This is a genomic window from Streptomyces sp. SID8374, from assembly GCF_009865135.1.
GTDB lineage: Bacteria > Actinomycetota > Actinomycetes > Streptomycetales > Streptomycetaceae > Streptomyces.
Map to the genome: position 1 here is coordinate 742,192 of NZ_WWGH01000002.1, position 230,686 is coordinate 972,877.

General features: G+C 72.1%; 173 protein-coding genes and 1 riboswitch (2 of these 174 running past the window's edge). Of the genes, 114 read left to right on the top strand and 59 right to left on the bottom strand.

Features of this window, described 5'->3' with window-relative positions:
• Nucleotides 1–170, top strand: partial view of a response regulator transcription factor gene (locus GTY67_RS26980; RefSeq protein WP_093692337.1) — the end only. The gene continues 523 nt to the left of window position 1, outside the view; 170 of the gene's 693 nt are visible here — the last part of the coding sequence; its start codon lies beyond the left edge, outside the window; it ends in the stop codon at nt 168–170.
• Nucleotides 171–188: 18 nt separating this feature from the next.
• Nucleotides 189–1,586: a HAMP domain-containing sensor histidine kinase gene (locus GTY67_RS26985; RefSeq protein ID WP_093692336.1), complete on the top strand. Its 1,398-nt coding sequence runs from the start codon at nt 189–191 to the stop codon at nt 1,584–1,586.
• A gap of 24 nt (nt 1,587–1,610) precedes the next feature.
• Here GTY67_RS26985 and GTY67_RS26990 read toward each other — a convergent pair whose 3' ends face one another.
• Nucleotides 1,611–2,609, bottom strand: a complete 999-nt coding sequence (locus GTY67_RS26990; RefSeq protein ID WP_093692335.1) for a TAXI family TRAP transporter solute-binding subunit — start codon at nt 2,607–2,609, stop codon at nt 1,611–1,613.
• Nucleotides 2,610–2,698: 89 nt separating this feature from the next.
• On the opposite strand from GTY67_RS26990, the gene miaB reads away from it, so the two are divergent.
• Nucleotides 2,699–4,222 (top strand): tRNA (N6-isopentenyl adenosine(37)-C2)-methylthiotransferase MiaB, encoded by a 1,524-nt coding sequence (gene miaB, locus GTY67_RS26995; RefSeq protein WP_161280572.1) that lies wholly within the window; start codon nt 2,699–2,701, stop codon nt 4,220–4,222.
• A 104-nt stretch (nt 4,223–4,326) separates the two neighbouring features.
• The gene (locus tag GTY67_RS27000; RefSeq protein ID WP_093692333.1) at nt 4,327–5,040 is read left to right on the top strand and encodes a class III extradiol dioxygenase subunit B-like domain-containing protein; all 714 of its coding nucleotides are present in this window, start codon (nt 4,327–4,329) and stop codon (nt 5,038–5,040) included.
• A 108-nt stretch (nt 5,041–5,148) separates the two neighbouring features.
• Here the strand turns inward: GTY67_RS27000 and GTY67_RS27005 are convergent, their stop codons facing one another.
• Entirely contained in the window at nt 5,149–5,415 is a 267-nt protein-coding gene (locus GTY67_RS27005) for an antitoxin (protein WP_161280573.1), read from the bottom strand.
• Between the two features lie 171 nt (nt 5,416–5,586).
• On the opposite strand from GTY67_RS27005, the gene miaA reads away from it, so the two are divergent.
• The 6 genes from miaA to hflX all read left to right on the top strand — a co-directional run bounded on the left by miaA (nt 5,587) and on the right by hflX (nt 13,628).
• Nucleotides 5,587–6,525 (top strand): tRNA (adenosine(37)-N6)-dimethylallyltransferase MiaA, encoded by a 939-nt coding sequence (miaA, locus tag GTY67_RS27010; protein ID WP_161280574.1) that lies wholly within the window; start codon nt 5,587–5,589, stop codon nt 6,523–6,525.
• A 107-nt stretch (nt 6,526–6,632) separates the two neighbouring features.
• Entirely contained in the window at nt 6,633–7,073 is a 441-nt protein-coding gene (locus GTY67_RS27015) for a hypothetical protein (RefSeq protein ID WP_093692330.1), read from the top strand.
• A gap of 83 nt (nt 7,074–7,156) precedes the next feature.
• Nucleotides 7,157–8,029: a diaminopimelate epimerase gene (gene dapF / locus GTY67_RS27020; RefSeq protein WP_161280575.1), complete on the top strand. Its 873-nt coding sequence runs from the start codon at nt 7,157–7,159 to the stop codon at nt 8,027–8,029.
• 190 nt (nt 8,030–8,219) lie between these two features.
• Complete coding sequence (locus GTY67_RS27025; RefSeq protein WP_161280576.1) at nt 8,220–10,373, top strand: HD domain-containing protein; 2,154 nt, start codon at nt 8,220–8,222, stop codon at nt 10,371–10,373.
• Between the two features lie 117 nt (nt 10,374–10,490).
• Nucleotides 10,491–11,945: a M1 family metallopeptidase gene (locus tag GTY67_RS27030; protein WP_161280577.1), complete on the top strand. Its 1,455-nt coding sequence runs from the start codon at nt 10,491–10,493 to the stop codon at nt 11,943–11,945.
• A 162-nt stretch (nt 11,946–12,107) separates the two neighbouring features.
• Nucleotides 12,108–13,628: a GTPase HflX gene (gene hflX, locus GTY67_RS27035; RefSeq protein ID WP_161280578.1), complete on the top strand. Its 1,521-nt coding sequence runs from the start codon at nt 12,108–12,110 to the stop codon at nt 13,626–13,628.
• A 133-nt stretch (nt 13,629–13,761) separates the two neighbouring features.
• Here the strand turns inward: hflX and GTY67_RS27040 are convergent, their stop codons facing one another.
• Nucleotides 13,762–14,214, bottom strand: a complete 453-nt coding sequence (locus GTY67_RS27040; protein WP_176727525.1) for an ATP-binding protein — start codon at nt 14,212–14,214, stop codon at nt 13,762–13,764.
• Between the two features lie 132 nt (nt 14,215–14,346).
• Complete coding sequence (locus tag GTY67_RS27045) at nt 14,347–15,516, bottom strand: hypothetical protein (protein WP_161281605.1); 1,170 nt, start codon at nt 15,514–15,516, stop codon at nt 14,347–14,349.
• Between the two features lie 356 nt (nt 15,517–15,872).
• Here GTY67_RS27045 and GTY67_RS27050 point away from each other — a divergent pair, with 356 nt between their 5' ends.
• Genes GTY67_RS27050 through GTY67_RS27070 form a run of 5 tightly spaced genes read left to right on the top strand, consistent with a single transcriptional unit; the run spans nt 15,873 to nt 24,310 of the window.
• Nucleotides 15,873–17,276 carry a diaminobutyrate--2-oxoglutarate transaminase family protein gene (locus tag GTY67_RS27050; RefSeq protein WP_161280579.1) on the top strand — a complete coding sequence of 468 codons (1,404 nt, stop codon included), beginning with the start codon at nt 15,873–15,875 and terminating at the stop codon, nt 17,274–17,276.
• Between the two features lie 28 nt (nt 17,277–17,304).
• On the top strand, nt 17,305–19,497 hold the full coding sequence (locus GTY67_RS27055) for an IucA/IucC family protein (protein ID WP_343238770.1): 2,193 nt from the start codon (nt 17,305–17,307) through the stop codon (nt 19,495–19,497).
• Between the two features lie 38 nt (nt 19,498–19,535).
• On the top strand, nt 19,536–20,324 hold the full coding sequence (locus GTY67_RS27060) for a GNAT family N-acetyltransferase (protein WP_343238771.1): 789 nt from the start codon (nt 19,536–19,538) through the stop codon (nt 20,322–20,324).
• Nucleotides 20,325–20,384: 60 nt separating this feature from the next.
• Nucleotides 20,385–22,301 (top strand): IucA/IucC family siderophore biosynthesis protein, encoded by a 1,917-nt coding sequence (locus tag GTY67_RS27065; RefSeq protein WP_161280580.1) that lies wholly within the window; start codon nt 20,385–20,387, stop codon nt 22,299–22,301.
• Between the two features lie 38 nt (nt 22,302–22,339).
• Nucleotides 22,340–24,310, top strand: coding sequence for an ATP-dependent DNA helicase (locus tag GTY67_RS27070; protein ID WP_161280581.1), 1,971 nt, complete (start codon nt 22,340–22,342; stop codon nt 24,308–24,310).
• 81 nt (nt 24,311–24,391) lie between these two features.
• Here GTY67_RS27070 and lexA read toward each other — a convergent pair whose 3' ends face one another.
• The gene (gene lexA, locus GTY67_RS27075; protein WP_084750474.1) at nt 24,392–25,189 is read right to left on the bottom strand and encodes a transcriptional repressor LexA; all 798 of its coding nucleotides are present in this window, start codon (nt 25,187–25,189) and stop codon (nt 24,392–24,394) included.
• A gap of 483 nt (nt 25,190–25,672) precedes the next feature.
• Between lexA and nrdR the strand changes: the two genes are divergently transcribed.
• Complete coding sequence (nrdR, locus tag GTY67_RS27080) at nt 25,673–26,185, top strand: transcriptional regulator NrdR (RefSeq protein ID WP_093692321.1); 513 nt, start codon at nt 25,673–25,675, stop codon at nt 26,183–26,185.
• 165 nt (nt 26,186–26,350) lie between these two features.
• Nucleotides 26,351–29,245, top strand: coding sequence for a vitamin B12-dependent ribonucleotide reductase (locus tag GTY67_RS27085; protein ID WP_161280582.1), 2,895 nt, complete (start codon nt 26,351–26,353; stop codon nt 29,243–29,245).
• Nucleotides 29,246–29,347: 102 nt separating this feature from the next.
• Here the strand turns inward: GTY67_RS27085 and GTY67_RS27090 are convergent, their stop codons facing one another.
• Nucleotides 29,348–29,884, bottom strand: a complete 537-nt coding sequence (locus tag GTY67_RS27090) for a TerD family protein (RefSeq protein WP_161280583.1) — start codon at nt 29,882–29,884, stop codon at nt 29,348–29,350.
• Between the two features lie 381 nt (nt 29,885–30,265).
• On the opposite strand from GTY67_RS27090, the gene GTY67_RS27095 reads away from it, so the two are divergent.
• From GTY67_RS27095 to GTY67_RS27120, 6 genes are all read left to right on the top strand, one after another.
• Nucleotides 30,266–30,901, top strand: a complete 636-nt coding sequence (locus GTY67_RS27095) for a YdbC family protein (protein ID WP_093692318.1) — start codon at nt 30,266–30,268, stop codon at nt 30,899–30,901.
• Between the two features lie 172 nt (nt 30,902–31,073).
• Complete coding sequence (locus tag GTY67_RS27100) at nt 31,074–31,733, top strand: histidine phosphatase family protein (RefSeq protein WP_093692317.1); 660 nt, start codon at nt 31,074–31,076, stop codon at nt 31,731–31,733.
• Between the two features lie 12 nt (nt 31,734–31,745).
• Nucleotides 31,746–32,654 (top strand): ADP-ribosylglycohydrolase family protein, encoded by a 909-nt coding sequence (locus GTY67_RS27105; RefSeq protein WP_093692316.1) that lies wholly within the window; start codon nt 31,746–31,748, stop codon nt 32,652–32,654.
• A 198-nt stretch (nt 32,655–32,852) separates the two neighbouring features.
• Nucleotides 32,853–34,682 (top strand): DUF4173 domain-containing protein, encoded by a 1,830-nt coding sequence (locus tag GTY67_RS27110; RefSeq protein ID WP_161280584.1) that lies wholly within the window; start codon nt 32,853–32,855, stop codon nt 34,680–34,682.
• A 95-nt stretch (nt 34,683–34,777) separates the two neighbouring features.
• Nucleotides 34,778–35,488 (top strand): ribonuclease HII, encoded by a 711-nt coding sequence (locus GTY67_RS27115; protein ID WP_093692314.1) that lies wholly within the window; start codon nt 34,778–34,780, stop codon nt 35,486–35,488.
• A gap of 91 nt (nt 35,489–35,579) precedes the next feature.
• Nucleotides 35,580–36,191: a hypothetical protein gene (locus GTY67_RS27120; protein ID WP_161281606.1), complete on the top strand. Its 612-nt coding sequence runs from the start codon at nt 35,580–35,582 to the stop codon at nt 36,189–36,191.
• 77 nt (nt 36,192–36,268) lie between these two features.
• On the opposite strand, the gene GTY67_RS27125 is transcribed toward GTY67_RS27120, so the two are convergent.
• Both GTY67_RS27125 and GTY67_RS27130 read right to left on the bottom strand, forming a co-directional pair.
• On the bottom strand, nt 36,269–36,919 hold the full coding sequence (locus tag GTY67_RS27125; RefSeq protein WP_161280585.1) for a hypothetical protein: 651 nt from the start codon (nt 36,917–36,919) through the stop codon (nt 36,269–36,271).
• A 215-nt stretch (nt 36,920–37,134) separates the two neighbouring features.
• Nucleotides 37,135–39,306, bottom strand: coding sequence for a RecQ family ATP-dependent DNA helicase (locus GTY67_RS27130; protein WP_161280586.1), 2,172 nt, complete (start codon nt 39,304–39,306; stop codon nt 37,135–37,137).
• Between the two features lie 110 nt (nt 39,307–39,416).
• On the opposite strand from GTY67_RS27130, the gene GTY67_RS27135 reads away from it, so the two are divergent.
• The 13 genes from GTY67_RS27135 (at nt 39,417) to GTY67_RS27190 (ending at nt 52,327) form a co-directional block, all read left to right on the top strand.
• Entirely contained in the window at nt 39,417–40,805 is a 1,389-nt protein-coding gene (locus GTY67_RS27135; RefSeq protein ID WP_161280587.1) for a DUF4192 domain-containing protein, read from the top strand.
• A gap of 226 nt (nt 40,806–41,031) precedes the next feature.
• A complete protein-coding gene (locus GTY67_RS27140; protein WP_161280588.1) occupies nt 41,032–41,775 on the top strand; it encodes an NUDIX domain-containing protein in 744 nt (247 codons plus the stop codon).
• A gap of 146 nt (nt 41,776–41,921) precedes the next feature.
• Nucleotides 41,922–43,658 (top strand): ATP-binding cassette domain-containing protein, encoded by a 1,737-nt coding sequence (locus tag GTY67_RS27145; protein WP_161280589.1) that lies wholly within the window; start codon nt 41,922–41,924, stop codon nt 43,656–43,658.
• Between the two features lie 160 nt (nt 43,659–43,818).
• Nucleotides 43,819–44,706 (top strand): FadR/GntR family transcriptional regulator, encoded by an 888-nt coding sequence (locus GTY67_RS27150; protein ID WP_176727523.1) that lies wholly within the window; start codon nt 43,819–43,821, stop codon nt 44,704–44,706.
• Nucleotides 44,707–45,030: 324 nt separating this feature from the next.
• Nucleotides 45,031–46,578: an RNA polymerase sigma factor gene (locus GTY67_RS27155; RefSeq protein ID WP_018516292.1), complete on the top strand. Its 1,548-nt coding sequence runs from the start codon at nt 45,031–45,033 to the stop codon at nt 46,576–46,578.
• 115 nt (nt 46,579–46,693) lie between these two features.
• Nucleotides 46,694–47,587: a tyrosine-type recombinase/integrase gene (locus tag GTY67_RS27160; protein ID WP_161280590.1), complete on the top strand. Its 894-nt coding sequence runs from the start codon at nt 46,694–46,696 to the stop codon at nt 47,585–47,587.
• A gap of 56 nt (nt 47,588–47,643) precedes the next feature.
• A complete protein-coding gene (locus GTY67_RS27165) occupies nt 47,644–47,886 on the top strand; it encodes a hypothetical protein (protein ID WP_093755818.1) in 243 nt (80 codons plus the stop codon).
• Nucleotides 47,887–48,213: 327 nt separating this feature from the next.
• The gene (locus GTY67_RS27170) at nt 48,214–48,432 is read left to right on the top strand and encodes a helix-turn-helix transcriptional regulator (protein WP_161280591.1); all 219 of its coding nucleotides are present in this window, start codon (nt 48,214–48,216) and stop codon (nt 48,430–48,432) included.
• Nucleotides 48,429–48,554 (top strand): hypothetical protein, encoded by a 126-nt coding sequence (locus GTY67_RS35375; protein WP_272925845.1) that lies wholly within the window; start codon nt 48,429–48,431, stop codon nt 48,552–48,554. Before GTY67_RS27170 ends, GTY67_RS35375 begins: the two co-directional genes overlap by 4 nt.
• Nucleotides 48,551–48,739: a hypothetical protein gene (locus tag GTY67_RS27175; protein ID WP_093755806.1), complete on the top strand. Its 189-nt coding sequence runs from the start codon at nt 48,551–48,553 to the stop codon at nt 48,737–48,739. Before GTY67_RS35375 ends, GTY67_RS27175 begins: the two co-directional genes overlap by 4 nt.
• A 93-nt stretch (nt 48,740–48,832) precedes the next feature.
• A complete protein-coding gene (locus GTY67_RS27180; protein WP_161280592.1) occupies nt 48,833–50,062 on the top strand; it encodes an AAA family ATPase in 1,230 nt (409 codons plus the stop codon).
• A gap of 376 nt (nt 50,063–50,438) precedes the next feature.
• Nucleotides 50,439–50,843 carry a hypothetical protein gene (locus GTY67_RS27185; RefSeq protein ID WP_161280593.1) on the top strand — a complete coding sequence of 135 codons (405 nt, stop codon included), beginning with the start codon at nt 50,439–50,441 and terminating at the stop codon, nt 50,841–50,843.
• Nucleotides 50,844–51,157: 314 nt separating this feature from the next.
• Complete coding sequence (locus GTY67_RS27190; RefSeq protein ID WP_161280594.1) at nt 51,158–52,327, top strand: phage major capsid protein; 1,170 nt, start codon at nt 51,158–51,160, stop codon at nt 52,325–52,327.
• 1,304 nt (nt 52,328–53,631) lie between these two features.
• Here the strand turns inward: GTY67_RS27190 and GTY67_RS27195 are convergent.
• The 3 genes from GTY67_RS27195 to GTY67_RS27205 are packed head-to-tail and all read right to left on the bottom strand — an operon-like array spanning nt 53,632 to nt 55,241.
• Complete coding sequence (locus GTY67_RS27195; protein WP_161280595.1) at nt 53,632–54,483, bottom strand: helix-turn-helix transcriptional regulator; 852 nt, start codon at nt 54,481–54,483, stop codon at nt 53,632–53,634.
• Between the two features lie 16 nt (nt 54,484–54,499).
• Complete coding sequence (locus GTY67_RS27200; RefSeq protein WP_161280596.1) at nt 54,500–55,015, bottom strand: DUF6879 family protein; 516 nt, start codon at nt 55,013–55,015, stop codon at nt 54,500–54,502.
• Nucleotides 54,987–55,241 (bottom strand): hypothetical protein, encoded by a 255-nt coding sequence (locus GTY67_RS27205; RefSeq protein WP_161280597.1) that lies wholly within the window; start codon nt 55,239–55,241, stop codon nt 54,987–54,989. The genes GTY67_RS27200 and GTY67_RS27205 overlap by 29 nt, the downstream gene beginning before the upstream one ends.
• 250 nt (nt 55,242–55,491) lie before the next feature.
• Between GTY67_RS27205 and GTY67_RS27210 the strand changes: the two genes are divergently transcribed.
• The 4 genes from GTY67_RS27210 to GTY67_RS27225 all read left to right on the top strand — a co-directional run bounded on the left by GTY67_RS27210 (nt 55,492) and on the right by GTY67_RS27225 (nt 58,155).
• Nucleotides 55,492–55,653 carry a hypothetical protein gene (locus GTY67_RS27210; protein ID WP_237502927.1) on the top strand — a complete coding sequence of 54 codons (162 nt, stop codon included), beginning with the start codon at nt 55,492–55,494 and terminating at the stop codon, nt 55,651–55,653.
• The gene (locus tag GTY67_RS27215) at nt 55,653–55,898 is read left to right on the top strand and encodes a hypothetical protein (RefSeq protein ID WP_237502928.1); all 246 of its coding nucleotides are present in this window, start codon (nt 55,653–55,655) and stop codon (nt 55,896–55,898) included. Before GTY67_RS27210 ends, GTY67_RS27215 begins: the two co-directional genes overlap by 1 nt.
• A 30-nt stretch (nt 55,899–55,928) precedes the next feature.
• A complete protein-coding gene (locus GTY67_RS27220; protein ID WP_161280599.1) occupies nt 55,929–56,756 on the top strand; it encodes a hypothetical protein in 828 nt (275 codons plus the stop codon).
• 571 nt (nt 56,757–57,327) lie between these two features.
• Nucleotides 57,328–58,155: a serine protease gene (locus tag GTY67_RS27225; RefSeq protein ID WP_161280600.1), complete on the top strand. Its 828-nt coding sequence runs from the start codon at nt 57,328–57,330 to the stop codon at nt 58,153–58,155.
• Between the two features lie 181 nt (nt 58,156–58,336).
• On the opposite strand, the gene GTY67_RS27230 is transcribed toward GTY67_RS27225, so the two are convergent.
• Complete coding sequence (locus GTY67_RS27230) at nt 58,337–58,570, bottom strand: hypothetical protein (protein ID WP_073803639.1); 234 nt, start codon at nt 58,568–58,570, stop codon at nt 58,337–58,339.
• A gap of 447 nt (nt 58,571–59,017) precedes the next feature.
• On the opposite strand from GTY67_RS27230, the gene GTY67_RS27235 reads away from it, so the two are divergent.
• The 3 genes from GTY67_RS27235 to GTY67_RS27245 all read left to right on the top strand — a co-directional run bounded on the left by GTY67_RS27235 (nt 59,018) and on the right by GTY67_RS27245 (nt 63,449).
• A complete protein-coding gene (locus GTY67_RS27235; protein ID WP_093692306.1) occupies nt 59,018–61,144 on the top strand; it encodes a DNA topoisomerase IV subunit B in 2,127 nt (708 codons plus the stop codon).
• Between the two features lie 248 nt (nt 61,145–61,392).
• The gene (locus tag GTY67_RS27240) at nt 61,393–61,860 is read left to right on the top strand and encodes a DUF485 domain-containing protein (RefSeq protein WP_161281608.1); all 468 of its coding nucleotides are present in this window, start codon (nt 61,393–61,395) and stop codon (nt 61,858–61,860) included.
• A complete protein-coding gene (locus GTY67_RS27245; protein ID WP_161280601.1) occupies nt 61,857–63,449 on the top strand; it encodes a cation acetate symporter in 1,593 nt (530 codons plus the stop codon). Before GTY67_RS27240 ends, GTY67_RS27245 begins: the two co-directional genes overlap by 4 nt.
• A 9-nt stretch (nt 63,450–63,458) precedes the next feature.
• On the opposite strand, the gene GTY67_RS27250 is transcribed toward GTY67_RS27245, so the two are convergent.
• Together GTY67_RS27250 and GTY67_RS27255 are read right to left on the bottom strand one after the other, a co-directional pair.
• Nucleotides 63,459–64,127: a response regulator gene (locus GTY67_RS27250; RefSeq protein ID WP_161280602.1), complete on the bottom strand. Its 669-nt coding sequence runs from the start codon at nt 64,125–64,127 to the stop codon at nt 63,459–63,461.
• A complete protein-coding gene (locus GTY67_RS27255; protein WP_161280603.1) occupies nt 64,124–65,779 on the bottom strand; it encodes a sensor histidine kinase in 1,656 nt (551 codons plus the stop codon). The genes GTY67_RS27250 and GTY67_RS27255 overlap by 4 nt, the downstream gene beginning before the upstream one ends.
• Nucleotides 65,780–65,978: 199 nt before the next feature.
• On the opposite strand from GTY67_RS27255, the gene GTY67_RS27260 reads away from it, so the two are divergent.
• Nucleotides 65,979–66,998, top strand: a complete 1,020-nt coding sequence (locus GTY67_RS27260; protein WP_030571386.1) for a LacI family DNA-binding transcriptional regulator — start codon at nt 65,979–65,981, stop codon at nt 66,996–66,998.
• Between the two features lie 34 nt (nt 66,999–67,032).
• Here GTY67_RS27260 and GTY67_RS27265 read toward each other — a convergent pair whose 3' ends face one another.
• Nucleotides 67,033–68,343 carry a citrate synthase gene (locus tag GTY67_RS27265; RefSeq protein WP_161280604.1) on the bottom strand — a complete coding sequence of 437 codons (1,311 nt, stop codon included), beginning with the start codon at nt 68,341–68,343 and terminating at the stop codon, nt 67,033–67,035.
• A gap of 110 nt (nt 68,344–68,453) precedes the next feature.
• Here GTY67_RS27265 and GTY67_RS27270 point away from each other — a divergent pair, with 110 nt between their 5' ends.
• Nucleotides 68,454–69,608 carry a citrate synthase gene (locus GTY67_RS27270; protein ID WP_161280605.1) on the top strand — a complete coding sequence of 385 codons (1,155 nt, stop codon included), beginning with the start codon at nt 68,454–68,456 and terminating at the stop codon, nt 69,606–69,608.
• A gap of 24 nt (nt 69,609–69,632) precedes the next feature.
• On the top strand, nt 69,633–70,730 hold the full coding sequence (locus tag GTY67_RS27275) for a GTP-binding protein (RefSeq protein WP_161280606.1): 1,098 nt from the start codon (nt 69,633–69,635) through the stop codon (nt 70,728–70,730).
• A gap of 33 nt (nt 70,731–70,763) precedes the next feature.
• Here GTY67_RS27275 and GTY67_RS27280 read toward each other — a convergent pair whose 3' ends face one another.
• Entirely contained in the window at nt 70,764–73,217 is a 2,454-nt protein-coding gene (locus GTY67_RS27280) for a DNA topoisomerase IV subunit A (protein ID WP_093692298.1), read from the bottom strand.
• 245 nt (nt 73,218–73,462) lie between these two features.
• On the opposite strand from GTY67_RS27280, the gene GTY67_RS27285 reads away from it, so the two are divergent.
• From GTY67_RS27285 to GTY67_RS27300, 4 genes are all read left to right on the top strand, one after another.
• A complete protein-coding gene (locus GTY67_RS27285; protein WP_161280607.1) occupies nt 73,463–74,818 on the top strand; it encodes a pitrilysin family protein in 1,356 nt (451 codons plus the stop codon).
• 26 nt (nt 74,819–74,844) lie between these two features.
• Nucleotides 74,845–76,215 carry a pitrilysin family protein gene (locus GTY67_RS27290; RefSeq protein ID WP_093692296.1) on the top strand — a complete coding sequence of 457 codons (1,371 nt, stop codon included), beginning with the start codon at nt 74,845–74,847 and terminating at the stop codon, nt 76,213–76,215.
• Between the two features lie 223 nt (nt 76,216–76,438).
• Nucleotides 76,439–76,605: riboswitch (cyclic di-AMP (ydaO/yuaA leader) on the top strand.
• A 13-nt stretch (nt 76,606–76,618) separates the two neighbouring features.
• Nucleotides 76,619–77,434: a M23 family metallopeptidase gene (locus GTY67_RS27295; protein ID WP_093692295.1), complete on the top strand. Its 816-nt coding sequence runs from the start codon at nt 76,619–76,621 to the stop codon at nt 77,432–77,434.
• 222 nt (nt 77,435–77,656) lie between these two features.
• Nucleotides 77,657–78,364 carry a GntR family transcriptional regulator gene (locus GTY67_RS27300; RefSeq protein WP_161280608.1) on the top strand — a complete coding sequence of 236 codons (708 nt, stop codon included), beginning with the start codon at nt 77,657–77,659 and terminating at the stop codon, nt 78,362–78,364.
• Between the two features lie 167 nt (nt 78,365–78,531).
• Here the strand turns inward: GTY67_RS27300 and GTY67_RS27305 are convergent, their stop codons facing one another.
• Nucleotides 78,532–78,813, bottom strand: coding sequence for an HPr family phosphocarrier protein (locus tag GTY67_RS27305; RefSeq protein WP_007449776.1), 282 nt, complete (start codon nt 78,811–78,813; stop codon nt 78,532–78,534).
• 161 nt (nt 78,814–78,974) lie between these two features.
• Between GTY67_RS27305 and GTY67_RS27310 the strand changes: the two genes are divergently transcribed.
• Genes GTY67_RS27310 through GTY67_RS27325 form a run of 4 tightly spaced genes read left to right on the top strand, consistent with a single transcriptional unit; the run spans nt 78,975 to nt 84,374 of the window.
• Nucleotides 78,975–81,851 (top strand): bifunctional GNAT family N-acetyltransferase/acetate--CoA ligase family protein, encoded by a 2,877-nt coding sequence (locus GTY67_RS27310; protein WP_161280609.1) that lies wholly within the window; start codon nt 78,975–78,977, stop codon nt 81,849–81,851.
• 41 nt (nt 81,852–81,892) lie between these two features.
• The gene (locus GTY67_RS27315; protein ID WP_093692292.1) at nt 81,893–82,489 is read left to right on the top strand and encodes a DUF5998 family protein; all 597 of its coding nucleotides are present in this window, start codon (nt 81,893–81,895) and stop codon (nt 82,487–82,489) included.
• A complete protein-coding gene (locus GTY67_RS27320; protein ID WP_161280610.1) occupies nt 82,489–83,676 on the top strand; it encodes a nucleotide pyrophosphatase/phosphodiesterase family protein in 1,188 nt (395 codons plus the stop codon). Before GTY67_RS27315 ends, GTY67_RS27320 begins: the two co-directional genes overlap by 1 nt.
• A 44-nt stretch (nt 83,677–83,720) precedes the next feature.
• Nucleotides 83,721–84,374 (top strand): thymidine kinase, encoded by a 654-nt coding sequence (locus GTY67_RS27325; RefSeq protein WP_161280611.1) that lies wholly within the window; start codon nt 83,721–83,723, stop codon nt 84,372–84,374.
• A gap of 16 nt (nt 84,375–84,390) precedes the next feature.
• Here the strand turns inward: GTY67_RS27325 and GTY67_RS27330 are convergent, their stop codons facing one another.
• On the bottom strand, nt 84,391–85,167 hold the full coding sequence (locus tag GTY67_RS27330; RefSeq protein WP_093692289.1) for a VOC family protein: 777 nt from the start codon (nt 85,165–85,167) through the stop codon (nt 84,391–84,393).
• A gap of 236 nt (nt 85,168–85,403) precedes the next feature.
• Between GTY67_RS27330 and GTY67_RS27335 the strand changes: the two genes are divergently transcribed.
• Nucleotides 85,404–86,234 carry a sulfurtransferase gene (locus GTY67_RS27335; RefSeq protein WP_161280612.1) on the top strand — a complete coding sequence of 277 codons (831 nt, stop codon included), beginning with the start codon at nt 85,404–85,406 and terminating at the stop codon, nt 86,232–86,234.
• Between the two features lie 72 nt (nt 86,235–86,306).
• On the opposite strand, the gene sepH is transcribed toward GTY67_RS27335, so the two are convergent.
• A complete protein-coding gene (gene sepH / locus GTY67_RS27340; protein WP_161280613.1) occupies nt 86,307–87,365 on the bottom strand; it encodes a septation protein SepH in 1,059 nt (352 codons plus the stop codon).
• Between the two features lie 495 nt (nt 87,366–87,860).
• Between sepH and GTY67_RS27345 the strand changes: the two genes are divergently transcribed.
• A complete protein-coding gene (locus GTY67_RS27345) occupies nt 87,861–89,015 on the top strand; it encodes a hypothetical protein (RefSeq protein WP_161280614.1) in 1,155 nt (384 codons plus the stop codon).
• Between the two features lie 73 nt (nt 89,016–89,088).
• On the opposite strand, the gene GTY67_RS27350 is transcribed toward GTY67_RS27345, so the two are convergent.
• The gene (locus GTY67_RS27350; protein WP_161280615.1) at nt 89,089–90,411 is read right to left on the bottom strand and encodes a D-arabinono-1,4-lactone oxidase; all 1,323 of its coding nucleotides are present in this window, start codon (nt 90,409–90,411) and stop codon (nt 89,089–89,091) included.
• Entirely contained in the window at nt 90,368–91,615 is a 1,248-nt protein-coding gene (locus GTY67_RS27355) for an MFS transporter (RefSeq protein ID WP_161280616.1), read from the bottom strand. The genes GTY67_RS27350 and GTY67_RS27355 overlap by 44 nt, the downstream gene beginning before the upstream one ends.
• A 197-nt stretch (nt 91,616–91,812) precedes the next feature.
• On the opposite strand from GTY67_RS27355, the gene GTY67_RS27360 reads away from it, so the two are divergent.
• Together GTY67_RS27360 and GTY67_RS27365 are read left to right on the top strand one after the other, a co-directional pair.
• Nucleotides 91,813–92,940, top strand: coding sequence for a ferrochelatase (locus GTY67_RS27360; protein ID WP_161280617.1), 1,128 nt, complete (start codon nt 91,813–91,815; stop codon nt 92,938–92,940).
• 132 nt (nt 92,941–93,072) lie between these two features.
• A complete protein-coding gene (locus tag GTY67_RS27365; protein WP_093692282.1) occupies nt 93,073–93,873 on the top strand; it encodes an inositol monophosphatase family protein in 801 nt (266 codons plus the stop codon).
• 93 nt (nt 93,874–93,966) lie between these two features.
• On the opposite strand, the gene GTY67_RS34695 is transcribed toward GTY67_RS27365, so the two are convergent.
• Complete coding sequence (locus GTY67_RS34695) at nt 93,967–94,140, bottom strand: hypothetical protein (RefSeq protein ID WP_015611953.1); 174 nt, start codon at nt 94,138–94,140, stop codon at nt 93,967–93,969.
• Between the two features lie 350 nt (nt 94,141–94,490).
• Between GTY67_RS34695 and GTY67_RS27370 the strand changes: the two genes are divergently transcribed.
• From GTY67_RS27370 to GTY67_RS27385, 4 genes are all read left to right on the top strand, one after another.
• Nucleotides 94,491–95,144 carry a response regulator transcription factor gene (locus GTY67_RS27370; RefSeq protein ID WP_006128158.1) on the top strand — a complete coding sequence of 218 codons (654 nt, stop codon included), beginning with the start codon at nt 94,491–94,493 and terminating at the stop codon, nt 95,142–95,144.
• Between the two features lie 5 nt (nt 95,145–95,149).
• On the top strand, nt 95,150–96,394 hold the full coding sequence (locus tag GTY67_RS27375) for an ATP-binding protein (RefSeq protein WP_093692281.1): 1,245 nt from the start codon (nt 95,150–95,152) through the stop codon (nt 96,392–96,394).
• Nucleotides 96,395–96,799: 405 nt separating this feature from the next.
• Nucleotides 96,800–97,096, top strand: coding sequence for a DUF4193 domain-containing protein (locus tag GTY67_RS27380; protein ID WP_003965732.1), 297 nt, complete (start codon nt 96,800–96,802; stop codon nt 97,094–97,096).
• Nucleotides 97,097–97,109: 13 nt separating this feature from the next.
• The gene (locus GTY67_RS27385; protein ID WP_093692280.1) at nt 97,110–98,066 is read left to right on the top strand and encodes a hypothetical protein; all 957 of its coding nucleotides are present in this window, start codon (nt 97,110–97,112) and stop codon (nt 98,064–98,066) included.
• Between the two features lie 23 nt (nt 98,067–98,089).
• Here the strand turns inward: GTY67_RS27385 and GTY67_RS27390 are convergent, their stop codons facing one another.
• Nucleotides 98,090–98,548, bottom strand: a complete 459-nt coding sequence (locus GTY67_RS27390; protein ID WP_161280618.1) for a DUF3093 domain-containing protein — start codon at nt 98,546–98,548, stop codon at nt 98,090–98,092.
• A 58-nt stretch (nt 98,549–98,606) separates the two neighbouring features.
• Between GTY67_RS27390 and GTY67_RS27395 the strand changes: the two genes are divergently transcribed.
• From GTY67_RS27395 to GTY67_RS27445, 11 genes are all read left to right on the top strand, one after another.
• Entirely contained in the window at nt 98,607–99,191 is a 585-nt protein-coding gene (locus GTY67_RS27395) for a PaaI family thioesterase (protein WP_093692278.1), read from the top strand.
• On the top strand, nt 99,191–99,718 hold the full coding sequence (dut, locus tag GTY67_RS27400; RefSeq protein ID WP_018488271.1) for a dUTP diphosphatase: 528 nt from the start codon (nt 99,191–99,193) through the stop codon (nt 99,716–99,718). The genes GTY67_RS27395 and dut overlap by 1 nt, the downstream gene beginning before the upstream one ends.
• Nucleotide 99,719: 1 nt before the next feature.
• The gene (locus tag GTY67_RS27405) at nt 99,720–100,487 is read left to right on the top strand and encodes a DUF3710 domain-containing protein (RefSeq protein ID WP_093692277.1); all 768 of its coding nucleotides are present in this window, start codon (nt 99,720–99,722) and stop codon (nt 100,485–100,487) included.
• 352 nt (nt 100,488–100,839) lie between these two features.
• The gene (kdpF, locus tag GTY67_RS27410) at nt 100,840–100,929 is read left to right on the top strand and encodes a K(+)-transporting ATPase subunit F (protein ID WP_093692276.1); all 90 of its coding nucleotides are present in this window, start codon (nt 100,840–100,842) and stop codon (nt 100,927–100,929) included.
• A 7-nt stretch (nt 100,930–100,936) separates the two neighbouring features.
• Nucleotides 100,937–102,601: a potassium-transporting ATPase subunit KdpA gene (gene kdpA / locus GTY67_RS27415; protein ID WP_161280619.1), complete on the top strand. Its 1,665-nt coding sequence runs from the start codon at nt 100,937–100,939 to the stop codon at nt 102,599–102,601.
• Nucleotides 102,598–104,730 (top strand): potassium-transporting ATPase subunit KdpB, encoded by a 2,133-nt coding sequence (kdpB, locus tag GTY67_RS27420; RefSeq protein ID WP_161280620.1) that lies wholly within the window; start codon nt 102,598–102,600, stop codon nt 104,728–104,730. Before kdpA ends, kdpB begins: the two co-directional genes overlap by 4 nt.
• A gap of 6 nt (nt 104,731–104,736) precedes the next feature.
• The gene (locus GTY67_RS27425; RefSeq protein ID WP_093692273.1) at nt 104,737–105,408 is read left to right on the top strand and encodes a potassium-transporting ATPase subunit C; all 672 of its coding nucleotides are present in this window, start codon (nt 104,737–104,739) and stop codon (nt 105,406–105,408) included.
• Nucleotides 105,409–105,655: 247 nt separating this feature from the next.
• Nucleotides 105,656–108,205, top strand: coding sequence for a sensor histidine kinase KdpD (locus tag GTY67_RS27430; protein WP_093692272.1), 2,550 nt, complete (start codon nt 105,656–105,658; stop codon nt 108,203–108,205).
• 103 nt (nt 108,206–108,308) lie between these two features.
• Nucleotides 108,309–109,001: a response regulator gene (locus GTY67_RS27435; protein ID WP_161280621.1), complete on the top strand. Its 693-nt coding sequence runs from the start codon at nt 108,309–108,311 to the stop codon at nt 108,999–109,001.
• Nucleotides 109,002–109,076: 75 nt separating this feature from the next.
• On the top strand, nt 109,077–109,493 hold the full coding sequence (locus tag GTY67_RS27440; RefSeq protein WP_078533286.1) for an OB-fold nucleic acid binding domain-containing protein: 417 nt from the start codon (nt 109,077–109,079) through the stop codon (nt 109,491–109,493).
• A 3-nt stretch (nt 109,494–109,496) separates the two neighbouring features.
• Nucleotides 109,497–110,303 (top strand): DUF3159 domain-containing protein, encoded by an 807-nt coding sequence (locus GTY67_RS27445; RefSeq protein WP_093692270.1) that lies wholly within the window; start codon nt 109,497–109,499, stop codon nt 110,301–110,303.
• An 87-nt stretch (nt 110,304–110,390) separates the two neighbouring features.
• Here the strand turns inward: GTY67_RS27445 and GTY67_RS27450 are convergent, their stop codons facing one another.
• The gene (locus GTY67_RS27450) at nt 110,391–111,071 is read right to left on the bottom strand and encodes a TrkA family potassium uptake protein (protein ID WP_093692269.1); all 681 of its coding nucleotides are present in this window, start codon (nt 111,069–111,071) and stop codon (nt 110,391–110,393) included.
• Nucleotides 111,071–111,739, bottom strand: a complete 669-nt coding sequence (locus GTY67_RS27455; RefSeq protein ID WP_093692268.1) for a TrkA family potassium uptake protein — start codon at nt 111,737–111,739, stop codon at nt 111,071–111,073. The genes GTY67_RS27450 and GTY67_RS27455 overlap by 1 nt, the downstream gene beginning before the upstream one ends.
• A 321-nt stretch (nt 111,740–112,060) precedes the next feature.
• Between GTY67_RS27455 and GTY67_RS27460 the strand changes: the two genes are divergently transcribed.
• The 5 genes from GTY67_RS27460 to GTY67_RS27480 all read left to right on the top strand — a co-directional run bounded on the left by GTY67_RS27460 (nt 112,061) and on the right by GTY67_RS27480 (nt 120,038).
• Nucleotides 112,061–114,109 carry an APC family permease gene (locus GTY67_RS27460; protein ID WP_161280622.1) on the top strand — a complete coding sequence of 683 codons (2,049 nt, stop codon included), beginning with the start codon at nt 112,061–112,063 and terminating at the stop codon, nt 114,107–114,109.
• Between the two features lie 115 nt (nt 114,110–114,224).
• Nucleotides 114,225–115,553, top strand: coding sequence for a class I SAM-dependent RNA methyltransferase (locus GTY67_RS27465; protein ID WP_161280623.1), 1,329 nt, complete (start codon nt 114,225–114,227; stop codon nt 115,551–115,553).
• Between the two features lie 1,391 nt (nt 115,554–116,944).
• The gene (locus tag GTY67_RS27470) at nt 116,945–117,385 is read left to right on the top strand and encodes a nitroreductase family deazaflavin-dependent oxidoreductase (protein WP_161280624.1); all 441 of its coding nucleotides are present in this window, start codon (nt 116,945–116,947) and stop codon (nt 117,383–117,385) included.
• 272 nt (nt 117,386–117,657) lie between these two features.
• Nucleotides 117,658–119,133: an FAD-binding protein gene (locus GTY67_RS27475; protein ID WP_161281609.1), complete on the top strand. Its 1,476-nt coding sequence runs from the start codon at nt 117,658–117,660 to the stop codon at nt 119,131–119,133.
• A gap of 50 nt (nt 119,134–119,183) precedes the next feature.
• On the top strand, nt 119,184–120,038 hold the full coding sequence (locus tag GTY67_RS27480; protein WP_161280625.1) for an aldo/keto reductase: 855 nt from the start codon (nt 119,184–119,186) through the stop codon (nt 120,036–120,038).
• Between the two features lie 54 nt (nt 120,039–120,092).
• Here the strand turns inward: GTY67_RS27480 and rfbA are convergent, their stop codons facing one another.
• On the bottom strand, nt 120,093–120,968 hold the full coding sequence (rfbA, locus tag GTY67_RS27485; RefSeq protein WP_161280626.1) for a glucose-1-phosphate thymidylyltransferase RfbA: 876 nt from the start codon (nt 120,966–120,968) through the stop codon (nt 120,093–120,095).
• Nucleotides 120,969–121,191: 223 nt separating this feature from the next.
• Between rfbA and GTY67_RS27490 the strand changes: the two genes are divergently transcribed.
• Together GTY67_RS27490 and GTY67_RS27495 are read left to right on the top strand one after the other, a co-directional pair.
• On the top strand, nt 121,192–121,449 hold the full coding sequence (locus tag GTY67_RS27490; protein ID WP_161280627.1) for an acyl carrier protein: 258 nt from the start codon (nt 121,192–121,194) through the stop codon (nt 121,447–121,449).
• A gap of 278 nt (nt 121,450–121,727) precedes the next feature.
• Nucleotides 121,728–122,498 carry an AfsR/SARP family transcriptional regulator gene (locus GTY67_RS27495; protein ID WP_161280628.1) on the top strand — a complete coding sequence of 257 codons (771 nt, stop codon included), beginning with the start codon at nt 121,728–121,730 and terminating at the stop codon, nt 122,496–122,498.
• Between the two features lie 62 nt (nt 122,499–122,560).
• On the opposite strand, the gene GTY67_RS27500 is transcribed toward GTY67_RS27495, so the two are convergent.
• Nucleotides 122,561–123,418, bottom strand: a complete 858-nt coding sequence (locus tag GTY67_RS27500; protein WP_161280629.1) for a methyltransferase domain-containing protein — start codon at nt 123,416–123,418, stop codon at nt 122,561–122,563.
• A 191-nt stretch (nt 123,419–123,609) separates the two neighbouring features.
• Here GTY67_RS27500 and GTY67_RS27505 point away from each other — a divergent pair, with 191 nt between their 5' ends.
• Genes GTY67_RS27505 through GTY67_RS27525 form a run of 5 tightly spaced genes read left to right on the top strand, consistent with a single transcriptional unit; the run spans nt 123,610 to nt 128,569 of the window.
• Nucleotides 123,610–124,047, top strand: coding sequence for a SnoaL/DnrD family polyketide biosynthesis methyl ester cyclase (locus GTY67_RS27505; protein WP_161280630.1), 438 nt, complete (start codon nt 123,610–123,612; stop codon nt 124,045–124,047).
• 57 nt (nt 124,048–124,104) lie between these two features.
• Nucleotides 124,105–125,271, top strand: a complete 1,167-nt coding sequence (locus tag GTY67_RS27510; protein WP_161280631.1) for a methyltransferase — start codon at nt 124,105–124,107, stop codon at nt 125,269–125,271.
• Entirely contained in the window at nt 125,264–126,160 is an 897-nt protein-coding gene (locus GTY67_RS27515; RefSeq protein WP_161280632.1) for an alpha/beta fold hydrolase, read from the top strand. Before GTY67_RS27510 ends, GTY67_RS27515 begins: the two co-directional genes overlap by 8 nt.
• Nucleotides 126,161–126,204: 44 nt before the next feature.
• On the top strand, nt 126,205–126,918 hold the full coding sequence (locus tag GTY67_RS27520) for a class I SAM-dependent methyltransferase (RefSeq protein ID WP_161280633.1): 714 nt from the start codon (nt 126,205–126,207) through the stop codon (nt 126,916–126,918).
• A 55-nt stretch (nt 126,919–126,973) separates the two neighbouring features.
• On the top strand, nt 126,974–128,569 hold the full coding sequence (locus tag GTY67_RS27525) for an FAD-dependent oxidoreductase (protein ID WP_161280634.1): 1,596 nt from the start codon (nt 126,974–126,976) through the stop codon (nt 128,567–128,569).
• A gap of 91 nt (nt 128,570–128,660) precedes the next feature.
• On the opposite strand, the gene GTY67_RS27530 is transcribed toward GTY67_RS27525, so the two are convergent.
• A complete protein-coding gene (locus tag GTY67_RS27530) occupies nt 128,661–129,698 on the bottom strand; it encodes a Gfo/Idh/MocA family oxidoreductase (RefSeq protein WP_237502929.1) in 1,038 nt (345 codons plus the stop codon).
• A 180-nt stretch (nt 129,699–129,878) separates the two neighbouring features.
• Here GTY67_RS27530 and GTY67_RS27535 point away from each other — a divergent pair, with 180 nt between their 5' ends.
• Genes GTY67_RS27535 through GTY67_RS27555 form a run of 5 tightly spaced genes read left to right on the top strand, consistent with a single transcriptional unit; the run spans nt 129,879 to nt 135,788 of the window.
• Nucleotides 129,879–130,970 (top strand): hypothetical protein, encoded by a 1,092-nt coding sequence (locus GTY67_RS27535; RefSeq protein ID WP_161280635.1) that lies wholly within the window; start codon nt 129,879–129,881, stop codon nt 130,968–130,970.
• Nucleotides 130,967–132,277: an activator-dependent family glycosyltransferase gene (locus tag GTY67_RS27540; RefSeq protein ID WP_161280636.1), complete on the top strand. Its 1,311-nt coding sequence runs from the start codon at nt 130,967–130,969 to the stop codon at nt 132,275–132,277. Before GTY67_RS27535 ends, GTY67_RS27540 begins: the two co-directional genes overlap by 4 nt.
• Nucleotides 132,278–132,284: 7 nt before the next feature.
• Nucleotides 132,285–133,595 (top strand): lipopolysaccharide biosynthesis protein RfbH, encoded by a 1,311-nt coding sequence (gene rfbH, locus GTY67_RS27545; RefSeq protein ID WP_202462365.1) that lies wholly within the window; start codon nt 132,285–132,287, stop codon nt 133,593–133,595.
• A gap of 7 nt (nt 133,596–133,602) precedes the next feature.
• Nucleotides 133,603–134,388, top strand: coding sequence for an SDR family NAD(P)-dependent oxidoreductase (locus GTY67_RS27550; RefSeq protein WP_161280637.1), 786 nt, complete (start codon nt 133,603–133,605; stop codon nt 134,386–134,388).
• 8 nt (nt 134,389–134,396) lie between these two features.
• The gene (locus GTY67_RS27555; protein WP_161280638.1) at nt 134,397–135,788 is read left to right on the top strand and encodes a nuclear transport factor 2 family protein; all 1,392 of its coding nucleotides are present in this window, start codon (nt 134,397–134,399) and stop codon (nt 135,786–135,788) included.
• Between the two features lie 83 nt (nt 135,789–135,871).
• On the opposite strand, the gene GTY67_RS27560 is transcribed toward GTY67_RS27555, so the two are convergent.
• From GTY67_RS27560 to GTY67_RS27625, 14 genes are all read right to left on the bottom strand, one after another.
• Nucleotides 135,872–138,172 carry an excinuclease ABC subunit UvrA gene (locus GTY67_RS27560; RefSeq protein ID WP_161280639.1) on the bottom strand — a complete coding sequence of 767 codons (2,301 nt, stop codon included), beginning with the start codon at nt 138,170–138,172 and terminating at the stop codon, nt 135,872–135,874.
• A gap of 77 nt (nt 138,173–138,249) precedes the next feature.
• Nucleotides 138,250–138,735, bottom strand: a complete 486-nt coding sequence (locus tag GTY67_RS27565; protein ID WP_161280640.1) for a glutathione peroxidase — start codon at nt 138,733–138,735, stop codon at nt 138,250–138,252.
• A gap of 165 nt (nt 138,736–138,900) precedes the next feature.
• Entirely contained in the window at nt 138,901–139,731 is an 831-nt protein-coding gene (locus GTY67_RS27570; RefSeq protein ID WP_161280641.1) for an ABC transporter permease, read from the bottom strand.
• Nucleotides 139,728–140,717 (bottom strand): ATP-binding cassette domain-containing protein, encoded by a 990-nt coding sequence (locus tag GTY67_RS27575; RefSeq protein WP_161280642.1) that lies wholly within the window; start codon nt 140,715–140,717, stop codon nt 139,728–139,730. Before GTY67_RS27575 ends, GTY67_RS27570 begins: the two co-directional genes overlap by 4 nt.
• Nucleotides 140,718–140,806: 89 nt before the next feature.
• Entirely contained in the window at nt 140,807–141,790 is a 984-nt protein-coding gene (rfbB, locus tag GTY67_RS27580) for a dTDP-glucose 4,6-dehydratase (protein WP_161280643.1), read from the bottom strand.
• A 73-nt stretch (nt 141,791–141,863) separates the two neighbouring features.
• Entirely contained in the window at nt 141,864–143,144 is a 1,281-nt protein-coding gene (locus GTY67_RS27585; RefSeq protein ID WP_161280644.1) for an activator-dependent family glycosyltransferase, read from the bottom strand.
• 88 nt (nt 143,145–143,232) lie between these two features.
• The gene (locus GTY67_RS27590; protein WP_161280645.1) at nt 143,233–144,480 is read right to left on the bottom strand and encodes a P450-derived glycosyltransferase activator; all 1,248 of its coding nucleotides are present in this window, start codon (nt 144,478–144,480) and stop codon (nt 143,233–143,235) included.
• A 179-nt stretch (nt 144,481–144,659) separates the two neighbouring features.
• Nucleotides 144,660–145,718 carry an acyltransferase domain-containing protein gene (locus GTY67_RS27595; protein ID WP_161280646.1) on the bottom strand — a complete coding sequence of 353 codons (1,059 nt, stop codon included), beginning with the start codon at nt 145,716–145,718 and terminating at the stop codon, nt 144,660–144,662.
• Complete coding sequence (locus tag GTY67_RS27600; RefSeq protein WP_161280647.1) at nt 145,715–146,749, bottom strand: ketoacyl-ACP synthase III family protein; 1,035 nt, start codon at nt 146,747–146,749, stop codon at nt 145,715–145,717. The genes GTY67_RS27595 and GTY67_RS27600 overlap by 4 nt, the downstream gene beginning before the upstream one ends.
• Complete coding sequence (locus GTY67_RS27605; protein WP_161280648.1) at nt 146,746–147,969, bottom strand: ketosynthase chain-length factor; 1,224 nt, start codon at nt 147,967–147,969, stop codon at nt 146,746–146,748. Before GTY67_RS27605 ends, GTY67_RS27600 begins: the two co-directional genes overlap by 4 nt.
• Nucleotides 147,966–149,234 carry a beta-ketoacyl-[acyl-carrier-protein] synthase family protein gene (locus GTY67_RS27610; RefSeq protein ID WP_161280649.1) on the bottom strand — a complete coding sequence of 423 codons (1,269 nt, stop codon included), beginning with the start codon at nt 149,232–149,234 and terminating at the stop codon, nt 147,966–147,968. The genes GTY67_RS27605 and GTY67_RS27610 overlap by 4 nt, the downstream gene beginning before the upstream one ends.
• Nucleotides 149,231–149,566: an antibiotic biosynthesis monooxygenase family protein gene (locus tag GTY67_RS27615; protein ID WP_161280650.1), complete on the bottom strand. Its 336-nt coding sequence runs from the start codon at nt 149,564–149,566 to the stop codon at nt 149,231–149,233. The genes GTY67_RS27610 and GTY67_RS27615 overlap by 4 nt, the downstream gene beginning before the upstream one ends.
• Nucleotides 149,567–149,694: 128 nt before the next feature.
• On the bottom strand, nt 149,695–150,639 hold the full coding sequence (locus GTY67_RS27620) for a hypothetical protein (RefSeq protein ID WP_202462366.1): 945 nt from the start codon (nt 150,637–150,639) through the stop codon (nt 149,695–149,697).
• Between the two features lie 102 nt (nt 150,640–150,741).
• Complete coding sequence (locus tag GTY67_RS27625; RefSeq protein ID WP_161280652.1) at nt 150,742–151,305, bottom strand: PadR family transcriptional regulator; 564 nt, start codon at nt 151,303–151,305, stop codon at nt 150,742–150,744.
• A gap of 254 nt (nt 151,306–151,559) precedes the next feature.
• On the opposite strand from GTY67_RS27625, the gene GTY67_RS27630 reads away from it, so the two are divergent.
• The 4 genes from GTY67_RS27630 to GTY67_RS27645 all read left to right on the top strand — a co-directional run bounded on the left by GTY67_RS27630 (nt 151,560) and on the right by GTY67_RS27645 (nt 156,034).
• Nucleotides 151,560–152,852, top strand: a complete 1,293-nt coding sequence (locus tag GTY67_RS27630; RefSeq protein ID WP_161280653.1) for an activator-dependent family glycosyltransferase — start codon at nt 151,560–151,562, stop codon at nt 152,850–152,852.
• A gap of 77 nt (nt 152,853–152,929) precedes the next feature.
• Complete coding sequence (rfbC, locus tag GTY67_RS27635) at nt 152,930–153,553, top strand: dTDP-4-dehydrorhamnose 3,5-epimerase (RefSeq protein WP_161280654.1); 624 nt, start codon at nt 152,930–152,932, stop codon at nt 153,551–153,553.
• Between the two features lie 8 nt (nt 153,554–153,561).
• On the top strand, nt 153,562–154,524 hold the full coding sequence (locus tag GTY67_RS27640; protein ID WP_343238772.1) for an NAD(P)-dependent oxidoreductase: 963 nt from the start codon (nt 153,562–153,564) through the stop codon (nt 154,522–154,524).
• A gap of 52 nt (nt 154,525–154,576) precedes the next feature.
• Nucleotides 154,577–156,034, top strand: coding sequence for an NDP-hexose 2,3-dehydratase family protein (locus GTY67_RS27645; protein WP_161280655.1), 1,458 nt, complete (start codon nt 154,577–154,579; stop codon nt 156,032–156,034).
• 98 nt (nt 156,035–156,132) lie between these two features.
• Here the strand turns inward: GTY67_RS27645 and GTY67_RS27650 are convergent, their stop codons facing one another.
• From GTY67_RS27650 to GTY67_RS27660, 3 genes are all read right to left on the bottom strand, one after another.
• Complete coding sequence (locus tag GTY67_RS27650; RefSeq protein WP_161280656.1) at nt 156,133–157,242, bottom strand: DegT/DnrJ/EryC1/StrS family aminotransferase; 1,110 nt, start codon at nt 157,240–157,242, stop codon at nt 156,133–156,135.
• Nucleotides 157,239–157,958 (bottom strand): class I SAM-dependent methyltransferase, encoded by a 720-nt coding sequence (locus tag GTY67_RS27655; protein WP_161280657.1) that lies wholly within the window; start codon nt 157,956–157,958, stop codon nt 157,239–157,241. Before GTY67_RS27655 ends, GTY67_RS27650 begins: the two co-directional genes overlap by 4 nt.
• Nucleotides 157,959–158,050: 92 nt before the next feature.
• Nucleotides 158,051–158,836: a cyclase family protein gene (locus tag GTY67_RS27660; protein ID WP_161280658.1), complete on the bottom strand. Its 786-nt coding sequence runs from the start codon at nt 158,834–158,836 to the stop codon at nt 158,051–158,053.
• Nucleotides 158,837–159,006: 170 nt separating this feature from the next.
• On the opposite strand from GTY67_RS27660, the gene GTY67_RS27665 reads away from it, so the two are divergent.
• Entirely contained in the window at nt 159,007–159,483 is a 477-nt protein-coding gene (locus tag GTY67_RS27665) for a nuclear transport factor 2 family protein (RefSeq protein WP_343238773.1), read from the top strand.
• Nucleotides 159,484–159,540: 57 nt separating this feature from the next.
• The gene (locus tag GTY67_RS27670) at nt 159,541–160,275 is read left to right on the top strand and encodes an SDR family oxidoreductase (protein ID WP_161281613.1); all 735 of its coding nucleotides are present in this window, start codon (nt 159,541–159,543) and stop codon (nt 160,273–160,275) included.
• A gap of 246 nt (nt 160,276–160,521) precedes the next feature.
• Here GTY67_RS27670 and GTY67_RS27675 read toward each other — a convergent pair whose 3' ends face one another.
• From GTY67_RS27675 to GTY67_RS27705, 7 genes are all read right to left on the bottom strand, one after another.
• Nucleotides 160,522–161,724, bottom strand: coding sequence for a cytochrome P450 (locus GTY67_RS27675; protein ID WP_161281615.1), 1,203 nt, complete (start codon nt 161,722–161,724; stop codon nt 160,522–160,524).
• 132 nt (nt 161,725–161,856) lie between these two features.
• Nucleotides 161,857–163,206, bottom strand: a complete 1,350-nt coding sequence (locus GTY67_RS27680) for a cytochrome P450 (RefSeq protein WP_161280659.1) — start codon at nt 163,204–163,206, stop codon at nt 161,857–161,859.
• A complete protein-coding gene (locus tag GTY67_RS27685) occupies nt 163,203–163,754 on the bottom strand; it encodes an ATP/GTP-binding protein (RefSeq protein ID WP_161281616.1) in 552 nt (183 codons plus the stop codon). Before GTY67_RS27685 ends, GTY67_RS27680 begins: the two co-directional genes overlap by 4 nt.
• A gap of 61 nt (nt 163,755–163,815) precedes the next feature.
• A complete protein-coding gene (locus GTY67_RS27690; RefSeq protein WP_026242260.1) occupies nt 163,816–164,175 on the bottom strand; it encodes a DUF742 domain-containing protein in 360 nt (119 codons plus the stop codon).
• A complete protein-coding gene (locus GTY67_RS27695; protein WP_161280660.1) occupies nt 164,175–164,618 on the bottom strand; it encodes a roadblock/LC7 domain-containing protein in 444 nt (147 codons plus the stop codon). The genes GTY67_RS27690 and GTY67_RS27695 overlap by 1 nt, the downstream gene beginning before the upstream one ends.
• Nucleotides 164,615–166,105 carry an ATP-binding protein gene (locus tag GTY67_RS27700; RefSeq protein ID WP_161280661.1) on the bottom strand — a complete coding sequence of 497 codons (1,491 nt, stop codon included), beginning with the start codon at nt 166,103–166,105 and terminating at the stop codon, nt 164,615–164,617. The genes GTY67_RS27695 and GTY67_RS27700 overlap by 4 nt, the downstream gene beginning before the upstream one ends.
• Before the next feature lie 348 nt (nt 166,106–166,453).
• Nucleotides 166,454–167,473, bottom strand: a complete 1,020-nt coding sequence (locus GTY67_RS27705) for a LacI family DNA-binding transcriptional regulator (protein ID WP_093692249.1) — start codon at nt 167,471–167,473, stop codon at nt 166,454–166,456.
• Nucleotides 167,474–167,624: 151 nt separating this feature from the next.
• On the opposite strand from GTY67_RS27705, the gene GTY67_RS27710 reads away from it, so the two are divergent.
• The 4 genes from GTY67_RS27710 to GTY67_RS27725 are packed head-to-tail and all read left to right on the top strand — an operon-like array spanning nt 167,625 to nt 173,219.
• Nucleotides 167,625–168,926: an extracellular solute-binding protein gene (locus GTY67_RS27710; RefSeq protein ID WP_093692247.1), complete on the top strand. Its 1,302-nt coding sequence runs from the start codon at nt 167,625–167,627 to the stop codon at nt 168,924–168,926.
• Between the two features lie 50 nt (nt 168,927–168,976).
• Entirely contained in the window at nt 168,977–169,948 is a 972-nt protein-coding gene (locus GTY67_RS27715; protein ID WP_161281617.1) for a sugar ABC transporter permease, read from the top strand.
• Nucleotides 169,945–170,766 carry a carbohydrate ABC transporter permease gene (locus GTY67_RS27720; RefSeq protein ID WP_161280662.1) on the top strand — a complete coding sequence of 274 codons (822 nt, stop codon included), beginning with the start codon at nt 169,945–169,947 and terminating at the stop codon, nt 170,764–170,766. Before GTY67_RS27715 ends, GTY67_RS27720 begins: the two co-directional genes overlap by 4 nt.
• Nucleotides 170,763–173,219, top strand: a complete 2,457-nt coding sequence (locus GTY67_RS27725; protein WP_343238774.1) for a glycoside hydrolase family 3 N-terminal domain-containing protein — start codon at nt 170,763–170,765, stop codon at nt 173,217–173,219. The genes GTY67_RS27720 and GTY67_RS27725 overlap by 4 nt, the downstream gene beginning before the upstream one ends.
• A gap of 95 nt (nt 173,220–173,314) precedes the next feature.
• On the opposite strand, the gene GTY67_RS27730 is transcribed toward GTY67_RS27725, so the two are convergent.
• From GTY67_RS27730 to GTY67_RS27750, 5 genes are all read right to left on the bottom strand, one after another.
• Complete coding sequence (locus GTY67_RS27730) at nt 173,315–174,505, bottom strand: cytochrome P450 (RefSeq protein WP_343238775.1); 1,191 nt, start codon at nt 174,503–174,505, stop codon at nt 173,315–173,317.
• Nucleotides 174,502–175,692 carry an MAB_1171c family putative transporter gene (locus GTY67_RS27735; protein WP_161280664.1) on the bottom strand — a complete coding sequence of 397 codons (1,191 nt, stop codon included), beginning with the start codon at nt 175,690–175,692 and terminating at the stop codon, nt 174,502–174,504. The genes GTY67_RS27730 and GTY67_RS27735 overlap by 4 nt, the downstream gene beginning before the upstream one ends.
• The gene (locus GTY67_RS27740; protein WP_093692239.1) at nt 175,689–176,216 is read right to left on the bottom strand and encodes a regulator component; all 528 of its coding nucleotides are present in this window, start codon (nt 176,214–176,216) and stop codon (nt 175,689–175,691) included. The genes GTY67_RS27735 and GTY67_RS27740 overlap by 4 nt, the downstream gene beginning before the upstream one ends.
• A gap of 249 nt (nt 176,217–176,465) precedes the next feature.
• The gene (locus tag GTY67_RS27745) at nt 176,466–176,921 is read right to left on the bottom strand and encodes a helix-turn-helix transcriptional regulator (protein ID WP_093692370.1); all 456 of its coding nucleotides are present in this window, start codon (nt 176,919–176,921) and stop codon (nt 176,466–176,468) included.
• A gap of 463 nt (nt 176,922–177,384) precedes the next feature.
• Nucleotides 177,385–177,978 (bottom strand): TetR/AcrR family transcriptional regulator, encoded by a 594-nt coding sequence (locus GTY67_RS27750; protein WP_161280665.1) that lies wholly within the window; start codon nt 177,976–177,978, stop codon nt 177,385–177,387.
• Nucleotides 177,979–178,085: 107 nt separating this feature from the next.
• Between GTY67_RS27750 and GTY67_RS27755 the strand changes: the two genes are divergently transcribed.
• A complete protein-coding gene (locus GTY67_RS27755) occupies nt 178,086–179,030 on the top strand; it encodes an SDR family oxidoreductase (protein ID WP_161280666.1) in 945 nt (314 codons plus the stop codon).
• A 391-nt stretch (nt 179,031–179,421) separates the two neighbouring features.
• Here the strand turns inward: GTY67_RS27755 and GTY67_RS27760 are convergent, their stop codons facing one another.
• Nucleotides 179,422–180,516: a mannose-binding protein gene (locus tag GTY67_RS27760; RefSeq protein WP_161280667.1), complete on the bottom strand. Its 1,095-nt coding sequence runs from the start codon at nt 180,514–180,516 to the stop codon at nt 179,422–179,424.
• 285 nt (nt 180,517–180,801) lie between these two features.
• On the opposite strand from GTY67_RS27760, the gene GTY67_RS27765 reads away from it, so the two are divergent.
• The 4 genes from GTY67_RS27765 (at nt 180,802) to GTY67_RS27780 (ending at nt 187,517) form a co-directional block, all read left to right on the top strand.
• Nucleotides 180,802–181,467: a type VII secretion system-associated protein gene (locus GTY67_RS27765; protein WP_093692231.1), complete on the top strand. Its 666-nt coding sequence runs from the start codon at nt 180,802–180,804 to the stop codon at nt 181,465–181,467.
• Complete coding sequence (locus GTY67_RS27770; protein WP_161280668.1) at nt 181,464–182,813, top strand: ricin-type beta-trefoil lectin domain protein; 1,350 nt, start codon at nt 181,464–181,466, stop codon at nt 182,811–182,813. Before GTY67_RS27765 ends, GTY67_RS27770 begins: the two co-directional genes overlap by 4 nt.
• Nucleotides 182,814–182,961: 148 nt before the next feature.
• On the top strand, nt 182,962–186,273 hold the full coding sequence (locus tag GTY67_RS27775; RefSeq protein WP_093692227.1) for a right-handed parallel beta-helix repeat-containing protein: 3,312 nt from the start codon (nt 182,962–182,964) through the stop codon (nt 186,271–186,273).
• Nucleotides 186,270–187,517 (top strand): S8 family serine peptidase, encoded by a 1,248-nt coding sequence (locus GTY67_RS27780; protein ID WP_161280669.1) that lies wholly within the window; start codon nt 186,270–186,272, stop codon nt 187,515–187,517. The genes GTY67_RS27775 and GTY67_RS27780 overlap by 4 nt, the downstream gene beginning before the upstream one ends.
• 56 nt (nt 187,518–187,573) lie before the next feature.
• Here the strand turns inward: GTY67_RS27780 and eccCa are convergent, their stop codons facing one another.
• The gene (eccCa, locus tag GTY67_RS27785; protein ID WP_237502932.1) at nt 187,574–191,581 is read right to left on the bottom strand and encodes a type VII secretion protein EccCa; all 4,008 of its coding nucleotides are present in this window, start codon (nt 191,579–191,581) and stop codon (nt 187,574–187,576) included.
• A gap of 393 nt (nt 191,582–191,974) precedes the next feature.
• Here eccCa and eccD point away from each other — a divergent pair, with 393 nt between their 5' ends.
• From eccD to GTY67_RS27830, 9 genes are all read left to right on the top strand, one after another.
• On the top strand, nt 191,975–193,381 hold the full coding sequence (gene eccD, locus GTY67_RS27790; RefSeq protein WP_161280670.1) for a type VII secretion integral membrane protein EccD: 1,407 nt from the start codon (nt 191,975–191,977) through the stop codon (nt 193,379–193,381).
• A 45-nt stretch (nt 193,382–193,426) separates the two neighbouring features.
• Nucleotides 193,427–194,941 carry a type VII secretion protein EccB gene (eccB, locus tag GTY67_RS27795; protein ID WP_093686475.1) on the top strand — a complete coding sequence of 505 codons (1,515 nt, stop codon included), beginning with the start codon at nt 193,427–193,429 and terminating at the stop codon, nt 194,939–194,941.
• 384 nt (nt 194,942–195,325) lie between these two features.
• Complete coding sequence (locus GTY67_RS27800) at nt 195,326–195,661, top strand: hypothetical protein (RefSeq protein WP_093686476.1); 336 nt, start codon at nt 195,326–195,328, stop codon at nt 195,659–195,661.
• A gap of 89 nt (nt 195,662–195,750) precedes the next feature.
• Complete coding sequence (locus GTY67_RS27805) at nt 195,751–196,059, top strand: WXG100 family type VII secretion target (RefSeq protein WP_093686477.1); 309 nt, start codon at nt 195,751–195,753, stop codon at nt 196,057–196,059.
• Between the two features lie 110 nt (nt 196,060–196,169).
• Nucleotides 196,170–196,643, top strand: coding sequence for a type VII secretion system-associated protein (locus GTY67_RS27810; RefSeq protein ID WP_093686478.1), 474 nt, complete (start codon nt 196,170–196,172; stop codon nt 196,641–196,643).
• Between the two features lie 51 nt (nt 196,644–196,694).
• A complete protein-coding gene (locus tag GTY67_RS27815) occupies nt 196,695–200,294 on the top strand; it encodes an AAWKG family protein (RefSeq protein ID WP_161280671.1) in 3,600 nt (1,199 codons plus the stop codon).
• Nucleotides 200,295–200,403: 109 nt separating this feature from the next.
• Complete coding sequence (locus tag GTY67_RS27820) at nt 200,404–200,859, top strand: YbaB/EbfC family nucleoid-associated protein (protein WP_161280672.1); 456 nt, start codon at nt 200,404–200,406, stop codon at nt 200,857–200,859.
• A gap of 2 nt (nt 200,860–200,861) precedes the next feature.
• Nucleotides 200,862–201,230, top strand: a complete 369-nt coding sequence (locus GTY67_RS27825) for a hypothetical protein (RefSeq protein WP_093686481.1) — start codon at nt 200,862–200,864, stop codon at nt 201,228–201,230.
• A 48-nt stretch (nt 201,231–201,278) separates the two neighbouring features.
• Nucleotides 201,279–230,686, top strand: partial view of a lonely Cys domain-containing protein gene (locus GTY67_RS27830; RefSeq protein WP_161280673.1) — the 5' portion only. Its footprint extends 2,476 nt past the window's final position; the window shows 29,408 of its 31,884 coding nt (coding positions 1–29,408); it begins with the start codon at nt 201,279–201,281; its stop codon lies off the right edge, out of view.

The window sequence follows — 230,686 nt, forward strand, 5'->3', positions numbered from 1 at the left end:
TGGTCTTCCGCCGCGAGCAGATCATCAGCGAGGTCTGGCGCACCAGCTGGGAGGGGACGGGGCGCACCCTGGAGGTGCACGTGGCCTCGCTCCGCTCCAAGCTGCGGCTGCCCGCCCTCATCGAGACCGTGCGGGGCGTCGGCTACCGGCTCGTCGCGCCGTCCGCGTAACGGGCCGGTACGCCCCCGGTGCGCACCCGTCTCCTTCCGCTGCTCATCACCCTCATGGCGGCCGTCCTGCTCACCCTCGGCTTCCCGCTCGCGGTGAGCGTGGCCGCCGCCGAGCAGCAGCGCCTGGTCATCGACCGGATCGACGACACCGCCCGCTTCGCGGCCCTCGCCCAGCCCATCACCGACACCGTCCCGGCCTACGACGAGCGCCGGCTGACGCTCGCCACCGACCTGGAGGTCTACGCCTCCGTGTACGGGATCCGGGCCGGCGTCTTCTACCGCAACGACCTGGCCCTGGCGAAGGCCCCGGGCAACTGGATGCTGCCCGCCGAGGGGGAGGGGCGCACCGCGTTCAACGAGGCGCTGCTCGGCCGCCGTTCGCACGACCCGCCGCAGGTCTGGCCCTGGCAGGACGGCCGCGTCGTCGTCGCCTCGCCCGTCGTACGCGACGGTGACGTCGTCGCCGTGGTCGTCATCGACTCGCCCACCGACGAGATGCGCTCCCGGATCCTGCGGACCTGGGCGCTGATCGCGCTCGGCGAGGCCCTCGCCATGCTGGTCGCGGTCGGCGCCGCCGTCCGGCTCACCGGCTGGGTGCTGCTGCCGGTCCGGGTCCTGGACGCCGCCACCCACGACATCGCCGTCGGCCGGATGCGCTCACGGGTCGCGGCCGCGGGCGGACCGCCGGAGCTGAGACGGCTGGCCCGGTCCTTCAACGAGATGGCCGACAACGTCGAGGACGTCCTGGAACAGCAGCGCGCCTTCGTCGCCGACGCCTCGCACCAGCTGCGCAACCCGCTCGCCGCGCTGCTCCTGCGCATCGAACTGCTCGCCCTGGAACTGCCCGAGGGCAACGAGGAGATCGCCGCCGTACGCACCGAGGGCAAGCGGCTGGGCCGGGTCCTGGACGACCTCCTCGACCTGGCCCTGGCCGAACACACCGAGGCGGACCTCCAGCTGACCGACATCGTCCCGCTCACCGCCGAGCGCGTCGCCTCCTGGCGCCCGATGGCGGACGAGAAGGGCGTACACCTCATCCAGGACGGAGCCCCGGCCGCCACCGCCTGGGCCGACCCCGTGGCGCTCTCCAGCGCACTGGACGCGGTCATCGACAACGCCCTGAAGTTCACCCCGGCCGGTCAGGACGTACGGGTCACGGTCACCCCGGGAGCCACCGCGGTGACCGTCGTGGTCGCCGACCGGGGACCCGGCCTCACCGAACAGGAGCTGGAGCGCGTCGGGGACCGCTTCTGGCGCTCCACCCGCCACCAGAACGTGAGCGGCTCGGGGCTCGGCCTCTCCATCTCCCGCGTGCTGCTCGCGGCGGGCGGCGGCTCCATCACGTACGAGCACCATGAGCCGCACGGCCTGCGGGTCGCCGTCTCGGTGCCGCGCGAACTGCCGCACACCCCCTGAACCCCGCGCCTACCCGCGGACCGATCAGGGCTTGACCGAGCGGTAGTAGCGCTTGGCGCCCTCGTGCACTGCCAGCGGGTCCGTGTAGATCGCCGTCCGCAGGTCCACCAGCTGCGCGGCGTGCACCTCGCGGCCGATCCTGTCCCGGCTGTTGATCACGGTACGGGTGAAGGCCTCGGTCATGGCCGGATCCGTGCGGTCCGTGGTGATGAGCAGATTGGCGACGGCGACCGTGGAGACCGAGGTGCCGCGCTGGGCGAAGCGGTAGGCGTCGGCGGGGATCGTGGCCGACCGGTAGTAGCGGGCGGAGCCGCCCTTCGACTGCAACTCCTTGACCAGGGCCTCGTCCAGCGGGACCAGCTTGACCGGGAACCGTTCCGTGAGCTCCTGCACCGCCCCGGTCGGCAGCCCGCCGGACCAGAAGAAGGCGTCGAGATCACCGGCGACCAGCCGGTCCGGCATGGTGTTGATCCCCGCCGACACCGCGGTCACGTCCTGCTTCGGGTGGACGCCCGCCGCGTTCAGCAGCCGGTCCGCGACCAGCCGGACCCCGGAACCCTCCTGGCCGACGCCGACCCGCTTGCCCCGCAGATCGGCGACGCTGCCGATGTCGGAGTCGCGCGGGACGACCAGCTGGACGTAGTCGTCGTAGAGCCGCACACAGCCCCGCAGCAGATGGGCGCCGGGCCTGCCGTCGCGCACATAGGTGGCCACGGCGTCGGCGGTGGCGATGGTGAAGTCCGCCTCGCCCGTCGCCACCCGCGCGAGGTTCTGCTGGGAGCCCTCACTGGTGAGCAGCTTTATCGACACCTCGGGCATGTCCTTGGCAAGGGCGCCTTCCAGCCGTTCCCCGTACCGCTGGTAGACGCCGCTCGGCACCCCCGTGGAGAAGGTCAGCGACCCGCTCGGGGTCCGTTCGCCCAAGGGGAGGAGCCACCACGCGAGCAGCCCGAGCACGACCGCGAGCGCGGCGCCCGTCTGGAGGGCGCGGCGTCGGCCGAATCGGGACAGAGCGTGGAGCATGCGGGCGATCCTGCCAGCTCACCGCCCCCCTGACCAGGCCCGGCCGGGCAGGGACGAAGGCGCGCCCGGCAACCGCCTACCCTGGTCACATGAGCAGCGGCAACCGGAGCGAAGAAGCAGTGGACGTCCAGAAGAGCTACGAGGTGCGCACCTACGGGTGCCAGATGAACGTCCACGACTCCGAACGGCTGTCGGGCCTCCTGGAGGACGCCGGTTACGTACGGGCGCCCGAGGGCGCCGACGGCGACGCCGACGTCGTCGTCTTCAACACCTGCGCGGTCCGCGAGAACGCCGACAACAAGCTCTACGGCAACCTCGGCCGGCTCGCCCCGATGAAGACCAAGCGCCCCGGGATGCAGATCGCCGTCGGCGGCTGCCTCGCCCAGAAGGACCGCGACACCATCGTCAAGCGGGCCCCCTGGGTGGACGTCGTCTTCGGCACGCACAACATCGGCAAGCTGCCCGTGCTGCTGGAGCGCGCCCGGATCCAGGAGGAGGCGCAGATCGAGATCGCCGAATCCCTGGAGGCCTTCCCCTCCACGCTCCCCACCCGCCGCGAGTCCGCCTACGCCGCGTGGGTCTCCATCTCCGTCGGCTGCAACAACACCTGCACCTTCTGCATCGTCCCGGCGCTGCGCGGCAAGGAGAAGGACCGCCGCACCGGCGACATCCTGGCCGAGATCGAGGCCCTGGTCGCCGAGGGCGTGTCCGAGATCACCCTGCTCGGCCAGAACGTCAACGCGTACGGCTCCGACATCGGCGACCGCGAGGCCTTCTCCAAGCTGCTGCGCGCCTGCGGGAGGATCGAGGGCCTGGAGCGCGTCCGCTTCACCTCGCCGCACCCCCGCGACTTCACCGACGACGTCATCGCCGCCATGGCCGAGACGCCCAGTGTGATGCCGCAGCTCCACATGCCGATGCAGTCCGGCTCGGACCGCATCCTCAAGGCGATGCGTCGCTCCTACCGTCAGGAGCGCTTCCTCGGCATCATCGAGAAGGTGCGCGCCGCGATGCCGGACGCCGCCATCTCCACCGACATCATCGTGGGCTTCCCCGGCGAGACCGAGGAGGACTTCGAGCAGACGATGCACGCGGTCCGCGAAGCCCGTTTCGCCAACGCGTTCACCTTCCAGTATTCGAAGCGCCCCGGGACCCCGGCCGCCGACATGGACGGCCAGATCCCCAAGGAGGTCGTGCAGGAGCGGTACATGCGCCTGTCCGCCCTCCAGGAGCAGATCTCCTGGGACGAGAACAAGAAACAGGTCGGCCGCACCCTGGAGGTCATGGTCGCCGAGGGCGAGGGCCGTAAGGACGGCGCCACCCACCGCCTCTCCGGCCGCGCCCCCGACAACCGCCTCGTCCACTTCACCAAGCCCGACCAGGACGTGCGCCCCGGCGATGTGGTGACCGTGGAGGTCACCTACGCCGCCCCGCACCACCTGCTCGCCGAGGGCACCCCGCTCGCGGTACGGGCCACCCGCGCGGGCGACGCGTGGGAGAAGCGCACGACGGCGGCCGCCGCCAAGCCGGCCGGGGTGATGCTGGGCCTCCCGTCCATCGGCGCCCCGGACCCGCTGCCGGCCGCCGCCGCCCCGGCCTGCGGGATCGGCTGAGCCGTACGAGGCGGGCCGCGCGGCGCGGTGGACCGGCCCGCAGGACCGGCTGACGGGCACCCGCCGCCGCGGCCCCGGCACCCCCGGCAAGTACGCTGACCGGCATGCTTGTCGCCGCCGCCGTGTGCCCCTGTCCGCCGCTCCTGGTGCCCGAGGTCGCCGCCGGGGCCGCCCCCGAACTCGACACCGCGCGCGCCGCTTGCCTCGACGCCGTGGGGGTCCTCGCCGCCTCCCGCCCCGACCTGCTCGTGGTCGTCGGCCCGGGGGACGGCCGGACCACCGGGGCCTACCCGGCGGGCGCCCACGGCTCCTTCAGAGGCTTCGGCGTCGCCCTCGACATCACCCTGGGCGAGCCCGACCCGGCCGCGCGGACGGAACCGCTTCCGGACTCCCTCGCCGTCGGCGCCTGGCTGCTGGACCGGGCCCGCTGGGCGGGCGCACCGGTCGAGGGGCTCGCGGTGGACGGGCGCGCCCCCGCCGCCGAGTGCGCCCGGGCCGGACAGGAGCTGGCCGCCCGCGCCGACCGCGTCGCGCTCCTCGTGATGGGCGACGGCAGCGCCTGCCGCACCCTCAAGGCGCCCGGCTATCTCGACGAGCGGGCCGAGGCCTTCGACGCCCGGGCGACGGGGGCGCTGGGCTCCGCCGACCTCGCCGCACTCGACGCGCTGGACGAGACACTCGCGTACGAACTGAAGGCGGTCGGCCGGGCCCCCTGGCAGCTGCTCAGCGGCGCCGCACGGGGCGCGGGCCTCGGCGGCCGGCTGCTGTACGAGGACGCGCCCTACGGGGTGGGCTACACCGTCGCCGCCTGGTCCTGACCTGGACGCACCGACGGCGGCACCGCAGAGTTCCGGCCAGGTCCCGGACGCACCGACGGCGGCACCGGAGAGATCCGGTGCCGCCGTCGGGGGCCTGCCGCTGTCAGGTCAGGAAGCGGGCGGCGGAGTGGGAGGCGTGGTGCCGGGCGTGCCGGGGGTGCCGCCGTCCTTCTGGCCCAGCTTGTCCACGGCCTCCTTGGCCTTGCGCGTACCCGTGTCGATCTTGTCGCTGTACTTGCCCTTGGTCTTCTCGTCGACCGTGCGCGCGGCCTTGTCGAGACCCTGCTCGATCTTGTCCCCGTGCTGCTGCGCGAGGTCGCCGACCTTTTCCTTTGCCGGTTCCAGCTTGGCCTTCAGATTGTCCAGGAACCCCATTGGGTCACCTTCCGTGCAGTGAGGACGGTCTGCGGGAGCGTTCTCCCGCCCCCCATTGTCCGTCACCTCTCCCTCCCTGCCGACTCCAACCGCCCTCCGGCGCTCTCCTGACGCTCTTCCACGCTTTCGGCGGTGTGCGGGAGCGCCCCGGAGATTTGGGAGACTGTCCCGGTGAACCATCCCGTTTCAGCCCCCCGCGTCATCACCGTCGTCGGCCCCACCGCGGCCGGAAAATCCGATCTGGGGGTCTTCCTCGCCCGGGAGCTCGGCGGAGAGGTGGTCAACGCCGACTCCATGCAGCTCTACCGCGGGATGGACATCGGTACGGCGAAGATGACGCCGGCCGAGCGCGCGGGCGTCCCGCACCACCTGCTGGACATCTGGGACGTCACCGAGGCCGCCAGCGTCGCCGAGTACCAGCGCCTGGCCCGGCTGGAGATCGACCGGCTCCTCGCCCAGGGCCGTACACCGATCCTCGTGGGCGGCTCCGGGCTGTACGTGAAGGGCGCCATCGACGCTCTGGAGTTCCCCGGTACGGACCCCGAGGTGCGCGGCCGCCTCGAACAGGAGCTGGCCGAGCGCGGCTCCGGCTTCCTGCACCAGCGGCTCGCCGCCGAGGACCCCGGTGCCGCCCGGTCGATCCTCGCGAGCAACGGCCGCCGGATCGTCCGCGCCCTCGAAGTCATCGAGATCACCGGCAAGCCCTTCACCGCCAACCTCCCCGGCGACGAGCCGGTCTACGAGGCCGTGCAGATCGGCGTCGACGTGGAGCGCCCCGAGCTGGACGAGCGCATCGCCCTGCGTGTCGACCGCATGTGGGAGGCCGGCCTCGTCGACGAGGTGCGTGCCCTGGAGGCGTCCGGGCTGCGCGAGGGGCTGACCGCCTCACGGGCGCTGGGCTACCAGCAGATCCTCGCGGCGCTCGCGGGGGAGTGCACGGAACAGGAGGCGCGCGCCGAGACCGTGCGCGCCACCAAGCGCTTCGCGCGCCGGCAGGACTCCTGGTTCCGCCGCGACCCGCGCGTCCACTGGCTGGGTGGCGGACACCGTGACCGGGAAGAACTCCCGCACCGGGCGCTGACGTTGATCGAACGAGCGGTCACAGCCTGATCACGTGATGGCATCGGGACGCTCCGCCCGTCAATTCGGCCCCCGTGATCGTGCCATCATCGAGCATCGATCCACCAGTGGAGTCCGAGTTGGGAGGGCGCGTGGCGATGGAGGCCGGCCCTCGCGACACGGAACAGCACGACGTACCGCCGCCGCGGGAGATCGCGGGGCGGCTGAGTCCCGACGGGCCCGACGAGCAGGACGTGGCCCCGGAGGTCGAGGTCGAGTTGCGGCCCGCCCGCAGGCTGCGGATCTGGCAGCTCGCGCCCATCATCATGCTGGCCGCCGTCGGCTCCCTGATGTTCGCCTTCCCGCTCGCCTTCGAGTTCGGTGACGGCGGCGCCGTGGTCGCCATGCTGGGGCTCCTGATCAGCTGCTGCGCGGCCGGCTGGGGCATGATGGCGGCCCGCCGCGTCGGCCACACCTGGCCCGGCCTGCCGGCCAGGGGTTCGGGCGACCGCCCCGACTGGCGCGTGATCGCCCTGTACGTCGTCATGGGCACCGGACTGGTCGCCCTCGCCGTCTGGCGCGTGGCCCGCCTGCGCTGACTTCAGCGCGTGGCCCCGCGGCGCTGACGCGCCCAGGGCCTCCGGCCTCGCGGAGTGTCGGTGGCGGCTCGTACAGTTGGCCTGTGAGCACTTCGCAGATCACCTTCCTCAAGGGTCACGGCACCGAGAACGACTTCGTGATCGTCCCCGACCCGGACAACGCCCTCGCGCTGCCCGCCTCCGTCGTCGCCCGGATCTGCGACCGCAGGGCCGGCATCGGCGGGGACGGCCTGCTGCACGTGGTCCGCTCCGCGGCCCACCCCGAGGCCAGGTCCATGGCCGCCGAGGCCGAGTGGTTCATGGACTACCGCAACGCGGACGGTTCGGTCGCCGAGATGTGTGGCAACGGGGTCCGCGTCTTCGCCCACCACCTCCAGCGCGAGGGGCTCGTCGAGGAGGGCGGCCTCGCCGTCGCCACCCGGGGCGGCGTCAAGCAGGTGCACATCGCCAAGGACGGCGACATCACCGTCTCCATGGGGCGCGCCCTGCTGCCCGAGGAGAGCGCCACGGTTGCCGTCGGGGAGCGCAGCTGGCCCTCCCGCAACGTCAACATGGGCAACCCGCACGCCGTGGCCTTCGTCGAGGACCTCGACCACGCCGGAGACCTGCTCTCCGCCCCGCCGGTCAGCCCCGCCGCGGTCTACCCCGACGGCGTCAACGTCGAGTTCGTCGTCGACCGGGGCCCGCGCCACGTCGCCATGCGCGTCCACGAGCGAGGCTCCGGCGAGACCCGCTCCTGCGGCACCGGCGCCTGCGCGGTCGCCGTCGCCACCGCCCGCCGCGACGGCACGGACCCGGCGGTGACCGGCCTCCCCGCGACGTACCGGGTGGACCTCCCCGGCGGCACCCTGACCATCACCGAGCACCCGGACGGCTCGGTCGACATGACCGGCGCCGCCGTGATCGTCGCCGAGGGCACCATCGACCCGGCCTGGCTGGAATCGGTCGCGGTCTGACCGGTAAGCGCCGGGTGGCCGACCGCCCGGCTCGAAACGGTGATCGGTCCGGGCTTCGCTCGAATGGGTGATCCGTTTCACGCTGGGCGAGAGCCGGTCTGCGCCACGTGGTGGGGTCGATAGCATCAAGCACCGGCCCGGAGAAGCGTCCGCCTCTCCCCACCGCCGGTCGACGTTGCCGGAGGTGCCCATGAGTGCAGAGGCCGCCGATCCCGCCGCCGTGCCCCGCAGGCGGAGCCGGCCCAGGATCGATCTGCGCAGACTGGGCCGGGTGGCGCTGCTCGGCCCGGTCTCCCGCGACCGGCTGCCCGACGCCATCGGCCATGTCGCCGACGCGCACCGCGCCCACCACCCCGACGCCGACCTGGGCATCCTGCACCGCGCCTACGTCCTCGCGGAGTCCTCGCACCGGGGCCAGATGCGCAAGAGCGGCGAGCCGTACATCACGCACCCGCTGGCCGTCACCCTGATCCTCGCCGAGCTCGGCGCCGAGACCACCACCCTGACCGCCTCCCTCCTCCACGACACCGTCGAGGACACCGAGGTGACCCTCGATCAGGTACGGGAGCAGTTCGGCGAAGAGGTCTGCTACCTCGTCGACGGTGTCACCAAACTCGAAAAGGTCGACTACGGAGCCGCCGCCGAGCCGGAGACCTTCCGCAAGATGCTCGTCGCCACCGGCAACGACGTCCGGGTCATGTCCATCAAGCTCGCCGACCGGCTGCACAACATGCGCACCCTCACCGTGATGCGCCCCGAGAAGCAGGCCCGGATCGCCAAGGTCACCCGGGACGTCCTCATCCCGCTGGCCGAACGGCTCGGCGTCCAGGCGCTCAAGACCGAGCTCGAAGACCTGGTCTTCGCGATCCTGAACCCCGAGGAGTACGAGGACACCCGCGCCCTCATCGCCGCCGCGACGGACGGCGGGGACCCGCTGTCCGCCATCGCCGACAGTGTCCGGGCCACCCTGCGGGAGGCGGGCATCGGCGCCGAGGTCCTCATCAGGCCGCGCCACTTCGTCTCCGTCCACCGGGTCCGCAGGAAACGCGGCGAGCTGCGCCCCACCGACTTCGGCCGGCTGCTCGTCCTGGTCGGCGAGGACGCCGACTGCTACGCGGTCCTCGGTGAGCTGCACACCTGCTTCACGCCGGTGATCTCCGAGTTCAAGGACTTCATCGCCGCCCCCAAGTTCAACCTGTACCAGTCGCTGCACACCGCCGTCGTCGGCCCCGAGGGAGCCGTCGCCGAGGTCCTCATCCGTACGCACCGGATGCACAAGGTGGCCGAGGCGGGCGTCGTCGCCCTGGGCAACCCGTACGCCCACGACACGGCCACCGCCCACGACGGCACCACCGCCGCTCAGGCCGAGCCGTCCGACGAGCGCGCCGACCCGACCCGGCCCGGCTGGCTCTCCCGGCTGCTGGACTGGCAGGAGTCCGCCACCGACCCGGACACCTTCTGGACCACCCTGCGCGCCGACCTCGCCCAGGACCGCGAGATCACCGTCTTCCGCACCGACGGCGGCACCCTCGGCCTGCCCGCCGGGGCCAGCTGTGTCGACGCCGCCTACGCCCAGCACGGGGAGCGGGCGCACGCCTGCATCGGCGCCCGGGTCAACGGCCGCCTCGCCACCCTCTCCACCGTCCTCAGCGACGGCGACACCGTCCAGCTGCTGCTCGCCCAGGACACCGCCTCCGGCCCCTCGCCCGAGTGGCTGGACCACGCCCGCACCCCCGCCGCCCGCATCGCGATCACCGGCTGGCTCTCCGCCCACCCCGACGGACCGGGCCCGGAGGCCGAGGGCCTCGCGGAGCAGGCGGCCGACGGCCCGCAGTCCACCGCGCCCGCCCGCACCCGGTCCGGCGGGCGCGCCGCCAACGTCGTCGTCGACGGTCCGGAGAGCCCCACCCGCCTGGCCGGCTGCTGTACGCCGGTGCCTCCGGACGAGGTGGTCGGCATCGTGGTCCGGGGCGGCGCCGTCACCGTGCACCGCCAGGAATGTCCCGCCGTCGCCCGGATGCGGGAGATCGGCCGCGCCCCCGTCGCGGCCCGCTGGCGCGAGGAGGAGGACGGCCGACGCGACACCGCCGCCTGCCGGGTCACCCTCGTCGCCGAGTCCTTCGGACGCCCCCGGCTGCTCGCCGACCTCACCGAGGCGATCGCCACGGCCGACGCGGCCATCGTCTCCGCCACCGTGGAGCCGCCCAGCCAGCAGCGCGTACGCCACACCTACACGCTCCAGCTCCCGGACGCCGCCGGACTGCCCGCCCTGATGCGGGCGATGCGCGAGGTCGCCGGGGTCTACGACGTCAGCCGCGCCCAGCACCCGGCCGCCACCGGCTGAGGGACCGTTCCGGCGGCCGCCACCAGCTGACCACCCCCGCCCCGGGGAGGCCGCCTCGTTCGGGTGGTGCGGGCGCGGCAGCGCCGGGAGAGCGCCCGGCGCTGATAGCGGTAGTCCATGCCGCACCTCTCCCGCCGCCTGCGGGCCGCGCTCCTGGCCACCGCATCGCTCTCCCTCGTCGCCGCCGCCCTGCCCGCCCCCGAGCCCCTGGGCATCGGTGACCGGCTCTTCCCCGAGCTGGGCAACCCCGGCTACGACGTCCTCACGTACGACCTCTCCTTCACGTACCACGGCAGCAACACCAAGCCCCTGGACGCCGTCACCAAGATCAGGGCCCGCACCACCGCACCGCTGGAGCGGATCAACCTCGACTTCGCCCGGGGCACCGTCCAGGGCGTCGAGGTCAACGGGCAGGCCGCCGACTTCGGCAGCAAGAACGAGGACCTGATCCTCCAGGCCCCCCGCCGCCTCCCCGCAGGCGTACCGCTGAACATCACCGTCCGGCACACCAGCGACCCGTCCGGCACCTCCGGCAACGGCGGCTGGATCCGTACCGCCGACGGCCTCGCCATGGCCAACCAGGCCGACGCCGCCCACCGGGTCTTCCCCAGCAACGACCACCCCTCGGACAAGGCGCACTTCACCTTCCGTATCACCGCCCCCAAGGACCTCACGGCCGTCGCCAACGGGCTGCCCGCCGGCCGGACCCGTAACGGCACCACGACCACCTGGACCTACCGCACCCAGCACCCCATGGCCACCGAGCTGGCCCAGGTCTCCATCGGCCGCTCCCACGTCCACCACCACACCGGACCGCACGGCCTCCCGCTGCGTGACGTCGTCCCGGCCGCCGACCGGGAGAAGCTGGAGCCCTGGCTGAAGAAGACCCCCGCCCAGCTGGAGTGGATGGAGCGGCGGGTCGGCCGCTACCCCTTCGAGACGTACGGAGTCCTCGTCGCCGACAGCCGCATCGGCTTCGCCCTGGAGACCCAGACGATCTCGCTCTTCGGCAGGACGCTCTTCACTGAGCCGGCCTACCCCGAGTGGTACGTCGACTCCGTCATGGTCCACGAACTGGCCCACCAGTGGTTCGGCAACAGCGTCACCCCCGCCTCCTGGTCCGACCTCTGGCTCAACGAGGGACACGCCAGCTGGTACGAGGCCCTGTACGCGGAGGAGAACGGCGGAGCGACCCTGGAGCGGCGGATGCGAGAGGCGTACAAGCTCTCCGACGGCTGGCGGGCGAACGGCGGCCCGCCCGCGCACCCGGACGGCCCGGCCGAGGGCGAGAAGCTCTCCCTGTTCCGGCCCGTCGTCTACGACGGCAGCGCCCTGGTGCTCTACGCCCTGCGCCAGGAGATCGGCACGGACGCCTTCGACCGGTTGCAGCGCGCCTGGGTACGGAACCACCGCGACGGTACGGCGACCACGGCGGACTTCACCCGGCTGGCGTCCGGCATCGCGGGACGGGACCTGACCGCCTTCTTCGAGGCCTGGCTGTACGGGAAGAAGACCCCGCCCATGCCCGGACACCCCGACTGGAGTGCGGCCGAACCCGCTGCCACCCCCTGAGCGCGGGGGAAAACCCCAGTGACGGGCCCGGTGGGGCCGTGCCACTATCGACACGTCTCCACGGCGGGCCCCACCGGATTCCCCGGCGGGAGTGATCGGGAATCATCCGGACAGATCACACGTTGTGACTGACGTAAAGACTTCTATCGACGTAAGGATCCAATGACCTCCTCTTCTTCCCTTCCCCAGGACGCGCAGGACGCGCAGAGCGCCACGGAGAACATCCCCGAGAGCCTCACCGAGAGCCTTCGGGCCGACGCCCTGATGGAAGAGGACGTCGCCTGGAGCCAGGAGATCGACGGAGCGCGCGACGGCGACCAGCTGGACCGCTCCGAGCGTGCCGCCCTGCGGCGCGTCGCCGGTCTCTCCACGGAGCTCGAGGACGTCACCGAGGTCGAGTACCGACAGCTGCGCCTGGAGCGCGTCGTGCTGGTCGGTGTCTGGACCTCGGGGACGGTGCGTGACGCGGAGATCTCCCTCGCGGAGCTCGCCGCCCTCGCCGAGACGGCGGGCGCACAGGTCCTGGACGCGGTGTACCAGCGGCGCGACAAGCCCGACCCGGCGACCTACATCGGTTCCGGCAAGGCGCTGGAGCTGCGCGACATCGTCCTGGAGTCCGGGGCCGACACCGTCATCTGCGACGGTGAGCTCAGCCCGGGCCAGCTGATCCACCTGGAAGACGTCGTCAAGGTGAAGGTGGTCGACCGGACCGCCCTCATCCTCGACATCTTCGCCCAGCACGCCAAGTCCCGTGAGGGCAAGGCGCAGGTCTCCCTGGCGCAGATGCAGTACATGCTGCCGCGACTGCGCGGCTGGGGTCAGTCGCTCTCCCGTCAGATGGGCGGCGCCGGTTCCGGCGGCGGTGGCGGCATGGCCACCCGTGGCCCCGGTGAGACCAAGATCGAGACGGACCGGCGACGGATCCGCGAGAAGATGGCGAAGATGCGCCGGGAGATCGCGGAGATGAAGACCGGCCGCGAGATCAAGCGGCAGGAGCGCAAGCGCAACAAGGTGCCCTCCGTCGCCATCGCCGGATACACCAACGCCGGCAAGTCCTCGCTGCTCAACCGCCTCACCGGAGCCGGTGTCCTGGTGGAGAACGCCCTGTTCGCCACCCTGGACCCGACCGTGCGCCGGGCCGAGACGCCGAGCGGCCGCATCTACACCCTCGCCGACACCGTCGGGTTCGTACGGCACCTGCCGCACCACCTGGTCGAGGCGTTCCGCTCCACCATGGAGGAGGTCGGCGAATCCGATCTCATCCTGCACGTGGTGGATGGCTCGCACCCGGTGCCGGAGGAGCAGCTCGCCGCCGTGCGCGAGGTGATCCGGGACGTCGGCGCGGTCGACGTACGCGAGATCGTCGTGATCAACAAGGCGGACGCGGCGGACCCGCTGGTCCTCCAGCGGCTGCTGCGCAACGAGAAGTACGCGATCGCCGTCTCGGCCCGCACCGGTGCCGGGATCGAGGAGCTGCTCGCGCTCATCGACGCCGAGCTGCCGCGCCCGTCCGTCGAGATCGAGGTGCTCGTGCCGTACATCCAGGGGGCGCTGGTCTCCCGGGTGCACGCCGAGGGTGAGGTCCTCTCCGAGGAGCACACCGCCGAGGGCACCCTGCTCAAGGCCCAGGTCCACGAGGAACTGGCCGCGGAGCTGGGGACGTTCGTCCCCGTAGCGCACTGACCCGTAGCGCACTGACCCGTAGTGCACTGATCCATAGCGCACTGATCAGCGCACGACGCAGGACATGATCACCGCACGGCGCGGGCCGTGATGGCGTGACGTGGACGCCCGACCGGGATCTCCCGGCCGGGCGTCACCCGTTCCCGGGGGCCTGACGCTCCGCGGCGGCGTGGGCGTCCTCGTACCCCGGGGGCACGAAGCACGCGGTCACGGTCTTGCCGTCCCGCTGCGGATGGTGCTGCCAGCTGTCGGCCAGCGCGTCCACGATGGCCATACCGCGGCCACCGAGCGCGCCCGGGTCGTCCGCGCGCTGCGCGGGCGGCTGCGAGCTGGAGTCATGGACGCTGACGTGCAGACAGGTGCTGTCCCACGTCAGGATGAGCTGGGCGTCGCTGTGGGCGTGCTTGTGCGCGTTGGTGATCAGCTCGGAGACGGCTATGAGCACCGAGTCCACGGTGTCGGGCGCGTTCCGGGCCCACTCCAGGGATTCGAGGTGCTCGCGCGCCCAGTGCCGTCCCGCGCGCACTCCTTGGGCGATGGGGAAGGACTGTGCCCAGCCCACCGCCCTCATCGTGGAATCGGTCATGGCCATGCCTCTCGGTCGGTCCACGGGATTCGGCGCTCGGTCGCCTACCGTGTACCCGCCGGAACGCCGAACACCGTCCCGCCGGGGGGCGGAACGGTGTTCACGGATGTCGAGCGCGGGCGGGGGCCCTAATTACTGGCCCGCGTACTTCTCACTGACGGCGCGGTAGACGCCCTCGGCCTCCTTGCCGAGCCGGGGACCGGCCAGCCAGCCCGCCGAGACCGGGCCGATCGAGGTGTTGGAGACCAGGGCGGGCTTGCCGTCCGAGCCTGCCGCGACCCAGCCGCCGCCGGAGGAACCGCCGGTCATGGTGCAGCCGATGCGGTACATCGTCGGCTCGTTCTGGCGGACCGAGAGGCGGCCCGGCTTGTCCTTGCACTGGAGCAGCTTCTGGCCGTCGAACGGCGGCGCGGCCGGGTAGCCGGTGGCCGTCATGGAGGCGATCTGCGGTACGGCGGGGGCGTTGAAGTCGACCGGCAGCGCCGAACCGACCGTCTCCTCCAGCGACTTGCCCGTCGAACCCTTCTCGGGCGTCACATGCAGCACCGCGAAGTCGTACGGGGCACCCTGCCCGCCGGTCGAGGCGCCCTGGGCGATCCACTGCTCGGAGGTCTGGGCCCACCGGCCCCACCAGACACCGTAGGGAGCGATCTTCTCCTTGGGCGCGGTCTCCAGCTCCGTGAGCGAGAGGTTGTCGTTGTTGTACGACGGGACGAAGGCGATGTTGCGGTACCAGCCGCCCGCCTTGCCTGCGTGCACACAGTGCCCGGCGGTCCACACCATGTTGGACTTGCCGGGGTTCGCCGGGTCCTTCACCACGGTCGCGGAACAGACCATGGAGCCCTGGGGGCCGTCGAAGAGCAGCTTCCCGGACTCCGGGGCGTTGTCGTGGTACGGCGTCGCGACACCGGCCGCCTGTACGGGGGCGGGGGTCGGGTCCGTCACACCGTCGTCGCCGGAGATGTCGTTGTCGACCGGGTTCTCCGGGGGCTTCTCGGCCTCCCGCATCCGGTCCGGGTCCCAGAGTCCGTCGATGATCGGGTTGACGAAGTCCTTGGCCTCACGCAGCCACTTGTCCTTGTCCCAGTTCTTCCACTCGCCGCCCCGCCACTTGTCCGGGTCGATCCCGTGCTCCTTGAGCCGGTCCTTGAGATCGTCCGGGATGGTGACCTTGCCGTCGGCCTGTCCGGCCGAGGCGCTGGGAGTCCTACCGCCCGCGTTGTCCTCCTCCGGACCGCAGGCGGTGGCGGTGAGCGCCAGGACGGCGACGGCCGCCGTCGCGGCGAGCACGCCGGAGGGCATGCGCCGTACGCGCCTGCCGCGGCGTGCGGTGTCGGTCGGGCGAATGGGTCGCATCTGGTGATCCCCCTGGGACTTCGTCACTCGGTACTCCGTGCAGCTTTTCGGACACTTCGGGCCGTAAGGCAGCTGTTTCCGGCCGTCGGTGCGGCCCCCACTATGCCGGTGCCGATGGGGACGGTACGAGGCAGGTCCGCGGTTCCGTCCCCGCAAGGATGTTCCGATTTACCCGTGATCCCTTGCGGTCGGCGTCGTTGGTACGTACGGGGGACACCAGGACAGCGTTCACCCCCTCACTCCGTCCACGCCGAAACGTGCCGACGTGCAACGCAACTGTTACCGCAGGAGGATCAAGAGCCGTGTCCGTGACCGAACCCGCTCCGGTGGCACCGCCTCCCGCACCCCCCGTGCACGAGGGCATCCTCCGCCGCCAGTCGCTGCGCGAGTCGGCCGCCCGCACCTATGCGCGGTCCCTGCCGATCGTCCCCGTCCGGGCGCGCGGGCTCACCATCGAGGGCGCGGACGGACGGCGCTATCTGGACTGTCTGTCCGGCGCGGGCACCCTGGCGCTCGGCCACAACCACCCGGTCGTGCTCGAAGCGATCCGGAAGGTCATCGACTCGGGCGCCCCGCTGCACGTGCTGGACCTCGCCACCCCGGTCAAGGACGCCTTCACCACCGAGCTGTTCGCCACCCTGCCGCGCGAGTTCGCCGACAACGCCCGCATCCAGTTCTGCGGCCCCGCCGGTACGGACGCCGTCGAGGCCGCCTTCAAGCTGGTCCGCGCCGCCACCGGCCGCGACGGCCTGCTGACCTTCACCGGTGCGTACCACGGCATGACGGCCGGGGCGCTGGGGGCCTCCGGCGGCGCCCGGGACGTCCGGGTGACCCGGCTGCCGTTCCCGCAGGACTACCGCTGCCCGTTCGGGATCGGCGGCGAGCGCGGCGCGGCCCTCGGCGCACGGTGGACGGAACATCTGCTGGACGACGAGAAGGGCGGCGTCCCGGCCCCGGCGGGGATGATCCTGGAGCCGGTCCAGGGCGAGGGCGGCGTCAACCCCGCCCCGGACACCTGGCTCCGCAGGATGCGCGAGATCACCCGGGCCCGGTCCATCCCGCTCATCGCCGACGAGGTGCAGACCGGCGTCGGCAGGACCGGCGCCTTCTGGGCGGTGGAGCACAGCGGCATCGTGCCGGACGTCATGGTCCTGTCCAAGGCGATCGGCGGATCCCTCCCGCTCGCGGTCATCGTCTACCGCTCTGAGCTGGACCTCTGGCAGCCGGGCGCCCACGCGGGTACGTTTCGTGGCAACCAGCTCGCCATGGCGGCGGGCGCGGCCACCCTCGCGTACGTCCGGGAGAACGGGCTGGCGGAGCGGGCGGCGGCCTTGGGCGCCCGAATGCTCGACAGCCTGCGGAAGTTGCGGGCGGACCATCCGGGGATCGGCGACGTACGGGGGCGCGGACTGATGATCGGCCTGGAGCTGGTGGACCCCGAGGCCGCGCCCCTGCCGGCCGAGGCCGACGACCACGCCCCGGCCCCGCCGCCGGACCCGGCCCTCGCCCGCGCCGTCCAGCAGGAGTGCCTGGACCGAGGCCTCATCGTCGAACTGGGCGGTCGGCACAGTGCCGTTGTCCGCCTTCTCCCCCCGCTCACCCTCACCGACGAGCAGGCGAGTGCCGTCGTCGACCGTCTGGCCGACGCGCTGGCAGCCGCGGAGCGTTCGCCGCACCGCAGGGCCGCCGCCGGGCTGACCACCTGATCCCCGGAACCACACAAGGAAGACCGCCGTGAACCCCACCCCCGCCTCCGAGGCCGACGGCCCCGGTACCCCCCAGCACCGAGGGCAGGACGGACCGGCCGCCCCCGGCACGGTCGAGGCGACGATCGTGCCCCGCCAGAAAGCCCTGGCCGACGGCGACTTGAGCGACCCGGCGCACCCCGCCACGGACGAGGCCCCGGCGCACGCCCCCACGACGCCGCCCCGTACAGACGCACCAGACACCCCGGCGCACGCCCCCACGGAGCCCGGCGCCCCGCAAGCCCCGGCCGATGGGTCCCCGGCCGACGTGGCCGCGAGCGGCGCCGCCCGGACCGACACGGCCTCGACGGGCGCCACCCCGGCCGCCGGAACCCTGGCCGACACGGCCCCGGCCGCCGGGTCCCCGAGCGCCCCGGCCCCCAGCGCCCCGCAAGCCCCCGCCGCCGGAACCCCGACCGACACCGCCCCGGCAACCGGATCCCCGTACGACGAACTCCTCGCCACCCAGGACCCGTTGGACCACCCCGACCCCCTCCGGGCCGCCGACGCCGCCGGTACCGAGAGCCTGCTGCGGTGCTGGACCCGGGAGAACGACCTGCCCCGGCCCGACGGCGACACCCTGCGCGTTGCCTTCCCCGCCACCGGTACCGCCCTCCTCGTCCCGGTGCACTACTGGTCCGCCACCGGAGCCCACCGCTTCGGCGCCCCGGTCCTCGAAGGCGCCCCCGAGAAGGCCCCGCCCGCCGACGCCGTCACCGTCGCCGTCCTCATCGGCCGGGAGGCAGACCGCAACGGCTCCGCCGACCTGGTCGCCCGGGTCGCCGACTCCGTACGCCACACCGCAGGCTTCGTCGAACAGCGCCGCCGCCACCCCGCCGAACCGGCCGGCGCCGACCTCTTCCTCACCGCCGAGCAGTCCCTCCTCCTCGGCCACCCGCTCCACCCCACCCCCAAGAGCCGCGAAGGGCTCTCCGAGGCGGAGTCGCGGCGCTATTCGCCCGAACTCCACGGCTCCTTCCCGCTCCACTGGTTCGCCGTCGACCGCACCCTGACCGCCACCGACTCCGCCTGGAGCGACGGCGGTCCGGCCTCCGCCGAGGAGCTGCTCGCCCCGCACCGCGACGGGCTGCGCCTGCCGCCCGGCACCGTCGCCGTGCCGCTCCACCCCTGGCAGGCCGCCGACCTGCTGGGCCGCCCTCAGGTCGCCGCCCTCCAGGAGACCGGCCTGCTGCACGACCTCGGCCCGCACGGCGAACACTGGCACCCCACCTCCTCCATCCGCACCGTGCACCGCCCCGGCGCCCGGGTGATGCTCAAGCTCTCCCTCGGCGTACGCATCACCAACTCCCGCCGCGAGAACCTCCGCAAGGAGCTGCACCGGGGCGTCGAGGTCCACCGCCTCCTGACCACCGGCCTTGCCGACAGCTGGCAGCGGGTCCACCCCGGGTTCGACATCGTCCGCGACCCCGCCTGGCTCGCCGTCGACGACCCCGAGGGCACCCCCGTCACCGGCCTCGACGTGATGCTCCGCCAGAACCCCTTCGGCCCCGGCGACGACGCCGTCTGCATCGCCGGGCTCACCGCACAGCGCCCCCGGCCCGGGCAGCCCCTGATGCGCTCGCGGCTCGCGGAGGCCGTCGCCGCCCTGGCCGTACGGACCGGCCGCCCGGTCGCCGACATCTCCGCCGAGTGGTTCCGGCGCTACCTGGACCGGGTCGTCCGCCCGGTCCTCTGGCTGGACGCCCACGCCGGTGTCGCCCTTGAGGCCCACCAGCAGAACACCCTGGTCCTCCTCGACCCGGACGGCTGGCCGGTCGGCGGGCGCTACCGGGACAACCAGGGCTACTACTTCCGCGAGTCCCGCCGCGACGAGCTGGAGCGGCGGCTCCCGGGCATCTCCACCGTCAGCGACACCTTCGTCTCCGACCCGGTCACCGACGAACGGTTCGCCTACTACCTGGGCATCAACAACGTCCTCGGCCTGATCGGCGCGTTCGGCGCCCAGCGCCTCGCCGACGAGCAGGCCCTGCTCGCGGTCCTTCGCCAATTCCTCACCGAGACCGCGGAACTGGGCTCGCCCCTGCCCGCGTATCTCCTTCAGAACCGCCGGCTGCGCTGCAAGGCCAACCTGCTGACCCGGCTGCACGGCCTGGACGAGCTGGTCGGCCCGGTGGACACCCAGTCCGTCTACGTCTCCATCGCCAACCCGCTGTACGCCTGAGGGGCCCGGCCCCCCGCTCCAGAGAGGAGAGTGCCACCGTGCCTCCCGCCGACGCGCCCGCGGCATCGGACGCGGTGCCTCCCGAACCGGCCGACGTGGACCCCGATCCACGCCCCGGGCCCAGGGACCCGGGCACCGCCGCCGTGCCCTCCGGCACCGGCACCGAGGACACCCTCGACCTGAAGCTCACCGAGGAGCTCCTCGCCCTCATCGGCGAGGACCGGAGCAGGGCGGCGGCGCGGCGTGACCCCGCCGCCGAGCTGCTCGGCGACCCGGCCACCTGGCCCGGAGCGACCACCGAGGCCGGGGTGTTCCACCTGGTCCCGGTGGTCCTGGAGCGCGATCTCGCCGTCCTCAGCCGCTGGATGAACGACCCCGCCGTCGCCGCCTTCTGGGAGCTGGCCGGACCCGAATCCGTCACCGCCGACCATCTGCGGCCGCAGCTCGAAGGGGACGGCCGCTCCATCCCCTGCCTCGGCGTCCTCGACGGAACGCCCATGAGCTACTGGGAGATCTACCGCGCCGACCTGGACCCGCTGGCCCGCCACTACCCCGCCCGTCTCCACGACACGGGTATCCACCTGCTCATCGGGGGCGTGAAGAACCGGGGGAGGGGCGTGGGCACCACCCTGCTCCGCGCCGTCGCCGACCTCGTCCTGGACAACCTGCCGCGGTGCGGCCGGGTCGTCGCCGAGCCGGACCTGCGCAACACCCCGTCCGTATCGGCCTTCCTGAGCGCCGGATTCCGCTTCTCCGCGGAAGTGGACCTCCCCGACAAACGTGCCGCCCTCATGATCCGCGACCGAACGTACCGTGATCACCTGTGAACATCGCTCCGCACCGTCCACACCGCTCGAACCCCATCGGTTCCACCCGGAGGAGTCCCCGTGCCGACATATCCCGCGAGCCATGATTCAGCCGACCCCCACCCCCTGCTCAGCCCCCCGGAGCTGAACCGGCAGGTCTGGGACCGGGCGGCAGCGCGGCTGCTCGCCAAGATGCTCGGCGAGTTCGCGTACGAGGAGATCATCGAGCCCGAACGCCGACCCGGCGACGGCCGCCTCCACTCCCTGCGCCTCGACGACGGTACGGAGCTACGCTTCTCGGCCCGCCGGGGCGTCTACGGAAGCTGGCGCGTCGACCCCGACTCGATCGAGTCCGTCCACCGCCCCGCGACCGCCCCTTCCAACGGCGCTTCCCCGCACGCCGGTTCACCCTCGCGCAACGCGTCCTCCAACGGCTCCTCCGAGGGGACCCGCCCGTTCCGCGACCCGCTGCGGTTCCTCGCCAGCGCGAGCGGCCTCCTCGGACTCGACGGAGCCACCCTCGGCCACCTCATCCGCGAGCTGACCCTCACGCTCTCCGCCGACGCCCGCCTCGACCACACCGCCCTCACCGCGGCCCAGCTCGCCGATGTCGGCTACGCCGAGCTCGAAGGCCACCAGACCGGCCACCCCTGGCTGGTGGCGAGCAAGGGGCGGCTCGGCTTCTCCGCCGCCGACGCGGCCCGCTTCACGCCCGAGACCCGCAGCCCCCTCCAGCTGCCGTGGATCGCCGTGAGCACCCGCATCGCGCAGTACCGGGGCGTGGGCCGCCTCACCACCCCCGAGCACCTCTACGCCGAAGAACTCGACCCTTCCGTCCGCGCCTCGTTCGCCGCCGAACTGCACGCCCGGGGGATCGACCCCGAGAGCTATCTCTACCTCCCCGTACACCCCTGGCAGTGGGACGAATGGATCGTTCCGCTCTTCGCCCCCGCCATCGCCGACGGGGACATCGTGGCCCTTCACACCGACGGCGACGCGCGCCTCGCCCAGCAGTCCGTGCGCACCTTCGCCAATGTGGCCCGCCCCGACCGGCACACCGTGAAGCTGCCGCTCTCCATCCTCAACACCCTGGTCTGGCGCGGCCTGCCGACCGAGCGGACCCTCGCCGCCCCCGCCGTCACCGCCTGGGTCCAGGGCCTGTGCGAGTCCGACCCGTTCCTGCGTGACACGTGCCGGGTCATCCTCCTCGGCGAGGTCGCCTCCGTCGCCGTGGAACACCCGCTCTACGACCACCTCCCCGAAGCCCCGTACCAGTACAAGGAAATCCTCGGCGCGATCTGGCGGGAGCCGCTGCCGCCCCGCCTCGCACCCGGCGAACGCGCCCGCACGCTCGCCTCCCTCCTCCATACGGACCCGGCGGGCCGCGCGTTCACCGCCGAGCTCGTGGAGCGCTCCGGGCTCGCCCCGGCCGCCTGGCTGACCCGCCTCTTCGCCGCCCTGCTGCCGCCGCTCCTGCACTTCCTCTACCGCTACGGCACGGTCTTCTCCCCGCACGGCGAGAACGCCATCGTCGTCTTCGACGAGAACGACGTGCCGGTACGCCTCGCGATCAAGGACTTCGTCGACGACGTCAACATCAGCGCCCACCCGCTGCCGGAGCACGACACCATGCCCGAGGAGGTGCGCACGGTCCTCCTCACCGAGGAGCCGTCCTTCCTCACCCAGTTCATCCACTCCGGTCTCTTCGTCGGCGTCTTCCGCTATCTGTCGCCGCTCTGCGAGGAGCAGCTCGGCGTGAGCGAGGACGAGTTCTGGTCACTCGTCCGGGCGGAGATCGTCCGCCACCACGCCCGCTTCCCGGAACTCAAGGAGCGGTTCGAGCTGTTCGACATGCTCACTCCCGAGATCGAACGGCTCTGTCTCAACCGCAACCGGCTGCACGTGGACGGCTACCGCGACCGCTCCAGCCGCCCGCACGCGGCGATCCACGGCACCGTTCCCAACCCGCTGCACCCCGCCGCCCGGATCCGGGAGTGACCGCCGTTGTCAGTGGTGCGCCGTAGGGTGGTCGGGCTATGACGAAGCCATCCCTCCCCGAGCTCCTGCACGCCGCCGTCACCGCCGTCGGCGGTACGGAGCGCCCCGGCCAGGCCGCCATGGCCGAGGCCGTCGCCGAGGCGGTCGACGACCAATCCCACCTGCTCGTCCAGGCCGGCACCGGCACGGGCAAGTCCCTCGGCTACCTGGTGCCCGCGCTGGCGCACGGGGAGCGGGTCGTCGTGGCCACGGCCACCCTCGCCCTCCAGCGCCAGCTGGTGGAGCGGGACCTGCCGCGCACGGTGGAGGCCCTGCACCCGCTGCTGCGCCGCCGCCCGCAGTACGCGATGCTCAAGGGCCGGTCGAACTACCTCTGCCTCCACCGGCTCCATGAAGGGGCCCCGCAGGACGAGGAGGAGGGGCTCTTCGACCAGTTCGAGGCGGCGGCGCCCTCCAGCAAGCTGGGCCAGGACCTGCTGCGGCTGCGGGACTGGTCGGACGAGACGGAGACCGGCGACCGGGACGACCTCACCCCCGGCGTCTCCGACCGGGCCTGGGCGCAGATCTCGGTCTCCTCGCGCGAGTGCCTGGGCGCGACGAAGTGTGCGTACGGCGCCGAGTGCTTCGCCGAGGCGGCCCGCGAGCGCGCCAAGCTCGCGGATGTGGTCGTCACCAACCACGCCCTGCTCGCGATCGACGCCATCGAGGGCGCCCCGGTGCTGCCCTCGCACGAGGTGCTGATCGTGGACGAGGCGCATGAGCTGGTCTCCCGGGTGACCGGGGTCGCCACCGGCGAGCTGACCCCGGCGCAGGTCAACCGGGCGGTCCGCCGGGCGGCGAAGCTGGTCAACGAGAAGGCCGCCGACGCGCTCCAGACCGCCGCCGAGGGGTTCGAGCGGGTGATGGAGCTGGCGCTCCCGGGGCGGCTGGAGGAGGTGCCCGAGGATCTCGGGTACGCGCTGATGGCGCTGCGGGACGCGGCCCGTACGGTGATCTCCGCGATCGGCGCCACCCGGGACAAGTCAGTCGAGGACGAGAACGCCGTCCGCAAGCAGGCCCTGGCCTCGGTCGAGTCCATCCACGGGGTCGCCGAGCGCATCACCCAGGGCTCGGAGTACGACGTCGTCTGGTACGAGCAGCACGACCGGTTCGGCGCCTCGGTGCGGGTCGCCCCGCTCTCCGTCTCCGGGCTGCTGCGCGAGAAGCTCTTCACGGAGCGCTCGGTGGTCCTGACCTCGGCCACGCTGAAGCTCGGCGGGGACTTCAACGGGGTGGGCGCCTCTCTGGGGCTGGCCCCCGAGGGCACCGCGGGCGACGACATCCCGCAGTGGAAGGGGCTGGACGTCGGCTCCCCGTTCGACTACCCGAAGCAGGGCATCCTCTATGTCGCCCGGCATCTGAACACCCCGGGCCGCGAAGGCTCCCGTACGGACATGCTGGACGAGCTCGCCGAGCTGGTGGAGGCGGCGGGCGGCCGCACGCTGGGGCTGTTCTCCTCCATGCGCGGGGCCAAGGCGGCCGCCGAGGAGCTGCGGGGAAGGCTGGACAAGCCGATCCTGCTCCAGGGCGAGGAGACCCTCGGCGAGCTGATCAAGAACTTCGCCGCCGACCCGGAGACCTGCCTCTTCGGCACGCTCTCGCTCTGGCAGGGCGTGGATGTGCCGGGGCCGAGCTGCCAGCTGGTGGTCATGGACCGGATTCCGTTCCCCCGTCCCGACGACCCGCTGATGAGCGCACGCCAGAAGGCGGTCGAGGAGGCCGGCGGCAACGGGTTCATGGCGGTGGCCGCCACCCACTCCGCGCTGCTGATGGCCCAGGGCGCGGGCCGCCTCGTCCGGGCCACGGGCGACAAGGGCGTCGTCGCCGTGCTGGACCCGCGCCTCGCCAACGCGCGGTACGGCAGCTATCTGCGCGCCTCGATGCCGGACTTCTGGTACACCACGGACCGCAACCAGGCCCGCCGCTCGCTCGCCGCGATCGACGCCCTGGCCAAGGCGGACGGCAAGTAGATCACCACGACGAAGCCCCGGGACCGCGGCAAGGCGTCCCGGGGCTTCGTCGTGTACGTGAGGTCGACCGACCGGTGCTCTTCACACCCGCCGCAGCACCGCCACCACCTTGCCGAGGATCGTCGCCTCGTCACCGGGGATCGGCTGGTACGCGGCGTTGTGCGGCAGCAGCCATACGTGGCCGTCCTCGCGGCGGAAGCGCTTGACCGTCGCCTCGCCGTCCAGCATGGCGGCGACGATGTCCCCGTTCTCCGCGACGGGCTGGCGGCGCACGGTGACCCAGTCGCCGTCACAGATCGCCGCTTCGATCATCGAGTCACCGACGACCTTGAGGACGAACAGCTCACCGTCACCGACGAGCTGGCGCGGCAGCGGGAAGACGTCCTCGACCGACTCCTCGGCGAGGATCGGCCCACCGGCGGCGATCCGGCCCACCAGCGGAACGTACGACGCGGCGGGCTTCCCCGTCGTGTCGGTCGGCTGGGTGCTCGGCTGGTCCGATCCGCGCACCTCGTAGGCGCGGGGCCGGTGCGGGTCGCGCCGGAGGAAGCCCTTGCGCTCCAGCGCCATCAGCTGATGGGCGACGGACGACGTGCTGGACAGGCCCACCGCCTGACCGATCTCCCGCATCGACGGCGGGTACCCCCGGCGCTGCACGGAGTCGCGGATGACCTCGATGACCCGCCGCTGCCGGTCCGTGAGCCCCGAGCTGTCCGCCCTGATCCCTGGCGGCCTTCCGGGCAAGGAGCGCCCGGGCCGCGTGGGCTCGGGCCCGTCCGTGTTCGTGACTGAGTCATTCATGGCATGCACCGGCTCAAGTCGGCTCTGGGAGCGGTGGTCCCGGGCGGTGATGGTGGCACTGTCTGCGGTCGTGGTCACGTCGGCCCCTCTCGAATGTTCTCCCTAGCTGGACAACGGTAGTAGCTTTCGAAAGGTTGCGCCAAACACACGTTCGAGTGAAAAACGAATAAAGGGCTGCCGCGATGCTTCCCGCAGGTGTATGAGCGCTGAGCCGGAGGCTCGTACGGGGTCTCGCGCCGCCCCGCCGCAGGGTGTGCCCAGTCTTTCATCCCGGGTACGCACCCCGGGCCCCCGGCGGCTCGCGGACTGCGCGATTCCCGTACCCTCTTCCCTGGCCCGCGCTCCCCCCCCGGGCCACCATCCGGGGCGCGACACGCGGTAGGGCCGAAAATGCGACGTAACCCTAGATCTAGTGGTTGGATCGTCCCGGCCACCCAGAACTTGTGGTCCTGGGTTCAATCGGCCCCGGGCCATCGCCTATGCTGGGGACTGCTTCCCAGGGGCCCGCAAGGGCTTGCCGGAGAGGTTATTCAGTCGCGCTGTGAAGGAGGGTTGGGAGCCATGCACTGCCCCTTCTGCAGGCACCCCGACAGCCGGGTCGTCGACAGTCGCACCACCGACGACGGGACGTCGATCCGTCGCCGCCGTCAGTGCCCCGACTGCTCCCGCCGTTTCACCACGGTGGAGACCTGCTCGCTGATGGTCGTCAAACGCAGCGGCGTGACCGAACCCTTCAGCCGTACCAAGGTCATCTCCGGCGTCCGCAAGGCATGCCAGGGCCGGCCCGTCACGGAGGACGCCCTCGCCAAACTCGGCCAGCGGGTCGAGGAGGCGGTGCGCGCCACCGGCAGTGCCGAGCTGACCACCCACGACGTGGGTCTGGCCATACTCGGCCCCTTGCAGGAACTCGACCTCGTCGCGTACCTGCGCTTCGCGTCCGTCTACCGGGCGTTCGACTCTTTGGAAGACTTCGAGGCCGCCATCGTGGAATTGCGCGCGCAGCGGCCCACCGTGGAGGACTGCGGGAGCGGCGAGACCCTTGAGGTCCCCGCCCCTGCCATTGCCGCCGACTGAGCGGTACCTGCCCGTCACCGTCCGGCATCACGACCGCCGGACGGCGACCGGGCGATTCAGAACCTGTTCCCGTGGCCGAGGGCGGCCCGCGGGGCGACGGACACACACTGTGCCTGGGAAGAACTGGGCACTTCAGGGCGTTTTTGCCCACATATGGGAGGCGGCATGACAGAGACGGCGAGCGGCCCGGCACGAGGTTCCCGCACCAAGGGCACCAAGGCGAGCAAGGGTCTGCGCATCGAGCGCATCCACACCACCCCCGGCGTGCATCCGTACGACGAGGTGGCGTGGGAGCGCCGTGACGTCGTCATGACCAATTGGCGCGACGGCTCGGTCAATTTCGAGCAGCGTGGCGTCGAGTTCCCCGACTTCTGGTCGGTGAACGCGGTCAACATCGTCACCAGCAAGTACTTCCGCGGCGCGGTCGGCACCCCGCAGCGCGAGACCGGACTCAAGCAGCTGATCGACCGGATCGTGAAGACGTACCGGAAGGCCGGCGAGGAGAACAGCTACTTCGCCTCTCCCGCGGACGCCGAGATCTTCGAGCACGAGCTGGCCTACGCCCTCCTGCACCAGGTCTTCAGCTTCAACTCCCCGGTCTGGTTCAACGTCGGAACGCCCCAGCCGCAGCAGGTCTCCGCCTGCTTCATCCTGGCCGTCGACGACTCCATGGAGTCGATCCTCGACTGGTACAAGGAAGAGGGCATGATCTTCAAGGGCGGCTCCGGCGCCGGCCTGAACCTCTCCCGCATCCGCTCCTCCAAGGAGCTCCTCTCCTCCGGCGGCAACGCCTCGGGACCGGTCTCCTTCATGCGCGGCGCCGACGCCTCCGCCGGAACCATCAAGTCCGGTGGCGCCACCCGCCGTGCGGCCAAGATGGTCATCCTGGACGTCGACCACCCCGACATCGAGGCCTTCATCGAGACCAAGGTGAAGGAGGAGGAGAAGATCCGCGCCCTGCGTGACGCGGGCTTCGACATGGACCTGGGCGGCGACGACATCACGTCCGTCCAGTACCAGAACGCCAACAACTCGGTCCGCGTGAACGACGAGTTCATGAAGGCCGTCGAGGCGGGCGGCAAGTTCGGGCTGCGCGCCCGGATGACCGGCGACGTCATCGAAGAGGTCGAGGCCAAGTCCCTCTTCCGCAAGATGGCCGAGGCCGCCTGGGCCTGCGCCGACCCCGGCATCCAGTACGACGACACCATCAACGCCTGGCACACCTGCCCGGAGTCCGGCCGGATCAACGGCTCGAACCCGTGCAGCGAGTACATGCACCTGGACAACACCTCGTGCAACCTCGCCTCGCTCAACCTGATGAAGTTCCTCAAGGACGACGGCCTGGGCAACCAGTCCTTCGAGTCCGAGCGCTTCTCCAAGGTCGTCGAGCTGGTCATCACCGCGATGGACATCTCGATCTGCTTCGCGGACTTCCCGACGCAGAAGATCGGCGAGAACACCCGCGCCTACCGTCAGCTGGGCATCGGTTACGCCAACCTCGGCGCCCTCCTGATGGCGACCGGCCACGCGTACGACTCCGACGGCGGCCGCGCCCTGGCCGGTGCCATCACCTCGCTGATGACCAGCACCTCCTACAAGCGCTCCGCGGAGCTGGCCGCGGTCGTCGGCCCGTACGACGGCTACGCCCGCAACGCCGAGCCGCACCAGCGCGTCATGAAGCAGCACGCCGACGCCAACGCCAAGGCCATCCGCACCGACGACCTGGACGCCCCCGTCTGGGCCGCGGCGACGGAAGCCTGGCAGGACGTGATCCGGCTCGGCGCGAAGAACGGTTTCCGTAACGCGCAGGCCTCGGTCATCGCGCCCACCGGCACCATCGGTCTCGCGATGTCCTGCGACACCACCGGCCTGGAGCCCGACCTCGCCCTGGTCAAGTTCAAGAAGCTGGTCGGCGGCGGCTCCATGCAGATCGTCAACGGCACGGTCCCGCAGGCCCTGCGCCGCATGGGCTACCAGCCGGAGCAGATCGAGGCGTTCGTCGCCCACATCGCCGACCACGGCAACGTGATCGACGCCCCGGGCCTCAAGCCCGAGCACTACGAGGTCTTCGACTGCGCGATGGGCGAGCGCTCCATCTCCGCGATGGGCCACGTCCGGATGATGGCGGCCATCCAGCCGTGGATCTCCGGCGCGCTCTCCAAGACGGTCAACCTGCCGGAGACGGCCACCGTCGAGGACGTCGAAGAGGTCTACTTCGAGGCGTGGAAGCTGGGCGTCAAGGCGCTCGCGATCTACCGCGACAACTGCAAGGTCGGCCAGCCCCTCTCCGCCAAGACCAAGGACAAGGAGAAGGAAGAGGTCACCGCGAAGGCCGAGGAGACCATCCGGACGGCGGTCGAGAAGGTCGTCGAGTACCGCCCGGTCCGCAAGCGCCTCCCCAAGGGCCGTCCCGGCATCACCACCTCCTTCACGGTGGGCGGCGCCGAGGGCTACATGACGGCCAACTCCTACCCGGACGACGGTCTCGGCGAGGTCTTCCTGAAGATGTCCAAGCAGGGGTCGACCCTCGCGGGCATGATGGACGCCTTCTCCATCGCCGTCTCGGTGGGCCTCCAGTACGGCGTCCCGCTGGAGACGTACGTCTCGAAGTTCACCAACATGCGCTTCGAGCCGGCCGGCATGACGGACGACCCGGACGTGCGGATGGCGCAGTCGATCGTCGACTACATCTTCCGCCGCCTGGCGCTGGACTTCCTGCCCTTCGAGACCCGCTCCGCCCTCGGCATCCACTCCGCCGAGGAGCGCCAGCGCCACCTCGACACCGGTTCGTACGAGCCGACCTTCGAGGCGGACGGCGTGGACTCCGAGAGCCTCGCCCAGTCCGCCCCGGTGCAGCCCGAGCTGAAGGCGGTGGCGGCTCCCCGCGAGTCCGCCGAGAAGCCGGCTCCGGCGACGGCGCACACCTCGGCCGAACTGGTCGAGATGCAGCTCGGCATCAGCGCGGACGCCCCGCTCTGCTTCTCCTGCGGTACGAAGATGCAGCGCGCCGGCTCCTGCTACATCTGCGAGGGCTGCGGCTCCACCAGCGGTTGCAGCTGACGCCCGTCGCTGAGCGGTAACGCGTGAAGGGGACCGGCCCGACGGCCGGTCCCCTTCACGTTTTCACGTTCCCGCGCATTGGCCGGAACTCGCCGATGCGGTTCAGGCCCCGGCGTCGCGGTCACCCATCACCGCGGCGAACGCGTCGGGATCGGCGTCGAAGCCGCGTACGTCCGCGCGGAACACCCACTGCCCCGAACCCGTACGGGAGAACTCCCCCACGACGGCCGCCGTCGACCCGGCGACGCTCGTGAAGTCGTCCTCGATCAGGCTCGTGTAGCCCTCCCGGATCTGCACCCCGGTGCTCCCGACCTCGCCGAAGGTCTTGCGGCCCTCTCGCTGCTGGATGGCGACGCCGACGACCACCCGGCCGTACCGGTCCGCCAGCCGGTCCAACTCGATCGTCATGACCTCGTCGTAGCCGAACCCCTGACCTGTCCTGCTGTCCCGGTTCAGCGTGATGGTGCCGTCCGGCGAACGGCTGTCGAAGTGCACCAGATACGAGGGACTGCCGTACGGGGCCTCCGCCGGGTAGGTCGCCGCGATGATGTCGAGGTCGATGTCCGGTTCACCGTGCGGGCTGGGGTCCCATTTGATCCGTACTTCGACTTTCTCGATGTCCTTGTTCGGAGTGCTCACCGGACTTCCCCTCCTGGCCGACGGTCCATGGACCGTTCTCGTCATCCGATTCACCCGATCATGTACGGAACGGGCCACGCCGCCAACTGCCCCGGTGGTGGACGGCGGATTCGGGCCATGCGACCCGTGTGTTCGGTGTGTTCACCGGGGGCAGTGGGGGATCCGGAGCGGCGGCCGCTGCCGGACCTCGTCAAGGAACAGCTCTGTCGCACTGCTCACCTGACGCATCAGCTGGGTGTCTTAGATCCGGTCCAGAGAGAGGTACTGCCGGGCCAGCCCTTCTCCAGCCGACTGAACAGAGGGTGGGCGTGCAGCGCTGTCATGGTGATGATTGCGCGAGCGGAACGTCCGGTCCGGGTGGCCGACGGACGGCCGTGACCCATGCCACGTCCGGCCCCGTACGATGGCGCGGTGCTGGTGAAGTGGATTCGCTGTTCCGTGGTGGACCGTCATGGTTTCGAACGGGGTCAGCGGAAGTGGGCGGGGCTGCTCGGCGAGCCGGGGTTCAGGGGGCAGAGCGGCGGGTGGAGCCGAACACGCCCCGATGTCGCCCACGTCTTCGCGTTCTGGGAGAACCGCGTCTTCTACGACTCGTTCATGGCCCGTGGACACGACCAGCTGGCGACCGGGCAGACGGGCACGTTCCGTGACATGCAGGTCATGCTCTTCGAGCGCCGCTTCGACGTGAAGACGGGCTTCGAGCCCGACTTCACCGAGGCGGACGTCGTCAGGGTCGCGCACAGCAGCGTCCACGAGGACCGGGCCGAGCACTTCGTACTGATGCAGAAGCAGGTGTGGAACCCGGCGATGGCCGGTTCCCCCGGGATGCTGCGCGGGGTCTTCGGGGAGGCGCCCGGCAACGAGTTCCTCGTGCTCTCGATGTGGAAGTCCAGTGCCGAGCGGGGCAAGTACCGCGCCGACGGGGCGGAGCGCCTGGCGGCCCGCGCGCAGACCGCGACGGATGTGGCGGCGCTGACGGGGGACGTCGTCGAGTTGGAACCCTCCTGGACGGTCTGACGCGGATCACGCGTGGACGGTCCGCTACGGATCAGGCGCGACCCTGATGGGGGTTACGCGCGACCCTGATACGGATCACGCGCGACCTCTGTGGATCACGTGCGGTCTCTACAGATCACGTGTGATCTATACGGATCACGCGGAAACGCCGTACACCGCCTAGGGTCGGTGCATGGCACGACCGCAGCGCATTGTCCTCGTCCGGCACGGCGAGTCGGAGGGCAACGCCGACGACACGGTGTACGAGCGGGAGCCCGACCACGCGCTCCGGCTCACCGCGAGGGGCCTGCGGCAGGCCGAGGAGACCGGGGCACTCCTGCGCGAGCAGTTCGGCGAGGAGGGGGTGAGCGTCTACATCTCGCCCTACCGCCGCACCCACGAGACGTTCCGGGCCTTCGGCCTCGACCCCGCCCGGGTCCGGGTCCGCGAGGAGCCCCGGCTGCGCGAGCAGGACTGGGGCAACTGGCAGGACCGGGACGACGTACGGCTCCAGAAGGCCTACCGGGACGCGTACGGGCACTTCTTCTACCGCTTCGCCCAGGGGGAGTCGGGCGCGGACGTCTACGACCGGGTCGGCGCGTTCCTGGAGAGCCTGCACCGCAGCTTCGAGGAGTCGGACCACCCGGAGAACGTGCTGCTGGTCACCCACGGACTGACCATGCGGCTGTTCTGCATGCGCTGGTTCCACTGGTCGGTCGCGGAGTTCGAATCGCTGTCCAACCCGGGCAACGGCGAGACACGGACCCTGCTCCTCGGCGAGAACGGCCGCTACACCCTTGACCGGCCCTTCCAGCGCTGGCGCACCCCGGAACCGTACGGCCGCACCGGATAGAGTGGCAGGGCGATGACCGTTGATTCTGCTTCCGAGCGGCGCTTCGAACGCGCCCTGGCCAGCCTGCGTGGCCTGTCCGTGGGAGACGCCCTGGGCTCCCAGTTCTTCGTCCCGGTCAACTACCCGCTGCTCAAACAGCGCGTCCTGCCGCCCGGCCCCTGGCAGTGGACCGACGACACCGAGATGGCCTCCTCGGTCCTGGCCGTGCTCACCGCCCACGGCCGTATCGACCAGGACGCCCTCGCGCACTCCTTCGCCGAGCACCACGACTTCGACCGGGGCTACGGGCCCGCCGTGAACCGGCTGCTCCGGCTCGTACGGGAGGGCGGCGACTGGCGCGAGCTGGCCTCGGCGCTCTTCAAGGGGCAGGGGTCGTGGGGCAACGGTTCCGCCATGCGGATCGCCCCGCTCGGCGCCTGGTACGCGGACGACCCGGAGCAGGCCACGCACCAGGCCGAGATCTCCTCGTACACCACCCACCAGCACCGCGAGGCCGTCGTCGGCGCGATGGCCGTCGCGGCGGCCGCCTCGCTCGCCGCGGCCCCGAGCGGGCCCCCGACGCCCGAGGAACTCCTCGACGGCGTCATCGCCCTGGTGCCCCGCAGCGCGGTCGGCGCCGGGCTGCGCAGGGCCCGCGACATGCTGGACTACCAGGACGCCGGTACGGTCGCCGCCGTCCTCGGCAACGGCCGCCGGACCAGCGCCCATGACACCGTGCCGTTCGCCCTCTGGTCGGCCGCCAGGAGCCTCGGGAACTTCGAGGAGGCCTTCTGGCTGACGGCCCAGGCGGGCGGCGACGTCGACACGACCTGCGCCATCGTCGGTGGAGTGGTCGCCGCCGGTACGGCCGGGGCGCCGCCCGCGAACTGGCTGGCGCAGACGGAGGAACCCCCCGGCTGGCTGCTCCCGGCGCACCACTGACGGTATGTCGGGGGACTGTCACGGTCCTGCCACAGCCCTCACTCTGAGTGTTCGCGAACGCGAGTTCGGGACTACTCTTTCGGCCACGCCGCCTCTGTTTGATCTTGACCGGTCGATCTCCACGGGCGCGCGCCGAATGAGATGCCGGGACCACGCGCCGCCCGAGGCCGCGCGGGTGCCCGGTGGGGGAGGGGTCCCATGTCCGACCGACCGTCCACGGAGTCCGGGGCGTCAGAGCCGTCAGAGCCGTCCAAGACGTCCGAGGCGTCAGCTCCGCCGGCCGACGGCTCGCCGACTCCGCAGTCGCAGCCGTCACCGTCGCCGCCCTCCGAGCAGGCCGCCCCGGCCGCGCCCCTGCCACCGGCCCCGCAGCCCGGCCCCTACGCGACCCAGGGCGCCCAGCCGCCGGCCACCCCCGCCTATCTCCACGCCCAGCGGCAGCGGGCCCAAGGCGCGCAGCAGACCTGGCAGCCCGGCCGCCCCTGGCAGCCGCCCGTCAGCCGCCCCGGCGCGACGGCCAAGCTGCGCCCGGCCGCACCGCCCCTGATCCGGCCCGCCGTCCTCTGGTCGGCCCTGGCCACCGCCGTACTCAGCGCGCTCCTGCTCGGCGACGGCCTCGGGGTGAACCTCCTGATCGTCGCCGTGCCGGCCGCCCTGGCCGCCGCCTTCGCCGCGCGCGCCGCGGGCCGCCGGCTGCGGCCCTGGACCGCCACCTGGGCCGTCGGCGGCCTCGCCCTGCTCGCGGTTCCCGCCCTCCGGGACGCGGGGTGGCCGACCTTCCTGGCCATCGTGTCGGCCTTCGCGCTGGGCTCGCTCGCGCTGCACGGCAGCCGGAGCTGGCTCGGGGTGCTGATCGGCTCCGTGGGCACCCTGGACTCGATCGGATCGGGGATCCGGTGGGGCTGGCACGGGGTACGGGAGCGGGCCGACGACTCCCGGGGGCGCTGGGGCACCGCCGTACGCACCACGGCCGTGGCCCTCGGGCTCCTCGTGGTGTTCGGGACGCTCTTCGCCAGCGCCGACGCCAACTTCGCCGACCTGCTGGGCCGCCTCACCCCCGATGTGACGATCGTCGACGGCCCCCTGCGGACGTTCCTCTTCCTGGTGGGACTGGTCGGCGCGCTGGCCGCCGCCCGCACCGCCGCCGCCCCCGTGCGCTGGGACGGGCTCACCGTCAAGGCGGGCAAGCCCCGGGGACGTACGGAGTGGGCCCTTCCGCTCATCGTCCTCGACCTGCTCTTCGCCGCGTTCGTCACCCTCCAGCTCGTCGTCCTCCTCGGCGGCTACGACAAGTTGCACGAGGAGACCGGGCTCAACCACGCCGACTACGCCCGCCAGGGCTTCTGGCAGCTGCTCTGGGCCACCCTGCTCACCCTCCTCGTGATCGCCCTGGCCCTGCGCTGGGCGCCGCGCGGCGGCAGCCGGGACCGGACGCTGGTCCGCGCCGTGCTGGGCCCCCTCTGCGTGCTCACCCTCGTCGTCGTCGCCTCGGCGCTGCGCCGCATGGACCTGTACGTCGCGGAGTACGGGCTGACCCGGCTGCGCATCTCCGTGGCCGCGATGGAGCTCTGGCTCGGCGTCGTGATCGTCCTGATCCTGGCCGCCGGGGTCTTCGGCGCCCGGCTCCTGCCGCGCGCGATCGCGGTCAGCGCGGGGGCCGCCGTCCTGGCCTTCGGCCTGATCTCCCCGGACGCGGTCATCGCCGAGCAGAACGTCCAGCGCTTCGAGGTCCGCAAGTCGATCGACCTCGACTACCTCAAGGACCTCTCCGCCGACGCCGTACCGGCCCTGGACAAGCTGCCGGAACCCCAGCGCTCCTGTGCGCTCCGGGTCATCCAGCGCGAACTGGACGGCGCCGACTCCCCCTGGTACGCGACGAGCTGGGGCGAGGCCCGGGCCGCCGAGATCCTCCGCGAGCGCCCCGCGACCACCGAACGCCGCTCCTGCTACGCGCTGGGCACCGACGGCGTACGGGAGGGCGAGCGGGACGGCCACGAGCAGGGCCACGACGACTACGACCCGTACTGATCCCACCCCGGCCAGGCGCCCGTCGGCCGAATCTCGGTGTGCACGGTGCCCCGGGGTGTCGCTGCCGTCGCTCTCGGCGTACGCTGACTGGCGCCATGCCGTACGAACCACCCACGCACACCGTCGAGCGCTCGCTTCGCGCTACCACCGGTGCCAGGACCGTAGCCGGTGTCGACGAGGTCGGACGCGGGGCGTGGGCCGGACCCGTCACCGTGTGTGCCGCGGTCACCGGCCTGCGCCGACCGCCCGAAGGCCTCACCGATTCCAAGCTGTTGACGCCCCTGCGGCGTGCCGCGCTCGCCCCCGTGCTGGAGAGCTGGGTCACCGCCCACGCCTTGGGGCACGCCTCCCCGCAGGAGATCGACGACCTCGGCATGACCGCTGCGCTCCGGCTCGCCGCCGTACGCGCCCTGGAGGGGCTGCCGGTGCGGCCCGACGCGGTGATACTCGACGGCAAGCACGACTACCTGGGCGCCCCCTGGAAGGTCCGTACGGTCATCAAGGGCGACCAGTCCTGCATCGCGGTGGCGGCCGCCTCGGTCATCGCCAAGGTGCACCGCGACCGGATGATGGCCGAACTGGGCGGGGAGTCCGAGGAGTACACGGACTTCGCCTTCGGTGCCAACGCGGGCTATCCCTCGCCGGTGCACCGGGCCGCGCTGGAGGAGCGGGGGCCCACGCCCCACCACCGCCTCTCCTGGGCCTATCTGGACGCGCTGCCCCGGTGGCAGCACCTGAAGAAGGTCCGTTTCTCCGCCGAGGCGGCCGCACTCGAAAGCGGGGGCCAGCTCGGCTTCGAATTCTGATCGCGCGCAGGCGCCCACCAGCGATGCCGACCGACCACGTCGGCCCACGACCAACCACCTTCCTGCCTCTCTCTTCCTCCAGGAGCCTCAGATTCACGAGAGTGCCCAGGGTCCCCGCGTCACCCCGGCCGCCGGCCGTACCGCGCCGACCCCCCGTCCCGTACCAGGTCCGCGTTCCGCGGCCACGCCGCGTCCCGGCCGCCCGGGCCCCGGCCCCGCGCGCCCCACGCCTCCGGCACAGCGCGCACACCCCGCACCCGTACCCGCGCCCGCAGCGCCCAGGAGCGCTCCGGGCCGGCCGGAGAATCGTTCCGCGCCGCAGCTCCAGCTGATCCCGGCCCCGGCCGGCGGAGCCCTCGACGCGGCCGAGGAAGCGGTCGACCTGCTGCTGGAGTCCGGCCGTGCGCCGGGCGACATCCTGGTGCTCACCACCGGTGAGCAGCACCCGTGGGCCGCCCACGAGCTGTCCTTCGGCGAGGCCGCGTACTGGGCCCAGCAGGACGCGGGCGACGACGTCTTCTTCGCCGACGCCTCCGCGGTCGACCGGGCGAAGCCCCGGCCCGTGGTCGTCGTCGCGGTCAACGGCGACGCCGGTGGGACCGTGGCCCGCGCGCTGCCCGTCGCACGTGACCGCGCCGCCGCGCTGCTGATCGTCTGCGGGGACCCGCAGACGATCAACTCCGCACTCGGCGCGGGCGTCTGAACCGGCGCACCCGTTCGAACCGAGGAGCCCCGGCCGCCCGTGAGGGCGGCCGGGGCTCCGGCGGGTTCAGCGGTGGTTCACCGGGCGGCCGAGCGGCGCAGCGCCTGGGCCGACCCGCCACCGGTCCGCGTCAGCGCGGGCCGCTGTTCGGAGACGAGGTCGGCCAGCGGGGCCGGCTCCGACAGGGAGCTGGGCCGCCGCCCGCCCCGCCCCTCGCCGAGCACCTGCCAGCCCCCGCTGGTCAGCGTGATGTACGCACCGCACCGCAGCCCGTGCAGGGTGCAGGCGTCCCGCAGCCCCCACATCCACGCGCCGTCCTCCTCGGTCCACCGCTCGTCGCCCTCACGGCAGTAGAGCAGCACGGCGGTACGCACCGGGGTACGGCGGCGCAGATCGTGCGGGATGACCCGCCGCAACTGCGCCAGCAGGGCGTTGCGGAAGTCCCAGCCGTCGGCCGCCGCCGTGTCGCGGCGGGTGAACGAGGCGCTCGCCGTGAGCCGTTCCTCATGGTCGAGGACCGCGACGACGGCGGTGGAGGGCGTCGGCCGGTGCCGGGAGTGCAGTCCGCTGACGACCTCGCGCGGACTGGCCAGCAGCGGTATGCCCGCCGAGGCCCACTCGGCGGGTTCGAGCAGCCGGGCAAGGCGGTTGACGGAGTCCGCGGAACCCGGTGGGGTCGAGAACGCCGATATCGAAGTGGCTGCGGACGGGGCGAATCCGAAGGTCATGGTCCTCCCTTCGTTACGCGCCCATGGTGCGGGCAGGGTCGAGTGAGGGCGCGCCGCGGCACAGCCCTTCCGGGCCCGACGAGAACTGTGCGGGGAGCAACCCCAATTCTTCCTGGCGTATCGGCGGGCGGCAACGAGCAATTGGCGACGCTGACGGGTATCGGCCGGAATGCTACTGATATCCCTGCCCAGCCCCGGCCGGATGACGCCTCCCGTCACCCCTGAACCGCGAGGACCAGCGGACACACTCCCTGGGCTCCGGCCCGCCGCAGCAGCCGAGCGGCGACGGCCAGCGTCCAGCCGGTGTCGGAGAGGTCGTCCACGAGCAGGACCGGACCGCCGGCGGACTTCAGTGCCTCTGCCAGCTCCGGCCCGACGACCAGGGCCTCGTGCAGGGCCCGCACCCGCTGTGCGCTGTTGGTCTGCGACATCGTCAGATCCTCGGCGCCCGGGGCGTACGTCACCGTCCCGAGCAGCGGCATCCGGCCGATCTCGGCGATGCGTCGGCCCAGGGACCCCACCAGCTGCGGCCGGCGGCGGGAGGCGACGGTGACCACACCGACCGGGCGGGGAGCGGCGTCGGGCGCCCCGGAGGCCCAGCCGCCGGGGCCCTTGGCCCAGTCGGTGAGCACGGTGACCACGGCGTCCGTGACATCGTCCGGAACCGGTGCGTCCGGTGCCTGCGCCGCCAGCATGGGGCGCAGCCGGTTGCCCCAGCCGATGTCGGAGAGACGGCCCAGCGCCCGTCCGGCGGAGGAGAGTTCACCGGCGGGGATACGCCCCTTGAGGTCGACGCCCACCGCGGCCAGACCGGTGGGCCACATCTTGCGGGGGGCCACCTCCACCCCCGGGCGGCCCAGCTCGCTGCGGGCGCCGTCCAGGGCGGCGGTGGAGACCTTGTCGTCGAAGCGGGCACCCGCGCAGTTGTCACAGCGCCCGCACGCGGTGGCCTCCTCGTCGTCCAGCCGCAGCCGCAGGAACTCCATCCGGCACGCCGTCGTGGTGGCGTAGTCCCGCATGGCCTGCTGCTCGGCGGCCCGCTGCCGGGCGACCCAGGCGTAGCGCTCGGAGTCGTAGACCCATGGCTCGCCGGTGGAGATCCAGCCGCCCTTGACCCGCTTCACCGCCCCGTCGACGTCCAGCACCTTGAGCATCGTCTCCAGGCGGGTCCGCCGCAGATCGACCAGGGGCTCCAGCGCGGGCAGGGAGAGCGGCCGCTCCGATCCGGCCAGGACGTCCAGGGTGCGGCGCACCTGCTCCTCGGGCGGGAAGGCGACCGAGGCGAAATACTGCCAGATCGCCTCGTCCTCCTTGCCGGGGAGCAGCAGCACCTCGGCGTGCTCCACCCCGCGCCCCGCGCGCCCGACCTGCTGGTAGTAGGCGATGGGGGAGGAGGGCGAGCCCAGGTGCACGACGAAGCCGAGGTCGGGCTTGTCGAACCCCATGCCCAGCGCGGAGGTGGCGACCAGCGCCTTGACCCGGTTGGCCAGCAGGTCGTCCTCCGCCTGCTGCCGGTCCGCGTTCTCGGTCCGCCCGGTGTAGGACGTGACCGTATGGCCGTTCTGGCGGAGGTAGGCCGTGACCTCCTCGGCCGCCGCGACCGTCAGCGTGTAGATGATCCCGGAGCCGGGCAGCTCCCCGAGGTGGTCGCCCAGCCAGGCCAGCCGGTGCGCTGCGTTGGGCAGTTGGAGCACGCTCAGGCTCAGGCTCTCCCGGTCCAGCGGACCGCGCAGCACCAGCGCGTCCGTGCCCGCCCCCGTGCCCAGCTGCTCCGCGACGTCCGCCGTCACACGGGCGTTCGCCGTGGCGGTGGTGGCCAGCACCGGGACGCCGGAGGGAAGATCGGCGAGCATGGTCCGCAGCCGCCGGTAGTCCGGCCGGAAGTCGTGTCCCCAGTCGGAGATGCAGTGCGCCTCGTCGACCACCAGAAGCCCGGTCGCGGCGGCGAGCCGGGGCAGCACCTGGTCCCGGAAGTCGGGATTGTTCAGCCGCTCCGGCGAGACCAGCAGGACGTCGACCTCACCGGCCGCCACCTCGGCCTGGACACTCTCCCACTCCTCCGTGTTGGACGAATTGATCGTGCGGGCGCTGATCCCCGCCCGCGCGGCCGCCGCGACCTGGTTGCGCATCAGCGCCAGCAGCGGCGAGACGATCACGGTCGGGCCGCTGCCCTGCGCGCGCAGCAGCGAGGTCGCCACGAAGTAGACCGCGGACTTGCCCCATCCGGTGCGCTGCACGACCAGCGCCCGGCGTTTGTCGGCGACGAGAGCCTCGATGGCCACCCACTGGTCCTCGCGCAGCCTGGCCTCACCCGTGGCATCCCCGACGAGGCGGGCGAGGACGGAGTCGGCCGAAGCCCTGAGTGCTGCACGGTCTGCGTTGGTCATCCCCCCATGCAACCCGATGACGACCACAAACCGCGAACGGCGGGGCGAGCCTGTGGATAACGTTATCCACAGGGGTCGCGGGATCCGGCGGCTCGCGGGACCTTCGAGTCATGAACAAGCACCACGAATCCACCGGCCCGGCCGACGGCCGCCAGATCACCCTGCGCGGCCCCGCCGAACTGGCCGACGCCCTCCCGTACCTGATGGGATTCCACCCCGACGACAGCGTCGTGATGGTGGCGCTGCACGGCGGCCAGGGCCGGTTCGGCGGCCGGCTCCGGCTCGGCATCCCGCGGGCGCCCGGTGAATGGGGGCCGGTCGCCGAGCATCTCGCGGAGAGCCTGATCACGGGGAGCGAGCGCCGCGGCGGGCGGCCCGAAGCGATTCTGATCTTCCTCTGCCAGGACTCGCCGGACGGCGGGAGCGGCCGCGCGACCATGGAGCGGTTGCGGCCCTTCGCCCAGAGCCTGCGTACGGCGTGCGGAGCCCTCGACGTGCCCGTGCTCGAAGCGCTCTGCATCTCCGACGGCCGCTACTGGTCCTACTGCTGCCCCGACGGCCGGTGCTGCCCGCCCGAGGGAAGCCCCCTGGCCATGCCCGGTACGACGGTGATGGCCGCCGCGGCCGCCTACGCGGGGATCCAGGTGCGGGGGACGCTGCGCGACATGGAGGCGCGGCTCGCTCCCTGGCAGGCACCGGACGAGGCCTACGCGCAGTTGCAGGCGCTGGACCGGGCCGCGCCGTCGCTGGTGCCCCGGATCCTGGACGAGCGGACCAAGGCCCAGGTGACGCAGGAGACCCTCGCGCTCGCCCGTACCCTCCTGGGCCGCCTCGGCCGGACGCGGCCCGCTCCGGAAGCGGTCTCCGACTTCGGCGACGACCAGCTGATCACCGAGGACGAGGCCGCCGCCGTCATCCTCGGCCTCCAGGACCGGGAGACCCGGGACAAGGCCGCGGTCTGGATGGAGGGCCCCGACGGCCACCGCGCGCTGCGGCTGTGGCGGACACTCGCCCGCCGCTGCGTCGGGCCGTACGCAGAGCACGCGGCGGCTCCGCTGACCCTGGCGGGCTGGGTCTGCTGGTCCACCGGCGACGAACCCGGCGCCCGGGTCGCCCTGGCCATGGCGCTCCGGGCGGACCCGGAGTACACATTCGCGCAGCTGCTGCACCGGGCGTGCAACGAGGGGCTGGATCCGGAGACCCTGCGCCGCTGCCTCCGGGGTGACGGCGGCGGTGGCGGTGGGGAGCCGGAGGCGGCGGGTGCCGAGGAGGCCGGGGCGGCGGCGGAGGCCGTGGCCGCGAGGGCGCCCGCCCCGCAGGTCCGCAGGGTCAGGCCGGCCGCGGCCCGGGTACGGCGGCGGGGGAGCGGCCACCGGGTCACGGACGCCGGAGGCAGGACACCGACGCCCGGCACCGCCCGGCCGGGGGCGATGGTGGCCGGGCGCCGGATGCGGGACGTCCGGCGGTACGGCCGACGGGGCACCGGGACGCGTCGCTGAGGGCGGGTGGCCGGGCGGGGCCGTCGACCGCCCGGCCCACCTGACGGGCCCACACGACGGCACCGCCCTACGGACCGCCCTACGGACCGCCCCACGGCACCGCCCGGGACCGGAGCGCATCAACCTTTCGACGGGTACGGCCGGATCCGGCCGTACCCGGGATTTCCCCGATCACCGGAGTACCGAAGGGAGTGTTTATCGTCAGGCAGACGACTATGATCACGGCATGCCGCCCTACGACCCGTCGACCTTCCCTCCCTTCGCCGTCACCGTGGACCTGGTCGTGCTCACGGTGCGCCGCCACGCGCTCTGCGCGCTGGTGGTCCGCCGAGGGGAAACCCCGTTCCAGGGCCGGTGGGCGCTGCCCGGCGGCTTCGTCAGGACCGACGAGGACCTCGCATCCGCGGCGGCGCGTGAGCTCGTCGAGGAGACGGGGCTGTGCGCCCACGATCCGGCCAAGCCCGCCGTGGGCAACGGCGCGCACCTCGAACAGCTGGCCACCTACGGGGACCCGGCGCGGGACCCCCGGATGCGCGTGGTCAGCGTCGCGCACCTCGCCCTCGCGCCGGACCTGCCCGCGCCCCGGGCCGGCGGGGACGCCCACAGCGCACGCTGGGCGCCGGTCGAGGATCTGCTCAGGGAGGGCGAGCAGGCGACACCGCTCGCCTTCGACCACGCGCGGATCCTGGCCGACGGGGTGGAGCGCGCCCGCTCCAAGATCGAGTACTCCTCACTGGCCACGGCGTTCTGCCCGCCCGAGTTCACGGTCGGGGAGCTGCGCCGGGTGTACGAGGCGGTGTGGGGCGTGGTCCTCGACCCCCGTAACTTCCACCGCAAGGTCACCGGCACCCCCGGATTCCTGGTGCCCTCCGGCGGGACCACCACGCGGCAGGGCGGCAGGCCCGCGCAGCTGTTCCGGGCCGGGGCGGCCACGGTGCTCAACCCGCCGATGCTGCGGCCCGAGGTCTGACGGCGGGGCCTTTCGGCGGCCCGGGAAGTGCGGAACACCCGCGGGCACACTGCTGCACGAAAAGTCGGAAATGTCGCGTTATGTTGCTGCGGTACCCCTCTGCCGCCGAGCGGTCTCACCTTCAGCGAGAGAACGCGAGAGAAGCGATGCTCCAGGCCATCGGACTCACCAGCACCCCCCGTCGCGACGCTCCGCCCGCCGTGGACGACCTGACCTTCGAGGCCCCGCCCGGCCGTGTCACCGCCCTGCTGGGTGCCCCCGGCTCGGGCAAGACGGCGGCCCTGCGGCTGATGCTCGAACTCGACTCCGGCCGGGGCGTCGCCTACTTCCGGGGCAGGCCGCTGCACCGCATCGCCCACCCGGCGCGTGAGGTGGGCGTGCTGCTCGGTGACGTACCGGGGCATCCCTCCCGTACGGCCCGCGGGCAGCTCCGGATGCTCTGCGCGGCCGCCGGAGCGCCCGTGGCCCGGGCCGACGAGATGCTCGAAGTCGTGGGCCTCGCCGGGCTCGGGGACCAGCGCCTGGGCACCCTGTCGGTGGGGATGGACCGTCGCCTCGGCCTCGCCTCGGCCCTGCTCGGCGACCCGCACACCCTCGTCCTGGACGAACCCGCAGAGGGCCTCTCCCCGCGCGAGAACAGCTGGTTGTACGGGCTGCTGCGCGCCCACGCGGCCCAGGGCGGAACGGTTCTGTACGCCACCGCCGACCCCAAGGAGGCCGCCCGCACGGCCGATCGCGTCGTCACCGTCGACGGCGGCCGCCTCGTCGCGGACCAGGAGGTCGCCGACTTCGCCCGCACCCGGCTCCGCCCCCGCGTCGCCGTCCGCACCCCGCACGCGGCCCGGCTCGCCGCCGTGGTCAGCCGGGAGGCCCGCGCCGCCCAGCGCTCCGTCGAGGTGGTCCCCGAGCCGAACGGCCGGCTCACCGTGTACGGCTCCACCTGCGCCGAGGTCGGCGACACCGCGTTCCGGCACGGCGTCCCCGTCCACCAACTCGCCGACGAGATCGGCGACACCGGCCCCGCCGCCCCACCGCCGGACACCGGCGAGGCCCGGCAGCCCTCCGCCGCAGCCCTCTCCGAACTGCCGCCGCCGATCAGGGCGCGCCCCGCCCGAGGCCCGCTGCGCCCCATCCGGTACGAACTGCGGCGCTCCCTCGGCGTACGGACGACGACCCTGATCATGGCGTCCGTTCTGCTGGTCTCCGCCGCGCTCTCCGTCCTGCTGGCCCGCACCGGCTCCACGCCCCTGCCGCGCGCGCTCGCCGCCTGGCCCGAGCTGCTGCCGCTGCCTCCGGCCGCCCTGGGCGCGGGCATCCTGGGCGCCCTCTCCTTCGGGGACGAGTTCCGCTATCCCGCGCTCGCCGCCGGACGCGGCACCGTTCCTCGCCGGATCGGCCTGCTGATGGCCAAGCTGACGGTGACCGCCGGTTTCGCCCTCCTGCTGGCCGCTCTCACCGTCGCCTGCGGAGCGCAGAGCCTCCGGCTCTTCTACGGACCCGAGTTGCTCACCGTTCCCACCAACGCCGTGGTGCTCGGGGCGAGTTGGGTGTGCCTGACGGTGGGCTGTGCCTGGGCCGGGCTGCTGGCGGCGGGGGTCTTCAGGGTGGCCGGGGCCGGGATCGCCGCCGTACTGGCCGTTCCGGTGCTGGTGGTTCCGCTGGTGCAGAAGGTGTTCGAGGCTCCGTCCACGCGTTCGGTCACCGGGCTTCCGGCGAGGCTGCGCGAACTGGCCTGGTGGCAGCTGCCGCAGGAGGCGGACCGCTGGGTCCTGGCCGTGGCGCGCGTGGTGGCGCAGCCCGTGGGCGCCGCGCTCACCCTGTCGTTGTCGGCCCTGATCTGTGCGTATCTGTTCACCAGCCTTCGCGGAAAGGTGCGTTGGTGATCACCCTGGTCCGGCGTCGAGGCGAGGAGCCCGTAACTCCCTAGAAAATGCCTGGTTCATGCGCATATGGCGTCAATTGCGGCCTGGGCGCCGATCACCCTTTCGTGTGCTTTTCACCAAAGACCTCAAGGGGCGGACGAGCCGCGCCGACAAAGGATGCGTGAGTACCCTTGCGCACACCATGATGACCGCCGCCCGCTCCGCCGATTCCGGCCTGGCCGGCTCGGGCGAACTCGATCGCTATCCCTATACGGAGGCGCCGGCCGGCGAGCGCGCCGCGGCGCGGCCCTGGGGCGGTTCCGATTCCGAGTTGGGGCGGGCGAGCCGACGGGGAGCGGCCAGCCGCGGACGCGGCCTGCACGGTCAACTCGTCCAGCAGCTGGGCCAGATGATCGTCTCCGGCGATCTCGGCGCGGACCGCCCCCTCGTTCCCGAGGAGATCGGCCAGCGCTTCGAGGTCTCCCGCACCGTCGTACGCGAGTCCCTGCGCGTCCTGGAGGCCAAGGGGCTCGTCAGCGCGCGCCCCAATGTGGGTACGCGGGTCCGCCCGGTCAGCGACTGGAACCTGCTGGACCCCGACATCATCGAGTGGCGCGCCTTCGGTCCGCAGCGCGACGACCAGCGCCGCGAGCTGGCCGAGCTCCGCTGGACCATCGAACCCCTCGCCGCCCGCCTCGCCGCCGGCCACGGCCGGGAGGATCTTCAGCAGCGCCTCGGCGACATGGTGGAGATCATGGGCCACGCGATGGGGCAGGGGGACGCGATCACCTTCTCCCGCGCCGACGCCGAGTTCCACGCCCTGCTCATCCAGGCCGCGGGCAACCGGATGCTCGAACACCTCTCCGGCATCGTCTCGGCCGCCCTGCATGTCTCCGGCGGCCCGGTCACCGGCTGTGACCGTCCGGGCGAGGCCTCGCTCGCCCACCACGCCCGCATCGTCGACGCCCTGGCGTCCGGCGACTCCACGGGTGCCGAGACGGCCATGCGCCAACTGCTCGTCGTCCACCCCGACGTGGAGCGTGTCGTCCCCGCGCCGCGCGAGCACTGACCGCCCCACGGCCGGGGTGGACAGGCCCTGTGCCGCCGGACCGCACGGGTCCGGCGGCACAATTGTGAGGGGATGCCCTCCCTGGCACGGTTCGTCGCGAATGAGGTGTGACTCGGGCCACGCGGATTGGGCGTAACACTCCTCGAAGCAGCGCGATGACTTAAGAGGTGACCGCCGCGGAAGGAATACAGCAGCCCTTGGGCGCGCTGTTCAGTTCTGAGGCCAAACCCGCGCCGTCGACGACATCCCCAGTCGGCGGTCGTCGGCTCCAGCCCTCTCCAGGGCAGGGCCGGAAGCCGTTTCCATCGTTCCGAGAGGTTGTTCGTGTCGGCCAGCACATCCCGTACGCTCCCGCCGGAGATCGCCGAGTCCGAGTCTGTGATGGCGCTCATCGAGCGGGGAAAGGCTGATGGGCAGATCGCCGGCGATGACGTGCGTCGGGCCTTCGAGGCTGACCAGATTCCGCCAACCCAGTGGAAGAATGTTCTGCGCAGCCTCAACCAGATCCTCGAGGAAGAGGGTGTGACGCTGATGGTCAGTGCCGCGGAGTCGCCGAAGCGCGCCCGCAAGAGCGTCGCAGCGAAGAGCCCGGTCAAGCGCACCGCCACCAAGACTGTCGCGGCGAAGACCACCGTGACGAGGACCGTCGCGGCCACCGCCGCCCCGGCGGCCGAGAGCGCGGACGCGGTGGCCGACGACGCCGTCGCGGCCGCCCCCGCGAAGAAGGCGGCAGCCAAGAAGACGGCTGCCAAGAAGACCGCCGTGAAGAAGACGGCGGCCAAGAAGACAGCGGCGAAGAAGTCCGGCAAGCAGGACGACGAGCTTCTCGACGGTGACGAGGCCGTCGAAGAGGTCAAGGCCGGCAAGGGCGAGGAAGAGGAGGGCGAGGGCGAGAACAAGGGCTTCGTCCTCTCCGACGACGACGAGGACGACGCGCCTGCCCAGCAGGTCGCCGTCGCCGGCGCCACCGCCGACCCGGTCAAGGACTACCTCAAGCAGATCGGCAAGGTCCCCCTCCTCAACGCCGAGCAGGAGGTGGAGCTCGCCAAGCGCATCGAGGCGGGTCTCTTCGCCGAGGACAAGCTGGCCAACGCCGACAAGCTCGCGCCGAAGCTCAAGCGCGAGCTGGAGATCATCGCCGAGGACGGCCGCCGCGCCAAGAACCACCTCCTGGAGGCCAACCTCCGTCTGGTGGTCTCCCTGGCCAAGCGCTACACCGGCCGCGGCATGCTCTTCCTGGACCTGATCCAGGAGGGCAACCTCGGTCTGATCCGCGCGGTCGAGAAGTTCGACTACACCAAGGGCTACAAGTTCTCCACGTACGCCACCTGGTGGATCCGTCAGGCGATCACCCGCGCCATGGCCGACCAGGCCCGCACCATCCGTATCCCGGTGCACATGGTCGAGGTCATCAACAAGCTCGCCCGCGTGCAGCGCCAGATGCTCCAGGACCTGGGCCGTGAGCCCACCCCGGAGGAGCTGGCCAAGGAACTCGACATGACCCCCGAGAAGGTCATCGAGGTCCAGAAGTACGGCCGTGAGCCGATCTCGCTGCACACCCCGCTCGGCGAGGACGGCGACAGCGAGTTCGGTGACCTGATCGAGGACTCCGAGGCCGTCGTCCCGGCGGACGCGGTGAGCTTCACGCTCCTCCAGGAGCAGCTGCACTCGGTCCTGGACACGCTCTCCGAGCGTGAGGCCGGCGTGGTCTCGATGCGCTTCGGTCTCACCGACGGCCAGCCCAAGACGCTGGACGAGATCGGCAAGGTCTACGGCGTGACGCGTGAGCGCATCCGCCAGATCGAGTCGAAGACGATGTCGAAGCTCCGTCACCCGTCGCGCTCGCAGGTCCTGCGCGACTACCTCGACTAGTCGAAGGCACTGATCAAGGCCCTGGCCTGCGCTTATGGCGTAGGTCGGGGCCTTTTTCGTCGGGCACAGCGCTCCCGGTCAAGGTATCGACACACGGAACGTAAGGTCTGGCGGAATGAACATCACGGACATAGCGGCATATCTCGATTCATGGTTGCTGCACCTGTCAGCCGAGCGTAAGAGCGCCCAGACGCTCAAGACGTACGGCGACGGAGTGCGCGCGTTCATCCGGTGGGCCGAGCGCGAGGGCCGGGCCCCGTCACTCGATCGGCCGACCGTGAACGCGTTCGTGGCGGCCCTGCTGGACGCGGGGGCGTCGGCATCCACAGCACGTAGCCGACAGCTCGCGGTACGTCGCTTCTCGGCGTGGCTCGCCGATGAGGGCGAGATCGCGGCCGACGCCCTTTCGGCGCTCAAGCCGCCGAAGCTGGACCACAAGGTCATCCCCGAACTGGACGACGAGCAGCTTCGGGCTCTGGTGAAGGTCTGCACGGGCAACGACTTCCGGGCCCGGCGTGACGAAGCGATCATCCGGCTCATGGTGGAGACGGGGCTCCGTGCCGGTGAGGTCGTTGGCATGACCACGCCCGACGTGGATTTGAAGGCCGGGGTGGCGATCGTGCAACGGGGCAAGGGCGGCAGGGGGCGGCCGGTGCCGTTCGGGCCGCAGACGGGCCGTGCGATCGATCGATACCTCCGAGCCCGCCGGGGGCACCGCATGGCAGAGCTGGACGCTCTGTGGCTCGGAGACCGTCAGCGCGGGTTCAGCTATCAGGCCCTCTACAGCGCGCTCAAAGGCCGAGCGGAGGCAGCCGGAATCGAAGGCTTCCACCCCCACGTTCTGCGGCACACGGCGGCCGGTAGGTGGCTTGCTGCGGGCGGTTCCGAGGGTGGCCTGATGGCCGTGGCGGGATGGAGCCGCCGGGACATGATCGACCGGTACACCAGGGCGACCAGCCAGCGCAGAGCCGCCGACGAAGCGCGAAGGCTGTCCCTCGGCGACTGGTGAGGCTGTCGGCAGGCTCCTCGTACGGTGTGCTCCTCCCCGAGAGAGAGGGCCTGCCCGTGACTCCAGAGCAACGCCGCACGAAAGCCCGCGCTGCCGCGTACACCAGGTGGGCGAGGGAGGACGACCCCTCGGGTGCCACCTCGGCGGCCCGTGAAGCCTTCCTGAAACGCTTCGAGGATCAGGTGGACCCTGCGGGCCGGCTCGCCCCGCAGGAGAGGGCCAAGCGGGCCCAGGCGGCCCGCAGGGCGTACTTCCAGGCCCTCGCATTGAAGTCCTCCATCGCTCGCCGCGCCGCGTAGGACAGGTCCACCGAGAGGCCGTCCAGGAACCTCCTGGGCGGTCTCTTCTCGTGCGCATATGTGCCCCGGGCGCTCAGGCCCCTTGGACGCTTGGAAGGACCCGGCAACATCTACCTCTAGATGGACTTCCACGAATCCGAAGGTGAAGATCAACCGAACTCGCGCGGACCTGGGCGTTTCCCCTGGCCTGTGGCGGTAGCGAGGGCTCGCCCGGGGGCTAAACGGGGTCCTCATGGCCCCGATTCGGATAGTTCTGTCGCAGGGCACCGGGAGCGTTGGAGGCACAGCCGGGGCACCCCGCACCGGCCCCCTCGAAAGGGCCCCGACATGGCCTCCCACTTCAACCGCCACGCCCTCCGTGCCGCCCGCGACGCCAAGCCCATCTCCCGGGCCAAGCTCGGGGCCAAGATCGGCTACGACCCCCAGAGCCTCTACGGGTACGAACGCGGGCTCGCCACGCCGTCCGTGAAAGCCCTGTGCGCCCTCGCTGACGCCCTGGACGTGACCCCCGGCGAGTTCTTCGCCGACGACGGGAACGACCGGTGAACGCCCCCGTGGAGCCGCTGGGCGAACCCGACCTGACCGACGCCCAGTTGCGCCGCATAGCCGTACTGCTCGGGCTACTCGACAGCCCGGCCGACGACGACACAGAAACCGAGGCTGCATGAAATCCGTGATCGTCCCCACTGATGTCGCGGTGGCGTTCCTTGTCCGCGAAGGGGCGAGCAAGGAACAGGCCCAACGGTGGATCTACAACCGGAGCAAGACCGGACGGCTCACCAATCACGGCAAATCTGGTAACGGGCAGGCCCGTTGGGATCTCGCCGAGATCGACGCCCTGATCAAGAAATGAAACGACCCCCGGGGAAAGCAGCCGGGGGCCGTAACCGTCAACCGTTCGGACCCGCGAACTGGTCGGCGTTCATACCTGAAAGAGGTAACCCTCATGGTACAGCCGCATTCCGGCACTGAAACCCCGCCGAGCGGGTCCGGCACACACCCCATTTTCGACCGACCGTTGCCCGTCGGACCGGATGATGAACTCACGCCGAGCGACCGCCTTGCCCTGATAGAAACCGACCGGCGGCAACTGGAAGTGGCCCAACGAGCTGAATACGAGCTGGCACGCAAGAAGGCATCACGTCAGGCCGATGAAGAGCTGGAAGCCGAGAAGGATGCCGCCCGCCGCCTGAAAGCAGTACCCATGACCGAAATCAGCGAGAAGCGGACGGATTGGATCTGGAAAGACCGCGTTCCGGTAGGCGAAGTAACCCTGATCGCCGGAAAGGGTGGGGTCGGCAAATCAACCATGCTGGCCAAACTCGGCGCGGACATCACAACTGGACGGCTGCTAGGGCAGCATTTCGGCCAACCCCGCGATATTCTGTACGTCGCCAACGAAGACGACATCGAACGAACAGTTAAGCCGCGTTTCGTAGCGGCCGGTGCAGATATGGCGCGCGTGCGCCTAGTGACGCTGGAAAACGGCGGCCTCATCGACATGAGCCGTGACTGTGAACGCTTCGGTGAACTCGCCCGCGAGGCGAACGCCGTATGCATAATGTTCGACCCCCTGTCCTCCAACCTGGGACACGGCAAGAGGAACGACCAGAGTGACATGCGCAAGGTATTCGAAGCCATTCAGCGCATGGCCACGAAATACGAAATCGCTGTCGTTGGGCTGGCTCACACCCGCAAGGGGCACTCCGGGGACCTCCTCGAAGCCATCATGGGAAGCTCAGAACAGGGCAACGTATGTCGCTCAGCTATCGGAATCATCGAAGACGACGAGAACCCTGGGCATTACGTGATGTCTCAGGAAAAGTCGAACCTGTCGAAGAAAAGCCGAATCGAATCACTTGAGTACACGATCGAAGATTTCGGGTACTCGGCGAACGGGGAGTACATCGAGACATCCCGTATCGGCGAAATGGTCCGCACGCACAAGACGGTTGGCGATCTCATCGCCGATCAGGGAGACGGAGGCAAGGCCGCAGATGCCCGCGAATGGCTCCGTGACTACCTGATGACCCACGGGGCGGCGACCAGGGCCGAAGTCGTCGCAGCGGCCAGAGGGAAGCACGCAGAACGCACCCTGCGGCGCGTAGCCGCTCGCATGTGCACGTCGAGTCGCGTCAACGGAAACGGGCCCGCGATATGGGAGCTGAGCCCATGACGCCCAGCGCGTGTGGCCCAATGGCCCAACGGCCCAACGAGGCGTGTTCGTCGGGCCAGAGCGTCCATTGGGCCAACCCTAGTGGCCCGACGCTAACCCAACACAGAGAGTAAGAAATACCAGGTCAAGATATATATTCTCTCTACGGTTGGGCCGTTGGGCCATTGGGCCAGAAGTGCCTAAGAGGGCCCCCCTTTTCTATTGGGCCATCGGTCAGGCCAGGCGCTCATGGCCCGGCGGCTGGACGGCCCACAGGGAGCCGTTCGCCGCCCTCCCCGCACAACGAGACCGATCGGCACCGCGAAGCCGTCAGGACGCCGCACAGCCTCCTCGCTGGGCGTACCGAACTGGACGCCCCACCCGAAAGGAATCCGCCATGAGCGAGACCCCCAACTTCCCTGACCTCGTCCCCGATGGTTGGGCCGAGACCTACGGCACCCCTGTCCCCCTTCCCGAGGATTTCGAGAGCTGGACGGAGATCCCTCAATCCTGGACGCATCCATTTGGCCGGCTGATAAATTCCGCAGGCGAGCATTTCGCCATCACCAATGCCGACTGGGACCGCTTTATTCGGTCCGCACGCGTTCGCGTAGGGCAGATAGGCGAGATGCGCGAAATGCATTCCCGAGGCATCGGGGTGGCTCCGATATGGAATAAACCTCACTCCGAACAGTTCGCGCACGAAGCGAAACGACGCAAGGAAACGGGCGACCCGACGTGGCCGCTTTGGCGGGCTCAAGGGCTCGAATTCGACCGGATGGAAACCGAGAGTCAGGTGTGACGCATACCACGCCGTATCCTCTATTCCGGAATAGAGGGAGATAGGCGTACTCTCGAATAGAGCGCGGGAACGCTTCATGAGTTGGGAGAGGGTGCCGCGACCACTGTGGCACCCTCTCTTTCCTTTTCCCTCGGTAGCTAGGTGGCTACCTACCGCAGACGCGAGTGGCTGGGCGGCCCTCGGAATGCGTCACAGGGAAAGCGGCTTCCTGCTCCACTTCCCGGCGGCTGGGCGGCTGTCGCCGCACCGATGGCTAGGTGGTCCTCGGAGCGTACGGAAAACCCACGTACACACTCCAGAAGAGGACAACTGTCATGGAATTCCCCACCCTTCACGCCGTTCAGGAAGAACTCGCGGCCCTGCTCAATGAGGCCCGCACCGAGGACGGCGGCCACGATGTCGCCAAGATCCGCAGCATCAGCGGCACCAATGCCGAAAAGCTCGCCAAGATCAAGGCGCTCAGCGTCCGCGTCGCCGAACTCAAGGCGATGGGCGAGGCGTCCGGCCGACTGTCCGGCGACGGCGCGCAGGCGTTCAAGACCGGCGTCACCGGCTCGCACAAGTCTGCGACCACCAATACCGCTCACGGGGCCCACCAGTGGGCGGAGGACACCGCCCAGGCCCTCACCAAGGCGGCCGAGCGGAACGGCGTCAAGGCCCTCACGTCCGGCAGCGTGGACGCCCCCACGATGGTCCGTACCGGCCTGTTCACCATGCCGACCAACCCGGCCCGGCTGCTCGACCTCATCGTGAACGTCCAGTCCGTCCCCGGCAACGAGTACGAGTACCTCCAGCAGACCGTCCGTACGGACAACGCAGCCGCGACGCCGGACAGCACCACCAAGCCCACGTCGATCTACACCGTGGCCTCCAAGCAGGACCGGGTGAGGGTGTACGCACACCTGTCGGAGCCCGTCCCGCTGCGTCTCTTCGCCGACCACAAGGACCTTCGGCCCTTCCTGGAGTCGGAGATGTCTCGGGGCGTCCTGGACGCCCTCGAAGCCGACATCGTGAGCGGGGCGACCGGCGGTGAGAACGTCGTCGGCATCCTGGAGACCTCCGGCGTCGGGACGACCGCGTACAGCAGCAGCATCCCGGTCACCCTCCGGAAGGCCCTCACGGCCATGCAGAACGCCCACGAGGCCCCCACCGCCTGGGCGCTCAACCCGGCCGACGCCGAAGTCCTCGACCTCCTCCTCACGGCTGACGGGGAGTACGTGGGCGGAAGCGCTGACGGCGGATTCGCCTACATCAACATCTTCGGCAACATCCCCCGTGTCGTGACCACTTCGGTGCCCGCCGGCTCGGCGCTCCTCGCCGACTGGTCGCAGTGCCGCCTCTACGTCCGGCAGGGCACCACGATCGACGTGGACGCGTCCGGGGCCCTGTTCGACACCAACCGGGCCAAGTTCCGGGCGGAAGGCCGTTTCGGGTTCGCCGTGAACCGCCCGGCCGCCTTCCGGGTCATCGACCTGACCGAGTGACCGGGTAACGCCCCGCAAACCGGGGGCCCTCCTGTTGGGCCCCCGGCTCCCCGATTGACCCGCAGATCGGCGAACTGCCATGAAACCTGCGGACGTTACTCAAGCGGACCTCCAACTGGGCTACGCGTGCATGGACAGGGACCACTTCGCGGCCCTGTACCCCGGCTCAACCACACACCGAGAACTCGAAGCCGAAGTAGTGCTGCGTCGCAAGCTGCTGCCACGACTGCCGACCCGTGCAGAGCTGGTCGCCTGCCGACGTGCAGCTTCCTGAACTCCCCACTGCCAGGCCCCGCGTGGGTGGTGCGGCACAGGAGACCCGGCACCACCACCCACCACACGATGAGTAGGTGTTCCCTGATCGCTGAATCGATTACGGAATCCTACTCATCGTTGCGTTTCTGCTGCTTCCGAAACACTGAACTTGAAAACCTGTTGCCTTCCACTCATTGGAATCATTGCCCAATGATGACGAGACGCCGGAATGTGGCACGTATGCGCAATCCTGAGCCTTTTGGACAAGTGATTCTGTGACCAATTCACTCGAATTCCCAAGCGAAGCCCTTGCCGCCATCGCCGAGCGCGACACCGACAGTCGGAGAGTGGGCCGCAATTACCCCCTCAAGGCGTCTCCAGGCGAACGGAACGCAGGGAACGGACCCATGACCGCGTACTGGCCGCGAAGAAGCGCACTACCTACCGCCATCGGTCGCCCGTGGGGGTAAAAGCACCCACCCCCGGCGGACCCTCGCGCGCGAACGGGGCCCCAACTCGGAGCCATGCATAAACGCTGCATACTCATGCAGCCACCCCGGGGGGTGGGTATGCGGCCGATGTCTACCCCCCGGACGACCCCCGCCCCTGTGAACCGTTTCCCTCCCTATTCGTCAGACTGACGAGAACTCAATAAACATGCAGGTCAGAGGCATGATCGATTCGAGCCGGCGGAGGGGCGCAGGCCGCACCCCCTGACCGGGCTGCATATTCGCCGCATATTCATGCGGCACTGCATATTCACCGTATAGATTGGAGGCCGATTATGCATCGTCGGCTGTGTATTGGATGTGGAACACCGTTCGAGGGGAGAAAAGGCCGGAAGTTCTGCCGAGAGCTGGAGTGCGTGCGGGCTCGACGGGCAAAGGCGTACCGGGATTGGTACGCCAATGCCCGCGCTAACGGGATGCCGTCCCGGAAAACCGGCGTCGTCCCCTGCGCGGGGTGCGGAAAGCCCTGTATGGGAGGGAAGGGGAGCCTTCCGGAAGGGCAGAGGCGTTGTCGGGAGTGTCGGGCGAAGTGACGCCCAATTAGCGGTCGAGAGCCGTAATAGCGTTGGCGATGATTCCACGGGCCGCCTGCCCCCGCACAGCGTGCTCAGAGAGTCGATCGAACGCCCGCGTATACAGCTTCACTTGGCCCGGTTGAACGAGGGTCTGGGCGGCGTCCAGCGTGTCAGCATGGACCCTCTTCTTGTCGAACATGGTGAAGGTGGCCATCGGCCAGGCGGTCCGCTCAGCGGCGAACGGGATGATGCCCACGGCGACCCTGGGCAGGGCCATGACGGCCAGGAGGTGCCCGTACTGAGCGGCCATCGTCTCGGCGTCGGCGACGCGGTACCGCAGAACCGACTCCTCCAGCACGATCAAGAACCGGCGGTTGCCCTCCCGGATGACCCGGTTGCGGTCCATGCGGGCCGCCACGGCCTCGCCCACGTCGTTCTTGGTCCCCCGGAAGGCCGCGATGGACGAGAGCAGCGCCGTGGCGTACTCAGGCGTCTGGAGGAACCCGGGGATCACGTCGGAGCAGTAGACGCGGAACAGCTTGGTGCGGTCGTACAGGGACGCCCCGCTCTCCTGCAAGCGTCGCAGGCCGGTGCCCTGGAGCCGCCTCCACTGGACGTACGCCTCCGCCGACTGCCGGTTGGCCGCCGCCAGGTCGTCCGCTTGCTCAGAGGCTCCACAGGCGACGCACCAGGCCCGAATGTCGGCGTCTGACGGGGGCGTTCGGGCGTTCTCGATCCGCGAGGACTTCGACTCGTGCCATCCGCAGCGGACGGCCAGTTCGCGCCCCGAAATACCGGCGTCCAGGCGGAGTTCCCGAAGGCGGGCAGCTAGAGCCTCGCGTGCCTTCTGGACGTTGGGGGACGGGTGGTGGGGCAACGAACTGGCCGTTCTGTCAGATCTCGAACTGTTCGTGTGGGGTGGCGAGTTGCCAGACGCTCTCGAATGCGGAGCGGCACAGGTCGGCAACCGCCGGCTCGTCCGTGATCTCGTCCTCCACCACGGCACCGTCACCCGAGAAGTGGTGAACCCGCAACAGGGTGCCGTCGAACAGCCAGAAGTCGTTGCCCGGCAACGAAATGCCGGTCGCCAACCTTCTGGGTAGCCATCGGACCTGTTCGCCCGCTGTCACGTTGGCGTGGGTGACGTAGTGCTCCCAGCGGATGTACTCGCTCACCGGCTCCGAGACGATCCGGGCACGCCGGATGGTGACGCCACGGGCCACGGTGTCGGAGATCAGTTGGTCGTAGGGATGCCACCAGGACTCCCGGTCCGCCCAGTTGATGCGCTCTCCCCGCTGCCACGCCTCGAATCGCTCCGTAGGCGCGTAGGAGTCGCGCATCTCCAGGTGGACGGCGGACCGCTGGCACTTCCCCAGCAGCTCACCGAAGCTGGGCACGCTCGACGGCATCACAAGCCTCCCTGATCATCGGGATCATCCGGGCCGGAATCCGGATGATCGCTTCCGTGTCCGGCACCGAGCCGTTCGCCGGACTGGTCGCCTCGCACTGCGCGTGGGTCTGCGCGTCAGGCTTCCAGCCTTGGAAGAGGACTTCCTGCGCCTCTGCGTCGGCCCACACGGTCGGGCAGTGGTCGCGGTCGGTGTTGGGGTCGATCCCCACGAACTCTACGGACATGCCAGCCTCCCGGCTCCAGGTGCTTGCTCGGACTTGCATGAGCCTTCCCTGCCTGGCCGGACGCGTCAACACCGCCTCGTGTGGGGGAAATTGGCGTGCAAGTCTGTGCAAGGAAGTGGAGTCACGGCGCGGGCGATCCCTAGCGTCAGGGCAGGGCCTGACCAGGGCTCTCCTGCCACACCCGTTCGCAGCCGGGGAGAGATTGACGATGCGCCATAAGACGACTCAGGAGCGGCCGGTAGAGCTGCCGGTGGGGTTCAATGCATGGCTGCTGGACTGCGCCCCGGCTCCGGGCTGCGCGACTTGCCGGACCGAATGGCGGAGCCTCAAGACGGCCGAGGAGGCCGGGGACATCTCGCGGGCCGCCAACCACGCCACGAAGATCCGCGACCACGCTTCGGGGAGCCACTGATGCCGATGGAGATGCAGACGTACCGGGACGGCCGCAAGGCCGCCGACGACGCGGCAGAGGCCATCAGGGCCGCTCTGGCCGGGCTGGGGCTTCCGGAAGGCGTCTGGGGCAGCGTGCGGCCGATGGTCACCCACAGCGGCAAGCCGTACGTCCACCTGGGCATGATGCGCGCCGACGCCGTTGCCAAGATCGCGGAGGCAGTCGGAACGGCAGAAGCTTCCGAACTCCCGCTCGAAGCAACCTGATTGTCAGTGCCTGGTGCGACAATCAGTCCTATGTCTGATGCGCTGCGCTCCCTGGACGACATGCTGACCAACCCCAACGGCATGTCAGAGGAAGAGGTTCACCGCCTTCGCTGCGAGAAGGTACTCGGCACCACTGCGGTTCTTCTCCATCAGGAGGGGGATGCGAAGGCTGCTGAGCTGGCCGTCATGCTCGCTGAACTTGTGACGCTGGACCTGGAGTACAGCGGGCAAGACTGGGGCGTGGACTTCTACGACGCGTACCTAGAGGTGGAGCCCCATCTCGTCCCTCAGTTCACGGAGGAGAGCCGCAATCGAATCTGGGGAGTGATGCGGGCTGCCACGCGCCGAGACAAGTTCGAGATCAAGGAAGACCTCGGCGTACGGCCGATCCTTCCAAGTGTCGGTCTTGACTGGAGGAAGCAGCTCAAGGCGGCCAGTGGCACACGCCCCACCAATCAGGCGCGGCGTGTGCGCGTGGAGCCACAACACCCCATGCAGGACGGCCTCCACTTTACGAACGAGTGGGAGTACAACGTCTACCAAGTCCTGAAGGAACATCAGGCCCGCCTGCCGGAGAACGAGACGATCGGGATCATGCCTCTCGTTGCAGTGCGTGTGCCCCAGCACACCTTCGAACCGGACTTCTTGATCACTTACAAGGGGCGTGCTGGTGTGATCGAGGTGGATGGGCCCCATCACGAAGGCCCCAAGCGAGCCTCGAACGATCACAGCCGCGCCCGACTGTTGATCAACGCCGGAGTCCAGTGGGTCGACCGCCTGGACGTGCGGGACACCACGACGAAGGCAGAGGTGGAGAAGTTCGTCAGCGACTTCGTGTCGCGCCTCGGCAGACGGTAGCTGCCCGCTCACGCACTTCCTGCGCGGCGATCACCTGGCCCACGAGTGTGTCCGCCCAGAAGCGCCGCTCGCTCCCCTCGGGGGCCAGCCACTTGAAGGATGGCAGTACGTCAGCCAAGGCGGCCAGGTCGTCTCGGTCCATCCGGGCGATGGAGGCGGAGAGGTCGGGGAGCATTTTGATCACCCTTTCGATCGGGTTGCGCGTCCACGCTACGCCGCCGAAAGGGCCTCTGAACAGGCATTTCGCTGCAAACCTGGCCGGTAGCTTGTGCCACGCGCAAGGGGCGCTCGGCCTTGAGTCTCCCGGTGTCCGTTTGACCATCCTGGTGACCGGTAGTAGAAGGTAGTGCAGGGCACAGCGCTCGACGCTGACCAGTGTTTTCGCAGGTGGGCACACCGCTCAGTGGCTCATACTGCGCGACTACCTGGACTAGAACACAGGGCGGAAGATTCACCGCCGAAGGGCCCGGATCCCCAGGGATCCGGGCCCTCCGGCGTGTCCGCGGGTGCGCGGGGGGACGGGCTGGATCACGCTGGGTGAAACGTTTCCACCTCAGTGTCAGGAGCCTTCATGCCCCGTCCCGTCGTCCGTGCCCTGACCGGGGTCCTCGCCCTCACGGCAGCAGCCGCGCTGCCGTTCGCCGCACCGATCCCGGCCGCCGCCGACAGCATCGTCGTCGGCGGGCAGGCCACCCCTGTGGCGGACAGCCCCTGGGCGGTGGCCCTGTCGAGTCGTGACCGGTTCGGCGGGGCGCGCGCCGGCCAGTTCTGCGGCGGCGTCGCCGTGGCGCCGACGAAGATCCTGACGGTCGCCCACTGTCTGGGTGAAGAGGCGCTCGGCGGACCGGTGAGCAGGGCGAAGGACCTGCGCGTCATCGCCGGAAGGGACCGGTTGAGTGACCGGAGCGGTCAGGAGATCCCGGTCCGGAGCGTCTGGGTCAATCCGGCGTACGACTCCGCCACCAACGCCGGAGACCTCGCGGTGCTGACCCTGGCCCGGGCCCTGCCCCAGGGCAGCGTCATCCCGATGGCCCGAGCGGGGGATGAGGCGTACCGGGCCGGGACGGCGGCGGCGGTCTACGGGTGGGGGGACACGACCGGAAGCGGTACGTACGCCTCCGTGCTGCGCTCCGCCCGGGTCCAGGTCCTGCCGGACAGCGAGTGCGCCCGGGCCTACCCGGGCGGCCAGGAGGGCACGTACGACGCCTCAGGGATGCTCTGTGCGGGCCACCCGGCCGGTGGGCGGGACGCGTGCCAGGGCGACAGCGGCGGGCCGCTGGTGGCCCGTGGGCGCCTCATCGGCCTGGTCTCCTGGGGGAGCGGCTGCGGGCGTGCGGGCAGCCCCGGGGTGTACACCCGGGTCTCGGCGGCCCTGAAGTGGGCCGAGGGCCGCATCTGAGGGGCTGAGCGGGCGCCCGGAGGCCGGCGGCCGGCCGGGGAGCGGTCACCGCGGACTCCGTGGCCGGCTCAGCGGGCCCGGAAGACCCGCCGACGTACGAGAACGGGCGGCACCCCTTGGTGGGGGTGCCGCCCGTCGGCCGGTCCTGGACCGGCCCCTGGCTCGTCGTGGATGCGAGGTGTCAGTGTTGTTCCTCGTCGGCAGCAGTCGCCTGTACGGCGGTGAGCCGATCCGTCTCATCCTGTATTTCCGCGGCGATCTTCTTGAGTTCCGGCTCGAACTTGCGCCCGTGGTGGGCGCAGAAGAGCAGTTCACCGCCGCTGATCAGGACGACGCGCAGATAGGCCTGGGCGCCGCAACGGTCACAGCGGTCTGCTGCGGTCAGCGGGCTCGCGGGGGTCAGAACAGTAGTCACGTCGCCTCTTCTCTAGCTCGACGAGCTGTCGTACCAGGGTCAACATCCAACCAGGCCGAAAACGTTCCCGCTCGTGGCTTTTCTTCGAAACTTCTTCTCGGGATGGCTGTCAGTTGCCGGTTGGCGGCGAATGTGCCGTATGCGGAGCGCTACGGTTTCGCATTGCTTGTCTTGGGGGTGGGTCCCTCCGGCCGGCTTGCCGGTTTGTTCATGAGGACGTGCCCGGAGCCTAAATGGTTCATGCCTCGAAGGGAACGTGATGTGCACGTCACTCCGACGAATGATCGAACATCCATGCGAGCCCGGATGAGGCTCGACTAGCATGAGGATTCCCCGAGGGTGGCGTTACAACCGCTCTACCAGGCCTCTGTAGGCTCTCAGCGGCAACCGAAGCCGACCGTGATACCCACCAGGGGCCCAGATGAAATTCAGCGAGGAGCGAACCGCGTGACCGCCGAAACGTCCGTGCCGTCCACCGCGATGCTGACCGCAGCAGGCGGCGACCGGGACAGCTCCAACTACACCGCGCGGCACCTTCTCGTCCTCGAAGGACTTGAGGCGGTCCGCAAGCGCCCCGGGATGTACATCGGGTCCACCGACAGCCGCGGGCTCATGCACTGCCTCTGGGAGATCATCGACAACTCCGTCGACGAGGCCCTGGGCGGTCACTGCGACCACATCGAGGTCATCCTCCACGACGACGCCTCCGTCGAGGTCCGGGACAACGGCCGCGGCATCCCCGTGGACGTGGAGCCCAAGACCGGGCTCTCCGGCATCGAGGTCGTCATGACCAAGCTGCACGCCGGCGGCAAGTTCGGCGGCGGCTCCTACGCGGCCTCCGGCGGCCTCCACGGCGTCGGCGCCTCCGTGGTCAACGCCCTCTCCGCCCGCCTGGACGTCGAGGTCGACCGCAACAGCGCGACCCACTCCATCAGCTTCCGCCGCGGCGTTCCGGGCATGTTCACCGAGCAGGGCCCCGACAGCCCCTTCGACCCGGCCAACGGCCTCCGCAAGGGCAAGCGGGTCCCCAAGACCCGTACCGGTACCCGGGTCAGGTACTGGGCGGACCGGCAGATCTTCCTCAAGGACGCCAAGCTCAATCTGGAGACCCTCTACCAGCGGGCCCGCCAGACGGCCTTCCTCGTCCCCGGCCTCACCATCGTCGTCCGCGACGAGCGCGGCCTCGACGGGGAGGGCAAGACCGAGGAGACGTTCCGCTTCGACGGCGGCATCAGCGAGTTCTGCGAGTACCTGGCGCAGGACAAGGCCGTCTGCGACGTCCAGCGGCTGACCGGCACCGGCACCTTCAAGGAGACCGTCCCGGTCCTCGACGACCGCGGCCACATGACCGCGACCGAGGTCACCCGGGAGCTCGGCGTCGACATCGCGCTGCGCTGGGGCACCGGCTACGACACCACCGTCCGCTCCTTCGTCAACATCATCGCCACCCCCAAGGGCGGCACCCACGTCAGCGGTTTCGAGCGCTCCCTCACCAAGACGGTGAACGAGGCGCTCCGCTCCGCGAAGATGCTGCGGGTCGCCGAGGACGACGTGGTCAAGGACGACGCCCTCGAAGGGCTCACCGCCGTCGTCACCGTACGGCTGGCGGAGCCGCAGTTCGAGGGGCAGACCAAGGAGGTGCTCGGCACCTCGGCGGCCAACCGGATCGTCGCGGCCGTGGTCGCCAAGGAGCTGAAGGCGTTCCTGACCTCCACCAAGCGGGACGCCAAGGCGCAGGCCCGGGCCGTCCTGGAGAAGGCCGTCGCCGCCGCCCGTACGCGGATCGCCGCCCGCCAGCACAAGGACGCCCAGCGCCGCAAGACCGCGCTGGAGTCCTCCTCGCTCCCCGCCAAGCTGGCCGACTGCCGCAGCGACGACGTGGAGCGCAGCGAGCTCTTCATCGTCGAGGGCGACTCGGCGCTCGGCACCGCCAAGCTGGCCCGGAACAGCGAGTTCCAGGCGCTCCTGCCGATCCGCGGCAAGATCCTCAACGTCCAGAAGTCGTCCGTCTCGGACATGCTGAAGAACGCCGAGTGCGGCGCCATCATCCAGGTCATAGGAGCCGGGTCCGGCCGGACCTTCGACATCGACGCCGCCCGCTACGGCAAGGTCATCATGATGACCGACGCCGATGTGGACGGCTCCCACATCCGCACCCTGCTGCTGACCCTCTTCCAGCGCTACATGCGCCCGATGGTCGAGGCCGGCCGGGTCTTCGCCGCCGTGCCCCCGCTGCACCGGATCGAGTTGGTCCAGCCCAAGAAGGGCCAGGACAAGTACGTGTACACGTACTCGGACAACGAGCTGCGCCAGACGCTGCTGGAGTTCCAGCGCAAGAACGTCCGGATCAAGGAGTCCATCCAGCGCTACAAGGGCCTGGGCGAGATGGACGCCGACCAGCTGGCCGAGACCACGATGGACCCGCGCCACCGCACGCTGCGCCGGATCAACATCGGCGACCTGGAATCCTCCGAGCAGGTCTTCGACCTCCTGATGGGCAACGAGGTCGCGCCCCGCAAGGAGTTCATCACCAGCTCGGCGGCGACCCTGGACCGCTCGCGCATCGACGCGTAGCACCGCCGTACCGTCGCACCGACGTCTGCGGCCCCCGCCCTCCCGGATCACCGGAAGGGCGGGGGCCGCTTGCGTTCAGGGGCTCGTACCGCAGCCGTCCGGGACTTCTGTCACCTGAAGAGGTGAATTCGGGCGAATGACGCGTCCGGGATCTTCCCTTACCGCTCATGGTGGGCCACGCGGCCGAAAAGGTCCGTGGACAAGGGAGTTGCTCGGTGGAGAAGGAAGCAGGGCCGACGGCCGCAGGCGTGCGGCTCGACGACCCGTGGTACGAGGCGTCGGCAGCGGGCTGGGGCGAGACGGACGGCACGGGAGGCGAGGCGGCGGACGGCGCGCCCGGCCCCGGGGAGCCGCCGCCCGGGCCGACCGCGGCCGAGATCTACCTGGAGGTGCACCGCAGCGAGGCCTTCCGCGAGGTCCGCCGCCGCTACCGCCGCTTCGTCGCGCCCGCCGCCCTCGCCTTCCTCCTCTGGTACCTCGCGTACGTCGTCGCGGCCACCTCGGCGCCCGGGCTGATGGCCCGCCCGGTCGCCGGCGCGGTCAACGTGGCGATGGTGGCGGGTCTCGGCCAGTTCCTCACCACCTTCCTGCTGACCTGGGCGTACGCACGCCACGCACGGCTGCGCAGGGACCGGGCGGCCCTCGATCTGCGATGGGACACCCAGGAGATGACGCGGGGAGCCGCACAGGCGGCGACAGGAGGGCGGGGACGTTGAGAGGCGACCACCAGACACTCGCCCTGCTGCTGTTCTGCGCGTTCATCGCGGTGACGCTCTTCATCACCACCTGGGTCAGCCGCGACCGGCAGGGTTCCGCCGAGGAGTTCTACGCCGGAGGCCGCCTCTTCTCGCCCATGGAGAACGGATTCGCCATCGCCGGCGACTACATGTCGGCCGCCTCCTTCCTCGGCATCTCCGGGCTGATCGCCCTCTTCGGCTACGACGGCATGCTCTACTCGGTCGGCTTCCTGGTCGCCTGGCTGGTCGTCCTGCTGCTGGTGGCCGAACTCGTCCGCAACTGCGGCCGGTTCACCCTCGCCGACGTGGTCGCCGCCCGCATGGCCGAGCGCCCGGTGCGCACCGCCCTCGGCACCTCCTCGGTCACCGTCTCCGTCCTCTACCTCGTCGCCCAGATGGTCGGCGCGGGCTCCCTGGTGGCCCTGCTGCTCGGCGGGACGAGCGACGCGGCCCGGTCCTGGACCGTCGTCGGCGTCGGCGCGCTCATGGTCGTCTACGTCTCCTTCGGCGGGATGCGCGCCACCACCTGGATCCAGATCGTCAAGGCCGTGCTGCTGATGGGCGGGGCCGTCGCCCTGACCGTGCTCGTCCTGGTCCACTTCCGGGGTGACGTCAACAGCCTGCTCAACACCGCCGCCGAACGCAGCGGCCACGGCAAGGACTTCCTCGCCCCCGGCCTGCGCTACGGCGGCGACTGGATCTCCCGGTTCGACTTCATCAGCCTGGGCGTCGCCCTCGTCCTGGGCACGGCGGGGCTGCCGCACATCCTGTCGCGCTTCTACACCGTGCCCACCGCCCGCGCCGCACGCCGGTCCGTCGTCTGGTCCATCGGCCTCATCGGCAGCTTCTACCTGATGACGATCGTGCTCGGCTTCGGCGCCGCCGCCCTGGTCGGCTCCGCCGAGGTCCGCTCCTCGAACGCGGCGGGCAACACCGCCGTACCGCTGCTGGCCCTCAACCTCGGGGGCGGCGAGGGTTCCACCGGCGGAACGGTTCTCTTCGCCGTGGTCGCCGCCATCGCCTTCGCCACGATCCTGGCCGTCGTCGCGGGCATCACGCTCGCCTCCTCGGCCTCCGTCGCCCACGACCTGTACGCCTCGCTCCGCCGTCCGGGCCGCAAGCAGTACGGCGAGGTGGCCGTCGCCCGGATCGCCGCCGCCGGGATCGGGGCGGTCGCCATCGCGCTCGGCCTGCTCGCCCAGAACCTCAACGTGGCGTTCCTCGTCGGCCTCGCCTTCGCGGTGGCCGCCTCCGCGAACCTCCCGGCCCTGCTCTACTCGCTGTTCTGGCGGAACTTCACCACCCGGGGCGCGGTCTGGGCGGTGTACGGCGGCCTCGTCCCGGCCGTCGTCCTGGTCCTGGTCTCACCCGTCGTCTCGGGCAGCCCCACATCGCTCTTCCCGGGCGTCGACTTCCAGCTCTTCCCGCTGGAGAACCCGGGGCTCGTCTCGATCCCGCTCGGCTTCCTGGCGGGATGGCTCGGCACGGTCACCTCGCGCGAGCAGCCGGACGAGGCCAAGCACGCGGAGAGCGAGGTCCGGGCGCTCACGGGGGCGGGGGCCGCCTGAAAAAGGCTCCTACGCCCAGGAGTAGCGGTGTTCCGGGCGGCCCGTCTCGCCGTACCGCAGCGTCAGCCGGACCTTCCCCGTCCGCTCCAGCAGCTTCAGATAGCGCTGTGCCGTCTGCCGGCTCATCCCCGCGCTCTCCGCGATCTCCTGGGCGGAGAGCGGGCCGTCCGCGTCGCGCAGCGCCCGCCGTACGAGCTCGGCGGTGGTGGGGGAGTGGCCCTTGGGCAGCTCCGGCTCGCCCGCCGCCCACAGGGCGCCGAAGAGCCGGTCCACCTCAGCCTGCTCGGCCTGCCCGCCGCCGTCGAGGGTGTGGCGCAGCGCCGCGTACGCCTCCAGCTTGGAGCGCAGACCGGCGTACGTGAACGGCTTGACCAGGTACTGGAGCGCGCCGTGCCGCATCGCGTCCTGCACGGTCGCCACGTCCCGGGCGGCGGTCACCATGATCACGTCGACCTGGCGGCCCAGCCGGCGCAGCTCCCGCACGACGGCGAGACCGTTGCGGTCCGGGAGGTAGTGGTCCAGCAGGATCAGGTCCACGGGCACCTCCTCGACCACGGCCAGCGCCTGCGCCGCCGAGTGGGCCTGCGCGGCCACCCGGAATCCGGCGACCTTGGCGACGTACGCCGCGTTGATCTCCGCCACCCGGAGGTCGTCGTCCACGATCAGGACCTGGATCACCGGTTCTCTCCTGTCAGGACCTCATCCACCGGTTCCGGCGCGGCCAGCGCCTCCGGGAGGACGACCGTGAACTCCGCGCCCCCGCCGTCCGCCGCCGAGACCGCCACGCTGCCTCCCTGGCGCTCCGCGAGCCTGCGGACCAGGGGGAGCCCCAGGCCCCGTTTGCCGTGGGCCGGGAGGTCCTTGGTGGACCAGCCCTCGGTGAAGATCGACGCGTGCTGCTCCGGGGCGATCCCGGGGCCGCTGTCCCGTACCCGCAGCTCCACCGTACGGCCCTCGGCCCGCAGCCCCACCTCGATCCGGGCGTCCGCCGACCCGGCCGCCGCGTCCGTGGCGTTGTCGACGAGGTTGCCGACCACCGTGACCAGGCCGCGCGGGTCCACCACCCGGTCCGGCAGCAGCGTGCCGGGCGCCAGCCGCAGCGAGACACCGCGCTCCGCGGCCACCGTCGCCTTGCCGACGAGCAGCGCGGCCAGCAGCGGGTCCCGCACCTTCTCCGTGACCTGCTCCGCCGTCGCCCGGTGGACGCCCACCACCTCCGTCACGAACTCCATGGCGTCCTCGTGCATCTCCAGCTCCAGCAGCCCCAGCAGGGTGTGGAGCCGGTTGGCGTGCTCATGGTCCTGGGCGCGCAGCGCGTCGATCAGCCCGGTGGTGGAGTCGAGTTCGCGGCCGAGGTGTTCCAGCTCGGTCCGGTCGCGCAGGGTGACCACGGCCCCGCCGTCGTCCGTCTCCATCCGGTTGGCCAGCAGCACCCGGCTCCCCCGGACGGTCAGCAGGTCCTCGCCGACCACCCGCCCTGCCAGCACGTCCGCCGTCCGGCCGCCGGCCAGCACCTCTTCCAGCGGCCGTCCCGCCGCCTCGGGGCCGAGCCCGAGCAGCCGCTGCGCCTCGTCGTTCAGCAGCCGGATCCGGCCCGTCCCGTCGAGTGCGACGACCCCCTCGCGGATGGAGTGCAGCATCGCCTCGCGCTCGGTCAGCAGCGCGGAGATGTCGGAGAACGCCAGGTCATGGGTCTGCCGTTGCAGCCGTCGGGAGATCAGGTACGCGGCGAGAGCGCCGACCGCCAGGGCTGTTCCGGCGTACGCGAGGAGCCCCGGGATCGCGCCCAGGAGGCGGGCGCGGACGCTGTCGTACTCGATCCCGACCGAGACCGCGCCGACCACCTCGTCCCCGGCGCCGTGCAGTGGCACCTTGCCCCGGGCAGAGCGGCCCAGGGTCCCGCTGTCGATCTCCATGACCTCCCGGCCCCGGAGCGCGTCCCCGGGGTCGGTGGAGACCACCTCGCCGATCCGGTCCGCCTCCGGGTGCGACCAGCGCACGCCCCGGCGGTCCATCACGACGACGTACTCCGCGCCGGTGGCCCGCCTGATCTGCTCGGCGGCGGACTGTACGGGGCCGAGCGCGGACGGCTCGGTGGTGCGCAGGTCCTCGGCGATGCCGGGCCGGGCGGCCGTGCTCTGGGCGATGGCCAGGGCGCGGCGCATCGCCTCGTCGTCCAGCTGGGCGCTGAGGGGGGCCAGGAACAGGCCGGTGACCAGCACGGTGACGCCCGTGATGATGGCCAGCTGCATCAGCAGGACCTGCGAGAAGACTCGCTGCGGCCAGCCGAACCGGCGCGGTCCCCGGCCGGAGGTCGGTGGGGCGTTCATCGTAGAGACGGTAAAGGGCGCGGGGGCCCGGCGGAAATCCCCGGGGCGGGCGGAGGTCCGCCCCGGGAAACCCGAGCCGTCCCCCTCTTGCCTGGTGGCGCGGCTTCTGTGAGCGTTCTCGTACGGGCGTTCTGGGGGCGTTGCGGGGAGTTCGCCAGGAGCGCAATCCACTTGCACTTCTTGCGCTAATCTTGCGCTCATGACGCGACGACTTGCTCAAGTGGCCCAGAAGGTGGGAGTCAGCGAGGCGACGGTCAGCCGGGTGCTGAACGGCAAGCCGGGCGTCTCCGACGCCACCCGGCAGGCCGTCCTCTCCGCGCTGGACGTCCTCGGCTACGAGCGGCCCACCCAGTTGCGCGGCGAGCGGGCCCGGCTGGTCGGCCTCGTCCTGCCCGAGCTTCAGAACCCGATCTTCCCGGCCTTCGCCGAAGTGGTCGGCGGCGCACTCGCCCAGCAGGGGCTCACCCCGGTGCTCTGCACGCAGACCAAGGGCGGCGTCTCGGAGGCCGACTACGTCGAACTCCTCCTCCAGCAGCAGGTCTCCGGCGTGGTCTTCGCGGGCGGCCTCTACCACCAGGAGGACGCCCCGCACGACCACTACAAGGTGCTCGCCGACCGCAAGATCCCCGTCGTCCTGATCAACGCGGCCATCGACCGGCTCGGCTTCCCGGGCGTCTCCTGCGACGACTCGGTCGCCGTCGAACAGGCCTGGCGCCACCTCGTCTCGCTCGGCCACGAGCGCATCGGCCTCGTCCTCGGCCCCTCCGACCATGTGCCCTCGCAGCGCAAGCTCGCCGCCGCCCGGGTGCTCGCCGAGGAGACCGGCACATCCATCCCCGACGAGTGGGTGGCGCGGGCGATGTTCTCGCTGGAGGGCGGGCAGGCCGCCGCCATGCGGCTGCTGGAGCGGGGCGTCACCGGCATCATCTGCGCCAGCGACCCGCTGGCCCTGGGCGCGGTCCGGGCCGCCCGCCGCCGGGGGCTCTCGGTCCCCGGCGACGTCTCGGTCGTGGGCTACGACGACTCGGCGTTCATGAACTGCACCGAGCCCCCGCTGACCACCGTCCGCCAGCCCATCGAGGCCATGGGGCGCGCGGCCGTGGAGCTGCTCTCGGTGCAGATCGGCGGGCGGACCGTCCCCTCGGACGAGCTGCTCTTCGAGCCCGAACTCGTGGTGCGCGGATCCACCGCCCAGCCGCCGCGCGAGAATTCCCTCTGATCCGTAGCTCATTTGCGCTGGTCCGGACCTGGCTTCACGGCGTGGGCTGCGGCGGCCGGGGGCCGGTGTACTGCCCGCTCGGTCTGATCCGCAGCGGGCGCTCCCCGTACTCCTCCAGCGCGTGCGCGATCCACCCCGCCGTGCGGGAGACCGCGAACACCGTCTCGCCCGCCTCCGCCGCCATCCCGCAGGCCACGGAGAGGACGGCGAGCGCCAGGTCGATGTTGGCGTGCAGCGGCGCGTGGCGGGCGGTCGTGGCGACCACCTCACGGGCCGCCGCCAGCGCCCCGGCCGCCTGTGGCACGTCCTCCAGCAGGGCGAACAGGGTGCGGGCCCGGGGGTCCTCACCCCGGTAGAGCCGGTGGCCCAGGCCCGGAACCCGGCGCCCGGTCCGCAGGTGGTCGGCGACCACGGGGACCGCGCTGCCCCGGTCCACGGCCTCCTGGAGCATGCGGTGGGCCAGTCCGCTGGCGGCGCCGTGCAGCGGGCCCTCCAGGACCCCGAGGCCGGCGGAGACCACCGCGTACGGATGGGCGTGCGCCGAGGCGGCGACCCGGGCGGCCAGGGTGGAGGCGGCCAGGTCGTGGTCGATCAGCAGGGCCAGGGCCGCGTCCAGGACGGCGAGGGCCGGGGCGTCCACCGGCCGCGCGGTCAGCCGGGGCCACAGCTGCCGGGCCAGGGAACTCCCGTCGGCCTCGGGCGCCCGGGCCAGGGCAGACTCGCCGGTCTCAGGTGCCGGGGAGCCCTCCTCGCCCTCCGGCGCGCCGCCGACCACCGGCAACGCCCCCACCAGCGTCGGGATCAGGCTCCGCGCACTGCTCAGCACCGCCCCGGGCGACAGGTCGAACCGCAGCGGATCCGTGGCGGCGGCAGCGGTCACCGCCACCCGCAGCCGGTCCGTCGACCCGCTGTGCGCGGGCAGCGCCCCGACGGTCCTGCGGGCGGCCGCCAGGGTTTCCGGGGGCGCCTCGAACCGGATGCCCGGGCGCAGCTCACCGGTCCACAGCCACTCCGCGACCTCCTCGTAGCTGTGGCGCCGGGCCAGCTCCGTCGCGTCGACGCCCCGGAAGTAGTACCGGTCCTCCTCGATGAGCGTGATGCCGGTACGGAACACGAGGTCGCCCCCGGCCGGTGACGGCTCGCGCCGCCCCGAGCGCCGGGCCAGGGCCCGCACCTCGTCGGCGTCGAAGGTGCTGCCCCGGCCCCCGGCCGCCCGCACGCTGCTGAGCTGCCCCCGGCTGACGTACGCGTACACCGTCTCCGGCTTCACCCCCAGCAGCTCGGCCGCCTCACGGGTGGTCAGCCGGGGTGCGTCCGGTCGGCCGGGCTCTGGTTGATCCGTCATGGGGACCACCGTATCCACCGCCCTCAATATTGATTCAATCAACATTGACAGATTTCCCGTCAAGCATGGACAGTCGAATCAATGTTGCATGCACGGAGGAGAGATCGGCCATGACCACCACCCCTGTCGTCCCCGCCGTCCCCCGCGGTCTCGCCGGCGTCGTCGTCACCGACACCGCCCTCGGCGACGTCCGCGGGCGCGAGGGCTTCTACCACTACCGGCAGTTCTCGGCGATCGAACTCGCGGAGACCCGCAGCTTCGAGGACGTCTGGTACCTGATGTTCCACGGCGAGCTGCCCGACCGGGCGGCGGCCGCCGACTTCACCGCCCGCACGGCGAAGCTGCGCGCGCTCCCCGCCGAGGTACGCGAGGCGCTGCCCGCCATCGCCCGCGCGGGCGCCGTCTCAGGGCCGCTCGCCGGACTCCGTACGGCCCTGTCGCTGCTCGGAGCCGCCGGCGGATACCGCCCGGTCTACGACCTGGACGCCGGGAGCCGCCGCGCGGACGCGCTGGCCGCCTGCGCCGCCGTACCCACGATCCTCACCGCGCTCCAGCGCCTCGGCGAGGGGCTCGAACCCGTCGAACCCCGCGAGGACCTGCCGTACGCGGCCAACTACCTCTACATGCTCACCGGTACGGAGGCGGAGCCCGAGCGGGTCCGGGCCGTGGAGCAGTATCTGATCTCCACCGTGGACCACGGCTTCAACGCCTCCACGTTCACCGCCCGGGTCGTCGCCTCCACCGGCGCCGACGTCGCCGCCTGCCTGGTCGCCGCCGTCGGCGCGCTCTCCGGACCGCTGCACGGCGGAGCCCCCAGCCGGGCGCTGGACACCCTGGACGCCATCGGCACCCCGGACCGCATCGACGGCTGGATCCGCGAACAGGTCCTCTCCGGCCGCCGCATCATGGGCTTCGGCCACCCCGTCTACCGCACCGAGGACCCGCGCTCCCGGATGCTCAAGTCCATCGCGCAGGGCTTCGGCGGGCCGCTCGTCGACTTCGCCGTCGAGGTCGAACAGCAGGTGGAGGCCATCCTCGCCGAGCTCAAGCCGGGGCGTGAGCTGCACACCAACGTCGAGTTCTACGCCGGGGTCGTCATGGAGCTCTGCGGGCTGCCGCGCACGATGTTCACGCCCACCTTCTGTGCGGCGCGGGTGATCGGGTGGAGCGCCAATATCCTGGAGCAGGCGGAGGACTCGAAGATCATCCGCCCGGCGGCCCGCTACATCGGCACACCCCCGCCGCAGCCGGTCCCCGCGCCCTGACCGCCCAGCCGAGGAAGGCCCCCGTTGACCCCGCCCCGCACCCAGCAGATCCCGGTCGTCGTCTTGGCGGGCTTTCTCGGCTCCGGCAAGACCACGCTCCTGAACCACCTCCTCCGCAACCGCGAGGGCACCCGGATCGGCGTGATCGTCAACGACTTCGGGGCCATCGAGATCGACGCCATGACCGTCGCGGGGCAGGTCGGGTCGACGGTCTCCCTGGGCAACGGCTGCCTGTGCTGCGTGGTCGACGCGAGCGAACTCGACACCTTCCTGGAGACGCTCACCCGCCCCTCCGCCGGGCTGGACCTGATCGTCATCGAGGCGAGCGGCCTCGCCGAACCCCAGGAGCTCGTACGGATGCTGCTGGCCAGCGAGAACCCGCACATCCTGTACGGGGGTCTGGTCGAGGTCGTCGACGCCGCCGAGTTCGACGGGACCCGCGAGCGCCACCCGGAGATCGACCGCCATCTCGCCGTCGCGGACCTCGTCGTCCTGAACAAGACCGACCGGGTGGGGGAGGCGGAGCAGGAGCGGCTGCGCGCGGCGGTCGCGGAGCTGAGCCGGCCCGCCGCCGTGATCTCCGCCGTGCACGGCCGGATCGACCCCGAGCTGCTCTTCGATCCCGCGCTGCGGCCGGACGGTGAGGAGAAGGTCCGTCAGCTGACCTTCGAGGACCTGCTGCGGGAGGAGGAGGGCGACGGCGACCATGGGGACCATCTGCACGCGGCGTACGAGAGCGTCGACTTCACCTCGGACGTCCCCATGGACCCGCGCCGCTTCATCGCGTTCCTCGACTCGCGGCCCGAAGGCCTCTACCGGATCAAGGGGTTCGCGGACTTCGGCGCGGGGGACCGGGACAACAAGTACGCGCTGCACGCGGTCGGCCGGTTCCTGCGTTTCGTGCCGCAGCCGTGGGCGCGGGGCGAAGAGCGGCTCACCCAGCTCGTCATGATCGGCGCCGGGATCGACGCCGAGGCGCTGCGGGCCGGGCTGACCGCCTGCCGGGCCGAGCCCGGTCCCGCCGCCCCGGACACCGAACGCGCCATGTGGGGCGTGCTCCGGTACGTACAGCAGGAGCCGGAGCCCGAGGACGTACGAGAAGGAGCGGCCGCGGAGGCGTAACGCCCCCTGGCCGCTCCTGGTCGTGCGGAGGGCCTACAGCGGCGGCCCCGCGATCACGGCCACCTTCTCCAGCAGCGGCGTGCCCGAGCCGTCGCGGCGCGGGTCCGGCTCCGGCAGCTTCGCCGGGGTGCCGTTCTTCTGCGCGGCGCGGGCCGGGGTGGCGCCCGCCCAGGCGAAGACCAAAACGTCCTCACCCTTCAGGAACCGCTGGCAGCGCACCCCGCCGGTCGCCCGGCCCTTGCGCGGGTACTGGTCGAACGGGGTGAGCTTCGATGTCAGCACCGAGTCGTCCAGCGTCCCGTGCGAACCGGCCACCGTGAACACGATCGCGTCCGACGCCGGGTCCACCGCCGTGAACGACAGCACCTCGGCCCCCGCCCCCAGCTTGACGCCCGCCATGCCTCCGGCGGCCCGGCCCTGCGGACGCACCGAAGCCGCCGGGTAGCGCAGGAGCTGGGCGTCGGAGGTGATGAAGACCAGGTCCTCCTCGCCCGTACGCAGCTCGGTCGCGCCCACGATGCGGTCACCGTCCTTGAGGGTGATGACCTCCAGCTCGTCCTTGTTGGCCGGATAGTCCGGCACGACGCGCTTCACCACACCCTGGAGCGTCCCGATCGCCAGCCCGGGCGATGCCTCGTCCAGCGTCGTGAGGCAGATCAGCTCCTCGTCCGCCTCCAGATTCAGGAACTCCGAAATCATCGCCCCGCCCGACAGGTTGGGCTCCGCGTGCGTGTCCGGCAGCTGCGGCAGGTCGATCACCGAGAGCCGCAGCAGCCGCCCGGTGGAGGTCACCGCCCCCACATCGCCGCGCGCCGTCGCCGCGACCGCCGAGACGATCACGTCGTGCTTGGTGCGCCGGGCGTCCTCGGAGATCTCGACCGGCTCCGCGTTGGCCGTACGGGCCAGCAGCCCGGTCGAGGAGAGCAGCACCCGGCACGGGTCGTCGGCGACCTCCAGCGGCACGGAGGCGATCTGCGAACCGGCCGACTCCAGCAGCACCGTGCGCCGGTCCGTGCCGAACTTCTTCGCCACCGCGGCCAGCTCCGTGGAGACCAGCTTGCGCAGCTCCGCGTCCGACTCCAGGATCGCGGTCAGCGCCTCGATCTCAGCGTTGAGCTTGTCGCGCTCGCTCTCCAACTCGATCCGGTCGAAGCGGGTGAGCCGGCGCAGCGGGGTGTCCAGGATGTACTGCGTCTGGATCTCGCTCAGCGAGAAGTGCGCCATCAGGCGCTCCTTCGCCTGCGCCGAGTTGTCGCTGTCCCGGATGATCCGGATGACCTCGTCGATGTCGAGGAGGGCGACGATCAGACCTTCGACCAGGTGCAGCCGGTCGCGGCGCTTGGTGCGGCGGAACTCGCTGCGCCGGCGCACCACCTCGAAGCGGTGGTCGAGATAGACCTCCAGCAGCTCCTTGAGGCCCAGGGTGAGCGGCTGCCCGTCGACCAGCGCCACGTTGTTGATGCCGAAGGACTCCTCCATCGGCGTCAGCTTGTAGAGCTGCTCCAGCACCGCTTCCGGCACGAAGCCGTTCTTCACCTCGATGACCAGACGCAGGCCGTGCGCCCGGTCGGTGAGGTCCTTGACGTCGGCGATGCCCTGGAGCTTCTTCGCCGAGACCAGGTCCTTGATCTTGGCGATCACCTTCTCCGGGCCGACGGTGAAGGGCAGTTCGGTGACGACGAGGCCCTTGCGGCGTGCCGTCACGTCCTCCACGGCGACGGTGGCGCGGATCTTGAACGTGCCGCGGCCTCCCGTGTACGCGTCCTTGATGCCGTTGAGGCCGACGATACGGCCGCCGGTGGGCAGGTCGGGGCCGGGGACGAAACGCATCAGCGTCTCGACGTCGGCGCCCGGGTGCTTGATGAGGTGGCGGGCGGCGGCGATGACCTCGCCCAGGTTGTGCGGGGGCATGTTGGTCGCCATGCCGACCGCGATCCCCGAGACCCCGTTGACCAGGAGGTTGGGGTAGGCCGCCGGGAGGACGACCGGCTCGCGCTCCTGACCGTCGTAGTTCGACTGGAAGTCGACGGTGTCCTCGTCGATCGCCTCGGTCATCAGCGACGTGGCGTCGGCCATCCGGCACTCGGTGTACCGCATGGCGGCCGGCGGGTCGTCGTTGCCGAGGGAACCGAAGTTGCCGTGGCCGTCGACCAGCGGGAGCCGCATCGAGAAGGGCTGCGCCATCCGCACCAGGGCGTCGTAGATCGACGCGTCACCGTGGGGGTGCAGCTTGCCCATGACCTCGCCGACGACGCGCGCGCACTTCACATAGCCGCGGTCGGGGCGCAGTCCCATCTCGTTCATCTGGGACACGATGCGCCGGTGCACCGGCTTCATGCCGTCGCGGGCGTCGGGCAGGGCCCTGGAGTAGATCACCGAGTACGCGTACTCGAGGAAGGAGCCCTGCATTTCGTCGACGACGTCGATGTCGAGGATCTTCTCCTCGAAGTCGTCCGGCGGCGGGGTCTTCGTGCTACGGCGGGCCATCGCGGCTGCGACTCCTTCTCGGATTCACGGATTCTGATCGGACAACCTGGGGTACTGATGCGGACCATTGTGGACCGCCGCACTGACAACGCGGACCTCGACCCGTCCGAAGCGGCCCGGGGCGGCGCGGCCCGGGACACCATCGACGGAAACTTCCACGGACGGGAACTTCGCCAGGTGCCGGTGCGCTTGCTTAGAGTGGCAGGTCTGGCAGGAAGTCCAGTATCGCGATCGAAGGGACGTACATGCCCATGGGTCACACGGCCACAGCACAGGCCGGCTCCGGCGGCTTGACAGCGACCGAGCACCGCCTGGCCAACGGCCTGCGTGTGGTGCTCTCCGAGGACCATCTGACCCCGGTCGCCGCGGTCTGCCTCTGGTACGACGTCGGTTCGCGCCACGAGGTCAAGGGGCGCACCGGTCTGGCTCACCTCTTCGAGCACCTGATGTTCCAGGGCTCGGGACAGGTCAAGGGGAACGGTCACTTCGAGCTCGTCCAGGGGGCCGGCGGCTCGCTCAACGGGACGACCAGCTTCGAGCGGACCAACTACTTCGAGACCATGCCCACCCACCAGGTGGAGCTGGCCCTCTGGCTGGAAGCCGACCGTATGGGCTCCCTCCTCGCCGCCCTCGACGAGGAGTCCATGGAGAACCAGCGCGACGTCGTCAAGAACGAACGGCGCCAGCGCTACGACAACGTGCCCTACGGCACCGCGTTCGAGAAGCTCACCGCCCTCGCCTACCCCGAGGGCCACCCGTACCACCACACCCCGATCGGCTCCATGGCCGACCTGGACGCGGCCACGCTGGAGGACGCCCGCGCGTTCTTCCGTACGTACTACGCGCCCAACAACGCGGTGCTCTCCATCGTCGGGGACATCGACCCCGAGCAGACCCTCGCCTGGGTCGAGAAGTACTTCGGCTCCATCCCGTCCCACGACGGCAAGCAGCCGCCGCGCGACGGCACCCTGCCCGAGATCATCGGCGAGCAGCTGCGCGAAGTGGTCCACGAGGAGGTCCCGGCGCGTGCGCTGATGGCCGCCTACCGCCTCCCGCACGACGGCACCCGCGCCTGTGACGCGGCCGACCTGGCGCTCACCGTGCTCGGCGGCGGCGAGTCCTCCCGGCTGCACAACCGCCTGGTCCGCCGCGACCGTACGGCGGTGGCGGCGGGCTTCGGGCTGCTGCGGCTCGCCGGGGCGCCCTCGCTGGGCTGGCTGGACGTGAAGACGTCCGGCGGGGTCGAGGTGGAGACGATCGAGGCCGCAGTCGACGAGGAGCTGGCCCGGTTCGCCGAGGAAGGCCCCAGCCCCGAGGAAATGGAGCGCGCCCAGGCGCAGTTGGAGCGCGAGTGGCTGGACCGGCTGGGGACGGTCGCGGGCCGCGCCGATGAACTGTGCCGCTACGCGGTCCTGTTCGGCGACCCGCAGCTCGCCCTGAGCGCCGTGGGACGCGTCCTGGACATCACCGCGGAGGAGGTGCGCGCGGCGGCCCGGGCGGCCCTGCGCCCCGACAACCGGGCGGTGCTGGTCTACGAGCCCATCGAGCCGGCCGAGGATGCCGACGAGGCCACCGACGCGCCCGAGGGGGCGGACAAGTGAGCGACGCCGCCGTGACTGGAGTAGCCATGGAGTACCACCCGCAGCCGACCCCGGGCACCGCCCGGCCGTGGGCCTTCCCCGCGCCCGAGCGCGGCGCCCTGCCCAACGGGCTGACCGTGCTGCGCTGCCACCGCCCCGGCCAGCAGGTCGTGGCCGTGGAGATCTTCCTGGACGCGCCGCTGGACGCCGAGCCCGAGGGCCTGGACGGCGTGGCCACGATCATGTCGCGCGCGCTCTCCGAGGGCACCGACAAGCACACCGCCGAGGAGTTCGCCGCCGAGCTTGAGCGGTGCGGCGCCACCCTGGACGCGCACGCCGACCACCCCGGCGTCCGGGTCTCCCTGGAGGTCCCGGCCTCCCGGCTGGCCAAGGCGCTCGGCCTGGTCGCCGAGGCCCTGCGCGCCCCGGCCTTCGCCGAGAGCGAGATCGAACGGCTCGTCGGCAACCGCCTCGACGAGATCCCGCACGAGCAGGCCAACCCGTCCCGGCGCGCCGCCAAGCAGCTCTCCAAGGAGCTCTTTCCGGCCACCGCCCGGATGTCCCGCCCGCGACTGGGCACCGAGGAGACCGTGCGGCGGATCGACGCCGCTGCCGTACGCGCCTTCTTCGACGCCCACGTCCGCCCGGCCACCGCCACGGCGGTCATCGTCGGCGACCTGACCGGCATCGACCTGGACGCCCTGCTCGCCGACACCCTCGGCGACTGGTCGGGCAACACGGCCCAGGCCCGCCCGGTCCCGCCGATCACCGCCGACGACACCGGCCGCGTGGTCATCGTGGACCGCCCCGGCGCGGTCCAGACCCAGCTGCTGATCGGCCGCATCGGCCCGGACCGCCATGAGAGCGTCTGGCCCGCCCAGGTGCTCGGCACCTACTGCCTTGGCGGCACGCTCACCTCCCGGCTGGACCGGGTGCTGCGCGAGGAGAAGGGCTACACCTACGGCGTACGCGCCTTCGCCCAGGTCCTGCGCTCCACCGGCCCCGACTCGGGCGGCGCGGCGATGCTCGCCATCAGCGGTTCGGTGGACACCGAGTCCACCGGACCGGCGCTGGAGGACCTCTGGAAGGTCCTGCGGACCCTGGCGGCCGAGGGGCTGACGGATGCCGAGCGGGAGACGGCCGTGCAGAACCTGGTGGGCGTCGCCCCGCTGAAGTTCGAGACGGCCGCCTCGGTCGCCAGCACCCTGGCCGACCAGGTGGAGCAGCACCTCCCCGACGACTACCAGGCCCAGCTGTACGCCCGCCTCGCCGAGACGGGCACCGTGGAGGCGACCGCGGCCGTGGTCAACGCCTTCCCGGTGGACCGGCTGGTCACGGTCCTCGTGGGCGACGCGGCACAGATCGCGGAGCCGGTGAAGGCGCTCGGCATCGGAGAGGTGACCGTCGTCAGCGGCTGACACCGCGTCGGCACACACCAGGACGAAGAGGACCCCGGCGGAGCTTCAGCCGCCGGGGTCCTCCTGTTTGTCCGTTAAGTGCGGTTACTTCACCTTGTTGTGAATCGCCGCTGTCTGTCCTGTGGGATGCGCGACAAATCCGCCTGTCCGTTTGGTGATGGGAAGTCGCCTTGTCTAGCGTCGGCCCGGCTGTCCGTCACCCGTATGCCGCACCCGCGGCGCCGGGCAGCGATCGCCGAGTCCCCGTCAGGCGCGAGCCTGGGGAGCCGGGGACCCACGCAGTCCCTGGGGTGAATCGGATCCCCGTGCCGTGACCCGGCGCGGAGCTCCGTAGGAGACCTTCCTGCTCCGAACCCGTCAGCTAACCCGGTAGGCGAGAAGGAAGGAAAGGATCAGCCCCTCCATGGCGTTCACCCGCCCCACCGGGAAGCACCGTGCCCCGAGCCGCCTGACGCGCCGCAGCGCCCAGGTCGCCGGCGTCGCGGCCCTGGCCACCACCGGCGTCCTCGGCTCCCTGGCCTCCCCGGCCGCCGCAGCCGACTCCGAGGCCCCCAAGGTCGCCGAGACCGGACTCACCCAGGCCATCGCCCTCGACGCCACGCTCGCCGAGCAGATCGACGCCCAGGCCCAGGCACAGCACCAGCAGGCCGAAGCGATCGCCAGGGCGAAGGCCAAGGCCGCCGCCGAGGCCAAGGCCGAGGCCGCGAAGGCCAAGGCGAAGGCGGAGGCCCTGCGCAAGGCCGAGGCCCGCGCCAAGGAGGTCCGCGAGGAGAAGGCCCGGGCCGCCCGCGCCGCCGAGCGCGCCCGCCTCAACGCCTTCCACCTCCCGGTCGCCGGCTCGTACGTCACCACCGGCTACAAGTCCGGCGGCGCCCTCTGGTCCTCCGGCAGCCACTCCGGCGTGGACTTCCGCGCCGCCTCCGGCAGCTCCGTCGTCGCGGTCGGCGCCGGTACGGTCGTCGAGGCCGGCTGGGGCGGCGCGTACGGCAACAACATCGTGCTCCGGATGACGGACGGCACGTACACCCAGTACGGCCACCTCTCCTCGATCGGCGTCTCCGTCGGCCAGAGCGTCACCTCCGGCCAGCAGATCGGCCTCTCCGGCTCCACCGGCAACTCCACCGGCCCGCACCTCCACTTCGAGGCCCGGACCACCCCGGAGTACGGCTCGGACATGGACCCGGTCGCCTACCTGCGCTCGCACGGCGTGAACGTCTGACCCCACCGCGCGCGACCTCGCCACCCGAAGGCCCCGGCTCCCCGCCGGGGCCTTCGGCATGCGCCGGGAAAGCCCCGTACCGCGCCCCGCCACTCCCGAGCCTTGGCCAGAAGATATCCATCAATTCCGGCCTGCCATCGGAAATTCCGGCAGATTGCAATAGAGTCACGGAACAGGCGTCGGCCGGCCGCGTTTCGCGGGGATTAAGGCGGAGGTTCGGACATGCGCATTCCCGCGCATTCGGTATGCACGGCAATCCGTGACGACATCGTCTCCGGTGTCTACGAGCGCGGCAGCCGCCTCACCGAGGAGCTGCTGGCACGGCGGTACGGGGTCTCCCGCGTCCCGGTGCGCGAGGCGCTGCGCACCCTGGAGTCCGAGGGCTTCGTCGTCACCCGCAGGCACGCCGGGGCCTGTGTCGCCGAGCCCACCGAGCAGGAGGCCGCCGACCTGCTGGAGGTGCGGATGCTGCTGGAGCCGCTCGGCGCCGCCCGGGCCGCCCAGCGCCGTACGGAGGCCCACCTCAAGGTGCTCCGCGGGCTGGTCAGGCTGGGCCAGGAGCGGGCCCGGCGGGGCGAGGGGGAGGATCTGCGGTCGCTGGGCGGCTGGTTCCACGAGACCCTCGCCCAGGCCTCCGACAGCCCCGGCCTGATCGCCCTGCTCACCCAGCTCAGACACAAGGTCGCCTGGATGTACGCCGTGGAGCAGCCGGCCCGCCCGGTCGACTCCTGGGCCGAGCACGGGGCCATCGTGGACGCGGTGGCGCGCGGCGACGCGGAACGGGCCAGGGCGCTGACCGCCCAGCATGCGGAACGGGCCGCCGGGGCGCACCGGCTGCGCCGCCCGGACCGCCCCGGCCGGCGCGCGGCACCCCCGCCCCGGGTGAGTTCTTTGCAACACGGCGTAAACATCGCGGGTGTCCGCCATTAACAAGGACGCCGTATACAAAGAGAAGTAATTGCCGAGGGCTTTATTCGCGCTGCCCGAATTAAGTGGTGACTGGCCGCTGTATCGGCGCCGTGAATAACGAAAGAGCCGTGGCCCCCTTCAGGGGAACCACGGCTCAAGTCCGTCGCCGTTGTACGGCCCGGGGATCGTCAGACGGTCTCGGGAAGCTCTTCGAGACCCTCGGCGACCAGCTTCGCCAGACGGTCCAGAGCGGCCTCGGCGTCATCCGCGTCGGACGCGAGCACGATCTCCTCGCCACCCTGCGCGCCCAGACCCAGCACCGCGAGCATGGAGGCGGCGTTGACCGGGTTGCCGTCGGCCTTGGCGATCGTCACGGGGACGCCGGAGGCCGTGGCGGCACGGACGAAGATGGAAGCGGGGCGGGCGTGCAGGCCCTCGGCCCAACCGACGTTTACGCGGCGCTCAGCCATGGTTCTGCCCTTCACATATCAACGGTTGTCTAGACCAGTCTCTCATGCGGTGCGTACTGCTGTGCCCGGCCTCCCCTCCGACAAGCCCCTGTCCCGGCCGTCCTCAGACTGCCCCGGTACCGATCCCTCCGCGACCGGGATGTCGGCCGTAGGCTTTGCCCATGGAGCCCAAGCCGGAGCTAAGTCCGCATCACGCGTACCCCGACCACTGGGAAGCGGACGTGGTGCTCCGCGACGGTGGCACCGCGCGCATCAGGCCGATCACCACGGACGATGCCGAGCGGCTGGTCAGCTTCTACGAGCAGGTCTCCGACGAGTCGAAGTATTACCGGTTCTTCGCCCCGTACCCCCGCCTGTCCGACCGGGACGTGCACCGCTTCACCCATCACGACTACGTCGACCGGGTGGGACTGGCCGTCACGATCGGCGGCGAGTTCATCGGCACCGTCCGCTACGACCGCATCAACGAACAGGGCAGGCCCGCCTCCGCCCCCGCCGACGAGGCCGAGGTCGCCTTCCTCGTCCAGGACGCCCACCAGGGCCGCGGAGTCGCCTCGGCGCTGCTCGAACACATCGCCGCCGTCGCCCGCGAGCGCGGCATCCGCCGCTTCGCCGCCGAGGTGCTCCCCGCCAACAACAAGATGATCAAGGTGTTCCGGGACGCCGGCTACACCCAGCGGCGCAGCTTCGAGGACGGCTCCGTCCACCTCACCCTCGACCTCGAACCCACCGAGAAGTCCCTCGCCGTCCAGCGCGGCCGCGAGCAGCGCGCCGAGGCCCGCTCGGTCCAGCGCCTGCTGGCCCCCGGCTCCGTCGCGGTGATCGGCACCGGCCGCACACCCGGGGGAGTGGGCCGCACGGTCCTGCGCAACCTCCTCGCCGCGGGCTTCACCGGCCGCACCTACGCCGTGAACCGCGCCTTCGACGAGGGCCTGGCCACCCTCGACGGGGTCCCCGCCCACCGCTCGCTCGGCGAGATCGACGAGCAGGTGGACCTGGCCGTCATCGCGGTCCCCGCCCACCGGGTCCCCGAGGCCGTCGCGGACTGCGGCGAGCACGGCGTCCAGGGCCTCGTCGTCCTCTCCGCCGGATACGCCGAGCGGGGCTCGGCCGGGCGCGAGCTCCAGCGCGAACTGGTCCGCCAGGCCCGCTCGTACGGCATGCGCATCATCGGCCCCAACGCCTTCGGCATCATCAACACTGCCGAATCCGTCCGGCTCAACGCCTCCCTCGCCCCCGAGTCGCCCGCGCGCGGCCGGATCGGCCTGTTCACCCAGTCCGGCGCGATCGGCATCGCCCTGCTCTCCGGCCTCCACCGGCGGGGCGCGGGCCTCTCCTCGTTCATCTCGGCGGGCAACCGGGCCGATGTCTCCGGCAACGACTTCCTCCAGTATTCGTTCGAGGACCCGGACACCGACGTCGCCCTCCTCTACCTCGAATCGCTCGGCAACCCCCGCAAGTTCACCCGCCTCGCCCGCCGCACCGCCGCCCTGAAGCCCGTCGTCGTGGTGAAGGGCGCCCGGCACAGCGGCACCAACCCGCCCGGCCACGCCGTCCCCGTCAGCCGCATCCCCGACGCCACCGTCTCCGCCCTGATGCGGCAGGCGGGCGTGATCCGGGTCGACACGGTGACCGAGATGGTGGACGCCGGGCTGCTCCTGGCCGGTCAGCCGCTCCCGGCCGGGCCCCGGGTCGCGATCCTCGGCAACTCCGAGTCCCTCGGCCTCCTCACGTACGACGCCTGCCTCGCCGAGGGGCTCCGCCCGCGCCCGCCGATCGACCTCACCACGGCCGCGTCCCCGCAGGACTTCAAGGACGCGCTGGCCGAGGCGCTCGCCGACGGGACCTGCGACGCCGTGATCGTCACCGCCATCCCGTGGGTGGGGGAGAACGGCGAGGCCGAGACCGGTGACGGCGAGGTGCTGGCCGCCGCCCTGCACGGTGCCGCGGCCAAGAGCCCCGCCAAGCCCGTCGCCGTCGTCCATGTGGAGATCGGCGGCCTCGCGGAGGCCCTGGCCGCCGCGAGCAGCACGGCCGCACCCCGCACCCGGCCCACCACGCTCGCCGCGCAGCCCCACGGCCCGTCGGGAGCGCCCGCCCCCACGGAGACCGCACCCCGGGAAGCCGGGGAAGCCGAAGGGGCCGAGGCTCCCGCCCGCCCCGGCCGCATCCCCGCCTACCCCGCCGCCGAACGGGCCGTACGGGCGATGGCCGAGGCCGTGAAGTACGCCCAGTGGCGGCGCCAGGCGGCCACCCCCGGCAAGGTGCCCGAGTTCCTGGACGAGACCACCGACGAGCCCGGCACCGCCGCCCTGATCGACACCCTGCTCGGCGCCACCCCCGACCCGCGCGGCCGCTCCCTCTCCCACGACGAGGCCCGCGAGCTGCTCGGCCGCTACGGCATCCCCGTACGCCCCACGCTCCCCGCCCCGGACCCCGAGGCAGCGGTGGCGGCGGCCGCCCGCCTCGGCTACCCGGTGGCGCTGAAGACCACCGCACCCCACCTGCGCCACCGCGCCGACCTCGGCGGCGTACGGCTGGACCTCGCGGACGAGGACGCCCTGCGCCGGGCGTACGGGGAGTTCACCGAGCTGCTCGGCAGGCCCGCCGAACTCCTCCCGGTCGTCCAGTCCATGGCCCCGCGCGGTGTGGACACGGTCCTGCGGGCCTCCATCGACGCCGCCGCCGGGGCCGTCCTCTCCTTCGGCCTGGCGGGCGCCCCCTCCGAGCTGCTCGGCGACACCGCGCACCGGCTGGTCCCGGTCACCGACCGCGACGCCGCCGAGCTGATCCGGTCGATCAAGGCGGCTCCGGTCCTCTTCGGCTGGCGCGGCTCGGCCCCCGTCGACACCCCGGCCCTGGAGGAGCTGCTGCTGCGGCTCTCCCGGCTGGTCGACGACCACCCCGAAGTGGTCTCCGTGGCGCTGGAACCGGTGGTCGTGGCCCCCCAGGGCCTCACCGTGCTCGGCGCGAGCGTCCGCCTCGCCCCGCCGCCCCCGCGCGGCGACCTGGGCCCCCGCCGCCTCCCGAACTACTGACAGGTCCCAGGCAGCCACCGGCCCCCCGTAGGATGGTGCACATGGCAAAGACCGGTACGACGACCCAGGGGCTGCGCGCGGCGATCGAGCGCAGCGGCTACTACCCGGCCCTCGTGGCCGAGGCGGTCGAGGCCGCCGTCGGCGGGGAGCCGGTCGCCTCGTACCTGGTCCATCAGGAGACCACGTTCGACTCCAACGAGGTCCGCCGCCATGCCACGGTCCTCGTCCTGACGGAGAACCGCTTCATCGTCAGCCACACCGACGAGCAGGCCGCCGACACCAGCTCCCCGACGCCGTACGCCACCACCTCCACGGAGTCGGTCAAGCTGGACCGGATCTCCTCCGTCGTGGTCAGCCGTGTGGTGGCCAACCCGGAGAAGTACGTCGCGGGCACGCTGCCCCGCGAGGTCGTCCTCACCATCGGCTGGGGCGCGGTCTCCCGGATCGACCTGGAGCCCGCCGCCTGCGGCGACGCCAACTGCGAGGCAGACCACGGCTACACGGGCAGCTCCACCGCCGACGACCTGAGCCTGCGCGTCAGCGAGGCCGGTGACGGTCCCGACGCCGTCCGCCAGACCCTCGCCTTCGCCCAGTCGCTCTCCGAGGCCACGGCCGCCACCGCCGCGACCGGCCGGTGATGGCCCAGCCGGCCTGGCAGGACCCTGTCCCGCTCGCTCTCGACACCGCCCCCGTCCCCGCGTACGGCAACGGCTCGCTCGCCGACCTGCTGCCGACGCTGGCGGCCGGGCAGGGGGTGGAGGGCCTCACCGCCACCATTCCCGAGCTGACGCCCGCCGACCGCAACTGCGTCTTCCTGATCGACGGCCTCGGCTGGGAGCAGATCACGTCCCACCCGGACGAGGCCCCTTTCCTGCACTCCCTGCTCCCCACCTCGCGCGGGGGCACCGGGCAGCCGATCACCGCGGGCTTCCCCTCCACCACCGCGACCTCCCTCGCCTCGGTCGGTACGGGGCTGCCGCCCGGCGAGCACGGCCTGCCCGGCTACACCGTGCGCAACCCGGAGACCGGCGCGCTGATGAACCAGCTCCGCTGGAAGCCGTTCACCGCGCCCAGGGTCTGGCAGCCCTACCCCACGGTCTTCCGGCTCGCCGACGCGGCGGGCGTGCACACCGCCCAGGTCTCCTCCCCGGACTTCGAGCAGACCCCGCTCACCAAGGTCGCGCTCAGCGGCGGCTCCTTCCTCGGCCGGCTCTCCGGCGAGGACCGGATGGACGTGGCCGCCCAGCGCCTCGCCGCCGGTGACCGCTCGCTCGTCTACACGTACTACAGCGAGGTCGACGGCAAGGGCCACCGCTTCGGCGTCGACTCCGACGCCTGGCGCGGCCAGTTGATGTACGTCGACGGGCTCGCCCAGCGCCTCGCCGAGCAGCTGCCGCCGCGCTCCGCGCTGTACATCACCGCCGACCACGGCATGATCGACATCCCGTTCGACGAGCAGTCCCGGATCGACTTCGACGAGGACTGGGAGCTGCGCGCGGGCGTCGCGCTGCTCGGCGGCGAGGGCCGCGCCCGCCACGTCTACGCGGTGCCCGGTGCCCAGGGCGACGTCCTCGCCGTCTGGCGCGAGGTGCTCGGCGAGCAGTTCTGGGTGGCGAGCCGGGACGAGGCGATCGCGGCGGGCTGGTTCGGGCCCGTCGTCGACGAGCGGGTGTACGGCCGGATCGGCGATGTGGTCGCCGCCGCCCACGACGACGTCGTCATCACGGCGTCCGTCAACGAGCCGCACGAGTCGGCGATGGTCGGCATGCACGGCTCCCTGACCCCCGTCGAACAGCTCGTCCCGCTGCTCGAAGTACGCTCGTAACCGCGTTTCCCCCCTCCGCTGTTCTGAAAGGTGCTCGTCCCCTCATGCCCGAGCTGGTGTTCTTCTCCGGAACCATGGACTGCGGAAAGAGCACGCTGGCCCTCCAGATCGGCCACAACCGCTCCGCGCGAGGCCTCCAGGGCGTGATCTTCACCCGCGACGACCGGGCGGGCGAGGGCAAGCTCTCCTCCCGGCTCGGCCTGGTGACGGACGCCGTCGAGGCGGACGAGGGCATGGACGTGTACGCGCACATCGTCGACCGGGTCAGCCGCGGCGGCCGGGCCGACTACGTCATCGTGGACGAGGCGCAGTTCCTCGCCCCGGTCCAGATCGACCAGTTGGCCCGCGTCGTCGACGATCTGGGCCTGGACGTCTTCGCGTTCGGCATCACCACGGACTTCCGCACGAAGCTCTTCCCCGGCTCCCAGCGGCTGATCGAACTGGCCGACCGGATAGAGGCCCTCCAGGTCGAGGCGCTCTGCTGGTGCGGCGCCCGCGCCACCCACAACGCCCGTACGGTGGACGGCGAGATGGTCGTCGAGGGCGCGCAGGTCGTCGTCGGAGACGTCAACCGGCAGGCGGGCGAGGTCGGTTACGAGGTCCTGTGCCGCCGCCATCACCGCCGCCGGCTCACCGCGGAGACGGCCCGCGCGGGCACGCTCTCCCCGGACGTGCTCCCTGTCGCCGCCGAGAGCTAGCCGACCCGAAGGCGCTTCAGCCCTCGGACGACCGTACGATCGTGAAGGCGGCGCCCTCCGGATCGGCCACCGTCGCCAGCCTGCCGCTCGCCCCCTCGCGCGGCGGCTGCACAACGTGGCCGCCCAGCTCCACCACCCGCGCGGCGGACTCGTCGACGTCGGCGACCTCGAAGTACGTCATCCAGTGCGGGCCCCGGTCGCGCGGCAGCGACTGGCCGACCCCGTGGAGGGCGGCCACCGGGCGGCCCTCCAGGTGCAGGGTCTGGTAGTCGAAGTCGGCGGAGACCACCGCCTCGGTCTCGTAACCGAAGACCGTCTGGTAGAACTTCGCGACCATCGAGGTCTCCCGCGTCACCAGCTCGTTCCAGACGGGCGTGCCGGGGACGCCCGCCGTCATCGTGCCGATGTGCTCCGAGCCCTGCCAGACGCCGAAGACCGCCCCGCCCGGGTCCGAGGCGATGGCGAGCCGCCCCGCCTCGCCCGCGTCGATCGGCCCGACCGCGACCGTGCCGCCGCAGGACCGGATCGCCTCGGCCGTCAGGTCGGCGTCGTCCGTCGCCAGGTAGGTGGTCCAGGCGATCGGGAGGTGCCGGTCGGGCGGCAGCTGGCCGATGCCCGCGACCTCCTTCCCGTCGAGGAGTCCGCGCACATAAGGGCCCAGCTGGTCGGGGCCCGGCCGGAACTCCCAGCCGAACAGGGCTCCGTAGAACTCCTGGGTCGCGCTCAGGCCGTGCACGATCAGACTCACCCAGCAAGGTGTTCCGGGCGTGCGCCGGGCAGCAGCCTCGGTCATCGTCTTGTCTCTCCTCGGACCGTTGTGGTGGTCGTACGGGGGAACGGGGCGGTACGGCCGTCCCGGGTCAGGACGCGGTCCGCACACCCCGTGCAGATGCTCGCACCACCCGGCGCCGGTGCGGCCCCGGCCGCGCCGCGTTCCCCGGGTTCTCGACGGGCGAGGACCGCTTCGGTGCGGTACGTCCGCCCAGGCGCTGGTACGGGTGCCACGGCCTCTGCGCGAGGATGGCACCCATGAAGCCCATCATCACCGCATCCGAATGCGCGAGCGAGTCGGCGGGACCGCGGCCCCCGGTGCTCCTGGACGTCCGCTGGCAGTTGGGTGGTCCGCACGGCCGCCCCGACTACGAGGCCGGCCATCTGCCCGGCGCCGTCTTCGTCGACCTCGATACGGAACTGGCCGGACCGGCGGGCAGCGGCGGCCGCCACCCCCTCCCGGACCCGGAGGCCTTCGGCGCCGTGATGCGCCGCGCCGGGGTCGGCCAGGACACCCCGGTCGTGGTCTACGACGGCGGGCGGGGCTGGGCCGCCGCGCGCGCCTGGTGGCTGCTGCGCTGGACGGGGCACCAGAATGTACGGGTCCTGGACGGCGGGCTCGCCGCGTGGACCGGTGACCTCTCCACCGAGATCCCGCACCCGGCCGAGGGCGATTTCCGGCCGAAGCCGGGGGCCCTGCCCACCCTGGACGCGGACGCGGCCGCCGCGCTCGCCCGTACGGGGCTGCTCCTGGACGCCCGGGCGGCCGAGCGCTACCGGGGCGATGTGGAGCCGATCGACCGCGTCGGCGGCCACATCCCTGGCGCGGTCTCCGCCCCGACCACGGCGAACGTCGCCGAGGACGGCCGCTACCTTCCGGCCGGACAGCTCGCCGAGCGGTTCACCGCACTCGGGGCGGGGAAGAGTGGCGAGACCGTCGGCGTCTACTGCGGATCGGGAGTCTCCGGCGCCCACGAGGTGCTGGCCCTGGAGATCGCCGGAATCCGTGCCGCCCTCTACCCCGGCTCCTGGTCCGAGTGGTCCGCCGACCCCGCCCGCCCGGTCGCCACCGGCCCCGAGCCGGCCTGATAAGCGCGACGACGGAGAGAGGCCCGTACGCCATGGCGTACGGGCCTCTCTTCTGCTGACCGGCACTCCCGGTCAGTCCTGCTTCTTGCGTCGGGTGCCGAAGACGATCTCGTCCCAGCTCGGCACGGCCGCCCGGCGGCCCGGCCGGACCCCGTCCGCCTCGGCCTGGCGGTCCGTCGTCCCGGTCAGCCGGTCGCGGTGACCGGCCACCGCCCGGGGCATCAGCACATCCGCGTACGCCGCACCGGCACCGGCCGAAGCGGCGGCGGCGGGCGGCTCGTCCGCCTCGGTCTCCTCCTCGGCGGCCGGCTCCAGCGCGGGCGGCTCGGGCTGTGTGGGCCGCTCCGGGACGACCATGTCGCCCCGGAAGCTCGGCACCGCCTCCAGCAGGCTGGTCAGCGAGTCACGCTCACCGGCCGATGCGCTGCTCACGTACTCCTCCGGCTCGGAGGCCGGTGCGGGCCGTTCGATCTGCCGGTCGAGAGCGCGGTCCAGCGGCCGGTCGCGCGGCAGCCGGGCGATCCGGGGCACGAACGGGAAGCTCGGCTCGGGCGCGGCGCCGTCGCTCTCACCGATCAGCGAGCGCGCCTCGTCGTCCACGGCCTGGACCAGCCTGCGCGGCGGGTCGTACGTCCAGCTCGCCGAGTGCGGTTCGCCCGCGACCCGGTAGACGAGCAGGACCTCCCAGGTGCCGTCGTCGCGGCGCCAGGAGTCCCACTGGACGGTCTCCTTGTCGGCGCCGCGCAGCAGCAGCCGCTCCTGCACCGCCTCGCCGAGCTGGGGACCGGTGTTCTCGCCGGGACGGCGCACGGGAGTCTTCCGGGCCCGCTCGGCCATGAAGGCGCGCTCCGCGAGCACGGGGCCCTCGAAGCGGCGTACACGGTCGACCGGGATCCCGGCGAACTGGGCGACCTCCTCAGCGGAGGCACCGGCCCGTATGCGGGCCTGGATGTCGCGGGGGCGGAGGTGGCTCTCCACCTCGATCTCGATCTGGCCGAGCCGGGCGCGGTCGTTGCGCACGGCGGCGCGCAGCCGCTCATCGATCGGAAGCGTGTATTCCGTGCTGTCGGCAGCCTTGAGCACCAGTCGTGTGCCGTCGTTGGAGACGGCCACGACACGCAGTTCGGGCATGGGGACCTCCCGGGTGGTGCCTGCCGACGTCACGTGCGTCGCTGCTTCCGCTAGTCGAGTGTGACCTGCCCGGGTGCAGCCTGCCACAACCTTGCCAAGTTGCCCGGCGTGTCGGGCGCTCGTCCTGGAACGCCGCCATGGCACGGTTGTCTCTTGCGTCCCAAAGTGACCGATTTGGCCGCTCTGTACAGCAAACACCCGTGCCATGCCTTGGCGCTGCCGGTTCGAGTGCCGCTGCCGGCCCCTCTCCCGTAGCTGCGGATCCCCACGTGGGAGTCCGCCCCAGGGCTCGTACGGTACTCCATTCGGGCCACTTGGGTGGACCGGCGCGCCGCCGAACTTCTCGGGAGGCACGGGAGTTGGGTTACCCGGTTCTCCGTGAAATGCCCCTGATGCGTGTTGTGCTTCACACAATCGCCGGAAACGGAACTATCCACTTCGCTCATTTGTCCCTTCCTGTTGCATGGTGGGAGAGATGTCAAGCAGGGGCTGGTAATGGTTCAGAAGCCGGAAAGTGACATAGAACCCAAGGAAAGGCGCATAGATCTGAGTCTGCCGCAGGTCGCCGGGAGCGCGGTGGCCGCGGTCGCGGCAGCCGTGGCGGCCTCGCAGCTGGGGGTGTACGGCACGATCGCCGGGGCGGGCGTGATGAGCGTCGTCGCCACCTGCGGGGGCTCCGTCTTCCAGCACTTCTTCCGCCGCACCGGCGAGCAGATCCGTGAGGTGACCGTCCAGGTGACCCACCCGGAGGGCCGCCAGGTGACGGTGCACACGAAGGAGACGACCCCATCGGCGCACAGAGCCGCCGAGCGGCGTCCGCAACCGGAGTCCGCACCGGCTCCGGCGGACGACGCCACCACGGTGCTGCCCACGGTCGACCCGGGCTCGGTGCCGGAGATGGTCCCGGAGGGGGAGAGCACACAGCTGCCGCGGCCCGCCGCCGATACGGACCGGACGCAGATGCTGGACCTCGGCGACGCGCGCACCCGGATGCTGCGGGCGCAGCCCGGGCCGGGCGTGGAAGCCGGGTCCGGCCTGGACGGTACGCAGTTGCTGCCGCAGGCGGAAGAAGCACCGGCCGCCCCCGACGACGCGTTCACCGAGGGCACCACCCACGGCACCCGGCTGCGCGGCTGGAAGCGCCCCGCGCTCGCGGCCGCCGCGGTCTTCGCCGTCTCCATGGCCGGGATCACCGTCTTCGAGATGATCTCGGGCAACGACCTGAGCGGCGGCAAGGGGACCACCATCAGCTCCGTCGTACGCGGCGGTGGCGGCGACCGCGACTCCGGCCCGTCCGACCCCACGCCCTCCGGTGACACCGGCCAGGACGGGGGAGGGGACGGGCAGCAGGAGACCCCGGGCAGCGGCACCGGATCCGCCCCCGCCACCGACCCGGGCGGCGACGGCAGCGGCACGAGCCCCGACCCCGGTACGGGAACGGGCGGCGAGAACCCCGGCACCGGGACCACCACCCCCACGCCGACGCCGTCCACCTCGGGCGACGGGCAGACCACGCCCGCCCCGACGCCGACCCCGTCCACCCCCGGTGGCGGCGGGACCGGCGCACCGGATCCGACGACCGCCCCGGGCAACGGCGCCGCCGCAGGCCAGGGCGAGCAGGCCCCGCCCGCCAACGGCACCACCGAGTGACCGACGTACGGCATACGCACATCGGCCCCCTTGCGACGGAAGACGTCAAGGGGGCCGATGGCGTGACCGGGGCTCAGTCGCCGAGGACGCGCCGCAGGTAGTCGTTGCCGAACATCCGGTCCGGGTCGAGTCGGTCGCGCAGCGCGGTGAACTCGCCGAAGCGCGGGTAGACCTCCGCCAGATAGGCCGCGTCCCGGGTGTGGATCTTGCCCCAGTGCGGGCGGCCCGCGTGCGCGGTCATGATCCGCTCCACCGCCGTGAAGTACGAGCGGTGGGGCGTGCCCTTGTAGAGGTGGACGGCGATGTACGCGCTGTCGCGGCCCGAGGCCGTCGAGAGGGCCATGTCGTCGGCGGGCGCGGTGCGCACCTCGACCGGGAAGCTGACCTTCAGCGGTGAGCGCTCCACCATCGCCTTCAGCTCCCGCAGCGCCGCCACGGCCTGCTCGCGCGGAACGGCGTACTCCATCTCCACGAACTTCACCCGGCGCGGGCTGGTGAACACCTTGTACGGGATGTCGGTGTAGGTCCGGGCCGAGAGGGCGCGGCTGGAGAGCTTGGCGATGGAGGGGATGGTCGCCGGGACCGCCCGCCCGACCGAACAGGCCACCTGGAAGATGCCGTTGGAGAGCAGCTCGTCGTCGATCCAGCTGCTCACCCTGCCGGGCGGGGCGGCCGGGCCCGCGCTGCGGTTGTTGCGCTTGGTGTTGCAGTTGCCGGTGTGCGGGAACCAGTAGAACTCGAAGTGCTCGTTCTCGGCGACCAGCTGGTCGAAGTCGCCAGTCACCCGGTCGAAGGTCATCGGCTCCTCACGGGCGGTCAGCAGGAAGACCGGCTCCACGGCGAGGGTGACGGCGGTGATCACCCCGAGGGCGCCGAGCCCGACCCGGGCGGCGGCGAACACCTCCGGGTTCTCCTGCTCCGAGCAGACCAGCACGGTGCCGTCGGCGGTGACCAGCTCCAGGGCGCGGATCTGGGCGGATATCGACGCCGAGTCGCGGCCGGTGCCGTGCGTCCCGGTGGAGGTCGCCCCGGCGATGGTCTGCTCCATGATGTCGCCCATGTTCGTGAGCGAGAGCCCCTCACGGGCGAGCGCGGTGTTGAGGCGCTTGAGCGGAGTGCCCGCCTCCACGGTGACGGTCATCGCCTTGCGGTCGATGTCCCGGATGCCGGTGAGCAGGTCAGGGCGTATCAGCACGCCGTCGGTGGCGGCGGTGGCCGTGAAGGAGTGGCCCGTGCCGACCGGCTTCACCGTGAGGCCGTCCGCGTGCGCCCGGCGCAGTACGTCGACGAGCTCGTCCACGGATGCGGGGGACTCGGTCCTGGCAGGCCGGGCGGTGACGGTCCCCGCCCAGTTACGCCACGCGTTCGTCGTCGTCCGTGCGTAGGTCTCGGTCATCTTCCCCGCGCCCTCCCGTAGGAACCGGCTTCGCCAGCCGGCGATACCCCAGGAACGCCACCGCCGCCGCGAGCGCTCCCGCCATGGCGGGCACCGCGTACCCCGCCTTCGCCCCGGCGGCGTCGACCACCCAGCCGGCGGCCGAGGAGCCGAGCGCCACTCCGACCGCGAGCCCGGTACTGGTCCAGGTCATGCCCTCGGTCAGCTTGGTGCGCGGTACGTGCGCTTCGACGAGGGCCATGGTGGTGACCATCGTCGGTGCGATGGCGAGGCCCGCGACAAAGAGCGCCACGGCCAGCAACGCAAGGTTCCCGGCCAGTTGGAGGGGGATCATACTCACGGCCATCGCGCAGACACCCACCAGCCACCTCGTCGCGGGCTTCCCCTTCAGGTGCAGCAGCCCGAAGACTGCCCCCGCCAGGCAGGAGCCGAGCGCGTAGACGGCCAGCACGAGGGAGGCCGCGGCCTTGTGGCCGCTCTCCTCGGCGAAGGCCACGGTCACCACGTCGACGGCCCCGAAGATCGCGCCCGTCGCCACGAAGGTGATCACCAGGACCTGGAGGCCCGGCGAGCGCAGCGCCGAGCCGCCGGTGTGCTGGGACTTGGGGTGCGGGATCGGTTCGGTGGCGCGCTGGGCGGTCAGCCAGAAGACCCCGACCAGCAGGAACGCGGCGGCGATCAGCGGACCGGCCTCCGGGAACCAGGCGGTGGAGAGCCCGATCGAGATGATCGGCCCGAAGATGAAGCACACCTCGTCGACGATCGACTCCCAGGAGTACGCCGTGTGCAGCTCACGGCTGGAACCCCGGTAGATCGCCGCCCAGCGGGCCCGGACCATCGACCCGACGCTCGGCACACAGCCCGCGCCCGCCGCGAAGACGAACAGCGTCCAGTCCGGCGCCCCCTGCTGGGCGCAGATCAGCAGCCCCGCCACCGCCGCCACCGAGGCCAGGGTGGCAGGGCGCAGCACCCGACGCTGCCCGTACCGGTCGACCAGGCGCGAGACCTGCGGGCCGAAGACCGCGGCCGCCATGGCGAGGGTCGCGGTGAGCGCCCCGGCCAGCCCGTAGCGGCCGGTCAGCTGGGAGATCATGGTCACGACGCCGATGCCCATCATGGACAGCGGCATCCGCCCGAAGAAGCCTGCGGCGGAGAACCCCTTGGTGCCGGGGGCGGTGAAGATGGCGCGGTAGGGGCTGGGCAAGGGGGTACTCCGGTCGTGCCTGTCATGCGTGTAGCGGGCTGATACAGCTTACGGCCGGGCGGCGGCGCTGGACACCGGATTCCGGAGCGTCCGGGGGCACGGAACGGGCGTACGTCCGACAAGGGTTCCGGCTCTTGCCGACGGGGCGTCGGATGTCGGTTGCCGCGCTGTCGGCGGCGGGTGGCAGGATCGATGCCATGTCCGATCTGCGCGATCCCGCTCCCTACGACGCCCTGCTGCTGCTCTCCTTCGGCGGTCCCGAGGGCCCGGACGACGTGGTCCCGTTCCTGGCGAACGTGACCCGCGGCCGGGGCATCCCCGAGGAACGGCTCAAGGAGGTCGGGCAGCACTACTTCCTCTTCGGCGGGGTCAGCCCGATCAACGCCCAGAATCGCGCGCTGCTGGACGCCCTCCGCAAGGACTTCGCCGACCACGGCCTTGACCTGCCGGTCTACTGGGGCAACCGCAACTGGGCGCCGTACCTGACCGACACCCTGCGCGAGATGACCGCCGACGGGCACCGCCGGATCGCCGTCCTCGCCACCAGCGCCTACGCCTCGTACTCGGGCTGCCGCCAGTACCGCGAGAACCTCGCCGAGTCGCTGTCCGCCCTGGAGGCGGAGGGCCTCGACGTGCCGCGCGTGGACAAGCTGCGCCACTACTTCAACCACCCCGGCTTCGTGGAGCCCATGGTCGACGGAGTGCTCGCCTCCCTCGCCGACCTCCCCGACGACGTCCGCGCGGGCGCCCACCTCGCCTTCACCACGCACTCCATCCCGACCTCGGCCGCCGACGCCTCGGGGCCCATGGAGGCGCACGGCGAGGGCGGGGCATACGTCGCGGAGCACCTGGACGTCGCCCGGCTGATCGTGGAGGCGGTGCGCGAGGCGACCGGCGTCGACCACCCCTGGCAGCTCGTCTACCAGTCCCGCAGCGGCGCCCCGCACATCCCGTGGCTGGAGCCCGACATCTGCGACCACCTGGAGACCCTCCACGGCGAAGGCGTCCCCGCGGTCGTGATGGCGCCCATCGGCTTCGTCTCGGACCACATGGAGGTCCTGTACGACCTCGACACCGAGGCCACCGCGAAGGCCGCCGAGCTGGGGCTGCCGGTCCGCCGGTCCGCGACGGTGGGCGACGACCCGCGCTTCGCCGCCGCCGTACGGGATCTGGTCCTGGAGCGCGCGGCGCGTGAGCGGGGGAGTGCGGTGAAGCCCTGCGTGCTGGGGTCCCTCGGCCCGTCCCACGACCTCTGTCCGGTCGGCTGCTGCCCGGCCAGGGCCCCCAAGCCCGCGGCGGCGGGCGCCGACAGCCCGTACGCGTAACGCCGCTGCCGTACGCAGTTACGCGTGAAGCCGCTGCCGTACGCAGTCACGCGCAGAGCCGCTGCCGTACGTGCAGAGACCCCCGCCGTCCGCGCAAAGCCCCTGTTTCCGTCGAGTCCCCTGGGAGCCCCCGTGACCGACCCCGCCCTGTCCGAGCTGCTGGACCTCGCCCTGGAGGCCGCGCGCCGCGCCGGAGCCCTGCTGCGCGACGGCCGCCCCGCCGACCTGGGGGTGGCCGCGACCAAGTCCAGCCCCATCGACGTGGTCACCGAGATGGACATCGCCGCCGAGAAGCTGATCACCGGCTACCTCTCCGACTTTCGCCCCGACGACGGCTTCCTCGGCGAGGAGGGGGCCAGCTCCCCGGGCTCCACCGGCATCCGCTGGGTCATCGACCCGCTGGACGGCACCGTGAACTACCTGTACGGCCTGCCGACCTGGGCGGTCTCCATCGCCGCCGAGCGCGACGGCGAGCGGGTCGTGGGCGTCGTCGAGGCCCCGATGCGCCGGGAGACCTACCAGGCGGTCCTGGGCGGTGGCGCGTACGCGAACGGCAACGCGCTGCGCTGCCGCCCCGCCCCGCCGCTGGACCAGGCGCTCGTCTCGACCGGCTTCAACTACGTCAGCAAGGTCCGCAGCCACCAGGCGGACGTGGCCCAGCAGCTGATCCCCAGGCTCCGGGACATCCGGCGCAGCGGTTCGGCCGCCGTCGACCTCTGCGACGTGGCGGCGGGGCGGCTGGACGGCTACTACGAGCGCGGGCTGCACCCCTGGGACCTGGCCGCGGGCGACCTGATCGCGCGGGAGGCGGGCGCGCTGACCGGCGGCCGCCCGGGGCTCCCGGCCGACGGCGACCTCACGGTGGCGGCCACCCCCGGCGTCTTCGAGCCGCTCCAGGCCGCGCTCGACGAGCTGGGCGCCTGGCACGACTGACGCCGAAGGCCCTGGTGGGAGCTGTGGGGCCGCAGGGCACAGCAGAGGGCCCCGGATGCCGTTGCCGGTATCCGGGGCCCTCTGTCGTACGGCTCAGACGCTTGTGGCGCCGATTTCCACGCCGTGCTCGGCCGCGAGGCGGTGCAGGTCGTCCAGCTCGCCCTGCTCGACATCCGCCAGGAAGTCGTCGCCGTCCTCGCGAGCCCGCGTGAGGTCGGACTCGGTGCTCTTGATGCGTTGCAGCAGACCTGCGGTGAAAGCGTCCATGATGCGCCCCCTCATCGTGGGTCGGTGGCACGGGGGTGTGCCCGGGATTCCTCCGGCAGGGGAGCCGGAGGGGCGGGTGATCTCGCCGCTTCTCCGGGGATACGGAGCGGGGCCGTGGCATGCCATGGGCCGGGCGTGATCGCGGGTGTGAACCCCTCATCCCCATACGCAGTCTCAGAGAAACCTCAACTGACCGGTAATTCCGCCGCATTCCCCGGGTCCCATCGGCCCGAGCGCCGTCTTACCGCCGGTTTATACGCGTTGCGGGCAGGATGGACGCACACGGTCGACCTCCCCTGGGGGCCGTTCGCTGTGTGAACCCGTAGAAGGACCTAGGGAAGGACTGCGCTGTGCGCGTACTCGTCGTCGAGGACGAGCAGCTGCTCGCCGATGCGGTGGCCACCGGACTGCGCCGGGAGGCCATGGCCGTCGACGTCGTCTACGACGGTGCCGCGGCTCTGGAGCGCATCGGGGTCAACGACTACGACGTCGTCGTGCTGGACCGGGACCTCCCGGTGGTGCACGGCGACGACGTCTGCCGCAAGATCGTGGAGCTCGGCATGCCCACCCGCGTGCTCATGCTCACCGCCTCCGGTGACGTCAGCGACCGGGTCGAGGGCCTGGAGCTGGGCGCCGACGACTACCTCCCCAAACCCTTCGCCTTCAGCGAGCTGACCGCCCGGGTCCGCGCGCTGGGCCGCCGTACGACGGTGGCGCTGCCCCCGGTCCTGGAGCGGGCCGGCATCAAACTCGACCCGAACCGCCGCGAGGTCTTCCGGGACGAGGTGGAGATCCAGCTCGCCCCCAAGGAGTTCGCGGTGCTGGAGGTCCTGATGCGCAGCGAGGGCGCCGTCGTCTCGGCGGAGCAGCTGCTGGAGAAGGCCTGGGACGAGAACACCGACCCCTTCACCAACGTGGTGCGGGTCACGGTCATGACGCTCCGCCGCAAGCTCGGCGAACCGCCCGTCATCGTCACCGTGCCGGGCTCCGGATACCGGATCTGAGGACCATGGCCGCCACACCGCCGCCCCCCACGGCGCCCCCGAAGCCCACCTGGGAGCCCAAGCAGCAGGAGCCCCCGTACCCCTGGCTGCGCCCGACCATCCGGATACGGCTCACGCTGCTGTACGGCGGGATGTTCCTGATCGCGGGCATCCTGCTGCTCTCGATCATCTACATGCTGGCCGCGCAGGGGCTGCACATGGGCAATGAGCTGCCGTTCAAGCTGCTGCCCGAAAGCAAGATCCAGCTCACCAACAACGCCTGTCCCGCCCTCACCCCGGGCCTCTCGGCGGACGAGGCGAACGCCGCGCTCAAGGCGTGCAACGGGGAGCAGCGCCAGCAGGCTCTGGACACCCTGCTCAACCGCTCCCTCCTCGCCCTGGTCGGCCTCAGCGTGATCGCGTTCGCCTTCGGCTACGCCATGGCCGGACGCGTCCTGTCCCCGCTCGGCCGGATCACCCGCACCGCGCGCAGGGTGGCGGGCACCGACCTGACCCGGCGGATCGAGCTGGACGGGCCGGACGACGAGCTGAAGGAGCTCGCGGACACCTTCGACGACATGCTGGACCGGCTGGAGCGGGCGTTCACCGCGCAGCAGCGGTTCGTCGGCAACGCCTCGCACGAGCTGCGGACCCCGCTGGCGATCAACCGCACGCTGCTGGAGGTCCATCTCTCCGATCCGGAGGCACCACCGGAGCTCCAGCAGCTCGGCAAGACGCTGCTGGCCACCAACGAACGCAGTGAGCAGCTGGTCGAGGGCCTCCTGCTGCTGGCCCGCAGCGACAACCAGATCGTGGAGCGCAAACCGGTCGACCTCGCCGAGGTCGCCGACCGCGCCATCGACCAGGCACGGGCGGAGGCGATGGAGCGGAAGGTCGAGATCCGGGGCGAGCGGTCGGCCGCCGTCGTCCAGGGCAACGGGGTCCTGCTGGAGCGGATCGCGCTGAACCTCGTACAGAACGCCGTGCGCTACAACGTGGACGAGGACGGCTGGGTGGAGGTCACCACCTCCCTCCAGCCCGGCCAGGCCCTGCTGGTCGTCTCGAACACAGGTCCTGTGGTGCCGGCGTACGAGATCGACAACCTCTTCGAGCCGTTCCGGCGGCTGCGTACGGAGCGTACGGGCAGCGACAAGGGGGTCGGACTCGGCCTGTCGATCGCACGGTCCGTCGCGCGGGCCCACGGAGGCCGTATCATCGCGGAGCCCCGCGAAGGCGGCGGTCTCGTGATGCGCGTCACCCTGCCGGTCTGAGAGGCTGCACGGTGTGACTCTGCACCGAATCTTCATGTTCGCTTTGGGCGGAATTTTCAGGACCCGTTCCCGGGCGGGTCGTGTGTGATCGATCACAGGGCCCGTTTTCGGGCCGTCTACTCTCCGTGATCGCACACCGTTCGGAAAGCCGGTAATCGTCCGGGTTTTCGGAGGGGGTTATCACGGGAAGTACACGGGGTGGCGCCTGTGAACTGCGCAGTCGGGACCGTGTACGGTCCCCATCGCCACCCAAGCCGAGCCTCGCCGAGGCGGCCGGTTGGGTGTCGATTGAGTAACAGACCTTGATGTGAGGCAAAATCTCCGCCTCAGGTCGGGCACAAGTCCGGCCTCTCACGCGTTACGTGCGCTGAGACACCCGCAGACACCCAAGAGGGGGAGAGCGACATGGCAACGGATTACGACACCCCACGCAAGACCGACGACGACGTGGACCAGGACAGCCTCGAAGAGCTCAAGGCTCGTCGGAGCGACAAGACGGCCTCCGCCGTCGACGTCGACGAGTTCGACGCCGCCGAAGGCCTCGAACTGCCCGGTGCGGACCTCTCCAACGAGGAGCTGGCCGTCCGGGTCCTGCCCAAGCAGGCCGACGAGTTCACCTGCATGAGCTGCTTCCTGGTGCACCACCGCAGCCAGCTGGCCCGCGAGAAGAACGGTCAGCCCATCTGCCGCGACTGCGACTGAGGTCGGGTCGGCCGTGGCAGGCGACACACCGTTCCGGAAGCGGCGCCCCTGGCGCCGGCACGGACCGGAGGCGAACGAGGGCGGCACAGGCCCGGCAGCAGGCGTCAGCCCGTCTGCCGAGCGGTCCGCCGCTCTGCCGGACCCCTCCGGTGTTTCCGGTTTCTCCGACGACGAGCGGGGCCGTTCGGCCTCGCTCGAAGTGGCGGGGGCGGCGGGCCTGCCGGACCGGAGCGAAGAGCAGGACCAGGCGGAGCCCATGACCGGGGCGGGCCGCCTGCACGCAGTGAAACGGGGGGTGCGCAGGAGCGGGGAGAGCGCCCGTGCCCTGGCCGGCCAGCTGGCCGACCGGATCATCGAAACGGCTCCCCGCGTCCCGGTGCGCGATCTCGCCACCCTGCGCGAGCAGTTCCCGGGCCTCGGGCCCGACGAGCTCGCCGACAAGCTCGTGGCGGGCGCGAGCCGGGCCAGTGCCACCGTCGGCGCGGGCATCGGCGCGGCCGCCATGCTGCCCGTACCGCCCGCCATGCTCGCCGAGCTGGCGGCCGAGGTCACCGGCGTCGCCGCGATCGAGATGAAGCTCGTCGCCGAGCTCCACGAGGTCTACGGCCTCCGCCCGCCGGGCAACCTGGCCCAGCGCTCCACCGCGTATCTGACGTCGTGGACGGAGGAGCGCGGCATCGACGTCACCCGGCCCACCACGCTCAACGCGGCCCTGGGCGGCCAGATGAAGCGCGAGCTGCGCCAGCAGATCACCAAGCGCATGGCGCGCAATCTGCCCAACCTGATCCCGTTCATGATCGGCGCCGCCGTCGGCGCCACGATGAACCGCCGCGACACCCGCAAGCTCGCCGACCGGATCAGGAACGACCTGCGCAAGCAGCAGATCCCCTGGGACCGGCTCCCCGAGCTGCCCCCGCTGGAGCGGCCCGCCGTACCGGTCGTGCTGCCCAAGGAGATCGAGGGCGGCTGAACCCCGGCCCTCCCTACAGCCCCTCAGGCCGTCGGCACCGCCGTCAGCGCCGCCGCCAGGCCCTTCGGGTCCCGGGTGGAGAGGAAGACGTACGGAGTCGGGTCGTCCGGGTCCGTGACCTCCACCCGCACCGCCGTCCCCACATAGCTGCGCAGCAGCATGAAGGCGCGCGCGTCCGCCTTGTACGTGCGCCAGGCGCGCGCCTCCTCGGCGTCCAGCACCTCGGGCTCCCCGAGCGCGGAGAGCGGAATGCGGGCGTCACCGGCGACCAGTGCCCCGGCCACCACCCGGATCCGGGCGGAGCCGTAACTGCTCACCGCGGCCGCGGCGGCCGCCGTACCGCCGACCAGCCCGGCGAGCAGCGGCAGGGTGCCGAGCGGCAGGAGCATCAGCGCACAGGCGACACCGACCCCGAAGGCGATGAACCACCAGGAACGGGGCGCGGTGAGACGTTCGTCGAAGGGCGGTGCGGAAGGCTGCATGGAGCCAAGCTTGGCACGGCGCGACCGGCACACCGCCGCGCGGGTAAGGTCTGCGCCTGTGAGTGGAACATCAGCAGCTCTGACACCTCCGGCCGACGCCGTCGCGCCGGTCCGGCACCCTGACGCCCCCGCCCCCGGGGAGCTCCTCGGCGCGCACTACGAGCACTGTTTCGGCTGCGGTGAGGGACAGCCCCACGGCCTGCACCTCCAGGCCCGGGCCGGTGAAGGCGTGAGCGTGACCGCCGAGTTCACCGTCAGGCCCGCCCACCAGGGCGCCCCCGGCCTCGCCCACGGCGGCGTGCTCGCCACCGCGCTGGACGAGACGCTCGGCTCGCTGAACTGGCTGCTGCGCACGATCGCGGTGACCGGCCGGCTGGAGACCGACTTCGTGCGCCCCGTGCCGGTGGACACCGTGCTGCACCTGGACGCCCGCATCACCGCCGTGCACGGCCGGAAGATCTACTCCACGGCCACCGGCCGGATCGGCGGCCCCGAGGGCCCCGTCGCGGTCCGGGCCGATGCCCTCTTCATCGAGGTCAAGGTGGACCACTTCATCGAGAACGGGCGGCCCGCCGAGATCCAGGCAGCCATGGCCGACCCGGACCAGGTCAAGCGTGCCCGAGCCTTCGAGGTGAACCCCTGATGCGCAGCCCCGTCGACGTACTGATCCGCCTCCTCGACCCGGACGTACCGATTCCGGCGTACGGACACCCGGGGGATGCCGGGGCCGACCTGGTGACCACCGAGGCCGCCGAACTCGCCCCCGGCGAGCGCGTGGTGCTGCCCACCGGCGTCTCGATCGCGCTGCCCGACGGGTACGCCGCCTTCGTGCACCCCCGCTCCGGCCTCGCGGCCCGCTGCGGAGTGGCCCTCGTGAATGCCCCAGGGACGGTGGATGCCGGGTACCGTGGGGAGATCAAGGTGATCGTGGTCAACCTCGATCCGCGCGAGAGCGTGCGATTCGAACGGTTCGACCGGATTGCCCAACTGGTTGTCCAGCAGGTCGAGAAGGTGCGCTTCCACGAGGTGGCGGAACTTCCCGGCTCGGCGCGGGCCGAAGGGGGCTTCGGGTCCACCGGCGGCCATGCGTCGGTGGACGTCGCCGAGGGCGGGATCACCCACGGTGGGAACAGCTACGCTTCGGTCGTATCCGACCGGGAAGGACAGTGACGTGTTCGGACGTCGCAAGAAGAGTGGTTCCGCCGAGGACGCGGCGGACGAGGTGCGCGAGACCGAGCAGGTCGCCGACGAGGGCACCGACGGGGCCGCCGCAGGCGCCCGGCGGACGAATCTTCCGCCGGCCCCCCGGCCGGACGGACCCTGGGACATCTCCGAGGTCTCCCAGCCCGGCGAGGGCCGGGTCGACCTGGGCGGCATCTTCGTGCCCGGTGTCGAGGGCATGGAGCTGCGCGTAGAGGTGGCCGGGGACGCGATCGTCGCCGCCACCGTCGTGCTCCGCGACAGCGCGGTCCAGCTGCAGGCCTTCGCGGCCCCCAAGCGGCAGGGCATCTGGGGCGAGGTCCGTGAGGAGATCGCCTCCGGCATCACCCAGCAGGGCGGCATCATCGACGAGGTCGAGGGCCCGCTGGGCTGGGAGCTGCGCGCGCAGGTCCCCGTACAGCTCCCGGACGGCACCAACGGTGTCCAGCTGGTGCGGTTCGTCGGCGTCGACGGCCCCCGCTGGTTCCTGCGCGGGGTCATCTCGGGCCAGGGCGCGGTCCAGCCGGAGGCCGCGGGCCTGCTGGAGACGATCTTCCGGGACACCGTGGTGGTCCGCGGGGAGGGCCCGATGGCCCCCCGCGACCCGATCGTCCTGAAGCTCCCCAACGATGCCCAGATGGTGCCCGAGGGTGTCCAGCAGGAGGAGCAGGAGGGCTCGAAGTTCTCCGGCGGCATGGGCCAGCTCCAGCGCGGACCGGAGATCACCGAGGTCCGCTAGCGGTACAGAGCGGTACGTCACCACAGCATCGCGGCCGGTGGGCCGCACCCCTTCCCGGGGTGCGGCCCACCGGCCTTTCCGCGTCTCCCGTCCCGTCCCGGCCCGGCCCGGTCCGCCGGCCGAGGGCGCGTATGGGGCGCGTATCGGGCACGTACGAGGAACATCAAGAGCCGGGCCGCTGCCGTAAGGAGACTGTCAACGCCGCTGGTGGGAGCCGTTCTCGGCGGTTTGCTCAGGGGGTCCGAGAAACCGAACCTCCCTAGGAGCACACGATGGCCGACCTGGCCTTCGTCGCCACCACGATCGCGGTCTTCGCGCTGGTGGCCCTCATCGCCCGAGCGGTGGGCAAGCTGTGACCGCCGAGAACACCGTCGGCCTGATCGTGGCCGTCGCCCTGCTGGGCTACCTCGTCCTCGCCCTCCTGCGCCCGGAGAGGTTCTGAGCCCGACATGAGCCCCGTCCTCGCCGGTCTGCTCCAGCTGCTCGCCCTCGTCGCGGCGCTGGCCCTGGCCTACCGTCCCCTCGGCGACCACATGGCCCGGGTCTACACCTCCACCCGCCACCTGCGGGCCGAGAGGTGGATCTACCGGGCCATCGGCGCCGACCCGTCCGCCGAGATGCGATGGCCCGCCTATCTGCGCGCGGTCCTCGCCCTCTCCTTCGTCGGCGTCCTGCTCCTCTACGCGCTCCAGCGGGCGCAGGGGCTCCTGCCCGGCTCCCTGGGCTTCGCCTCGATCGACCCCGACCAGGCGTTCAACACCGCCGCCTCCTTCGTCACCAACACCAACTGGCAGTCGTACGCCGGTGAACAGGCCATGGGCCACGTGGTGCAGACCGGCGGCCTGGCGGTGCAGAACTTCGTCTCCGCCGCCGTGGGCATGGCCGTCGCCGTGGCCCTCGTACGCGGCTTCGCCCGGACCCGCACCGGGGAGCTCGGCAACTTCTGGACCGACCTGGTGCGCGGCACCGTACGCGTCCTGCTGCCGATATCCGTGGCCGGCGCCCTGGTCCTGGTCGTCTGCGGGGCCGTCCAGACCTTCTCCGGCATCCATGGCGTCGGCCAGTTCCTCGGCACCACCCAGCAATGGAACGGCGGCGCGGTCGCCTCGCAGGAGGCCATCAAAGAGCTGGGTACCAACGGCGGCGGCTACTTCAACGCCAACTCCGCCCACCCCTTCGAGAACCCCACACCGCTCTCCAACCTGTTCCAGATCTTCCTCATCCTGCTCATCCCGACCGCGCTGACCCGCACCTTCGGCCGGATGGCCGGTTCGCTGAAGCAGGGGTACGCGCTCCTCGCCACGATGGCGGTCATCTGGACCGGCTTCACGGCGCTGATGCTGTGGACCGAATCCGCCCACCGGGGAGAGGCCTTCGAGATCGCGGGCGGTGCCATGGAGGGCAAGGAGACCCGCTTCGGGATCGCCGGCTCGGCGCTCTTCGCGGTCGCCACGACGCTGACCTCGACCGGAGCGGTGAACTCCTTCCACTCCTCGTACACCGGGTTCGGCGGCGGCATCACGATGCTGGGCATGCAGCTCGGCGAGGTCGCCCCCGGCGGGGTCGGCTCCGGTCTCTACGGCATGCTGATCATGGCGGTCATCGCGGTGTTCATCGCCGGTCTGATGGTCGGCCGGACCCCGGAGTACCTGGGCAAGAAGATCGGCATCCGGGAGATCAAGCTCGCCGCCTGCTACCTCCTCGTCACCCCGGCGCTCGTCCTCGGCCTCACCGCCGTGGCCATGGCTCTGCCCACCGCCCGCCACTCGATGACGAACACGGGGCCGCACGGCTTCTCCGAGATCCTCTACGCCTACACCTCGGCCGCCAACAACAACGGCTCCGCCTTCGCCGGGCTGGCCGCCGACACCCCGTGGTTCAACACCACCCTCGGCATCGCGATGCTGCTCGGCCGCTTCCTGCCGATCGTCCTCGTCCTGGCCCTGGCCGGCTCACTGGCCGAACAGAGGTCCGTCCCCGTCACCACCGGCACCCTCAGCACCCACAGGCCGCTCTTCAGCGGGGTGCTCCTCGCCACGATCCTCATCGTCACCGGTCTCACCTACTTCCCGGCCCTGGCACTGGGCCCGCTGGCTGAAGGGCTCGCGTCATGAGCACGCTCACCGACCCCCGTACGGCGCGACAGGCGCCGCAGGCCGATCACGGGCCCGCCGGGACCCGCGCCGGCTCCGGCAGCCTCGACGTCCGGCTGATGCTCCGGTCCCTGCCCGACGCGGTACGCAAGCTGGACCCCCGGGTGATGGTGAAGTCCCCGGTGATGTTCGTCGTCCTGACCGGCTCGGTGCTCACCACCGTGCTCGCGGCGCTGGAGCCGGGCGACTGGTTCGGCTGGGCGATCACCGGCTGGCTCTGGCTCACCACGCTTTTCGCCAATCTGGCGGAGGCGGTCGCGGAGGGGCGGGGGAGGGCGCAGGCCGAGACCCTGCGCCGGGCCAGGACCGACACCGTCGCCCGCCGCGTCACCGGCGCCGGTTCAGGGTCCGGCTCCGTCGCCGGCTCTGGTTCCGGTGAGGAACGGGTCGCCGGGACGGAGCTGCGCATCGGGGACCTGGTGGTCTGCGAGGCCGGGGACACCGTCCCCGGGGACGGCGATGTGGTGGAAGGCGTCGCCTCCGTGGACGAGTCCGCCATCACCGGCGAATCGGCACCGGTCATCCGGGAGTCCGGCGGCGACCGCTCGGCCGTCACCGGTGGTACGAGGGTGCTCTCCGACCGCGTCGTCATCAGGATCACCACCAAGCCGGGGGAGACGTTCATCGACCGGATGATCGGCCTGGTGGAGGGCGCGGCACGGCAGCGGACGCCCAACGAGATCGCCCTGAACATCCTGCTGGCCTCCCTCACCATCGTCTTCCTCCTGGCCGTCGTCTCGCTCCAGCCGTTCGCGGTGTACGCGGGCGCCGAGCAGTCGCTGATCGTGCTGACGGCCCTGCTGGTCTGTCTGATCCCCACCACCATCGGCGCCCTGCTCTCCGCCATCGGCATCGCGGGCATGGACCGCCTCGTCCAGCGCAACGTGCTGGCCATGTCGGGACGCGCGGTCGAGGCGGCGGGCGACGTGTCGACGCTGCTCCTCGACAAGACCGGCACCATCACCCTCGGCAACCGGCAGGCGGCCGCGTTCGTCCCGGTGGCGGGGGCGGGCGAGGCGGAGCTCGCCGGGGCCGCGCGCCTCTCCTCGCTCGCCGACGAGACCCCGGAGGGCCGGTCGGTCGTCGCCCTCGCGGACGAGCGCCACGGGCCGTACGGGCCGGAGGCGCGGGCGGACGGCGCGGAGTGGATCGCCTTCACCGCCCGGACCCGGATGTCCGGGGTGGACCTGGACGGCCGCCGGGTCCGCAAGGGCGCGGCCCGGTCCGTGACCGCCTGGGTGCGGAGCCGGGGCGGCGAGGTGCCCGGTGACGCGGGCGAGATCGCGGACCGGATCGCGGCGGCGGGCGGTACGCCGCTGCTGGTGGCCGTCGAGGACGCGCACGGGACCCGGGTCCTGGGCGTCGTCCACCTCAAGGACGTCGTGAAGGAAGGGATGCGGGAACGGTTCGGCGAGCTGCGCCGCATGGGCATCCGTACGGTGATGATCACCGGCGACAACCCGCTGACCGCTCGGGCCGTCGCCGAGGAGGCGGGCGTCGACGACTTCCTGGCCGAGGCCACGCCCGAGGACAAGATGGCCCTCATCAAGCGGGAGCAGGCCGGCGGACGGCTGGTCGCGATGACCGGGGACGGCACCAACGACGCCCCCGCGCTCGCCCAGGCCGATGTCGGCGTCGCGATGAACACCGGCACCTCGGCCGCCAAGGAGGCCGGGAACATGGTCGACCTGGACTCCGACCCCACCAAGCTCATCGAGATCGTCCGGATCGGCAAGCAGCTCCTGATCACCCGGGGCGCCCTGACCACGTTCTCCATCGCCAACGATGTCGCGAAGTACTTCGCGATCATCCCGGCCATGTTCGCCGTGGCCTACCCGTCGCTGGACCGCCTCAACATCATGCGTCTCGCCTCGCCCGAGTCCGCGATCCTCTCGGCCGTCGTCTTCAACGCGCTGATCATCGTGGTGCTCGTCCCCCTGGCCCTGAAGGGCGTCCGTTACCGGCCCGCAGGCGCCGACGCGATGCTGCGGCGCAACCTCGGCCTCTACGGGCTCGGCGGCCTGATCGCCCCCTTCATCGGCATCAAACTCCTCGACCTGCTCATCTCCCTCATCCCCGGAATCGGCTGATCCGCCATGACCCACACCTACGCCGGCACCACCGCCCGGCTGCTCGGAGCCGGGCTGCGCGCCCTGCTCGTCCTCACCCTGGTCTGCGGCGTCCTCTACCCGCTGGCCGTCACCGGAGGGGCCCAGGCACTCTTTCCCGGCCGGGCCAACGGCTCGGAGATCACCGCCGGCGGCCGGACCGTCGGCTCGGAGCTCATCGGCCAGCGCTACGACCTCCCGGCACGCAGGGGCGGCGAGGCGCCCGCACCCGACCTCCGGTGGTTCCAGCCCCGCCCGTCCGCCGGGCTCTCCACCAACAGTGTCAACACCCGGTACGACCTCCTCGTCTCCGGCGCCTCCAACCTCGCCGGCGACAACGAGGAGCTGATCGGCCGGGTGAAGGCCGCCCAGGAGGCCGTCGTCGCCGACAACTCCGTACCGGGCCACCGCGTCCGCCCCCAGGACGTCCCCCCGGACGCCGTCACCTCCTCCGGGTCCGGCCTCGACCCGCACATCTCCCCGGCGTACGCCGAGCTCCAGGTCCGCCGGGTCGCCGCCCGCAACCACCTGGACGCCGACCGGGTGGCGGAGCTGGTCGCGCACCACACCGAGGGGCGGACCCTCGGCTTCGTCGGAGAGCCCCGGGTGAACGTCCTGCGGCTCAACATCGCCCTGCGGGAGCTGGCGGACGCCCGCTGACCGGCCCCACACCGCTCCGCGGGACAGGACCGGCGCCCGCCGGACCGGCCCCTGACGCGGACCTCCCCGAGACGGGCAGGTCCGCGTCAGGGCCGCGTCAACGCCATCAGGGTTGCGTCAATACGGCCCTCACCTGCGCTCCCAGGTGCCGGAGCCACGGATGCGCGGAGTAGCGTCGTCAGCGGCAGCCGCACCCGGCGCCATCGGCCACCGGCACGGACGGCCGCAGGAAGAAGACAATGGGGCCATGGGACGCGGCACACTCCGGATCTACCTCGGCTCGGCACCGGGCGTCGGCAAGACGTACGCGATGCTGGCCGAGGCCCACCGCAGGGTCGAGCGCGGCACCGACTGCGTGGTGGCCCTCGTGGAGCACCACGACCGGCCGCGTACCGAGGTGATGCTGCACGGCCTGGAACAGATCCCCCGTTCCGAGATCGACTACCGCTCCGCCGTCTTCACCGAGATGGACGTCGACGCCGTCCTGGAGCGCGCGCCCGCCGTGGCCCTGGTGGACGAGCTGGCCCACACCAATGTGCCGGGCTCCCGCAACGCCAAGCGCTGGCAGGACGTCGAAGAGCTTCTCAAGGCCGGGATCGACGTCATATCCACGGTCAACATCCAGCACCTGGAGTCGCTCGGCGACGTCGTGGAGTCGATCACCGGCGTACGCCAGCAGGAGACCGTCCCGGACGAGGTGGTGCGCCGGGCCGACCAGATCGAGCTGGTCGACATGTCGCCCCAGGCGCTGCGCCGCCGGATGGCGCACGGCAACATCTACCAGCCCGACAAGCTGGACGCCGCCCTCTCGAACTACTTCCGCCCCGGCAACCTGACCGCCCTGCGCGAGCTGGCCCTCCTGTGGACCGCCGACCGGGTCGACGAGTACCTCCAGCAGTACCGGGGCGAGCACAACATCCGTACCACCTGGCAGGCCCGCGAACGCATCGTCGTCGGCCTCACCGGCGGACCTGAAGGCCGTACGCTCATCCGCCGCGCCTCCCGGATGGCCGCCAAGGGCTCCGGCAGCGAGATCCTCGCCGTCTACATCGCACGCAGCGACGGGCTGACCTCCGCCTCGCCCAAGGAGCTGGCAGTCCAGCGCACCCTGGTCGAGGACGTCGGCGGAACGTTCCACCACGTCATCGGCGACGACATCCCCGCCGCCCTCCTGGAGTTCGCCCGCGGGGTCAACGCCACCCAGATCGTGCTGGGCTCCAGCCGCCGCAAGACCTGGCAGTACATCTACGGCCCCGGGGTCGGCGCCACCGTCGCCCGGGAGTCCGGACCCGACCTGGACGTCCACATCGTCACCCACGAAGAGGTCGCCAAGGGGCGCGGACTGCCCATCGCCCGCGGTGCCCGGCTCGGGCGGGCCCGGATCATCTGGGGCTGGCTCGTCGGCGTCGCCGGATCGATCCTGCTCTCACTGCTGCTGCGGAGCCTGGAGAACGGCCCCGGCCTCGCCAACGACGTCCTGCTCTTCCTTTTCCTGACCGTCGCTGCCGCCCTGCTCGGCGGGTTGCGGCCCGCCCTCGCCTCGGCCGCCGTCGGCGTGATGCTCCTGAACTACTGGTTCACCCCGCCGACCCACACCCTCACCGTCCAGGACCCGGAGAACTTCGTCGCCATCGTGATCTTCTTCGCGGTGGCCGTGGCGGTCTCCTCGGTGGTGGACCTCGCGGCCCGCCGTACCCACCAGGCCGCCCGGCTGCGCGCCGAGTCGGAGATCCTCTCCTTCCTGGCGGGCAGCGTGCTGCGCGGCGAGACCGCGCTGGACGCGCTGCTGGAGCGGGTCCGCGAGACCTTCGCGATGGAGTCCGTCGCCCTGCTGGAGCGGGCCAGCGACGTCGATCCGTGGACCTGTGCCGGATTCGTCGGGCCCGCCCCGGTCGCCCGGCCCGACGACGCGGACGTGGACATGCCGGTCGGCGACAACATGGCGCTCGCGCTGTCCGGCCGGGTGCTGCCGGCCGAGGACCGCCGGGTGCTCGGCGCCTTCGCCGCCCAGGCTGCCGTCGTCCTGGACCGCCAGCGCCTGGTCTCCGAGGCCGACCGGGCCCGCAGGCTCGCCGAGGGCAACCGGATCAGGACCGCGCTGCTGGCCGCCGTCAGCCATGACCTGCGCACCCCGCTCGCCGGGATCAAGGCCGCCGTCAGCTCGCTGCGCTCCGACGATGTCGCCTGGTCCCCGGAGGACGAGGCCGAACTCCTCGAAGGCATCGAGGACGGCGCCGACCGCCTCGACCACCTCGTGGGCAACCTGCTGGACATGTCCCGCCTCCAGACCGGCACCGTGACCCCGCTGATCCGCGAGATCGACCTCGACGAGGTGGTGCCGATGGCGCTCGGCGGGGTCCCCGAGGGCAGCGTCGACCTGGACATCCCCGAGACGCTGCCCATGGTCGCCGTCGACCCGGGGCTGCTGGAGCGGGTCGTCGCCAACGTCGTCGAGAACGCCGTCAAGTACAGCCCCGGCGGCGAGCCCATCGCGGTGGCCGCCAGCGCGCACGGCGAACGCGTCGAACTCCGGGTCGTCGACCGGGGGCGCGGCGTCCCCGACGAGGCCAAGGAGCGGATCTTCGAGCCCTTCCAGCGGTACGGTGACGCCCCGCGCGGCGCCGGGGTGGGCCTCGGCCTCGCGGTCTCCCGGGGGTTCGCCGAGGCCATGGGCGGCACCCTGGACGCCGAGGACACCCCCGGCGGCGGGCTGACCATGGTCCTGACGCTGACGGCCGCACCGGGCCGGGGCCAGGCCCAGGACCGGGCGGCGCTCCCGGCCGAGGCCACCTCATGACGCACCCGCCCCGCACGGTCCCGCCACCCCATGACGGAGCCGCCCGCGTGAAGCCCGCCCCCTACTCCCCGTACAGCTCCTCCCGCAGAAAGGCAGGTCCGCGATGACCCGGGTGCTTGTGGTCGACGACGAGCCGCAGATCGTACGCGCCCTCGTGATCAACCTGAAGGCCCGCAAGTACGAGGTCGACGCCGCACCGGACGGGGCGACCGCTCTCCAGCTCGCCGCCGCCCGCCACCCCGACGTCGTGCTCCTGGACCTCGGGCTGCCCGACATGGACGGGGTCGAGGTGATCAAGGGCCTGCGCGGCTGGACCCGGGTCCCGATCCTCGTCCTCTCCGCGCGCCACACCTCCGACGAGAAGGTGGAGGCGCTGGACGCGGGCGCCGACGACTACGTCACCAAGCCCTTCGGCATGGACGAGCTGCTGGCCCGCCTGCGCGCCTCCGTACGCCGCTCGGAACCGGTCGGCCAGGAGGTCACCGAGGACCTGGCGATCGTGGAGACGGCCGGCTTCACCGTCGACCTGGCGGCCAAGAAGGTGCACCGCGCCGGCCGCGACGTACGGCTGACCCCCACCGAGTGGCATCTGCTGGAGGTCCTCGTCCGCAACGGCGGCCGCCTGGTCAGCCAGAAACAGCTCCTCCAGGAGGTCTGGGGGCCCTCCTACGGCACCGAGACCAACTATCTGCGGGTCTACATGGCCCAGCTCCGCCGCAAGCTGGAGGCGGACCCCTCGCACCCCCGCCACTTCGTCACCGAGCCGGGCATGGGTTACCGCTTCGAGCGTGACTGACGCTCACCGGCTCACCCTTTCGAGTGGTCCGCCCAGGCCTCAGTGCACAGCCCGCAGGACCGGTACCCTTCGGGTATGAGTGCTGTTCCCCGACACGAGAAGGCCGGCAGGGCGGAGAGGCCTTCCGGGCGCTTCCGCCGTATGCTCGACCGGCTCTCCAGCTCCCAGGAGGACCTGGAGTCCCAGGAGCTGCGGGAGGACACCCAGGCCACCGGATGCACGCGGATATCCGAGTGCTCCGACCGCCAGATAGTCAAGGTGGCTGGTACGTTGCGGACCGTCACCCTCCGTCCCCGGGCCGGAGTGCCCGCCCTGGAGGCGGAGCTCTTCGACGGCACCGAGCCGCTGGACGTGGTCTGGCTGGGCCGTCGCTCCATCGTCGGCATAGAGCCGGGCCGCAGGATCATCGCCTCGGGCCGGGTCGCCATGAGCCACGGGCGCCGGGTGCTGTTCAACCCCACATACGAACTCCGACCGCTCGGCAAGGAGTAGCCGGTGACGTCTCTCGACAAGCCGACGTCCGAAACGGACCAGCCCCACCCCACCGACCGGCACAGCGCCGGCGGAAGGCACGCCGCCCAGCAGGACGCCGCGTCGAAGGCGGTCACCGAAGCCGCCCTCTTCGAGGCCTTCGGCGGTGTGCGCGGCATGGTGGAGACAGTCCTGCCCGGGCTGCTCTTCGTCACGATCTTCACCATCAACAAGGACCTGCACATCTCGGCCATCGCGGCCCTGGCGGTCTCCCTGGCCCTGGTCGCCGTACGGCTGCTGCGCCGGGACACCGTGAAGCACGCCTTCAGCGGCGTCTTCGGGGTCGCCTTCGGTGTCGTCTTCGCGATGATGACGGGCAACGCCAAGGACTTCTACCTGCCGGGCATGCTCTACACGCTGGGGCTGGCCACGGCCTACCTTGTCACCGCCGCCGCCGGGGTGCCGCTGATCGGGCTGATCCTGGGCCCGGTCTTCAAGGAGAACCTCTCCTGGCGGACGCGTAACCCCGGCCGCAAGAAGGCGTACACCAAGGCCAGTTACGCCTGGGGCCTCATCCTGCTCGCCAAGTGCGCGATCCTCTTCCCGCTGTACTGGTGGGCCGACACCACCCAGTTCGGCTGGGTGCTGGTCGCGCTGAAGATCCCGCCGTTCCTGCTCGCGGTCTATCTGACCTGGGTCTTCCTCGCGAAGGCGCCGCCGCCCATCGACGTCTTCGCCGAGATGGAGGCCGAGGAGAAGGCCGCGGAGCAGGCAGAGAAGGACCGCAAGGCCGAGCAGGCCGCGGCAGCCCTCCGCAACCCGGAGGCGTAAAGACGTAAAGGTAAGGGCCCGTAACCGCTGTTGTGCGGTTACGGGCCCTTCCTATGCTCACGCGTCAGCTGTAGGACCGCTCACACGTCAGTCGTCGGACGACGGATCGCGGCGGACCGACAGCAGGTCCTCCAACTGCTCCTCGCGCGCCTGGGCCGCCACGAACAGCAGCTCGTCACCGGCCTCCAGGGACTCCTCGGGGCTCGGCGTCAGCACCCGCGTCCCGCGGATGATGGTGACCAGCGAGGTGTCCTCGGGCCACGCCACCTCACCGACCCGGGTGCCGGCCAGCGCCGACTCCGGCGGCAGCGTCAGCTCCACCAGGTTGGCGTCGCCGTGGCTGAAGCGCAGCAGCCGGACCAGATCGCCGACGCTCACCGCCTCCTCCACCAGGGCCGACATCAGCCGCGGGGTCGAGACCGCGACATCGACGCCCCAGGACTCGTTGAACAGCCACTCGTTCTTCGGGTGGTTGACCCGCGCCACCACCCGCGGCACGCCGTACTCGGTCTTCGCGAGCAGCGAGACGACCAGGTTCACCTTGTCGTCCCCCGTCGCCGCGATCACCACGTTGCACCGCTGCAACGCCGCCTCGTCCAGCGAGGTGATCTCGCAGGCGTCCGCGAGCAGCCACTCGGCCGACGGCACCCGCTCCACCGAGATGGCGCTGGGCGCCTTGTCGATGAGCAGCACTTCGTGCCCGTTCTCCAGCAGCTCGGCGGCGATGGAACGGCCCACCGCGCCCGCCCCGGCAATCGACACACGCATCAGTGACCGCCCTCCTCGGGACCCTCGGCGAAGGCCTCTTCGACCTTGGCGATCTCGTCCGTACGCATCATCACGTGGACCAGGTCGCCCTCCTGCAGGACGGTCTGCGACGTCGGCAGTATGGCCTCGCCCAACCGGGTGAGGAAGGCGACGCGGACGCCGGTCTCCTCCTGGAGGGTGCTGATCCGGTGGCCGATCCAGGCCGGTGTCGTGTGCACCTCGGCGAGCTGGACACCCCCGCTCGGATCGCGCCACAGCGGCTCCGCGCCCGACGGCAGCAGCCGCCGCAGCATCTGGTCCGCCGTCCAGCGCACCGTCGCCACGGTGGGGATGCCGAGCCGCTGGTAGACCTCGGCCCGCTTCGGGTCGTAGATACGGGCCGCGACGTTCTCGATGGAGAACATCTCGCGGGCCACCCGGGCCGCGATGATGTTGGAGTTGTCACCGCTGCTGACCGCGGCGAACGCCCCGGCCTCCTCGATGCCCGCCTCGCGGAGGGTGTCCTGGTCGAAGCCGACCCCGGTGACCCGGCGGCCGCCGAATCCGGACCCGAGACGGCGGAAGGCCGTCGGGTCCTGGTCGATCACCGCGACCGTGTGCCCCTGCTGCTCCAGGGTCTGCGCGAGAGCGGCTCCGACGCGCCCGCAACCCATGATGACGATGTGCACCGTTCGCCTACCTCGCCGTCCTGGTCGTCCGGCCGACCTGCGAAAACACGCTGCTCACACTTCTCTCTCAGCTTGCCGGGCAAACAACGGGGCAACGACTTCGGCGCTGCCCGGGGATGAGCTTATGCCGCTGGGGGCCCGCTGTTTCCTCCGAGTGTGCGTTGCCCCGGACACATGGGCAAAGAGGGAGTAAAAGCGCTGCGCCGGTCGCAAGGATTCCGTTAAGGATTACGGCCGGTTTCCGCTCCTTCCGCAGGAGAGAGCGGTGCCACGGCGTTCAGGCGTCCATGACCGGCACGGGCTCCGCTTACGATCCTCAGCGTGTCCAAACTGACCGACGTGCCCAAAAGGATTCTGATCGGGCGGGCGCTGCGCAGCGACAAGCTGGGGGAGACCCTCCTCCCCAAGCGCATCGCGCTCCCCGTCTTCGCGTCCGACCCGCTGTCCTCGGTGGCGTACGCCCCCGGAGAAGTCCTCCTGGTCCTGTCCATCGCGGGTGTGTCGGCGTACCACTTCAGCCCCTGGATCGCGCTGGCCGTCGTGGTCCTGATGTTCACGGTCGTCACCTCCTACCGGCAGAACGTCCGCGCCTACCCGAGCGGCGGAGGCGACTACGAGGTCGCCACCACCAACCTCGGCCCCCGGGCCGGACTGACCGTCGCCAGCGCCCTGCTGGTCGACTACGTCCTCACGGTGGCCGTGTCGATCTCCGCGGGCGTGGAGAACCTGGGCTCCGCGATCCCCTTCGTCATCGAACACAAGACGCTCTGCGCGATCGGCGCCATCGTCCTGCTCACGCTGATGAACCTGCGCGGGGTCAGGGAGTCGGGGAAGCTGTTCGCGGTCCCCACGTACCTCTTCGTGGCGGGCGTCTTCCTGATGATCCTGTGGGGCGCGTTCCGGGGCCTGGTCCTCGGCGACACGATGCACGCCCCGACCTCCGAGTTCGAGATCAAGCCCGAACACCAGGGCCTCGCGGGCTTCGCGCTGGTCTTCCTCCTGCTGCGCGCCTTCTCCTCCGGCTGCGCCGCCCTGACCGGCGTGGAGGCGATCAGCAACGGGGTGCCGGCCTTCCGCAAGCCGAAGTCCAAGAACGCGGCGACGACGCTCGCGATGATGGGCCTGCTCGCCGTCACCATGTTCTGCGGGATCATCGCCCTGGCCATGACCACCGGCGTCAAGATGGCCGAGTACCCGGCCAAGGACCTGATCCGCGACGGTGTCCCGGTCGGCGACGGCTACACCCAGGACCCGGTGATCGCCCAGGTCGCGGAGGCGGTCTTCGGCCACGGCTCGGTCCTCTTCATGCTCCTCGCCGCAGCCACCGCGCTGGTCCTCTTCCTGGCCGCGAACACCGCGTACAACGGCTTCCCGCTGCTCGGATCGATCCTCGCCCAGGACCGCTACCTGCCGCGCCAGCTCCACACCCGCGGCGATCGCCTCGCCTTCTCCAACGGCATCGTGCTGTTGGCCGGCGCCGCGATGCTGCTGGTCTGGATCTACGGCGCGGACTCCACGCGCCTGATCCAGCTGTACATCGTCGGCGTCTTCGTCTCCTTCACCCTGAGCCAGACCGGCATGGTGCGGCACTGGAACCGCCTGCTGGCCGACGAACGCGACCAAGCCAAGCGCCGCCACATGATCCGCTCGCGCGCCATCAACGCCTTCGGCGCCTTCTTCACCGGCCTGGTGCTGGTGGTCGTCCTGGCCACCAAGTTCAGCCACGGCGCGTGGGTCGCGCTGCTCGGCATGGTGATCTTCTACGGCACGATGACGGCGATCCGAAAGCACTACGACCGGGTGGCCGCCGAGATCGCGGCGGACGACGCCGTCCCCGACGAGACCATCCGCCCCTCCCGCGTCCACGCGATCGTCCTGGTCTCCAAGCTCCACCGCCCCACCCTGCGCGCCCTCGCCTACGCCAAGCTCATCCGCGCCGACCACCTGGAGGCGCTCTCCATCAGCGTCGACCCGGACGAGACGAAGGCCCTGCGCGAGGACTGGGGGCGGCGCAACATCGACGTACCGCTCAAGATCCTGGACTCGCCCTACCGCGAGGTGACCCGCCCGGTCATCGAGTACGTGAAGGGCCTGCGCCGCCAGAGCCCGCGCGATGTGATCAGCGTCTATATCCCGGAGTACGTGGTCGGCCACTGGTACGAGCACCTGCTGCACAACCAGAGCGCCCTGCGCCTCAAGGGCCGCCTGCTCTTCACGCCGGGCGTGATGGTCACCTCGGTCCCGTACCAGCTCCAGTCCTCCGAGGCGGCGAAGAAGCGGGCGCGCAGGCGAGCGGACTGGACCGCTCCGGGTTCGGTACGGCGGGGCCCGGTGGAACGCCGGCACAAGGAGCCGGGCCGGAAGGGCTGAGCGGGGCGCGGCGGACGTCTCGTGGTAAGCACCCTGGCGGCACCCACGTAGACTGGTGGGCTGTTGTCCGGCCGCGCGCACCCGCCTTTCCCCTTCCTCCCTGGAGCCTCCCCTCATGCAGAACGAACCCACGTCGTCGCTGGTCGGAGAGGAGTACGAGGTCGAGGTCGGCCCCGTCGCACACGGCGGCCACTGCATCGCCCGTACGGCCGAGAACCAGGTCCTCTTCGTCCGCCACACGCTCCCCGGCGAGAAGATCATCGCCAAGGTCACCGACGGCGACACGGACTCGCGCTTCCTGCGGGCCGACGCCGTACGGATCCTGGAGCCGTCCAAGGACCGGGTCGAGGCCCCGTGCCCGTACGCCGGTCCCGGCATGTGCGGCGGCTGCGACTGGCAGCACGCCAAGCCCGGCGCGCAGCGCCGCCTCAAGGGCGAGGTGATCGCCGAGCAGCTCAAGCGCCTGGCGGGCCTGACGCCCGAGGAGGCCAGCTGGGACGGCACGGTCATGCCCGCCGAGGGCGACAAGCTCCCGCCGGGCGAGGTCCCGGCCTGGCGCACCCGCGTCCAGTACACCGTGGACGCGGAGGGCCGGGCGGGCCTGCGCAAGCACCGCTCGCACGACGTCCAGCCGATCGACCGCTGCCTGATCGCCGCCCCCGGGGTCTCGGAGCTCGGCGTCGAGAAGCGCGAGTGGCCGCAGATCGCCGCGGTGGAAGCGATCACCGCCACCGGCTCCAACGACCGCCAGGTCATCCTCACCCCGAAGCCCGGCGGCCGGCTCCCCCTGGTGGAGCTGGACAAGCCGGTCTCCGTACTCCGCGTCGAGGAGCACGACGGCGGCGTCCACCGCGTCCACGGCCGCGCCTTCGTCCGCGAACGCGCCGACGACCGCACGTACCGCGTCGGCTCCGGCGGCTTCTGGCAGGTCCACCCGCAGGCGGCCAACACCCTGGTCCGCGCGGTCATGCAGGGCCTGCTGCCCCGCAAGAACGACACGGCCCTCGACCTCTACTGCGGCGTCGGCCTCTTCGCCGGAGCCATCGGCCAGCGCATCGGCGAGAAGGGCGCGGTGCTCGGCATCGAGTCCGGCAAGCGCGCGGTCGAGGACGCCCGCCACAACCTCAAGGACCTGGACCGCGTCCGCATCGAACAGGGCAAGGTCGACCAGGTCCTGCCCCGCACGGGCATCACGGAGTGCGACCTGATCGTCCTGGACCCCCCGCGCGCGGGCGCGGGCAAGCAGGTGGTCAAGCACCTGTCAGGCCTGGGCGCCCGCAAGATCGCCTACGTGGCCTGCGACCCGGCGGCCCTGGCCCGGGACCTGGCGTACTTCGCGGAGGGCGGGTACAGGGTGCGGACGCTGCGGGCGTTCGATCTGTTTCCGATGACGCATCATGTGGAGTGCGTGGCGATTCTGGAGCCGGTGGCGAAGGGCGCCTGACCTGCGGTTTTGTGCGTGCGCATTATGTGCGGTGTGGGCGTTGCGGGCGATATCTTGACGCTGAAACGACGCCCGTGACACTCGCTCTGATGGAGTGTCAGGCGCGTGTTGGACACGTCGGGCGAGGTGAAGGCTGCGAGTGACGCTGCACACCCGAGAGAGCTGGTGACGCTCGGAGCGGAGTCGCCGGGGCCCGTCGATCAGATGCCCCGGAAGAGACCAGCGAGCGCGGTGACCTGCCGCGATGAGGGAGATTTGGTCGCTGACCTGGGCGAATGGTCTTTCACTTGTTTCAAGCTCGTGCGGGTTGATGAAGCCGCAAGTCCCAGAAGGGTCCACACCGTCACCAGGCCGGAGCTGGCTTCGATGTGCCGTTGAGTACGGCGCAGAGTGCCGTGCGCGTCCGGGAGGCCCCGGCCGATGGTGCCCACATCGACGGCTGTGCGGCGGGCGATGGTCGGCATTCAGGCCCGGGCTGAGCCGCGGCCATGGATGAGATGGGCGGTGCTGACGGCACGCAGGACACCCCGCGTCGGCGGGAGTGTTCCGGGCGCGAGCGAACAGCGGCGGCGGCAAGAAGGAGGTGGTCCGGGGCGGATGCCGGCCCATCTCGCCGAACGGTCGCCCGGACCGCACCGCCGCCCGCAGCCGACTGCCGGCCGGAGGGTCTCGATGTGCTGTTCGGAGCCTGTGCCCAATGACCACCACCTCGGCGGCACGCGCCGACCGTGCACCGGCCCCCGGAGTTTCACCTGGGCGCAACCGCGCAATGGCCGCCCAGCAGAGCTTCCCCCCGGGGGTACGTTCCTGACAGCTGGCCGGGCACCGAGCGCTCGCGCGCCAAGACGGCCCGATTGCTCTCCCGTCCGCCCTGTGCGCTGGAGAGCGCTGGCAGCGAACTGCACCACAAGCACGGGCCCCGGCCGCCGAGCAGGGCCATTCCGCAGGGCACGAGCCGGAAGCCGAGGGCATCGGGCTGCTCGCAGAACTCCTCCGGATGGCGCGGGTCGCAGGCCGCTCTGATCGTGTCCGGGGTGGTAAGCGTTGACGCGGGTGCATGACTCGCCCCGCACCGCCGGCCGCCTCGCGATCGGATCCCCCATGTCCTCGGCATCGGCGGGCCGTTGCGGTGGGTCTCCCCGCCCGGAACCGGAGGTCACGATGCCGGTCGAGAACGCGTCCAGAGACGCTCGACGGGGTCGTGCGGATGGCTGGAAGGTGTTGTGCCGGGGCAGTCGGGCGTGGATGCTCGAAGCGCGCCGCCGGGTCGGCGCATGGCACGGTTTCCGGTCAACTTACCTGTCTTTTTGGCGATATGGGTTTGCCTTTTTTGAAGTTACTCAAACTGTAGTATGCGGTGGCGTTGTTGCCACCCTGGACGGAGCGAGTGCATGGACGGGCAGGACGAGGCGCTGGACAGTTCGACGAGCTGGGTCGCCACACACGTGCGGAGGTATCTGGCGAGCGACGGGGCCAGCGGGCACATCTGGTACGGGAAGCCGACGCTCGTGCTGACCCACCGGGGGCGCACCTCAGGAGCGCTGCGGCGGACCGGACTCATCTACGGGGAGGACGACGGGAACTTCGTCGTCGTCGGATCCAACGGGGGGTCCGACCTGCACCCGCAGTGGTACCTGAACCTGCTCGCCGACCCGCGGGCCCGGATCCAGGTGGCGGCCGACGTGCACGAGGTCGCCGCCCGGGAGGCCGAGGGGACGGAGCGGGACCGGCTCTGGGACGCGATGGCCGCGATCTTCCCGCAGTACAAGAGCTACCGGAAGAAGACCGAACGGCGCATTCCCGTCGTGGTGCTGGAGCCGCGGCAGGGCTGAGCCGTGGGCATGGCGTGACGTGGGGGCCGGGGAGCTCCCGTCGCGGAGCGGAGCGGGCCGACGCGGTGGTGGCCCTGTTCTCGGGGGGCCACCGCGTGGGTTCCCCCCGTTCGATGTCCGTACGTCGTAAGGGGTGTGTTGTGGGGAGAATCAGCCGCCGGGGGTTGCTGACCGCGGCAGCGGCGGGGGCCGCGACCGTGACCGCGACGAGGGGGGCGCAGGCGGACGCCGGAAGGCCGCCCAAGTCCACGCCGTGCGTGCCCGAGACGCGGATCACGACCGTGCGGGTGGGCGACGCCCGGTATCACGAGCTGGTCGCCAGGGGGTTCAACGGCCGGTACACCGGTTCGCCGGACAAGGTGCACGTGGTGCACTCGGCCGCGCAGGTCGTCCAGGTGCTGACCACCGCGGTGCGGGCGGGCAAGCGGGTCGCCGTCCGCAGCGGCGGGCACTGTTTCGAGAACTTCGCCGACCACCGCGACATCAGGGTGCTCATCGACACATCGCCGATGCGCTCGGTCTACTTCGACCGCGAGCGCCGGGCCTTCGCCGTCGAGCCGGCCGCCACGCTCGCCGAGGTGTACCGCACCCTGCTCTACGACTACGGGGTCACCCTGCCTGGCGGTGTGTGCCCGCAGGTCGGGGCCGGCGGCCACGTCGCCGGCGGCGGGTACGGTCCGCTGACCCGCCGCGACGGCACCGTCGTCGACCACCTGTACGGCGTCGAGGTCGTCGTCGTGGACGCCTCGGGCCAGGCCCGGGTCGTCACCGCGACCCGCGAACCCGGCGACCCCAACCGGGAGTTGTGGTGGGCTCACACCGGAGGCGGTGGCGGCAACTTCGGCATCGTCACCCGCTATCTGTTCCGATCGCCGCAGGCGCAGGGGAACGACCCCGAGTCGCTCCTCCCGAAGCCGCCGACCCGCCTCCGCACGACGTTCGCCACCTGGTCCTGGGCCGACCTCGACCTGGACCGCTTCACCCGGCTCGTACAGAACTACAGCCGCTGGTTCGAGGCGCACCACGCCGATCCGCGCTACAGCAGCCTCTACAGCACCCTGCACCTCAACACCCACGCCATCGGCTCGATCTCGATGGAGGCCCGCTTCGACGGCGGCAGGGCCGACGCGGCCGACCTGATCGACCTGTTCGTCGCGGCGGTGAACGAGGGCAGCGGGCTGACGCCCGCGGTCGAGCACCAGGACGACCTGTGGCTCCAGGCGACCCTGGGCGCCCGCTACGACACCGACGGGTACGACCGGCACAAGTCGAAGAGCGCCTACCTGCGCCGCACCTGGACCGCCGAGCGGATCGCCACCGTGCACCGCCATCTGACCGACCCCGCCTTCGAGGGGTGGGGCGCGGTCGACCTCTACTCCTACGGCGGCCGGGCGAACGCCGTGCCCTCCGCCGCGACCGCGGTGCCGCAGCGCGACTCGATCCTCAAGGCGTGGTTCTCCGTCACCTGGATGGATCCGGCCACCGACGACCTGCACCTGCGGTGGATCCGCGAGCTGTACCGGGACGTCTTCGGCGACACGGGCGGTGTCCCCGTGCCCAACTCCGAACACGACGGCTGCTACATCAACTACCCGGACACCGACACCGCCGACCCGGCCTGGAACACCTCCGGGGTGCCCTGGACGACCCTCTACTACAAGGACAGCTACCCCAGGCTCCAGCGGGTCAAGGCCGCCTGGGATCCGCAGAACGTCTTCCGCCACGCGCTCTCCGTCCGGCTTCCCTGACCGCGGTACCCGGACGCCCGTACGAACACCACACGAAGGGAAACGAGTTCGTGGAGTCACGCCGAACCGTTGCCACCCACCTCACCCTGGGCGGAGACCTGAGCGTCCGCCGCCTGGGCTTCGGCGCCCTTCGGCTGACCGGCCCCCATCACTGGGGGCCGCCGGCGAGGCCGGAGAAGGCGATCGAGGTCGTGCGGGAGGCGGTCGCGCTCGGCGTGACCTTCATCGACACCGCCGACGTCTACGGGCTCGGTGCCAACGAGGAGCTGCTCGCCGCCGCTCTCCACCCGTACGCCCCCGGCCTCGTCGTCTCCACCAAGGCGGGCGAGGTGCGGCCCGGGCCGCACCAGTGGCGGGTCCTCGGCCATCCCGACTACCTGCGCCAGCAGGCCGAACTGAGCCTGCGCCGACTGCGGCTGGAGCGCGTCGAGCTGTTCCAGCTGCACCGGGTCGACCCGAAGGTCCCGCTGGAGGACCAGGTCGGGGCGCTCAAGCAGCTCCAGGACGAGGGCAAGGTCCGGCACATCGGGCTCTCCGAGGTGACCGTCGCGCAGATCGAACAGGCCCGGGCCGTCGCCCCGATCGCCAGCATCCAGAACAAGTACGGTCTCGACGAACGCCGTTACGAGCCCGAGCTGGTGCACTGCGAGCGGGAGGGAATCGCCTTCATCGCCTGGAAGCCGCTCGCCGGCGCCGCCCGCCCGGCCGCGGGCAGCGCCTTGGCCCGGATCGCCGCGGAGACCGGCGCGAAACCGGCGCAGGTGGCCCTCGCCTGGCTGCTGCACCGCTCGCCCGTGATGATGCCGATCCCCGGCACGTCGTCCGTCGGTCACCTGCGGGCCAACATGGCTGCGGAGCGCCTCGCGCTCGACGAGAAGCACTTGGCGCTGCTCGACGAGGGGTGACCGCGGTGGGGGCCCGGTGGTCGCGGCCGCCGGGTCCTCCCCGCAGGTCCGGTCTCAGGCGCGCATCTCGTCGGCCACGGCCATCACGTAAGAGCCGTATCCGGAACGGGAGAGCCTCACGCCCAGCTGGTGGCATGCCTCCGCGTCGATGAAGCCCATCCGCAGCGCGATCTCCTCCAGGCAGGCGATGCGCACGCCCTGCCGGTCCTCCATCGTCTGCACGTACTGTCCGGCCTGGAGCAGTGACTCCGGCGTGCCGGCGTCGAGCCAGGCGAATCCCCTCCCGAAGGGCACGAGTTCGGCGCGTCCGGCGTTCAGGTAGACCCGGTTGACGTCGGTGATCTCCAGTTCGCCGCGGGGCGAGGGACGGATCTGCCGGGCGATCTCCACGACGTCGTTGTCGTACAGGTAGAGGCCGGTGATGGCGAGGTTGGACCGGGGCTTCTCCGGCTTCTCGGCCAGCGACACCAGCCGCCCGTTCTCGTCGACTTCACCCACGCCGTACCGCTCCGGGTCGGTCACCGGATAGCCGAACAGGACGCAGCCGTCGAGCCCCCGCCGGTGGGTCGCGAGCAGGTCGTAGAAGCCGTTCCCGTGGAAGATGTTGTCGCCGAGGACGAGGGCGACGTCGTCGTCCCCGATGTGGTCGGCGCCGATGAGGAACGCCTGCGCCAGCCCCTCGGGGACCGGCTGTTCCGCATAGGAGAGGGAGAGCCCCAGCTGGCTTCCGTCGCCGAGCAGCCGCTGGAGCTGAGGAATGTCGCCCGGCAGTGCGATGATCAGGATGTCGCGGATGTCGGCAAGCATGAGCGCTGAGAGCGGATAGTAGATCAGAGGTTTGTCATTCACCGGCAGTAATTGTTTCGAAACGGCGAGAGTGATGGGATGCAGACGGCTTCCGTATCCGCCCGCAAGGATAATTCCTTTCACGACTCCTCCTGTTCCGGGAACTTCCCGACGACCCTAGGCGGCGGAGTTCCGACAAACAATGAAGGATGTGAGGGAGTCGACCGTCGTACGAGGTCGGGGGTGATTTGGATGCTTCTGTCCGGCGTCCTCGATCGGTTCTCGAGCATGCCGCTTCCGCTCCTGCATAGGGTGCTATGCGTGACCGCGGCTCATTCCGATATCGATCGTGAGGGAAGGTAGGACGATGGCGAAAGAACTGACCGTCGAGCGGCTCTTCGGCATCCTGCGCGAGTGCGCGGGGGAGGAGGAGACCGTGGCAGGGGCGGAGGACGCCGTCGACGCGGAGTTCACGGAGCTGGGGTACGACTCCCTGGCCCTTCTGGAGACCACCGCCCGCGTCTCCCAGGAGTACCGCGTGGACATCCCCGAGGACGAGCTCGCGGACGTGCGCACGCCGGCTGCCTTCCTGGAGACCGTCAACCGGCTGCTCGCCGTGGCCTGACGGCCGGCCGGCCCCACCGTGGCCGACCGTCCCCGGCCCTCGGCCGGTCCTGACCTGAGGTGCACATCGCGGACCTTTACCGGAGACCTGCGCCCCGTGGGTTCCCGGGAATGTTCACGGGGTGACGTCACGTTGAGGGGCGGGGTGACGTCACGTTAAAGGAATGGTAAGCACTGTCCCACGCTGACATCATGGGGGAAACCGTCGTGAAGCTAGGTGTCTTAGGGCCGCTGTCCGTACAAGTGGGTGAGGACTCGCACACGCCGAGCGCGCCCAAGATGAGAAGCGTCCTGGCGACGCTCCTCGTGCACGCCGATCAGGTCGTGCCCGTGTCGTCGCTGATCCGGGAGCTCTGGGACGAGAATCCGCCCGTCAGCTGCCTGACCACGCTGCAGACGTACATCCTCAACCTGCGCAAGTTGTTCGCCACCGCCGCCAGACTGACCACCCGGCAGGTGGCCTCCGAGATCCTCGTGACCCGCTCCGGGGGGTATCTCTTCCGCTCCGGCCGTGACGATCTGGACGTGCACCGCTTCCACGAGCTCGTCGCGGACGGACGCCGGGCGCTGTCCTCCGGCGACGATGTCACCGCCCTGGCCACCCTCACCAGCGCCCTCCAGGTCTGGCGCGGGCCGGCGCTGGTCGACGTCACCGCCGGCCGCATCGTCGAAGGGCGCCGCCAGCAGTTCGAGGAGTCACGGCTCGTCGTCCTCGAGTACCTCGTCGACACGCAGCTGAGGCTGGGCATGTACCGCGAGGTCCTCACCGAGCTGGCCGCGCTCACCGCGGACAACCCCTACCACGAAGGCCTGCACGCCCAGTACATGCGCGCCCTGTACCTCAACGGGCGGCGTGCCCAGGCCCTGGAGGTGTTCCAGCGCCTCCGGGTCAACCTCGTCAACCACCTCGGCCTGGAACCCGGGCTCGCCGCCCAGGAACTGCACCGCTCCATCCTCAACGCGGAACCGATCGACGCCCAGGGCGGTCTGCGCCGGCCCACCGGTGACATCGTCCGCATGTCCTCCGCGGGCGCCTCGCGTGTCTACTGAGAGCCCCGGGGGCCCGGTCCGCGTGCGGACCGGGCCCCCGGGGCGTGCGCACGGGAGGAGGCTCAGCGCGCCACGTGCGCCAGCACGAACCGCACCGGGGTCGGCAGGCGCAGCGGGCCGTCCCCCCGCAGCCGGTCCAGCTCCGTGATCAGCCGCTTCCGCAACTGCGCGCTCTCGTACGCCGGGAGGTGCTGCCACAGCAGCCGCATGCCCTGGGTGTGCGACCAGTCCACCCACGTCCTGCCGTCCGCGGCCACCAGCTGCACGTGCTCGTCGGCGACCTCGATGTCCTCGAAACCGGCCCGGATCATCGTCCGGGTCAGTTCGTCCCGGTCCCCGAGCCAGCTGTTGAACCGGCGTTTCAGGGCCTCCGGCTGCCACTCCGCCGGCAGGTTGCGCAGCAGCCGCTCCGGGATCAGGTCGGTGAAGACCGGCGGCAGGAACGGGAAGGTGTCGTCCGTGAAGACCGGACTGGTGAAGGCGATCCGGCCGCCCGGACGCAGCAGCGACGCGTACCGCCCCAGCGCCTTCGGGGCGTCCGGCAGGAAGATCACGCTGTAGCTGCCCGTCACCGCGTCGAACGAGGCCGGCGGGAGATCGGGGTGCTCGCCGTCCATGACCCGCACCTCGACGTGGCGGGTCCCCAGCGCCACCGCCCGCTCACGGGCCGCCTCCACCATCGCGGGCGCGATGTCGATACCGAGCACGTGGCCCGAGGGGCCCACCCGGTCGGCCGCCTCGAACAGCACGGCGCCGCGGCCGCAGCCGACGTCGAGGATCCGCTCGCCCGGGCGCGGGGCGGTCCGCTCCACGAGTCGCCGTCCCATGGGTGTGAAGAATTCGACCCCCATCTGGTCGTAGGTGGCGGCGGCCTCGTTGAATGCCTCGGTCACCGTTGACTTGTACTTCGTCTCGTCCATGGTTCCTCTCCGGATGAGGTAGCCGACGCGACCACTTTCTCCGCTGTTTCTGGAACGGGGGTCGATCCGCACTCGGCGCCCGCTCGAATTCCGCTTTCCTTTCGGTCGATGAGCACGGGATCGGATTGTTGCGGGCGCTCCGGGAAGCCAGGATGGGGTCACCGCCCATTTTCCCGACGAGGAGGTCCGCCGTGGCCGATCACATCGACATCGTGCGCCGCATGGTGAACGCGTACAACACCGGTGACGTCGACGACGTGGCTGAATTCATTCACCCCGACTATCTGAATCCGGGCGCCTTGGAGCACATGCCCACGCTCCGTGGCCCCGAGGCGTTCGCCCTCGCGGTCAAGTGGCTCAAGCTGACCTTCTCCGACGAGGCGCACCTGGAGGAGATCTCCTACGAGGAGAACGGCAGTTGGGTCCGCGCCAAGCTCGCCCTCTACGGTCGCCAGGTCGGCGAACTCGTCGGAATGCCGGCCACCGGCCGCCGATTCTCCGGCGAGCAGATCCACCTCATCCGGATTGTCGACGACAAGATCCGCGACCACCGCGACTGGCCCGACTACCTCGGCACCTACCGCCAGCTCGGCGAGCCCTGGCCGACCGAGGAGGGCTGGCGGCCCTGACCCCGCCCCGACTTCCGTGCGCCCCGCGCATCCTCGGCACCCCAGGGAAGGAACACGGTGAGCACCACGCCCTCCACCGGCCCGGCCGCCCGGACCAGGGAGACCGGACCCGTCGATGGCACGGCTCCGTCCGCGCCGCCGCAGGACCCCACCGACAAGGACCTCGACATCCTGCTCAAGCAGCTGGGGAATCTGGTCACCCCGATGGCCGTCCGGGGCGCGGCCACCCTCCGGCTCGTCGACCACCTCCGAGACGGCGCCACCACCGTCGGAGAGCTGGCCGCCCGGACCGGCACCCACGCCCCCACCCTCGCCCGCCTCGTCCGCCACCTCGTCGTCACCGGCGTCCTGGCGGGCGACGGCGAGGACGGCACGCTACGGCCCACCCGCCTCGGCCTGCTGCTCGCCGACGACCATCCGGCCCAGCAGCGCGCCTGGCTCGATCTGCACGGGGCCATCGCCCGCGCCGACCTAGCCTTCGCCGGGCTCCTCGATGTGATCCGAACCGGCCGGCCCGCCTATCAGGACCGGTTCGGAAGCCCGTTCTGGGAGGACCTCTCCGCCGAGCCGGAGCTGGCCGACTCCTTCGACGCCCTGATGTCGTGCGACGAGGACCTCGCCTACGAGGCTCCGGTCGCCGCCCTCGACTGGACCGACACCCGGCACGTCCTCGACGTCGGCGGCGGCGACGGCGCCCTGCTCGCCGAGGCCGCGCGGACCGCGCCGAAGCTCCGCGGCACCCTCGTCGAACTGCCGGGGCCCGCCGCGCGGGCACGCCGCCGGTTCGCCGGGGCCGGACTCGACGACCGGCTCGCCGTCGTCGACGGCAGTTTCTTCGACCCGCTGCCCGCCGGCGCCGACACCGTCCTGCTCTCCTTCGTCCTCCTCAACTGGTCGGACGAGGACGTGCTCGCGGTGCTCCGGCGCTGCGTCGAGGCCTTGGAGCCGGGCGGCCGGGTCGTCGTCCTCGACCGTGCCGACCGCGACGGCGACGGCTCCGACCGCTTCTTCTCGACCCTGCTCGACCTGCGGATGCTCGTCTTCATGGGCGGCCGCGTCAGGACCCGCGACGAGGTGGTCGGGCTCGCCGCCGACGCCGGGCTCGCCCTCGTCGGCGAGGGCGGCAGCGGTTCGAGCACCCTGCCCTTCGACTTCTCGATCCTCGAGTTCGTCCGCGCCCCCGGGCCAGCCCCCTCAGCCAAGGAGGAGCACCACCATGCCTGAACGCCTCGTCCCGAGCGGCGATGTCGAACTGTGGAGCGACGACTTCGGGGACCCCGCCGACCCCGCGCTGCTCCTGGTCATGGGCGGCAACCTGTCCGCGTACGGCTGGCCCGACGAGTTCGCCCGGCGGCTCGCCGACGGTGGGCTGCACGTGATCCGCTACGACCACCGGGACACCGGCCGCTCCACCACCCGCGACTTCGCCGAACACCCCTACGGCTTCGACGAGATGGCGGCCGACGCGATCGCCGTCCTCGACGGCTGGGGAGTGGAACGCGCCCACGTCCTGGGCCTCTCCATGGGCGCCACGATCTGCCAGGTCATCGCCCTCGACCACCACGACCGGCTCCTCAGCCTCGCCCTGATGCTCGGTGGCGGCCTCGACATCGACTTCGACGACAACATCGAGCGCGTCATGCGCGGCGAGCCCACCGCCGATGGACTGCCCGGACCGCAGCCGCCGTTTCTGGAGGCCTTGGCGCTGATGTCCCAGCCCGCCGAGGGCCCGGCCGAGGAGATCGACAAGCGGGTCCGCAAGTGGCGCATCCTCAACGGTGACGCCGTCCCCTTCGACGACGCCGAGTACGCCCTGTGGGAGGAGCGGGCCGTCGACCACGCCGGAGGCGCCATCGCCGAGCCGTACGCGCACTACCAGCTCACCCTGCCGCCGCTCGCCCGCGCCGCCGAACTGGCCCGGGTCACCGTGCCCACCCTGGTCATCCAGGCCGAGCGGGACCCCATCGCCCCGCCGCCGCACGGCAAGCACCTCGCCGGCCTCATCTCCTCCGCCCGGCTGGTCGAGATCCCCGGGATGGGCCACGCCCTGCCGTCCTCCGTCCACGAGCCGCTGGCCGGAGCCCTCCTCGCGCACACCCTCGGCTCCCGGTGACCGCGCGGGAGCAGGCGCCGGAGCCGACGGGAGCCGGACACACCATGTACGGACGGGACCTGGCCCAGGTCTACGACCTGGTCCACAAGGAACGCGGCAAGGACTACCGGGTGGAGGCGGAGGCCGTGGCCGCCGCCGCACGCCGTCACCGTCGCGACGCCTCCCGGCTGCTCGACGTCGCCTGCGGGACCGGCGGCCACCTGTGCCACTTCGCCGAACTCTTCGATCACGTCGAGGGACTGGAGCTGTCGGAGCCGATGGCCGTCGCCGCCCGGGCGGCGCTGCCCGGCACGCCTGTCCACCTGGGCGACATGCGCGACTTCCAGCTCGACGCCCGCTTCTCGGTGGTCACCTGCATGTTCGGCTCCATCGGCTACATGGAGTCCACCACCGAACTACGGCGCGCGCTCGACATGTTCGCACGGCACCTGGAGCCCGGCGGGGTGGCCGTGGTCGACCCCTGGTGGTTCGACGAGACCTTCCTCGACGGTCACGTCTCCGCCGACGTGGTCACCGTCGACGGCGTGACCGTCTCCCGCGTCTCGCACTCCGCCCGCCGGGGCCGCGTCTCGCACATGGACGTCCATGTCGTCGTCGCCGAACCGGGCGTCGGAGCACATCACTTCGTCGACCGGCACGACATCTCCCTGTTCAGCCGGGAGGAGTACGAGGAGGCCTTCTGCGCCGCCGGATTCCGGGTCGAATACCTGCCGGGGCAACCCTCCGGGCGGGGGCTGTTCGTCGGCGTCCTGACATGACCGGGGACGCGGGCGCCGCCCGCACCCGAGCAGCGAACGACACGAGAGGAGCGACATGAACGACCACGAGGTCGACGTCCTGGTGGTGGGTGCGGGGCTCGGCGGCCTGTCCACGGCGATGTTCCTCGCCCGTCAGGGCGTCCGGGTACTCGTGGTGGAGCGGAGGTCCGGGCTCTCGCCCTACCCACGCGCCGCCGGTCAGAACCCGCGGACCATGGAACTGCTGCGGATCGGCGGCGTCGCCGCCGAGGTCGTCCGGGCCGACGACATCCGCGGCGACCAGGGCGACTTCGTCATCCGGATCGGCCGCACGGTCCGCGGCGAACCCCTACGCACCGTGTCGGAGAGCTTCGACGACATGGTCGCCGCCACCGCCCCCTGCACTCCGGCGGGCTGGGCCATGCTCTCCCAGGACAAGCTGGAGCCGATCCTCCTCGCCCAGGCCGAACGCCACGGCGGCGCCGTCCGTTTCGACACCCGGCTGGTCTCCTTCCGGCAGGACGACGACGGCGTGACGGCCACCCTGGAGGGCCCCGACGGCGGATACGACCTGCGGGCCCGCAACCTCGTCGCGGCCGACGGCAACCGCAGCGCCGTCCGCGAGTCCCTCGGCATCGGACGGTACGGACACGGGACCCTCGCCCTCATGGCAGGCGTCATCTTCGACGCGGACCTGACGGGCCTGCTGGAGGCAGGTTCCACCGGCTGGTACTACCTCCACCACCCCGAGTTCACCGGCACCTTCGGCCCCACCGACTGCCCCGACCGCTTCACCCTCTTCGTCGAGTACGACCCGGAGAAGGGGGAGAGCCCCGACGACTTCACCCCGGAGCGGTGCACCGAGCTCATCCGGCTCGCGCTGGAGGACCCCGGTCTGGAACCGGAGATCATCGACATCCAGGGCTGGGAGATGGCCGCCCGGATCGCCGAACGGTGGCGCGACGGGCGGGTCTTCCTCGTCGGCGACGCCGCCAAGGTCACCCCGCCGACCGGAGGCATGAGCGGCAACGCGGCTGTCGCCGACGGCTTCGACCTCGCCTGGAAGCTCGGCGCCGTGCTGAAGGGCCAGGCCGGACCCGGCCTCCTCGACACCTACGAGCCAGAACGCCGCACCGCCGCCGAGCTCGTCGTCGCCGAAGCGCTGGCCATCTACGCCGAGCGGATGGCCCCGCACATGGCCGACATGTGGGACCGGTCCGTGGGATATGCCGAGACGCTCCTCGGCTTCCGGTACCGCTCCACGGCCGTGCTCGCCTCGGACGAGGACCCGGCCCGGGTCGAGAACCCGCTGGAGCCGACCGGCCGCCCCGGCTTCCGCGGCCCGCACGTCCCGGTCCTCCGGGACGGCGAACCCGTCTCCACGGTCGAACTCTTCGGCGACGGCTGGACCCTGATCGCCGGCGAGTCCGGAGACACCTGGGCCCCCGCGGCCGCCCGGCTAGCCACCGAACTGTCCCTCCCGGTCACGGCACTCCGGATCGGTCTCGACCTCGCCGACCCGGACGACCGTGTGTCCGCGGCGTACGGCATCGGCAAGTCCGGCGCCAGCCTCGTCCGCCCCGACGGGATTGTGGCCTGGCGCGTCGACGAGGCGCCCACCGACACCGCCGCCGTCCTCGACGACGTCCTGAGGCGGATCCTCGACCGGTGACGACGAAGCGGCGGCCCGGGGCGGAGGAATCCGCCCCGGGCCGCCGCGGGGACGGGACCGGCGTGCCGTCACACCCGCCGGTCCGCCGTTCTCAGCGTGCGCCAGGACCCCCGACCAGCAGCCGGGACGCGGACGCCGGCATGCCGACCGTCCGTGCGACCTGGCGCACCCGCTCCACGAGCAGCGCCTGCCGCAACGTCGCCGTCTCCTCGCCGGCCGACCGGGCCTTGGCCAGCGCCGCCCGCACGAACGCGTCCATGGCGTTGAAGACCTGGTTGTCCTCCGGCAGCGCCCGCTCCGTCACCACGTCCTGCTGCTCGATCCGCACCACCGGCCGCAGCTGCTCCGGCGGAGTGAACGCCCTCCGCACGCTGACCCGCCCCCGGTCGCCCCAGAGGGCGTACATCGACCGGTACGCGTGCTCGAAGCCGAAGTCCAGCTGCGCCGTCACCCCGCGCTCGTCGCAGAGCAGCACGCTGCCGGCCACGTCCACCCCGGTCGACCCGTCGACCCGCAGGAACGCGCCGAGCACCTCCAGCTCCCCGGTCAGATGCAGCTGGGCCGCCCGCAGCGGATACACTCCCACGTCCAGCAGCGCCCCGCCGCCCAGCTCCGGGCGGTAGCGGAACGACTCCGGCGCCAGCGGCGGCACCGCGAACGTCCCCGAGAACTGGCGCAGTCCGCCCACCGAATCGTCCAGCATCGCCCGCACCGCGGCATGCTGCGAGTGGTGCAGGAACATGAAGTTCTCGGCCAGCACCAGCCCGAGCCGGGACGCCGTCGTCAGCAGCTCCAGCGTCTTCTCGTACGTGTCCGACATAGGCTTCTCGACCAGGACGTGCTTCCCCGCCCGCAGCGCCCGCATCGCCCACGCGTGGTGCATGCCGGGCGGCAGCGGGATGTAGACGGCGTCCAGGTCCTCACGCTCCAGCAGTGCCTCGTACCCCCCGACCCCTTCGCAGCCGAAGACGGCCCCGACCTGCACGGCCCTGGCCTCGTCCCGGCTGGCCACCGCCACGAGGTCGACCCGGTCGTGCGCGGCGAGAACGGGCATGATCCGGCGGATCGCGATGTTCGCGGTCCCGAGCACACCCATTCTGAGCGCCCGTTGCTGACGGTGCTCTGGCATAGCGATCCTCATCACCTCGCGGGAGTCCCTTGGCGTCGCCACCGTATTTCCGGACGATCCAACGCCGCTTGAGGACCGCTGGACCCCGAAACGGGCCCGGAGGGACGGAGGTCCGCTTTCGAGTGTTCTTCTAATCCGGCCCCGTACGTTGCCGGGTAATCGGATGACGGAGGTGGCTCGGTGACAGCGGCGACCAGTGCGCTGGGGCGCGACCTACAGCTCGTACACGCGGCACAGTGGCTCTACTCGGTGAACGGTGAACCGTTCGTCCCCGGCGACGGAGACCCGTACGCCGGCCTGGTGCGCGGCTTCGACGAGGACACCGCACCCTTCCACGCGGCCCTCGCGGAGCGCGGACCGCTGTGGCGCAGCAGGCTCGGACACTGGGTCGCCGGCCCGGCGGCCCTGCCCGGACTGCTCGGCCATCCCGACCTCGTGGTCGCGGCGGCCGTTCCCCAGTCCGAACCGTGGCTGCCCGCGCCGGACCGGCAGCGGACCGCCGCGCGGGGTCTCGCCCACCGGGGCGCCGTCCGCGCCGCCGCCGCGCCGCTGCGGCAACGGGTCGCCGGGACGGCGGCCGGCATCGCGCCCGGCCCCGCCGACCTGATCAGCGCCGTCGCGGCCCCACTCGTCGCCGCCGGCTACGCCGCGCTCCTCGGCGTGGCCGAGGACCGGCACGCCGAGTTCGCCGCCGCCGTCACGGACACCGCGCCCTCCGTCGACGCCCTGCTCTGTCCGCAGAGCCTCGCTGTCACCGGACGGGCCGCCGCCGGAGTCCGCGAACTGCGCGGACTCCTCGCCCCGTCGGACCACGCCGAGGCCGGACTCGTCCTCGCGGTCGCCGGCACCCGCGCCGCCACCGACCTCCTCGGCGAGACGCTGCTGAGCCTCCTCGATCGGCCCGGGGAGTGGACACGGCTGCGCACCGATCCCGCACACGCCGCCGCGGCCGTCCGTGCCGCCACGCCCCCGCAGGGCCCCTGGCACCTCCACCCGCTGACTGCCCTCGCCCCTCTGGACGCGGCCGGCGTCCCCATCGAGGCGGGCGACCACGTCACCCTCGTGCCCGGCCCCGGCGATGCGGAGCCCGCCCCCTACGCGCGGCTGCTGCTCCCCGGCGCCCGCGCCGTCGCCGGGGAGGCGCTTCGCCTGCTCGCCGCACGCTTCCCGCACGTCCGGCCCGACGGCGCGCCGGTCCGCGCCCGCCGTGCCCCCGTCACCCGCCGCCTGGTCCGGCTGCCCGCGCTGCTCGGCGAGGAGGAGACCCGATGAAGGTCCTGTTCACGTCCCTGGCCCACCACACCCACTACTACCCCTTGGTGCCGCTCGCCTGGGCCCTGCGCACCGCGGGTCACGAGGTCCGGGTCGCCAGCCAGCCCGAGCTGACCGACGTCATCACCGGTACGGGGCTCACCGCCGTCCCGGTCGAGTGGTCCCTCGGCCCGGTCGAGGACATGGGTCTCCTCGGCGCCCTCCACGACGAGGCTTCCGCGCACGTCCAGGGCTTCGACTTCGCCGCCCGTGGCGACCGCCCCTGGACCTGGGAGCAGCTCCTCGCCCTGGAGAACGTCATGGTGCCGACCCTGTACGGCGCCCTCAACAACGACGTCATGGTCGACTCGCTCGTCGCCTTCGCCCGCTCCTGGCAGCCCGACCTCGTCGTCTGGGAGACCTTCACCCTCGCAGGCGCCCTCGCCGCCCGCGCCACCGGCGCCGCCCACTGCCGACTCGTCTCCGGCCCGGACATCAGCGTCCGCGCCCGACAGGAGTTCCTGCGCCTCGCCGCCGAGCAGGAACCCGAGCACCGCGAGGACCCCACCGCCGAGTGGCTGGAGCGGACCCTCGCCCGTATCGGCTCCCCGCACGGATACACCGAGTCCATGGTCACCGGCGAGTGGACCGTGAACACCACCCCGCCCAGCACCCAGCTCGACCTCGGCCTGCCGACCGTCCAGGTCCGGCACGTCGCCTACAACGGCCCCGCCGTCGTCCCCGACTGGCTGCGCACCGCCCCGGAGCGCCCTCGCGTGTGCGTGACGCTCGGCTCCTCCGCGGCCGACACCGGCGTCGACATGCTCAAGCTCCTCGGCGGCCTCGCCCAGCTCGACGCCGAGATCGTCGCCACCGTCGACGCGGAGACCATGGCGGCCGCGGACCTCCCGGACAACGTCCGGCTCGTCGACTTCGTCCCGCTCAACGACCTGCTGCCCACCTGCGCCGCCGTCGTCCACCACGGCGGCGTCGGCACGAAGGCGACCGCGGAACTGCACGCCGTCCCGCAGCTGATCCTCGCCTTCGGATGGGACACCGAGGTCATGGGCCGCGGGCTGGAGGAGATCGGCGCGGGCATCTGCCTGCCCAGTGCCGAACTGCTCCCGGAAGCGGTCCGCACCCAGGTCGACCGGCTCCTCACCGAGCCGTCGTACGCCGAGGGCGCTCGCCGGCTCCAGGAGGAGCTGCGCGCCGTGCCCAGCCCCAACGAGATCGTCCCGGTCATCGAGAGGCTGGTCGCCGAGCACCGCGTCGGTGCCGACGCCGGACCGGCCTCCCGCGGCACCCACGTCGCCCACCACAGCTGAGGCGGAGATGTCAGAGATATCGGATACCAAGGCGCAGGTCCTGAACCTGGCACGCACGTTCCACAAGGAGCAGGAGACCCGCGCTTTCGAAGCCGGGGTCACGCCGATCCTGCCCGCCGGGGCAGTCCTCGACGAGGAGGACCGGATCGCGCTCGTCGAGGCGGCGCTGGAGCTGCGCATCGCCGCCGGCGTGCGGTCCCGGAAGTTCGAGAGCGAGTTCGCGCGCTACTTCCGGCGCCGCAAGGCGCACATGGTCAACTCCGGCTCGTCGGCGAACCTGCTGGCGGTCGCGGCGCTGACCTCGCCCAAGCTGAAGGACGTGCGGCTGCGCCCCGGCGACGAGGCCATCACTGTCGGGGCGGGTTTCCCCACCACCGTCAACCCGCTTGTGCAGTACGGGCTGAAGCCGGTCTTCGTCGACATCGAGATGGGCACGTACAACGCCTCGCTCGAACAGATCGAGGCGGCGATCACCCCGCGCACCCGGCTCATCATGATCGCCCACGCGCTCGGCAATCCCTTCCCCGTCGCCGAGGTCGCCGAACTCGCGGCCCGGCACGGCATCTTCCTCGTCGAGGACAACTGCGACGCGGTCGGCTCCACCTACCGAGGACGGCTCACCGGCACTTTGGGCGACCTGTCGACGGTCAGCTTCTACCCCGCCCACCACATCACCGCCGGCGAGGGCGGCTGCGTCCTCACCTCCAGCCTCGAACTCGCCAGGATCGTCGAGTCGATGCGGGACTGGGGCCGGGACTGCTGGTGCGAACCAGGCACGGACAACACCTGCCTCAAGCGGTTCGACTACCAGCTGGGGACCCTGCCGGCCGGCTACGACCACAAGTACATCTTCTCCCACGTCGGATACAACCTGAAGGCGACCGACCTCCAGGGCGCCCTGGCGCTCAGCCAGATGCGCCGGATCGACGACTTCGGTGTCGCCCGTCGGCACAACTGGCAGCGGCTCCACGACGGCCTCGCCGACGTGCCCGGCCTGCTGCTGCCCCGGGCCACCCCGGACAGCGACCCGAGCTGGTTCGGCTTCGTCCTCACCGTGCTGCCCGACGCCGGATTCACCCGCCGCGACCTCGTCGGTTTCCTGGAGTCGCGCCGCATCGGCACCCGGCGGCTCTTCAGCGGCAACATCACCCGCCACCCCGCCTACCAGGACGTGGACTACCGGATCGTCGGCGAGCTGACCAACTGCGACACCGTCACCGAGGACACCTTCTGGGTCGGCGTCCACCCAGGACTCACCGCCGAGATGATCGATTACGTCATCGAGTCCGTCACCGAGTTCTGCACGCGAAAGGGCTGATCACGTCATGACCGAACGTACCGTCAGGACCGCCGTCGTCACCGGTGCCACCAGCGGGATCGGGCTCGCCGTCGCACGCCACCTGGCCGCTGACGGCCACCGTGTCTTCCTCTGCGCCCGGGACGCCGATCGCGTCGCGCTCACCGTGAAGGAGCTGCGCGCCGAGGGGTACGAGGCGGACGGAGCAGCCTGTGACGTGCGGGACACGGACGCGATCGAGCGGCTGGTAGGCGCGGCCGTGGCGCGCTACGGACCGGTCGGCATCCTGGTCAACAACGCCGGCCGCAGCGGCGGCGGGGAGACCCACACGCTCACCGACGAGCTGTGGGACGACGTGATGGCCACCAACCTCGACAGCGTCTTCCGGTTCACCCGCGCCGTGCTCACCACCGGCGGGATGCGGGAGGGCGACTGGGGGCGGATCGTCAACATCGCTTCCACCGGCGGCAAACAGGGCGTCGTCCTCGGTGCCCCCTACTCCGCCTCCAAGCACGGCGTCGTCGGCTTCACCAAGGCGCTCGGCCTGGAACTGGCCAAGACCGGGATCACGGTCAACGCGGTCTGCCCCGGCTACGTCGAGACGCCGATGGCGGTCCGGGTCCGCCAGGGTTACGCCGCCGCCTGGGAGACCACCGAGGACGAAGTCCTCGGCCGCTTCCAGGCCAAGATCCCGCTCGGCCGCTACACCACCCCCGACGAGGTGGCGGGGATGGTCGGCTACCTGCTGACCGACGCGGCCGCTCCCGTCACCGCGCAGGCGATCAACGTCTGCGGCGGCCTCGGCAACTACTGAGGAGAGCCATGTCCGACGAGAACCCGCAGTCGTCCGCCGCGCCCACCGTCCACGAGACCGTCCACGAGACCGAGGTGGACGCCCCCGCCGAGGCGGTCTACGACCTGGTCGCCGATGCCACCCGCTGGCCGGTCCACTTCCCGCCCAACCTCCACGTCGATGTCCTGGAGGGCGGCGGGGGGAAGGACGGAGTGGAGCGCCTGCGGATCTGGGCGACCGCCAACGGAGCCATCAAGAGCTGGACCTCCCGACGCGAACTCGACAGGGCCGCACTTGCGGTGACGTTCCGTCAGGAGCGATCGCAGGCGCCGGTGGCGAGCATGGGCGGCACCTGGCACATCGAACCGCTGGGGGAGCGGCGCACCCGGGTGCGCTTCACCCACACCTTCACCGCGGTCGGCGACGACCCCGAGAACGTGGCCTGGATCCGCCGCGCCATCGACACCAACACCGCCTCCGAGCTCCAGGCGCTGCGCGCCGGCGCCGAGACGGCAGCCGACGGGCTCGTCCTCACCTTCGACGACACCGTGCACATCGCGGGATCCGCCAAGGGCGCCTACGAGTTCATCCGCGCCGCCGACCGGTGGACCGAACGCCTGCCGCACGTCGCCCGGGTCTCGCTCACCGAGGATGTCCCCGGCGAGCAGGTCCTGGAGATGGACACCCGTACGGCCGACGGCTCCACCCACACCACCCGGTCCGTGCGGATCTGCTTCCCGGCCGAGCGGATCGTCTACAAGCAGATCCACACCCCCGCCCTCATGGACGCCCACACCGGCGAGTGGATCTTCGAGGAGGACGGCGACGGCTGCGTCGTCACCTCGCGCCACACCGTGCGGATCGCCCCCGGCGCGGTGCGGGAGGTCCTCGGCCCGGACGCCGACGTCGCCCGCGCCCGTGAGTTCGTCCGCGAGGCCCTAGGCCGCAACAGCCGGGCCACCCTCGACTACGCGGCGGCCCACGCGGGCGGCCTGCGCGCGGGGGGGCCTGTCGGTCACGACGTGTACATCTCGGTACAGCGGTTCTACGCCGAGCAGATGCGCCACCTCGACGAGGGCCGTGCGGAGGAGTGGGCGGCGACGTTCACCGAGGACGGCGTCTTCGGCCAGAACTCCGGTCCGGGGCCGGTCCGGGGCCGGACGGCCATCGCCGCCGCCGTCCGCGCCAACCAGGCGCGGCTCGCCGCGGACCCGCAGCAGCGCCGGCACGTCTTCGCCATGCTCACGGTGGACCCGGCGGCCGACGGCGCGGTCCGCGCCCGTTCGTACGCGCAGGTCCTGGTGACCCGGCCGGGCGGCCCGACCGTCCTGCACCTGAGTGCCGTCTGCGAGGACGAGCTGGTCCCGGCCGCCGACGGCTGGGCGGTCCGGCACCGCCGGGTCGACCACGACGGCGTCTGACCCCCCGGTACCCACCCCGGGGCCGTACCGCAACAGGCGGTACGGCCCCGGGTCGTAGCGGGAGGAGCCTCCCGCGAGGTGCCTCAGGCCGTCTGGAGGGGGCGGTCCAGGTAAAGCCGCAGGTGCTCCGCCGTGTGCGAGTGCGGGGTGCGCAGCAGCTCGGCGGGCGTGCCGGTGAAGACGATCTCGCCACCGGTGTTGCCGCCCTCCGGGCCGAGGTCGATGACCCAGTCCGCTTGGGCGACGACCGCGAGGTCGTGCTCGATGACGACGACCGTGTTGCCACGGTCGACGATCCGGTTCAGCAGGCCGAGCAGCATGTCGATGTCCGACAGGTGCAGGCCGGTGGTCGGCTCGTCCAGGATGTAGACGGTGCCCGAGCCGGAGAGCCGGTCGGCGAGCTTGAGCCGCTGGCGCTCGCCGCCGGAGAGGGTCGCGAGCGACTGCCCGAGGCCGAGGTAGCCGATGCCCGTCTCCATCAGGGCCCCGACCCGGGTGCGCAGCGGGCCCGAGGGGAAAAACCCGGTGGCCTCCTCCGCGGACATCTCCAGCACGTCGGCGATGTTCTTGCCGCGCACCGTGTGGCGCAGCACCGACTCCTTGAAGCGGCGGCCCTCGCAGCTCTCGCAGTGGGTGGTGACCGGGTCCATGTAGGCGACCTCGGTGATGAGGACGCCGCGGCCCTCGCACTCCTCGCAGGCGCCCTTGGAGTTGAAGCTGAAGAGGCTGACGTCCTCGCCGCTCGCCTTGGCGAAGAGCTTGCGGATCGGGTCCATCAGCTTGAGGTAGCTGGCCGGGGTGGATCGGGAGGAGCGCGCGATGGACGACTGGTCGACGAAGACCGCGTTCGGGTACTGCTCCCGGAAGGCGTGGGCGATCAGAGAGCTCTTGCCGGCGCCGGCGACGCCGGTGACGGCGGTGAGGACGCCGGCCGGGATCTCGGTGGAGACGTTCTTCAGGTTGTGCACGGTGGCGTCGCGGATCGGCAGGGTCCGGCCGAAGGGGCGGGCGGTCTCCTTGAGCCCGCCGATGCGCCGCAGCCCCTGCCCGGTGAGCGTGTCGGCCTCCGTCAGCTCGGCGTGGCTGCCCTCGAAGACGATCGTCCCGCCGTGCACGCCGGCCCGCGGGCCGATCTCGACGATGTGGTCGGCGACGGCCATCACGTCGGGGTCGTGTTCGACGACGAGGACGGTGTTGCCCTTGTCGCGCAGCGCCCGGATCAGTTCGTTGAGCCGGCTGACGTCGCGCGGGTGCAGGCCGACGCTGGGCTCGTCGAAGATGTACGTGAGGCCGGTGAGTTCGCTGCCGAGGTGGTTGACGAGCTTGAGGCGCTGGCCCTCGCCGCCGGAGAGGCTGGAGGTGGAGCGGTCGAGGGTGAGGTACCCGAGGCCGATCGACTCGATCTGCTCCAGCGTCTCGCGGATGGTGGTGACGAGGGGCGTGTCCAGCCGTTCCTGGAGGGCGGTGACGACCGTGATGAGGTCGCTGACCTGCATCTGGGTCCAGTCGGCGATGTTCCGGCCGTCGATCCGGGTGGCCAGGGCCTTCTGGTTGAGGCGGGCGCCGTCGCAGGTGGGGCAGCGGCCCTCGGTGAAGAACTCGGCCGCCGCGTCGCGGGCCGCCTTGCTCATGCCGGTCGAGTCGCGCTTGAGGTGGCGGCGGACGAAGCTGTCGACGAGACCTTCGTACTTGAGGGCCAGGACGTTGCCGTTGGGGTAGGTGATCTCGACGGTCCCGCCGCTGCCGTAGAGGAGCGTGTGCAGCTCCTCCTCGGTGTAGTCGTCGATCTTCTTGTCGGCGTCAAGGCGCTCGTAGCGGGCGTAGAACTGCCAGCTGGTGCTGCCGACGGTGTGCCCGGGGACCCGGATGGCGCCCTCCGCGATGGACCGCGAGCGGTCGATCATCAGCTCGGGGTTGGCGCGGCGGGCGCGGCCGAGTCCCTCGCACTCGGGGCACATGCCCTTGGGATCGTTGAAGGAGTACAGCCAGGTCTGGCCCAGGCCGTCGTTGCCGTGGTTGGCGAAGAGGACGCGCATCACCGTGTAGACGTCGGTGACGGTGCCGACGGTCGAGCGGGCGTTGCCGCCGAGGGGGCGCTGGTCGACGACGACCGGGGTGGTGATCTTCGTGACGGCGTCGACGTGCGGACGCTCGAACTTGGGGAGGTCGTGCCGGATGTTCCACGGGAAGGTGGCGTTGAGCTGCCGCTGGGCCTCCACGGCGACGGTGTCGAAGACCAGGGAGGATTTACCGGACCCGGAGACGCCGACGAAGACCGTGATCCGGTTCTTGGGGATGACGAGCGAGACGTTCTTGAGGTTGTTCTCCCGGGCACCGACGACCTGGATGCCCTCGTCCGGTGCGGTGGGTGGCGTCTGGTTCACGAATGGTCCTCTCTGCGTCGTATGACGTGGTGTCGTGGGACGGACGCCGTGTGGTGCGGCGTTGTCGGCCCCCGGACTCATCGCAGCTGGTCGCGGACGGCCTTCAGCAGGCCGGGGGCCTGGGGGTCGATCGTGGGCGCGAAGCGGCCCACGGGGTGGCCGGCGGCGGAGACGAGGAACTTCTCGAAGTTCCAGCGCACGTCGCCGTTGTGGCCCTCCGCGTCCGTGAGAGGTGTGAGGGCCGTGTAGAGCGGATGCCGGCCGGCTCCGTTGACCTCGGTCTTCTCTGTGTGGGGGAAGGTGATCCGGCGTACGGAGCACTGGGCGGCGATCTCCTCGGCGCTGCCCGGCTCCTGGGCTCCGAACTGGTTGCAGGGCACGCCGACGACGACGAGGCCGTCCGCCCGGTGCTCGTGCGCGAGTGCCTCCAGGGCGGGGTACTGCCCGGCGGCGAGCGCGCACCCGGAGGCTACGTTGACGACGAGCAGGGGGGTGCCCCGGTGGCGGGCGAGGAGGTCGGGGGTTCCGTCGAGTCCGGCGATCGGGATGTCGAAGAGAGCCATGTCCGCACGCTAGGCCGGGCCGGTCAGGAGCCGGTCGACTCCGCCTCGTGGGGTTCTCGGCTCCCGCTTGGCGGAGCGGTCCTCCCGGGCCCGTGTCGGGGGCCCGGGAGGCGGGGAGGGCGCGGGCCGTACGGGGGTGGCCGGCCCGCGCCCGTTCAGGGTCCGCTACCGGCTCAGGGCGCGGTACTTGCGGACGGCGAGGGGGAAGAACACCAGGAAGATCAGGAGCGGCCAGACGAACGACATGAGCATGGCGTTCTCGGCGATCCATGAGGTGCCCCCGACGCCCGGGTTGCCGAAGAGTTCCCGGGTGGCGTGGGCGGTGGAGGAGAGTGGGTTCCACTCGGCGATCGTGCCGAGCCAGCCCGGCATCATCTCCGGCGAGGCGAAGGTGTTTGCGACGATGCCGAGCGGGAACAGCAGCGTGTAAACGGCGGAGGCCGCCTCCGGGGAGCTGATCACGAGGCCGAGGTAGATGCCGACCCAGAGCAGCGCGAACCGGAGCAGAAGCAGCAGGGCGAAGCCGCCGAGCGCCGGGGCGAAGCCGTCGTGCCAGCTCCAGCCGACGATGGCGCCGCACCCCATGAGGATGACGAGGACCACGCTGCTGTACAGCATGTTCACGATGGCCTGGCCGAGGACGACCGATCCGGCGGACATGGGCATGGAGCGGAAGCGGTCCGTGACGCCCTTGGACGCATCGGCGGTGACGCCGGCCATGGTCTCGCCGATGCCGAAGGCCATCGACATGACGAACATGCCGGGCATCAGGTACTCCATGTAGTCCCCGCCGCCCTCGACCTGCATCCCGCTGCCGAAGATGCCGCCGAAGAGCAGCACCATCAGGATCGGGAAGGCGAGTCCGGCGAGGATCTGGGTGGGGTTGCGGGCCCAGTGGGAGAGCCCGCGGAGAGTGAGGGTCCAGGAGTCGGCGAGGATCCAGCCCAGCTTGGCGAGCGGGTTGGTCGGCACCTCGGGGGCGCTGATCGCGGTCACGAGGGGATGACCTCCTTGTTGCGCTGCTCGGCATAGGAGGCCGCCCCGTTGCCGGTCAGGCTGAGGAAGACCTCGTCGAGGGTCGGGCGGCGCAGGGCGATGTCCTCCGCCTCGATGCTGTTCTCGTCGAGGGCACGGGCGACCGCGGTGAGGGCGGCGACCCGGTCCTTGACGACGGCGCCGACGCGGCGGTTGTCCGCGTCCGTGGCGGGGTCGGTGCCGAGGAGCGAGCCGATGATCCGGCCGGCGGCGTCGAGGTCGTGCGGCCTGCGGACCACGACCTCGATCCGGTCGCCGCCGAGCATGTTCTTCAGCTGGTCGGGGGTGCCGGTCTGGACGACCCTGCCGCCGTCGATCAGGGAGATCATGTCGGCGAGCTGGTCGGCCTCTTCGAGGTACTGCGTGGTGAGCAGGACGGTGCGCCCGTCGGCGGCGAGGCCGCGGACGGACTCCCAGACGTCGTTGCGTCCCCGGGGGTCGAGGCCGGTGGTCGGCTCGTCGAGGAACAGGACGCCGGGGGCGAGGATGAGGCTGGCGGCGAGGTCGAGGCGGCGCCGCATGCCGCCGGAGTACTGCTTGGCCGGCTTGTTCCCGGCTTCGGTGAGGCCGAAGCGCTCCAGCAGCTCGTCCGCGCGGAGCTGCGCGTTGCGCTTGCCGATGTGGTAGAGGCGGCCGAACATCACCAGGTTCTGGCGGCCGCTCAGGTCCTCGTCGACGGCGGCGTGCTGGCCTAGGAGGCCGATCCGCTGCCGGACCTGGGCGGCCTGGGTGGCGACGTCGTAGCCGGCGACACGGGCCGTCCCGCCGTCGGCCTTCAGCAGGGTGGACAGCACGCGGACCGCAGTGGTCTTGCCGGCGCCGTTGGGGCCGAGCAGGCCGTAGACCACGCCCTTCGGTACCTCTAAGTCGAATCCGGAGAGGGCCTCCTTGTCGCGGTATTTCTTCTTCAGAGCCTCGGTCTGGATCGCCAGATCGGCGTCAGCCATGCCCACCCCTTCTTTCAGGCACTTGCCTTCGGGTGCTCAAATTTGGGTACCCGATGAGCATAGGGGAGGGTGCTCGGGATATTCAAGTTTTAGCAAGGATGGGGCGGAAGTGCTCCGCCGGCCTCCCAGTGATCGCGGTGCGAGGCGTACCAGGCCACCGTCGCGGCCAGTTCGGTCTCCAGCGACGTGCGGGGTGCGTACCCCAGCTCGCGCCGGATCTTGGCGTCGTCCACCGCGTACCGGAAGTCGTGGCCCTTGCGGTCCTCGACCCGCTCCACCAGGTCCCAGTCCCGGCCGCACAGCTCCAGCAGCCGGGCGGTCATCTCCCGGTTGCTCAGCGTGGTGCCGCCGCCCACGTTGTAGACCTCCCCGGCCCGGCCCCGTTCCAGCACCAGTCGCACCGCCCGGCAGTGGTCGTCGACGTGCAGCCACTCCCGGAGGTTCGAACCGTCCCCGTAGAGCGGCACCGGCAGCCCGTCGAGGAGCCGGGTGGTGAAGCGCGGTATCAGCTTCTCCGGATGCTGCCCGGGGCCGTAGTTGTTGGCGCACCGGGTGATCCGCACGTCGAGCCCGTGGGTGCGGGCGTACGCGCGGGCGAGGAGGTCCGCTGACGCCTTCGACGCCGCGTACGGCGAGTTGGGCAGCAGCGGTTCCTCCTCGGTCCACCGCCCCTCGGCGATCGACCCGTACACCTCGTCCGTGGAGACCTGGACGAAGACCCGGACACCGTGCCGCAGCGCCGCGTCCAGCAGCACCTGGGTGCCGAGCGCGTTGGTGCGGACGAACGCCTCGGCGCCCTCCACCGAGCGGTCCACGTGCGACTCCGCCGCGAAGTGCACCACGGCGTCGTGCCCCGGCACGACCTTGTCCAACAGCGCCGCGTCACAGATGTCGCCGCGGATGAAGTCCAGCCGAGGATGCCCGAGGGGCAGGTTGTTCAGGGTGCCCGCGTACGTCAGCACGTCCAGCGCGGTCACCCGGTCGTCCTCGTGCCCCGGACGGCCGTCGTCCAGCAGCATGCGCGCGAAGTGCGAGCCGATGAAGCCGGCCGCGCCGGTCACCAGGATGTTCACGCCCGTTCCTTCCTGTCGTACGGGGGGCGGGAGGAAGATCGCGCCCGCCACACCCGCACCGCCGTGTGGTCCGTCAGCGCCCGGCGGTCGCCGGACGGTGCCGCGCTGTCAACTGCTCGATGGCCGGTACCACTTCGTTCGGGGCCGGCGCCATCAGCATCGACCGGCGCAGCCGCCGCGCCCCCTCCCGATAGGACGGGTCGTCCAGCACCCGGACGAGCTTGTCGCGGAGCACGTCCACGGTCAGCCCCTCCGAGTGCAGGTGCAGCCCGGCGCCCAGGTCCTCCAGGCGCTGCGCCCGGTAGATGGCGTCCCACATCCAGCCGAGCGCCACCTGCGGCACCCCGTAGGCCGCTGCCGTCGCCCAGGTGCCCGCGCCGCCGTGGTGGACGATCGCCGAACAGGTCGGCAGCAGCGCCAGCATGGCGACGTGGTCCACCACTCTGATGTTGTCCGGGATCTTGGAGACCCCGGCCAGCTCGGTCTCGCTCAGGGTGGCGACGACCTCCACGTCCAGGTCGCCGACCGAGGCCAGCACCTCGTCGAGGTCGATCGCGTTCGGGAACTCCGTGTCCCGGATCGTCAGCCCCAGAGTCAGGCAGACCCGCCGCCGCCCCGGCGGTTCGCGCAGCCACTCCGGGACGACGGCCGGACCGGGACCGTTGTACGGGACGTACCGCATAGGCAGCCGGGGCAGGCCCAGCTCCATCCGCACCCCCGCGGGCATCTGGTCGACCGACCACTGCCCGGTGACGACCTCGGGGCCGAAGGCGGCCCCGTGCCGGTCGAGGGTGTACGCGAGCCACTCCTCCATCGGGTCGTCGCGCAGCTCCGGCGGCAGCTCCGCCTGACGCCGACGCAGCTCCAGATGGGTGCGGGCGAACAGGTCGGGGAAGGCCAGCAGCCGGGCGTGTGCCGCCCCCGTCGCCTTCGCGGCGACCGCGCCGGCGAAGGTGAACGGCTCCCAGAGGACGAGGTCGGGCCGCCAGAAGCGGGCGAACTCCACGAGCCCGTCGATCATCGACTCGTTGTTGATCTGCGGGTAGAAGGTCGACGTCAGGATCGCGTTGGAGGCCCGCAGATAGTCGGTGCTCAGCCGCTCGGGCCGGTTTTCCAGGTAGTCGCGGTTCAGGTGGTGCAGGAGCATCCCGTGCCCGACGGTGCGGATGACGTCGTCCATGCTGTGGTCCTCGCCCACCGGCACGGCGGTCAGACCGGCCCGGGTGATGGAACCGATCGCACCGGGTTGGCTGGCGACCCGCACCTCGTGTCCGGCGGTGCGCAGCGCCCAGGCCAGCGGGACGATGCCGTTGAGATGGGCGTCCTGGGCAAACGCGGTCAGCAGTACGCGCACCAGACGCCTCCTTCCGTGGTGGCCGGCGGATGGACCGTGTGGCTCATGCGGCTGAAGCCACGCATGCGGCTCATGCGGCTCCCGTCCCTCATGCGACGGGGAAGCGCAGCACGCCGCGCAGGACGGCGGAGCGGGCCCGGCGCAGCACCTCGGCGCCGATCCGCAGGTCGGGCCGCTGCTCGGCCAGGACGCGGACGGCCGCCTCGGTCTGGACCCGCACCAGGTCAGCCGTGACGGCGTCGGCCGGGCCACCGGTCCGGGTCAGCGAGAGCTCCCCGGGGCGCTCCGGGTCGAAGGCGCCGGGATCGGGGAAGACCTCCGGGTCGCGGTTGGCCGCGTCGACAAGCACGACGACCCGCCGCCCCTCCTCGACGGTCTGCCCGTCGAGCTCGACGGTCTCACGGGCGATCCGGCTCTCGAAGCGGAGCGGCGGGGCGAGCCGCAGCGCCTCTCGGACGGCCCCGGCCGCCCGGGACGGGTCGCGGGTCAGGCGCTCCCACTCCCCGGGGTGCGCGAGGAGGGTCTCCACCGCGTTGCACACGGCGATCGCGGTGGCCTCGACGCCGACGACGACGGCGAGCACACCGATCGCGACGGTGTCCTCCGGGTCCGCCCCGGACAGCCCGGCGAGGCCGGTGGCGCGGCCAGAGGCGACCAGCGAGGCCAGCTCCTCGGAGAGCGCGGTCTCGGCTTCCAGGAAGGCGCGGGCCACGGGAAGCTGCTGCGGGCAGTGCCCGGCGTCGAAGGCGCTGGCCAGTCCGGCGTGCAGTTCGGCGAGCCGCTCCCGGCCGCCCGTCGGCAGCCCGAGGAGCTCGGCGACCACGGAGAGCGCGGCGGGGACGGCCAGGTCGCGGTAGAGGTCGAAGCGGGCACTTGCCTCCGCGAGCGCCTCCCGGTAGGACCGCTCCACGTCGGCGGTCCGGCCGACCAGCGCCTCGGTGCCGAGGAGCGGGGCGGCGGTCCGGGCGAGGCGCTCGTACACGGCGGGTTCGAGGTTGAGGCGGGTGTCGTCGACAGGGACGACGTGGCAGAGCAGCGGGTTGTCCCAGACGTCCACGCCCGGGTGGTGCTGCGGACCCTCCTCCGGGTGGCGGGCGGAGAAACGGGGGTCGCCGAGGATCCGCGCGCCGAGCGCGTGGCTCGCGGTGACCCACGCGCCGGCCGCGCTCTCGTGCAGGCCCTGCTCGCGGGCGCGCTCGCCGTGGCTGAGCGGGTCGCCGTCGCCGGCGCGGAGGATGAGGGCGAAGGGGTCGCCCTGGGCGCCGAAGATGAACTGGACGCCTCGGATGGTCAGCAGGTGGCGGCCCAGCTCGCTGTTGGTCTGCTCGGTCAGCATGACACCGTCCTGGGAAGGGACCCTCGGGTCCGGGGGTGGGCAGGTCTGGTATGGGGCACGGGCCCGGAACGTCCCGCGGACCGCGGGACGTTGCGGTGCGGTGCACGGGGTGCGCGGAGGGGGGCGGGAAGGTCGCTTCCGACGCTAGCCACGCCACCTCCAGGGACACTCGACTCGGGCTACACGCCGACGGGCCCCGCCGTCCGTCCGGGCAGGAGGCATCCCGGCCGGAGCCGTTCGGCCGCGGCGCGCACAGCGGCGAGGTCGGCCTCGGGCGGGCCGGGCGCGGACGGCAGCAGCGGGACGGTGACGGACCGGCCGGAGCGGACGGCCGGGTGACGGCGGGCCAGCTGGGAGAGGCCCTGGCCGGGGCCCGCCTCGACGAGGACGAGGTTCCGGCCGTCGAGGAGGGTGTCGAGGGCGGGCCAGAAGTGGACCGGGTCGACGGGCTGTCGGGACCAGAAGCCGGGCTCCTTCGCCTCGGCGGCGGTCAGCGGGCGGGCGGTGTAGCCGGACACGACGGGGATGGCCGGATCGCCGACCGGCAGGGCGGCGATCCGGTCCTCGGCGCCCTCCATGGCCGGGGCGAGCGCCGGACTGTGGAAGGCCGTGGAGGCGGCCACCGGCCGCACCACGAATCCCGCGGCCCGCAGCTCCTCGGTGGTCGCACGCAGCGGACCGGCGAGTCCGGAGAGGACGGTCTGCCGGACGGCGTTGACGGCCCCGACCACGACCCCGCCGCCCAGGTGCGGGGCCAGCTCCTCCGGTGAGGCGGCGACCGCGACCATGCCGCCGGGCGGCGCGTCCGCGAGCCGGGTGACCCGGTCGTGGACGAGGGCGGCGGCGTCCCGCAGCGTGAAGATCCCGGTGAGGGCGGCGGCGGCCACCTCGCCGATGCTGTGGCCGAGCAGGGCGACGGGGCGGACGCCCAAGTCCAGGACGAGTCTGCCGAGGGCGTAGTCGACGGCGAAGAGCAGCGGCTGGGAGCGGGTGATGTGGTCGACGACCGCGCTGTCCCGGCTATTCAGCCAGTCCTCGCGCAGCCCGGTCGCCCGGCCGCCGAGCGGGCCGGGGGCGGCGAGCGCGGCGAGCGCCTCGTCCATGGCGTCGGTGAAGGCGGGCTCGACGCCGTGGAGCCCGGCGGCCATGCGGACGTGCTGGGAGCCCTGGCCGGGCAGCAGCAGGGCGACGGGGCGGGCGTCCGGCGGTCCGGCGGTCTGCGCCGCGCGGTCGGTCATCGGTCCCTCCAGGTGGGCCGGGTGAGGATCTCGACGACGGCGCAGGACCAGCTGAAGCCGGCGCCGACGCCGAAGAGGAGGCAGGTGTCGCCGGGCCGGAGGGTGCCTCCGGAGGCGAGGTGGTCGAGGCCGGCGAAGGGGTCGCCGGCGCCGAGGTGGCCGACGGTGCGACTCCAGGACCAGGTGGTGCGTCCGGGGTCGATGCCGAACTTGGCGAGGTAGGCGACGTGGAGCCGGCGGTGGCCGAGATGGGGCAGTGCGAAGCGGTCGATGTCGGCGAGCCCGAGTCCGGCCTCGGCGAGCGCCTGCTTGACCACCGTCTCCTGGGCGGCGGAGACCCGGGCGACGGCCGGGGAGGTGCCGTACCGGGCGAGGAAGTCCCGCTTGTGCGCCTCCAGGTCGACGACCGGCCGGTGGCCGAGCGGGGCGGCCGCGAAGGGGTCGTCGCCGCGGTGCATGCCCTCCAAATCGGGCGCGGAGACGGTGGCGACGGAGCGGACGCGGGCGAAGCCGGAGTGCCGGGAGACGACGAGGGCGGTACCGCCGTCGGCGTAGACCGTGCCGGGGTCGCTGCGCCAGCGGTCGAAGCCGGGCGGGCAGAATCGGTCGCCGGTGGTGAGGAGGGCGCCGGACCGTCCCGGGTCGGCGGCGAGGTAGGCCCAGGCCAGGTCGAGGGCGGCCATGCCGCCGTTGGACACCTGGCCGATCTCCATCGCCGGGCAGTGGTTCCCGACGGAGTGGTGCTGGACGTACGAGGCGGGCGCCCAGATGTCGAACCCCTGGTGGTAGAAGCCGGCATGCAGCACCAGGTCGATGTCGCCGGGACCGGCGTCGGCCCGGGCGAGCGCGGTACGGGCGGCCCGGGCCGCCATCTCGGGCCCTGCGTCGCCGGTGGAGACCGTGACCGACTCCATCCGGGTGGCGCGGGCGATGGCCGGGTCGCAGCGCCCGTCGGCGACGGCGTCGGCGATCCGTTCGGCCGGCGGCAGCCAGATCCCGGTTCCCTGGACGTACAGCTTTCCGCTGTTCACGCGGCGGCTCCGGCGGCGACGGCGCGGTCCGCGGAGCGGACGACCAAGGCGCTGTTGAAGCCGTGGTGGCCGCGGGCGAGGACCAGGGCGGCGGTGCCGGTGACGGGGCGCGGCCGGTCCGTGACCAGGTCGAGGCCGTACGCCTCGGGCACCCGGTCGACGCCGACGGTGGGCGGGGCGACTCCGTCGCGCAGGGCGAGCAGGGCGGTGACCACGTCGAGCGGTCCGGCGCCGGAGTAGAGACGGCCGGTGCCCGTCTTGGGCACGGTGACGGGCACGCCGCGGGGTCCGAAGACCTCGGTGAGCACGGTGGCCTCGGCGGCGTCGGCTCCGGGCAGGCCCGCGCCGTCGGCGAGGACGAGGGCGATCTCCCCGGGATCCGTACGGGCGTCGGCGAGGGCCTGCTCGACGGCCCGCCGCAGCGTCGGCGGGCGGCCGGATCCGGGGCGCGGGTCGAAGGTGGAGCCGAAGCCGGCGATCTCGCCGTAGGGGCGGCGAGATCGTTCGCGCGCGTGTCCGGCGTTCTCCAGGACGAGCATGGCGCCCCCCTCGCCGGGAAGGTGACCGCTGGCACGCCTGTCGAAGGGGCGGTACGCGGCGGTGCTGAGCCGTCCGCCGGCGAGCTGGGCGGCCATGCCGTACGGGCAGAGCGAGCAGTCCGTTCCTCCGGCGAGCATCAGCCGGGTGCCGGAGCGGATCTGGCGGCGCGCGTGGGCGATCACGTCGAGGCCGCCGGCCTGTTCGGCGACGTGGACGCCGGTGGGGCCGCTGAGGCCGTGCCGGATGGAGATCTGGCCGGTGTTGACGGCGTAGAACCAGGCGAAGGACATGTAGGCGCTGACCTTCTTGGGGGACTCCCCCCACAGGTGTTGGAGTTCGCGCTGTCCGAAGCCGAAGCCGCCGGAGGAACTGGCGGTGACGACGCCGCGTTCCAACGGGGGAATGGCGTCCAGGTCGACGGCCGCGTCGGCGACGGCCCAGTCGGCGGCGGCGAGGGCGAACTGGGTCATCCGGTCGGTCTGCGGGACGAGCCGGCTGGGCAGGTGGTCGGCCGGGTCGAAGCCGGTGACCTCGCCGGCGTGCCGGGTGGGGTAGCGGTCGGGGTCGAAGGCGCGGATGCGGCGGATGCCGGACTCGCCGCGTAGGGTGGCCGCCCAGTAGCGGTCGAGTCCGAGGCCGGTGGGGGCGACGACCCCCATGCCGGTGACGACGACGCTCATGCGGTCCCCCCCTCGGGGAGGCGCAGGACCATGGCGCTCTGGAATCCTCCGAAGCCGCTGCCGACCGTGAGGGCGGTGTCCATGCGGGTCTCCCGGGCGTGCAACGGCACGTAGTCCAGGTCGAGTTCCGGGTCTGGGTCGTGGAGGTTGGCGGTGGGCGGGATGACGCTGTGGGCGAGGGCGAGGGCGGTGGCGGCGACCTCGATGGAGCCGATTGCGCCCAGGGAATGGCCGATCATCGACTTGATGGAGCTGACCGGGACGCGGGCGGCGTGGGTGCCCAGGGCGTGCTTGAGAGCGGCGGTCTCGTGCACGTCGTTCTGCCGGGTGGCGGTGCCGTGGGCGTTGACGTAGCCGAGGGCGTCGGCGGGGAGCCGGGCCTCGGCGAGGGCGTCGGTGACGGCGGCGGCCAGTTCCCGTCCGTCGGGGCGGAGTCCGGTCATGTGGTAGGCGTTGCCGTGGGAGGCGTATCCGGCGATCTCGGCGTAGACGCGGGCGCCCCTGCGGCGGGCGGCGGTCAGTTCCTCCAGGACGAGGACGGCGGCACCCTCGCCGAGGACGAAGCCGTTGCGGGTCCGGTCGAAGGGGCGGAGCGCGGTCGCCGGGTCGTCGTTGCGGGGCGAGGTGGCGCGGATGGCGTCGAAGCAGGCGACGGTGATCGGGGAGATCGGGGCGTCGGTCGCTCCGGCGATCATCACGTCGACCGCTCCCTCGCGGATGAGCGCGGCGGCGTGGCCGATCGAGTCGAGACCGGAGGTGCAGCCGGCCGAGACGACGGTGCAAGGACCCTCGGCACCGGCGGCCCAGGCGAGTTCGGCCGCCATGGAGCTGGGCACGAACTGGTCGTAGAGGCGGCTGCCGGCGGCGGTGTGGTCGACCAGCCACTCCTGGCCGCCGCCGCTGAGGGCGAGGTACTCCTGCTCCAGTTTCCGGGTGCACCCGACGGCACTGCCGAGGCTGACGCCGGTGCGGTGGGCCTGGTCGGGGCCGGTGGCGAGACCGCTGTCGGCGACCGCCTCCCGCAGCGCGGCGAGGGCGAACAGGGCGGCGCGGTCGAGCTGCTCGACGGGCTCGCCGACGAGGCCGTGCTCGAGCGGGTCGAAGTCGCACTCGGCCGCGATCCGGGACCGGAAGGGGGCCGGGTCGAAGAGGCTGATGGTCCGGGTGGCCGTGCGGCCGGCGGTGACGGTGTCCCAGAACTGCTTGGTCCCGTTGCCGCCGGGGGCGATCACGCCGATGCCGGTGATGGCGACGCGCCGCGTCATCGGGTCTCCGCGGTGACGCTGCGGCGCTCGACGTAGAGGTTCGAGCTGCTGGTGCTGATCCCCCGCAGGGCCTGGGCGTGCGGGACGAACCCGGCGTCGGTGACGGCGGCACGGAAGGCGGCCGGGTCGGCCCAGCGGGCGATGTTGACGTACCGGTCGGGCTCGTCCACGTGGCGGACGAGGGTGTAGCCGAGGAAGCCGGGCCGGTTCTCCAGGAACCTGGCGGTACGGGCGAAGACCTCCTCGAACTCCTCGGGGGTGGTGTGGAGGGTGAAGCTGTTGACGAACGTGGCCGGACCGCTCGTGGTGGGGCCGGGCTGCTCAGCTGACATGGCCAGCGCTCTCCTCATCGTCCGGGAGTCCGGCGGCGACTGTGCCGGAGACGGAGCTGCCACCCTCGGCGACGTGGCTCGCGGGGCCCTAGCGGAGGCCTAGAAGACGGCTGGATGACGCCCTTGCGTCAGCGGCCGGCACGGCCCGCGGGGAGGGCGGTGCCGAGGTCTCGGCGCCATGCCTGGTGCAGCCCGGCGGCGGCGGCCATGCCGTTCCAGCCCACCAGGTCGTCGGAGCGGTAGTGGACGATGTCGGCGCCGAGGCGGCGGGGCAGGGCGCGGCCGGCGACGACCTCGCCGAGGGCGAGGCAGCCGGGCCCGCCGGTGGCCGCGGGGGCGGCCGTCCGGTTGGCGGGGGCGAGGCGGACGCTGCGGACGGCTGGGCGGGTGGTCCGGGGCGGGCGGGCCGTGCGGGTGGTCCGGGTCTGGTCGATGAGGAGGGCGCCGGCGGTGAGCCAATCGGCGCGGACCGGCGGGTGTCCGCCGGTGGCCACGACGACATCGGACTGCCGGGCCCCGGCGTGGGGGTCGTCGGTGGCGACGACGGTGAGGCCGGTGTGCCGGGCGGCGGCGAGGGCGAAGTCCCTGGCGCAGGCCCGGTCGCGGCCGACGACGCGGACGACGGCGAGCGAGGGGAGGGCGCGGCGCAGGACGAGGAGACAGGCCCACGCCTGCTCGCCGACGCCGAAGAGGCCGAGGGCGCGCGGGCCGGGCGGCGCGAGGTAGCGGGCGGCGAGGCCGGAGGGGACGGCGGCGCGCCAGTCGTCGAGGGCCCCGGCGTCGGCGAGTCCGAGGAGCGAGCAGTCGTCGCCGAGGACGAGTTCGACTCGGCCGTCGGCGGGGGCCGCCGGCGCGGGCGACGAGGGATCGATCCGGACGGTGGAGCAACGGCCGAGGGGTCCGGGGGAGTCCGGTCGGACGGTGAGCCGTAACCGACTGGAGGGGACGTCGACGAGGGTCTCGGCGCCGGGCTCGTGGCGGGATCCCAGGAGCAGCCGCTGGACGTCGGCGAAGCGTTCCTCGAGGAAGCTCTCGTCGTCGAAGACGTCGTCCACGTCCTGCGGGCTCAGCATGATCGGCACGGTGATGTCCTCCTGGGTCCGGCACCATGGGTGCACAAACTTGAGTACCACCTGATGTCCGGTCACTCCACCGGCGGGGTCGCCCGCGGTGCATCAGGAGGCCGGATTCTCCCCGTACATCACGTACGCGCCCGCTTCCAGACGGTCGATCAGGCCTTGGGCCCACGCGGCCTGGCTCGCGGCGCTGTGCTCCCAGAGCCCGAGCAGCTCCCGCACATGGGCGCGGTCCGGCTGCTCGCTCGCCGTCTCGTCGACCCGTTCGGCCGCCCCGCCCTGCACGGCCGAGAGCGACGCGATCCGCTCCTTCAGCAGGCCGATCGCCTCCTCGCGGCGCAGCGACGGCAGCAGGACGATCGCCGCCCCCAGCATGCCCGGGCGGTTGTCGCCCTGCCGCAGGGCTTCACGGAGCAGACGGAGGAACTCCTCCTCGCCCGGCGGCGCCATCTCGTAGTCCACCCGGCCCGGCCAATCGGCGATGTCGGTGGAGGTCAGCAGCCCTTCCTTGGCCAGCTGACGCAGCGCGTGGTAGATCGAGCCGAACTTGATGTGGGCCCACTCGTCCGCACCCCAGGAGAGCAGCTCGGAACGGACCAGATAGCCGTGTGCCTTGCCGTGCATCTGTACGACCCCAAGTACCAGCAATCGTGTGGCTGACATGGTCTCCCTGCTGCATGTCCGACGTGATTCCGGCGCGGGACCGGAACCGGCACTCCGCTTGTGGCCGGAGCTCGCCGACCGGAATCCACGGTAGTACATGACCTGCTGTTCTCCGGGCGGCGGGAGGGGAGAAGCGCTGCGCGAGCCCCCGGTCGAGTGCCCCTGCAACGACTCTCGACCGCCGTACGAGGAAGCGGCCCGAGGGTGGTGCGGACGTTGGACACAGACAGCTCATCGCCGGAACAGGGGTAGGGATGCGGGTACTCTTCACCACCTTCGCCGCCAAGTCGCACATGCACGCGCAGGTGTCGCTGGCCTGGGCCCTGCGGGCCGCGGGACACGACATCCGGATCGCGAGCCATCCCGATCTCGCCGAGGAGATCACCAAGACCGGGCTGACCGCCGTCGGCGTCGGCGAGGAGCTCCACCTCGACGAGCAGATGCAGGAGACCCAGGAGAACATCGGGCAGGACGTCGACCAGCTGGAGAGCCAGGCGCAGGTCGGACTCGATATGAGCGAGACCCGCCCGGAACGCCTCACCTGGGACTACACGCTCGGCGTCTTCACCGCCATGACCTCCGTGGTCTTCCAGAACTGCTGCTCCGACCGGATGGTCGACGAGCTGGTCGAGCACTGCCGCTCCTGGAAGCCCGACCTCGTCCTCTGGGACACCATGACCTTCGCGGGCGCCATCGCCGCCATCGCCACCGGCACCGCCCACGGCCGGGTCCTCTTCGGCATGGACCTGGCCGGCAACATGCGCCAGACCTTCCTGGAACAGCTCGCCTCCCGCCCGCCGGAGCAGCGGGACGACCCGCTCCGCGAATGGCTCACCTGGAGCCTGGAGCGGCACGGTGCCTCCTTCGAGGAGGCCGCGGTCACCGGCGACTTCACCGTCTGCCCTATGCCCCAGTCGATGCGCCTTCTCGTCGACCTGGACTACGTGCCGATGCGGTACGTGCCGTACAACGGCCAGTCGACGGTGCCGCAGTGGCTCCAGGAACCGCCGAAGCGCGGCCGCCGGGTCTGCCTCACCCTCGGCGTCGCCCACCGCGAGGTCCTCGGCGCCGACCGGGCCTCCATCGGCGACCTGCTGGAGGCGGTTGCCGGGCTCGACGACGTCGAGGTCGTCGCCACCCTCAACGAGAACCAGCTCAAGGACCTCGACACCGTCCCCGACAACGTCCGGGCCGTCGACTTCGTGCCGCTCGACGCCCTCCTGCCGAGCTGCGACGCGGTCATCCACCACGGTGGCGCCGGCAGCTTCGGCACCGCGATGATCCACGGCGTCCCGCAGCTCATCGTCGTCGACGGCGTCTGGGACACCATCAACAAGGCCCGCCACCTCGACGCCCACGGCACCGGCCTCTACGTGCCGGGCAAGCTCAGCGCCAAAGGGCTGCGCGAGCTGCTTGTCCGGCTCCTGGAGGAGCCGGAGTTCAAGCGCAACGCCATGGCGCTCCGGCGCGAGGCGCTCGCCGCCCCGGCACCGGCCCAGGTCGTTCCCACGCTGGAGCGCCTCGCCGTCGAACACCGCCGCCGGTGACCGGCCCGGCCGCACACCCCGCGGCGACCCCGCAGCCCAGGACGTATCCGACAACCCCCCGGACGGTGAACCGAACGATGCAGGTCCGAAGTCTCGAGGTCGAGGGGGCGTACGAGTTCACCCCCCGCCAATTCGCCGATCAGCGCGGCCTCTTCGTCTCCCCCTTCCAGCAGGAGGCGTTCGCCGAGGCACTGGGGCGGCCCGGCTTCCCGGTCGCCCAGACGAACCACAGCGTCTCCCGCCGCGGCACCATCCGCGGCATCCACTTCACGGTGACCCCGCCCGGCACCGCCAAGTACGTGTACTGCGCGAGCGGCCGGGCCGTCGACATCGTGGTCGACCTGCGGGTCGGCTCGCCCACCTTCGGCCGCTGGGACGCGGTCGAGATGGACCAGCGCCACTTCCGCGCCTCGTATTTCCCGGTCGGCGTCGGCCACGCCTTCGTCGCGCTGGAGGACGGGACGGTGATGTCGTACATGCTCACCAGCGCCTACGTCGCCGAGCACGAGCTCGCCCTCGACATCTTCGACGAGGACCTGGGCATCACCCTCCCCTCCGGACTCGACGTCGTGCAGTCGGACCGCGACCGGGAGGCCCTCTCCTTCGCCCAGGCCCGCGACAAGGGCCTCCTCCCCGACTACGCCGCTTCCCGCGCGGTCGAGGACCTGCTCTGGTCCTCCGGCCCCGGCGGCCCGCGCTGAGCGCCCCGGTGGAAGCCGACCCGAGGGGCGGGCCCGTCGGCACGGTCGTGGTGCTCGGTGCCACCGGATCCGTCGGGCGCACCGTGTGCGCCGAACTCCTGCGGACCGGGCACCGGGTGCTCGCCGTCGCCCGCCGCGCCACCCCGCACGTGCGCGCCCACCCCTTCGTCCCCCTCGATGTCGCCACCGCCGCGCCCGGCAGGCTCGCCGCACTCCTCGACAAGCACGGGGCGACGGCCGTCGTCAACGCCACCGGCGGCTGGGGCACCACCGCCGAACAGATGCGCAGCGCCCACGTCGACCTGCCGGAACGGCTCGCCGCCGGCTGCGTGGCGACCGGACGGCTGCTGCGCGTCGTCCAGATCGGCTCGATCCACGAGTACGGACCCGTCGAGGACGGCGTCCTCATCGCGGAGGACCGCGCCCCCGGACTGCTGACCCCGTACGGCGTCACCAAGCGCGCCGGGTCCGAGCACCTGCTCGCCGAGTCGCACGCCGGCCGGATCGACGCGCTCGTCCTGCGGGCGGTCAACGTCTGCGGGCCGCACACCACCACCGCGAGCTTCCTCGGCGTCGTCGCGGAGCGGCTGCGCGCTCTCGCCCCCGGCGGGACGCTCACCCTCGACGTGGCCGAAGCCCGCCGCGACTTCGTCGACGTGCGGGACCTGGCCAGGGCGGCGGTCGCCGCGGTGGCCGCGCCCGGCCGGAGCCGGGTGGTCAACATCGGGCGCGGGGAGGCGGTGCCCATGACCGACCTCGTCGACGTCCTCGTCAAGGTGTCGGGCGTCGACCCCGACGCCGTGCGGCTGCGCCCGGCGGCCGTCGCCAGCAAGGGCGGCAGCTGGACCTGCGCCGACATCGGCCTGGCCGCCCGCCTGCTCGGCTGGCGACCGCAAATCCCCCTCGACGCGTCGTTGCGCGCGATGTGGGACGCGGCGAGGGACGCCGAGCCGCCGGGAGGGACCGGATGAACCGGACGCACGCACGCGCAGAGACCGGACGGACACGCCCGAGGAGGCTCCGATGAACGCCCCCCTTCCCGTCCCGCGTGCCGGTACGCGGGCGTCGCGGGCGGAGGCCGCGCGGCGGATCGACGCCTCCGCGCGGGTCCGCGGCGCCGGGCCGCTCGGCGACCTGGCGGACTTCCCCGACTGGTTCGCCGGCCACGCCCGCAGGGCGTACACCCGGATCGAGCGGGTCGGACTCGACCAGCTGGACGGCTGGGTCACCGACCCGGCCACCGGCGACCTCGGGCACCACACGGGCCGCTTCTTCACCGTGCACGGACTGGCGGTGGAGCACCCGGGCGCGGCGGTGCCCCGGTGGACACAGCCGATCATCCTCCAGCCCGAGATCGGCATCCTCGGCCTGCTGGTCAGCCGGATCGACGGGGTGCTGCACGCCCTCGTGCAGGCCAAGGTCGAACCCGGCAACGCCAACGGGCTCCAGGTCTCCCCGACCGTGCAGGCCACCCGCAGCAACTACACGCGGGTGCACCAGGGGCTGGCCGTGCCGTACGTGGAGCACTTCCTCGACGCGCACCGGCGGCCCGGCGTGCTCGCCGACGTGCGCCAGTCCGAACAGGGCTCGTGGTTCTACCGCAAGCGCAACCGCAACATGGTGGTCGAGCTGCCGGAGCCGGTCCCGGCCCGCGAGGGCTATCGCTGGCTGACGATCGGCCAGATCCACGAACTGCTGGGGCGTGAGGACACCATCAACATGGACAGCCGGACCGTGCTGTCCTGCCTGCCCTTCACCGGGCCCGACGCGGGAGCGGACGACGAGCCCGACCCCTTCCGGCGGGCCCTGCGGCGCTCCGGGGACCCGGCCGCGGGCAGCCTCCACCCCATGGAGGAGATCCTCGGCTGGATCACCGACCGGCGGGCCGGCGGCGATCTGACCGTCCGCCGGATCCCGCTGGACGACCTCACCGGCTGGACCCGCGACAAGGACCGGATACGCCACGACGGCGGCGCCTTCTTCGACGTCATCGGGGTGCGGGTGGAGGCCGGCGGGCGCGAGGTGCGGCAGTGGAACCAGCCGATGATCGAACCGGTGGGCCGGGGCGTGATCGCGTTCCTGGTGAAGCGGATCGACGGGGTGCTGCACGTCCTGGTCCACGCGCGCGTGGAGCCCGGGTTCACCGACGTGGTGGAGCTGGGACCGACCGTGCAGTGCGTGCCGGAGAGCTACACCGGCCTCCCGGAGGGCTCCCTGCCGCGCTTCCTCGACACCGTGCTGGGCGCCGACCCTGGGGCGGTGCGGTACGACACGGTCCTCTCGGAGGAGGGCGGCCGCTTCCATCGGGCGCTCAACCGGTACCTGGTCGTCGAGGCCCCGGACGGCCTGGACACCGCCTCGCCCGACCACCGCTGGGTCACCCTGCACCAGCTGTCGGACCTGCTGCGGCACAGCCACTACGTCAACGTGCAGGCCCGAAGCCTGATCGCCTGCCTGCACAGCCTCTACCACGCCGGCTGAGCCCGGCGGCCGCACGCGCGCGTGTCCCGGTGGGCTCCCCGCCCACCGGGACACGCACGTACCGGGCCCGGGCCGGGGACACCGGCCGGGGCGCCGCGTCAGAGTCCGGCGACGACCTCGCGGATCGCCCCGATGACCTTCTCCTGGGTGTGGAGCGGCAGCGACGGGTACATCGGGAGCGAGAAGATCTCCTCCGCCAGCCGCTCGGTCACCGGCAGACTGCCCTCCGCGTAGCCGAGGTGGGCGAAGCCCGTCATCCGGTGCACCGGCCACGGGTAGCTGATGTTCAGCTCGATGTCGTAGTCCTTGAGGCGCTCGATGATCCGGTCCCGCTCGGGGTGGCGGACCACGTGGACATAGTGGACGTGATCGTTTCCCACCGCGTTCGAGGGGAGGACCAGACCGGTGCCGGCCAGCCCCTCCTCGTAGCGGCGCGCCACGGCGCGCCGGCCCTCGACGTAGGCGTCGAGGCGATGGAGCTTGCGGCGGAGGATCTCCGCCTGGACCTCGTCGAGCCTGCTGTTGTGTCCCGGGGTGCCGACAACGTAGTACCGCTCCTCCATGCCGTAGTAGCGCAGCCGGCGCAGCGCCGCCGCCACGTCCGCGTCGCGGGTCAGGACGGCGCCCGCGTCGCCGTAGGCGCCGAGCACCTTCGTCGGATAGAAGGAGAAGGCGGCGGCGTCGCCCATGGTGCCGGCGAGCCGGCCGTGGTGCCGGGCGCCGTGGGCCTGCGCGCAGTCCTCCAGGACCTTGAGGCCGTGGCGGGCGGCGAGTTCGGTGACCGGCGTCATGTCGACGCACTGCCCGTAGAGGTGGACGGGGACGATCGCGGCGGTCCTCTCCGTGATCGCGTCGGCGAGCTGGTCGGTGCGCATGAGGTAGTCCTCCTCGCGCACGTCCACGAAGACCGGGGTGGCGCCGACCGCGTCGATCGCGAGCACGGTCGGGGCCGCAGTGTTGGCGACGGTGACGACCTCGTCACCGGGCTTCACGCCGAGGGCCTGGAGACCGAGGACGAGGGCGTTGGTGCCATTGTCCACGCCCACGCAGTGCTCCACGCCGTGGTGGGCCGCGAACTCCCGCTCGAAGCCGTCGACGGAGGCGCCGAGGACGAGCCGCCCGGATGTGAAGACGGTGTCGACGGCGTCGAGGATCTCCTCGCGCTCCGCCGTGTACTCCCGCAGGTAGTCCCAGACGTACGTGGTCATCGCCCGCCCTCCTTGACGCCGATGAACAGGCCGCGGCCGGTCGGGTCGCCCGGCCGGTACTCGACGGAGCAGCCGGCGTCCCGGAAGGCCGACTCGTACTCCTCGCGCGTGAAGAGGGTCAGGACGTCGATCTCGGTGAAGGTGCGGATGCCGTCGGGCTCGCCGACGAGGAACCGCACCTCCATCCGGGTCGCCCGCCCCTGGAGCGTGGAGTGGGAGACCCGCGCCACGGTCCGGTCGCCCTCGCGCGCCAGGTCCCCGGCGACGAAGCCCTCGGAGAACTGCTCGGGGAACCACCAGGGTTCGACGACGAGCACACCGCCCGGTCCGAGGTGGCGGCCCATCGACGCGATCGCCGCACGCATCTCCTCGACGCTGCCGAGGTAGCCGATCGCGCAGAACATGCAGGTCACGACCGAGTACGTGCGTCCCAGGTCGAAATCGCGCATGTCCCCCTCGTGGATGGTCAGTCCGGGCCTGCGGCGCAGCGCGAGGTCTCGCATCGGGGCGGCGATCTCCAGCCCCTCCGCGGTCGTGAAGAGCGTGCTGAAGGGGCCCAGGTGGGCCGCGGTGCCGCAGGCCACGTCTAGCAGGGAGTCGGCGTCCGGGGCTTGGCCGCGGGCCAGCTTCGTGACGGCCTCGGCCTCAGCGGCCCAGTCCTTGCCGCGGCTGCGGTAGACCATCTCGTAGACCTCGGCCAGGTCCGTGCTGTACATGCGATTCTCCTCGGGTCGACTGCGGTGCACGGCGCCGGTGGGCATGCCGCTGGAGCGGGGGGTGCGGAGGGGTGCGGAGGGGCCCGGGCGGGTCAGCGGGTGTCGTCGACGAGGGCGACGGCCCGGGCCCAGCCGGCGCCCGCGCCCGCGATCTTCACCGGGAGGCAGGAGATCCGGAAGCCGGTCGGGGCGGGCAGCAGGTCGAGCCCGGCCAGCCGCTCGACCTGGCAGTACTCCCGGTGCCGGCCGGCGACATGGGCGGGCCACAGCACGTCCTTGTCGCCGGTGCGCCGGTAGGCGTCGATGATGGTGCCGAACGGCGCGTCCAGGCTGAACGCGTCGGTGCCGACCACCTTCACCCCCGCGTCGAGCAGAAAGGCGATCGCGCCCGCGTCGAGGCCCACGAAGTCGGTGAAGTACCGCTGCGTCCCCGCCCAGGCGTCCGCGCCGGTGTGCAGCAGCACGATGTCGCCCGGGGCGAGGACGTGCCCGATCCGGTCGAGCTCCTTGCGCAGGTCCGCCGCGTCGACGACACCGGCCTCGCGGCCCCGCACGTCGAGGACGACCCCGGGGCCGAGGAACCACTCCAGCGGCATCGCGTCGATGTGCCGGGGCACGCCGGTGCCGTACGTGGTCCGCGAGCCGTAGTGCGAGGGCGCGTCGACGTGGGTGCCGGTGTGGGTGGTCAGGCTCAGACGGTCCAGTGAGAGGAACTCGCCGTCCGGCAGGTCGTCCGGGTCGAACTCCAGGCCGAAGTGGGCCCGCATCTCGTCGCGCATGTGCAGCGCGCCCTCGCGCGGGGTCATCACCTCGTGGACCACAGGGTCCGGTTCGAACGAGTCGGCGTCCACCGGCGAGGACAGGTCAATGATGCGCACGGTCACCTCCTGAGCGACGGCGCCCAGCCTCGCGGCCCCCGCTCAAGAGGCATTGGAAGACCGCTCGACTCCGGCGGGCCGGACATCCGGAGTCGAGCCGGTCTCGACGGCGGCCGGCCCTCCGTCGGCCAGACTCGGTCCCCCGACGACCACTCCGACCGGGAGGCACCGTGACCACCACACCCCGCACACACGGCGACGGCTTCGCCGCGGACAACTCCGCGGATGCCGACGCGGGCATCGACGCCGTCGCGGTCGAACGGTTCTACGCCGCGCACATGCAGCTGCTCGACGGCGGCGCCGCCGCGGCCTGGGCGCGCACCTTCACCGACGACGCGACCTTCGCGGCCCCGTCCATGACGGAACCGGTGCGCGGCCGGGACGGCATCGAGGCGGGCGCCCGCGCCGCGGGGGCGGGCCGGGCGGCCGCCGGCGAGGTCCACCGGCACTGGGTGACCATGACGGTGGTCCGGCCGGCCGCCGACGGGGCCGAGGCGGTGTCGCACGTCGAGATCCTCGCCACCCCGCGCGGCGGGGCACCCCGGATCGAGCTGTCCTGCGTGATGCGGGACCGGCTGGTGCACAGGGACGGGACGCTGCTCGTGGCGGGGCGGGTCATCACCCGCGACGACCGGCCACGCGGCTGAGGGTCGACCCCGTCTCGAGCCCGGTTCCGTACGGTCGAGGCCATGACGACACGGGCAGTGATCATTACGGGTGGTGGGAGCGGGATCGGCCGCGCGGCGGCCCTCCGGTTCGCGGAGCGCGGCGACCGGGTCCTCGTGGTGGGCCGTACCGAGGCCACGCTGGAGGAGACCGCCGCCGGGCACGAGAACATCCGGTCCCTGGTGGCGGACGTGACCGGCCCCGGCGCCGGCGAGCGGGTGGTGGAGGCGGCGCTGGGTGCCTTCGGCCGCCTGGATGTCCTCGTGAACAACGCCGCGACCGGCACCTTCGCGCCGCTGGCGAAGCTCGACCGGACGGCCGTGGAGCGGCAGTTCACCACGGACCTGGTGGCGCCCGCGTTCCTGGCGCAGGCGGCGCTCGACGCGCTGGAGGAGACGGGCGGCACCATCGTCAACGTCAGCACGGCGGCCTCGCTCACCACCCAGGGCTTCCCCGACAACGCGGTCTACATGGCGGCGAAGGCGGGCCTGAACCAGTTCACGCGCGCGTGGGCGGTAGAACTGGCGCCGCGCGGCATCCGCGTGGTGTCGGTGGCGCCGGGCGTCACCGACACCGGCATCGGGCTGCGCGTCGGCATGTCCGACGCGCAGTACCAGGGCTTCCTGGAGCAGATCTCGCAGCGCATCCCGTTCGGACGGGTGGCCACGCCCGAGGAGGTGGCGTGGTGGATCACGACGCTCGCCGAGCCGGGCGGCGGCTCGTACATGACCGGCGCGATCGTCCCCGTCGACGGTGGCCTCACCCTCACCTGACCGGGTCCGGGGCCGGCGCGAGTCGGAGGAGACTCGGGCGCGGCCTTGAACGAGGTGAACAGGACCTGGGAGAGACAGGTCAAGACCCTCCTTCAGGCATACGCCCACATCTCCGACCATCTTCGACCACACGAAGAAGTCCCACCCGGCGGAGGACGACCGGATCGCTACGCGGCTGCGCACCATCGGCCCGGGCGCTCCGGGTGCCGACGACGCGGCCTGTGCCTCACCGGCAGCGGCGCCCCCTCACCCCTTCAGCCGCACCGGCAGCCTCCGCACGCTGTTTCCCACGAACGAGGCGTGGCGCGGCAGTTCCTGGTCCGGGGCCGCGAGGTCCAAGGAGGGGAAGCGGGTGAAGAGCTGTTCCAGGGCCGTGGTGCTCTCCAGGCGGGCCAGGGGGGCGCCCATGCAGTAGTGCGCGCCGTGTCCCAGGGAGAGGTGGCGGGATGTGGCGGTGCGGGTGATGTCGAAGTGGGCCGCGTCCGGGCCGTGGGCCTGGGGGTCGCGGCCGGCTGCCGAGTAGCCCGCGAGGACCGGGGTGCCCTGGGGGATCACGGTGCCGTCCAGGGTCAGATCGCGGGTCGGGTAGCGGAAGGGGAAATAGCTGACCGGGCTGTCCCAGCGCAGGGTCTCCTCCACCACGTCCGCCCAGCTCGCCCCGCCGGTCAGGACCAGGTCGAGCTGGTCGCGGTGGGTGCACAGGGCGCGTACGGCGTTCGTGATCAGGTTCAGCGTCGTCTCGTGTCCCGCGATGATGGTCAGCATCAGCGTGCCGATCAGCTCGTGCGGGCTGAACCGGTCGCCGTCCTCCTCGCGGGCCGCGATCATCGCGCTGGTGAGGTCGTCCCCGGGGTCGGCCGTCCGGGCGGCCGCGACCGCGCTCAGCACCTCCACCATCTCCCGGTTGGCCGCCATCGCCTCGGCCGGGCCGATGTCCGTGGCCACGATCTGGTTGGAGAGGTCGTGCAGCCGGTCGTGGTGGGCCTCGTCCACGCCCAGCAGTTCGCAGATGACGCCCATCGGCAGCGGCAGCGCGAAGTGGGTGCGCAGATCTACGACGCCGTCCTCGGTGGCCGCCGCCTCCAAGTTGCTGAGCAGGCGGGATGTCAGCTCCACCACGTACGGGCGGAGTTCCTCGACCCGGCGGGCCGTGAACGCCTTGCTCATCAGCGACCGCAGCCGCCGGTGGTCGTCGCCGTCCGCGGTCGTCATCCCCTGCACCGTGGCGAAGGTCTTCAGCGGCCAGCCGTCGGCGATCTCCCCGGCCTGGAGCGCGGTGAAGTGCTGCGCGTTCTTGGCCACGTCGGGGTGCGCGAGGAACTCCTTCAGCGCGTCGTGGCCCAGCACGGCCATCCCCCGCACCTCGCCGGGGAGGACCACTGGGGTGACCGCCCCCCGGGCGAGCAGCCGGGCGTTGGCCGCGTGCGGGCAGCCCCCCGCCGGGTCCAGGCGGTGCGGGAGGTCGGCCTCCGGGTTCTGCGGTGACGTGTTCACCTCGGGGTTCTGCGGTGACGTGTTCAACAGGGCTCCAGGTCTTCGGAGGGATGGAGACAGGCCGAGGGCGGACGGGCTTCGTACGGGTCAGTGCGGACGGGCCTGCGGCTGTGCCCCGTTGCGGTGTGGCCCTGTGGTGTTGGTGGCCTGGGCTGCCGGGGAAGGCACCGGGCCCTGCGGCAGCTGCGGCGAGGTGAAGCGCACGGGCAGTGTGCCCAGTCCCTTGCTCCAAGGGGAGTTGACCCATTTCAAATCGTCCTCCGGGACCGCCAGTTCCAGGTCGGGCAGCCGGTGCCGGATCGTGTCGACGGCGGTCCGGGTGATCAGCCGGGCCGGGTCCTGGGCGGGGCAGGTGTGCGGGCCCGCGCCGAAGGCCAGATGGGAGCGGTTGCCGACCACGGGGGCGCCGTCGGGCGGCAGGACCTCCGGATCCGCGTTGGCCGCCGCCAGGCCCAGGATCAGCATGTCGCCCGCCCGGATGTCCTGGCCGCCGAACCTCATGTCGCGGGTGGCGTAGCGGGCCGGGAAGTTCTGGGTGGGCGGGAAGCGCCACAGGACCAGGTCGAGTGCGTCGTCGACGCTGAGGTGGCCGCCGCTCAGCGAGGAGCGCAGCGCGGGGTCGCAGAGGAGGATGCGCAGCGCGGTGGCGATCCAGTTCACCGTGGTCTGGTTGCCCGCGACGAACATGACCACCAGGTTGTGCAGCACCTCCTCGTCGGTGAGCCGCGCCGGGTGGTGCAGCAGCGCCGAGACGATGTCCTCGCCCCTCACCCGCCGCTTCTCCTCGATCAGTGACAGGAGGATGGCGCCCATCCTGCGGCTGGCGTCCGCCGCTCCGCTGGTGGCGGACGCCAGGCCTCCCACCGCCTCCACCAGCTCCCGGCCGGTCCGGTCGTCCACCCCGAGCAGCCCGGCGATCACGCGCATCGGCAGCATGCGCGCGTACGAGGCGACGAGGTCGGCCTCGCCGTGGGCCGCGAATCCGGCGATCAGGGCCTCGGCGGTGGTCCGTACGCTGCGGCGCAGCTCGTGCCCGTTGATCCCGGCCAGCGCGTGGGAGACGGCGCCGCGCATCCTGCGGTGCTGCTGCCCGTCCGCGAAGAGCAGCGCCGGGCGCCAGCCGACCATCGGCAGGATCGGCGAGTCGGCCGGCACCCGGCCTTCGCGCAGCAGGCTCCACCGGCGCGGGTCGTGGGAGAAGTCCTGCTCCTCCCGGGTGAGCCGGAGCAGCTCGCGGTGGCCCAGGACCAGCCAGGCGTCGATGCCGGGGGCGAGGGACACCGGCGCCACCGGGCCGTGGGTGCCGCGCAGTTCCTCGTACAGCGCGGGCATCGTATTGCCGTCGAGGCCGGGCCCGTACAGCGCGGCCGCCGTGGCGGGGGCGCCGGTCACGGGGCAGCTGACGGCCGGCCGGGCCGTGGGGTGCGGCGTGCTCATGAGGACTCCGTGGCGACGTGGATGAGGTGGCGTACCAGGGCGATCAGTGCCCGGATCGATGAGGCCCGGTCCCGTGCGTCACAGGTCACCAGCGGGGTGTCGGGCAGCAGGTCGAGGGCCGTACGGATGTCGTCGGCGTCGTACCGGGGGCCGGACGGGAAGACGTTGACGGCGACCGCGAAGGGAAGGTCCAGATCCTCCAGATTGCCCAGCGCGTCGAAGGAGGCCGCCAGGTCCCGGGAGTCCACCAGCGCAAGCGCGCCGAGTGCCCCCTTGGCCAGGTCCTGCCAGGCCGGCAGGAACCGCTGCTGGCCGGGCGTGCCGAACAGGTACAGCACCAGGCCGCCGTCGATGGTCAGCCGGCCGAAGTCGAGGGCGACCGTGGTGGTCCTCTTGCCGGTGTCCCCGGCGTACGGGTCGACCCTGACGCCCGCCTGGGTCATCGATGCCTCGGTGGAGAGCGGTTCGATCTCCGACACCGTACCGATCAGCGTCGTCTTGCCCACCCCCAGCGGGCCGACGACCAGGATCTTCGCCGCGCCCGACACATTCGAGTCGAGGTACTTCCCGTCGGCCGCGGCGGGCGGCGGGCCGGGCTCGGCCAGGGTTTCAGAGGCAGCTTTCGAGACCATGGAGGACCTTTCTGAGCATGGTCACATCGGCGCGTTCGGCCGGCGGGATGGGCGGCCGGGTCACGATCAGCCCCCACCGGAGCAGATCGGAGAGCAGCACCTGCGCGACCGACGGCGGCTGGCCGAGGTGAGCGGCCACCTCCGCGACCGAGATGAGCCCCTCGCAGTGCTTCAGGATGGCGAGGTGCTCCGGCTGGAGCGTGGCGGGGAACGCCGCCTCCGCCGTCATCACCAGGGACTCCCAGGACAGCGGCTCGCCCTCGGACTCCGTGCGGCCGCGTGTGATGACATACGGTCGGATCGCCGATGCCCTCGGCACCTCGGGCCGCTCCGCCATCACGTCGCGGGGGCCTCGTCCCGGGGCAGGCTGCTCAGGTGCGCGCCGATCTTCGCCACCAGCAACTGCATCTGCTGGGCCACCAGGCCCACGTCTGCGTCCAGATCGGTGGCGACCCCCAGGTGCGCGCCCACCCCGGCATGGGTGAAGAGCACGAACCCCTGGTCGGTCTCCAGCATCAACTGGCGTGTCCCGGCACCCCGCCCGAACAGCAGCGCGCTGGTGGACCGGCCCGTCATGGTCATCGCCGCGCAGGCCGCCGAGAGCGACTCCGCGTCGGCGACGCTCAGGCTGGCCACCGGACCCGAGAGGTTCTCGGCGGAGGCGTGCCCGAGACGCAACCCGTCCTCGGACACCACCACGGCGTGCCGGACGCCGGGAATCTCGGTGAGGGGGCGGAGCATCCACCCCAGGTCGGGGAGTCGAGTGATGGTTCCGGTCACGGTCGGCCTCCGGCGTGCTCTTGCGGGGTACTGGGCAGGGACTGTCCGCCGTGCGGGGGCGGCGCGGGCCCGGTGTCGCCGTCCGCGTCGACGGCCGCCCGGCCGCGCAGCGTCCCGGACACCACACTGGCGATCGAGGCGCGCGCCGCCTCCGGCGTCCAGGGTTCGGCGGACGCGCCACCGGGCACCGGGTCGGGCGCCGAGTGCCGGGCGGGGGTCGCGGCCCGGGTGACACCGCGCCGGCTGCGCCGCCGGGGCAGGCCGGCCGGCTCGGGGGCCTCGTCGGGCACGCCTGCCGGGGGGACGGCAGGCGTGACGTGCTCGGCCGGTTCGACCGCCGGGCGGCGGTGTGCGGCGGGCCTCGGCAGCGGGTCGGTCAGCAGCCGGAACGGTACGAACATCACCGCCCGCGTGCCGCCGTACGCGGACGACGCGCTCAGCTCCACGTTGAAGCCCAGCTCCCGGCTCCAGCGCCCGACACACGCCAGGCCGAGCCGGGGCACCGCACCCAGGCGGGTCAGGTCCAGGTCGTCGCGGAGATGGCCGAGGGCCTGGTGCAGGACGTCCGGCGGCATCCCGAGCCCGGCGTCGTCGATCTCGATGACCGCACCGGAGCCCACCTCCCGCACGCTGACGACCACGGGGGAGCTGGACGGGGAGAACACCGTGGCGTTCTCCAGCAGTTCGGCGATGGAGTGCATCAGCCCCTCGGCGGCCGGGGGCACCGCGTACAGGGTCTGTCCGCCGTGCACCTCGATCCGCCCGAACTCCACGATCCGGGACTGGGCGCCCCGTACGCAGTCGTAGAGCGAGACCGGCCGGGTCTCCCTGCGGGCGGGCCAGATTCCGCACATCACCAGAAGCGTCTGCGCCTTGCGGGTCATCTGCGAGGCCGCGTGGTCGGCCTTCATCACGTTCGCCATCAGAAGGGGGTCTTCGATGGAGCGTTCGACCTCGTCCAGAACCTGCTGCTGCACGGTCGCCATCACGTGCATGGTGCGGGCCACGGATTCGAAGGCGGCCTGCACCGAGTCGCGCAGGGTGCGCTCGCGGTGCACGGCGGTGTCCGAGCCGAGCGCGACGACGACCGAGTCCAGCGCCCGGGCGAACTCCTCACCGGTCTCCTCCGGCGGCGCCATCGGCCCCGGTACGCCGTCCAGCCGCTGTCCGGTGTGCAGTCGCTCGGCGATGGCCGGGACGCGTACGGCGGCCAGATGCGCCACCTCGGCGCCCCGGGCGGCGGCCACCGCGGCCTCCTGGGCACGGTGCGCGCGTTCGGCGGACAGCCGCCGGGTGAGGATCAGTACGCCGCCGATCAGCAGGACGACGGCCGCGGCACAGGCTCCCGCGAGGACCCGGTGCCACCCGGCGTCCGCGATGAGGGCGACCCACCCCACACCGGCGGCGGCCGCCAGGGTGATGACCCATCCGGCGACGGTGGCGCTCCGACCGGGGGCGCGTCCTGGCTCCCTCAACGGTCGACTCACCGCAGCGGCCCCGACCTGATGACCCTGCAGACACCGTTGTCAGCCACGAGAAGCGAAACCTTTCACGACACGTCGAACCCCCGTTCAGGGGTGGGGAGCATGCAAAGCGTAGGCCAACTGGCTGGAATTGTTGAGGTGTTGATCCGTTTCGGTCACCCCAGGTGGCTGGGAATGGCGCGTTGACGCCCCTGCGTCGTCCGTTCCGGTGGGCCGCTCCGGTGTGTCGCCTGTGGGTGATGTCGGTGAACGACCGGATTCGCGGCAGCTGTCCTCAGGTGCGGCCCGCGCGTGCACTGCTTCGGGCTCGGCCCCCACGCGGCGCATAGTTCGGCCTGGGCCACGCGGCGTTCAGTTCTCGGGCGGGGGCGCCGTGCTCTTGCGTACGACCAGGCTCGTCGCCAGCTCCAGCCGGGTGGAGACCGGTTCCTGGGCCCGTAGCCGCATCAGCATCTGCGTGGCCTCCTCGGCCATCTGGCGCAGCGGCTGGTGGACCGTGGTCAGGGCCGGGCTCGCCCAGCGGGCGATGGACACGTCGTCGTAGCCGACCACGGAGAGGTCGTGTGGGACCCGCAGGCCCTGCACCCGGGCGGCTTCCAGTACGCCGAGTGCCTGGAGGTCGCTGCCCGCGAAGATCGCGGTGGGCGGCTGGGGCTGGGAGAGCATCTCGGTGGCGCGGTCGTAGCCGCCCTCCACATGGAAGTCGCCGAACAGGACGAGCCCGGGGTCCACTTCCAGCCCCGCCATGGTCATCGCCGAACGGTAGCCGTCGAGACGGGCGCGGGAGCAGAGCATGTCCTCGGGGCCGGTGATGACCCCGATGCGCCGGTGCCCGCACTCGATGAGATGGCGGGTGGCGGCCAGTCCGCCGTTCCAGTTGGCCGAGCCGACCGAGGGTACGTCGGGGTCGGGGTCGCCCGCCGGGTCGATGATGACGAACGGGATCGAACGCGCCCTGAGCTGCTGTTTCACTTCGCCGGGCAGGGTGGAGAAGACCAGGACGACCCCGAGCGGCCGCCGCTGGAGCATCGCCTCCATCCACTCCGGGCCGGGCGCGTGACGGGTTCCGCTTTCGGTGAGGACGACCCCGGCGTTGTGGGCCTTGGCGATGTTCTCCACCCCCCGGATCAGCTCCATCGCCCAGATGCTCTCCAGCTCGTGGAACACGATCTCGATGAGCGGTGCCTCGCCCGCCGACCGGGTGGTGCGCCGGTAGGCGTGGGCCTCCAGCAGGCGCTCCACCTTCACCCTCGTGGGGGCCGCCACATCCTGCCGTCCGTTCAGGACCTTCGAAACTGTCGAAATCGAGACGCCGGCCTGCTGGGCCACCTGGGCCAGCGTGATACGGCCCATTTCCTGGTCATCGCGCATGCCCAGGAGCTTAAAGCACGGCCCGGCCCCCACCGATACGTAACGCTTTGATTACGCAGTGACCGAGGGTTGACCCCTCAGGGGGCGAGTCCTAGCGTCCCGACTCAGAAGTTTCGGAAATTGCTCCGAAACAGTTTCGAGAGGTGAGTCGATGAAACAACGCGCACGGTTCTCGCGGACCGTTGTCGTCGGTGGTGCCGCGCTGGCCCTGGTGCTCTCCCTGTCCGGGTGCGGAGGAGGCTCGGACGCGGCCGACGGCGACACCATCCACGTCCTGGTCTACGGGGACGCGGCGAACAAGGTGGAGAAGGAGCTCGTCGCCACCTTCAACAAGACATCGGAGGTGAAGGCCGTCCTGGATACGATCCCGGGCGCCGACTACCAGGCCAAGCTACAGACGATCATCAACAGCAAGCAGGCGCCGGACGTCTTCTTCAACTGGGGCGGCGGCAGCATCAAGCCGTTCGTCGACGCCGGTCTCCTCCTCCCGCTGGACCCCTTCATCGCCGAGGACCCCGGCCTCAAGGAGAAGTTCCTGCCGTCCGTGTTCAACAGCGCGGTGGTCGACGGCACGTCCTACGGGATCCCCATGCGCGGCACGCAGCCCGTGCTGCTCTTCAACAACGGCAAGGTCCTCGAGAAGGCGGGCGTCGAACCCCCGCAGACCTGGGACGACCTGCTGGCGGCGGTCGAGGCGCTGAAGGCCGACGGCGTCACCCCGATCGCGCTGGGCGGCGGCGACCGGTGGCCGACGCTGATGTGGTTCGAGTACCTCTACGACCGCATCGCCGGGCCCGAGCTCTTCCAGAAGGCACTGGACGGGGACAAGGACGCCTGGGCGAGCCCGGACAGCCGGAAGGCGCTGGGCAAGATCAGGGAGCTGGTGGACGCCGGGGCCTTCGGCACCAACTACGACTCGGTGAAGTTCACCGACCAGGGTTCCCCCACGCTCCTGGCGACCGGCAGAGCGGGCTTCGAGCTGATGGGCTCGTGGGCGTACTCGACCCAGCAGGACGCGCACCCGGAGTTCGCCAGGAGCGACCTCGGATACAGCGCCTTCCCCTCCGTCGAGGGCGGCAAGGGCGACCGGGCGAACCTTGTCGGCAACACCAACAACTTCTACTCCGTACTGAAGAAGACGAAGCACCCGCAGGCCGTCGCCGAGTTCCTGAAGCTCATGTACTCGGACCAGTTCGTCAAGGCGCAGCTCTCCATCGGCAACCTGCCGACCACCACCAACACCGAAGGTCTCCTGGACACCGCCGCCAGCCCCGAGTTCGCGAAGTTCCAGTACGACATGGTCAAGGAGGCCCCGGCGTTCCAGCTCTCCTGGGACCAGGCGTACCCCCGGTCGGCGGCCACCGCGATGTACCAGTCCCTCCAGCAGTTCTTCAACGGCTCGATGGACGAGGACGCCTTCATCCAGGCCATGCAGGCGCTGCCGACCTCGTGAGCTCACCGACATCCGGACCCGGAACGCATGACATGACCGGAACGCATGACATGAATCGAACTCCCGCAATCCCCAAGAGATCCAAGGGTCCCGAGGGCTCCGAAGGTTTCGAGGACAGGGCGACGGTCAGATGGGGCGGCCCGGGCGCCGTCGCAGTGGGCCGCCCCGGGTTCCTCTGGGCCGCCCCCGCCGCCCTCTTCTTCGGCCTCTTCGCCATCGTCCCGCTGATCATGGTCGCCGTACTCTCCTTCGCCAGCTGGGACGGTCTGAGCGACCCGGAGTTCGCCGGCCTCGCCAACTGGAAGAAGCTCCTCGACGACCCCGTCATGATCAAGAGCCTCTGGCTGAGCGTCCTGCTCACCGTGCTCGGGGTCGCCGTCCAGACCCCGCTGAGCATCCTGCTGGGAGTCTGGGCGGCGGGGCACCAGCGCAACCGGGCCGTCCTGTCCGCCATCTACTTCGTCCCGATGCTGCTCTCCATCGCGGCCGTGTCCGTGCTGTGGCGCGCCCTCCTCGACCCCAACCTCGGCGTCCCCGCGCAGGCCACCTGGCTGTTCGGCGACGGCAACCTCTTCGGGATGCAGGCGAGCGCGATCGGCGTCCTGGTCTTCGTCAGCACCTGGCAGTTCACCCCGCTGCACACGCTGATCTACCAGGGCGCGGCGCGCGCGGTGCCGCCGGTCCTCTACCAGGCGGCGCAGATCGACGGCGCGGGCAAGGTGCGCCAGTTCTTCCACATCACGCTGCCCCAGCTGCGCAACGCGATCATCACCTCGATGATCCTGATGGTCGTCGGCGGGCTCACGACCTTCGACACCGTGCTCATCCTGACCCAGGGCGGACCGGGGAGCGACACCACCATCAGCGCGTTCTACATGTACCAGAAGGCGTTCAAGAGCTTCGACTACGGATCGGCGTCCGCCATCGCCCTCCTCCTGGTCCTCGTCTCCACGCTCATCTCGCTGATCGTGGTGCGGCTCTCGGGCTACGACAAGATGCGCAGCACCATGGAGGGACTGTGAGCAAGAGCCGTCCCAACTACCTCGCCGGTTTCGGCTCGGTGGTCTGGCTCCTCGTGGTGGGGCTGCCGCTGTACGTGATGCTCATCGCCACGTTCCAGTCGCGCCCCGACCACGCGGCGAACGGCCCGCTGGCCTTCCCCGGGCACTTCACACTCGACAACTACATCAAGGACCTCAACAGCGGCTTCGCGCAGTATTTTTTCAACACGGTCGTCGTCACCGTGTGCGTGGTGGGCATCGTCGTCCTCCTCGTCCCGCCGCTGGCGTACACCATCGTCAGGAGCCGGGGCCGCGCCACCACCACGGTCTTCCGGCTGTTCCTCCTGGGCCTGGCGATCCCCTCGCAGGCGGTCATCGTCCCGATGTTCTTCGTCATCAGCCAGGCCGGCCTCTACGACCACCTCATCGGCGTCATCCTGCCGACGGCGGCCTTCGCCATGCCGGTCTGCGCCCTGATCCTCACCGGCGTGATGCGGGACATCACCCCCGATCTGTACGAGGCGATGACGATGGACGGCGCCTCGTCCCGGCGCGTCTTCTTCCAGCTGGTGCTGCCGCTCTCCCGGAGCGGGATCGCGACGATCATCGTCTTCTCCGCCCTCCAGGCGTGGAACGGCTTCCTCTTCCCCCTCGTTCTGACGCAGTCCGCGGAGACCAAGGTCATCACCCTGGGGCTCTACGAATTCCAGACGGAACACGGCGTCGACACCCCGGGCCTGCTCGCCGCGGTCGTCCTGTCCATGCTCCCCATCCTGATCGTCTACCTGTTCGCTCGTCGTGCCCTGGTACAGGGGCTGATGGGGGTCGGAGGAAAGTGACCGCCAACATCGACAACGCCGGTGCGCCGATTGCCGCCGGGACCACCGATTCCGTGGCGCCGGTCTCCGGCGCCACGGACCACCGCACCGGGCCCTGGCACGATGCCGCCCTCACCCCCGAGGCCAGGGCCGACGCCCTGATCGCCGTCATGACCCTCCAGGAGAAGATCTCCCAGCTCGTCGGCGTCTGGGTGGGCGCATCCGACGAGGGTGGCGAAGTCGCCCCGTTCCAGCACGACATGGAGGAGGCCGTCGCCCTCGACGACCTTCTTCCCCACGGCCTCGGCCAGCTGACCCGCCCGTTCGGAACGGCCCCGGTCGACCCGGCCGTGGGCGCCCTCTCGCTGTCGCGCACCCAGGAGCGGATCGCCGGAGCCAACCGGTTCGGCATCCCGGCGCTCGCCCATGAGGAGTGCCTCGCGGGCTTCGCCACCTGGGGCGCCACCGCCTACCCGGTGCCGCTGTCCTGGGGCGCCACCTTCCACCCGGAGCTGGTCCGTGAGATGGCCGCCGCGATCGGCCGCGACATGCGCTCCGTCGGCGTGCACCAGGGGCTCGCCCCCGTTCTCGACGTCGTACGCGACGCACGCTGGGGGCGCGTCGAGGAGACCATCGGCGAGGATCCGTACCTGGTGGGTACGGTCGCCACCGCCTATGTACGGGGACTGGAGTCGGCCGGAGTCGTCGCCACGCTCAAGCACTTCGCCGGGTACTCCGCCTCACGGGCGGGCCGCAACCTCGCCCCCGTCGGCATGGGCGCGCGGGAGCGGGCCGACATCATCCTGCCCCCCTTCGAGATGGCCGTGCGCGAAAGCGGCGTACGGTCGGTCATGCACGCCTACACCGACACCGACGGCATCCCCTCCGCCGCCGACGGACAGCTGCTGACCGGCCTGCTCCGCGACACCTGGGGCTTCGAAGGGACCGTTGTCGCCGACTATTTCGGCATCGCGTTCCTGAAGACGCTGCACGGTGTGGCCGGAACCTTCGGGGATGCGGCCGGTGCGGCACTCGGTGCGGGCGTGGACGTGGAGCTGCCGACCGTCAAGACGTTCGGCGGCCCGCTGGCCGACGCGATCGCCGAAGGCCTCGTCCCTGAAGCGCTGGTGGATCGTGCCGTACGTCGAGTCCTCGTCCAGAAAGCCCAGTTGGGGCTGTTGGATGCGGAGTGGAGGCCAAATCCGGCGGTGCTCACCGGAGTTGCAGGTGCGGGCGGGGACTCGGAGGCGCTGCGCGGGTCGGTACGTCTCGACACCGACGAGAACCGCGCGCTCGCCCGCCGCGTCGCCGAACAGGCCGTCGTCCTCCTGCGCAACGACGGAACCCTGCCCCTCGCGGCGGACGCCGGAGCCCCGGCCCGTATCGCGCTCGTCGGACCCAACGCCGACACCCCGACGGCCGTCCTCGGCTGCTACGCCTTTCCCGTCCACGTCGGGGGCCAGCACCCCGACACCCCCCTCGGCATCGAACTGCCCACCCTGCGCGAGGCATGCGCCGCGGAGTTCCGCCACAGCGAGATCGTCACCGCGCCGGGTGCGGACATCGACGGCCCGGACACCGGCGGCTTCGGCGAGGCCGTCGAACTGGCCCGGGGCGCCGACCTCGTGATCGTCGCACTCGGCGACCGGGCCGGTCTCTTCGGGCGCGGTACGAGCGGGGAGGGCTGCGACGCGGAGAGCCTGGCGCTCCCCGGGGTCCAGCAGCGGCTTCTCGACGCCCTCCTCGACACGGGCACGCCCGTCGTCGTCACCCTGCTCGCCGGACGGCCGTACGCCCTCGGGCGTGCGGTGGACGAGGCGGCCGCGATCGTGCAGTCGTTCTTCCCCGGGGAAGAGGGGACGACGGCCATCGCCTCGGTGCTCAGCGGCCGCACCGCACCGTCCGGCCGGCTGCCCGTCGGCGTGCCGCGCCACCCGGGCTCCCAGCCCTCCACCTACCTGGCGGCGCGGCTGGGCCACTCCAGCGATGTCTCCAGTGTCGATCCGACCCCGGCTTTCGGATTCGGCCACGGTCTGACGTACACCGCCTTCGAGTGGAGCGACCTCGTCGTGGAGCGCGGACGGGCCTCTACGGAAGGGGATTTCACGCTCTCCTGCACCGTCCGCAACACCGGTGCGCGGGCGGGGGTGGAGGTGGTCCAGGTGTATCTGCACGACCCGGTCGCCTCGGTGGTCCAGCCGGTGCAGCGCCTCATCGGGTACGTACGCCTCGACCTGGACCCCGGACGGGTGGCCAGGGTATGCATGACGGTCCCGGCGGACCTCGCGTCCTTCACGGGCCGCGAGGGCCATCGGATCGTCGAACCGGGCGATCTCGAACTCCGGCTGGGCGCGTCGAGTACCGACACGCGCCTCACGGCCCGGGTCACGCTGACCGGCCCCGTACGGACGGTCGATCACACCCGTCGGCTGCACATGGATATCGCGACGCAGATCCTCACGGACGCGCCGTAGCCCCGGCGCCCCCCTACGGGGGAGGGCCTTCGCGGGTGGGATGACGACCAGCCGCGAAGGCCCTTCCGCCGCTCCTGCGAAGTGCTCGGGGTGGGTCAGCCGAGGACGAGGGGCAGGGCGGCCAGGCCCCGGGTGAGGCGGGTCCGACGCCAGGTCAGGGACTCCACCGGGATGGCCAGGCGCGTGTCCGGGAAGCGGGTCAGCAGGGTGCGCAGGGAGATCTCCGCCTCGGCCCGGGCCAGGGGGGCGCCGGGGCAGCGGTGGATGCCGTGGCCGAAGGAGAGATGGCCGGAGGTGTCGCGGTCGAGGTCGAGGCGGTCCGGGTGGGGGAACGCCGCCGGGTCGCGGTTTGCGGCCCCTGGGGCGATGAGCACCGGGAATCCCGCCGGGATGTCGGCCCCGCCGACGCTCAGCTCCTCCGTGCTGTAACGGAAGGTGGCCACGCTCACCGGGGAGTCGAAGCGGAGCAGTTCGTCGAGGGCGCCGGGGATCAGGTCCGGGTCCCGGCGCAGCCGGTCGAACGCCTCCGGGTGCCGGAGCAGGGCCAGGACGGCGTTGCCGATGAAGTGGGTGGTGGTCTCGTGCCCGGCGATCAGGAGGAGGGCGGCCAGGGAGACGGCCTCGTCCCGGTCGAGGCCGCCCTCGTCGCAGTCGCGCAGGAGGGAGTGGAGCGGACCGTCGCCGAGGGTGGCGCGGGCCGTGTCGACGAGGTGGGTCAGATAGTCGCCGATCCGGTGCGACGCGGCGTCGACGAGGCCGGTGTCGGTCGCGTCGAAGAGGTCGTGGGACCAGCCGGCGAGCATGGCGCGGTCGGCTTCCGGCACCCCCAGCAGCTCGCAGACGACGGTGACCGGCAGCGGAATCGCCAGCTTCGCCACCAGGTCGACCTCCGTACCCGGCCGCCACGCGGCCATGAGGTCGTCGACGAGCCCGGTGATGAACGGGCGCAGGTCCCGGACGCGTCCGGTGGTGAACAGCGGTGCCGCGACCCGCCGGTGGCGGGTGTGCACGGGCGGATCGCTCGCCAGCATGTGGCGGGAGATCGCCGGGTGCAGGTCGCGGTCCGAGGGCCGGTCGGCGAAGAAGCGGGCCGTGTCCTTGGAGAGGCGGGGGTCGGTGAACGCCGTACGGGCCTCGGCATGGCCGGTGATCAGGTACGCGTGGTGTCCGCCGGAGCCGTTGGGGATCCGCTGGACCGGGCAGCGTTCGCGCAGCCGGTCGTAGGTGGGGTAGGGGTCGGCGAAGAAGCGCGGGTCGCGCAGGGGGTCCTGCCGCGGGGAGCTCACGAGGCCGCTCCTACGTTCTCGGGTGCCGGGCGCCGTGCGTAGGCGGCCGCCACGAGCAGCAGCCACGCGGTCTCCGCCGGGAGGTCGCCCTTACGGGAGCCGGTGCCGGCGGCGGGCGGGGCCTCGTCGCCGTCGAGGGCGCGTCCGGTGCGCTTCGCCTCGACGGCCGCGGCGATGACCGCCGCCTCCACCTCGGCCTCGCCCTCAGGGGTTTCGGCCGCGCCCCGGCGGGCGACCTCGGCCGCGGCGGCGTCCCGTACCGACGCCTGCCGGCACGGGCGCAGGGCCAGCACGCAGTCGTTGATCTCGATGACGCGGCGGTGCAGGTGGAAGTCGAGGTCGTGGGCGTCGACCTCGGTGTCGCCCGGGTCGAGTACGACCTCGGGGACCGCCGAGGTGACCTCCCGCCACAGGGGTTCCAGCGCGGTGAACGACCTCCGCTCCCAGCGGCGGCGGCGCAGCTGGCTGAGCGGCCACAGCAGGGCCGGGAGGGTGAGCCCGACGGTGATGAGGAGGACGGCGACGGCGGGCGCGGTCACGCTGAAGGCGCAGCGGAGGGGGGTCAGCGGGCTGGAGCACCGGGCGTGGTCGGGGATGAGCCCCAGGCCGAGGCCGATGGAGACCAGGGCGAAGAGCTTGTACGCGGCGTAGAGGAGGGCGAAGCCACAGCCGACCGAGGTCGTGCGCAGGCCCCAGCGCTGGCTGCGGCGGGTCGACCGCTTGGACTGGGCCCAGGTCTGGAGCAGGAAGTCCTTGGCCGTGTAACCCAGGTAGGAGATGTAGATGAGCACGTAGCACGCGTACAACACCGGGTTGCGTCCGGTGAGTTGCTCGGCGACGAAGAAGGCGGTCATACCGGTGACGGAGACCGCGAGGGCGATGACGCGCAGCCGGATCTGCCGGTCGGCCCGCTCGCGGTCCAGATTGAGCTGGAAGAGGAAGGCGAGGACCGAGGTGGCCGCCGTCAGGGTGAAGGTGTTGCTGAGGAGCCGGGCGACGTGGGGGACCACCGATTCGACCGCGCGCTCCACGGCGGGGGCGTACGAGGCGAAGGCGAGGGCGAACGAGGTCAGCAGCGCCGCCATCGCCCAGGTGCCCGTGGGGCGGTGTCCGCCGCGTCCCCGTACCCAGTAGGCGGCGAAGCACAGCAGCACGACGGCCGTGCCCGTGAACACGATGTTGATCATTTCCGGTGGCGTTTCTTCCTGTGTGGCTCGGCGAACAGCGCGTCCCAGCTCTCGGCGCCGCTGGCGGGCCGACTCGACGGGCTTTCGCGTCCCCGGTACATGAGCTGCCGGATCACGCTGGCCATCACCTCGGCCTCGCGCTCGTCCTCGCTCGTGTAGCTGGTCCGGCCGGACATGCGCTGGACGAGGGTGGGGTCGAACCCGATCGTGCGCAGGGTGTCCAGGTCCAGTTCGAGGCTGCCGGGGTGGTCGCAGATGATGTGGCTGATCTCGTGGGCGAGAATGTGGTTCTGGTGGAGGGGTGAGGTGGCCTCCTCGTAGAACAACAGGTCGGCGTCCGGGGTCTCCAGGCGGATGCCGCACGGGGCGTCCGTGGCGCCCAGGGTGCTCAACGGGCGCAGGATGATGGGGCGTCCGCGTTGTGCGGCCACGGCGTCGCGGAGGTCGCGGGTGCTGAAGCGGTGCGGGAGCCGAAGCGCCTCGACGCGTGCCTCACACGCGGCGCGAAGCTGCTCAAGGTCCATGTCCTCACTCTGGTGACGCCGGTCGGGGGTGGTCGGCCGGGGCGAATCTCCCCTGGGAGCCCGGTGCGAGCGCCTCAATGCTGACATGTTCGCGACCCCGCTTCGAGGGCGGGGTGCGGCCGCGGGGCGCCTCGCGGAGCGGGATGCCTGGCTTGTCCCGGGAAACGCCTGATGCCCCCTGGCGCCGAGCGGCCACAGGGGGTTGTCGTCTCGCGGCGGGGGCCGTACGTCCCCCGCCCGGTACGCGGTTCAGTCGTCCAGGTTCAGATCCTGCGCGCTGTCGTCGGTGGTGAGCCCTTCGAGCCTGCGGGCCTGTTCGATCACGGTGGACAGCATCTTCAGGCTGTCGACGCTCAGGCCGTTGGCGCGCAGGGCGACCTTGCGGACGTCCTGGTCCCGCATGGCGGCGAGGAGGCCGATCTCCGCCTTGGTGCGTTCGGCCGCCGCGCTGTCGACGAAGTAGCCCGCCGGTACGCCGAAGAAGTCGGCCAGGGCCTTGATGGTGTGGCGCGTCGGGTTCCGCTTGGCGCCGGTGCGCAGCTGCTGGATGGCGCTCGCCGTCACCCCGCGCCCCTCCCCGGTCGAGGCCTTGCGGATCCCCTCGGCGACCTCCGCGTAGGTGTAGGGCCCCCGGGAGGGCGGGTGCACCTCGCGGAAGAGGTGGTCCAGGAGCTGGGCGAAGCTGGGTGACTCGTCATCCTCCACGTACACGACCTCCTTGGTGTGATGCCGAGCCTTCGCCCACCACAGTGTTTCTCGAAGCCCATCGGGCCGACCCCGGCAACACTTTGGTTGACGGGGGGCGGCCACTCTGGTGTACGTTACCAATGCTTCGTCACCACTGAAGTGTCGAGGGGTGGGACACGGTGGCAGCCGGGCCGGGGGTCGAGCTTCACGGGGGTGAGCTCGGCCCCCGGCCCGTTCGCCGCCTGACGCCATCGACTGGGGGCGGGGCTGCGGACGTTGCGCCCGGGTGCGTCGCCGGTTCAGGCCGAGGTGTCATGGGGTGCTCCGTGGCAGGGAGGGGTGGCTGCCCTGTCCCGCGGCTTGAATGTCGGCCCTGCCGGGGTCCTGAAGGGCTCGGGCACCGGGCCGGGGTCCTGGTCGGCCTCGGCTTTCGCGTTGTACGCGTCGATGCGCTGGTTGTACGCCGTCACTGCGATACGGGCTACTCGGGCCTGCAGTGGCGCACGATGGATTCGATCACGTCGTCCAGGCCCGGCCCTGCGGCCTCGGGCGGCAGCACACCGCTCGCGGCCAGACCGATGTATCCGTGCAGCGGTGCGAAGACCGTCAGCGTGACGCGTTCCAGCGGCCCCTGGCGCACCTCGCCCCGGCGCTGCCCGTGGCTGACCAGCTCGAGGAACTGCTCGCCCCACCGGTGGGCGGCCATGCCCAGCGCCGTGGACGCCTCGGGGCTGTGCTTGGCCGAGAACATCAGGTCGAGCAACGCGGCATCGCCCGTGGCGAAGCCGACGTAGGTGCGGGCCACGGCATCCAGCCGCTCGGCGAATGTCTCGCCCGCATCGTCCTGGGCGGTGCCGATGGCCTCGATGAGCCGCTCGAAGCCGCGCAGCGCCAAGGCGTCCAGCAGGGCTTGCTTGGTCTTGAAGTGGCGGCTGGGGGCGCCGGGACTCACGCCGAGGTCGCGGGCCAGTTCCCGCAGGGACAGCGCGTCCGATCCCCTCTCGCGCACCGTCTGCTCGGCCCGATCGAGCAGGGCGGCGGCGAGATCTCCGTGGTGGTACGGGCGTTTCTTCACGCCTTCAGCCTAGACGCACACTGCCCACATTGTAGTCGTTGCATACATTGTGATCGTTGCATACATTGAGTGGTAGGGGTAGAGCCACCACGACCGCAGGAGCACTCATGGCACGCAAACACATCAACAGCGCCATTCCCGACCTCTCCGGGAAACGTGCCGTCGTCACCGGAGCGAGCGACGGCATCGGACTCGGGATCGCCGCCGGACTCGCCGCCGCCGGGGCCGAGGTGCTTCTGCCGGTCCGCAACCCGCGCAAGGGCGAGGCCGCGATCACCGGGATCAGAGAGGCGGTCCCGGGAGCGAACGTATCGCTCCACGCCCTCGACCTGTCCTCACTCGACTCCGTCGCCGCCCTCGGCGAGACCCTGCGAGGGGACGGACGCCCGATCCACATCCTCATCAACAACGCCGGCGTGATGACCCCGCCCGACCGGCAGACGACCGCCGACGGGTTCGAGTTGCAGCTCGGCACCAACCACCTCGGCCACTTCGCCCTGGTGGCACACCTGCTGCCACTGCTGCGCGCCGGACACGCACGCGTGACCTCGCAGATCAGCGTCGCCGCCAACAGCAACTCCATCAACTGGCAGGACCTGAACTGGGAACGCTCCTACAAGGGCGGTCACGCCTACAGCCAGTCGAAGATCGCGTTCGGGCTCTTCGGCCTCGAACTCGACCGGCGCAGCCGGGCCGGCGGATGGGGCATCACGAGCAACCTCTCCCACCCCGGCGTCGCCCCCACCAGCCTGCTCGCCGCACGCCCCGAAATCGGTCGCGACAAGGACACCATGGGCGTGAGGCTCATCCGCGCCCTGTCCGCCCGCGGCATCCTGCTCGGGACCGTCGAGACCGCGAAACTTCCGGCCCTCCACGCCGCGACGGCCACCGACGCCCAAGGCGCCCGCTTCTACGGACCGAGCGGCCCCGGACACCTCGGCGGCCCCCCTGCCGAGCAGAAGCTCTACACCCGCCTTCGCAGCACCGAGGACGCCCAGCGCATCTGGGAAGCCTCCGAAGAGCTGACGAAGATCTCGTTCCCCACTGGCTGAGAGGCCGTACACACCTCCGCATACGGACGGGAAGGGGCCCGTCAGTGCTCATGTGCATGGTGAACCTGACGGGCGCCCAGAACAGGCGCCGCGTTGGGGCGAGGTGGCCGCGCACCCCAACGCTCCGCCGACGCCGAAGGACATCGGCGACTGTGTGAACGAGTGAGGTGATCCGCTACGAGCGCGAGCGCGTCGGTGACCTGGTCCACGTCGACGTCAAGAAGCTCGGCCGTATCCCGGTCTGCGGCTGGTGCATGAACGGCTTGGGCACCGACGCGGCCGGGCTGGTGCCCGGCTCTGCCGGTTCTTCGTGCTCAGACATGGTTCACATCACCACATCCGCAATGCGGCAGAACGACGTGGCCCTGCGGCCGTCCCGTCGGCCGGTACGTCAGGTCGACCAGACCACCCTGCCGTTGTGCACGATGACCACCTTGGCGTCGGGGCGCAGGACCAGTTGGGCGCCGCCGAAGTCGTGGGTCTTGGAGGCCCAGATCGGGCGGTCGTCGCCGTTGTGGATGACCAGGTTGCCGTCGGGCTGGAAGATCGCCCGGTGGTTCTGGCCGAAGGTCATCGCGGCCCAGATGGGCTTGTTCTGCTCGTTGTAGACGACGAGGTTGCCGTCCTGCTGCATGGTCATGCGGATGCGGTTGGTGGCCCAGGACTGGCCCACCCCGATGGAGCTGGTCGCGGAGACCGTCTGGGTGCCCCAGTTCGGCTGCGGGGCCGCCTTGGGCTTGGCCTTCGGCTTCGGTGAGGCCTTCGGCTTCTCGGCGGGGGCGCTCGTCCTGGGCTCGGGCGCGGGTGCCACGGGCACCGGGGCGGCCTTCGGAGGGGTGATCTTCTTCTGCTCGGTCGGGGACGGTGTGGGCTTCACCGCCACGTAGTCGTCCAGGGCGGCCGGGGCCGACTCCGGGTTGAGGACCGTGTCGGCGCTGCCTGCGACCGGTGCTGTGCCGGTGTTACGGGGCTCCTCGTCGTTCGCACTGCCCATCAGGAGCACGGGGATCGCGACCAGGGCGGCGCCCACGAACACGGCTCCCGCCAGGACCGGCGTGCGGGGGCGGCCCTTGTCGGCCGCCGTGATCGTCTTGGTGGCCGGCTTCTCGGCGACGGCCGTTGCCAGCGCGATGCCCTCCGTGCGGCCTTCGGGTGCTTCTTCGGCTGTCTTCGCCGTGGACGTGGACGAGGGCTCCGACGTGGGCTCGGACTGAGCGGCGGCCGTCGGAGGGGCCTCGGTGTCGGGCGTGGCTTCTGCCGACGTCTGGGGTTCCTTGGGGCCCGCTGTGGCTTCTGTCGAGGCCGGGGGGCCCTGGGCGCCGGCCTTCTCGGTCTCGGCCGCAGTCCGGGGCTTCTCCGTCCCGGCCGTCGCGGCGGCCGTCGGAGGCGCCTCGGCCGGGTCGGCGGGCTGCGACGGCGTGGGGCCGGGCTTCTCGGCGGCGGCTGCCGCGGAGTTGGTGCCGGGGGCGGGGGGCTCGGGGGGCATGCGCTGACTCCTCCTCGGGGGCGTGCCCAACGTAGCCCGTCGGGCGAGCGGGGGAGACGCCTCACCTGGATACGCCTCCGTCGCTTTGTCATCCCACGCCTCACTGGTCCCGGAAAGTCCCTCGCTCGGGCAGTGAACGGGCACGTCGACGGCAGATACGGGCACCTCGCCGATCCCCGTGAAGAGGGCTCGTATGACATCCTGTTGGCTTCCCGATCTGATCGCTGCCGACGGTGGGCCTAGGCCGTCCGGCATTCACAAACTCGTACGGAGCCAAGAGTTCAGGTGGAGATACCGCTCGGAGAGCGGCAACAGGATGGGCAGAGCGTCCCGTTGGCCCTTCCGGATGCCTCCCTGGTGCCGGAAGCCGTGAAGGACGCTGCCCGTCGTGCGCCGGGCCACTGGATCGGGATCGTCGATCCGGAGTGGACGCAGGCGCGGACGCCGCCGGAGTGGGCCGTGCTGGGGGAGTGGCAGTCGGACGCGAGCGGGGGCGTGGGCGAGTACCGCGCCAACCCCGCCTACCGTCCCTCGGCCCGCGTCCTCGGCTGGCCCGAGCCCACCGATCCGGTGGACGCGGCCGCCCAGCGCGCCGCCACCGGGTACGGCACGGTGGACGAGGCGCTGGCCGCACTCGCGGAGGCGGACGTCACCGTCGTACGCGGGCCGGACGGCGGGCCGCTCATGGCCGCGGGGCGGGACGGGGCGCCGGTGGTGCTCCTGTTCACCTCGCCCACCCACGCATTCATGTCCGCGGCACTTCACCATGACACCGTGTCCGCCAGGGAGCTGGCCAGGTCGGTGGCGGCCACCGGCGCCCTGTTGTCGGTCAACTCCGGTGCCGCGGCTCCCCTGCTCGTCCCGGCCGACAGCCTTCCCGGCGCTGTGAACGAAGCCGGTGGCTCCGACTCGACCGACCCCTGGCCCCACACCACAGGGAGGAACCCGTGACGCGTTCGTCGTCCCAGCAGACCCCCGCCTCCCCGGAGGCTCGCGCGGAGTCCGGCGCCGAGAGTGAGGGGGCGGCCGCGAACCCTCCTGCGGGCGCTGCCCCCGTCGCTCCCGGCGCGCCGGACGCGGCTGCCGCGCCCGACTCCACACCCGTACAGGCGAAGACCGAGACCGTAGCCGGTCAGGCCGCCGAGACCGGGAAGCCCGAGAAGCCCGGGAAGCCCGGGAAGCCCGAGAAGCCCGGGAAGGCCGAGAAGCCCGAGGAGTCGGGGAAGGCGGAGGAGTCCGAGAAGGCCGGACAGGGCAAGCGCCCGGACCCTCAGGCCGCCGACCCTCAGGCCCCCGACTCCAAGGCCCTTGCAGCCACCGCCCCCGACACCCAGGCCCGAACCCCGGACACCACCCCCGAAGCCGACCCCGACCCCAGTGCCTCCGCCGCAGCCCAGAGCCGGCTCCCCGCCCTCGTACGGACCATGTCCGCCACCGCCATCGGCCAGCCGCAGCAGGAGGCCGGTCCCGTGGGCAGGCCCGGCAAGGCCGCGCTCGCGGGGGCGGCCGTCGTAGGGGCGCTGCTCGTCTCCGTGCCCTTCCTCGTGCTCGCCGGGAACAACGACGACGGGCCCAAGCAGACCAACGCCGCCGCGGCCGGGACCGTCCTCGACGGGAGCGGGCCCGAGGCGCCGGGTGAGTTCGCCGTCACCGCGCCCGAGACCAGCGCGCCCGCCGAGGACAAGAAGGGCGAGGCGGAGAAGGACGAGGGGAAGGCGGAGAAGGCCCACAACGCCGTACCGGCCATTCCTCCGGCCGCGCCCTCCGGCGACGGCGGCAAGGAGGCTAAGAAGGACGACGCCCCCAAGGCACCGCCTAAGAAGGCCGATCCGCCCAAGGCGCAGCCCAAGGCGGAGAGCGGCGGCGCCAAGAACCAGCCCGCCAAGGCCAAGCCCGCCGTCACCTTCAGCGGGCCCGTCTCCTTCCGCAGCCACCTCTCCGGCCGCTGCATCGACGTACCCGGCCACAACTTCAACGACGGCCAGCCGCTCTTCATGTGGGACTGCAACGGCGCCGACGCCCAGAAGTGGCGTTACGGCTCCGACGGCACCATCCGGGCCAGGGACAAGTGCCTGGACGTCGCCAACGCGAACTTCAACAACGGCACGCGCATCCAGCTCGCCTGGTGCAACGGTTCCGCCGCCCAGCAGTTCGCCCTGAACGGCGCCCACGACCTGGTCAACACCGTCGTCGGCAAGTGCGTCGACATCCCGAACCACAGCAAGGGCAAGGGGCCGGAAACGTACCTGGTCCTGTTCGACTGCACGGGCAACGACAACCAGAAGTGGAGCACCTGACCCGGAGGTCCGGAGGCCGGGAGTCCCGCTCCCGGCCTCCGAGCGCCGCCCCGGGCCAGGCATGATGGCATCGCCGGGGACGCCGAACCGCGTCCTGGGCGAAGAGGGGCGTCCGGACAGGACGCCGCCGTAGCGAGGAGGTTGGTGCGTGTCGCGCCAGGTACTGTCGGTCGGCCCCGGGGACCGCTTTTCGACGATCGGCGAGGCGCTCGCCGCCGCCCGCACCGGTGCGCTCATCAGCGTCCGGCCCGGAACGTACGCCGAGAACCTGGTGATCCACACCCGGGTCACCCTCACCGCCGCCGAGGGGCGGGGCACGGTGGAGATCCGGCCGCGTTCGGGCAGTGTGATCGCGCTGCGCGCCGACGCCGTCATGGTCTCCGAACTCACCCTGCGCGGCGGTGACTCCGAGCTGCCCGCCGTGGATGTGCGGCGCGGGCAGGCCGCGTTCGACGGGTGCGAGATCATCGGCGCGGCCTGGACCGCGATGCTGGCCGGCGGGACCGGTTCCCTCGCGCTGCGGGAGTGCCGGGTGAGCAACCCGCAGGGCGCGGGTGTCGTCGTGACCTCCACCACGCCCACCACCGTGGAGTCCTGCACCCTGGAACACCTCGGCACCAGCGGCATCGTCCTCGCCGAGCAGGGCGAGGCCCGTATCCGCGACTGCACGGTACGCGGCGCACGGGGCAACGGCCTCCTGGCCAACGGCGAGACCCGCGGCACCGTCGAGGACTGCGACATCTCCTCCACCGACAAGCCCTCCATCGCCCTGGAGGACAACTCCGCGCTCTCCGTCGTCCGGACCGTCGTGCACGACACCAGCACCGGCGTCCACCTGAGCACCGGGGGCCGCACCACCCTGGAGGACGTCCGCGTCACCGGCGCCTCCGGCAACGGCATCGTCCTCGCCGCGGGCACCGACCCCGTACTGCGCCGCTGCCGCGTCTCACGCGCACGCGGCCACGGGCTGTTCGTCACCGACCGGGCGCGCGGCACCTTCGAGGACTGCTGGGTCGACGGCGCCCAGGGCGCGGCCCTGCGGGTCGCCGGGGCGTCCTCCCCGGCGCTGACCGGGCTGACCGTCCGCGACTGCGAGGGGATCGGGCTGCTCCTGGAGGAGGACTCGGCGCCCGAGCTGGACCGCCTGGAGGTGATCGGCTCCTCGCCCGCCGTCGCCCTCCAGGGCGGTGCCAACCCGCTGCTGCGCCGGGCCCGGCTGGTGGAGCCCGCCGGTGACGGCATCGCGGCCACCAAGGACGCCCGGGGCCGCGTGGAGGACTGCGAGATCGTCCGGCCCAAGGGCGCCGGTGTACGGGTGGCCTCCGGCTCCACCCTCTATCTGGCGGGCGGTGGGGTCTCCGACACCGCCACCAGCGGGCTGCTCGTGGAGGACGGCGGCAACGTCACCGTCCGCGACTTCCGCGTCGAGGTCTCCGGCGAGGAGGGCGTGGTCGTCGCCGCCGGCGGTGAACTGACCGCCAACCGCACCACCGTCCACGCCCCCAAGGGCCACGGCTTCCTGCTCCGCGAGGGCGCGCTCGCCTCGCTCAGCGGCTGCGAGGCCAACGGCGGTGCCCAGGACGGGTTCCGGGTGGAGTCCACCGCACCCGTCTCCCTCGTCAACTGCACCGCCCGGGAGAACGAGGGCGGCGGCCTGGTGCAGACCGCGCCCGGCGACCGGCTCGCCGTGGACGGCCTGAACAGCGTCTCCAACGGCAAGCGGGACGCCTGGGGCAGCGGCAGCGCCGAGAACACCGACCCGGCCGGTTCCGGCGCCGCCGACGCGCCCCCGCCGGACCGCGCCGACGGCCCGCTCGGCGCCCTCAACGCGCTGATCGGCCTGGAGAACGTCAAGCAGCAGGTGCGTACGCTGGTCAACCTCACCCAGCTCGCCCAGCGCCGCGAACAACTCGGCATGCCCGCACCGCCGATGAGCAGGCACCTGATCTTCGCGGGCCCGCCCGGCACCGGTAAGACCACCGTCGCCCGCCTCTACGGGGCGATCCTGGCCGAGCTGGGTTCGCTGCGCAGCGGCCACCTGGTCGAGGTCTCCCGCGCCGACCTGGTCGCCCAGGTCGTCGGCGGTACGGCGATCAAGACCTCCGAGACCTTCCAGCGGGCCCTCGGCGGCGTCCTGTTCATCGACGAGGCGTACACGCTCACCGCCGACAGCGGCAGCGGCGGCGCCGACTTCGGCCGTGAGGCCGTGGACACGCTGCTCAAGCTCATGGAGGACCACCGCGACGACGTGGTCGTCGTCGCGGCCGGGTACTCCCGGGAGATGGAGTCCTTCCTCAGCTCCAACCCGGGTCTGGCGTCCAGGTTTTCCCGGACCGTCGAGTTCGAGAACTACGCCGTGGACGACCTGGTGGCGATCATGGAGAGCATGTGCGCCCAGCACCAGTACGAGCTGGGGGAGGGGACGGCCCAGGCGCTCGCCGCCCACTTCGCGGCCATGGACCGGGACGCCGGATTCGGCAACGGCCGTGCCGCGCGCGGCGTGTTCGAGGAGATGGTCGACCGGCAGGCGATCCGGCTCTCCTCCCAGGCCCAGGTCAGCGAGCACGATCTGCGGCTGCTGCTCCCCGATGACGTCTCCGCCACCGCCGCCGCCTCGGCCGCCGAGACCGCCGCACCGGCCGACGACCCGCTCACCCGCCTCGGCGACATGATCGGCCTCGCGGAGGTGAAGCGGGAGGTCGCCGACCTGGTCAACCTCATCACCACCGCCCGCCACCGCGCCGCCGCCGGGCTGCCCGTCCCCTCGCTCAGCAACCACCTGGTCTTCACCGGCCCGCCCGGCACCGGCAAGACCACCGTCGCCCGCCTCTACGGCGAGGTGCTCACCCAGCTCGGCGTACTGGAACGCGGCCAGCTGGTCGAGGCGGCCCGCGCCGATCTCGTCGGCCGGTACATCGGCCACACCGCCCAGTTGACCCGCGAGGTCTTCGAAAGGGCCCGTGGCGGCGTGCTCTTCATCGACGAGGCGTACACCCTCACCCCGCGCGGCGGCGGCGCCGACTTCGGCCAGGAGGCCGTGGACACCCTGCTGAAGCTGATGGAGGACCACCGCGACGAGGTCGTCGTCATCGTGGCCGGATACACCGACGAGATGGAACGCTTCCTCGCCTCCAACCCCGGCCTCTCCTCCCGCTTCCCCCGCCGGATCTCCTTCGCCGACTACTCCTCCGAGGAGCTGGTCACCATCGTCCGCGCCCAGGCCACCGCCATGGGGTACGAATGCGGCCCCGGCACCGGGCCGCTGCTCAAGGAATACTTCGACGCGGTACCCCGCGACCGCTCCTTCGGCAACGCCCGCCTGGCCCGCCAGGTCGTCGAGTCGATGGTCACCCGCCAGGCGGGCAGGCTCAGTTCGCTGGCCGCGCCCACCCTGGACGACCTGCGCATCCTGCTCCCGGCCGACGTCGCGGCCGCGGCCCCGAAGGTGGTGCCCCAGTGAGGCGCACGACCCGCCTGCTGTACGGGGCCTGCCTCGCCGCCGCCCTGGTGGTGCCCGCGGCCGTGCCCGCCCAGGCCGGGCCCCTCTCCGGTATGCCTGGAGTCCTCCCGGCCGCCGACGGGGCGAAGGGGCAGGAGCTGCCCGGCATGCCCGCCGCACTCGACCCCCGGGCCGAGGAGGCCGCCTGCACCCCCGCCTCCAAGGAGCGGGCGAAGAAGCAGGACTGGTCGCGGCAGCGCCTCGACCTGGACCGGCTGCACCGGCACACCACCGGGGCGGGCGTGACCGTCGCGCTGATCTCCACCGGCGTCGACCCCGCGGCCGAAGGGCTCAACGGGCGCGTCACCGCCGAGGGCGATGCCGCCGACGACTGCGTCGGACAGGGTACGTTCCTGGCCGGGCTGATCGCCGGGACCGGCGGCTCCACCCCGCTCCTCGCCGGGGTCGCCCCGGACGCCAGGATCCTGGCCCTGCGCGGCACCGACCGGCGCGGGCAGCCGGACCCCGCACTCGTCACGGCGGCGGTACGGGCCGCGACCACCGCCAAGGCCGACGTCATCGCGGTCGCGGTGGCCCTCCCGCGCAAGGACACCGCGCTCACCCGGGCCGTCGCCGAGGCCCGCAAGGCCGGGGCGGTGGTGGTCGCGGCGGCCACCCCGGAGCCCCCGTCGCGGGGCTCGGCCGACGAGATCCCCTCCCGTACCTACTGGCCCGCCGGTGAGCCCGGGGTCCTCGCGGTCGCCGACATGCTGCCCGCCGGGGCCCGCCCGGACGGTGCGCTGCCCACCCCCGACGTCGACCTGGCCGCCCCGGGCGCCGGAGTGGTCTCCGGCGGGCCGCGCGGCAAGGGGCACTACCTGGGCGGCGGCGTCGCGGTGGCCACCGCCTACGCGGCCGGGGCGGCGGCGGCCGTCCGCGCCACCCACCCCGACGACGGGGCCGTCGCGATCACCCGGCGGCTGACCGCCACCGCGTACCCGGCCGACCTCCCCCAGCTGGACGCCTACGCCGCCGTCACCACCGTCCTCGGCGGCCCGGCCGCGCCCGCCGCCGGTGCCGAGCGGGCCGCCGAACCCGTGGCCGTACGCGACACCTCCGCCACCGAGCGCGCCACCGGCCGGGCCACCCTCTTCGTCCTCCTCGGGTCGGCCGGCGTCCTCTCCCTGCTCTGGGCCGGTTTCGCCCTCACCCGGGCCCGCGCCCGGGGCTGGCGCCCGGCCGGGGCGGGCCCGACCGAGGGCTGAACGCGAGAGGCGCCCTCCCGCCGGGGGAGGGCGCCTCGGCTCCGTAACCCTGGCTCCTACTCCACCAGCGCCGTCTGCACCAGCCGCGGCTTGCGGCGCTGGATGTGCAGGGCCCGGCCCGGCGGCAGGTTGAGCGGCTTCGCGTTGCCGAAGAGGCGGCCCTCCGTGGGCGGGCAGGAGAGCAGGACCGCCGGGTTGTTGGCCTCGTCCAGGCGGCGGATCAGCCCGTCGCTGAGACCGCGTCCCGCGCCCATGGCGCTGCGGGCGACGACCAGGTGCAGGCCCATCTCGAAGCCGAGGGTCAGATTCTCGAAGACCGGTTCGAAGGGGCTCTGGAAGGAGTTCCCGGAGACCATGTCGTAGTCGTCGACCAGGATGAACAGGCGCGGGCCCGTCCACCAGTCGCAGGTGCGCATCCGGGCGGGCGAGATGTCGGCCCCGGGCACGCGGGTCTTCATCGCGCGGGCCGCGCCCTCGATGGTCTCGTTGAGGTTGTCCAGGGAGATGACGTGCCCGATGCGGTACTCCTCGGGGATGGCGTCGACCAGGGTGCGGCGGTAGTCCACCGCGATGATCTTCGCCTCCGAAGGGGCGTACCGGGTGGTGATGCCCTTGGTGATCAGCCGCAGCAGATTGGTCTTGCCGCTCTCGGTGTCGCCGACCGCGATCAGGTGCGGCGTCCGGCTGAAGTCGTGCCAGACCGGCTCCAGCGCGTCCTGGTCGAGACCGAGCGCCACGCGCATGCCGCCGCCCTCGGTGGCCTCGGGCGCCGGGAGTTCGGAGAGCGGCAGGCGGTGGGGGAGCATCCGGACCTGCGGGGCGGACGGGCCGGACCAGTGCCGGCCGATCTCCGCGACCAGATGGGCGACGCCCTCGCCGAGATCCTCCAGCGAGCCGCTGCCGTCCAGGCGGGGCAGGCCCGCGAGGAAGTGCATCTTGCTGTCGGCGGTGATGCCCCGGCCGCCGGTACGCGGCACCGAACGGGCCTTACGGGTGTCGATCTCGGAGTCCATCGGGTCACCCATCCGCAGCTCCAGGCGGGTGGCGGCCTGGTCGCGGACCTGCGCGGACAGCTCCACCCAGCGGGTGGTGGTGATGATCAGGTGGATGCCGTAGTTGAGGCCCCGGGCGGCCAGTTCGTTGAACTTCGGGATCAGGTCGTCGTAGTCCTGGCGGACCGTGGACCAGCCGTCCACCACCATGAACACATCGCCGAACGGCTCGTCCGGGAACTCCCCGACGGCCCGGCGGCGCCGGTAGGACTGCATGGAGTCCAGCGTGTGGTCCACGAAGAACTGCTCACGGCGGGCCAGCAGCGCCATCACCTCGGCGACCGCACGGTGCACCCGCTCCGGGTTGAGCCGCGCCGCGACCCCGCCGACATGCGGGAGCGCGGCCAGCTGGGAGAGCCCGCCGCCGCCGAAGTCCAGGCAGTAGAACTGGACTTCGGCCGGGGTGTGGGTGAGCGCCAGGGCGGCGATCAGCGTCCGGGCGAGCGTCGACTTGCCGCTCTGCGAACCACCCGCGACGGCGACATGGCCGCCCGCCCCGGACAGGTCCACGATCAGCGGGTCACGCCGCTGCTCGAACGGCTTGTCCACCAGGCCGACCGGGACCCGCAGCTTCCCGGTGCCCGGCCAGCGCGCGGCGGTCAGGCCGCGCACCTTGTCCGGCGCGATCCCGGGCAGCAGCGCGTCCAGCGGCGACGGCTCGTCCAGCGGCGGCAGCCACACCTGGTGGGCGTCGGGCCCGGAGCCGCGCAGCCGCTCCAGCGCCACATCCAGCAGCGCCTCCTCGTCCTCGGCCTCCTCCGTCTCCGGCTCCGGGTCGGGCGGGGTCTCCAGGGTGCGGGGCACCACCCACCCGCTGGTCCACGGCACCACCTGGCTCGCCACCCGGGCCTGCACCACCGCACCGGTCCGACGCCGGTACGTCCCCGAGGAGTACGCGGCACGGAACCGGGTCAGGGCCTCCACCCCGGACTTCAGGAACCCGCTGCCGGGCGCGGCGGGAAGCTCGTAGGCGTCGGGCACGCCGAGCACACCCCGGCTCTCCATCGCGGAGAAGGTGCGCAGCCCTATCCGGTACGAGAGGTGGCTCTCCAGCTGGTGCATGCGCCCCTCGTCCAGGCGCTGCGAGGCGAGCAGCAGATGCACGCCGAGCGACCGGCCGAGGCGGCCGATCATCACGAACAGCTCCATGAACTCCCGGTGGGTGGAGAGCAGTTCGCTGAACTCGTCGACCACCACGAAGAGGCTGGGCAGCGGCGCCAGGTCGGCCCCGGCGGCGCGGGCCCGCTCGTACTCCAGCGCCGAGGTGTAGTTGCCCGCCGACCGGAGCAGCTCCTGGCGGCGGATGAGTTCACCGTGCAGGGCGTCCTGCATACGTTCCACCAGGGCCACTTCGTCGGCCAGGTTGGTGATGACGGCGGAGGTGTGCGGGAGTTCCTCCAGGCCGAGGAAGGTGGCGCCGCCCTTGAAGTCGACCAGGACGAAGTTGAGGGTCTCCGAGGAGTTGGTCAGCGCGAGACCGAGGACCAGGGTGCGCAGCAGCTCGCTCTTTCCGGAGCCGGTGGCGCCGATGAGCATGCCGTGCGGGCCCATACCGCCCTGCGCGGACTCCTTGATGTCCAGCTCCACCGGGCGGCCGTCCACGCCGACCGCGATCGGCACCCGCAGCCGGCCGGAGCCGGAGTGCCGGGCGAACAGGGTCTGCGGGTCGTGCCGGTGCAGGTCGGGGATGCCGAGCAGGGTGGTCAACTCGACGTCGGTGTCCAGCGGCTGTGCGATGTCGGTGCCCAGGCTCATCCGGCGCGGGGTGAGCAGCCGGGCCAGCGACTCCGCGCCGAGCGGGCCGAGCCGGTCGGGGCGGCCGAGCGGCACCGAGCGCTCCTTGCGGCTGCGGTCGGTGCGCACCAGGTTCACCTGGTCGGGGCCGACGGTCAGGCGCAGCGTGTTGCGGCCGGGCCGCCAGCGCAGCGCCCCCGACACATCGAGGATCAGGGCGTTGCGGTAGCCGTGGCCCTCCCAGCGGTGGCCCTCCGGGACGTTGACGCCGTCCAGCACGATCACCGTGTACGGCTCGTCGCGGCCGGGGCGGGCGTCCGGGTCGAAGCCGGGGCGCTCGGCGAACTCGGCGCCGAGCAGGTCGTCCAGCTCGGTCAGGTCGGCGGTGATCCGGCGGGCCTGGCCCGCACCGTCCTCCTCGTGCGGATCCAGCACGTGCGGCAGCCACTTGACCCACTCCCAGTCGGGCCGCCGCTCGTCGCTGACGCAGAACGCGATCCACAGCTCCTCGGGCGCGTGGAACACCGCCAGCTGCCCCAGCATCGCCCGCACCAGGGCCCGTACGGCATCGTGCTCCGGGGGCTGGGCACCGGGCGTCTCCCCGTCGGGTGCCTCCTCCGGGCGCAGCAGGATCCGGGCCGAGGAGCGCAGATAGAGGCCCAGCGGCTGCTCGGGGATGGTGGAGTAGGCGCGGATGAAGCGGCGCAGGGCGTGCGCGCAGAGCGGTTCAAGGTCCTCGACCGGGCGGGTGGAGACCGGGTTCAGGGTGAGGGCGAGCTGCTGTTCACCGACCGCGAGCCGGACCTCGCCGAAGTCCTCGTCGGCCGGGCGCCGCTCCCACAGCCGCGAGGTGCGGGCCAGCGAGCGGAGCGAGGCCGGCTCGGGGTGGCGCCAGGCCAGCGCCCGCTGCTGCTCCGCGATGGTGGTCCGCACCCGCTTACGGGTCTGCGCCAGGTAGCGCAGATAGTCGCGGCGTTCACCCTTGAGCCGCTGCTTGCGCTCGCTGGAGCGGCGCATCAGCTGCCCCAGCAGCATGGCACCGGCGGAGAGCGCCATGACGCCCATCGCCAGATACATGAAGACGCCGTTCCCGCCGCCGGGGCGCAGGAACATCAGCATCATCGACACCGACATCAGCGCCATCGGCAGATAGGTCCACACCGCCGAGGTGTCGGGCACGGTCTCGGCGAGGACCGGCGGCTCCTGGAGGGTCAACTGCCCCTCGGGCATCTCCGGCCCGCGCCTGCGGGCCGGGCGGCGAAACAGCACGACACTCAAGGAAGAGAACCTCCGGTTCACTGTCTTTCCGGCCGCTCCGAATACCGGCGCACCCGGAAAGACCGCCCGACGGATTCCTCGGGCGCGAGTGCACTCGACGAACGCCGGGTGAATGTTTCGAGCGGATAGCGGGAGCGGCCGACTTCCGTGAAGACCGGCCCTTTGCCGGATTCCTCACCCCGGCCCGCAGTACGGCCGGTGGCCGCAGGCAGTAGTCTGCATTCACGGAACGCGCCCTGTCCACGCGGGAGTGGTGGTCGCCGGGTGCGCGGGCACAATTCCCCTGCCCGGCCCCCCGGTTCACAGCCACGCGGACTATCCGTACTGTTCGCACATTCCCTCTCCCGGGGAAGCTTCCTGTCAAAGCCTGCACGGAAGACGAGAGTTCTGCTGATGACCGACAGTGCGGTGGCCGAATCGTGCCGCCTGACCGTACGTGCGCCGAGCGTCACCATCGATCTGGCCGTGCCCGCCGACGTACCGGTCGCCGACCTGCTCCCCACCCTCCTGCGGTACGTCGGCGAGGAGGCCGAGGAGGCCGGACTCGACCACGCCGGCTGGGTGCTCCAGCGCCTCGGCGACGCCCCCCTCGACGAGGAGACCACCCTGGCCCAGGCCGGTCTCGCCGACGGTGCCGTGCTCCATCTGCGCCCGCACACCGAGGCGCTGCCCGAGGCCCGGCTGGACGACCTGGTCGACGGGATCGCCGAGACGGTGGGCCGCCGGCTCCACACCTGGCACGCGGGGGCGGCCCGGGGCCTGCTGGTGGGCACCGCCGTGGCGACCGTGGCGGCCGCCCTGGTGCTGGTGTTCCGGCCCGGAGTGGCCGACTCCACCGCCGTCCGGGCCGCCTGCGCCGCCGTGGCCGGGGTGCTGCTCCTCGCGGGCGCGGGCTCGGCCAGCCGCGCGGTCGGCGACCGGCTCTCCGCGACCGCCCTCGGCCTGCTGGTCGCCCCGTGCTTCGCCCTGGTCGGCTGGGTGCTGCCCGGCGGCGACCTGTCCGGCCCCGACGCCACGCAGGTCGTGGGCGCCCGGCTGCTCGCGGCAGGCGCGGCGGCGGCGGGCGGCGCGGTCCTCGCGCTCGCCGCGACCGCCGTCGGCGCCCCCGCCCTCTTCGCCACCGCCGTGGTCGCGGTCGCCACCGCGATCTCCGGGGCCCTGATGGGCTACACCGGCCTGGACGCGCCCGCAGCCGTGGCGCTGGTGGCCGCGGTGGTCGCGCTCGCCGCCGGAGCGGTGGCGCCCTTCGCCTTCAAGCTGGCCGGGATGCGGATGCCCTCCCTGCCCTCTTCCGCCGGACAGCTCCAGGAAGGCATCGACCCGTACGCGGGCGACGAGGTCGCCGAACGCACCGAACTCGCCGGGCGCTGGGTCACCGCGCTCTTCGCCGCCACCGGCACCATCGCCGCCGCCGCCCTGGCCGTCCTCACCCACACCCCGGACCTGCCCGAGACCCTCACCGCGCTCGCCCTCTCCCTCCTGCTGCTCCTGCACTCCCGGGGCCTGGTCCACATCGGCCAGCGGCTCACCCTGGCCGTGCCCGGGATCTGGGGGCTGCTGCTGCTCGCCCGCGCCTGGGCGGTGGACAGCGACGCCGACGGCCGCGTGGTCGTCTTCGCGGTGCTGCTCGCCGTCGCGGCAGCCCTGGTGACCGCGTCCTGGATCGTGCCCGGCCGCCGGGTGCTGCCGTACTGGGGCCGGGCGGCCGAGCTGGCCCACACCGGCCTCGCGGTCGCGCTGCTGCCGTTCACCCTCTGGGTGGCGGGCCTCTTCGGCTGGCTGCGCGGCCTGTTCGGCTGAGTCCCCCCGTACGCCGTTCCGTCGAAGAAGAGTTGAGGAGAGGCTGTGCAGTCCAAGCGCGACCAGGTGCAGGCCCACGGTTTCATGATGGGCAGGCTCAGCTCGGGCCTGCTGACGGCCGACCCGGACGCCCCGGAGAGCCCGCTCGGCCGGACGACCCGGGGCGTGGTCTTCGGCATCCTGGTGACCGTCCTGATCGGCGCCGGCACCACCGTCTACGGGCTGCTGCGCCCCGGCGGCAACGAGACCTGGCGCAAGGGCGAGAACCTGGTGGTCAACCGCGAGACCGGCGCCCGCTACCTGTGGACCGGCACCGACGGCGTACTCCACCCCGTGCGCAACTACGCCTCGGCCCGGCTGATCGGAGGCGCGCAGCTCAAGGCCGTGGACGTCTCCACCGCCTCGCTGCGGGACGTCCCCGTCGGCTCCCCGGCCGGCATCCCCGGCGCACCCGACACCCTCCCCGGACCCGGCCAACTCGACGCCGGAGCCTGGCACATGTGCGTCACCGGACCGGGCGGCGCGCTGCCCACCACCTCCGGCGCCGCCCCGGGCGCAGGCGTCGACCAGGCGGGGGCCACCACACTGGTCGCCGGGGCGCCGCTGGAAACCCAGGACGTCGGCGCCGACCGAGGCGTGCTCGTACGCGGCCCCGACCGCACCGAGTACCTGGTGTGGCGGGGCAGCCGGCTGCCCCTGGACCGCCCCTCCGACGCCCGTAACGCCCTCGGTTACGGCTCCGAGCAGGCCATGCCCGTCTCCGCCGCCTTCCTCGACGCCCTGGCCCCCGGCCCCGCCCTGAAGCCCCCGGAGGTCCCGGGGCGCGGGGAGAAGGGCCCGGTGCTCGGCGGTGAACCGAGCACGGTGGGGCAGCTGTTCGAGGTGAGCGTGCCCGGTGGCGGCAGTACGTACCACCTGCTGCGCAAGGACGGCCTGGTGCCGCTCTCCCGGCTGGAGGCCGCCCTCGTGCTGGGCGACCCGGCCACCCAGAAGGACGCCTACCAGGGCCGCTCGCCCGAGGCCCGCGCGGTCGGCGCCGACGCCCTCCGTACGCACCGGGCCAAGGAGACGGCCGCAGCCGGATCGGCAGGCGCGGAGCTGCCCCGTACGCCGCCGATCCCGCAGTCCGCACCCCGCGGCACCGCCCTCTGCGCCCAGGTGGACGGCGGCAGCGGCGGCGCCCGGATCCGGTCGGTGCTGGTCCCGCTGACCTCGCTCGCCCCCGTGGCGGTCTCGCAGGGCGCCGCCCAGCCGGTGGCCGAGGCCTGCGCCCGGACGGACGCCACCGTCGTACGCCCAGGGCGCGGCGCCCTGGTCAGGGCCCTGCACGCCAGCGGTGCGGCACACGCCGGGACGACCTACCTGGTGGCGGAGAACGGTGTGAAGTACCGCGTCCCGGCCAAGGAGGCCCTGGGCGCCCTCGGCTACGGGGAGGGGGACATCGGCTCGGTCCCCGCACCGCTGCTCGCGGCCCTGCCGACCGGCGCCGACCTGGACCCGGCCGCCGCCTCCGGTGTCGCGGAGCCCCGGGTCACGGCCCCGAAGTGCATCCGGCCATGATCCAGGCAAACGCCTCAAACGGTGCCTAAGAAAGGGAAAGGGCGTGGAGCCGGGACTTCGCACATAACTCGGCGCCGTTTGGGGGAGATTCGGTGTGGACCGGCGCGGGAGAAACCTCAGGAAAAGCTCAGACAATGGGTGGCCCCGGTGACCGTTCGGATTCCTTCGCTGCCCGTTTCCCGTCCGTATGGCGTCAACCGGCTGCCCGCGGCAGCTGCGCGTTCATTTCCCGGAAACCTTCGGCAACTTCCGTACCCCGCAGGGAATCCCATCGACTGACCTATGCTCAAATCTTCCTTACATGCGTTGCGCCGGACGGGGAGTTCTCCATAGCCTCAGCGGGCAACGGTGTGACCGGAGTTGCCTCGACGAAGGGAGCGTGACATGGCGGACAGTGGCCAGAGGAGGGCGGATTATGCCAAGGGCTTGGGAGGTGTCTCCTCACTGGAGTCGGCCCGTGCCTCGGTGGAGAAGACCCAGAACAACGTCGCCGAGATCGCCGCGCGTTCGGGCGTGGGCGGTGACGAGGGTCAGGCCCTGCTGAAGCTCTTCCGCAGCTGGAACGGCGAGGCCCAGAAGGTCGTCGTCCAGATCAGCAAGATGATCGACGCGCTCCAGGAGAACGTGACGTCGGCCGACCGGCTGGCCAAGGAGAACCAGGACCTCACCGAGGTGCTCAACAGCAAGACCAGCCAGGGCGTCTTCGAAGCGCTGCGCTGACCCGCCCTTCGCTCCACCGGCCTCTGTGCGGCGGCCGGAACCCATGAGCACCCCGGGCCCTGGCGCCCGGCCACCCGAGAGGAGATGTCATGGCCGACGGCATCATCGATGTCCAGTACTCCACGGTCCGCAACGCGATCGAGGAGCTGAAGCAGCAGACCCAGCAGATCATCACCACCCTCAACAACCTGGAGGACGAGCTGAAGCCGCTCATCACCTCCTGGGAGGGTGACGACCAGGCGATGTACCGCGGGGTCCAGGCAGAGTGGGACCAGGCGACCAAGAACATGGCCCTGCTCCTCGGCGACAGCGGCGAGCTGGTCCAGAGCATCCACGACAACCACTCCCGGGACGAGCGCCGCAGCGCCGACAACTGGGGAAGTGTGCGGGCCCGCTAGCCCTCCGGCCGGGACCCGCCTCCCCTGCCGTGCGCAGGGGAGGCGGGCCCCGGCTTTCCGCACTCCCGTTGCAGTGATCCCGTCCGGGCCCGATCGCAGGAGGACGTCCCATGGCCGGTGAGCAAGCCGACGTCAAGCATTTCGACCTCAAGCAGATGGAGAACTTCCGCGACAACGAGGTGCACCCGGTCTACACCAAGGCCAAGAAGCACAGGGAGGACGGCGAGGGTGAGGGCGAGGGCCGCATCCGCCCCCTCAGCGAGCTGATCGGCGGCTACACCACGGCCGACAACCTCGACCAGGACTCGCAGCTCCTGCGCCTCGGCCTGATCAACAGGGAGAAGCTGATCTCCGGTCCGACGCTGGTCGAGAGCGTGAAGTCCGTCGCGACCTCCCTCGACAAGCTGCTCGGCGACCAGATCGAACTCTTCAAGGAGCTCAAGGAAGCCCTCACCGACACCATCGAAGAGGCCAACAAGACCAAGAACAAGAACCTGGACGCGATCGACGCCCAGACGCTGCTCCAGACCTTCGATGAGGTCGACACGCTCACCAGCGGATCCTCGGGCACGGAAGAGAAGTAGCCGCCCCCACGCACCGGGGTGGACGGCGAGAGACGAGAAGGGGCGCGCGCGGTGGCCGACCGGTACGACGCATCATCCGTGGACAACGTCGACAAGTACGAGAACAGGGACGCGGCATCCGCCGACAACTGGGCCGACCTTGTCACGCACATCACCGGCTATCCCGTGCCCAAGCGCAGCGAGATCTTCGACACGCTCCGCTCCGACCACGGCGGCAAGCTCTTCCGGATGGACATCAAGGAGCGCAGCCTCGGCCTCCTCATCAAGGACTCCGGCTTTCTGCGCGACAAGGGCCAGGACTACGACATCTGGTTCTTCGACAGCGGCAAGAAGCGCTCCATCATGCAGGCCCGGATCGTCTTCGAGGGACGCGTGAAGTCCGGCGACGAGATCATCTTCGCCGGCACCGACTCCACCGACGTCAACAACGTGTCCGTCCGCGAGGGCAACGAGTTCACGGACTACAACAAGGACAAGTTCAGCACCATCCCGCTGGCCCGGTACATGAACGGGCCACGGGCGGCGCTCATGGCCCTGCTGAAGGGAAACAGCGGCGACGGCCGCTTCAGCGGCCTGGTCGCCAAGGAGTCCGACGTCGTCGACCTGGACTCCTTCACCAACACCGGCCACTCCTTCGACTACGCGGCCAAGTTCTTCAAGGACCACGCACCGCTGCTGAAGGACTGGGAGGACCGCTTCGGCCGCGACGACGCGAGCTGGAAGGGCGAGGCCGCGGAGGTCTTCCGCAGCCTCATCAAGAAGATCCGCGAGAACTACGACAGTTACGTGGAGACCTTCAACGAGACGGCCGGCAGCGGCGACGCCACCGGCACCGGCGGCACCGTCTACTCCCGCGCGCTCTCGCTGGGCCGCTCCCACCTGGAGCAGGCCGCCCGGGATCTGCTGGGCCACTGGCTGACCTGGGCCCGGTCCGACTACTACGACCCGCACCGGGTGCTGCGCTACGTCCTGGACGACCTCGCCCAGTGGGTGGACACGGAGAACGTGGCCAAGACCGACATCACGTCGTACACCACCCGCTACTCCACGAGCGTCAGCCACAGCCCGCAGGCCGGTTTCTCCCAGGTGCACCCCGAGTACGGGGACCTCACCGACATCGCCAACTGGGCGAAGGTCGGCGACAAGGCGGTGGACATCTGGAGCCGCGCCGTGGACGACATGCTCGTGGAGCCCGCCCGCGAGGTGCAGTCGAGGCTCAACAACCAGTTCCTGACGCTCTCCAAGGACTTCTCCGAGAACGTACCCGAGCCCAAGTCGACCAGTACGGCCGGCGAGGAGTACGAGAAGAGGAAGCTGGAGGAGGAGAAGGAGAAGATCAACGAGGAGAACGAGAAGAACCGCCGGCTCCAGGAAGAGCTCGCGGAGGAGCAGCGGAAGCAGCGCGAGGAGGACAAGGAGTACCAGGAGGAGCTCCGTGAGGAGCAGCGCCTCCAGCGGGAGGAGGACAAGAAGCTCCAGGACGAGCTGCGCGAGGAACAGCGCCTCCAGCGCGAGGAGGACAAGAAGCTCCAGGACGAGCTGCGCAAGGAGCAGGAGGAGCAGCGCGAGGAGGACAGGAAGTACCAGGAGGAGCTGCGCGAGGAGCAGCGGCGGGAGCAGGAGGAGGCCAAGCGGGAGGCCGAGGAGCAGGCCAAGCAGATGGAGGAGAGCCTCGGCAACATCAACGGGCCGGGCGGCGGCGAGAACCTCGGCAACATCGACGATCTGCTGAACCTGAAGCAGGACATTCCGGTGACCGAGAGCCTCGGCGACCTCGGCGGCCTCAACTCACCCGGGCCCGGCGGCTCGAACACCCCCAGCCTCGACGACGTGAACAACGCGGTCTCCGAGAACCTCGGCAACCTCGGCGATGTGAACAGCCCCGGCGGCGGCCCGCTCCCGGTGGCCCCGAACTTCGGCAACCTCGGCGGGATCAACGGCGGCCCCGGCAACACGAGGAACCCCAACGACGCGGCCAACGACGCTGCCAACGACGCGATCAACCAGAACCTGGGCAGCCTCGGCGGCCTCAACAACGGCGCGGGCGGCTCCCTCGGAACCCCGACCGGCGGCCGGACCCAACTCGACGGCAACCAGCTCACCACCGGCTTCCCCGACGGCAGCAGCACCTCCTTCGACCCGGACAGCGGGCTGCTCACCACCACCCATCCGGACGGCAGCGTCACCACGCAGGACCTGGGCGACGGCGCCCGGGTGACCAACCCGGACGGTTCGGTCACCTCCCTCGGCGACGACGGCAAGCTGACGACGACGTTCCCCGACGGTACGACGCAGGTCGTCGACCCGAAGACCGGCCAGGCCACCTCCACCGCCCCCGACGGCACCGTCACCACGGAGAATCTCGGCAGCCTCGGCGGCCTGAACGGCCGGAACGGCACCGGGGACGTGGGCGGCCTCGGGGACCTGGGCAACATCAACGCCGATCTGCCGACGGAATCACCCGGGAACCTGGGCGGCCCCGGCGACCGGGAGACCATCGGCGACCTGGGCGACCTCGGGAACCTCAACACCGGCGACGCGGGTCTGACGTCCACGACCGGCAGTCTCACCGGGCTGGAGAACGGTGACTTCGCCACCACGTTCCCGGACGGCGGCAAGGCCGTCTTCGACCCGGACACGGGGCAGCTCACCAGCATCGCTCCGGACGGTTCCAAGGTCATCACCGACCTCACCCACGGGGCCGACGTGACCAACCCGGACGGCTCCGTCTCCTCGCTGGACAACGGCCGGTTCGTCAACTCCTTCCCGGACGGCTCCAGCCACTCCATCGACCCGGACACCGGTATCGCCACCGTCACCGACCCCCAGGGCAGGACCGAGACGGTCACCCTCGACGAGCTCAACTCGCGCGGCGGCAACAGCAGGCCGGACTTCCTGGACGACCTGCGGGACCTCGGCCGGAGCAGTGATCTGGGGAACCTCGGCGACCTCAACGGCAACCGGGACCTGGGCAACCTCGGCGACCTCAACGGGAATCGGGACCTGGACGGCCTCAACGGCAACCGGGACCTGGATCTCGACGCCCTCAAGGACCTCGGCGGCAGCAGCGGCAGCAGCAGTGGCAGCAGCGGCGGCGGGGGAGGCGACGGAACCACCCGGGACGTCTCCTTCTCGGAGCTGGGACTCGGCTCCCAGCTCGGCGCGGGCGGCTCCGGCGGCGGCCTCCCCGGTGCGAACCTCCCGTCCTCGGAGACCCTCGGCCAGGTCTCCCCGCTCTCCGACAGCGCCACGAACAACGCGGCGGTCCCCGGCGCCGGCTCCGGCGGCGGCCCGGGAGCCCCCGGCGCCCCGGGCACGCCCGGCACCCCCGGCATGCCGATGGGCGGCGGCATGGGCGGGATGGGCGCGGGCGGCGAGAAGGGCAACGGCGAGCGCGTGCGCGCCGTCCTGGTCGACGCGGCGGAGGAGAGCGAGCGCCGCAACCGCCGCAGGCGCAGCCCGTGGAACCGCCAGGAGGACAGCGACACCTTCCTCACCCCGGCCTCCCGGGTGGCCACCACCGGCGGCGACTCCCCGGAGGAGGAGCGGGAGCAGGGGCGCAGGCCCTTGACGTCCGCCGACCACTTGGAGGAGGACGCGGACGTATGGGGCACCGAGGAGGGCGGCACCCCGGCCGTCATCGGCAGGTGACAGCCGCGCAGGCAGCAGGGGCGGGGCCGGGTGTACGGGCCCGGCGAGGTGAACGTACGGTCATCCGTACGCACGGCGACATGATCAGGACCGCAGGAGGGGCGCGCGCGTGACGGAACCACTGGAGAAGCGCCTGGAGAAGGCCATGGCCGAACTGAACGCCGCCCAGGAGGCGGTGGCGCGCACCGAGCGCGAGCTGCGGTCGGCGTCGTTCTCCGTGCTCTCCTCCGACCGTGCGGTACGGGCCACCGCCGGCCCGCAGGGCGAGCTGACCGGGATCGAGTTCCTGGAGAACAAGTACCGCGACATGTCCCCGCAGGAGCTGGCCGCCAGCGTGCTGGAGGCGGCGAGCGCGGCCCGGCTGAAGATGAACCGGCATGTGATGAAGGCGATGGCCCCCTTCGCCGAGCCGAGCAGCAACGTGCCGGAGCTGAAGGGCTTCGAGCTGGACTGGGAGCGCATCTTCGGCCCCGAGGTCCTGCGCGAGGACGACGAGGACACCTCGCGCGGCGGCCCGGCGACCCCCGCCTGGCGGGACGCGCTCGGCGACGAGGGAGAGGACTGACGATGGGACAGCGGTACTACGTCGACCCGGACCGCATCGAGGCCCTGGCGCGGCAGCTGGAGGAGATCGGGACCCTCACCCGCACCATGACCGAGGAGTTCCTGGACGAGCTGGCGCCCACGGTCAGCTGGCCCGGCACCAACAGCGAGTTCTCGGAGAAGGCCAAGCCGCAGGAGCAGAAGGAGCGGCAGACCACCAAGGACACCATGCTCGCCATCAGGGACGCGCTGGTGGGCATCACCGACGCCACGATCGGCAACGTCCGGATGATGAAGGACACCCGCGACCGCAACATCGACGAGATCGAGCACGGCAACAGCCGTCTCGAGGCCGACGGATTCGACGGCCCGGGCGGGCATGGCCGACGCTGACCTCCGCACCGCAGGCCGCTCCCGTCACCACCGGGGAGCGGCCACCGCGTGCTGCCCGTACGGCCGTCCGGGCGGCCGTCGGTGAGCATCCAGGTCTCGCCCGAGGTCAACGCCATGATCTTCATCCTCACCGGGGAGAAGCTCATGGACGCCGACGAGGACCTCGCCTTCGAGAGCCGTCGGCCCTACTCCGGCCTCGGGCGCAAACTGGACCGGCTGTCCTCGCTGATCGACAAGTCGATCCACGACATCGGCGAGTCGATGCCGGACGACCTCGCCACGTCGTACGCCAAAGCGATGGGCATGCTCATCGACGACGGCGGCAAGAACTACCTGCGCGACTTCTCCGACCAACTCGACAAGATCGCCGAGGGCCGCCGCAAGACCTCCATGGACATCATGGAGTCCAAGTGGCAGGTCATCGCCGAGATCATCCGGCTGCTCATCGAGATCGCCATCTACCTGGCGATGTCCTTCTTCACCGGGGGCGCCTCGGCCAGCCAGATCATGATGGCCAAGCTGCGCAGCCGCTTCTTCATCCTCACCACGCTCAGCCACCTGCTTCAGCGGCTGCACCTGGCGCCCTCACTGACCGAGGCGTTCGCCGAGGCGTTCACCACCCTCGCGGTCCGGCTCGCGATGATGAACTTCGCCCCGGACGGCCGCCGCCCCGACTCCATCGACTGGAGCGACATCGGCAAGGCCGCCGCGTTCGGCGCGGCGGCGGGCTTCTTCACGAGCGTCTTCGAGAAGTTCGCGAAGGACATCGTCAGGAGCTTCGACGGCAAGTTCCTGAAGAACGGCCCGGATCTCGACTTCAAGAAGCCCAGCTGGCGGGACACGCCCGACATCGATCTCAAGAACAACGGTCCCACCCCCAACCCCAAGCCGGGCCCCGGCCCCGACGGTCCGCCGAAGGACCGCCCCGGCCCGAACCCGTACGGCAACACCCCCGGCCCCACCCCCTCGCCCCGCCCGGTGCCCGTCACCTTCCGGGACGGCCCGCTCTCCTTCCGCAACAACCCCGCGCTCTGGCGCAACAGGCAGACCCTGCGCCTCAACCTCGACCGGCCGGGCGCGCTGGCCGCGCACTACGGCCTCAAGGGGTCGGCGGACTTCGTCGCCGCCGGAGCGGGCGAGGTGGTCGCGGAGATCCTGATCAAGGGCGCCTTCGAGGGGGACTGGTCCTCCAGCTGGACCACCTTCTTCGGCGCGGGCATCAGCAGCCGGGTCGAGTCCACCCTCATCGGCGCCGCTCTGAACAGCGGCGCCGAACTCCGCCACTCCATCGACAAGTTGCGCAACCAGCCGCCGCCGACCGTGTCCGGCGGCAACGGCTCGGAGCCGGGCGGCTCCGAGCGATCCGGAGGCCCCTCCCGCACGGACACCACCGGCGGCGACGGCCCCGGCCCCGGTCTCTCCGCACCGCCGCCCGCCGTCCAGCCGACCACGAGCCAGAACGACTTCACCGGCGGCCAGTCACCGCCGCCCTACGTGTCGCAGGACCCGCCGCCGCCCTACCTCTCGGCCGACCCGCCGCCGTACACTCCGGGACCCCTGCCCGTGACGGCGGCCGAGAACGTGCTGTGGCAGCAGGTCCACCAGGGCCCCGCCGAGGTCCGGGAGCAGGCGCTGCGGGACCTCGCCGCCCTCCGGGGCGCCCAGCAGCCAGGCCCCGCCGAGATCGGCGTACGCGACGGGGTGCACGAACGGCTGTCGCAGCTGCCCGAGGTACGGGTGGTGCCCACCGGGAACAGCCCGGCAGGCCAGGTGGACACCGACGAGGTGCGCCGTGCCCTGGAGAGCTTCGGCACGCCGGTGACGGTGGACACGCCGATCCTGGGAGCGGGACCGGAGGCGTCGCCGGGCAGCGGTACGCCCGGCGGTGCGGAGGGCCGGGCCGTGCCGCCCGGGACCGGAACGTCCGGCGGGGCGCAGAGCCCGGTGGTGGCGCCCGGCAGCGGCACCGGAACGCCCGGTGGGGTGGGCACCGTGGACTCGCCGGGTACGGAGACCTCCTCCGGCCCCGCCCAGCAGACCCGGCCCGACCCGGGCGCCCGCGATGCCGCCCCTCCCGAGGTGGACACCAGCGGCTCGTACGGGGATACGCGCGCCCCCGGAGAGACCGGCGGCGGTCCCGAGGCCCGCGACGTGCGGAGCGACGCCTCGGCCACCGCCGACGGACCCGGCACCGCCGCGCCTCCGCTGACCGTCGTCGTCTCCGAGGGCCCGCCGCCGCTTGCCGGATCGCCGGAGGCGGCCGAGCTGCTGGACGGCGCCGGGGTGGACCGGGCCGTGGTGCTCGGTCCGCCGACCGGGTCCGACGCGGCGGGGCAGCCGGTGCGCGAGGCGGTCGAGCTGACCCGGGAGGGCTCCGGCGCGCCGGTGGAGGTGCGCGCGCTCACCGGTCCCGAGTTCTCCGCGATGCCCGACAGCGGCGCGAACACGGCGTTCCCGGGCGCGAACGTGCTGCTGCCGCTCGCTGATGCCTTGGGCGTGCCGCCGCCCGTCATGCCGGCCGCTCCACCGCCGACCGCCCCGACCACCGTCCCGACCACTGCACCGGCCGCCGCGTCGGGCAACGCGGCTGCCCCGCCGCCGCGTTCCGGCGCGCAGGGCGGCCCGTCCGGCGACACCGGCGCGGTCCAGCCTTCGCCGGGCGAGCAGGCGGCGGAGACATCCACCGAGTCGCCGGAGACGTCCACCGGGACGCCGGAGACGTCCACCGGGACGCCGGAGACGTCCACCGAGTCGCCGGGGACGCCCACCGGCACCGACACCGAGTCCGGTCCGACCGACTCCCGGACGGAGCCGCCCCTTACCGAGTCCGGTCCGGCCGACTCCGGGACCCAGCCGCCCCGTACCGAGTCCGGGCAGTACGACATCGACCCGTCCTCGGTGAAGGTGGTGTCGGGCGAGCCGGCTCCCGCCACCGGCGACCTGCCGGGCCCGGACGCCAAGCCGGTGGTGATCACCACCACCAGCTCCACGGCCGGCCCGGACGTCATGCCTCCGCTCGGCAACACCGCCCCCGAGGCCGCCCCGGACATCAAGCCGCCGGTCGTCACCGCCACCACCGAACCACCCGTCGCCTCCAAGCTGGCCGCCGACGCCCGGCCCTGGACCGAGACGGCCACCGATCTGCACCTGGAGTCGGGCCGCGGCGACGGCAACACCACCGCCGCCCCTCCGCCCGCCGAGCCCCCGCCCGGACAGATCGTCGTGCGGCCGGCGGACCCCGTACAGGGCCGACCGCCGCGGACGCTGCGGGACTTCCTGCCGGAGGACCAGTGGTGGACCTTCTACATCGACCCCAAGAACCACGAAGCCGCCCTCGAAGCCTTCCCCGACGACCCCGGCTCCTACTACGACCACGACCGGTCGCCAGGGTTCCAGCAGGGCATGGTGTCGGCGTACACCCAGTTCCTCGGCGACCCCGACACGGTCGCGACGCCCATGGACTCGACCTCGTACCGCACCATGCACGGGCTGGCCACCGGCCACCTCGGGCGGACGATCGGCTGGTCCGGCGGCGGGGCGACGCAGTTCCCGCTGCGGGGCGACGCGCTCGCCGACGACATCTTCGACGAGCGCATCGGCGACCAGCTGCTCGTCTACGACACGACCAGCCGCGACTGGTCCAAGCCGCTGCCCAAGCCCCGTCCGGTCACCATCCTGACCCGGTTCCTGCACAACAACCCGTCGCTGGCGACCAATTACGGCAAGAACGCGGCGCCCGACCTCGTCGACACCCTCTTCCAGCAGCACTACGCGCGCGTCTCCGACCCCGACGCCGACGACGCGGCCAAGCTGGCCTCCATCGTCCGCACCATCCGGGCGCTGCACGTGGTCCACCCGTTCCAGGACGGCAACCTCCGGTCCAACGTGCAGATCCTGCTGCCGAAACTCCTGCTGGAGCAGGGGCTGCGCCCCGTCGTGCCGGACAACATGTACAGCCTCTTCCAGGGCGGCCACTCGGTACCGCAGATGGTCGACTCCCTGATCCGCAACGGGGCCCTGGACACCGGAGGCGCGCGCCCGCCGCAGGGTGAGACCGCCGCAGACCCGCACCTGGAGTCCGGGCGGGAGGGCGACATGGACACGAGCGACACGCCCGTCGCCCCGATCACCACAAGCACCACCGACGGAAACGCTGCCCCGCCACCCCCCGCGGCCGGGCCCTCCGTCAAACCGCTCACCGGCGATCCGGTGCCCTTCGCCCAGCTCCGGCGCTTCGTGCCGCAGACCGCGGTCACGCCGCAACCCGGCGTCGCCGTACAGACGGTGACGATCTCTCAGGGCCCGGCCGAGGACGGTACGGGACAGAGCGCGGGCCGTGAGGCGCTGCTCGGGCAGGACACCTTCCGCGGGGTACGCACCACCCCGGCCGAGCCGCCGCCCCCCGGCACCTCCGAGGCCCCGCCCGCTCCACCCCGCACGGTCTTCACCGGCCCGCCGACCGCCCTCCCCGGCTCCGGCACCGAGCGGGGCGCCGACTACTTCGTGGGCCACGGCACGCCCCGTACCGTCACCCTCGGTACGGACCTCGCCGACCGCCCGACCGTGAAGGTCAGCGGGGTGCAGCTCGGCGAGGTGCTCAAGTCCTGGGCACAGGACGGGGATCAGGACCGGCCGCTGGTGCTGTTCTCCTGCGAGACCGGGCAGCAGCCGAGGATCGCGGGACTCCCGGTCGCCCAGCACGTGGCGAACCGCACCGGGCGCCCGGTGTACGCGCCGACCACCGAGGCGGGCACGGCCAAGGACCGGGACGGCAACGTACGCGCGGTGCTCGGCGAGGGCCCGGACGGGCCGGGCCGGTGGCGGCTGTTCACCCCGGAGCCCGCCGGGGCCGAACTGGACGGCCTGGCGCGCGACGCCGGACTGCACGCGGGCCCTGACCCGGCCGACACCTTCGCCCGCGCCCGTACGCTCCAGCAGATCCGCACCCTGCGCGAGGCCCTCGGCCAGGACGCCGAACGGCAGCCGGGCAACCGGGAGTTGCTGGCGGCACTCGCGTACGTGGACGGGCTGCGCTGGCGCGATCCGGGCAGCGCGGCCCGGTACGGCGACGGCCGGATGACCCCGGACCTGCTGGACCGGATGGTCACCGACTGGCACACCGCCACCAACGGGCGGCCCGTCGACCCGTCCACCGGGCCGACGACCGGGCAGTACACCGCGTTCCTGGAGGCCGCCGCCGGACTCCGGGCCGGCGCCACCCCCGCGACCACCCTCGACAGCCTGCTGCCGCCCCCGCCGCCCGCACTCGCACCCGACACCCTGGTCTCGCGGTCCGACGTGCTCGGCCTCTCCTACGCGCGGTCCGCGCAGATCGCCTGGTCGCTGTCCGACGCCCCGCTGCCGCTGTCCGACCTGGACCTCGGCCCGGACGACGCCGCCGAACTGGCCCGCCGCCTGCACCGCCCGGAGCCCGTACCGAGCGACCCGCCCGCCCCGACCGTCCAGCAGGACGCGCCCGCGCCCCCGGTGAACTCCCTCGTCGTCAACGCGTACACGGCGCGGCACGCGTACGGTATTCCGGAGAAGGATTTCGACAAGTTCCGTGATGTGGCGCGGGATCGGAATGTGGTCGTGGATGTGCGGCCGACGAATCCTTCCGCGCCGAAGTGGCTTGATGCGGGGGCGATGCCGAAGCCGCAGGACATCGAGGCGAAGACGGTCGATGAGGTTGATGTTCTGCTGGGGGCGGATGCGGGGAACATCGGCCTGGTCGGGTATTTCCAGCCGGTGCTGCCGGACCAGGGTTCCGTACCGGTGGATGCGTGGGACCGGGTGGTTTCGCGCTTCAATCAGCGGTCGACGGAATTCCGCGAGCTGGCCGGGAAGATGGCCCAGTTCGAGGCCGACGGCAAGTTCACCGTTCACGACGGTGTGGTGTTCGGCACCGATGGCGAGGGTGCGCTGCGTGCGATCACGGGTGATCACGAGCTGTTCGATGTGTCCTCCCCGGACGGTACGCGGGTCTCGCATCCGGAGCACGATGCGCTGATCCGTGAAATGCGGGCCAAGGACATGGCGGTCGTGCACGGTGCGCATATGTTCTGGAATCCGCCGACGGATTTCGACAAGTCGGTCTTCGACAAGATCGTCAGCTCGCATCAGGGGCCGTCCGGCGAACCGCTGCTCCGCTTCCGACCCAACAGCGACCACGCCGTCCTCACCTGGACGCAGAAGCTCAAGCCCGGGCAGGTCGACTCCTACACCGCGCGGCACGCGTACGGTATTCCGGAGAAGGATTTCGACAAGTTCCGTGATGTGGCGCGGGATCGGAATGTGGTCGTGGATGTGCGGCCGACGAATCCTTCCGCGCCGAAGTGGCTTGATGCCGGGGCGGTGCCGAAGCCGCAGGACATCAAGGCGAAGACCGTCAATGAGGTTGATGTTCTGCTGGGGGCGGATGCGGGGAACATCGGCCTGGTCGGTTACTTCAAGCCGGTGCTGCCGGACCAGGGTTCTGTACCGGTGGATGCGTGGGACCGGGTGGTTTCGCGCTTCAATCAGCGGTCGACGGAATTCCGCGAGCTGGCCGGGAAGATGGCCCAGTTCGAGGCCGACGGCAAGTTCACCGTTCACGACGGTGTCGTGTTCGGCACCGATGGCGAGGGCGGGCGCCGTCCGATCACGGGGGACCACGATCTGTTCGATGTGTCGTCCCCGGACGGTTCGCGGGTTTCGCGTCCGGAGCATGATGCGCTGATCGATGAGATGCGGGCCAAGGACATGGCCGTGGCGCATGGTGCGCATATGTTCTGGAATCCGCCGACGCCTTTCGACAAGTCGGTCTTCGACAAGATCGTCAGCTCGCACGAAGGCACGTCCGGCGAACCGCTGCTCCGCTTCCGCCCCGGCAACGACCACGCCGAACTCGTCCACCCCGAACCCCGGCCGTCGCCCTCCCCGCCCAGCCGTCCGGAGAGCATCGCCGAAGAGGTGGACCTGTTCAGCAAGGGCACCGGGACGCCGGGGCCCGCGGACGCCGTCCACGCGGACGGGCAGGCCCTCTACAGGCTGCACACCCCGGCCGACGGGGACTGCCTCTTCCGGTCGCTCCTCGACACCGCGCGCAGCCGTGCCGTGCCACCCGCCTGGGCCGCGCTGAACGTCGCCGGACTCCGCCGCCTGCTCCGCGACCGGCTCACCGGCTCCGAACTGCTCGCCCCGGACGTCGAGGCCACCCCGGACCCGGTGCTCGCCGTCGTCGACGACCTGCGGATGACCGCCCTGGCCGGGGTCGGGAACCCGGAGGCGCGGGAGCGGATCGGGCAGCGCTGGGACCGGATCCAGCAGGCGGTCGTCACCGACGGCGACGGACGCCGGTGGCGGAGCATTCTCCGGGACAGCGGCTACCCCCACCTCGCCGATGTGGCGCCCACCCCCGCCGACGCCCGGGATCTCGGCACCGACGGGCTGATTCTCGCGGCGGCCGGGTCCCCGGCCCTGTGGTCCTCGCCCTTCGCCGACGCACTCCCGCTCGCGCTGGCGCACACCCTCGACATCGAGTTGCGGCTCGTCCGGACGGGCCCGTCGGGACCGGCGAGCACCTTCGTCACCCCGCTCAACCCGGGCGGGCAGGGCGGCACCATCCGCCTGGCCTACAACGGCACCGACCACTACGACGCCCTCATCCCGGCCGCCGCTCTGCCCGCCCCCACCCCGGCGGCCCCCGCCCCCACCCCTGACCCGGCCACCCAGGACCCGGCCGGCTCCGACATCTTCGGGGAGTGGCTGCGGAGCATGGGCGGGGTCACCGACCTGGATGCCCCGGCCGCGGAGAGCCCGGACCGGGGCGACCCCGTACCGCTGGAGACCCAGCTCGAACGGCACCGCCCGGCACGGCTGTTGACCGGCGAGGACGCCCGGCCGCCGGGCCCCGCCCCGCGTACCGTCACCTTCGACGACGGCAGCCGGCTGCCCACCGTCCTGATCAGCCCGGACGCCGATCCGGACGACGGTGGCACCGGTCCGGGCGCCCGGACCGGCGGGACCCCGAGGACAGGGCTCCTCAACGGCCTGGGCGTCCTCACCCTGCGCTCGCCCGAGCAGGTGGCGAAGGAGGTCTTCGGCCAGCTGCCGAAGAAGCTCCGGGACCAGTTCGACGAGGCGGAGCTGCTGCGGCTGCTGAAGGACCAGCCCGGCGCCTTCACCGCCCCGCGCGGCGCCCGCTTCGTGGGCCGGGCGAAGTCCGGGGTCGGCCACGAGATGGTCGTCGAGGCCGTCCCGTACCACCGCTGGGAGCGTTTCGGCGAGCCCGGCGGCGCCACCGTCCGTGTGGACACCATGCGGCGCGGCCAGTCCGGTACGGGCGGAGGGCGCAGCGTCGGCACCGGCCGCCGGATCGCCGCCGCGCTGGGCATGGGCCCGCCGCTCAACTGGATGCTGAAGATCGGCGTCTCGCTGGGCTGGACCCGCAGGACCGACTACACCCTGGGCACCCAGGCGTACCACCAGAGCGAGTATCGGGCCATGGACGGGTCCCACCTGCATCTCGACGACGTCCACTACCAGGTGCGCGTGGAGCGGGTCACGGAGGCGCCGAAGACCCCTGGGACGAATACCCCGGCGCCGGGCACCCCCGGGCGCGCCGCCCCGCCCGCCGCTCCCCGCTGGCAGCGCAGCGAGGTGCACTCCGCCGGGTTCGCCATGCGGGACGGGCTGAGCTGGCGGCTGCCGGACGACCTCACCGTGCCGTTCAAGGGGCCGAAGCGGGCGCCGGAGACGCTCACCTTCCCGGACGGGACCGAGCCCCGGATCACCGACACGACCGCGCTCCACCTGACGGACCCGCCGGAGGACGTGGCGCTCGCCATCTCCGGTGCCCGGCCGGGCAGTTCGGCCCACCGCACGCTCGTCTCCTACGTGCGGCCTGGGCGGCTGCTCGGGCTCTTCGGGCGGCTCTCCGGACCGGTCAGCGGACCCGAGCTGACCCGGGGGAGCGGGCAGCACCCGCTGGGCCATCTGATCGTGGAGCGGTCGATCCCGCACCGGGCCACGCTGGTCACGGAGTCGGTCAAGTCGGAGATCCGCGACCTGACCCAGACCACGTACCAGAACCAGCGCTCCCACGTCCGCGACACCCGCCTCGGCGTCCAGATCACCGCCGGGCCGAACTACACCCTCCTCGGCCCCGAGACCGACGTACGCCTCCAGGGCGGCCCCTTGGTCCGCACCGACCTCAGCGCCGGCCGGGGCCACTACCTCGGCGCCGACGCGGCCCGCAAGGTGACCGGCCGCGTCCGCAACCACCCGGTCGCGCTCTACCGGGTGGAGCGCACCCTGATGGTGCGGGGGGCCGGACAGCCGGCTTCCGCCGCCCGGCCCGTCCGGGTGGTCAGCCTCGACTGGTACTCCACCCAGGACGCGCGCCGCCTCGCGGGCTGGGACAGCCGTACGCCCGGAGCGACCGGGCCCAACCCGGACGCCGAGCCGCCGGTGCCGTGGTACCTCACCCGGGAGGACCCGGTGCACCTGGGCGGCCAGGTCCGCGCCGAGGGCTTCGTGCCGGACCGGCGGGCTGCCGTCGCCCAGCCTGGCCCGGCGACCACTGCGGTCACGACGACGGCCCCCGCGCCTGCCGCCACCACGAGCACGGCCCCCGCACCGGCGACCACTCCTGCCCCGGCCCCCGCCCCTCAGGACCCCCTGAAGGCCTTCACCGACACCGTCCTGGACACGCTCCACCGCGCCTACCCGTCGCTCTTCGTCCCGCCGCTGATGCTGCGCCACCCCCATCTGGCCAAGCTCTGGTACGGGGACGGGCGCATGCGGACCGCCCTGCACAACGAGCGCCAGGTGCGGGAGGCGCTGAACCGGCCCACCCTCGCGCAGAGCCTGGACGACCTGACCACCACCGGGGTGCCGGTCACCCTCACCGAGGACGGCAAGGTCCGCCGGGGCCACCACACGCTCATCCTGCGCGCCCGCCTCACCGACCGGCAGTTCGAGACGACCCTGAGCGAACGTTCGCTGCGCAACGGGGTGGTCGGCACCGAGGTCTCCGGCCAGGGGCAGCAGGAGTCCACCACCCTCTCCGCCGGTGTCGAGCTGGGCATCTCGCCGCGCGACCACGAAAAGGACCCCGCGGCCGGGGTGCCCCGCCAGGCGGGCAACGTCTCCCTGGGCGCCCGCTACGCGCAGACGCGGACGCGGGCCACGAAGAACACCGTCGCGGTCGCCCACGACCAGCTGGCCTTCCAGAACGGTGCCGATCTCTACAGCTACCAGGTGGAGTTGGGCGCCACCTTCGAGGGCCACCGCCGTCCGCGCGGCTGGACCCGGCTGGTCTCCGTGGGGCTGCTCGGCGCGGGCGTCTTCGTCAGCAAGGTCGCCGAGCGGCCGCTCTTCACCCGGGCGACCGAGACCGTGGGCCGGGTGGAGCTGGCCGTCCCCGCGGCCCACGGCTCCGAACGCCACGCCCCCGCCGACCCTCCGGCCACCGGTCCCGCACCGGCGCCCGCACCCGCTCCCGTACCGCGTCCGCTCCCCTCGACCGAGGCCGACCAACTCCTCGACGGCACGCGGCCCTTGCCCCGGACCACCGCGTCCGACCGGCAGCTCGTGAACAAGCTGCTCAGCGCCCCGCACGTGGTCCTCAGCACCGAGGGCGGCGAGCAGCGCCAGCGGCTCGTCCAGGACACCGCCGACCGCGCCACCGGCTCCTCCTGGCACGTCAGCGCACCCGGCACCCCGATCCGCACCGCACTGCGCCGGGCCATGGCGAACCTCGGCGTCGCCGGACAACTCGGCCAGTACCTCGGCCCGTTCGGCTCCCGCATCACCGGGCTCACCGGTGCGGGCCCCTTCTCGACCCACTACCTCAAGGCGGCGGTCCGGGGCGAACTCGACAACGTACGGGTCAAGAGCGATCCGAAGCCGGGCAACCTCGAAGCGACGATCGGCAACGAGCACCGCGTCGCGGGCACTTCCGGCACCGGTTCACGGACCACGCTCGGACTCCAGGGCGCCGTAACGCCGTTGCAGCAGGCGCCCGGCCAGCAGGCGGTGGTGGGGGCGTACTCGACCGCTCTCCAGTACGCCTGGGGCAAGGGCCGCAGCGTCTCGCAGACCCTCACCCGGGGCCGCAACACCACGCTCAGTTACGCCGGCCGGATGTACCTGGTGGTCGCGGACGCCGCCGAGACCGTGGCCGTACGGGACCGCTGGACGGCCGCGATGGGGGCGGTCGGCACCCGCGCCGGGGCCGGGATCAGCTCCGCCGCCGGGCGGATCTCCGAGCGGTTCGGGCGCGGCCTCGCCCCGCGCCAGGCCGCCGCCGCGCTCCAGCGCATCCGGGACGCGGTCATGTTCCACCTGCCGATGCAGGACGCGATCGAGGCCGGGCTCGCCCCGGACGGCCTCGGCACCAGCACACCGGACAACCTCGGCGGCGGCTACCGGCTGCCCCCGTTCCTGCGCCGCCGCCACTTCCCCTCCCACCCCAGCGGCCAACTCGACGCGAGCCGGGCGGCGCAGCAGCTGATGGGGCAGCTGGCGAGGATGGGCGTGCCCTCGCACGACCGGGAGCAGGTGCTCCAGCGCCTCTCGCCGGACTTCCTCCGCTCCCATGTGCACGAGCTGACCACCGACGGGATGGCCCTGCCGGTCCACTACCGCACCTGGTCCAGCCCGCACCACCTGCCGGTCGGCGGCAGCCCCGGGCAGCTTCAGCTGACCCTGACGCCGGTCACCACCACCGTGGAGCGGCTGCGTACCGGCTACGAGCTGGAGGACTACCGCACCACCGCCCGCGACGACGTCGACGGCCGGTCCCAGGACCGGGGCGCCGACGTGACGCTCAGCGCGAGCGAACGCGCGGCGGGCAGTGGGGTGTTGGCCGCGAATCCGGCGCTCCAGGGCACCGCGGCCAAGCAGCGGTCCAGCAATGTGACCGAGGCGGTCGGCAGCACCGCGATGCCCAACATCGCCACCACCCAGGCGCACGCCGAGATCGTGACCACGTACACCCTGACGGCCACCCTGGTGGACGCGTCCGGCCAGCCGCTCGGCCCCACCGCCAGCGCCCCGGTCGGCAGCCTCAACGAGGTCCTCCCGGCGAGTCTGCTCACCCCGGACGGCGAGGGGACGGACGGCGCGCTCACCGAGCAGGACGTCAAGGAACCGCCCCGTGCGGTAAGGATGCTGACGGCCGATCAGGCGTCGCCGGAATCCGTCGCCCAGTGGCGCACCACGGACGGCGAGACCGGCGAGGCCGACCCGGACATCCTGCCCTTCGACGATGAGATCGGCTCCGGCATCCTCGCCGTGGACATCCTCGGCGCGGCCAACGTGCAGGACGCCCTGACCCTCGCCACCGCCCGCGCCGACGGCTTCCCCGGCGACATGGACCTCGGAAAGCGGCATACGGACACCACGCTCACCGAACGCGTACGGATGGCCCGCCACACCCCGCTCACCGGCCTCGGCACCGCACCGGCCCAGGCCCAGCAGGAGGCCACCTCCCAGGTCGGCCTGACGGCGGGCTTCCGCGAGGCGCTCGGCCCCGACGGTTCGCCGCTGCCCACCCAGTCCTCCGCCCGCCTCCTCGGCCAGTCGCACACGGCCGACTCCCGCCTCTTCGCCAAGATGCACCGCACCGGCGCCCGGCTGCTGGCCGTGGAGAACAAGCCGCGTATGGAGGCCATGCAGCGGCGCAAGACCGGTGACGCGCTGGAGGCGGGCATCACCGACAACGTCGAGGGCGCGGTCAGTACGTCGCCGCTGGCGGGCAACAGCAACGCGGGCGTGACCAACCCCGGGGCCACCGTCCCGATCGGCGGCGCCAACGACTCCACCGCCCTCAAGAGCGCCACCGACACCACCCTCGGCACCCACATCAAGGTGGTCACCGACCGCAGCATGCTCTTCGCGGTACCCGTCAGCTGGCTCTCGGTGGCCGAGGTCGACCACCGGGTCACCGACTCCCGCCCGATGCAGGCCCTCGGAAAGCCGAAGCGCGGCCCGCGCGCCGTCGAGGCCGAGACCACCGCCCTCGTCTGGCTCCGCGAGGACATCGCCCGCGACTACGGCCTCCTGGACGACACCACCTTCCCCGACGAGGCCCGCACCGCCTGGGACGACCAGGCCAAGGCGGCGGCCGACCTCGCCACCGCCGAGAAGAACTACTACGACGCCCGAGCCAAGACCCGGGAGACCTGGCTCGGGCTGAGTCCCGAGGAGCGGACCGCGCTCGGGGGCGACGACGGGGCGACGGTCCCGCCCCCGGCCGTCACCGAGACCCCGGCTCTCATCGAGACCCCGGCCGTCGTCGAGGCTGAGACGTCGGCCGTCGCCGAGTCCCCGGCCGTCACCGCCTGGCGGACGGCCCGCGAAGAGGTACGCCGCTGGCAGCAGCGCCTCGACGCCGCCGCGAAGGACCACCACCGCCTCCACCTGGCCGCCGCCCGGCTCACCGCCCACCACCAGGGCTCGGGCTCGGTGCCGGTGAAGGACGCGCCGCAGGAGTACACCGCGCCCGACTGGCGCTCCGTGGCGCCGGAACCCTACAAGGTCGCCGACGCCACCGGCTCGGCCCTGCGCACCCTCACCTCACCGGACGGGCGAACGGTCCACGAGATCCACGAAGTGCCGCACGACGGGGCCTCGTTCTTCCACGCGCTCCTCACGACGGCCCAGGACCGGGGCCAACTGTCCTCCCTGCTGGGTCCGGACCTCGCCGACCGGTTCACGGCTGCCCCCGGTGATCCGGCGGTCACCGCCGAGGCCGTCGACGCCGTGCGCGACCGGCTCGCCTGGGCGCTGGGCGACAACGGCAACGAGGACCTGCTGGACGGCCTGGCCCTGGATGCGGCGGACACCTTCACCCAGGCCGAACTGGACTACGCGGAAATCGATCTGACGCAGGCTCAGCAGGCGGAGTTCGACGCGTTCGGCCGGCTCCCGCAGACCGTCTGGCCGAGCCCGGCGCAACGGGCGGCGCTGGCCACGGCGGCCCTCTACCGCCCGTTCACGGCCGAGCCCACGGCGGCGGACCCTGATGCCGGGGAGCCGGCCGCACCGGAGCGGCGGGCGGGCGACCACGGCGGCGCGGACGTGCTGCCCGCACTCGCGGCCCGGGTCCTGGGCACGCCGGTGACGGTGGTCACGGGGGAGGGGCGGCCGCAGGTGTTCCTCCCGCGCGGCGCCGACCCGGCGACGGCCGACGCGGCCTCGGGCCCGGTGCTCTTCGCGGCGGACGGCTTCTTCTCCGCCGCCCTCCAGCCCGGCACCACGCCGCCTCCCGCCACGGCGCTGCCTGCCCCGCCGAGCTCCAGCACGGCCCCGGGTACAACGACCACCGGCACGAGCCCGGCCGCCCCGAAGCCGCCCGCCCACCGCAGCCACGCCACCCCGCCCTGGCTGCCGTCCGCCGACGCCACCGGCCCGCGCTACCGCCTGGACCGCGACGGCCTGCTCACCGCGCCGGACGGCGCCACCTACACCCAGGGCACCCCCACCGGCCGGGGCAACGGCTTCTTCGCCGCGCTCTCCACGGCCCTGCGCCACGCCGCCGAGCAGCCCGGCCGCGACCCGCAGGCGGCGGCCCGGCTCCGCAGCCGCGCCGGGGCGTCGCCCGCCCAACTGATGCGGCTGAACGGACTCCCCGGCGAGCGGGCGGACCGCGACGCGCTGTTCTCACCCCCGCCGCTCGGGACCAGGCCGGGCGCGCCCACGCCGAGCCGGGACGCCCGTGACGGCCACCTGCGCCGCCACCTCGCCAACGCTCCGTGGGGCCCGGACGCCGACCGGGCGGTGGCCGAGTGGGCGGCGAAGGCGACCGGGGCCACGGTCGTCCTGATCGAGGAGAACGGCACCGCGCACACGTACGCCGGTCCCTCCGCCGACGCCCCGACGCTCCGACTCCGCCGCCGGGGTGGCGACTTCGTGCCGCTGCTCCTCCGCACCCCGGCGCCAACGCCGACGCCGACGCCGAAGGCACCCGAGCCGGAGACGAAGACGCCGGAGCCTGAGGTGAAGACGCCTGAGGCGAAGACGCCGGAGACACCTGAGGCACCTGTGGCACCCAAGGCGCCTGAGATGCCCGAGACGAGCACGCCGGAGGCGCCCACCGCCAGTGACCTCCCCGGTCTCCACGGCGAGGAGGAGGCGTACGAACTCAGCACGCTGTCCGGCGCGGAGCCCCAGCCGCAGTCCCACGACGACAGCGACAGCGAGACCGACACCGACAGCGAATCCGACTCCGACTCCGAGGAGGACGAGGCCGACGAGGCCAACCCCGCCTGGGCCAACCCCCAGTGGCTGACAGCCGTCTTCGGCCCGCAGTGGAACAGAGCCCCCCGCGCCCGGCTCCAGGAGACCTCCGAAGCCCTCTACGCCCTGGTCGAGGAGGCGGCGGGCGACCGTCCGCCCGGCGCCGGCCTGGCCGACCTCGCGCGGAACGTCCTGCACCTGCCGCCACGGGCCCGGGTGGGCAACCAGGACGCCCTGGACCTGGGAGCGCTCGCGCTGGAGGCGTCCTCGGACGACCTGGCGAGCGCCGAGGACCTCGCCCTGTACTTCGTCGACCGGCAGATCGAGACCCGGCGGGACGCCCTCGCCGAGGAGACCCTGCTGCGGACCGACGAACGGGCTCCGGCGGGACGGGACTTCACGGGGGCGGGCCGTGGCCTGCCGGCTCCGGACGCGTACGTCGCCGAGCGCGGCGGCCGCGCGGCCGGGGAGCGGGCGCCGTGGCGGAACCCGTACCTGTTCGTCGGCGAGGCGGCGGAGGGCGGCGGCGTCGAGATCGTCACGCCGTGGCGCACCTTCGTGGTCCGTGACGCCGAGGAGATGGCCCGGATCATCTCGTACGACTCCCGGCGGCCGGGCGGCGCGGACATCGTCCTCGCCCTGCCCCCGGCCTTCGCCGCGCGGGTCGCCGACCTGGTGGCGGGTACGACGGGCCGTCCGGTCTGGTACCCGCTGGGACCGGCCGAGGTGGCCACCCACCCCACCACCGGGGCCGCCCACCTCGTCGTACACCGGAGGGCCGGGGAGACCGGGCCGGACTGGACCACGCCCCCGCCGCCGCAGGAGCCCGGCCTGCCCGGCGCCCGCGACCTCAGCAGCGACAGTGACAGCGACAGCGACGACGGCCGCAGCAGCGACAGCGGCTCCACCAGCGACGGTGACGCGGAGTTCGACCGGCTGGCCGACCGGGCCCAGTTCGAGCGCCGGATCGACGCCCTGCGCCCCCGGCCGCTGGTCACCCGCGACTACCAGGTCGTCGACGACAGCGGTACCGGCGTGCTGTTCACCGAACCGGGGCCCCGGACGGCCGGCGTGGTCCGTACGGAGGAGGGCCCGGGGCTGGTCCTGCACAGCCAGGGCCAGGGCACCGTCCCCGCCGCCGACCGGCCTCCGCTGCACATCTCGGCGGACCGGACGGTTGCGCTTCACTCGGCCGGGGACGACACCACCGGCCGGAGCAGGCAGGTGTACGCGACCAAGGCGGCGATCGACCGCTCCTCGGCGCGACTTGCCGCCGCCGGAGCCGGGGTCCGGCTGGAGGCCGACCCGTCGGTGCGCGTCATCCTCAACCAGGAGGACGGCACCCCCGGCGAACCGCTGTTCCGGGTGGAGCCCCGCTTCCTCACCGGCTCCGGCACATCCGAGCACGCCTTCACCCGCGACTTCGCCCGGATGGTCGCCGGGAGAGATGCCGCACCGCTCTCCCACCTTGCCTTCCGCACCCCCGACGGCACCGTCGCCACGGCCCCCGCCAACGGGCTGCACGGCCGGGAGGTCACCGGCACCCACCACCTGGCCCAGGCGCTGACCGAGGTCGCCGACGGCACCCGTCCCGCGACCGGCGTCACCCCGGGCTGGGCGGCCCGACAGGCGGGCCGGGACCCGCGCTTCACCGGGGGAGTGGTGGGCGCGCCCACCCCGGGCGAGGCGTACGGCCAGGCCCTGAGCCACACCCAGGACAACGAGCTGCGCGGGCCGTTGACCCAGGCCGCCGCCCGCGCCGGGGTCAACGAATACGCCTGGGCGGAGGTCGGTGAGGGCTATCTGATCCAGTCGGTCAGCACCACCAACGACAGCGGCGCCCAGCTCTTCACCCACAACCACGCCAAGCCCGGCGACCCGGTCGGCCCGCACGCCCCGTACCACTTCGCACAGGTGGTGCTGGCCAGTGAGGACGGCACCCACCAGATCACCCTGGAGAACGAGACCCACTCCCGCACGGAGATCTCGGCGGACGAACTCGACGCGGTCGTCGAGGAGAACCTCGACCGCTACGACGAGGGCGAGCTGAACAGGCTGGCCCAGGAGATGGACCAGCGCGCCGAGACGGCCCGGCGCGGTGACGCCGACCCCGCGGAGACCGCCCGGCTGGAAGGGTTCGCGCGCGCGGCCCGGGCCCTGGCCGCTGTCCACGAGGCCGAGCACGTCCGGTGGCACTTCACCGTGGACCGCCCCGAACACGCCCTGGCCCAGAGGGAGGTGGACCAGGCTCGCACCCGCGCCCGGGACGCCGTACGGTCCGCCGCACCGGTCCTGGACGGCAAGGACCAGTGGTTCTTCCGGGCCTACAGCAAGCGGCCCGGTGAGTCGGCCCATGCCGTCAACGCGGCTCTGCTGTCGGAGCGTTCGCCCGCCGTCTCCAACCCGCTCACCACGGTCGCCCTGCACGGCCACGCGCTCCGCCCGGACCGGCGGACCGTACGCTTCGCCGAGCAGCAGCACACCCTGTCGCCCGACGCCGACGAGAACCTGGACGCCCTGGCCCTGTCCCTGGCCCGCACCGCCCTGTGGAACCGCGCCAACGGACTGCCCCTGCCCACGGTCACCGTCACCGGGCACGGCAACCGCTCCCGGGCCAGCGGGGAGAAGCGGGCCCAGGCGGTCGGCAGGGCGCTCGGGGACCGGCTGGCCCGGCTGCTGAGGACGTTCCAGGAAGGCGCGCCCGGCCCGCACGTCAGGCTCTCCGACTTCACCCTCACCCTGGACGCCCAGCGGGTCCGCCGCGCCACCGACCCGGCCCGGGGGCGGGTGGTGACCGTCGACATCGACGACCACCGGCACACGTCTCCACCGGCACCCGGCCGCCCCGCGCCCGCCGGGGAGCCGCCCCGCACCGAACCGCCCGCACTGCCGCGCCCGACCGCCGAGCCCGCCCCGGGCAGGTCGCGCTCCGACGGCACGGACCCGGCCGCCGAGGCCCCGCCCAGGCGGCCCGGCAGCACCACGTCCACCACCCCGTCCGACCGGGACCGCTCCCGCCCGGGCCGCCGGTCCGCGACGCCGAGCCCCGACCGTGGCGTACCGGTGCCCGCCTGGGTCCAGGCACGTATCCGGTACGCCGAGGAGTCCATCGCCTTCGAGCGGCGACTGGCCGAACACCTCGCCGAACACGAGGCGGTGACCGAGGAGTTCCGGAAGATGGCGCGCGCCGCGTGGGACCGGGTGCGGCAGCAGTACCCACCGCGCGTCCTCGCCACCTTCGGCAGCGACAACCCGAGCATGCCCGGGACGGTCGGAACCAGCAGGCCCGCCCTCCAGCAGGTGCTGCGGACCGGCAACTTGAGGGAGCTGGTGACCTTCCTGTTCCAAGGCATCTCCAGCGACCTGGTGCCGGAGATGCTGGGCGGCCGGGAGGACCCGAACCCGGAGATCGAGGCGGAGCGCCCCAGCCGCCGCCAGGCGGAGGGCCGGACGGAACTGGAGCGGCTGGCAGAGCAGTTGAGGTTGGACGACACCCTCTCCGTGCCGGAGAAGCAGGCGGCGCTCGCCCGTGCCACCCGGGAGCACACGGTCCGGACCGACCCCGACGACGTACGACCGCCGCTGAGCCGGGCCGAGCGCCCCTTCGCGGTGAACGACCTCGGGCTCACCTGGATGCCCGCGTCCTCCGTGTACGACCTCGCCATGAGCTCCGGTATCCAGGAGACGTCCGAGGACTCGGGCGGCCTGGTCCTGACCGGCACCGCGGGGTCGACCTACCGCTTCCTGGTGCACGCCGCCCGGATGCGGGACCAGTGGGGCCTCGACCTGGACCTCGGGCTGATCCGGGCCGGGATGATCGCCATGTCGCTGTCGGCGGGCCACCACTCGTTCCACGAGGTCATGCGCGGCGCCCAGCTGGCGCTTGACTCCCTCCCCGGCCACGATCCGGCGCTGGACTACCAGGACAACTGGGGCCGTTACTGGAACATCCACCCGCTCACCGAGCAGGAGCTGCGCGAACACGTCGCCCGCGACGGACGCTTCCCCGACGAGCACGCCCAGGAGCTGCTGGACGCCGGGGACCCTGCCACGTCCTCCGCCCCGGCCCCGCAGCCGGACTCAGCCCCCTCCGGACCGCTCGCGGAGCTGGCGGAGAGGCTCCCGGACCTGTCGGCGGCCGACCGTGCGGAGCGGCTCGCGCTGCTGTCGGCGGCCGAACGCGAGCAGCTGGCCGCCCGGCCCGGCCTGGCGGCGACGCTGCGCGCGAAGCTGAGCGACCGCGAGTTCGCCGAAACCGTGGGCCACCTGCTCGTCACGGTGGCACCCGGGGTCGACCAGCCGGTCTCCGCCGGACGTGAGGCGCGGGCGCGGATCGCGGCCATGCTGCGCGATCCCGCCGTGGCGACCCGGCTGCTGGAACGGGGGGCCAGGGTCCTGGTGGTCCCGAGGAACGAGGCCCTGACCACGCTCGGCCCGTTCCGCGACCTCGCGGGCCGAGAACTCTCCACGACGGACCGCCGCACCTGGGACACCGCGCGGGGCCTCGGCCGGCTGAACACCGGCATCACCGAGGAGAACCTGCTCGGAGAGACCACCGGCGTACCCGGTGCGCTGGGCTACGCCGACGGATACTCCACCACCACCCACGAGTTCGCGCACGCCATCCACCGGTACGGGCTGAGCGACGCCGACCGGCAGACCATCGCGGCCGCCTACCGCGACAAGCTCAGCCCGCCCGCCGGCCAGGACCCGGCCGACGTGGAGTGGCCGGACGGCCCCCGCCGGAGCGCGGAGGACGGACAGCCGGTCGACAACTACGCCTCCACCGACGAGTTCGAGTATTTCGCCCAGGCCGTCAACGCCTACCTGGGCACGAACACCGGCCACGACCCGTTCACCGGCCGGCCCCGGAACAACGGCCCGTCCTGGGTGCGGGAGAACGAACCCGCCCTGCTGCCCCTGCTGGAACGGCTCTTCGGGACCACCCCGGACCAGGACGGCCCCGGCCCGGCCAACCCGGTCCGGGCGGTCCGCGCCGAGAACGAGATGTACGAGGGCTTCCGCGCCGTGTGGGACCGGGCGGAGGGCGTCCACCGGGCGCAGCCGCACCCGCCGGTGCCCGCTCCCTCCCAGGTGCGCCACCCCGCCCCGCACCCGGCCACGGACCACAGCGGTGAGGCCCCGCTGCCCCCGCCGCCGGGCGACCCCCGCAGCGGCTGGGCCGAGTTCCCCGCGGACCTGACGGCCGAGCTGGACCGGCTCCTCACCGGCAACCCCGAGGCCGAGGCGCTGTCCCAGTTCCGGTTCACCGAGGAGAGCGACAGCGACGGTGACAGCGTCGAAAGCGATCCGGCGGACGACCCCCGCACCTGGGCCGGACTGCTCTTCGGCCCCGCCTCCCGGGACGAGTACGAGGTCGAGGCGCTGCTGGACACCGCCCGTGCCGTGCGGGACCTGGCCGACCGGGGGACCACACCCGGAGAAGCGGCCACCGATGTCCTGGCGGGGCTGCGGGAGCTGACCCGGCAGGTGCTCGGCCTCGACGACCAGGCCCAGGTCGGTGCCCGGGACCTGATGCTGCTGGGCTCCCTGGCGCTCAGCGCCGACCCCGGCCAACTGGCCGACGCCGACGAGCTGGCCCGCCTCCTGACGTACCAGGACAGTGCCCTCGGCGAGCGGACCAGGCTCGGTCCCGGACACGGTGCCGGACGCGACTGGACCGGCACCGGCGGCCGGACGCCCCCGCTCGACACCTACGCGGCCCAGGACGAGGACGGCACGCCGGCCGTCTGGCCCGCCCCTTGGACGGACGCGTACGTGGTGCTCGCCCAGTCCGCCGTGGACGCCGTGGATGCCGTGCGCCTGCACACACCGGACGGAGTCCTGCGGATCGAGGACACGGCGGAGCTGGCCCGGCTGATCGCCCGCGACCCGTACCGGCCGGCCGGCGACGACATCGTGCTCGCCTTCGCCCACGGCGACATCGAGACGGTCGCCCGCCAGGTGGCGGACCTCACCGGCAGCCGGGTCTGGTACTCCGAGCTGGGCCCCAGGGTGGCCACCGACTGGCGCACCGGCGCCGAACACCTCATGACAGGCCAGGCGCCGGACGGCGGGGCACACGCCTGGATGTCGCTGCGCCCCGGGCAGGGCCCGGTGCCCGGCGGGCGGGCCACCGGCACACCCGCGGCGGACCCCCACCCCTCGGACGGGACCGCGTCCGACATCGAGGCACGCCGCGCCCACCCGCTGACCACCCGTGAGTACGGCTTCGCGGACGGCCACGGGGACGGCGAACTGTTCCGCAACCCCGGCGACCTGGAGAACACCTGGACAGCCCCCCGGTCCCTCGCCGCGGACACCGACGCGCCCAGCCTCCTGCTCGCCGAGCAGACCTGGGACGTGGAGCGGGCGGACGGCCACCCGGCCGTCCGGATCTCCGCCGACCGCACCCTCGCCGTCCAGAACGAGCACGGCAGCCAGCAGGCCTACGCCACCCGGAAGGCCGTCGCCGACTCCAACGCCAAGCTGACCCGGGCGGGGCTGGCCGTACGGCTGGGGCTCGACGAGGAGCGGAGCATCCTGCTGCCCACCCCGGACGGCGGCAGCAACCGGCTGTTCCGGGTGACCCCGGTCTTCACCAACCGGTCCGGTGAATCCACCGAAGAGGTCTGCCGGGACTTCGCCATCATGCTCGCCGGCGACGGCCGCCCCTCCCACCTGGTCTTCCGGGACCCGGAGGACGGGGCCACGGTCACCGCCCCCGCCAACGCCTCCGACGGGGCCGAGGTCACCGGTACGCACCACCTGGCCGAGGCGCTCGGCCAGGTCGCCGACGGCATCCTGCGGCCCGGCTCCGCCGACCCCGGCTGGGCCGCCGCACTGGTGCGCCGCGACGAGCGGCCCACCGGCGGGGACGGCACCGGACCGCTGCCCGCCGCCGCGTACGGCAGCGCGCTCAGCCTGGAGCGGCCCCACGACCCCCGGCGCACCGCCATGACGGAGGCGGCCCGCCGGATCGGCGTCAACGAGTTCGCCTGGGCCGATGTCGGTGAGGGCTACCTCGTCCAGTCCGTCGCGGCCCCCGGCGAGGACGGCCCGAGCCTGGAGACCAACTACGCCAAGCCCTCTTCGGAGCCCGGCGAGTCCTACTTCGGCTACCACTTCATCACCGTGGTGCTCGCCAGCGAGGACGGCACCCACCAGGTCTCCCTGGAGAACCACGCCCGTGCCTCGTCCCGCGAGGACCGGCTGCGCGGCATGGTGCGCGCCAACCTCAGAGCCGTCGACCTGAAGGAGCTGCGCGGTCAGGCCGACGTCCTGCGCCGGGAGATCGCCCGGCTGGAGGAGAGCGGTGACGACGGGCACCTCAAGGAGGTACGCGGCCACCTCGACCTGACGATCCTCCTGACCCGGGCGAAGCTGGCACAGCAGGAGGTGCTGGACGCCCCCGCCGGGTCCCCCGAACGGGCAGAGGCACAACGCTCGTTCAACGGCGTCGTCACCGCCGCGTCCCGGCACCTGGAGCGCCTGGAGTCGACCGTCCCCGGCAAGCGGCTCTGGTACATGCGGATGTTCACCCGGCGTCCGGGCGAGTCGGCCCACGACGTCAACGCCAGTCTCCTGGAGGACGGCGCGGCCGAGGCCAATCCGCTCACCGTGGTCGTCCTGCACGGGCAGGAGGAGCGTCCGCAGACCCTGTACTTCGAGCCCGGCACCGAGCGGACGCCCGACGGCGCGCTCAACGCGATCCGCCATGTCGCCGCCCGGGTGGCCCGGACCGGGCTGTGGAACAGCGCCAACCACCTGCCGCTGCCCCGGGTCGACCTGGTCGGCGGCCGGACGGCACGGCTGGGCCGGGACATCGGCCGGGCCCGTGCCAACGCCGTCGCCGCCACGTTCCGGCAGGAGCTGGCCGCCGCGCTCCGGACCCTCCAGGACGGCACTCCCGGGCCGCATCTGAGCGCCGACCGGTTCACCGTCGAGGCCGACTCCGTACGCGTCGAGAAGAACAGCGCCCGGGGCGACACCGTGGAGATCACCGTCGACGACGGGCGCGGCGGCCCCCGGCGCGTCGCTCTCCGCGGCCTGCGCGGCGGTTCGCCCGACGACGGCCTCGACCCCCTCGCCGAGCAGTGGCCGATCGGCCGGCCGGTCACCCTGATGCGCCCCCGCTTCGGCGGCCTGCCCCCGGCCCCGGCCCTCCCGGCGGCCGGGGCGCCCGACGACGGCCCGGCCACCGGGAAGGGCAAGGAGCCCGAACCGAGCCCGCGCCACTGGTTCCCCTACACCCGGCACACCGAGTCCCGGGCGGAGCCGCTGCGTTACGAGGTCGCCGACACCGGCCACCTGCGGCTGCCAGACGGGCAGGAGATCCCGCCCACCGGCTGGACGAGGTTCGGCGACGACTTCGTCCACGCCGCGACGGGAGCGCTGCTGCGCGGTGACAACGGCTGGCTCGGCCGGGTCGCCAACCTCGACACCCTCGTACCGGCACTCACCGGACTCGACCCGGACGCCGCGCCGTACCGGATCACGGCCGACGCCTCGTACCTTCACCTGGTCCCGGAGAGCGGCGCCGGTACCGGTACCTCACTGAGCGTCCCCCTGACCCTGGACCCGGCGGCCGGGGAGGCGGGGCCGTCGCGCACGGCGTCCACCACCGGAACGGCCGGCCCGTCCGCCGCCGGCCCGACCGCAGAACAGGGCGCCGCGTGGGAGGCCCACGGCCGGGCGCTGCACGAGCTGGGCGCGGCTGTCACCCGCGCCGTCGAGACCGGCCGGACGGGCCCCGAGGGCCGGTCCGAGGTCGATGCCGCACGCGCGGCGGTGGAGCGGGCCGAGGAGCGGCTGTGGGCGCTCGGGGTGGCGCCGGAAGCGCTGGCCGACGCCCGGACCGTGGACCCCGGTGCGCCCGCCACCGCACCGGACTCCGCCACCGCACCCCGCGGACCCGCCCCTGCCGTTCCCCTGGACGCCGAGCAGCGGCGGTGGATCGCCGACCGGGTCACCGAGGCCGACCTGCCGCCCGTGCCGGAGGCACCGGACGGCGCGGAGACCGTGACCTCGGCCGACCTGCGCGCGGCGGGCGTCACCCTCCCCCCGGGGCTGCACGCCGAGATGGCCCTCCTCGGCGACCGGCTCCCGGCCGGCAGGCTCAGTGCGTCGGACCTCGCCCGGGTGCGGCTCACCCGTCCCGGCGACACCGGCGGAACGGCGGACACGGTGGCCGCCCGGGTGACCCGTCGCCTCTGGGACGCGGCCTACACCGAGGTCCGGGACGCGGCCCCCGAGGGCCGCGACGACACGGAGACCGCCCGCGCCTGGTCGGCCGCCGTCGCCTTGGTCCTGCCGCCCGAACCGCCCCCGGTGCTCGCCGATGCCCGGTACGCCGGTGAGGCCTTCCGCGACGCGGTGCGCCGGGTCGCCGGTCATCTGCTGGCGGCGGAAGGCGGTGCCGAGGGCGTACGGGCTTCCGCCGCGGAGCTGGCCGACACCCTGCGTACCGGACTCGGCCTGGCACCGCGCTGGACGGTGCCCGCGACGGAGCCCGCGGCCGGACCCGCGAACGGGCCCACGGCCGGGCGCGCGACCGGGGAAGCCGCGCCGGGGCGGCCCGCGCTCCAGTCCGATCCGGGGGGCCAACTGCCCGACCTGGACATGCCCGACCTGGACCCCGGTCAAGGCCAGGGCCAGTTCCCGGATGTGGACATGGACCTGGACATGGGCATGGGCACGGGCACGGGCCTGGGCGAACTCGGCCTCCCCTCCGCCCTGGACAGCCTCGACCTGGATGCCTTGGACGCCCTGTGGGATGTGGGTGACCTGGGCGACCTCCCCGACTTCGACTTCACCTTCGGCCTGCCCGCCCCCGTGCCCATCGACGCAGGCAGGGGCACCGGCCGGCCCGTGTACGCCGTGCCCGCCGCGCCGCCCGCCCGGCCCCTCACGACGCTGCCCGCGCTGACCCTCGTACCGTTCGTGCCGCAGTCCACCGTGACCGCCGACAGTGCCGAGGGCGGAATGGAAGGGCTGGCGCACCAGGTGGCCCGGACCGCGCTGCGGAACCGGCGTCACCGGGTGCCGCTGCCCAGGATCGACATCGCGGGATACGGCGCTGACGCGCGGGGCGCGGGAACCGCACGGGAACGGGACCAGGCGGCCCAGGCCCAGGGCGACCTGCGGGCGCGGGCTGCCCGCGACCTGTTCGTACGCCATCTCGACCACGCCCTGCACACCCTCCAGGCGGGCCTCCCCGCCGGGTTCACGCCTCTGCGGCCGCAGGACTTCACGATCACGGCGCGGGGCCGGAGCCGGGTGCCGGGCCAGGGGGTCACTGCGGACCTGGCCGGGCAGATCGGCCGGGGAGAGCTGGGCCGCCAGGCCACCATCGGCGTCACGTCACCGCGTCACGCCGCCGCCCTGGACGCCCTGGACGCGCTGCGCCGCACCGACCGGGACCTCCGCTCCGGGCCGCTGGACGTGGACGCCGTCGCCCGCCGGATCTGGCACCTGGGCCCGTCGGTGTTCGTCGACCCGGAGATGCGGCGCGACCTGTTCACCCTGACCGGCCGGGCCATCGCCGCCGGGCGGGCCACCAGTCTGGCCGCGCTCACCGCCTTCCACCTGGAGGAGCAGGGCCTGCTCGCGGACGACCGGGCCCGGCATGTCTCGGCCGGCGGCAACCGGGTGCCGGGCCTGAACTGGACCGGAGCCGACACCGCCGGGATCGACGCCCTCTTCGTGGACCGGCTCACCACCGGTCCGACGGGCACCCCCGCCCCCACCGGGAACGCGGACATCGCGCCATGGCCGTGGGACACGACCCCGTACGCGGTGCTGGCGGAGGGCAGTCACGACCGGGTGACGGCGCAGCTGCCGGACGGCACCACGTGGGAGCTGGACGCCGACGAGTTCGCCGAGCTGGTCGCCGCCGACCTGACCCGCCACCCGCTGCCGGAGCGGGCCCCGATCGTGCTGGCCGTGCCGTCGGCCGGTGACCGCTACCTGGACCTGCCGCGCAAGCTCGCCGAGCGCACCGGCCGCACCGTCTGGGTCCACAGCGGCCTGGCCCAGCGCAACCCCGACCCGACCGCGACGAACACCATCGCCGTGCTCCACCGGGACGGCCTGCCGGACGGCACCTGGCTCCCGGTCCGCCCCGGCCTGGCGCCGGACCCGGACGACGACGCCCCGGCCTGGCACCGCGAGGTGCTGACCCAGCCCATCGTCAGCTCCCGGACCGGCGAGCAGACCGGGCGGAGCTTCCACGAGCCCGCCGAACTCGTCGGGGAGCGCGAGAGCTACCGCGACCTCGACCGCATGTCCTTCTACGTCCACTGGGACGCCGCGACCAACACGTACTCCGACAAGCGGCCGATGCCGGACCCCGGCCCGGCGGACAAGGCGTACCGGCTGGCGGGCCACGGGCTGCCGGGCGGGCTGTCCCTGCCGCTGGCCGACGGTGGCAGCCGGACCGTGGACCGGGACGAGGCGACCGGGTGGCTGCGGCGGCGCAAGAGCCTGGTGAGCCTGCCGCAGGACCACTGGGTCGACCTGGTGATCTGCCACTCCGGGGCCCCGGGCGAGGGCTCCGCGCAGGACGTCTCCCAACTCGACGGCGCCCTGCCCGCGGCGTTCACCGCCGACCCGCTCGGCGACGACGCCCTCTCCCTCGGCCAGCACCTGGCGAACCAACTGCGGCGCACCACCCGGCTGTCGTACTCCTCCCAGGGCGTGGTCCGGTTCGGCGACGGTCCGGTGCGCGTGCTGGCCACCGATGCCCAGGGACGCCCCTGGTGGTGGGAGACCAGCCGCCCGGAACCGGACGACGCGGAACTCGACCGGCTGGCGGAGCAGGCCGGATTCCAGGGCGAGCCGTCCCCGCACGTCCGGTCCGAACTACTGCGTGTCGTCCGCGCGTTGAAGCTGGTCATGGGACCGGACGTGGTCGTGGCCGACGACTTCCCCGCGCTGGTCGCCGGGGCCGCAGCGGTCGTCAACATGTGGTTCGCCGACCCGGACCTCCAGCCCACCGGCCCGTTCTGGCCGCAGCTGCTCAGCCGGGTGATCGCGGCACATCCCCTCGCGGCGGGCGGCGTCGACGGCGACATCACCCGCCAGGTGCTGGCCGATGCGGCGAAGGCGTGGCGGGACTCGGGCGCCGCCCTGCCGGTGAGCAGCTTCGTCCCGCTCCCGCAGCTGCGTACGGCGGCGAGCTGGCTCTCCGACCCGGCGGCGGTGGACCAGGCGGCGGTCGACGCGCTGCGGCTCGCCGATCCCGCCGACGCGCCCGCGCACCGGACCCGGATGTTCTGGGCGCGGGTCCGCGCCGAGGAGGCGCTGCCCGGCCCCGGCCCGGCCGCCGACGCGCTGACCGTACGCGCCCTCCGCCTCGACCCGGCCATCCAGCTGGACGACGCCCTGCGCGACCGGGCCCGCGCCCTGCTCACCCAGGGCTTCGCGGCGGGCCGGAACATGGCCGACCCGGACGTGGTGGGCGCGTACGCGGTCGAGGCGGCCGGAGCCCTCGCGGCGCCCGCGCTGCTCACCACGGTCGGCGCCGCGTTCGGCTCCGGCCGGGACTGGCGCGGCCTCGCGAACCTGCTGCCCCGGCTGGACAGCTTCCGGGTCGCGGACACGACGGTGGACGCGCCGTGGGCCGGACAGGACACGACCGGCAAGGACAGGCCGGTGCCCTACGCCGTACGGGCCTCGGTCGACCTGGAGGACAGCGGCCACGTCCAGGTGACCCTGGGCGCGGACTCCTACCGGCTGACGGCCGCCGAGTTCGCCGAACTGCTCGCCGCCGACGCCGACTTGCGGGGCCTCCCGCCTGCGACGCCGGTGCTGCTGCTCCTCGACGGGCTCAGCGGCCCCAGCCCGGCGGTCGCCGAGACCGTCTCCCGGAGGCTGGGCCGTCCCGTGTGGTGGAGCACGTCCCCGGTGGAGCTGTCCGCCCCGGACGCGGCCGAGGGCGAACTCCCGGTGCTGGCAACCGACTTCTTCACGATGAACCAACCCAGCGCCACGGACTGGCGGTTCACCGCCCCCGCCACCCCGGACCTGGGCGTGCCGACGGTACCTGCCACACGGGCACCGGGCCCGGGTGCGCCGACGCCGGCCACGAACAGCGACCTGTCCGCCGCCCCTGCCCGGAGCGGCGACCCGTCCGCCGGCTCTCTTCGTGGCGGCGCCACGGCTGTCGCCCCCGCCCGGGGTGGTGACCTGTCCGCCGGCTCTCTTCGTGGCGGCGCCACGGCTGTCGCCCCCGCCCGGGGTGGTGACCCGTCCGCCGAATCCCTTCGTAACAGCGCCCCGTTCACCGCTCCCGCCCAGATCAGCGACCCGTCCGCCGATTCCCCTCGTAACAGCAACACGGCCACCGGCCCCACCCGGAACAGCGATCCGTTCACCGGCCCCGCCCGGGACGGCGCAGCCACCGGCTCCCCCCGAAACCCCCGCAGTTCCGTCGGCGGCGACCCCATGGAGGGCGTCGAGTCCACCTCCGTACCGACAGCGCCCGCGCTCCCCGCCACGGTGAAGGCCCTCCAGCCCCTGCCGCCCCGGACCTTGGTCGCGTACGGGCGGGACGAGACGAGCCCGTCCGCGCAGGGGGACCGGACCCTGGAGCTGCTCGCGGCCCAGGTGGCGGCCACCGGTCTGCGCAACCGGCGGGCGGGCGCGGCCCTGCCCCGGGTCGAGGTCACCGGCTACGGCGCCGAGGTCGGTCCCGACCGGGCGCCCACCGGTTCGCCCGGAAGGCGGCGGGCCTTCACCGCGCGCCAGCGCTTCACCCGGCTGCTGGCGAGCGAACTGGAGCGGCTGCAACGGGAGCTGCCGGTCGGCGAACCGCGCCTGACCGCCGAGGACTTCCCCATCGTCGTACGGGCCATGGCCCGGGTGCCCGCCGACTGGGTGGGCACCGGTGCCCTCGCCCAGGTGAGCCGGGCCGAGATGGGCCGCCAGGCGGTCATCGCCCTCCGACTGCCGCCTGACGCGGCGGCGGTGCAGAGACTCGACAGCCTCCGCCGCCGCGACCGCGCGCTGCGGACCCGCCCCCTGGACGTGGACGCCATCGCCCGCCGCGTCCTGCACCTGGACCCCGGGGCCACTGTCCAACAGGACGACAGGCAGGAGCTGTTCGGCCTGGTGGGCCGGGCCACGGCGGCCGGGCGGGCGACCGGGTTCGCCGCGCTGGCCGCGTACCACCTCTCCGAGCTGGGGGTGACCGCGCCGGGCCGCGCGCACCACTTCACCGTGGGCGGCAG

Excerpts from the sequence above, each read along its gene's own strand:
- GTY67_RS26990 (WP_093692335.1), bottom strand. The coding sequence starts at position 2,609 with ATGCTCCACGCTCTGTCCCGATTCGGCCGACGCCGCGCCCTCCAGACG.
- miaB (WP_161280572.1), top strand. The coding sequence starts at position 2,699 with ATGAGCAGCGGCAACCGGAGCGAAGAAGCAGTGGACGTCCAGAAGAGC.
- GTY67_RS27000 (WP_093692333.1), top strand. The coding sequence starts at position 4,327 with ATGCTTGTCGCCGCCGCCGTGTGCCCCTGTCCGCCGCTCCTGGTGCCC.
- GTY67_RS27005 (WP_161280573.1), bottom strand. The coding sequence starts at position 5,415 with ATGGGGTTCCTGGACAATCTGAAGGCCAAGCTGGAACCGGCAAAGGAA.
- GTY67_RS27015 (WP_093692330.1), top strand. The coding sequence starts at position 6,633 with ATGGAGGCCGGCCCTCGCGACACGGAACAGCACGACGTACCGCCGCCG.
- GTY67_RS27025 (WP_161280576.1), top strand. The coding sequence starts at position 8,220 with ATGAGTGCAGAGGCCGCCGATCCCGCCGCCGTGCCCCGCAGGCGGAGC.
- GTY67_RS27030 (WP_161280577.1), top strand. The coding sequence starts at position 10,491 with ATGCCGCACCTCTCCCGCCGCCTGCGGGCCGCGCTCCTGGCCACCGCA.
- hflX (WP_161280578.1), top strand. The coding sequence starts at position 12,108 with ATGACCTCCTCTTCTTCCCTTCCCCAGGACGCGCAGGACGCGCAGAGC.
- GTY67_RS27040 (WP_176727525.1), bottom strand. The coding sequence starts at position 14,214 with ATGACCGATTCCACGATGAGGGCGGTGGGCTGGGCACAGTCCTTCCCC.
- GTY67_RS27045 (WP_161281605.1), bottom strand. The coding sequence starts at position 15,516 with ATGCCCTCCGGCGTGCTCGCCGCGACGGCGGCCGTCGCCGTCCTGGCG.
- GTY67_RS27070 (WP_161280581.1), top strand. The coding sequence starts at position 22,340 with ATGACGAAGCCATCCCTCCCCGAGCTCCTGCACGCCGCCGTCACCGCC.
- nrdR (WP_093692321.1), top strand. The coding sequence starts at position 25,673 with ATGCACTGCCCCTTCTGCAGGCACCCCGACAGCCGGGTCGTCGACAGT.
- GTY67_RS27085 (WP_161280582.1), top strand. The coding sequence starts at position 26,351 with ATGACAGAGACGGCGAGCGGCCCGGCACGAGGTTCCCGCACCAAGGGC.
- GTY67_RS27095 (WP_093692318.1), top strand. The coding sequence starts at position 30,266 with ATGCCACGTCCGGCCCCGTACGATGGCGCGGTGCTGGTGAAGTGGATT.
- GTY67_RS27100 (WP_093692317.1), top strand. The coding sequence starts at position 31,074 with ATGGCACGACCGCAGCGCATTGTCCTCGTCCGGCACGGCGAGTCGGAG.
- GTY67_RS27105 (WP_093692316.1), top strand. The coding sequence starts at position 31,746 with ATGACCGTTGATTCTGCTTCCGAGCGGCGCTTCGAACGCGCCCTGGCC.
- GTY67_RS27110 (WP_161280584.1), top strand. The coding sequence starts at position 32,853 with ATGTCCGACCGACCGTCCACGGAGTCCGGGGCGTCAGAGCCGTCAGAG.
- GTY67_RS27115 (WP_093692314.1), top strand. The coding sequence starts at position 34,778 with ATGCCGTACGAACCACCCACGCACACCGTCGAGCGCTCGCTTCGCGCT.
- GTY67_RS27125 (WP_161280585.1), bottom strand. The coding sequence starts at position 36,919 with ATGACCTTCGGATTCGCCCCGTCCGCAGCCACTTCGATATCGGCGTTC.
- GTY67_RS27130 (WP_161280586.1), bottom strand. The coding sequence starts at position 39,306 with ATGACCAACGCAGACCGTGCAGCACTCAGGGCTTCGGCCGACTCCGTC.
- GTY67_RS27135 (WP_161280587.1), top strand. The coding sequence starts at position 39,417 with ATGAACAAGCACCACGAATCCACCGGCCCGGCCGACGGCCGCCAGATC.
- GTY67_RS27140 (WP_161280588.1), top strand. The coding sequence starts at position 41,032 with ATGCCGCCCTACGACCCGTCGACCTTCCCTCCCTTCGCCGTCACCGTG.
- GTY67_RS27145 (WP_161280589.1), top strand. The coding sequence starts at position 41,922 with ATGCTCCAGGCCATCGGACTCACCAGCACCCCCCGTCGCGACGCTCCG.
- GTY67_RS27160 (WP_161280590.1), top strand. The coding sequence starts at position 46,694 with ATGAACATCACGGACATAGCGGCATATCTCGATTCATGGTTGCTGCAC.
- GTY67_RS27170 (WP_161280591.1), top strand. The coding sequence starts at position 48,214 with ATGGCCTCCCACTTCAACCGCCACGCCCTCCGTGCCGCCCGCGACGCC.
- GTY67_RS27175 (WP_093755806.1), top strand. The coding sequence starts at position 48,551 with ATGAAATCCGTGATCGTCCCCACTGATGTCGCGGTGGCGTTCCTTGTC.
- GTY67_RS27180 (WP_161280592.1), top strand. The coding sequence starts at position 48,833 with ATGGTACAGCCGCATTCCGGCACTGAAACCCCGCCGAGCGGGTCCGGC.
- GTY67_RS27185 (WP_161280593.1), top strand. The coding sequence starts at position 50,439 with ATGAGCGAGACCCCCAACTTCCCTGACCTCGTCCCCGATGGTTGGGCC.
- GTY67_RS27190 (WP_161280594.1), top strand. The coding sequence starts at position 51,158 with ATGGAATTCCCCACCCTTCACGCCGTTCAGGAAGAACTCGCGGCCCTG.
- GTY67_RS27200 (WP_161280596.1), bottom strand. The coding sequence starts at position 55,015 with ATGCCGTCGAGCGTGCCCAGCTTCGGTGAGCTGCTGGGGAAGTGCCAG.
- GTY67_RS27205 (WP_161280597.1), bottom strand. The coding sequence starts at position 55,241 with ATGTCCGTAGAGTTCGTGGGGATCGACCCCAACACCGACCGCGACCAC.
- GTY67_RS27215 (WP_237502928.1), top strand. The coding sequence starts at position 55,653 with ATGCCGATGGAGATGCAGACGTACCGGGACGGCCGCAAGGCCGCCGAC.
- GTY67_RS27220 (WP_161280599.1), top strand. The coding sequence starts at position 55,929 with ATGTCTGATGCGCTGCGCTCCCTGGACGACATGCTGACCAACCCCAAC.
- GTY67_RS27225 (WP_161280600.1), top strand. The coding sequence starts at position 57,328 with ATGCCCCGTCCCGTCGTCCGTGCCCTGACCGGGGTCCTCGCCCTCACG.
- GTY67_RS27255 (WP_161280603.1), bottom strand. The coding sequence starts at position 65,779 with ATGAACGCCCCACCGACCTCCGGCCGGGGACCGCGCCGGTTCGGCTGG.
- GTY67_RS27260 (WP_030571386.1), top strand. The coding sequence starts at position 65,979 with ATGACGCGACGACTTGCTCAAGTGGCCCAGAAGGTGGGAGTCAGCGAG.
- GTY67_RS27265 (WP_161280604.1), bottom strand. The coding sequence starts at position 68,343 with ATGACGGATCAACCAGAGCCCGGCCGACCGGACGCACCCCGGCTGACC.
- GTY67_RS27270 (WP_161280605.1), top strand. The coding sequence starts at position 68,454 with ATGACCACCACCCCTGTCGTCCCCGCCGTCCCCCGCGGTCTCGCCGGC.
- GTY67_RS27280 (WP_093692298.1), bottom strand. The coding sequence starts at position 73,217 with ATGGCCCGCCGTAGCACGAAGACCCCGCCGCCGGACGACTTCGAGGAG.
- GTY67_RS27285 (WP_161280607.1), top strand. The coding sequence starts at position 73,463 with ATGCCCATGGGTCACACGGCCACAGCACAGGCCGGCTCCGGCGGCTTG.
- GTY67_RS27290 (WP_093692296.1), top strand. The coding sequence starts at position 74,845 with ATGGAGTACCACCCGCAGCCGACCCCGGGCACCGCCCGGCCGTGGGCC.
- GTY67_RS27295 (WP_093692295.1), top strand. The coding sequence starts at position 76,619 with ATGGCGTTCACCCGCCCCACCGGGAAGCACCGTGCCCCGAGCCGCCTG.
- GTY67_RS27300 (WP_161280608.1), top strand. The coding sequence starts at position 77,657 with ATGCGCATTCCCGCGCATTCGGTATGCACGGCAATCCGTGACGACATC.
- GTY67_RS27305 (WP_007449776.1), bottom strand. The coding sequence starts at position 78,813 with ATGGCTGAGCGCCGCGTAAACGTCGGTTGGGCCGAGGGCCTGCACGCC.
- GTY67_RS27310 (WP_161280609.1), top strand. The coding sequence starts at position 78,975 with ATGGAGCCCAAGCCGGAGCTAAGTCCGCATCACGCGTACCCCGACCAC.
- GTY67_RS27315 (WP_093692292.1), top strand. The coding sequence starts at position 81,893 with ATGGCAAAGACCGGTACGACGACCCAGGGGCTGCGCGCGGCGATCGAG.
- GTY67_RS27320 (WP_161280610.1), top strand. The coding sequence starts at position 82,489 with ATGGCCCAGCCGGCCTGGCAGGACCCTGTCCCGCTCGCTCTCGACACC.
- GTY67_RS27325 (WP_161280611.1), top strand. The coding sequence starts at position 83,721 with ATGCCCGAGCTGGTGTTCTTCTCCGGAACCATGGACTGCGGAAAGAGC.
- GTY67_RS27330 (WP_093692289.1), bottom strand. The coding sequence starts at position 85,167 with ATGACCGAGGCTGCTGCCCGGCGCACGCCCGGAACACCTTGCTGGGTG.
- GTY67_RS27335 (WP_161280612.1), top strand. The coding sequence starts at position 85,404 with ATGAAGCCCATCATCACCGCATCCGAATGCGCGAGCGAGTCGGCGGGA.
- sepH (WP_161280613.1), bottom strand. The coding sequence starts at position 87,365 with ATGCCCGAACTGCGTGTCGTGGCCGTCTCCAACGACGGCACACGACTG.
- GTY67_RS27345 (WP_161280614.1), top strand. The coding sequence starts at position 87,861 with ATGGTTCAGAAGCCGGAAAGTGACATAGAACCCAAGGAAAGGCGCATA.
- GTY67_RS27350 (WP_161280615.1), bottom strand. The coding sequence starts at position 90,411 with ATGACCGAGACCTACGCACGGACGACGACGAACGCGTGGCGTAACTGG.
- GTY67_RS27360 (WP_161280617.1), top strand. The coding sequence starts at position 91,813 with ATGTCCGATCTGCGCGATCCCGCTCCCTACGACGCCCTGCTGCTGCTC.
- GTY67_RS34695 (WP_015611953.1), bottom strand. The coding sequence starts at position 94,140 with ATGGACGCTTTCACCGCAGGTCTGCTGCAACGCATCAAGAGCACCGAG.
- GTY67_RS27375 (WP_093692281.1), top strand. The coding sequence starts at position 95,150 with ATGGCCGCCACACCGCCGCCCCCCACGGCGCCCCCGAAGCCCACCTGG.
- GTY67_RS27380 (WP_003965732.1), top strand. The coding sequence starts at position 96,800 with ATGGCAACGGATTACGACACCCCACGCAAGACCGACGACGACGTGGAC.
- GTY67_RS27390 (WP_161280618.1), bottom strand. The coding sequence starts at position 98,548 with ATGCAGCCTTCCGCACCGCCCTTCGACGAACGTCTCACCGCGCCCCGT.
- dut (WP_018488271.1), top strand. The coding sequence starts at position 99,191 with ATGCGCAGCCCCGTCGACGTACTGATCCGCCTCCTCGACCCGGACGTA.
- kdpA (WP_161280619.1), top strand. The coding sequence starts at position 100,937 with ATGAGCCCCGTCCTCGCCGGTCTGCTCCAGCTGCTCGCCCTCGTCGCG.
- kdpB (WP_161280620.1), top strand. The coding sequence starts at position 102,598 with ATGAGCACGCTCACCGACCCCCGTACGGCGCGACAGGCGCCGCAGGCC.
- GTY67_RS27425 (WP_093692273.1), top strand. The coding sequence starts at position 104,737 with ATGACCCACACCTACGCCGGCACCACCGCCCGGCTGCTCGGAGCCGGG.
- GTY67_RS27430 (WP_093692272.1), top strand. The coding sequence starts at position 105,656 with ATGGGACGCGGCACACTCCGGATCTACCTCGGCTCGGCACCGGGCGTC.
- GTY67_RS27435 (WP_161280621.1), top strand. The coding sequence starts at position 108,309 with ATGACCCGGGTGCTTGTGGTCGACGACGAGCCGCAGATCGTACGCGCC.
- GTY67_RS27440 (WP_078533286.1), top strand. The coding sequence starts at position 109,077 with ATGAGTGCTGTTCCCCGACACGAGAAGGCCGGCAGGGCGGAGAGGCCT.
- GTY67_RS27450 (WP_093692269.1), bottom strand. The coding sequence starts at position 111,071 with ATGCGTGTGTCGATTGCCGGGGCGGGCGCGGTGGGCCGTTCCATCGCC.
- GTY67_RS27465 (WP_161280623.1), top strand. The coding sequence starts at position 114,225 with ATGCAGAACGAACCCACGTCGTCGCTGGTCGGAGAGGAGTACGAGGTC.
- GTY67_RS27470 (WP_161280624.1), top strand. The coding sequence starts at position 116,945 with ATGGACGGGCAGGACGAGGCGCTGGACAGTTCGACGAGCTGGGTCGCC.
- GTY67_RS27490 (WP_161280627.1), top strand. The coding sequence starts at position 121,192 with ATGGCGAAAGAACTGACCGTCGAGCGGCTCTTCGGCATCCTGCGCGAG.
- GTY67_RS27495 (WP_161280628.1), top strand. The coding sequence starts at position 121,728 with ATGAGAAGCGTCCTGGCGACGCTCCTCGTGCACGCCGATCAGGTCGTG.
- GTY67_RS27500 (WP_161280629.1), bottom strand. The coding sequence starts at position 123,418 with ATGGACGAGACGAAGTACAAGTCAACGGTGACCGAGGCATTCAACGAG.
- GTY67_RS27515 (WP_161280632.1), top strand. The coding sequence starts at position 125,264 with ATGCCTGAACGCCTCGTCCCGAGCGGCGATGTCGAACTGTGGAGCGAC.
- GTY67_RS27520 (WP_161280633.1), top strand. The coding sequence starts at position 126,205 with ATGTACGGACGGGACCTGGCCCAGGTCTACGACCTGGTCCACAAGGAA.
- GTY67_RS27525 (WP_161280634.1), top strand. The coding sequence starts at position 126,974 with ATGAACGACCACGAGGTCGACGTCCTGGTGGTGGGTGCGGGGCTCGGC.
- GTY67_RS27530 (WP_237502929.1), bottom strand. The coding sequence starts at position 129,698 with ATGCCAGAGCACCGTCAGCAACGGGCGCTCAGAATGGGTGTGCTCGGG.
- GTY67_RS27540 (WP_161280636.1), top strand. The coding sequence starts at position 130,967 with ATGAAGGTCCTGTTCACGTCCCTGGCCCACCACACCCACTACTACCCC.
- rfbH (WP_202462365.1), top strand. The coding sequence starts at position 132,285 with ATGTCAGAGATATCGGATACCAAGGCGCAGGTCCTGAACCTGGCACGC.
- GTY67_RS27550 (WP_161280637.1), top strand. The coding sequence starts at position 133,603 with ATGACCGAACGTACCGTCAGGACCGCCGTCGTCACCGGTGCCACCAGC.
- GTY67_RS27555 (WP_161280638.1), top strand. The coding sequence starts at position 134,397 with ATGTCCGACGAGAACCCGCAGTCGTCCGCCGCGCCCACCGTCCACGAG.
- GTY67_RS27565 (WP_161280640.1), bottom strand. The coding sequence starts at position 138,735 with ATGGCTCTCTTCGACATCCCGATCGCCGGACTCGACGGAACCCCCGAC.
- GTY67_RS27575 (WP_161280642.1), bottom strand. The coding sequence starts at position 140,717 with ATGGCTGACGCCGATCTGGCGATCCAGACCGAGGCTCTGAAGAAGAAA.
- GTY67_RS27590 (WP_161280645.1), bottom strand. The coding sequence starts at position 144,480 with ATGCTGACCGAGCAGACCAACAGCGAGCTGGGCCGCCACCTGCTGACC.
- GTY67_RS27595 (WP_161280646.1), bottom strand. The coding sequence starts at position 145,718 with ATGACCGACCGCGCGGCGCAGACCGCCGGACCGCCGGACGCCCGCCCC.
- GTY67_RS27605 (WP_161280648.1), bottom strand. The coding sequence starts at position 147,969 with ATGAGCGTCGTCGTCACCGGCATGGGGGTCGTCGCCCCCACCGGCCTC.
- GTY67_RS27610 (WP_161280649.1), bottom strand. The coding sequence starts at position 149,234 with ATGACGCGGCGCGTCGCCATCACCGGCATCGGCGTGATCGCCCCCGGC.
- GTY67_RS27615 (WP_161280650.1), bottom strand. The coding sequence starts at position 149,566 with ATGTCAGCTGAGCAGCCCGGCCCCACCACGAGCGGTCCGGCCACGTTC.
- GTY67_RS27620 (WP_202462366.1), bottom strand. The coding sequence starts at position 150,639 with ATGCTGAGCCCGCAGGACGTGGACGACGTCTTCGACGACGAGAGCTTC.
- GTY67_RS27625 (WP_161280652.1), bottom strand. The coding sequence starts at position 151,305 with ATGTCAGCCACACGATTGCTGGTACTTGGGGTCGTACAGATGCACGGC.
- GTY67_RS27630 (WP_161280653.1), top strand. The coding sequence starts at position 151,560 with ATGCGGGTACTCTTCACCACCTTCGCCGCCAAGTCGCACATGCACGCG.
- rfbC (WP_161280654.1), top strand. The coding sequence starts at position 152,930 with ATGCAGGTCCGAAGTCTCGAGGTCGAGGGGGCGTACGAGTTCACCCCC.
- GTY67_RS27645 (WP_161280655.1), top strand. The coding sequence starts at position 154,577 with ATGAACGCCCCCCTTCCCGTCCCGCGTGCCGGTACGCGGGCGTCGCGG.
- GTY67_RS27650 (WP_161280656.1), bottom strand. The coding sequence starts at position 157,242 with ATGACCACGTACGTCTGGGACTACCTGCGGGAGTACACGGCGGAGCGC.
- GTY67_RS27655 (WP_161280657.1), bottom strand. The coding sequence starts at position 157,958 with ATGTACAGCACGGACCTGGCCGAGGTCTACGAGATGGTCTACCGCAGC.
- GTY67_RS27680 (WP_161280659.1), bottom strand. The coding sequence starts at position 163,206 with ATGAGCACGCCGCACCCCACGGCCCGGCCGGCCGTCAGCTGCCCCGTG.
- GTY67_RS27690 (WP_026242260.1), bottom strand. The coding sequence starts at position 164,175 with ATGGCGGAGCGGCCCGAGGTGCCGAGGGCATCGGCGATCCGACCGTAT.
- GTY67_RS27705 (WP_093692249.1), bottom strand. The coding sequence starts at position 167,473 with ATGCGCGATGACCAGGAAATGGGCCGTATCACGCTGGCCCAGGTGGCC.
- GTY67_RS27710 (WP_093692247.1), top strand. The coding sequence starts at position 167,625 with ATGAAACAACGCGCACGGTTCTCGCGGACCGTTGTCGTCGGTGGTGCC.
- GTY67_RS27715 (WP_161281617.1), top strand. The coding sequence starts at position 168,977 with ATGAATCGAACTCCCGCAATCCCCAAGAGATCCAAGGGTCCCGAGGGC.
- GTY67_RS27735 (WP_161280664.1), bottom strand. The coding sequence starts at position 175,692 with ATGATCAACATCGTGTTCACGGGCACGGCCGTCGTGCTGCTGTGCTTC.
- GTY67_RS27740 (WP_093692239.1), bottom strand. The coding sequence starts at position 176,216 with ATGGACCTTGAGCAGCTTCGCGCCGCGTGTGAGGCACGCGTCGAGGCG.
- GTY67_RS27755 (WP_161280666.1), top strand. The coding sequence starts at position 178,086 with ATGGCACGCAAACACATCAACAGCGCCATTCCCGACCTCTCCGGGAAA.
- GTY67_RS27760 (WP_161280667.1), bottom strand. The coding sequence starts at position 180,516 with ATGCCCCCCGAGCCCCCCGCCCCCGGCACCAACTCCGCGGCAGCCGCC.
- eccD (WP_161280670.1), top strand. The coding sequence starts at position 191,975 with ATGACCGACAGTGCGGTGGCCGAATCGTGCCGCCTGACCGTACGTGCG.
- GTY67_RS27800 (WP_093686476.1), top strand. The coding sequence starts at position 195,326 with ATGGCGGACAGTGGCCAGAGGAGGGCGGATTATGCCAAGGGCTTGGGA.
- GTY67_RS27805 (WP_093686477.1), top strand. The coding sequence starts at position 195,751 with ATGGCCGACGGCATCATCGATGTCCAGTACTCCACGGTCCGCAACGCG.
- GTY67_RS27810 (WP_093686478.1), top strand. The coding sequence starts at position 196,170 with ATGGCCGGTGAGCAAGCCGACGTCAAGCATTTCGACCTCAAGCAGATG.
- GTY67_RS27825 (WP_093686481.1), top strand. The coding sequence starts at position 200,862 with ATGGGACAGCGGTACTACGTCGACCCGGACCGCATCGAGGCCCTGGCG.